Source organism: Arthrobacter sp. OV608 (assembly GCA_900110595.1).
Lineage (GTDB): Bacteria > Actinomycetota > Actinomycetes > Actinomycetales > Micrococcaceae > Arthrobacter.
Genome location: FOEZ01000010.1, coordinates 1 through 164378, shown reverse-complemented (window position 1 = coordinate 164378; position 164378 = coordinate 1). Strand labels below are relative to the sequence as shown.

Sequence of the window (164378 nt, the reverse complement as noted above, 5' to 3'; positions counted from 1 at the left end):
CGGCCTGCACCACATCGAAATCTTCGCCAGCACCGACCAGTTCGAACACCTCAGCACCGTCATGAACACCGCCACCAACCCCCGCACCACCACAATCACCACCAGCCCGATCCCTGCAGGCACCTCAGGGACCACCGCCACCGGTACTGGCACTGGCACTGGCACTGGCACTGGCACGGCAGCGGCCACAGGGACCAACGGTGACGGCACCGCAGACAGCAACTTGTGGAACGAGAACACGGCCGGCCCGGACCTGGACCGGCGCACCCGGCCGCAAAAACTACTCGAGGGCCTCGTTGGCGCCGCCAAAATAGCCCTGGCCACCAACGCCCTGCCCGCCACCGGCGGCAACCGCCCCCAAATCATCGCCACCATCAACTACCAGGACCTCCTCTCCCACCACCAGAGCAGCACCGGGCCCACAGCCAGCAACACAGCCAAACACGCCGGCAACGGCACCGGGGACGGCAACGGGAACGGCACACACCCCAACGACAGCGAAACCGGCAGCACCCGCACCAACGCCCGGACCAGCACCGGCACCGGCACCGGCACCGGGAATTTTGTCTTCACCGGACCCGTCGCCGCCGCCACCCTACGAAAAATCGCCTGCGACGCCGACATCATCCCCGCCATCCTCGGCACCCACGGCGAACTCCTGGACCTCGGCCGCAAAACCCGGCTCTTCACCCCAACCCAACGCACCGCCCTCATCACCCGCGACCAAGGCTGCGCCTTCCCCAACTGCACCATCCCCGCCCCCTGGTGCGAGGCCCACCACATCACCTACTGGTCCCACGGCGGCCCCACCAACATCGACAACGGTGTCCTCCTCTGTAGCGGCCACCACCACCTCATCCACAAAGAACAATGGACCATCACCACTACCAACAACACCCCCTGGTTCACACCCCCAAAACACCTCGACCCCCACCAAAGACCCCAACAAAACACCTACTTCAAACCACCCCCACCACCAACACCCCGCGAATAAACCCGAGCAAAAACGAACCTCAGCGCTGCGTCGGGCACGTGCACCGACAGCCGAGACTTTTGCAGGGTGTCTTTGGTACGGCTCAACTGTGGGACGGTACGCACGCGGACTTTTGATTGGGCTCTCAATCGCCGCCCACTACAGAAGCTCCAGTAACTGAAGCCTCGGCCTCCTTCTGCCGCCTGGCAATAGCAGGGTTAGCGGCCCGGCCGTGGCCCATATGCGGCAAAAGCACCGGCGTAGGCGGCCTGCCAGCGAACCGGAGCGCCAAACTAGAGTGGCTCTAGGCAAAGGCGGGCTCTGCCCGCACAGGTAAGGACTACGTCTGCTGAGGGGGAAAACGTGCGGGACTGCAAGACGAGGACATTTGACAGTGAGCCCGCTTCCTGGACCTCATTCAATTATTTCCCTAGTCAGCAAGCAGATTCTCCGGCAGTCTCCACGCATCAGAAATCCGCCGCCCCCACAGGAAGCCGCTTCCTCGAAACGCAGGAAGAGACGCCGGAAGCGGTGCACTACTGCGAGCGGAGGGTGCCAACCACTACAGTTCCGTCCAACTCCTCCGAGTGAACAGTTCGTGCCGCCAGCCCTGCGGCGGCCATTATGGAAGCAGTTCCGGCTGCCTGTCGCTCACTGGTTTCAATGGCGAGATAACCGGCCTCATCCAGCCAATCAGACGCTTCGCCGATGACCCGGCGGTGGAGGCTCAAACCGTCCGGGCCGCCATCCAGCGAGATCCGCGGCTCATAGATCCTGGCCTCAGGCGGCATGGTCGGCAGCACGTCCGTGGGCACGTAGGGCGCGTTCACCACAATGAGCTGCGCCCGTCCCCGCAGCCGGGAGGGAAGCGCGGTGTAAAGATCCCCTCGATAGACCTGCCCGCCCACGGGCGCAAGGTTGCGGCGTGCGCACGCCACTGCAACGGAGTCAATGTCGGCGGCGTGAAGCTCCAGGACTGGCACCTGGGAGGCAACCGCAACACCAACAGCTCCGGATCCACAACAAAGATCGATAACTACGCCGGCCTCCGCACCCTCAGGGAGGCGCTGCCTCAGCAGGGCCACGGCCTCCGAAACAAGCAGTTCGGTGCGCCGGCGCGGGACAAAGACACCAGGATCAACAGCAATGCGAAGACCATAAAACCCGGCCCAGCCAACAATAAATTCGAGCGGCTCGCCGGAAACACGGCGGCCAATCCATTCGGTGAGCGCTTCGGGACTGGACGCTTCGGACAACAACAACTGCGCTTCTTCCTCAGCGAAAACGCAGCCGGCCGCCCTCAGCAGGGTGACAATGTCGGCAAAACGTGGACGAGCAGGTAATGCGGGACGCGGCATGGGACCGCCTTTCGATGGGCCAGCAGGCACTCGCGCGTCTTCCAGCGGCCTATCCGAACTGGCCGTGGCGGCACAGGCGGCACAGGAAGGGAGTGCCGGAAACTGATGTAGCAGTATTGGGGCCTACCTCCTTTGCCGTGGCTGGAATCCAATGCTAAACCGTAGTTCCCTTGAATGCGGTCACTTTGTTGGCAGGATGGACCCATGACTTCCCCCGCCCAGCACCCCATTATCTGGACCGGCACCTACACCCCGGACGGCGGCGGCCGGGCAGAAGGGATCGGAGCCTTGTCGGCCCTCCCGGACGGGACCTTGGAATGGCTGGGCACGGCAGCCAAGGCGGATTCGCCGTCGTTCGTTGCTGTCCACCCCGCAATGCCCGTGGTCTACGCCGTCGCCGAGCAGCGCAAGAAGGTGCGGGCCTTCCGGCGAACCGGCGATTTCAGGCTGGCGCCCCTCGGCGAGCCGCAACCCGCCGGAGAAGCGACGTGCCATGTGGCGGTGGACCCGCAGGGTCGCTTCCTCACCGCCACCTGCTGGGGAGATGGCCAAGTACTGCTCTATGAACTGGATTCCGACGGCGCCATCACGGCCCGCTTCCCGGCGCCCGCTTCAGTGGATCCACACTCCGCCCAGACCCCTGGTGAGCCCCGGCAGAGCCGCGCCCACGCAAGCCTCATGCTGCAGGACGGGCGGATCATGACAACGGACCTCGGGCACGACACCCTTCGCATCTGGAACTACGTGCCTGGATCAGGACTGGAAGCAGACCACGAGGTGGCCCTCCCCTATGGCTGCGGGCCACGCCACCTGGTACAGCACGCCAGCGGCAACGTTTTTGTGGTTTCGGAATACTCCATTGAGGTCTTCGTGGCCCGTCCGGAGGCTGGGACATTTGAACTCGTTTTCCGCGGCCCGGCAACCTCCGGGAGCAGCTTGCCGGACGACTCCGCAGCAGAAATCTGCGTCGACCGGGCGGGAAAGCACGCGTACGTGGGCGTTCGCGGTTCCAACATAGTCAGTGTGCTGGATGTCGCTGCCGAAGGGACGGAGCTGCTGCCCGTCCAGGACTTCCACAGCGGAGGGGACTGGCCGCGCCACCACATCGTGCGAGGTAACTGGCTCCATGTTGCCCATGAACGCTCGGACAACATCGCCACCTTCGAGCTGGACCCAGCCAGCGGTCTCCCCGGTCCCTTGATCCACGACCTGCAGACCCCCTCACCCACTGCCCTCGTGCCTGCTCCAGGACTGTAAGGCCAGCAGGCACCAGATGCGCCCGCCAGCATCAAAGAACAGGTTCCGAGGCTTTTCCTAAACGCTGGAGTTATTCAGTGCAAGCGCTTACAGTTGTGACGTGGTTCACAGGACCAAGCCGGCCTTGTTGACCCGTCGGACGCATGTCCACCCCCTTGCCCCGGCAAGCCTGTACAGCAGCGCAGCTACCAGGAAAGGTCTCTTCCTTGAAATTCCGCACCCGCCCGGGCGCATCCCCATGCGCCGGAACGAGCACCAGAACAAGCAGCACATCAACCTCCACACCTCATCAAACCCGCAGCCGCCCCATAAACGGCGCCCGGACTTCAAGCACGGCCAGAACCACAACACACACGGCGGCCGCCCTGGTGGCCGCGATGGTTGCATTTTCTGCCACGGTTCTTCCCGCCCAAGCCGCCCCGGGCACCAATGACCCCGGCGGGAATGGCCATGGCAACAAAAACCCGGGATCGGCGTCGGCCCTGCACAGCCTGCGTGCGCCAGTCACGGACGAGAACTTCTACTTCGTTATGGCTGACCGTTTCAGCAATGGGAGCACCACCAACGACGACGGCGGACTGGGCAGTGATCCCATGGTGTCAGGCTTCGATCCCACCAAGAAGGGCTTTTACAACGGCGGCGACCTCACCGGACTGTTGGACAAGATCGACTACATCCAGGGCTTGGGCACTACCTCCATCTGGCTGACCCCCAGCTTCAAGAACAAGGCAGTGCAGCCCGAGGACAAGTCGGCCGGCTACCACGGCTACTGGGTCACGGACTTCACCCAGATCGATCCCCACCTGGGCACCAACGACGAACTCAAGGCCCTGATTGACGAGGCCCACAAGCGCGGCATGAAGGTGTACTTCGACATCATCACCAACCACACGGCTGACGTCATTGGCTACGAGGGAGCCGCGCGCAAGGGATACACCTCCAAGGATGCGGTGCCCTACAAAACGGCCGACGGTAAGGAGTTCGATGACCGCGACTATGCCGGCACAGAAAGCTTTCCCGCACTCGATCCGGAAACATCGTTCCCCTACAGACCACGACTCGATAAAAACGAAGAACACCTCAAGGTTCCGGACTGGCTGAACGACCCCACGCTGTATCACAACCGCGGCGACACCACTTTTGTGGGCGAGGACTCGTTCTACGGTGACTTCTTCGGCCTGGATGACCTCTTCACTGAGCACCCCAAGGTGGTGGACGGGATGAAGGACATCTACAAAACCTGGATCGGCAAGTTCGGCGTGGACGGCTTCCGGATCGACACCATGAAGCACGTCAACAACGAGTTCTGGCAGGAATTCGGCCCGGACGTCCTTAACTACGCCAAAGAACAGGGCAAGGACGAGTTCTTTATGTTCGGCGAGGTATTCGACACCACCAAGAGCTTCACCTCGCAGTTCACCACCAGGAACAACATGCAGGCAGTGCTGGACTTCCCCTTCCAGGACGCAGCGCGCAACTTCGCCTCCAAGGGCCAGGACGCCACCGCCTTGGAAACGTTTTTCGCGGGTGATGACTGGTATACCGATGCCGATTCGAACGTCTACCAGCTCCCCACTTTCCTGGGCAACCACGACATGGGCCGCATTGGCAGCTTCATCGCCGCGGACAACCCGGGTTCAACGGATGCCGAGCAGGTGGCCCGCGACCAGCTCGCCCACGAGCTGATGTACTTCTCCCGCGGCAACCCCGTGATCTATTACGGCGACGAACAGGGCTTCACCGGCCCGGGCGGTGACCAGGATGCCCGGCAGACGCTGTTCGCCAGCCAGGTGCCGGAGTATCTCGACGACGACCTGCTGGGCACTGATGCCACGCACTCCACGAACAACTTCAATCCCGGGCATCCGCTGTACGCCAAGATCAGCCAGCTCGCAGGGCTGACCAAGGATCACCCGGCGCTACGCGACGGCGCCCACCAGCACAGGTACGCTTCGGACGGTCCCGGCATCTACGCCTTCTCCCGTACTGACGCCGAGGACCAGCGCGAGTACGTGGTTGCCCTGAACAACAGCGAGCAGCCGCAGACCGCGGAGGTGCCCACCTACATCGCCAAGCGCACCTACACCAGGATCTACGACGAAGGCGCGGATGAGGCGAAAACCTCGGCAGAGGGCAAGCTCACGGTCAGCGTTCCCCCGCTATCCGCCGTGGTTTACCAGTCCTCCGGCCGGATTCCGCACTCCAAGGCGGCGCCCGCCGTCGTCCTCCAGGAGCCGGTCCCTGCCCAAGACGACAACGGGCGGATTAAGGTAACGGCCGACGTCGACGCCTCCTCGTTCTACGAGGTCACCTTCGAGGCCAGGACAGCAGGCGGCGGGTGGCAGCCTATCGGCACCGACGACACGGCGCCGTACCAGGTGTTCCACGACGTGGCAGCGTTGGATGCGGGCTCGCCGGTGGAGTACCGCGCGACTGTGCTGGACAACGGCGGGCACACCGCATCCTCACAGAGCCGTGCAGCAACGGTTCCTGCACCGGTCCTCACGCTTCAGAAGCCTGTGGAGGGCAGCAGCGTGAAGGGCTCCGTGGAGCTCAGCGCCACCGCGGATCCCGAAAAGGCGAGCCATGTGGTGACCTTTGAACGCAGCGTGGCCGGCGGGGACTGGACCGCGGTGGGTTCGGACGGCTCCTCCCCGGTGTACTCGGTGAAGGATGACGTGTCCGCGCTGGCGGATGGTACCCAGATCAAGTACCGCGCAACCATGTCCGGCCCGGGTTTCAACGTCTCCAGCGAAGTCCGGACCGTCACCGTAGGCAAGGCACCGCAGCCGGATTCGGTTACGGTGGCAGGCTCCCTGAACCAGGCCATGGGGTGTGCTGAGCCGTGGGACCCTGCGTGCGTCCAGGCCATGATGGAACTGGATCCCGCGGACAACATCTGGCGCCTGACCGTGAATCTGCCCGCCGGGAAGTATGAGTACAAGGCCGCGCTGAACGGCAACTGGGACGTGAACTACGGAGCTGATGGCGCCTTCAACGGACCGAACATTGTGCTGGACCACCCTGGCGGGCCTGTCACGTTCCGCTATGACAACAGCACCCACGTGCTCAGCGCCGTGTACGCGTCGCAGCAGCCGCAGGCCGTTTCGGTGGCCGGAAGTTTGGGGTCTGAGCTGGGCTGCAGTGCCGACTGGCTGCCCGAATGCGACCAGGCACAGCTGGCACTGGATCCGGCAGACCTGGTGTGGAAGCTGACGGTCCCGGATCTGCCGGCCGGCAGCTACGAGTTCAAGGCGGCCCTGGACCGGTCCTGGAACGTCAACTACGGCGCCAACGGCGTGCCGAACGGCGGCAACGTTCCGTTTGCGCACGACGGCGGCCCGGCCACCTTCCGTTACGACCACGTCACCCATCTGATCACCGCAGGCTAGAGGGTCTGATCAACGCGCAACGCGAGGTCATTCTTGGCCGTTCCGAGCCATCGGATTGGGCTAAAAGTGACCTCGCGTTGTTGCTGAAGAATGGCTTTCCGGCGGGTCGTCAACCCTTGACGGCGTGCCCCATGCTTGTGACGAGCCGCTGCACCGCGTCCTCTGCCGTGGGTGGAGGGCCAAAGACCTCGGCCTGCCGGGTTGTGTCGGCAACGTACTTGCCGGTCTGGAACCAGCCCATCGTGGCGGCCAAGCCCTTTGCCATCGGGTTGACCGGCGCCATCAGCGCACCCGCTGCCCGCACCACGCCGACGGGAACCGTTTGGACGCGGACCTCCTCGCCGGTCAGCCGCTCCACGATGTCGGCGAACTCCTGCATGGAGATGGGCCTGTCCCAGCCGATGTCGATCCGCTGGCCCTCCACTCCCGGGGCATCCACGGCGGCGGCCAGGTATCCGGCGAGATCCGCGGTGAGCACAAAGGTCAGCGGGATTCCGGGCGAGCCGAACCACCTGACCTTGTGCTTGGTGATGGGGTCGCCGCCAAACCGGGTCACCTGGTCCAGGAAGGCCCCGGGACGCAGTGCCACAAAGGGGACGCCCAGGGCCTGCAGCCTGTCCTCCATCAGCCGTTTGTGCCAAAAGTGCGGGACTTCCGGCGTCTGGTCGCACGTGAGGATGCTGGTGAGGACAAACCGGCGGACTCCGGCACGTTTGGCGGCATCGGCGAGGTTCGAGTTGCCTACCGTGTCGATCACCGGGTTGTCGCCCTTCCGGTGCCTGGTATAGCCGGCGGCCGAGGTGATCACCGCATCGGCACCGGTCATCGCGCGGATCAACGAGTCGGCGTCCATCATGTCCCCGCGCGCAATCTCAACGCCGCGAGATTCCAACCGGGACGCGTCCGAGCCCGGCCGGACGAGTGCCCGCACCTGCTTCCCCCGGTTCAGCAACTCCCTGACCACCTGGCCGCCCACCATGCCGGTGCCGCCTACAACGAGTACTGGCCCTTCACCCATCGACCTCTCCTGACTGTTGACCCTGGCTGTAAACCCAGGCAAAACCCGGCAGGAAAGCCGGGCAGACTGCCCCCGCCTGCCTAGCCGCGCAGGGCTTCCTCCACCGCCGACAAGAGCGAGTTGAACCGCTGGTTGGTTGGAAGATCATCCAGGAAAACGGGCCGGCCGTCCGGTCCGGCCAGCGGAACCTGCCAGTTCGGGTAAAGGGCTTCAGTGGTGCCCGGCTGGTTCTGGACCCGCCGCTCGCCCACAGCATCCACCAGGGCAACACCAAGCAGCACCGACGGCGCCTGGGCCAGCAGCAGGTGCAGCGCCTCGATGGTCCTCTCTTCGCGTCCGGCAGCTCCTCCAGGCCCGTCCTCGGGCAGGTATCCGCGCTCTCTGAGCAGGGCAAACATCTTTTCCAGCGAGGCGTTGTGCTCGGCACGCTCCTCCGCCTCGGAGCGCTCCAGCAGGCCCAGGCCGCTGCGCAAGGCCACGTGGTCCCCAGCGAGGTAGCCGGCGGTGGGCGGCAGGTCGTGGGTGTTGACGCTGGCGAGCGCCTGCGTGCGGTACTTTTCGGGCGCAAGGGGAGAATCGCCGTCGTACTCAAACCACAGGATGGAGGTACCAAGGATGCCGCGGGCGGCAAGGTAATCCCGGACCCACGGCTCGAAGGTGCCCAGGTCCTCCCCGATCACCACGGCCCCGGCGCGCTGCGCCTCGAGGGCCAGGATGCCGATCAGTGCCTCGTGGTCGTATTTCACGTACGCGCCATCGCCGGGAGCGTTTCCGGCCGGGATCCACCACAGGCGGAAAAGGCCCAGGATGTGGTCCACGCGGACACCGCCGGCATGGCGCAGCACGGTGGCCAGCATGTTCCGGAACGGGATGTAGCCGGCCTCGGCCAGCCGGGCAGGGTGCCAGGGCGGCTGGCCCCAGTCCTGGCCCTGCTGGTTGTACATGTCCGGGGGCGCGCCCACGCTGGTGCCCGGCGCCAGGACGTCGTGGAGTGTCCAGGCGTCGGCGCTGCTGTGATCCACGCCCACGGCGAGGTCGTGGACCACGCCGAGGCGCATGCCGGACCGGAGCGCGGCCCGCTGGGCTTCTTCGAGCTGTTCGTCGCAGATCCACTGGAGCCAGCGGTGGAACCCGATGCGGTCCGCCAGCCGGTCCCGCAGCGCTTCAGTCTGGGGTGTGCCGATGGCGCAGGCGGGATCGGACCAGAACGGGTCCCCGGCCGGCAGGTCCTCGCGGATGGCGGACCACAGGGCAAAGTCGTCCAGGCCCTGGCCGGAAATCCGGCAGAACTCGTCGAAGGCGGCCTGCCGGGCCGGCGGCCGGCGCGCGTGGTAGAGCAGCTCGAGTGCTTGGAGCTTTGCAGCGTAGGCGGCGTCGCGGTCCAGCCGGTTGCCCTCCTTGTTCAGCCCGGCAACCTCCTCGTGGAGCTTCTCCACCGTGGCGCGCTTGCGCGGCTTGAGATAGGCCACTTCGGGGATGGCCTCGATGCGGATGTACAGCGGGTTGAAGAACCGCCGGGTGGACGGCGAATAGGGCGATGGCTGCACGGGTGGAACCGGCTCGGCGGCGTGCAACGGGTTGACCAGTACATAGTCCGCCCCACGGGCACCGCTGAGAGCGGCCAGGTCAGCCAGGTCCGAGAAGTCGCCGATGCCCCAGGACCTCTTGGAGCGCACGGAATAGAGCTGGGTCGCCAGTCCCCAGCCCCGGCGCTCCTCCAGCGGAGCTGCGGTGGTCAGCCGTGCCGGCGCCACTACCAGCGTGGCCGTCGCGGTGGCACCTTCGGATTCTGCATGCAGGGTATGCCATCCCAGCGGCAAATCCTGCGGAAGGGCAAAGGTCGCTCGTCCGGTGGCAACGCCGTCGACATCCCGCGGCTGGACCCAAAGGTCCTGCTGGACGCCATCCCGGGACCCGGCGCCGTCCTCAAGCACGATGGTCAGCTGAGCTGTGGCGCCGTCGCGCACGTGCACCGGAACCTGTGCCGGCTCCCCCTGCTGGATTACGACGGCGGGCGGCAGCATGCGCCGCCAGGGCGCCAGTTCAGCTTCCGCCAGTGCTTCTTCGATGAGCTGGTTGGTGTCCACCCGCACCCCGAGGGAAGCGAGGACCTTGATTAAGGTGTCTTCGGCGACAGAGTGCGGCAGCCCGTCCCAACCCTGGAATGACGTTCCCACGCCGTGGGCGTCGGCCAACCGCTGGAGGAGGTGCGGGTCAACGGGCTCCCTGGCAGCAGCTTCATTGGCTCCCCCATCGGCAGGGGATGGAAGGCCCGGCGCGTCCGCGGGCGCGGGCGATGGGAGGTGCTGCTGGTCTGAAGCCGTCATTCGTGTCCGCCTCGTCTGGTGTGATGTGGCCCGAACTTACAGTGCTGCCTGTTGCGCCGGGCGTTTGCACCCCCGCGCACAACCGTTGGTTCAGATTATTGCAGGCAGACGCACAGGTGAAACCCAGGCTGGTCTTGTCGCTTGAAGGGAGGCTGCTTCACGGCTCAAAGTGTGTGGTGACCGTGCCCGAGCTGACCTGGTTCAGGATGTCTCCGGCGAGGTCGCGCAGTTTCCGGTTGCGGTGGCTTGAAGCCTTGGTGAGGACGGCCATCGCTTCTTCCTGCGAGCACCTGTTTTGCGCCATCACCACACCGCAGGCCAAATTGATCACAGTGCGGTGTTCCAGGGCTGCAGTGAGGTCCTCCGCCAGGTTCTGGGCATCAGCGATCCTCAGGGCAAGCCGCACTGCCCGTCCCGCCAGTTCGGCAAAACCTTCTGCACGACGCACCACCGCGTCCGTGAAGAGGCCCGGTTGGGAAGCGAAGAAGTTCAGTGCCGCTGCGTGGCTGTTGTCCAGCGCCAGGGGAACTCCCAGCACGCTGGCACAGCCGTTGTCCTGCAGGAGCTTCTGGTACTCGGGCCAGCGGGAGTCTGTTGCCACGTCCGCGAGGATCACGGGCTTCATGGTTTCCAGGGCTGTCAGGCAGGGCCCCTGACCCAGTTCCTGCTCGAGCTTGTCCAGCAGGGTTGCGCGCGGGCTGCTTCCGGCTACGGTGGCACTGCGCTTGCGCTGCCGGAGCGTAACGCCGCACTCGATGTTTGAACGTGCGGTCTCCCCCAGAGTCGAGGCGGCGAGGACCGACAGGTCGCCAAGGAATGCGCTCACGTTTGCGCTGCCGATAATCATGTCGTGCAGCTTGACGAACTGCTCGTCATTACTGGGAGTGCCCATCCCTCAATATAAGCGACATCCACTCCTGCCGGCGCTCCACAAAACGTCACACCCGGGCCCAAGCGTTACTTCAAAAGTCGAAAAGAGAAGCACTAAGGCGGAATTCTGCAGCAGCGGCGCCGATCTGTGTAGCCTCGTGACGATCAAGGGCACGTGTCAAAAGCTGCATGCCAAAGAACTGTGAGGAGACCGGAAAATGAGCCTCAGTGAACTGCGGGTGTTCGGGCGGTCAGGCACGCCGATCAGCCCGCTGACCCTGGGCACCATGAACTTCGGCGAGGGGACCGGAGGCCCGCCCGGTGCCCCCACCGGAGCCGACGAGAGCATCCGGATCATCCACTCCGCGCTCGACGCCGGCATCACCGCCATCGACACCGCCGACGTCTACTCGCAGGGAGAGTCGGAGCAGGTTGTGGGGCGGGCATTGCGCGGACGCCGCGACGACGTCTTCCTGGCCACCAAGTTCCACGGCCAGATGAGTCCCAATCCAGCCCATTCCGGCAACTCCCGGCGCTGGATCACCCAGGCCGTCGAGGGCAGCCTCCGCCGCCTGCAGACTGACCGGATCGACCTGTACCAGGCGCACCGGCCGGACTACAACACCGATGTCCTGGAGACGATCACCACCCTCAATGACCTGATCAGGCAGGGAAAGATCCTGTACTACGGCACCTCGGTGTTCACCCCGGCGCAGCTGGTGGAGGCGCAGTGGCTCGCCACCACCAACCACCTGATCCCGCCGCTCGGCAACCAGGTGCCATACTCCATGCTGGTGCGCGCCAACGAACGCGACGTCTTCCCGATCACCCAGCAGTACGGGCTCGGCGTGCTGGCCTACGGTCCGCTGGCCGGCGGCTGGCTGTCCGGCAGCTTTGTGCTGGAGTCCGGCACTGCACCGACCCGGGTGCATTCACTCCCGGGCCGCTACGACATTTCAGGTCCCTCCAGCGAGCGGAAGCTCCATGCCGCCGATGCGCTGGCGCGGCTGGCCGACAAGCTGGAGCTGTCGCTGGTGGATCTCTCCATCGGCTTCGCCCTGACGCACCCGGCCATCAGCAGCGTGATCATCGGGCCGCGCAGCGAGGAGCACCTGGCCGCCTACCTGAAGGCGGCGGACGTCCAGCTCGGCGAGTCCGTCCTGGATGCAATTGACGACGTTGTGCCGCCGGGCACCAATTTCGTGGAGCGGGACGCGGGCGCCATCGTTCCGTCGATTGAGTTCGCAGAATTACGACGGCGGTAGCCCACTCCCGTCGTCGGCCCGCCTGAGCGGAGGCCGACCGGAGCGGAGGCTGGCCTGAGTGGGGCCGGCACGGCCGGGGGCTGGCCTGAGTGGGGTCGGCACGGCCGGGCGCTCTCCCGTGCCTATCATGGCTTTTGTGGGCGTTCTCTATACAGCAGGGCACGGGACGGCTTCCCAGGACGGCTTCGAGGCGATGCTGAAGGCCGCGGGTGTGGTGTCCCTGGTGGACGTACGCATTGGCCCGGGCAGCCGCAAGTTTCCGCACTTCGGCAAGGACCTGATGGCGGAGTGGCTGCCGAAAGCCGGAATCAGCTACCGGTGGGAGCGGCGGTTGGGCGGATTCCGAAAACTTCCGCCGGAATCCCCGGATACGGCCTTGCGGAACGACTCCTTCCGTGCCTACGCCTCCTACATGCGCAATGATGACTTTCGCGCCGCGGCAGCCGCGCTGGTGGACGAAGCCAGTGATGTCCCTACCGCCATCATGTGCAGCGAAACCCTCTGGTGGAGGTGCCACCGTAGGCTCATTGCTGACCACTGCGTCCTGCTCGCCGGGCTGCCGGTGGAACACCTGATGCCGGCGTCCCGGCCGGCCGCCCACGTCCCGATAGCAGGGGTCAGGGTGCTGGGAGCTTCGCTTTTCTACGACGTTACCTAATGACTTCAGCCGGCCGCCCGGCCTCGCCCCGGAAGGGGGGGGCGGTCCCTTGACGGAAGGGGGCAAGGCTCCTACGGTCAATATCGAGAGTCCAGAAGTGTGATTTCAAGGCCGTCCAATGCCAATGTCCGAAGAGGAGCGGCGGCTCCTCAAGGAGCTGGAGCTCCGCCTGATAGCCGACGACCCGCACCTTGCGATGGAGCTGCTGTCCGGGTACCCGTCGCGCCGGTTCAGGTCAGGTGTCTACTACGGTTCAGCCGCGGGTTTGCTCGGCCTTGTCCTCTTTATCGCGGGTATCAGCGGGCAGATCATCGGAGTTGTTATCAGCGGGGTCCTTCTGATGGCTCTGGGCATCTATCTGGCGGTGCGAAAGCCGACGCCCCGTCGCCGTGGCCGGAATGGACGGGCGGGGTAGCTCGGACGGAAGAGGCAGCCCTGCGCCATCTTCAGGCTCCCCGTGCCCGGACGCACGTGGAAGCAGGAAAACCAACCCGGCCAGGACGGTGGCCGCTCCAATCCAGCCCGCCGCCGGGAGCCGCTCCCCCACAACCAGCACGGCCAGCACCGCTGCCACCACTGTCTCAACCAGGGAGAGGCCGGTGGCGGTGCTCGCGCGGATCCGGGCCAGGCCCCACCCGAACAGGACGTACCCGGCAAACATCGGGACAAGGGCCATATAGGCTCCAACGCCGACGTTCGTCCAGGATTCGACGAGTGCGCGTCCGGTCAGGAGGAGCACCGGCATCAGGAGCACCCCGCCCGTTCCGAAAACCGTGCCCATGGTGGCCCTCGCCGACAGTCCGCGGCCGATAAGGCGATGCGCCGCCCACGAATAGAGGGCGTACGTCACGCCCGCCACCAGGCCCAACACGATACCGGCGGGCACCGCCCAGGAATCCACACCGGGTTCCATGCCGGTGCCACTCGCGCCGCCAGCATCGCCGGGCCTCCGCCCGGCAACCGATAACAGCGCCGCGCCCGCGACGCCGAGCAGTGCTCCGGCCAGCCACCGGCGGGTGAGCGGCTTCTTGTCGGCAAACCGCTCGATGACTGCTGCTGCAACGGGAGCCGAGCCGATGGAAACCACAGTTCCCACTGCTACGCCGGCGAGATGCATGGAGGTATAAAAAGCCAAGGGATAAACAGCGACGGCCAGCGCTCCCAACGACACCAGCGGCCATTGCTCCAACAGCAGCCGCCATTGGCCCCGGATCCGCCTGGCCGCGTACAGGGCCTGGAGAAGACCGCCCACACCCATGGCCACGGCACCAATGGCCAGTGGGCTCACTGCCGGAGCAAAGGTGGCCGCGGTTCCCGTAGTCCCCCACAGCACCGAGGCGGCCAGCACAAAAACAGCACCCCAGCCTGCCCCGGGCAGATGGCCAGGCCCCGACAGGCTGCGGGTCCCGGACAGGCTCGTCCTCGAAGGCACCCGACTGTCCCGCCCACGCCGCCTGCTGCGCCCGATCTGCCGGGCAGAGCGCGCCAGGTACATCATCAACGTTGAGCGTTCGGCGGAACCCGTCACAGTTCGTCCAGCATCTGCGCGGCAAGTGTTCGGCCCTGCAGAAGCCGCGCTTCTCCGCCTTCGAGTCCGGCCCGCACCATGGCGCCTTCCAGCACGAAGGCAAGATGGGCTGCAAGATCCGGGCGGCGTTGGTCCTGCTCCGGCATCAGCTCTCCCACGTGCTTGGCCAGGAGTGCCTCAACTTCTTCCTTATGGTGCCGGACGGCCAGCCGGCCCGGGCTCCCGGCCGGCAGTTCTGCCGCCGCATTAAGCAATCCGCAGCCGCGGAACCCATGCTCGTACGCGAAGTTTGCGTGATCCACATAGGCGTCAAAGACGGCCAGCACCCGTTCGCGGGGCCCACCAGCGGCGTCAACACGGGCCCGGTAAAGGCCGAGCCACTCTTCGTGCCGGGCTTCGAGGTAGGCGGCCACCAGGTCCTGCTTGGAGGCGAAGTTGTTGTACAGGCTCTTTTTCGCCACACCAGCCTCGGCAGTGATGGCGTCGATTCCGGTGGCACCGACGCCCCGGGCATAAAAGAGCCGCGCGGCGGCCTCGAGCAGCAGTGCACGGGCACGCTTTTTTGGTTGCACTTCAGCCGGGGACATCGCAGCTCCTTCATTGAGTAGGTAGACCAGTCTACCTACTCAACGCGGTGAGGAGCCATACTTTCCCCGTTTGTACTGATGGAACGGTGCCGTCCAGGCGTAACCTGAAGGCGACTTCGGCGCTGAGGAGACGGCAATGGGCTCAATGGATGGGCGCCTGGCCCTTGTTACCGGTGCCACGGGCGGACTGGGGAAAGCCGTGGCGGCCGGGCTGGCACGGGAAGGCGCTGCTATCGTCGTCGTCGGACGCTCCGTTGCCCGGGCGGAGGAAGCCATAGCGGGCATCCGTGGCCAGAAGCCGGACGCCCGGCTCGAACCGCTGGCCTGTGACCTGTCGGACCAGTCCTCCATCCGCTCGGCCGCGGCAGACGTCCTCTCCCGGCACGAACGGCTGGACGTGCTGGTCAACGCTGCCGGCGTGTTCCGGAAGGAACGCCATGTGACTCCCGACGGGCTGGAGCTGACGTTCGCCACCAATGTCATGGCCTATTTCCTGCTGACCACTCTGCTGCTGGACAGTCTGAAAAGCAGCGGAACCGGCGGCGCTTCCGGAGGCGGGCGCATCGTGAACGTGGCTTCGAGATACGGCAAAACTACGCTCAACTTCGATGACCTCCAGACAGCGAGCGGCAAGTACAGCTACCTCCGCTCCACGCCGCCCACCATGCTGGCCAGGGTCCTCCTTACCCAGGAATTTGCCGAACGGCTCCGCGGAACGGGCGTGGTGGCAAACGCCGTGCACCCTGGGCTGGTCAAAAACACTGGCCTGCTGCAGGACGTGGGCGGTCCGTTCCGCTGGATCACCAATGCCATCGGCGCGCCTGCCGAAAAGGCTGCCGACACCCCAATTTGGCTTGCCGCCGCACCCGAAACAGCGGAGGTTTCTGGAAAGCTGTGGGCCAATCGGAAGGAGCTGCCAACGCCGGGGATGGGCTCGGACCCTGAAGCCCGGAGGCGCTTGTGGGAGGAGTGCAGCCGGCTGGCAAAACTTTCCTGACGGCCAACCCATCCATCGTGGCGGCGGCTCCGAACCACAGGGGCAAGAAGTCCCTTGGGAGCGGATAGAGCAATGGACGAGCAGGACCAGCAGGCACTGACCGGCGGGGTTATCCAGGAACACAACCTTGATCTCGCCCAGCTGTGGCTCGATTACATCGCCTTGGGCGGCAACGCCACCCAACAGGACATCAAGGACTACAGCGCGGGACGCACCAGCCTTCCAGCGAAGGAACGCGACGTCCTGTCCCAGGCTGTCAACGAGCATTCGGATCCGGAAGGCCGGCCTCGTGAACTGCTGGCGATGGCCCCTTACAGCAACTCTCCGCTCACCGTGCCGCGGCGGGATTCCTCCGGCTCGCAATCCTCCAAGTAGGCGCGCCCAGCCCGAGGGCGCGCTTCTGGCTTTGGGCCCGGCGCGTGGGTTCGGGCCGCCGCTGGGTTCAGGGCTGGCCCGTGGGTTTCGGGGCTCTAGGCTGCAGCGCGGGAGTTGAGGGTGTCCCTGATGCCGTTCAACGCCGGGTCCCGCAGCGACATAAACGCCGGCTTCAGGAGCGGCTGGATGATCTTGGCAGGCCCTTTGATGCTGAACTCGGCCGTGTACTTGACCACGGACCCGCCGGCCGCGGGGCTGACGTCGATGGAGTCGAAGGCAGTCACCGTTTTGTTCTCACCACGGAGCTTGATGTGGTTCTCCGTCAGCTCGATGACCTCATACTCCAGGGACTGCCGCTTGCCCCGGAACTCGGACTCGGCGTGGTACCGGTGGCCCACAGCCACCGGACCAGGCGTCAGTTTGTCCATCACGGGAGTGCTGGGATCCCACTCGCTGGTGTTTTCGAACTCCCGCATGTAGGCGAAGGCCTGGTCCGCGGGCAGTTTTGTTTCCACACTTCCGGTGACTGTGATCATCACCCCAGTGTAGGAACCGCATCTCCGGAAGCCCACCCCTATCAGCGATGCGGCGCACAGAGTTGGGCGGCCGCCATCTTGAAGCACAATTTTCCGCCCAGCTCCTGCGGCCTGATCCACACTTCGAAACCATCGGCGGCAGTGAACAGGGTCCTGCCGCCACCGGCGTCTGCCGCGATCCACAAGGCCGAGGAATCCTCCATGGCATCGTCCACCACGCCGGTCCGGACAACCCCGAAGTCCTTGCGGATCTCCACCGGCGTCCCAATCAACCGGCGCCAGTCATGGTAGCGGTACGGCTTCATCGCCTTGCTCCAGCCATTACCTTGCCCAACCCGTCCGGCCGGTCAGCAGGCTTCGAAGTCCGTGAGGACCTTGACCTTGCCCGCCGAGGCAGAAGCCGGGTCGAACGTGTAGCCGATCCACTCCTTGGCCAGCCGGCGCGCCAGCTCGATGCCCACCACCCGCTGGCCCATGGTGAGGACCTGGCAGTCGTTGGACAGGATGGAACGCTCCACGGAGAACGAATCGTGTGCCGCGGTGGCGCGGATTCCTTCCACCTTGTTGGCAGCGATGGCCACCCCGATTCCAGTACCGCAAAACAAGATGGCACGGTCGGCGGCGCCCTCCCGGATCATTTCCCCGGCGGCTATCCCCACATACGGGTAGGGTCGGGTGAAGTCGTCCGGGGCATCAGTGCGATTGACTCCAATGTCGATAACTTCAGTGATGCGCGGATCCTGCCGGAGGTCTTCAAGGACCTTGTCCTTGTAATCCACCCCTGCTTCGTCCGCGCCCACGATGAGCCGCAGTCCCATGGCTTGTCCTTTCCCTGTCTTTTGCTTGTGTGCGCTAATGCTTGCGCGGGTTTACGCTTGGGCTCCGGCAGGTTCCCTGCCGGGAACGGCCTGGGCGCTGCCGGGAGCGGCGGTGAAATGCGGGCCCATCACGGTGAACACCATGGCCAGGGACGTGGCGCCGGGATCCGGCGTTCCGAGGCTCTTTTCCGCCAACGGCCGGGCGCGGCCCTTCAGCGGCAAAAGATCGGCAGTGGCCGCGGCAGCTTCGGTGGCATGCAGGGCAGCCTCCTCCCACGCCTTGCTTGCGGGCTGGCCCTCCGCCACCAGGCGGCTGAACGTTTCAACAAAGGGCAGCAGGGCGTCCACCATGGTTTTGTCGCCGGTTTCCGCTTTACCCAGCTCGACGATCCGGTCGGCGAACGCGGTCACCGCCGAGGCCAGTTCCAAGGCGTCCGGGGCAGCTGAATTCCCCACGGACTCCCCGAAGGCCCGGAGGCCTGCGCCCCACAGAACGCCGGAGGTTCCGCCCGCCTTGTCGGCCCAGGCATCGCCGGCTGCGGCGAGCACGTCGCCAGCTCCGGCTCCTTGCCCCAGGGTGAGGGCAGCTGCGGCGGCTGCGGCATCAATTCCACGGACCATCCCCCGGCCGTGATCGCCGTCGCCGGCGATTGCGTCCATCCTGCCAAGCTGCTCCTCGGCGTCGTGAATCGAGGACCTGGCCGCTTCCAGTGCCGCAACGCAGGCGCCGGCGTAGTCCCGGGAGCCTGCTGTGGTGACGAATGCGGCGGGGTCCGCGCCGCCGTCGGACGTTTTATCGACGTGCAGCGCACCTGCCTCCCGGGGCGCGTTTCCGCGGCGGTAGGCGGGCGTTTCCGCAGGAGCAGTCCAGAGCGGTTCCAATTCCTCGTCCAGCCACGTCATGGTGAGCGAGACGCCGGCCATGTCCAGGCTGGTGACCAGTTCGCCCACCTCAGGCATCACCAGGATGTAGCCCGCGGCGCGGAGCAGGGGCGCCACGGTTCCCCAGAGGACGAAGAGCTCCTCATGCTTGGTGGAACCCAGGCCGTTAAGGATGACGGCGGCCCGCGTCCCGGCACCCTCCGGCGCCTCGGCCAGCAGCCGGGATACCAGTTCCTGGCCCAGTTCCTTGGCGGACGGCAGGTCTGTGTCGTACAGGCCCGGCTCGCCGTGGATGCCCAGCCCGAGGCCCATCTGTCCTTGCGGGAGCGAGAACAGCGGCGATCCGGCACCCGGGAAGGTGCAGCCGGCGAACGCGCTCCCGATGGTGCGGGTAAGGCCATTGGCCTTGCGGCCCAGCCGGACTACCTCAGCCAGGTCGGCGCCGTTTTCGGCGGCCGCGCCCATGATCTTGAAGACGGTAAAGTCACCGGCGATGCCGCGGCGCTTTTCCGCTTCCGCCGGCGGCGCGCTGGCGATGTCGTCCGTGACCAGGACGTTCTCCACGGCGATGCCCTCGGCGGCCAGCCGCTCGCTGGCCATACCGAAGTTCATCACGTCTCCGGCGTAGTTGCCGTAGGTGAAGACGACGCCGGCGCCGGACTCTGCGGCCTTGGCCACGGCATACGCCTGCTGGGCGGACGGTGAGGTGAAGATGTTGCCCACCACTGCGCCGTCGGCGAATCCCTGGCCGATCAGGCCGGCGAAGGCCGGGTAGTGGCCGGAGCCGCCGCCGGCCAGGACGGCCACCTTGGGCTGTGCGGGCCGGTGGCGCCGGACGGCGCCGCCCGGGACCTGGCGCACAAGGTCCGAGTGGATGTCGCAGAAGCCGGCCAGGGCCTCCTCGGCAAAATCTGAGGGGTCGTTGAAGATCTTTGTCATGGTGGGCTCTCCGGCATCCGTGGTTTCGTGGGCGGGCGGGACCGTTAGTGCATGTGGCTTCCCCCGTTGATGTCCACGGTGGTGCCGGTGAGGTAGGCGGAGTCTTCGGAGGACAGGAAGGTGATCACCGCGGCCACTTCCTCGGTGGTGGCGTTGCGGCCCAGCGGGATGCCGGCGTTGATGGCGGCTTCCTGCTCCTCGGTGCTGCCCACGCGGATGTTGGTGTCCACAGCGCCGGGGGTGATCGCGTTGACCGTGACGCCGGTGGCGCCCAGTTCGCGGGCAAGGGCTTTGGTGAAGCCGAGGATGGCTGCCTTTGCCGACGAGTAGGGGACCTTCCCGAAGACACCGCCGCCGCGCTGGGCTGACACGGAGGACATGTTCACGATCCGGCCCCAGCCGTTCTCGATCATGGCCGGCAGGAAGGCCTTGGTCACCAGGTAGGTGCCGGTGGCGTTCACGTCCATGACCTTGTGCCACAGTTCCAGCGTGGTTTCGAGGAACGGGACTGGGGAGGTGATGCCGGCAATGTTGGCCAGGGCGCCCACCGGGGGCAGGTTTCCGGCGGCCACCTCGGCGGCCACTGCAGCCTGTGCAGCGGTGACTGAGGCTTCGTTGGCGACGTCGATTTCGTGACCGAAGGCGGGGACGTTGAATTCATTGCCGATCTCGGCGGCAACTTTCGCGGACTTCTCGCCGTCGAGGTCCAGGATGACCACTGCCCAGCCCTGGTTCGCATAACGGCGGGCGGTGGTGAGGCCGATGCCCCGTTCCGAGGTGGCTCCGGTGAGGACGGCGGTGCGCTGGATGGTGGTCATGATTGCTCCTTGGTTTTGTGGGGTTTAGGCGTGATTGGGTATCAGATGAGGTCGGTGATGAAGCTTGCTGCTTTCGCTGCAGCCGCGGGGCGTTCGTCGTGGGTGACATCCCGGGTTTCCAGCTCCAACGAGAAGTGCCCGGTGTAACCGTCCCTGGCGAGCCGCTTCAAGCCGCCGGCAAAGTCCGCGTTGCCGTTGCCGATGCTGAGGTTGATGTTCCCCGGTACGGCATCGCGCAGGTGGACGTGGGTGATGCGGCCGCGGTGCCGGTCCAGGTAGGCGTGGACGTCCTCGCCCGCTGCGGTGATGTGGCTGAAGTCCATAACGATTCCGACGCCGGAGGCCGCCAGCCTGTCAGCCAGCAGTCCTGCGCGCTCCAGGTTCCAGCAGAAGCGCAGGAAGTGCAGCGATTCGGTCCAGAGTTCGACGCCGAACTCCGCCGCCCGTTCCCGGGCGCCGATCAGTTGGGCGGCGATGAGGTCCAGGTCCTCTTCAACGCTCCGGACCGGGTTGTGGTCCAGCGCCCCGCAAGGGAGGACGAGGGCCTTGGCACCCGTTGCAGCGGCAAGGCCAAGCAGGGCGTCAAGGTGCCGCTGCCTCGCGGCGGCGGCATCGCCGTCGAGCACTGCATTCAGGTCACCAATGTCACCGTTGACGGAGCGCACCCGCAGGCCCGACGCCAAGACCTCAGCGGAAACAGCCTTGACGGCCGTGGCGGTGAGTTCGTAGGGGACGTGGTCGCAGACTCCGGGCAGCGCTCCAAGATCGATTTCTTCGAAGCCCAGTTCCCGCATGCTACGCAGGGCCACGGGGAGCTCCTGGTGACGGAAGCTGATGGATGAGCACCCGAGACGGGAATGGAACATCGTTGATCCTCTGGTCAGGCCAAGCAGTAGTGATGGGCACCACAGTACCGCTGTTGAATGTTAACAGTCAACTTCTGGTGGTGACTGTTGACAGTAACCATGATGCGGGTCACACTTAGGGATATCATTTGTTAACAGTCGACAGCGGCGGACTCCTTCAGTCGCTTTTCGAAAGGGAACCACCATGAGCAAAGATGCTCTGAACATGCGCGGTCCGGTCCACGGAACCAAGGACGCCAGGCGCGTTGCCATTGGCTCCGGGGTGGGCGCGGTGATCGAGACGTATGACTTCATCGGTTTCGGCACCGCCGCTGCGCTGTACTTCGGAACTGCGTTCTTCCCGGGCAGCGATCCCGTGACGGGCACCCTGGCCTCCTTCGCCACCCTGGGTGTCGGCTTCGCGGCCCGCCCGCTGGGCGGCATCATCGGTGGCCACCTTGGTGACAAGGTGGGCCGCAAGCCCGTCCTGGTTGCTTCGCTCATCCTGATGGGCCTGGCAACCTTCGCCATCGGCCTGCTGCCCACCTACGCCGCTGTGGGCCTGCTGGCCCCGGCACTGCTGGTCTTCGTCCGCATCGTCCAGGGCCTGGCCTTCGGTGCTGAATGGGGCGGCGCCATCCTGATGAGCTACGAGCACGCACCCTGGAAGTCCAAAGGCAAGTATACCGGCATCGTCCAGGCCGGCTTCCCGGTGGGCCTGCTGCTGGCTAACCTGACCTTCCTGGTCAGCGTGAACCTGGGCGGCGAGCTCGCCTGGCGCGTCCCCTTCCTGGCCAGCATCGTGCTCGTAGCCGTGGGCCTGATCATCCGGTCCAAGGTTCCTGAATCCCCCGTCTTCGACGAGGTCAAGGACAGCGGTGACATCGTGAAGTCCCCCATCGTTGAGGTCATCAAGACTGACTGGCGCAATATCGTCAAGGGCATCGGCCTCCGCGTTGCCGAGACTGCCGGCTACGCCGTGTCCATCACGTACATGATTTCCTACCTGCACACGGAAAAGCTCGCGGACAAGACCCAGACCCTCGTCGCCCTCTGCATCGCCTCCGCCATAGGCATCCTCGCCACCATGGCCTGGGCCCGCCTGACAGACCGCATCGGCCGCCGGCCCCTCTACATCTGGTCCACCGCCTTCGCCGCACTCTTCGCGATTCCGATGTTCCTCCTAGTCAACACGGGCCTCTTCATCGCCATCATCATCACCATCGTGATCTCCTACGCGGTCTGCCAGAACTCCCTGGCCGGCGCCCAGGGCGCCTGGTTCCCGGAGCTCTTCCAGGCCAAGACCCGCGCTTCCGGCGCCAGCCTGGCCTACCAGATCTCCGCCATGGTTTCCGGTTTCACCCCGTTCATCACCACCCTGCTGTTCGTCAGCTTCGGCTGGATGGGCCCGGCACTGCTCTTCGGCACCTACGCGCTGATCGGTCTCTGGGCCGCAGTGGCCACCCGGGAAACCTGGGGCAAGCGTGAGCGGGACCTGGCGGACGAAGCCACCAAAAGCACCCCCAACACGGTAAGCGTCTAATGACGGTCACGAACCACACGAACACGGAGCAAGTAATGGCAACAAACACCGTCCAGGACCGGCCAACAGCGGCCGGGGCACTGGAAGACGGAGCGGCGCGTGGCACGGTAACCCAAGAGCGCATCGCCAAGATCAGCGCCGCTGCCTTCCGGATCCGGCACCACGCCCTGAACATGGGCGAGGTCCAGGGCCAGGGCTACGTGGGCCAGGCCCTCGGCGCAGCCGACATGCTCGCCACGGTCTACGGCGATCAGCTCCGGTTCCGCGCCGAGGACCCGCACTGGGAAGCCCGCGACCGGTTCCTGCTCTCCACCGGCCACTACGCGATCGGCCACTACGCCGCCCTGGCAGAGGCCGGGATCGTGCCGGTCGAAGAGCTCGAGACCTACGGCTCCGACGATTCCCGGCTGCCAATGTCAGGGATGTCCACCTACACGCCCGGCATGGAAATCTCCGGCGGTTCACTGGGCCACGGACTGACCATCGCCGTCGGCATGGCCCTGGGCCTGCGCTACCAGGGCTCGAACGCCCGGGTGTTCAACTTCCTCTCGGACGGCGAACTGGACGAAGGCTCCACCTGGGAGGCCGCCATGGGCGCGCACCACCACCAGCTCGGCAACCTCACCGCGATGGTGGACATCAACGCCTTGCAGGCGGACGGCAAAACCGACACCGTGCTCCGCACCGAGCCTGTGACCGAAAAGTGGGAATCGTTCGGCTGGTACACCCAGCGTGTGGACGGCAACGAAGTCGGCGCGCTGCTCGCAGCGTTCGACAATGCAGCCGCCCAGGCCGCCGCCGTCGGACGCCCTTCAGTAATCCTCTGCGACACGAAGGTGGGCCGCGGAGTACCGCTGCTGGAAAACCGCGAAAAGGCGCACTTTATGCGCATCGAAGAAGACGAATGGCAGACCTGCCGCGAGCAGCTCACCGCCGGATATGAAGGAAAGGCTTCAGCATGAGCACCACCACCGAGGCCCCCGACACTGCAGCAGCCGCTGCAGCACCCGCCAAGCCGAAGCTGAAGACCTCGGCGATGATCGCTTCCTTCGCCGATCCGGGCCAGAAAACCAGCTCCGCACCGTTCGGGCACGCACTGGTCAAGGCAGCGCAGGAGAACGACAAGATCGTGGGCCTGACCGCGGACTTGGGCAAGTACACGGACATGCACATCTTCGCCAAGGCCTTCCCGGAGCGCTTCTTCCAGATGGGCATGGCCGAACAGCTGCTCTTCGGCGCCGCGGCCGGCCTTGCCGAGACCGGGCTGGTGCCGTTCGCATCCACCTACTCCGTGTTCGCCGCCCGCCGCGCCTACGATTTCCTCTGCCTGGACGCGGCCGAGCCGAACCTGAACGTGAACATCGTGGGCGGCCTGCCCGGCCTCACCACGGGGTACGGCCCCAGCCACCAGGCCACCGAGGACATGGCGATCTTCCGCGGCATGCCCAACCTGACCATCGTTGACCCCTGCGACTCGATCGACATCGAACAGGCAGTCCCCCAGCTCGCAGCCTCGGACGGACCGACCTACCTGCGCCTGCTGCGCGGCAACGTCCCCACCGTGCTGGACGAGTACGACTACACGTTCGAACTCGGCAAGGCCAAGGTGCTGCGCGGCGGCAACGACGTGGTGTTCATCTCCTCCGGCCTGATGACCATGCGCGCCCTCCAGGCCGCCAAGGCGCTGGCGGCACACAACGTGGACGTCGCCGTCGTGCACACCCCCACCATCAAGCCGTTCGACGCCGAAACCATCCTCGCCGAGATCAATACAGACCGGCTGGCCGTCACCCTGGAAAACCACTCGGTAGTGGGCGGGCTGTTCGAAACGGTTGCGTCCGCCGTCGTGACCGCCGGGGTGGGCAAGCGCGTGGTTCCCGTGGCGCTGCCGGACCAGTTCCTCGACGCCGGCGCCCTGCCCACGCTGCACGACCGCTACGGCCTCGCTGTGGACCGCATCGTGGCGAAGGTGCTGGCCGAACTCGGGTAGCCGTCCTTTGCTGGCCAGGAGTTCAGCAAAGGTCCATCACCGCAGAAAGCACGGCACCAGGTCCCGCCCGGTGCCGTGCTTTCTGCCGTACTATCGGATTACGACTGTAAACAGTCGACTTACAACATTGAGGACAGACACCATGGCCGGAGTGAGCGCACCGCTGCTGGGACTGCAGAAGAAAAGCCTGCGCGAGCAGGCACTGGCGGCATTGAGGACCGCTATCACCAGCGGTGAACTGGAACCCGGCCGGCACCTGGTGGAGACCGAACTGTCCGAGATGCTCCAGATCAGCCGCGGAACCCTCCGTGAGGCGCTTCGGCAGCTGGAGCAGGAGGGGCTGCTGTCCGCCGGGCCGCGCGGCCGGCTGTCCGTCCGCCACCTGGATGAGAAGGAAATCCGGGATATTTACGCTGTCCGGGCTGCCCTGGAATCCCTGGCGGCCCGCACGCTGTGCGAACTGCCTGACCGGCAGAGTGTCATTGGCTCCCTGCGCTCCGCTATTGATGCCATGAAGGCGGCCGAAAAGGCAGGCCTGCAAGAGCGCGTTGAATCGGACCTGGAGTTCCACCGCACCCTGTGCCGGCTCACGAAAAACGAGACCCTGCTGCACACGTGGGAATCGCTGGAAGGCTCCATCCGAATGTCCATCATGTTCGCCGGGTTGGAGAAGGGCGTCCGCAACATGAGCGTGGACCGCCACCACGACATCGTGGCCGCGATCGAAACCGGCGACGCGTCCCTGGCCCGCAAGACCATCCGGGAACACATGGATACCGCGGCCGCGAACCTGGTGGCCTAGTACCCCGCCCATCCGGGAATCCCTTTGAGTTGCTGACCGTTAACTGAGTGTGCGGAAGAGTCCGCGCCTTCAGACGAGGGATTGAATGAACGCGAAGTTTGTATCAGTTGAAGATGACGCCGGGAAGGTCACCCGCTACGCCCGCCATGTGAACGGTGGCGGCCTCATCGCCCCCGGCGCATCAGTGGCCGGGAGCGCGACCATCGGTCCGATGACTTACGTGGAGTACGGCGCCCGGATCGGCTCGGGCTGCCGCATCGGGCGTGGCAGCTGGATCGACCGCGACGCGACCATCGGCGACCGCACGGTGATCGGTGACGGCGTGCGGATCGGCCGCGGCACGGTGGTGGGAAGCCGCGTGCACATTGGGAGCCATTCGAGGATCGGCTCGGGGGTCCTGATTGAGCACGGCGTGCACCTGCACGCCGACACAACAGTTCCCGACGGCGGGCACGTCCCGTTGGGCGTTCGCGCGCATGTTGCGGATCAGGCGAAGCACCGGCCGCACCGGAAGAGCAAGGGCCGGATGGCCGCCTGAGCCTGTGCTGCAACGTTCGCGCCCCCAGCCGGCGGTCTCCGCCTGCCCGCGGCGCCCGGCGGTCTCCTCTGCTTCGCCTTGGGTCAGGGCCTCGAACCGCCCGCTCGCCGCGCCTTCAGCGCCGCGGCTCCCCACACTGCCAGCAGCAACGCCACCAGCAGCAGGCCGGCGTCGCCCAGATCGATGGATCCCAGCCAAGCCGTCAGGGGATCCTCCAAAGTGAAGGCGGCATTCGCAAATCCGCCCAAGGTGATGGCCGCGATGAACAGAGCGGACACGGCGGAGATGCCCGTGACCAGGGCATTGAAGCCGAGCTTCCGCTGAGGGTCGGCGAGGGCCGAACGGTACATCCGCATCATGGCCAGCCCGTTCACCGAATCGCACAGCGTCATGGCGGCCGTGAACGCGAGCGGCAGCGCCAGCAAGGCGAACGGCGGCACTCCGGCCAGGGACGCCGCCGTCGTCATCATCAGCAGCCCGATGGTGGTGGCGGTATCGAAGCCCAGCCCGAACAGGAAACCGATGACGTAAATGTTCCGTGGCCGCCGCACTCTGGACAGGGGCCTGGCCAGGAGCCTGGCCACCAGCCCCTGCGGCTCCAGGTCCTGAGGATCTGTGGTGCCACCGCTGCGGGAGCGCCGGTAGGCGCGGGCCGAGCGGAGAAAGGCCGATCCGTTGAACAGGCCCATCACCAGCAGGAACAGCCCGGAAACGCCGCTTCCGATCAGGCCGAGGACCAGGTTGCCGGCGGACCCGTCCTGCATCAACCCACCCACGGCCGCGGTGCCGGCAATCACCAGCACCCCCGCGAGCGTCACCACCGAACTGTGGCCCAAGCTGAAGGCGAACCCGACGCTCACCGGGTCCTGGCGGTCCGCCACGAATTTGCGGGTGGAGTTGTCGATGGCGGCGAGGTGGTCCCAGTCGTAGCTGTGCTTCACGCCGGCGAGATACGCGGTGAGGACCAGCCCCCAGGTGAGTGCCTGCGCGCCGGATGCCCCTGGCGTGCCGCTGAGTAAAAGTACGACGGCGGCTGCATGCAAGGCGGCCACGGCGCCGAACATGCACAACAGGCGGGTCCGCAGCGGCAGGGTGTCCCGCTCCCGGTACAGCGTGGCGATCTGGGTGATGGCTGTCATCAGTGCTTCCTCAGGTTCAGCGGTTCCTGCCCGTACCACCGTTTCCGAAGCAGGGCTGTGCAAGCGCCGAGCAGGCGGTTCAGTTCGCCTGTGCTGTTCGAGAGCGATCGCAGGACCAGCCCGGTGGTGCCCGCCGCGCTGCGGGTGATTGAAATGCCGGTCAAGGCATCGTTTTCCGAGGTTACGCTGTGCAGGTCATCGGCGAGGGCCTGGTCCACCCGCGGGTCGACAACAACCAGCGATCCGAGGTGGCTGTACCCCTCCATAAACCCCAGCCCGGTCACATCCCCCAACGGCGGCCGGATCAGGAGGTTGTCGAGCGCCAGCAGTTGGCTGTCGCCCTCAGTTTCAACATGGATCTCGTTCCGCAGCCGCACTTCCTCATACCGGAACGCGGCCCCGTCGGGAGACCATCCGGGCGTCACCACTTCAGCCATCACCAGGGACGACGACGGCCGGACAGTGACGTGCGTCCGTTGCCGGTAGCTGGCCTCGCGGTAGGCAATCAGTTGGTCAGGCACAAGCTCCAGCCGCGCCCCCTCCCCCAGCCGAATGGCCATCCGCTGCTCAGCAAAAGACCCCGGAGTCCGATAAACCTTCGTCGCGGATTGTGTAGTCAACAACAGGTCAGCCCCTGCTTGCACCTCCACATCAACAAGAAAGAGGTCAGCTCCAAGGTAGGCCCCGCCAGGATTAACCACGACGTAGCAAACCTGCCCGGAGTCATCGAGGTAATGAGGGCGGAGTACGCGAAGAGCACCCCGATGGTACTGATGCGTCGCGACTGACCTGCCGCCTCTCTGCTCAATGCTCAGGGCGAGCTCCCCCATCGGTGACCGGTCAGCGCAAGCGGAGCCGGGGATAAGGGGCCGCGGCGTGGTGGGCACCGCGAAGCGGGCACGGCCCCTTATCCCCGGTGAAGCGCCCTTGGCCAAGCCAGTCACCCGCTTGGGCGACTCGACCGCCGTCGTGCTCATGACGCGAGGTCAAGCATAAGGACGTCGCGCCTCACCCAATCGATCACGGCGTCGAGCCCTTCGTCGGTCTTGAGGTTGGTGAAGCAGAAGGGTTTGTTGCCCCTGAATTCGCGGGAGTCCCGTTCCATCACTGATAGGTCCGCGCCGACGTGCGGTGCGAGGTCGGTTTTGTTGATGATGAAGAGGTCGGACTTGATCATGCCTTGGCCGGCTTTGCGGGGGATTTTTTCGCCTTGGGCCACGTCGATGATGTAGATGGAGAAGTCGACAAGTTCGGGGCTGAAGGTGGCGGAGAGGTTGTCGCCGCCTGATTCGACGAAGATGACCTGGAGGTCTGGGTGCCGGGCTTTGAGTTCCTCGATGGCGGCGGTGTTCATGGATGTGTCTTCGCGGATGGCGGTGTGGGGGCAGCCGCCGGTTTCGACGCCGATGATCCGGTCTTCGGGGAGGATGCCGTTGGCGGCGAGGATTTTGGCGTCCTCGATGGTGTAGATGTCGTTGGTGATGGCGGCCATGGAGATTTCGGCGCTCATGTGGCGGGTGAGGCGCTCCACGAGCTGGGTTTTGCCTGCTCCGACGGGTCCGCCGATGCCGATCTTGATGGGTTCGCTCATTGTTTCCTCCTTGAATCCAAAAACACTGCTAGCTCATGAACATCCGGGCACGTTGGCGTTCGTGCCGCATTTGCGAAATTTCGAGTCCCGGGCTGACGGCGCCGAAGTCGTCCGGCGACAGGCGTGGGATCCGTTCGACGGCGGCAGCAACGTCGTCGGCCGCTTGCCGAAGCAGCCGCTGCCCGGCGTTCTGGCCCAAGGGGATAGCGCGGACGGCGTTCTGCGTCAGGGAGGTGGCGGCGGCGAAAAGGTAGGCGGCGAGCGCCTCCTCCATCGGCACGCCCAGTGAACTAGCCACGACGGCGAACGCCAGCGGCTGGTGCCCTGCGGCCCGGCCAGTGGCCACCAGGTCCCGGTACAGCCCCAGCCCATGCGAGGGAAAGACCTCCGCCCCAATCTCCAACAACCGAAGCCCCATCTTGAAGGAAGCCTCCCGAACCTCCCGCGGCAACAGCGAAGCAGAGAGCAAAGAATCCAGCTCCCCAATATCCCAGCCCTCATAAAGAAACCGGATGGCCAGCCCATCAGAATAGGTCAACTGCTGAGAGATAAAAGCAGCCAACCACCGCCCAAAACCAACCTCATCAGCGACCACCCCGGCATCGACATAAGTCTCAAACCCAAGCGAGTGAGCAAAAGCCCCAGTAGGAAGCGCAGAGTCGACAAGCTGCTGCAAAGCAAGCTGATAACTCATCCAAGGCACCTCGACGCAAGGCGACCTATCGAATCGGCGGAGGCGGGAGATAGGGGCCGCGGCGTGGTGGGCACCGCGAAGCGGGCACGGCCCCTATCTCCCGCCGAAGTCCCCGAGGCGCACGCGATGACAGGAGCCGAAGGCGATGTGTCAGTGACTGTGTTCAGCATGGCGAAAAGGAACAGGCATGACGCGTTCCTGCCGGGAGTAGGGCACACCCACATGGACGAGGTAGTCCTCGACGGTGTGGTCGTAGGCGCATACCATGACGTCCGCTTCATATTCGGACGACGAGTCGAAGAACTGGGCCTGGAGGTGCCGGTTGCCGAGGGAGTGGGCTACGACGCCCATTTCGTGGATGGTCCGGGGTGCGATGACGAGGACGTCGGTGGGCAGCACGGAGACGACGATCATATTGGTTTCTGCGATGTGCAGGATGTCGCCGTCGCGCAGGTCGCCTGAGCCGGAGGGCAGGCGGATGCCGATTTCCTTGCCGTGATCGGTGGTGGCGCGCTGGATGCGCTTGACCAGCTGGGCGCTGGGAAGGACCACTTTTTCCTGGTGCAGGGTGGCGTAGGTGTGCGGGTCCGGCAGTTCGTGCAGGTTGCCGAGGACTTTTTCGATGATCATGGGTGGCTCCGGGGTCAGGAGGTGCTTTAGAAGAGGAAGTAGCGCTGGGCCATGGGCAGGACGTCGGAGGGCTCGCGGGTGACGTCTTCGCCGTCGACGGTCACCTGGTAGGTTTCCGGGTCCACCTGGATGTCCGGGGTGGCGTCGTTGTACTTGAGGTCGGCTTTGGTGAGGGTGCGGATCCCGGAGACGGGCCGGATGACTTTTTCCAGGCCGAGCTCGTGGGGCACGCCGGCGTCGATCGCTGCCTGGGACAGGAACGTGATGGAGCACTGCTGGACGGCCTTGCCGAACGCGCCGAACATGGGGCGCATGGTGCGTGGCTGCGGGGTGGGGATGGAGGCGTTGGCGTCGCCCATGAGTGCGTAGGCGATTTGGCCGCCTTTAAGCACCAGTTCGGGTTTGACGCCGAAGAAGGCCGGGTCCCACAGCACCAGGTCCGCGAACTTGCCCACTTCCACCGAGCCCACCGAATCCGCGATGCCCTGGGCGATGGCTGGGTTAATGGTGTACTTGGCCACGTAGCGCTTGAGCCGGAAGTTGTCGCTGCCCGCAGACCCATGGAAACCGGCAGCGCTGTCCCCCCGGGGGTCTTCCAATACGCCCCGCTGTTTCTTCATCTTGTCCGCCACCTGCCACGTTCGGGTGATAACCTCGCCCACGCGGCCCATCGCCTGGGAGTCCGAGGAGGTGATGGAGAAGATGCCCAGGTCCTGCAGGACGTCCTCGGCGGCGATGGTCTCGGCGCGGATCCGGGAATCAGCGAAGGCCACGTCCTCGGGGATATCCGGATTGAGGTGGTGGCACACCATCAGCATGTCCAGGTGCTCTTCGATGGTGTTTCGCGTGTAGGGCAGGGTGGGGTTGGTGGAGGCCGGCAGGACGTTGGGCATGCCGGCGATCTTGATGATGTCCGGTGCGTGCCCGCCGCCGGCGCCTTCGGTGTGGAAAGTGTGGATGACCCGGCCGTTGATGGCGCGGATGGTGTCCTCCACGAAGCCGCACTCGTTCAGTGTGTCGGTGTGGATGGCCACCTGGACATCGAATTCGTCCGCCACTGTGAGGGACATGTCGATCGAGGAGGTGGTTGATCCCCAGTCCTCGTGGACCTTCAGGCCGATCGCCCCGGCGCGGATCTGCTCGGTCAGGGGTTCGACGGCGGAAGCATGGCCCTTGCCGAAAAGTCCGATGTTCATGGGGAACCCCTCAGCGGCCTGCAGCATCCGCTGGATGTGCCACTTCCCGGGTGTCACGGTGGTTGCCTTGGTGCCTTCGGCCGGGCCGGTGCCGCCGCCGATCATGGTGGTGATACCGCTGGTCAATGCCGCAGGGACCTGGTCCGGGGAGATGAAGTGGATGTGGGTGTCCACGCCGCCGGCGGTGAGGATCTTGCGTTCGCCCGCGATGATTTCGGTGCTGGCCCCGATCACGATGTCCACACCATCGGTGATCTGGGGGTTGCCCGCCTTGCCGATCTTGAAGATATGCCCGTCCCTGAGGGCCACGTCGGCCTTGTAGATGCCGGTGTAGTCCAGGATCACGGCGTTGGTGATCACGGTGTCGGGCACTCCGTCGCCGGAACCATCACCGTCGCGGACCGCCTGGCCGTTCTGGCCCATGCCGTCGCGGATGACCTTGCCACCGCCGAATACCACTTCCTCGCCGTAGACGGTGAGGTCCTTTTCGATTTCGAGGAACAGTTCGGTGTCTGCCAGGCGGATCGAATCGCCGGTCGTGGGGCCGTACAGATCGGCGTACTGCCGGCGTGGAATCTCGAAGCTCACTTGGCACTCTCCTTCGCGTCTTCGGGGGCCGCGCCGCGCAGTTTTCCATTGACGGCGTTGCTGAGGCCGTACACCTCGCGGCTGCCGGCGAGTTCGATCAACCGCACGTTCCGGGAGTCCCCCGGTTCGAACCTGGCAGCGGTTCCGGCGGGAATGTCCAGCCGCCGGCCGTAAGCTGCTTCCCGGTCAAAAGCCAGGGCAGCGTTGGCTTCGGCAAAGTGGAAGTGCGAGCCCACCTGGACGGGCCGGTCGCCGGTGTTGGTGACCGCGACGTCGATCGCCTCACGCCCGGCGTTCGCCGTCAGAGGCTCCGGCCGAAGGATGTACTCTCCAGGAATCATGGCCTGCCCCTCAGCGGATGGGATCGTGGACGGTGACGAGCTTGGTGCCGTCAGGGAAGGTTGCCTCGATCTGCACGTCATGGATCATTTCCGGCACGCCTTCCATCACGTCTTCGCGGGTCAACAACGTTGTTCCGTAGCTCATGAGGTCGGCAACGGTGCGCCCGTCGCGGGCGCCCTCGATCAGTTCGTAGCTGATGATGGCCACGGCTTCCGGGTAGTTGAGCTTGAGTCCGCGGGCCTGGCGGCGGCGCGCCAGATCGGCGGCCACCACAATCAGGAGTTTTTCCTGCTCACGTGGCATCAGATGCATTGCGGGTCCCTTCAGCGGCCAGCGGACGGCGTGCTGCCCACATTAGGTGGCGGACGTTTCAGGCACGTTTCGGGACTGTAATGCAGGTCTCTCCGCCGCCAGGGCTGTACCGGCTCCCGGCTGCGCGCTGAATCTCACCAGGTTTCCGCCCGGGGAAGGCGGTGACGACGGCGTTTCGCCGGGGCACGCCGTCGTCCGTCCTTAAAGGTGGGGAGACTCAGCCCCTACTGCGCCTCACTGAGCCGGGCGAGAATCTCGTCGGTTGACTGGACGGGCTGGCGGTAGGTGGTGGAGAGGATGCGCAGCATGTCCGCCGCGTCCTGGCTGTCCTCGGAGGCCATCGCTTCCTTGGCGTACGTGACCCGGATGTTGTGGGCGAAGGCGTCCGCGCCGGTCTGGGCGATGCAGTTGTGGGTGGAGACGCCGGCCAGCACTACTTCATCGGCACCCCAGTTGCGGAGGCGGGAAAGCAGGTTGGTGCCCACAAACGCGCTGTCCCTCGTCTTGTTCAGCTGGGGCAGGCCGTCGATGGCCAGCCCGGGCACAGCCTCCGCCTGCCTGGTGCCGCGGAAGATAAAGCCCTGGTCGTCGTCGAGCATGTTCAATGTCCAGGTGGATTTGTCCCGCTCGTGCTCGGTGCCCACCATCAGCGCCTTGTGCCCGCTGGCTTTGAAAGCCTCAAGCAGCCTGTTGCAGCACGCCACCAACTGCTCCTGCTGCGCTGCCAGTTCCGGCGCCTCGAAGTATGCGTTCTGCATGTCGATGACAAGAAGGGCAATCATGCGCGGTACCTTTCCTCGTGTTGCTCGTTCCGGAAAACGTACCCTCCCGGCGGCCCGGTGAAACTCAGGCGGGGGAAACCGGAGGCGCGTAAAGACCTAGGGTGCCGATTCCCGGATCTGCAGCTGGAACCCGGCTTCCACGTGCACGCCCTGGTCCGCTGTTTCCCGGCCTTCGATCCGGTCGATCAGCAGGGCGATGGACCGCTCGGCGATCTCTGCCATTCCGGGTGAAACTGTTGTCAGCGACGGCGAGGCAAACCGGGCTTCGTCAATGTCGTCAAAGCCGGCGACGGCCACCTGCTCCGGGACTTTGATGCCGCGGATGAGCAGCTCGTGCATCGCACCCAGGGCCAAGGCGTCGTTCAGCCCGAACACCGCATCAAATTCAACCCCCTGGTCCAGGAGCCCGGCCACTGCCGCGGCGCCCCCGTCCCGGCGCCACTCACACGGTGCAACCAGCGCGGGATCAAAGGGAATCCCGGCTGTGTCCAGCGCCTGCCGGTAGCCGTTGAGGCGAAGCCCTGGAGTCCCGCCGGACTCCTCCGGACGGGCGCCAATGACGGCAACCCGACGGCGGCCGGCCGCCGCCAGGTGCGCGGTCAGTGCCGCGGCCGCTTCCTCGTTCTTCATGGTGACCAGGTCAAACCGGGGATCCAGGATGTGTTCACCGAGCATCACCAGCGGTTTTTTGCCCTGCCGCCCGGCAATGGCATCAGCCTCCATCACCAAAGGGGTGAACAACAGGCCATCGGTGAGCTGCCGGAACGGACCTTGCAGGGCATTCAGTTCAGCATCCACCGTGGCATCGGACTGCTCCACGAGGACCCGGTACCCGCGCTGCGCTGCGGCCTTCATCAGCCTGGACGCCAGTTCGGCGTAATAGGGGGCGGAGAGGTCGGACAGCACCAGGCCCAGCATGCGGGTCTTCCCGGAGCGAAGGCTGCGCGCGGTCAGGTTGGCCTCATAGCCCAGCTCGGCGATGGCGTCCTGGACCCGTTGTTTGGTAGCAGGACGGATGAACTCGTAGTCATTGAGGACGTTGGAGACCGTCTTCAGCGACACCCCCGCTGCCCTCGCAACATCGTTCATGGTGACCGCCATCGTGGCTCCTTTGTGTGGTTCCGCCTGTTCCTGCGATACATCGTTGCAGAAGAAGCCGTTGCGGCGGGAACCCGCCGTCGGGCCTGGGGCAGAAGCAGCCCGTTCAGTCCTTGGCCTTGGCCGCTTTCGCTGCAGCCTTGGCCGCCTGCTTGCTGGCGCGGACCTTCACCAGGGACTCGGGATCAACGATGTCCGCGACCGAGAGATACGAGCCTTCCTCGCCGTAGTGCCCGGCAGCCTCCCGCCAGCCCGGCGCCTGGAGGCCCCGCTGTTTGCCCAGCAGGGCAAGGAAAATCTTTGCCTTTTGCTCACCGAAGCCTGGCAGCGCTTTGAGCCGGCGGAGGACCTCCGCACCGTCAGGACCGCCCTTGGTCCAGATCGCGGTGGCGTCGCCGTCCCATTCGCTCTGCACGGCTTCAGCGAGGGCCTGAACCCGAGCCGCCATGGACCCCGGGAAGCGGTGGACGGCGGGGCGTTCCTTGAACATCTCCACGAAGGCCTGCGGCTCCTGGGAGGCGATCGCTTCCGGCGCAATGGAACCGATCCGGGTCCGGATCTTCTCCGGGCCCGCGAACGCCGATTCCATGGTCACCTGCTGGTCCAGCAGCATGCCCGTCAGCAGCGCAAAGGCGTCCTCACTCAACAACTTGTCCGCGGCGGGATCCCCCGTGATGTGCAGTTCCATGCTGTCCATCCTCCCAGAGGTTGGCAGGGACGTCAGCAGCCATCGCCATGACGTCCCCACCCCCGGATCAGCCGCCCACTGCGAGGCGGATCATGGACCAGGACACTGCCGGGAGGGTGGCGGTGAGGCGGCCGCCGTCGGCCTTCACCGAGACGTTCTCCGCCGGAAGGACGGACGTTGAATCATCGGCGCTGGCCTGCCAGTAGGGGTCCTTGTTCGCGTAGGTCAGCGCCTCCACCACGCGCACATCGCCCAGGCCGGACACCACGGCGTCCAGGCCAAGCGCATCCGTGGCCGAGCGGTTGACGGCGAACACCACTGCCTCGCCCTTCTCGGCGTCATAGGTTGCGACGGCGGACACTGCGGCGAAACCGGCCGTCTTGCCGCCGCTGACAACCGGGGATTCGACGGCGAGCTGCAGCACAGTCCCGGACGCGTGGTGGGAGGTCAGTGCGAACGGATGGAACGTGGTCTGCTTCCAGGAGCGGCCTCCGGGCTCGGTCATGATGGGGGCGATCACGTTGACCAGTTGCGCCAGGCTCGCTGAATGCACGCGGTCAGTGTTCTTGAGCAGGGTCACCAGGAGATCACCGACGACGACGGCGTCCGCCACCGTGTAGGTGTCCTCGAGCAGGACGGGGGCCACCGGCCAGTCCTTGCCCGACGGAACCTTGGACTCGTCGCGGCTCATGTGCCAGACGTTCCACTCGTCGAAGGAGATGTTGACCTGCTTGGTGGACTTCTTCACCGACTTCACGTGGTCGATGTGGCTCACGATGTCGTGGATGAAAGCTTCCATCCGGTGGCCGGCGGAGAGGTGTTCCTGGAGGTCGCCGAAGTCCTCGAAGTACTGGTGCGCGGAGATCAGGTCCACCAGCTCGTACGTCTCGGAGAGGACCACGCGCTCCCATTCACCGAACGTGCTCATGGTGGGGCCGGAGCTGCCGCAGGCCACGAGTTCCAGGTCGGGTTCGATCATGCGCATGCCGCGGGCGGTGTCCGCTGCCAGGCGGCCGTACTCGAGCGCGTTTTTGTGGCCGATCTGCCACGGCCCGTCCATCTCATTGCCAAGGCACCACATCTTGATGCCGTAGCCGTTCTCCGCCCCGTTTGCCCGGCGCTGTTCCGAGAACGCCGTTCCGCTGTCGATGTTGCAATACTCCAGCAGGTCCAGCGCCTCCTGGGTGCCGCGGGTGCCAAGGTTGACCGCCATCATGGTTTCCACGCCGGCCTTGGCCGACCACTTGGCAAACTCGTCCACGCCCACCAGGTTGGGGTCGGTGGAGTGCCAGGCGAGGTCCAGCCGGACGGGGCGCTGGTCTGCCGGTCCAACGCCGTCCTCCCAGCGGTAGCCCGAAACGAAGTTTCCGCCCGGGTAGCGGACCGTGGATACACCAAGTTCTCGCGTCAATTCCAGGACGTCGCCACGGAACCCGTCCTCGTCCGCCGTGGGATGTTCCGGCTCGAAGATGCCGGTGTAGACGCAGCGCCCCAGGTGCTCCACGAAGGCACCGAAGGTGCGGCGGCGGACTGGCCCCACGGTGAAAGCCGGGTCCATGGTGATTTTGGCGGCTGCGGTTCCTGGTACGGCAGATCCGGCGGCCGGTGATTCCGCCCCCGCTCCAGTGGGTCCGGATGCCGCGGCGGGAGTGGTGGTTTCGGTGGGTGCCACGAAAACGTCCTCGTTTCGGTAAATTTACAACGTTATAGAAACCATTGTTGATGGTTGCCGAATGAGAGTCAAGCAACATTCCTGCGGTCGTCCCCGGCCGCATCGGCTGAGGCCGTCCAGGGCCAGGTGCTTCCCACCTGCGGAAACATTGGCCCCAAGGCGTAACGGCCAAAAACCAAGTAGTACCTAATCTCAAAAACGGGTACCGGTTACGCATTCACCGCGCACGGCCACCCAATTAGGTTTTTCTCAGAGACAAGACGGGTTCTGGCTCGCGGTACTTGGCTCACGAGGGGGTGTGAGACTGGCAATGCACGCACAATACGCAAACTCCGATTTCCCGGGTCGACGGACCCGGGCATTAAGCGGGGCCGGCGACGAGGAGGTCTTCGAGACCAAGGCCTCTCCCCCAGCCGTCGCCGGCCCTCTGGTTTCCCAGCAGGGCCCCCTCCACCGCCCCCACGGCCCCGCTGTCTACGGAAATCCGGCAGTTCGACGGGCTCCGCACGGCAACCCGGGGGCCGGAAACGCCGCCTTGGGTGATTCACGGCAGGGCAGGCCTGCCGGTCCGCAGAGCGGGACACAGAACGCCATCCTGCTGGACCTGGTGACCGGCGCCGAAACGCTGTCCGACTCCCTGGAACTGCTCGCCGCTGCATCAGCCCGGGCCGTTGTGGGTACGGCGGGCCTGGTGATCGAAACGGGGGTGGTGGTCCGGCAGGCGAAGCGGGCCCCTGTCATCACCGGAACATCCGCCGAGGTCATCCGGCTCCTGGAATGGGAACAGGAGGCAGGCGAAGGGCCGGTGTGCGACGTACTCGCCGGCGGACATCCCGTGGCGGTGCTGCAGCGCAGCGGCGACTTCCGCTGGCCCCGGTATTGCCAGGAGTTACAGGCGGCCAATCTTGGCAGCGTCCTGGGAATGCGGCTCCGGGTGGACAAGGACAGCGGGACAACCGCTGACGGCAGCGTACCCGGGCGCGAAACCACGGCCGCCCTCTCGTTCTTCGCCCAGGACGCCAAGGCATTTCCGCTGCAGGTCATTTCCGAGGCGCGATCCTTCGCCGGCCTTGCCGCGAAGAGCCTTCAGATGGCCCTGGACCTCCATAACGCCCGGTCAACCGCATCGGATTTGCGGTTCGCGCTGGACAGCCGCACGTCCATCAACGTTGCCTGCGGCGTGATCATGGCCCAGAACAGGTGTTCCTACCACGAGGCTTTTTCGATCCTCGCCCGTGCCTCCAGCCACCGGAATATCAAGGTGCGCCGGGTGGCGGAGGACATCCTCGAGCGGTTGCCCGAGGGTCCTCCGCAGGCGCACTTCGGCCACTAGGTCAGAGGCCGCCGGCCAGCTTGTAGTAGGCGGCGTTCCAGTTCAGGTCCTTCTTGAACTGGCGGATGGTGGTTTCGTCGTCGATCGTGAGCAGCTCGGTTTTGGCGATCTCCGCGAAGTCCTCGAACACGTCCATGCCCACCTGGGTGGAGAGAACGGTGTGGTGTGCGGCGCCGGCGGTGAGCCAGGCGGCAGCGGAGGTGGCGAAGTCGGGTTTGGGCTGCCACAGCGCCCGGGCCACGGGAAGGTTGGGCAGCGGCTGGTCCAGCGGGACCACATCCACGGCGTTGGCCACCAGGCGGAACCTGTCCCGCATGTCCGAAAGGGCGACGACAACGCCCGGGGAGGCATCGGCGTCGAAGACCAGGCGCACCGGGTCTTCCTTGCCGCCAATGCCCAGCGGATGGATTTCCAGTCGTGGCCTTCCGGCGGTCAGGGAGGGGCAGACCTCCAGCATGTGCGCGCCGAGGATCTTCTCGGAACCGGGTTCCAGGTGGTAGGTGTAGTCCTCCATCAGCGAAGCGCCGCCGGGCAGGCCAGCCCCCATCACCTTGGCCGCACGGACCAGGATGGCGGTCTTCCAGTCGCCCTCGGCCCCGAAGCCGTAACCCGCGGCCATGAGCCGCTGCACAGCCAGGCCGGGGAGCTGCCGCAGGGCGCCCAGGTCCTCGAATGAGGTGGTGAACGCGGCGGAGCCGTTGGCTTCAAGGAAGCTGCGCAGGCCGAGCTCGATCCTGGCCCCGTACCGCAACGAGTCGTGACGCGCGGCGCCTGCGCGGAGCTCCGGCACCACGTCATAAAGGTCCTCGTACTCGGCAACCAGGGCGTCGACGTCGGCCTCAGCGGCACCGTGCACGGCGTCGGCGAGCTCGTTCACGGACCATGTGTTAACCGCGACGCCGAACCGCAGCTCCGCCTCGGTCTTGTCACCCTCGGTGACGGCGACGTTACGCATGTTGTCACCGAAGCGGGTCAGCTTCAGGGTCCGCACGGCGGCCCAGCCTGCCGCGGCGCGCTGCCAGGAACCCACCTGCCGGGCTACCTCGGGATTGGAGACGTGCCCCACGACGGTCTTCCGGGCAATGCCCAGCCGGGACTGGATGTAACCGAATTCGCGGTCGCCGTGGGCTGCCTGGTTCAGGTTCATGAAGTCGAAGTCGATGTCCGCCCACGGCAGGTCCCGGTTGGCCTGGGTGTGCAGGTGCAGCAGGGGCTTGCGGAGCAGGTCCAGGCCCTGGATCCACATCTTCGCCGGGCTGAACGTGTGCATCCACGCGGTGACGCCGATGACCGAATCGTTCGAATTCGCCTCGAGCGCGGTGCGGCGGATCGCATCCGAATCAGTCAGGACGGGCTTCCAGACAATCTTTACCGGAACGTCGGAACTGGCGTTGAGCTGGTTGGCAATCTCCTGCGACTGCGCGGCCACCTGCTTGAGGACGTCCTCGCCGTAGAGGTGCTGGCTGCCGGTGAGGAACCAGACCTCATAACCGTCAAGGGATGTGTTTGCTGCGCCACTCATGGGTTCTCCTTTGGAGTAAGTCTTGTTGGGAGTAAGTTCTGGGGGGTGCTGCTTGGATCGGCGGCGCTGGATTACTGCCCGTAGACGTTCTGGTACCGGGCGTACAGGGAATCGATGTGGCTCTGGTCGATGGCTATGGGCTCGCCGAGCTGCCGGGCGATGTGGACAGTGCGGGCCACTTCCTCGCACATCACCGCAGCCTTCACCGCGGACTTGGCGTCCTTGCCGATGGTGAACGGGCCGTGGTTCTGCATCAGCACCGCCGGGGAGTTCGAGTTCTTCAGCGTCTCCACGATGCCGTGCCCGATCGAATCGTCCCCGATCAGTGCGAACGGTCCCACCGGGATGGATCCGCCGAATTCGTCGCTCATCATGGTCAGGACGCACGGGATGGACTCGCCGCGGGCCGCCCACGCGGTGGCGTAGGTGGAGTGCGTGTGCACCACCCCGCCCACCTCCGGCATGTGCCGGTATACGTAGGCATGGGCGGCAGTATCCGACGACGGCGAGAGCGCCGGGTTGCCCCACTCACCTGTCGCATCTCCCGGCACAGGCACCCCATACAGGTCCGTGACCACCATCTGCTCCGGCGTAAGGTCCTGATAAGAAACGCCCGAGGGCTTGATGACCATCAGCTCGTGGCCGGGGACCCGAGCGGAGACGTTGCCCGCGGTCCATACCACCAGTTCATACCGGGTCAGCTCGGCGTGCAGGGCGCAGACTTCCTCCCTGACGCGGGCGATGGTGTCCAGGATTCCGGTGCTCATGCGGACACCTCCACAGCAGCCTCAACAGCCGCGGTATCCTGGCCTGCAGTTCCCGCAAGGGAACCGGCGGCTCCGCCAGGGGAACCGGCAGCCTTCCGCTGGATGGCCTTGAGCCGGTGCATCACGTCGTTGCTTCCCCGTCCGAAGTAGTCATGCAGGGTCCTGTATTCCTGGAATAGTTCCTCGTAGGCGGCGGCGTTTTCAGGGATCGGCGTGTACACCTCGCCCGGCTCCGCCCCCATGGCGGCGGCCGCCTCCCGGATGTCCGCATACCTCCCGGCCGCTACGGCAGCGTGGATGGCCGAGCCCAGGGCCGGGCCCTGCTCCGAGCCGATCGTGGACAGCTGCAGTCCCGTCACGTCAGCGTAGATCTGCATCAGGAGCCGGTTCTTGAGCAGGCCGCCGGCCACGATGAATTCCTTGACCGGAACGCCGGAGCTGCGGAAGGCGTCCACGATGGTCCGTGTGCCGAATGCGGTGGCTTCGAGCAGGGCTCGGTAAGTGTCCTCGGGGCGGGTGGCCAGGGTCTGCCCCACCACGATCCCGGACAGTTCGTGGTCCACCAGCACGGAGCGGTTGCCCGAGTGCCAGTCCAAGGCGATCAGGCCGTGCTCACCAATGGACTGCCGGGACGCCAGCTCAGTGAGGTATTCGTGGATCCCCACGCCTGCTGCTTCGGCGGCCTGGTGGTATTCGGGCGGCACACCGTACTTGGTGAACCAGCCGAAGATGTCGCCCACGCCGGACTGGCCGGCCTCGTACCCCCAGAGTCCGTCCACGATGCCGCCGTCCACCACCCCGCACATGCCCGGCACTTCATGGAGTTCATTACCGTTCATCACGTGGCAGGTGGAGGTGCCCATGATCGCCACCAGCTGGCCGGGGTCCACCGCGCGCGCCGCCGGAGCGGTCACGTGCGCGTCCACGTTGCCTACCGCGACGGCGATGCCCTCAGGCAGGCCTGTCCAGCCGGAAGCCTCCGCCGTGAGGTAGCCCGCGGCGTCGCCGAGACGTCCAATAGTGTGTTCCAGCTTCGTGCTGACAAAGTCCTTGAACCCAGGATTCAAGGCAGCCAGGAAATCCTCCGACGGGTAGCGCCCGTCCTGGTAAATCCCCTTGTAACCGGCAGTGCAGGCATTGCGGACATATTGGCCGCACAGCTGCCAGACGATCCAGTCCGCAGCCTCCACCCAGTGGTCCATCCCGGCGTACGCTTCGGGGTCCTCTTCCAGCAGTTGAAGGCCCTTCGCGAACTCCCATTCTGAAGAAATCAGCCCGCCGTACCTGGGCAGCCACTCTTCGCCGCGTTCGGCCGCCAGCCGGTTGATCCGGTCGGCCTGGCCCTGCGCGGCGTGGTGGCGCCAGAGCTTCACGTAGGCGTGCGGCCGGTTTTCGAATCCGGGCACCTCGTTCAGCGGGGTTCCGTCCGCTTTTACCGGCACCATGGTGCAGGCGGTGAAGTCCGTGGCAATTCCGACGACGGCCGCCGGGTCAATTCCCGCCTCAGCCACCGCTGCCGGGACGGCAAAACGCAGGACGTCCCGGTAGTCGTTGGGCACCTGGAGCGCCCATTCCCCCGGGAGCCGGACGGACCGTCCATCGGCGCCCAGGCCGGCGACGTCTTCCGGTAGTACATCAGTCACCACTGCATGCGGGTACTCGTACACGCCGCTGCCCAGCTCCTTGCCGTCCCGCACGCGGACCACCACGGCCCGGCCCGAAAGGGTTCCGTAATCCACACCGATGACGTAGCTGTCCGTGTCCACTCTGACGTCCATAAAAGCTCCTCCAATAGCTGCCGCAGCTTCGCGACCTTTCAATTGTGAGCGCTAACAAGTATGAAGTCAATGCCGCAAAGGCAACGTTGTAAATCGAGGCGCGCCAAGTATCACCACGGAAACTGTGGGGACGGCTGCCACATGGGGTAGGGACAGAGGGGGTAGGGACAGGATGGAGCAGGGACAGGATGGACCGTCACACCGGACGCCCTGGGCAGGAAGGAAGTTCGTGGCAACCCTTCAACCGGCAGGGCGCACTGGGACTGTCGCGTGGCTGGCCGGTCCGCTCTCCACGGGTTTCGGCCTGGCAGCGCACCTGGCGGCCGGCGGCCCGGCGCCCTCGCTCATCATCCTTGTGGCTTTGGCAGCTCTGCTCGGCATGGCGGCAGCGATGATCGGGCGCTTCAGCATCCCCGGCTGGGCCGTGCTGCTCGCGTGCGCGGTGGCCCAGCAACTGCTTCACCTGGGATTTGCGGCGTTTTCCGGCGGCTCCGCCGAAGGGATACCCAGCCATGGGCACGGCGGCAGCGGGCAGGAGGTCCCGTACCCCGCGCAGGATCGACCATCGGGGGCCGAGGCTGCACCGCCGCCCGGGTATTCGCCGCACCTGATGCTCCACTCGCACATGGCCGCGGCGCTTTCAACCTATGCCGTTATGTACTACTGGCCCGGTTTTGTCCGCTGGTCCCGGCACTTCCACGCATCCCGGCCAAAATCCCCCGTGGTTTAGCGGCTTCGCCGGATAAGGCTCACGTCCGGCCGGGGCTCGCCAGAAGTGCCGGCTGATGCGGGATCAGGACCGCCAGAAGTGGGCCAACGCGGCAATGTCCGCCGGCGTGGTCCGGCAGCAGCCGCCCACCATCCGCGCGCCGCGTTCGTGCCACGCCGGGGCTCCTTCCACAAGGCTGGCTGGCGCCCGTCCTGCATCAGTGGCGTCACCGGAAGCCGCGGACGGCCCCCAGGTCTTTGTGGTGGCGTTGTAGGTTTCTCCGGAGTTGGGATAAGTGATCAACGGTTTGCGGGTGGCCCGCCCTAAGGCATCCAGTGCCGGAGTGACCAACTCCAGCGGGACGCAGTTCACCCCTATCGCGGCTACGCGCGGCTCGTCGTTGCACAGCTCCGCCACCCGTTCGAGGGCAGTGCCGTCACTGATGTGCGCGCCATCCCGGAGTGTGAACGTCAGCCAGGATTCGACGTCGAACTCGGCAACCAGTTCCAGCAGCGCGGCAGCTTCAGGCAGCGAGGGCAATGTTTCGCAGGCAAGGACGTCGGCTCCCGCGTCCACGAGGGCCGCGATCCGCGGCCGGTGGAAAGCCTTAAAATCGTTCCGGCTCAGGGTGTAGTCGCCGCGGTATTCGGATCCGTCCGCGAGGTAGGCGCCGTACGGTCCAACAGATCCGGCCACCAGCAGCGGGCCGGCCTCGGGGTTTGCGGCCAGGTGCTCGCGGCGGGCTTCGTCTGCCAGGCTGACGCTCAGGGCCACCCGTTCCAGGGCTTCGGCTTCGGAAATCCCCCGGCGTGCGAACCCCAGCGGCGTTGCCTGGTAGCTGGCGGTGATGGCAACCCGCGCCCCCGCACGAAAGTAGTCGAGGTGGACCCGCCTGACGAGTTCCGGCTGCTCCAGCAGGACTTTGGCAGACCACAACGGGTCCTCCAGGTCGCAGCCGTGTGCTTCAAGTTCCGTGGCCAGGGCACCGTCCAGGACCACATTCTCTCCGGCATCGAGAAGGCGGGACAGGACGTTGTTGCGGGGCATGGTGTCAGGCAGGGGCATCACTTCAGGCTACAGGGAAGGGGGCGGGTCAGGAGCGCGGTGCTGCCGTGCTCTCCCGGTGCACCAACTGCGGGGTGACCACGGTGGAGCTGACTGGCGCGCCCGCTTCGATCTCCTTCAGCATGGCATCCATGCAGCGCCGGCCCAGCTCTTCGAAGTCCTGGCGCACAGTGGTGAGGGGCGGGGTAAAGAAGCCCGATTCAGGCTGGTCGTCGAACCCCACCACGGAGACGTCGTCGGGCACGCGCACGCCCGCCTCATTAAACGCGCGCAGTACACCGAGGGCCATCTGGTCGTTGCCCACGAACAGGGCCGTTGCCGTCCGCTCGGCCGCCAGCCGCCGCCCGATCGCATAGCCGCTTTCGGCGCTCCAGTCGCCTTCCAGCACCAGGTCGTCCTGCAAACCCGCCTGGTGCAGCGCCGCACGCCAGCCCTCGGCCCGGAGGGCACCATCGATCCAGTCCGCCGGCCCGGCGACGTGGCCGATCCTGCGGTGCCCGAGGTCGATGAGATGCCCGACGGCGATCCCGGCGCCACTCTTCTGGTCCACCATCACGCCGCTGACGGCGTCGTTGCCCGCCGAGCCGACGGCCACCACCGGGACGCCGGGGTTGAACTCCTCCAGGATCCGCAGCGTTTCGGTGTGCGGCACCAGGACGGCGATCCCGTCCACCGACTGGTCCATGAAGTGCCGGAGGGCGTCGAAGATGGCGTCCCGGCCGATGGAACGCAGCGCGGCGATACTGACGAAGTACCCGGCATCGCGCGCGGCACGCTCGACGCCGAGCATGGTGTTGGCGGGGCCGTACTGTGAAAGCTCGCTGCCCAGCACCCCGATGGTCTGCGAGCGCCGGGTCACCAGGCTGCGGGCCGCAGTGTTGCGGCGGTAGCCCAGTTGTGCGATGGCCGCCTCGACCCTTTCGCGCGTTGCCTTGCTGACATTGGGGTGGCCGTTGACCACCCGGGAAACGGTCTGGTGCGAAACACCAGCAAGTTCAGCCACGTCCTCAAGGCGCGGCAGGCGCCCGCTGCTGCTTTTAGTCATGTCCCCATTGTGCCCGTTTGGCCCGGGTTGCCACGCGCCCCACGAAAAATCCCCCGGCGGCTTCGAAAGGCTGCCGGGGGATTCCCGCTCTTACAAAGAGTGGGCCCTGTGGGGCTCGAACCCACGACCCACGGATTAAAAGTCCGATGCTCTACCAACTGAGCTAAAGGCCCCTGCCGGGCTGTGTGGGCACCGAAGTGCCGGGCTGCCCGGCCCAGTCCATTTCTGGACATTTAATACTCTAACCCATGGTTCCGGCGCCGTTGAACGCAAGCCGGGACCCGCCGTCGGGCGCGTGCGCAAAGGGTTCCGATGCTCGATTTACGGCGGGGCACAGGAGTAGCGTGGGTGGCATGAGCGAGCAACCAGGTCCCAGTCCTTACGGCGGCGCCAACCGGCACCATAAGCCGAAGCCTTTCGCCCCCGTGGACTTTGAGCCTTTTGCCGGCGGCGCGGATCCCGCACGCGTGTCCGAGGCCGCCCACCTCGCCGCCCAGGCGCTGGTCCGGCACGGACGCGACAGCGACGATCCCGCCGTGACCGAGCGGCTGGTCAGGCTGGCTGACGAGCAGGGCCTGGAGGCCATTGCGGAGATGTGGGCGGAGAGCCCGGCCCGGTCGCTTCCGGGTGCGCTCTGGCGCCTTTATGCGTTGCGGGCGGCCACAGTGCAGGACCCGGAGCGCATTTCCGTCTACTTCCGCGCCGGAAAGGACACGGCCCAGGTTTCCAACGTGGTGGCCGGCGCGGCCGAGCCTCCCGGGGCAGACGAGATGAAGACCATGGCGGACGCCATCCTCTCCGGGGCGTTCGACGGCGAGTTCGACGTCGCGCTGGAACGTTCCGCGGCGTTCTGCCGCGTGGTGGCACTCGGCCAGGCCACCCTTGCCGACGGGGCCGAGCACGGCAACGAGGCCCACGCCAGCAAGCTCACCCGCAACTCCAACCAACTGGTCAAAACCGCTGAAGACCTTGAGCACGCCGCCAACGCCTGGCGGCTGGGCGAATTGGACTGACAGGGCCCGCTTTGTGGCCCAGAACCGGCGATCTGTCAATGTTGACTTGGGCCAACCAACGTAGAACACTGAAACTGGTGCCGAGCCGCGAAACCCCCGGGCTTCAACATTTAGCCGCCTAGAGCGGCCTACCGCCGAGAGGCGTATCCGGTTCGGCACCATTTTTATGCCCGTTTACGGCCGGCCTGATGTTCGTGGGCCGCCTGCTGTCAGCCCATTTCAGCCCTCCTTTTACGGGCCGGTAGAGTTAGCGTTGGTTGCGCCGGGGTCACGTCACACGGCAGGCAACTCCCGCCCTGAACTACTCCCGGAGACCGGTAACTACGTGAAACTGCGCCTTTTTCCCCAGGAGCCCGCCGGGCTGAACCTCTTGTCGCAAATGGCGCAGCAGATTGTGCTGGGCAGCGCCACGCTCGCCGAAATCCTCGGTGTCCCCGCGGCGGAGCACGGCAGGCTTGTGGAGGACATGCACAACCACGAGGCACGGTCCGCCGAACTGCATTTCGCCCTCCTGACGCACATGCGCACCAGCTTTGTTAACCCGTTGCCGCGCGAGGACATGTATGCCCTCTCGCGGTACCTCAACGAGGCCATCGAGAAACTGGATGCCGCCGCGGAACTCGTGGCCCTTTACCGGCTGGAGCGCCTCCCCAAACGGGCCGCGGACCAACTGGAGATCATCAGCCGGCAGGCCGAACTCACCGTGAATGCCATGCGGCGGCTGGACAACCTGGACGACCTCGAGGATTACTGGATCGAAATCCTCCGCCTGGCCAAACGTGCCGAACGGACCCACCGGGTCTGGGTGGCGGACATGATCAGCGATATGAAGTGGGCGCAGTACTCCCGCAACCGCGACATCGCCAACCAACTCGTGGAAGTCACCAAGGACATGCGCCGCATCGCCACCCAGGTAGGCAGCATCATCGTCAAGGAATCCTGAGGTGACGGCAGTCGTCTTCGGCGCAGTGGTCCTCCTGGCCGCCGTGTTCGCCTTCGTCAACGGGTTCCGCGACGTCTCCACCTCCGTGGCCCTTGCCGTCCGCACCCGGGCACTTACGCCCAGCGTGGCGGTGCTGCTCGCAGCCTTCTTCAACTTCATTGGCGCACTGCTCAGCGCGGGACTGGCGGTGGCCGTGAGCCAGGCCTGGATCAGCCTCCCTGCCGGGACGGACGGACTCAGCATCCTCCTGGCAGGCCTGGCCAGCGCCATCGCCTGGGGAATCTTCCTGTGGTGGCGGGGCATCCCGGCCTCCACCACCCATGCCCTGGTGGGCGGCCTTGCCGGGGCGGGACTCGCCAGCCTCGCCGTGGGCGGGCCGGGTGTTGGCGGAGTGGACAACTCCCTGCTGTTCCAGGTCATCCTGCCCCTGGTGCTGTCACCCCTGGTGGCCTACAGCGGCGCGTTTATGCTGGTCTACCCCGCCACCTGGGCCGCACGGCACACGCAGCCGAACGTGGTGAACCAGCGGTTCCGCCGGAGCCAGTCCATCGCCGCGGGGGCGGTGGCGTTCGGCCACGGCCTGCAGGACGGACAGCGGATCAGCGCCGTCCTCCTCCTTGCCCTGCTGGCGGGCGGCTATTCCGACGGCGGCAGCATCCCCGTGTGGGTTGCGCTGCTTTCAGCGGTGATGATCGCCGCCGGTACGATGTTCGGCGGCTGGCGCATCTCGCACACCATCGGCCATAAAATCACCAGGATCGACCCGCTGCGCGGCTCGGTGGCCCAGATTTCCAGTGCCGTGATGCTTTTTGTGGGTGCCATCGGCCTGCACTGGCCCCTGTCCACCACGCACACCGTCACCTCTGCAGTGTTGGGCGCGGGAGAGAACCAGCACTTCTCGGTCACCAACCGGAAGCTGGTGATCCGCATCGTGGGGCTCTGGATCCTCACCCCGCTGGCCACGGCCGCCCTCGCCTTTGTGCTGGCGCTGGCACTTTCCCCACTGCCGGAATAAGCCGCGCGGACCGGGTCCGCCGGCTCACAGCCGGGGACCACGCCGTCGTCCGCTGCTGCCCTGCCGTACAAGACCTGTACAGCCGGAAGCTGGTGACGTAAATTCAAAAGTAGGCCCCCAGCACCGCTGCCGGGCCTGCCATCCGCAGCCGGGTGCAGGGCTGGGGATGGTTCCGCTGCAGCATATCGGCGGGTTGGCTGCACAACGTGGAAAAGACCAGGCGCCATGTCTACCCCGGCTCCCCGCCACGACCACCCTCAGCCACGCCATATGCAGTGCGAGCTTTGCGGAACGGAACAGCAGCTGACCATCCACGCGATCATTGCGATGGGTGCCGCCAATGGCGACCTGGTCACCGTCTCCTATACGTGCAACGAATGCCGCCGGTTCCAGGAGCACCTCGCGTATGCCGCCGACGTCGCCGCGGCGCTCGGCCAGGTGCGGTGGATGGCAAAAGTCATTTTGCTCGGCGACGAGTACATCCATTGCGGATTTGCCATGGAGGAAGCCGAGTTCGAGATAGAGCGCCTGTGCTACCGGAGCAGTTCCGGCGGAGCACTCAACACGGTCTCGCTGCCCACCAGGGTGCTGCGCTGCCGCTGCGGCTTCCAGCTGGAAGTGCCCGAATAGGCGTACGACGACGCCCCCTGGTTCAGCCGGCTGTGGGCCCACGGCCGCAGGGGTCCCCGGGCGAGCGTGCGAGCCTGGGCGCGGCTGGGGATTATCCGAAGCGGCCGGAGACGTAGTCTTCCGTGGCCTTCTGCGTGGGGTTGCTGAAGATGGTGTGCGTGTTGCCGACTTCGATGAGCTTGCCGGGCTTGCCGGTGCCGGCGATGTTGAAGAACGCGGTGCGGTCCGAGACGCGGGCTGCCTGCTGCATGTTGTGGGTCACGATCACCACCGTGTACTGGTCCTTGAGCTCGTTGATGAGGTCTTCAATGGCCAGGGTGGAGATGGGGTCCAGCGCGGAGCACGGCTCGTCCATCAGGATCACCTGCGGCTCCACGGCGATGGCCCGCGCGATGCAGAGGCGCTGCTGCTGGCCGCCGGAAAGCCCCGAACCAGGCTTGTCCAGGCGGTCCTTGACCTCGTTCCAGAGGTTGGCGCCCTTCAGTGAGCGCTCCACCAGGACGTCGGCCTCGCCCTTGGAGATCTTCTTGTTGTTCAGCTTCACGCCCGCCAGCACATTGTCCCGGATGGACATGGTGGGGAACGGGTTGGGCCGCTGGAACACCATGCCGATCTGCGAGCGGACCGTGACGGGGTCCACGCCCGGGCCGTACAGGTTGTCGCCGTCGAGGAGCACTTCGCCCTCCACGCGGGCGCCGGGAAGTACCTCGTGCATGCGGTTCAGGGTCCGCAGGAAGGTGGACTTGCCGCAGCCGGACGGACCGATGAATGCGGTGACGGACTTGGCCTCGATGTTGATGGTGACGTCCTCCACGGCGAGGAAATCGCCGTAGTACACGTTCAGGTCCTTGACGTCGATGCGCTTAGACATGGTGTTCCTTCACTAACTGGGGATGAATTGAAGTCTAGGTTCCGGCCGGAAGCGGCGGTAGGTGCCACATGCCCGGAGCCGCCGTCAGCGGCCCGTTTTGGGGGCGAAGACCCGGGCGATCAGCCGGGCGCCCAGGTTGAGGATCATCACCAGGATGATCAGCACCAGGGCAGCGCCCCAGGCCCGCTGCGAGGACGGGTCCGGGTTGGCCGGCGACGTTGGGTTCAGGATCTGGGTGTAGATGAACGTGGGCAGCGAGGCCATCCAGCCGCTGAACACGTTGGAGTTGATGCTGGTGGCGAAGCCGGCGGTGACCAGGATGGGCGCCGTCTCGCCGATAACGCGGGCGATGGCCAGGGTGACGCCCGAAGCGATGCCCGAGATCGCCGTCGGAATCACCACCTTGACGATGGTCCGCCACTTGCGCACGCCCAGCGCGTAGGCCGCTTCACGCAGTTCGTTGGGCACGATCTTCAGCATTTCCTCGCTGGACCGCACCACCACGGGGATCATCAGCACGGAAAGGGCGACGGCGGCCACGGCACCTGTCTTGGTTCCCGGGCCCACCACCGCGAAGAAGAAGGCGGCCGCGAAGAGGCCGGCCACGATGGACGGGATGCCGGTCATAACGTCAACGAAGAAGGTGATGGCGCGGGCGAGCCGGCCATCCCTCCCATATTCCACCAGGTAGATCGCGGTCAGCAGGCCAACCGGCACGGAGATAACGGTGGCCAGCAGGGTGATCTCCACTGTACCCAGCAGCGCGTGGTAGATGCCGCCCAGGACGGGTGCGCCCTCCTCGACGGCCCGTCTGTCGTACACTCCCGTGACGCCGTTCATGGAGCTGCTGAGGAATCCCGGGGTCAGGAGGCCGGGGATACCGTTGACCAGCACGGTCCAGATGACCGAGACGAGCGGCAGCAGCGCAACCAGGAAGGACCCCACCACCAGGCAGGTGGCCAGTTTGTCCTTGGCCTTGCGGGATCCTTCAACGGCTGCACTCCAGGACACGAGCCCAATGGCGAACAGGATCGCGGAGACCACGCCCCAGCCGAACGCGTTAAAGCCCACCAGCGCGAGGACCGCCGCGCCGAGAATCAGGGCCGCGGCAAGGACCACGTAGGGCGCGTACTTGGGCAGCTGGCCCTTGGTGAGCGCCGAGCGCTTGCTGCGGACGGGAGTAAGGGTGGAGGTCATTTAGTTGGCTCCCGAGAATTCTTTGTGCCGGGTGATGATCCAGCGCGCGATCATGTTCACGGCCAGGGTGATGATGAACAGGACCAGGCCGGCGGCGATCAGCGTGCTGACCTTGAGTCCGCTGGCCTCGGGGAAGTTCAGGGCGATCTCCGCGGCGATGGTCTGGTTGCCGGACTGGATCAGGCTGGCCGTCAGGGCTCCGGAGGACAGCACCAGGGCCACTGCCATGGTTTCGCCGAGCGCGCGGCCCAGCCCGAGCATAACGGCGCTGATGATGCCGGGCCGTGCAAAGGGCAGGACGGACATCTTGATCATTTCCCAGCGGGTGGCACCCAGCGCGAGCGCGGCTTCCTCGTGCAGTTTGGGGGTCTGCAGGAAAATTTCGCGGGACAGTGAGGTGATGATGGGCAGCACCATCACGGCCAGGACGATGCCGGCGGTAAGGATGGTTTTGCCGGTGGCGGAAGCGGGCCCCTGGAAAATGGGCAGCCAGCCCATGTTCTGGGCGAGCCAGTTGTAGGCCGGGGAGATTTGGCCGGCCAGGAACGTGGCACCCCACGCACCGTAGACCACAGAGGGGATCGCGGCGAGCAGGTCCACCACGTAGCCCAGGCCGGCGGCGAGTCCGCGGGGGGCGAAATGGGAGATAAACAGCGCAACGCCGATGGCGATGGGTGTGGCAATCACCAGCGCAATGACTGCTGCGATGAGCGTGCCGATCACAATGGGCCAGATGTAGGCGAAGAAGCCTGCTCCGCCTTGGATCTCGGCCGCAGGTGCTGTCAGCGCCGGGATGGCCTGGACCACCAGGAAGAGCGCGACGCCGAAGAGGACGGCGAGAATGAGGCAGCCGGCGGCCAGGGCGGCACCCGAAAAGATTTTGTCCCCGGCGCGGCCGGCGCCCTGGGTTCTGGTCAGGGGGGTGGCGGTCATTCGACGGCCCTTCGATCGTGGAGGTTTTTCAAAGACTGGAAGAAGGTGCATCCAATGCCAAGTTCCCCGCACTGCCTGCCGGCAGGCGGGGAACCCGGATTTGGTGCGCTAATTAGGACTTGACCTTGACGGACTCGATGGCCGCCTTTGCCTTCTCGGCGAGGGTGGAGGAGAGCGGAGCGGACTTCGCGGAATCCGCAGCCGTCTCCTGGCCTTCCTCGGACACTACGTAGTTCTCGAAGGCCTTGATCAGGTCTACGGTTTCCTGCTTGTCGTAGGTGGTGCAAACGACGTGGTAGGAAACCAGGACCACGGGGTAGGCGCCGGAGGCGGTGGTCTTGCGGTCCAGCTTGATGGCACCGTCGTTGGCGGAGCGGCCTTCAACGGGCTTGCCGGCTTCAACTGCCTTGGCGGCGGCGTCGGCGGAGATCTTCACGAATTCTTCGCCCACCTTGATGGAGGCGGTGCCGAGCTTGCCGCCCACGGCGGAGTCGTCAGCGTAGGTCACGGCACCGGGGGTGTCGGTGACGGTCTTGACCACGCCGGAGGTGCCCTTGGCGTTCTCACCCTGGAGGCTTGCAGGCCAGACGCCGGCGGCCTTGTCCGTCCAGATCTCAGATGCTGCCGATGCCAGGTAGTCGGTGAAGTTAGTGGTGGTGCCGGAGTCGTCTGAGCGGTTCACCGGGGTGACCTTGAGGTCCGGCAGGGTGACGCCGTCGTTCAGGGCTGCGATGGCGGGATCGTTCCAGGTGGTGATCTGGCCGCGGAAGATCTTGGCCACGGTGGCTGCGTCCAGCTTCAGCTCGGTGATGCCGGGGAGATTGAAGGCTACGGCAATCGGGGAGATGTAGACCGGGATGTTGACAGCGCCCTCGGGGCCGCACTTGGCCTTGGAGGCTTCAAGTTCTTCGTCCTTGAGGTACGCGTCCGAACCGGCAAACTGAGCCGAGCCGTCGATGATGGCCTTGCGGCCGGCGCCGGAGCCGTCCGGCGAGTACTGCACGGTGGCGCCGGGGTTTGCCGAGGCGAAGCCGGCCTTCCACGCGTCCATGGCCGCGGTGGTGGAGGATGCGCCGATGCCGGTGAGCGTGCCGGTCACCTTGGGTCCGGCTGAAGTCTGGTTGCCGCCGGGCGCGGTGCCCGTGGCGTTGTCTGAACCGCAGGCGGTGAGCGCGAGTGCGCCGGCTGCGATAACAGCAATAGCGGCGTGGCGGCCGAAGCGAAGTGCCTTCACTAGGTGTACCCCTTCCAGGGTTTCTCAGTTGCGGGACAGGGGCGGAGAACCCTGCAGCGCGATGCGTACGTTTTGTACCTTCATCGAAGTTAAGGGCCGCAGGTAACGGGATGGGCTGTCCAAAGTGAACGGAACATTAACGACGGCGGGATATTTGCTGACAAGTGCCGGGTTCCCATTGCGCAGATCACATCTCCGGCCGTAGTGCGCGGCAGCAAAAATAAAACACGGGCAGCAAATAGACTGGACGTCATGGCTTCGGCAGCAGGACTCTCAGCGGGCAGGCGTTTCCTGCACGGCCGTATCCGCACCGGGTTGATCCGGAGCCGGAATTCCCTTGTTCCCGCCGTCCAGATGACCCTTTGCGCAGTGGGCGCCTATGCCTTCGCCGAGTACGTTCTGGGCCACTCCGGGCCCTTGTTCGCCGCCACCTCCTCCCTGATCGCCCTGGGCTTCTCGCGCGAACCGCGGTTGCGGCGGGTGGTGGAGGTGGGACTGGGCTGCACCATCGGCATCGCCGTGGGCGACCTGCTCCTGCACTGGCTGGGCAGCGGAATCTGGCAGGCCGCCGTCGTGCTGCTCTTCTCCATCCTGCTGGCCCGCTTCCTGGACAGCGGCACCATCTTTACCACGCAGCTGGGGCTCCAGTCGTTGCTGGTGGTGCTGCTCCCGGCGCCGGCCGGCGGGCCTTTCACCCGGAGTATCGACGCCGTGGTGGGCGGCCTGTGCGCTCTACTGGTGACCATCCTGATCCCCAAGGACCCTCGGCGGGAGCCACGCAAGGACGTGCAGAAGCTGCTGCACGAACTGGCGGAGGTGCTGCGCGAGTGTGCCGACGCCCTGGCCAACAGCGACTCCACCCAGGCGTGGCACGCGCTCATCCGGGGCCGGAACTGCCAGCCTCTGGTGGACGCGATGCGCCAGTCCCTGCGCTCTTCCGGGGAGGTGGCCAGGCTTGCGCCCGCCTACCGGCGGCACCGGGAGGAGCTGGACCAGCTGAAAGTGTCACTGGACTTTATTGATCTGGCTTTGCGGAACAGCCGGGTTTTCGCCCGCCGGCTGACGAGCGCCATCAATCACGCGGCGCTCTCGGACGAGGCCACGGAGAACATCGCAGAAGTGCTGCAGGAGACCGCTGCCGCCATTGATGAGCTGTCGCTGGGCCTGGCGGAAACGCACGACGGCGTCCGCCGCGCCCACCTGCGCACGGCCCGGCGTGACCTGAGCGAGATTGCCCTGCGGCTGCACCCGAAGCTGCTTGAAGTGCAGCGGCTCGAAGGCGAAACGGTGGTGATGCTCTACCGGCCCCTGATGGTGGACCTCCTGGAGGCCACGGGGATGGACGCGCGTGAGGCGCGGGACGTGCTCCCGGCGCTTTAGCTCCGATGGTTGAGCCCAGCCGAAACTAAACGTCGTTGGGGTAGTGCAGCCCCAGTTGCTGCCGTGCTTCGTCCAGCAGCTGCATCATCTGCACGGTTTCGGCCCAGGGCATCAGCGGACTCTCCTGGAGACCGGCGCGGATGCACCGTGCCGTTTCGCGCAGTTCGTGGATGAAGCCCTCGGTCTCCTCTGGAAATTCCTCAACCCGGATTCGGCCGTCCAGGCCGCAAATTTCCAGGCTTTTCGGGCTGTACAGCGGGGAACCGGTCCTGATCCAGCCGGCGGTCCCGCCGAGTGTTGCCATGCCCGGACCGGCCGACGAGAGTGAGGAGGTCAGCTGGGCTGCGGCGCCTTCCGGATATTCGAGCGTGAGCGTGTTCTGCACGTCCACGCCGTCCCGGTTCAGGTGCCCCGTGGCGGTGAGCCTGGTGGGAAATCCGAGGGCAGCCACGGCCCAGGTCAGCGGGTACACCGCGAGGTCCAGGAGGGCGCCGCCGCCGGCAGCCGGGTCCCACAGCCTGTCCGCTGGATCGTACACAGCCGGAAAGCCCAGATCCGCCTGGACCCAGCGGACCGTGCCGATCGCCCCGCTGCCGGCCAGCTCAAGGGCGCGGCGGGTAGCCGGCAGGAAACGGGTCCACACCGCCTCCATCAGGAACACTCCCCGTTCCCCCGCCAGCGCGGTCAGTTCGCGGGCCTCACGGGCGTTGATGGTGAGGGGCTTTTCGCACAAGACATGTTTGCCGGCGTCGAGGGCGGCAAGGGCAACTTCGAAGTGCTGGGCGTGCGGCGTGGCCACGTACACCACGTCCACCAAAGGATCGGCGAACAGCTGTTGGTAGCCGGTTGCGGTGGGTGTGTCGTGGTAGCTGACGGCAAAGCCATGCTGCTCAGCGAAGCCCCGGGCGGAGCCCTCGCTCCGCGAACTCACCGCATACAGCGTGGCATCCTCAAGGCAGGCGAGGTCGCGGGTTACGCGGTGGGCGATCCTGCCGGTGGCCACAACACCCCACCGCAGGAGTCGCCCACTGTGGCCGGAACCTTCCTCCTCGGCGCCCATCAGGCGGACCCGCGCACCACGAGTGACGTGGGGATCTGTGTCACCCGGTCCGGGTCCTTCCCCTCAATCAGGTTCACCAGGATTTCCGCCATTTTCTTTCCCATGTCGATGATCGGGTGATGCACCGTGGTGAGCTGCGGGACCACGGAAACTGCGAACGAGTCGTCGTCGAACCCCACCACGGCGACGTCCTCGGGTATCCGGATCCCGCGTTCCTGCAGGACGGTGTAAGCACCGGCCGCCATCTGGTCATTGGCGACGAACAGTCCGTCCACCGGCCGCCCGCTGCCCAGCAGGCGCCGCATCGCTTTGGCTCCGGAGGCGAGGGTGAAGTCCCCGTACTCCACCATGGAATCATCCAGCCCCGCTTCCGCCAGGGCTTTTCGCCAACCGTTGACGCGGTCAATGCCCGGCGGCATGTCCTGGGGGCCTGCGATGGTGGCGATGTTGCTTCGCCCCCGTTCGATCAGCAGCCGGGTTGCCCCTGCGGCTGCGGCCTCGTTGTCAACGTCCACGTAGTAGCTGCCGCTTTCGCGCAGGGGCCGGCCGGCGAACACCATGGGGATGTAGTCGCCCAGGTGGGTCCAGGACGTGTCCCCCGCATGATGGGACACCACCAGGGCCCCTGCCACGCTTCCGCCGAGCAGGAAAGCCCGGGTCTTTTCCGGCTTGGCCTCGGAAGCAATCACCATGTTCAGTGTGTAGTCCGTGTCTGCCAGATACAGGGCCACGCCCTCCACTACTGAGGCAAAGAACGGGTCCGCGAAGACCTTGGACGTGGACTCCGGCACGATAAGGGTCACGGAGTTGGGCTTCCTGCTGGCCAGGGTACGGGCTGCCCGGTTGGGGGTGTAGTTGACGGCGAGAATGGCCTGCCGCACCTTGGCAGCGATGTCCTCATCCACGCTCGGCACATCATTAACCACCCGCGAGACGGTGGCGCGGGAAACGCCAGCCAGCGCTGCCACCATCTCAAGGGTGGGCGCCGGCCTGCTTGCGCTGGGGTCTTGCTTCACAATCTTCGCTCCGTGATCTAGCTGGCACTGGGCCGGGGATTTCAGTTTAGGCGGGCAGGGATACAGCGGGGCGTGGAATGTTCCGCTTCGCGGCGGCAATCAACCCGGCGTAGGCCTTCCCGCTGTCCTTGGCGGTGCGCTCGAAGCTGCCGTAATCCACTCGGACAATCCCGAAACGTTTTCCATACCCCCACGACCATTCGAAGTTGTCCAGCAGGGACCAGACGAAGTAGCCGCGGACGTCCGCACCCTGGTCTATGGCCTGGCCGACGGCGGCCACATGGTCCAGGATGAACCGGGTCCGGTCCTCGTCGTGCACTGCGCCGCCGGCATCCACCGTGTCCTCGTAGGCGGCGCCGTTCTCGGTGATGTACAGCGGCGGCAAGGACGGATACTCCTCGCCCAGCCGGACCAGCAGCGTACGCAGACCCTCGGGGTTCACTTCCCAGCCCATTGCTGTCCTCGGCAGCCCCCTGCTGGGGAACGCGATGTCCTCGGAACCGATCCAGGGTGAGGCGGTGGGACGTTCGGCTCCGCCGGAGTGGCCGTCACTCCCGGCGGCGTCGGCGTGGCCGCTGATGAGGTCATCGTGGTAGTGGTTCACGCCCAGGAAGTCCAGGGGCGCGCTGATGATTTCGAGGTCGCCCGGACGGATCACCTCCTGCAGGCCGAAGGGTGCCAGGTCCCGCAACGAATCCTCCGGGTAGCTTCCCCGCAGGATGGGGTCCAGGAAAATCCGGTTCTGCAGGGAGTCGAACCGGCGGGCGGCGTCAAGGTCCACCGGGTCCTGGCTGTCCCGCGGAATCGAATTGCTCAGATTAAGGGTGATGCCCAGCTGCTCCGCTCCACGGCTTCGCAGCGCATTGACTGTCAGACCATGGGCCAGGTGCTGGTGGTGCACGGCGGCGATGGCTGCCGCGGGTTCCTGGCGGCCGGGCGCGTGCACGCCCGCCCCGTAGCCCAACAGCGACGAACAGAAGGGTTCGTTGAACGTGGTCCAGTGGCGGACCCGGTCCCCCAGCGCCGAATACACGTCGTCTGCGTACTCAACGAACCGGTACGCAGTGTCCCGGTTGGCCCACCCGCCCTTCTCCTCAAGTGCTTGCGGCAGGTCCCAGTGGTAGAGGGTGAGCCAGGGCAGGATGCCCGCTTCGAGCAACTCGTCCACCAGCCGGGAGTAGAAGTCCAGGCCCTCGCGGTTCGCGGTCCTGTCTCCAGGACGGACCCGCGCCCAGCTGGTGGAGAACCGGTAGGAATCCAATCCCAGCTCCTTCATCAGCCGGACGTCCTGGGGCATCCGGTGATAGTGGTCCACTGCCTGCTCAAGGGTGTCACCGTTGGCGATGGCGCCCGGGATCCTGGCGAAATGGTCCCAAATGGAATCTTCCTTGCCGCCTTCGTGGCCGGCGCCCTCTACCTGGGCGGCCGCCGTCGCCGATCCCCACAGGAAGCCCTCGGGCCATTGCCGCTTATATGTTGAGTGCTGCATTCAGCCCTTCACTGCTCCTTGCATGATTCCTGAGATGAGTTGTTTTCCTGCCAGTACGAAGAGCACCAGCAGCGGGAGGGTTGCCAGCACGGCGCCGGCGAGGACCACGGAGTAGTCCACGTAGCGGGCAGACTGAAGCTGGCTGAGCGCCGTCTGCAAGGTGGGGTTGCCGGCGTCGAGCACCAGAAGGGGCCAGAGGAAATCAGTCCAGGCCGTCATAAAGGTGAAGAGGCCCAGGATGGCCATGGCGGGCCGCGCTGCGGGGATGGCGACATGCCGGAAGGTGGAAATCATGCTGGCCCCGTCCATCCTGGCGGACTCGATGAGTTCGTCCGGGATGACGTCCACCAGGTACTGCCGCATAAAGAAGACACCGAACGCCGTTACCAGGGTGGGCACCACCACGGCGCCGATTTCACCAGTCCAGCCCAGGGTGCGCATCACCATAAAGAGCGGGATGATTCCGAGCTGGGTGGGGATGGCCATGGTGGCCACCACCATCAGCATGAGCCCGTCCCGGCCTTTGAAGCGGAGCTTGGCGAACGCGTAGCCGGCCAGGGTGGAGAAGCCCACCACCGAAACGGTGATGATGCAGGAAATCAGCACGCTGTTGCCCAGGGCGAGCCAGAAGGGAATGGTGTCGAAGACTTCACCCACGTTGGTCCAGAAGTTTCCACCCGGGAGCAGTGGCGGCCAGGTTTCACTCAGGGCCTCATTGGAACGGCTGCCGATCACGGCGGACCACCACAGCGGGTAGGCCGAGGACAGCAGGAACGCCAGGAGCAGGCCGTAAGTCAGGAAGCCGGGTTTCTCTCCGGAACCGAAGAAGCGCTTGCGGGGTCGGGTGGAGGGGCCTGGCGCAGTCGTTCCGGAAGTGCGGGATTCAGGGGGTGCCGGGGCTGCCCCTTCGATGGTGCTCATCGCGTGGTCCTTTCGGCGCGCCGGGCAGCCCGGGAGGGTTTGGCGGCGTCTGCGGTCGCTATCCGCCGGGAAATGAGGTAGTTGACCAGACCGAACAGCACGATGATCAGGAAAAGGAGCCAGGCGATCGTTGATGCCTTGCCGAAGTTCTGGCGCTGGAAGGCCATTTCCCAGAGGTACAGCACGGTGGTCTGGAATTGCCGCTGTGATCCGCCTGCGGTAGCGGGATCGAACAGGCGCGGCTCGGTGAAGATCTGCAGCCCGCCGATGGTGGACGTAATGACCACAAACACCATGGTGGGACGGATGCTGGGCAGGGTGATGCTGAAGAACCGGCGTACCGCTCCGGCCCCGTCCAGGGCGGCGGACTCGTAGAGGTCGCGGGGAACGGCCTGCATGGCTGCGAGCAGGATCAGCGCGTTGTAGCCGGTCCAGCGCCAGTTCACCATGGTGGCGATGGCGATGTGGCTGGGCAGGGTTTCGCTTTTCCACATCACGGGGTCCAGGCCGATATTGCCCAGGACGTTGTTGATCAGGCCGTACTGCTCACCGAACATGTTGGTGAAGATCATGGCCACTGCCACCGGCGTCACGATGTAGGGCAGGAGGACGCTCATCCGCCAGAAGGTCCTGGCCCGGAGGTTCTGGTCAAGCATTGCCGCCAGGAAGAGCGCCACGGCGAGCTGCGGAATGGCGGAGAGCAGGAAGATGCTTACCGTGTTGAACAGGGAGTTCCAGAAGAAACGGTCCTGCAGGACTTCCACGAAGTTTTGCAGCCCAACGAAGTCCCCTTGGCCCTTGAGCAGGTGCCAGTCGAAGAGGCTCACCACGAAGGTGTAGACCAGGGGAAAGAGCCCCACGAGGGCGAAGAGGATAAAGAACGGGGCGACGTACAGGTAGGGCGATGCTTTGACGTCGAAGACGTTCAGCCGCTGCTTCCAGGTGGGTTTCGGTTTGATGACCGCGGGTTTGGCGGCCCGGTTCAGGGTAGTTGTCATGGGCTCTTGCCCTCCATCGGGGGGCCTCCCTTCCGGAAGGCCCCGCAGCGGGTGGTGCTAGTTGTTTACGACCAGGTCGTTGAGGAGGGTCAGTGCTTCAGACCAGGCCTTGTCAGCGTTGGCCGTGCCGCCGTCGAGCATTTTCAGGGCCGGGCCAAACACGTTCTCCTGGATGACGGAATCGTCCGGTCCCTTGAACTGGGCCACCACTCCCTTGGCGCGGTTGGCGAGGATAACGCCGGTGGGGGCGTTGTTGAACAGCACGTTGGGGGTGGCGTCCGCCACGAGCTTCTCCTGTGCCTTAAGCGTGCTGGGGAAGTTGTTGGCCGCGGCCGACTGCTTGACCTGCTGCTCAGGCGCAGTCAGCCACGCGGCGAGCTTGGCAGCTTCTGCCGGATGTTCGGAGGTCTTGGGCACTGAGAGGAAAGCGCCGCCCCAGTTCGAGGCCCCGCCCGGGAAGACATCGGCGAAGTCCCAGCCGCTGTCCGCGCCGCCGCCTGCTGATTCAAGCTGGCCCTTGATGGTGCCGAGCATCCAGCCGGGGCAGACGAAAGTCGCGAAGGAGCCGTCGGTAAACGCCTTGCCGGTGCCCCAGTCAAACTGGGTCTGGTTGGCGGACAGACCCGCCGCCGTTCCGGCCGCCAGCAACTCGAATTTGGCTTTCATCTCCGCGTTGCCATCAACGTTCAGCTTTCCGTCCTTGGTGTAGTACCCCTCCTCCATCTGGTTCACCATGGAGTTCCAGACGAAGCCGGACTGGTCATACCAGGCCTTCCCGGTGGCCGCCTTGTACTGCTCGCCGAGCTTGAAGTAGGTCTCCCACGTGGCGTCCTCGCCGCCGAACAGCTTCGCTACCGATTCGCGGTCCTTCGGCAGGCCGGCAGCCTCAAACAGTTTCCCGTTGTAGCAAAGGCCCTGGGGTCCGATGTCTGTTCCGTAACCAATGACGCGGCCGTCCGGATCTGTGCCCTGCTTGAACTTCCAGTCCACCCAGTTGTCCTTGATGTCCGCAGCCCCGTGCTCGTTCAGGTCCACGAACTGGTCCGAAACTTCCATGATGGATCCGAGCCAGCCTTCCTCGATGGCCACCACGTCGCTGAGGCCGGAGCCGGCAGCAAGTTTCGTGAACGCGTCGGTGCGGGCGTTGGCTCCGCGGTCTATGTTCGTTGCCTTGATCTTGATTCCGGGGTTGGCCTGCTCGTATTCACCGTAGAGATCGTCGTAACCGAAGGTCCCGAAAGTGGTGACCGTGAGTTCCACGGGGTTGTCTGCGCTTGCTGCCTGTTCTTTGCTGCTGCTGCTGCAGCCGGTGGCCATCAGGGCCAGGGCCGCTGCGCCCGCAATTGCGGCCGCGGTATGTCGTGCGAATTTCAAGGTCACTCCTTTGTGGGGGAACTACCGGCGCTGAGAGAGCGCTCTCTGGCAAGTTCCTCAACTGTAGAGGTGGCGCAGATCACTGTCAAGAGAGCGCTCTCTCGGTCCCCTGTTGGCGGGAGGTTAGGGTGCGGGCGGTGGGCCCACGCCCGCAGGGTTCCCTGGCCGTGGATCCGCTCTGGCGAGGGCCCCGGCCCGAGCTTGCGAGGGTGGGGAGCCGGTGTGGCCTTGCGAGGTTAGGGTGCGGGCGGTGGGCCCACGCCCGCAGGGTTCCCTGGCCGTGGATCCGCTCCGGCGAGGGCCCCGACCCGAGCTTGCGAGGGTGGGGAGCCGGTGTGGCCGTGCGAGGTTGGGTGCGGCGGTGGGCCCACGCCCGCAGGGTTCCCTGGCCGAGCGTGCGAGGTTAGGGTGCGGGCGGGGATTGTCGGTGGCCGCCATTAGGGTTGGACGCATGGCAACAAAGACTTCCCGGGCCTCCAAGGCGCCCGCCTACAAATGCGCCGAATGCGGCTGGACCACCGTGAAATGGGTGGGTCGCTGCGGCGAGTGCCAGGCGTGGGGCACCGTGGAGGAGACAGGCACCGCGGTTGCGCGTACGACGGCGGCCACAACAGTCCTTGAGCCGGCCCGCCGGATTGCCGAGGTGGATGCCACCACGGCCGCTTTCCTGCCCACGGGCGTGGACGAACTGGACCGGGTGCTGGGCGGGGGCCTGGTCCCGGGTGCGGTGATCCTGCTGGCAGGCGAACCCGGCGTCGGAAAATCCACGCTGCTCCTGGACGTCGCTGCGAAATTCGCCCGCACGGCGCAGGACGTCCTGTACGTAACGGGCGAGGAGTCCGCGGCGCAGGTGAAGCTGCGCGCGGAACGGATCGACGCCGTCGCGGAGTCGCTTTATCTGTCAGCCGAAACGGACCTGGGCCAGGCGTTGGGGCAAGTGGAGAAGATCGAGCCGCGGCTCCTGATCGTGGATTCGGTCCAGACCCTCAGCAGCGCGGACGTTGACGGCAGCGCGGGCGGTGTTTCGCAGGTGCGGGAGGTCGCGGCATCCATTATTGCCGTGGCGAAACGGCGGAACATGACCACCTTGCTGGTGGGCCACGTGACCAAGGACGGTTCCATCGCCGGGCCCCGGCTCCTGGAGCACCTGGTGGATGTGGTGTGCCAGTTCGAGGGCGAACGGCATTCGCGCCTGCGGCTGCTCCGCGCCGTTAAGAACCGCTACGGGCCTACCGACGATGTGGGCTGCTTCGATTTGAACGAGAACGGCATCGAAGGCCTCGCCGATCCCAGCGGGCTGTTTGTCAGCCGCACCAAGGAACCGGTCTCGGGCACCTGCATCACCGTGACCATGGAGGGCCGGCGCCCACTGCTGGCCGAGGTGCAGTCGCTGCTGGCCGAGAGCCCCAACTCGCAGCCGCGCCGGGCTACCAGCGGGCTGGACAGTTCCCGGGTCTCCATGCTGCTGGCGGTGCTGCAGCAGCGCGCCGGAACCCTGCTGCACAAGGACGACTCCTATGTGGCCACGGTGGGCGGGGTGAAGCTGAGCGAACCCGCCACGGATCTAGCGGTCGCCCTCGCCGTGGCCTCGGCTAAGGCCCGCAAACCCCTCCCGATCCGCTTGATTGCCTTCGGCGAAGTGGGACTCGCCGGCGAAGTCCGCCCGGTTCCGGGCATCAACCAGCGGATCCAGGAGGCCCACCGGTTGGGGTTTACCCATGCCGTGGTCCCGGCAAGCCATGCCGGCCCCGGGCCCGTCCCGGCCGGTTTTTCGGTCCGGGAAGTGGAGCACCTGACGGAAGCCCTGAGCCTGTTGATCGGCTAGCGCCTGCTGATTGGCAGGCCGGTTGGCAAACCGGTTGATCGGCTGGTCCGATTGATTGGCTGACGCCGCTGCCGGGCCGGTGCCTGCTGATTGACAGGCCCGCCGGCGCCTTCTGCCGCGTTCAGTGCTGGCCGTGTTGCGGCAAGGCGTCGGGGTCGTCCCGGTGGGAGTTGAGGAGCCAGCCGGAAACGTCGCTGCGCAGCACCAGCAGCGGGCCGCCGGTGGCACTGACATTTCCGTTGGGCACGTAATAGCCGCGGCCCGAACCGGGGCCCCCGGCCGCGCGGTCCAGTGCCTCAACCAGGTGGCGCGGGAGGTGGCCCTGAGGACCAAGGCTGCGAAGCTCATCAAGTTCTTCCGGCGTAAGCCGTCCCAAAACCTCAGCAATATTGGCCATGACCGGTCCCTTCGAGGAAAGTGCCTGAAGGAATAACCTAAAGCAGGGCCGTGAACTGCCGGTTAACACTGGACGGCGAATTCGCTTCTTTTCAAATGTTGCTGGAAATGGAGGACACATGCCGGTCCGAAGCGCAGGAATCCTCCTGTACAGGATGGACGCGACGCCGGGGCCTGCCACCGGTCAACAGCCAGGCAGCGCACCTGGTGTTTCCGCCGAGCTGCAGGTGTGGATTGCCCACATGGGCGGTCCGTTCTGGGCCCGAAAGGACGCGCACGCCTGGTCCATCCCCAAGGGCGAGTACACGGAGGACGAGGATCCCCTGGCGGCCGCCATCCGGGAGTTCGCCGAGGAAATGGGAACACCCGCACCAGCTGCTGACTACGAACACCTCGGCGAATTCCGCCAGCCCTCCGGCAAGATCATCACCGTTTACGCGGCCGAACAGGACTTCCAGCCGGAACGCATCGAGAGCAATACCTTCCCAATGGAATGGCCCAAGGGTTCAGGCCGGATCCAGCACTTTCCCGAAATTGACGACGCCCGCTGGTTTGCGGAGCCAGAGGCAAGGCTCAAGCTGGTGAAAGGCCAGGTCCAGGTCCTGGACGCCCTCGCCGAACATGTCCACCCCCGGTCCTGGTGAAGGTGGCACCGAAGACCGCCTCCTGTCCCCCATACGGCGGAAGGCCGGGAACCCTCCGGGATCCCCGGCCTTGCATGCCCCTGCCGCGCCAGATGCGGCGTCCTTCAGGCTGCCGCAAGGGTTCGCCCCGCCAGGGGGTTGGCTGACGCAATCTTGACCACGGTCACGTCGTCGCCGCAGCACAGCATGGTCCTGCCGGCCCCGTCGTCCCGGATGATCCAGAAGACGCTTCGGTCTGCGGCAATCATGTCGATTATTCCGGACACCGGGGCACGGCCGGCGGCATGGAGCTCCACATGGTCGTTGCGGCAGAGCCTGGACCAGTCAGGAACCGGCGGCGCCGCGTTTACCGTTCCCCGGCGGGCTGGTTTGCGAACGTACATGCGCCTCTCCAAAGGGCTCTCTGCTAGAAGTTTCCGCCGTCGGCCTTGACGGCAAGGACCGGCCGGTCTGCCTGCATGAGGATGCGCTGCGCGTGGCTGCCCAGGATGAACTTTCCCACCTGGGTGCGGTGCCGAAGCCCGATGACGATCAAGGAGGCATCCGCATCCCTGGCCACGTCCAGGAATTCATCCGCGAGGTCATGCTGGTAGGGCGGCTGGATGACGCTCGCCTTAACCCCTGCCTCGGTGGCGCGGCGGGCGGCCTGCGCCAGGAGTTCCTCGGGCGCCACGGACTTGTCCACCAGTGCGCCTTCCCTGGCGGAATTGACGATCAGGAGGTCCTCGTTCCGCAGCCGGGCTTCGGCGATGCCGGCCGTAAGGGCGGCTTCTCCTGCCGGCGTGGGGACGAATCCGACGACGATGCTCATACTTTCTCCTTGATGTCCTGCCGCGCTGCTGGTGCAGCGACGGGCGGCTTGCGCTTGGCGATGGAAGTCCGGATGACCGGCAGTACTGCCACCAGGACAAAAACAACGAGCAACGTGGCTGAAATGGGCCGGCCAAAGAAGCCCAGCGGGTCGCCGCCGAAGACCAGCAGCGAACGCCGCATGGAGCTTTCGAGCAGTTCGCCCAGCACAAAGGCCAGGACCAGGGGCCCGGGTTCGAACCCGAACTTCTTCATGAGGTACCCGATGATGCCGAAGACCACCACGAGCGTCACATCGAACATGCTGTTGTTGATGGTGTAGGCACCCAGCAGCGTGATCAGGGCAGTGACCGGCGCCAGGATGGCCGCACGGACCCGCAGGATCCGGACAAAGATTCCCACCAGCGGCAGGCTCATGATCAGCAGCAGGATGTTGCCGATGTACATGGAGTTCACTACGCCCCAAAACAGCTCCGGGTTCTGCTCCACCAGCTGCGGACCGGGGGTTACGCCCTGGATGAGCAGCGCGCCGAACATCAGCGCCATGGTGGCGTTGGCCGGGATGCCCAGCGTCAGCAGGGGGATGAACGATGAAGTGGCGGCGGCGTTGTTGGCCGTTTCCGGGCCGGCCACGCCTTCCGGCGCTCCCTTGCCGAACCGCTCGGGCTGCTTGGCGCGCTTCTTCTCCATGGCGTAGGAAGCCATGGAGGCGATAGTGGCACCGCCGCCTGGAAGAATGCCGAGGAAGAAGCCCAGGACAGAGCCGCGGCCGATGGCGCCCGAGGCCTGCCTGAGATCGCCGCGGGAAGGCCAGACGTTGGCCACTTTCGACGGCGCCTTCGCGGCCCGGTGCCGTTCCTCCAGGTTGTAGAGGATCTCACCCAGCCCGAAGATGCCCATGGCAATCGGCACGAAGTCGATGCCGTCGGCCAGTTGCAGGCTGCCGAACGTAAAACGGCTTTCGCCGGTGAAAATGTCCCGGCCGACGGTGGCGAGCAGCAGGCCAAGGGCCGCGGCTATGAGTGCCTTGGCTTTCGCGCCGCTGCTGATGGTGGCCACCAGGAGGATGCCCAGCAGCGCCAGGGCGGTGTACTCCGGCGGCCCGAAATCCAGCGCGAAACCGGCAACGATGGGCGCCAGGAAGGTCAGGCCGATGATGGCCGCCGTGCCGCCGATGAAGGAACCGATGGAGGCAAGGCCCAGGGCGGTACCGGCCTTGCCCTGCCGGGCCATCTGGTAGCCGTCAAAGACGGTCACCACGGAGGAGGCTTCGCCGGGAAGCCGGAGCAGCACCGAGGTGATGGTGCCCCCATACTGGGCGCCGTAGAAAATGCCGGCGAGCATGATGATGGCGGTGACCGGCTCCACGTTGTAGGTCAGCGGAAGCAGGATGGCGATGGTTGCCGCCGGCCCCAATCCGGGCAGCACACCGATCAGCATGCCGATGACGACGCCGATCAGGCAGTAGAGGAGGTTGGTAGGCTCCAGGACCACCGCAAAACCGTTAATGACGGGATTCAGAAAATCCACGGAGGTCTCCTAGAAAAGGTGGGGGATGGACGTGCCGAGCGCAAGGACAAAGATGCCGTAGAACGCCGCGACGACGATGGCGCTGACCAGCAGCGTGGAGCGCCAGGTTTCGCCGCCCAGGAAGCGCATCCAGATGATGCACAGCACCAGGGCAGGAATCTCGAACCCGATCAGCGGCATCAGTGCCACCATGGCTGCCAGAGTCACCAGTCCGGTAAGCGGGGCAAGTGACATGCGCGTGAACTTTTCGGCGTCACGGTTGTGCCTGCCCAGGATGAGCTGGAACAGGCCCAGGGCGGCCATCACGCAGCTGATGACGAACGGCCAGAGGCCAGGCTGCGGGCTGGACGGTGTGCCAAGTCCCATGGAGATGGACAGGACGACGGCGCCGATGCCCACACCGAGGACCACCAGGGACGAGGCCATGTTGGCCAGGGGACCGGCCGCCGGGGGCTTTTCCTCCTCCCATTGGGCGGCCAGCTGCTCCGGCGTCAGTTCGTCGACGGGTTCGGACTGGCCGTCCTCCGATGCGCGGGGGGCGGTGCCGCCGGAGGAGGCAGCCGTGGTGCTTCCTCCGGCAGGCTCCACTGCATGGGTTCCTTTCACAGGAATCACTTATTTCCGCTCAGGCTGATGTCATACTTCTCCACTAGTTCCTTGTACTTTGCTGCGTAGCCCTTCCATTCGGTGACCACTTCCTCGCCGGAGATTTCCTTCGGCGTCAGCATGTTCTTCTCGTTGAACTCCTTGTAGGCGTCCGATTTGAAGGTCTCCTGGAATGCCCCGTACAGCTTGTCCTTGACCTCCTGCGGCGTTCCCTTCGGAGCGGCGACCGCCCGGTACTGGGCTACAGGAACGTCATATCCTGCTTCCTTGGCAGTGGGGGTGTCCGGCAGGAAGCTGTTGCGCTCCTCCGAGAAGACCAGCAGCGGAGACACCTTGCCCGCCTTGATCTGCGGCATGGCCTCGCCCAGCTGGATGGTGGCGAGCTCCACCTGGTTGCCCAGCGCCGCCGTCAGTGCCGGCTTGCCGCTGTCGAACGGGATATCGGTGCCGGTGACGTTGGCCTGCTTGAAGAGGACGGTCTGGGCCAGCTGGCTTCCCGTGCCCACACCGGTGGTGCCGAAGGTTACGTTGCGGCCGGCATCGGTGACGTCCTTGAAGGACTTGAAACCGGAGCCGGGGCTGGCCACCAGGACGTAGTCATCCTGGGACAGGCCGGCGATGATGTCGAGGTCGTCAATATTGACAGCTTCGTCGGCGGAAACAGCCAGCGGCGTGATGGTGATCAGCGAAGCGGTCAGCAGGACCAGTTCCTGCCCGTCGGCGGGCTTGCCGGCAACTTCCTTTGTGGCGAGGGCGCCGTTGGCACCGGGCTTGTTGACGACGGGCATCGGCTTGCCAAGGGTTTTCGAGGCGCCTTCGGCCAGGGCGCGGGCGATGAGGTCCGTGCTGCCGCCGGCCGCCTGGCCTACCGTGAGGTTGATGGGCCCGGAAGGGTATTCAGCCGTTTTGGACTGGCCGCCGGCGACGTTGCCGCAGGCTGTCATGGCCAGCAGGGTGATGGCCGAAGCCGCGCCGAGGACTGAGCGGCGTGTGGGGAAGTGCTTCATTGGGACTCCTCATAAAAACTCCGGGATGCTCCCGGACGGTGCTGTGAACCGAATCACTTCGGCTTGCTCGAACGAGTTTAGGGACGGGTTATGATGCCTGTCTAAGCCCAAAACTGCATCACCTGATACCCGGAAGGCATCATGTTTACGTTTGACCAGCTGGCAGGATTCATCGCCGTCGCCGAGGAGCTCCACTTCGGGAGGGCTGCCGAGCGCCTGAACATGACGCAGCCTCCGTTGAGCCGGCAGATCCAGAAACTTGAAAAAATCGTCGGTGCCGAACTCCTGGAGCGGGACAACAGGCGGGTGGAGCTCACCTCGGCGGGCCGGATGTTCCTTGAGGAAGCCCGCCGGCTCATGGCACTGGCGGAGCGTGCACCGGTGACGGCCCGGCGCATCGCGTCGGGACGTTCCGGCGTGCTGCGCATCGGCTTCACCGCGGCCAGCGGCTTCAGCATCCTGGGCCCGTTACTGGAAGAGGTTTCGAGCCTCATGCCGGACGTGGATATCGACCTTCAGGAACTGGTGACCCGTGAGCAGCTCAACGGCCTGCTGACTGGTGAACTCGACCTTGGCTTCGCCCGCCCTCCCTTCGACGGTGAAACCTTCGATTCCCATCTGCTCTACCGGGAATCCATGGTGCTGGCCGTTCCGTCCGGGCACCGCCTGACCCTGCTCGGCCGGGACATCACCGCAGCGGACTTCAGGGACGAGCCCTTGATCATGCACTCCCCCACGCAGGCCCGCTATTTCTATGACCTCGTGGTCAGCATGCTGCCCATCCGGCATACGAATGTGGTGCACACGGTCAGCCAGATCCTCACCATGGTCTCGCTCGTTGCCGCTAAACGCGGGCTGGCCTTCGTGCCCCACTCCGCCACCATGCTGGGCATCAAAGGGGTGGAGTTCCTGCCGCTGGAAGCAGGCAGGGGGGAACAGGTGGAACTGCACGCCCTATGGAATCGAAGGATCACCAATCCCGCGCTGGCACGGCTGCTGCAGGATCTCGAGTTCTCGATGGAGTAGGTCCTCGATCATGCTGCGAAGGTATCAATACATATAAAAATGCACTTAGACAGGCATTAGGCGCGCTCCTAGGCTGGGAGGGAATCATCACCTTCGCCGCCCGCGGCGCACATACCGGAGGACCACACCGTGGCAAAGCATTCACCCCAGGAACTGGCGGACACACTCAAGGAAGGCCTGCTCTCATTCCCCGTTACCGCATTCGACGCGCAGCTGCAGTTCGATGAGGAAAACTACCGCAAGCACCTGGCGTGGCAGGCCAGCTTCCCCGTTGCCGGCCTGTTCGCGGCCGGCGGCACCGGCGAAGGCTTCTCGCTGACCCCGGCAGAATCCGAGCGCGTGGTCCGCACCGCGGTGGACGAAGTGGGCAGCCGTGTCCCTGTCCTCGCTTCCGCCGGCGGATCCACTGCCCAGGCCATTGAGAACGCCAAGGCAGCAGAGGCTGCCGGCGCTGAGGGCATCCTCCTGCTGCCGCCGTACCTGACCGAGGCTGACCAGGGCGGACTGATCGAGCACGTGAGCGCCGTCTGCAGCGCAACATCCCTGGGCGTCATCATCTACAACCGCGCCAATGCCATTTACAAGGACACCACGGTGGCAACCCTGGCTGAACGGCACAGGAACCTGATCGGATTCAAGGACGGCGTGGGCGACCTCGAACACGATGCCCGCGTGTACGCCAAGCTCGGCGACCGGCTGTTCTACCTCGGCGGCCTGCCCACGGCTGAAACTTTCGCCCTGCCGCTGCTGCAGTTGGGGATGAGCACCTACTCCAGCGCCATGTACAACTTTGTGCCGCAGTTCGCGCTGGACTTTTACCAGGACGTGCGCAACCAGGACCGCGTTGCCGTCAACAGGAAGCTGAACGACTTCGTCATCCCCTACCTGGACATCCGCGACCGTGTGAAAGGCTATTCGGTATCCATCGTCAAGGCCGGGCTGGACGCCATTGGCCGCTCCGCCGGCCCCGTGCGCCCGCCACTGCAGAACCTCGCCGAGCAGGACCTCGCTGACCTCAAAGCCCTGATCGCCACCGTTTCCTAGCCGTCACCGCAGACACAGGAGAAAAGCACATGACCCTTACCGGACATTCCCTTATTGCAGGGCAGCCCACCGTTGGCGAAGGCAAGACGACCTTCGGTCTGAACCCGGCCACCAACCAGGCCCTGGAGCCCAGCTACACGCTGCTCACAGAGGACCAGCTCAAGGCCGCTACTTCCGCCGCAGCCGATGCCTTCCCGTCCTTCAGCACCCTTGACCCCGAAACCCACGCCGGCTTCCTCGAAGCCATCGCGGACAACATCGAGGCCATCGGCGAGGAACTCATCATCCGCGCCGGCCAGGAAACCGGCCTGCCCACAGGCCGGCTCCAGGGCGAACGTGCCCGCACCACCGGCCAGCTGCGCCTCTTCGCAAACGTGGTCCGGCAGGGCGACTTCCGCGGCGTCCGCATCGATCCCGCCATCCCGGACCGCACTCCCCTGCCCCGGGCGGATATCCGCCAGCGCCAGATCCCGCTCGGCCCCGTCGCCGTGTTCGGCGCCAGCAATTTTCCGCTGGCCTTCTCGACGGCGGGCGGCGACACCGCCTCCGCCCTGGCCGCCGGCTGCCCCGTCGTCTTCAAAGCCCACAACGCCCACCCCGGCACCAGCGAACTCGTCGGCCGGGCCGTCACTAAAGCCGTCAAGGACTTCGGCTTGCACCCCGGCGTGTTCTCCCTGGTCTACGGCCCCGGCGCCAGCATCGGCCAGGCCCTCGTGGCCGACCCCGCCATCAAGGCCGTCGGCTTCACCGGCTCCCAGGCCGCCGGCATCGCCCTCATGCGCACCGCCGCCGCGCGCCCCGAGCCCATTCCGGTCTACGCCGAAATGTCCTCCGTGAACCCCGTCTTCGTCTTCGAAGGCGCACTGAACGGCACCGCCGAAGACATCGACGCCCTCGCCCGGCAGTACGTCACCGCCGTCACCGGCAGCTCCGGCCAGCTCTGCACCTCCCCCGGCCTGCTCTTCGCCCCAGAAGGCGAGGCAGGAGACAAACTCGCCGCCGCCGTCGGCCGCGCCGTCTCCGCCTGCGCCGGCCAGACCATGCTCACCGAAGGCATCGCCAACTCCTGGAACAACGGCACCGAAAACCTCGGCACCGCCAACGGCGTCCAACTCATCGGCCAAGGCACCCCCGGCCCCACCGAAAACGCACCCGCCCCGGCCATCTTCGGCACCGGCGTCACCGAATTCACCACCAACCCGGTCCTGCACCAGGAAATCTTCGGCGCCGCATCCCTGGTGATCCGCTATTCCTCCGTCGAGGACCTCCTCCAAGCCACCCGCCGCATCGAAGGCCAGCTCACCGCATCCCTGCAGCTCACCGAACAGGACTACCCGACCGCGGCACGCCTCCTGCCCGTCCTCGAACAGAAAGTAGGCCGCATCATCGTCAACGGCTGGCCCACCGGCGTCGAAGTAGGCCACGCCATGGTCCACGGCGGCCCCTTCCCCGCCACCTCCGACTCCCGCACCACCTCCGTCGGAACCCTCGCCATCAACCGCTTCCTCCGCCCCGTCGCCTACCAGAACCTCCCCCAGGAACTCCTCCCCGAAGCCCTGCAGGACACCAACCCCTGGCACCTGAACCGGCGGATCGACGGCGAAACAATCCCCGCTGCCGAGAAGGCCGAGGTGGGCGCATGAGCAACCAGCCCATCATTGCCGCCGTTGAAGTAGTACCGGTTGCGGGCCATGACAGCATGCTGATGAACCTCAGCGGCGCGCACGGCCCCTTCTTTACCCGCAACGTTGTGATCATTACGGACTCGGATGGCCGCACCGGCCTGGGCGAGGTTCCCGGCGGCGAGAAGATCCGCACCACCATCGAGGAAGCCGGCGCCCTGATCAAGGGCAAGCCGGTGGCCCGCTACCGGTCGCTCCTGCGCGAGGTTGCGTCCGAGTTCGCGGACCGCGACGCCGGCGGCCGCGGCCTGCAGACCTTCGACCTGCGCACCACGGTCCATGCGGTGACGGCAGTGGAATCGGCGCTGCTGGACCTGCACGGCCAGTTCCTCGGCGTTCCCGTGGCTGAACTCCTCGGCGACGGGCAGCAGCGGACCTCCGTGCCGATGCTCGGCTACCTGTTCTTCGTCGGTGACCACGCCCGCACGAATTTGCCTTACCTCGTGGAGGACGCCCCGGCTGACCGCTGGGAGAAACTTCGGCGCCAGGAGGCAATGACTCCGGACGCCGTCGTCGCGCTGGCAGAAGCGGCGCAGGAGCGCTACGGCTTCAGCGACTTTAAGCTCAAGGGCGGCGTACTGTCCGGGGACGACGAAGTGGACGTTGTGACCGCCCTGGCCAAGCGCTTCCCCGAAGCACGGGTCACCCTGGACCCCAACGGCGGCTGGCTCCTGGACGAAGCCATCCGGCTGGGCAAGCGGATGCAGGGCGTCGTTGCCTACGCCGAGGACCCGTGCGGTGCCGAGGGCCGGTTCTCGGGCCGCGAGGTGATGGCCGAATTCCGCCGGGCCACCGGATTGAAGACGGCCACCAACATGATCGCCACGGACTGGCGCGAGATGTCGCACGCCATCCGCAGCAACGCCGTCGATATCCCGCTCGCGGATCCGCACTTCTGGACCATGCACGGCTCGGTCCGGGTGGCCCAGATGTGCCACGAGTTCGGCCTCACCTGGGGCTCGCACTCGAACAACCACTTCGACATCTCGCTGGCAATGTTCACCCACACCGGGGCAGCAGCCCCCGGCGAGATCACGGCGCTGGACACCCACTGGATCTGGCAGGACGGCCAGGGCCTCACGAAGGAGCCGCTGCAGATCAAGGGCGGCGCGATCGAGGTTCCCGACGCTCCCGGCCTGGGCATCGAACTGGACCGCGATGCCCTGGACAAGGCCCACCAGCTGTACCTGCAGCACGGCCTCGACGCCCGCGATGACAGCGTGGGCATGCAGTACTACATCGACGGCTGGTCCTTCGACCCGAAGCGGCCGTGCCTCGTTCGGTAGAAGCTGCCCGGTAGTAGCTGCCCGATAGAAGCAGTCCGCCGGCAGCTGTCCGGTAAAGTAGTGGGGTCCGCTGTGACGGGCCCCACTGCTTTCCAGTGCCCCGCAGCCGGCCTGCGTTATCCAAACCCCAAAGGAAAACATTCAATGATGTCTGTGGACAATGCCGTCACGGACGTGGCCTCGGCCACGAAGAAATTCTTCAAGCGCGTGCTGCCCATCATGCTGGTCATGCTGGTGTGCAACCAGCTGAACCGGTCCAACATCGGCTACGCGCAGGACCACCTCCAGGCTGACGTTGGCATCGGTGCCGCCGCCTATGGTTTTGGTGCAGGGCTGTTTTTTATCGCGTATGCCATTTTTGAGCTTCCCAGCAACGTGATGATGGAGAAGTACGGCGCCAAGGTCTGGCTGGCACGAATCATGGTCAGCTGGGGCATCGTTTCCTTCCTGATGGCGTTCGTGCAGAACGAAACCATGTTCTACGTCCTGCGATTCCTGCTCGGCGCCGCAGAAGCCGGCTTCTTCCCTGCCGTCATCTTCTACTTCGCCCGATGGGTGCCAGCCGGGCAGCGCGGAAAGGCAACCGCGATCTTCATCGCCGGCTCATCCATTGCCGCGGCCATTTCCGGACCCATCGCCGGGACGCTGCTCAGCCTGCACGGCGCGCTGGGCCTGCGCGGCTGGCAGTGGCTGTTCGGCTTCGAAGGCGCCCTGTCAGTAGTTGTGGGCATCACGGTGTTCTTCCTCCTCGACGCCAGGATCAGGGATGCCAAGTGGCTCACCGCACCCGAAAAGGATGCACTGTCCCAGGCGATCGCCGCTGAGGACGCCGAGCACACCACTGCCGGCGGCGGAAAGATCAACCGCTGGAAAATGCTCCTGAACCCGCAGATCCTGCTGCTGTGCGGCATCTACTTCTCCGTGCAGCTGTCCATCTACGCCAACACATTCTGGCTCCCCAGCATCATCAAGCAGATCCCCGGCACCACCGACCTCACGGTGGGCTTCCTGTCTTCGATTCCCTGGATCTGTGCGGTGTTCGCCATGTACTTCGCCGCCAAGTGGCAGGACAAGGCCAAGTCCAAGCGTCCATTGCTGGTGGCCGCACTCCTGGTCGCCGCAATCGGCACGTTCGCAGCCGCCGTAGCATCCCCTGTGATGGCGCTGGTCTTCCTGGCCATCGCCGCGATGGGTTTCAAGAGTGCTTCGCCGCTGTTCTGGACCATCCCGCAGTCAGGGCTGCATCCGCTGGTCCTGGCTCCGGCCATCGCCATCATCAATTCGCTGGGAAACCTTGGCGGGTTCGTAGCGCCGTTCGGCTTCGGCATCATCAAGGAGCAGACCGGAGGCGTCATCCCGGGCCTGTTCGCCCTCGCAGCCGCGTCCACCATCGCCGCCGGCCTGGTGTACTTCCTGAAGGAACGCCGCAACGACACGGAGCCGGCCGCCCAGGCCGGGGACCGCACCGTAGAGACGGCGGTACCCAGCCGGGCGTAGGTGAGAGACTGCGCCTCAATCGCCGGAACAGTGCCGGGACGCTGTAGCGTTCGGGCGCCACCGCACCGTTCCGGCGTCACTGCACTGTTCCAGCGTCCGGGCAGGGAAACCGCCCGGACGCTGTGCGGCTATGAACCCGTGATCACCAGGGCAACGCTGTGCCCGCCGAAACCGAAGGCGTTTACCAATCCGGCCGACGGAGTACCCGGCTGGAGATGGCGGACGTCTTCGGTAACGACGTTAAGGTCCACCTCCGGGTCCAGCGCCTCCACGTTAAGGGTCCCCGGCAGCATTCCGGTCCGCAGCGCCTCCACCACCACCACGGCAGCCAGCGCTCCGGCACCGCCCAGCAGGTGGCCCGTATGCCCCTTGGTGGAGGTCACCGGGACGTCGGCACCGAAGATCGCGTTAATGGCCTGGCCCTCGAGCCGGTCGCCCACCGGTGTGGACGTGGCATGGGCGTGCACAAAACCGATGTCTTCCGCTTGCAGGCCGGCGGAGTCGAGTGCCTTCTGCATCACGCGCCGCTGCATGGCAGGATCGGCGGCCACAATGTCGTTCGCGTCGGAGGTCACCGCTCCCCCGGCAACCGCCCCCAGGATTGCTGCGCCGCGGGCGCGTGCGTGCTCTTCGCTCTCCAGCACCACCACGCCGGCGCCCTCTGCGAGCACAAAGCCGTCCCGGCCGCCGTCGAACGGCCGAGACGCGCGCTGCGGATCATCATTTCGGGTGGACAGCGCCCGGATCTGCGAAAAGCCGGTGACCACCAGGTCGTTGACGGAGGCGTCCACACCGCCGGCTATCACAACGTCGGCAGCACCGGAGCGGATCATCTCGGCAGCCTGGACAATGGCCTCAGCCCCGGAGGCGCAGGCGCTGACGGGCGTCCGGGCGCCGCCGCGGGCGCCGAGGTCGATGGACACCCAAGCCGCCGGCCCGTTGACCATCAGGCGCGTGAGGGTGTGCGGGGAAACCTTGCGCGGCCCCGATGCGGCGAGCGTCCGGTCCTGTTCCAGGGTGGATCCCAGCCCGCCGTAAGCCGAGCCGATCACCACGGCAAATCGCTCCGGGTCAACATCGGGAGCACCGGCCTGCTTCCAGGCTTCCCGGGCCGCGATCAGTGCCAGCTGGCCGCAGCGGTCCATGCGCTTCATCTCGCGGGTGCTCAGGTGTTCATTGAGGTCAGCGGTGACCTGGCCGGCCATTTTCACCGGCAGCTGTTCCGCCCACTCGGCCTCGAGGGGCGCAATCCCGGACTTGCCCGCCACCAGCGCGGCCCAGGTTTCCGGCACGGACGCGCCGAGAGGGTTGATGGTGCCGACGCCGGTGACCAGCGCGCGCGGTTGGGTTGCCCCGGATTGAAGTGCGTTCACGGTGCCTACTTTGCCGGGTTGTGGGTACCGATGGGCACCAGGGTGAGGTCGGGATGGTTCTTTTCGATGCGGCGCAGCGCCCAGACGTCGTTGAACAAGGCGAGGTACTCGCCGTCGGACCGCAACAGCACCTCGGCGCCGGGCACGTTGGCCAGCGCTGGCATGGCATCCGCCGTCGAAATCCTCGCCAACGAGTAGGGCAGGCGTTCCAGCCGCATGGGCGCACTGAAGTCGTGTGCCATCCGGTCCTCCACCACTTCAAACTGCATGGGGCCGACGGCGGCAAGCACCGGCGCCTGGTCGCCGCGGAGGTCGGAGCGGAGCAGCTGGATAACGCCCTCGTGTTCGAGCTGTTCGATGCCGCGGCGGAACTGCTTGAATTTGCTGGGGTCCTTGGAGCGTGCCACCTGGAAGTGCTCCGGGGCAAAGAGCGGGATGGCGGGGTATTCCACGGATTCGTCAAGGAACAGGCTGTCGCCCACGCGCAAGGATGATGCGTTGACCAGGCCCACGACGTCCCCGGGGTACGCCTCGTCAATGACCTCGCGTTCGCGGCCGAACACCTGCTGGGCGTACTTGGTGGCGAAAGACTTGCCGGTGCGGGTCTGCGTGACCACCATGCCCCGCTCGAAGACGCCGGAGCAGACGCGGATGAAGGCCACGTGGTCGCGGTGGGCCTTGTTCATGCCCGCCTGGACCTTAAAGACGAAGCCCGAGAACGGGGACTCAACCGGCCGCGGTTTGCCCTCGATGTCCGGCCGGGCAGCAGCCGGGGGGGCGAAGTCCACCAGCGCATCCAGCAGCTCCTTGACGCCGAAGTTGAGCGCGGCGGAGCTGAACAGGATAGGGGTGGCCTTGCCGGCGTGGAAGGCTTCGACGTCGAACTCAAGGTTGGATTCGATCACCAGGCCAGCCTCGTCCACGGCATCGGACCAGTTGCTGCCCTGGGTTTCAGCTGCCTCTTCAGGGGTGAAGTATTCGGTGATGGCGATCTGGGCGCCGGCGTTGTTGCGCTGGAACCGGGCGAAGCGGTCGTTGCGGAGGTCCCACACACCGCGAAAATCACCGGAGATGCCCACCGCCCAGGTCAGGGGCATGGGCTGCAGCCCGGTACGCTCGGTGATCTCATCCATCAGCGCCAGCGCGTCCAGGCCCGGCCGGTCCCACTTGTTGATGACGGTGATGATGGGAAGGTTGCGCTGCTTGCAGACCTCGAAGAGTTTCATGGTCTGGGTTTCCAGGCCTTTGGCGGCGTCCACCAGCATCACTGCACAGTCGACGGCGGCGAGCACGCGGTAGGTGTCTTCGGAGAAGTCGGCGTGGCCGGGGGTGTCCAGGAGGTTGATGACCGTGTCCCGGTAGGAGAACTGCAGCGCGGCCGAACTGATGGAGATGCCGCGGTCCTTTTCCATCTGCATCCAGTCGGAGACGGTTTCCTTACGGTTGGCCTTGCCGCTGGAGGCACCTGCGGTGCCGATCACCTTGGCGTGCAGGGCCAGCGCTTCGGTCAGCGTCGATTTGCCGGCGTCAGGGTGGGAAATGACAGCAAAGGTCCTGCGACGGCCCGCCTCTTTGTGAATCTCCGAGATCCGGGCGGGGGTGAGGACATCTTGGGACACGGTGCTACTTTCGCTGCGGGTGGGACTGTCCAGGCGCCTTTGCAGGCACTGCGCGCCGGAGCGCTGCGGCCCGGGCCGGGAAACGGACTGGCGGAAAGCCAAGTTCCAGTTTATCGCAGCGCGGCAAATCAATGCCGGTCCGCTTAACGCCGCGGAAACCACTGGTTCAAAGCCTCGAAATGAGTGCCCGCTACCGTGACCGCATGATGAGTCTCAACAACGCCTCCTGGGGCGCCTTCGTGTCACTCCGCACCGCCGTATCCGGCAGGGAAAGGAACTGATCAGTTATGCACGGCATTTCCTTCCCGGGCAACCTGTTTTTTGATCCCCTGGCCACAGGGCTGGTGGCGCCCGCCCCGGCTGCCCATCTTCGCGAGAGCGAATCGATGGACGCTCCGGGTACACCCCCGCGGCGGCCTACGCAGACGGCCGCCGAGCAGAAAGCACTGCGCGCCGCATCCCTGGTGAAAGTCAGCAGGGAGCTGGAACGGATGGTGCGGGAGCGTGCGCGCTAACCGCCTCGCCGCGGTATTCTTGATCCCAGTGACACTTCATTTTTCTCTGTGACCCAGAGCCTTAACAGCGGTTTCGGCTGGCTCCTCCTCGAAGGAGCCGTGATTGTGTGCGCCCGCCGGGGGAACTCCAGTTCCCCCCAAGACCGGCCACATCGAATCCCTGCGCCTGGAAGATCACATGCTCAAGCCTTCATCGCCTTACCCCCAAGCCCCCTATAAGACGCCGTCTTCGCCCGCCCTTGACCGGCAAGCGCTCCGTCCTGACTGCGCCAATTGTTTTGCCCTCTGCTGTACAGCCTTCGGGTTCACCAGGTCTGCCGACTTTGCCGTCGATAAAGATGCAGGAACCCCGTGCACCCAACTCGCCGCAGACTTTTCCTGCACCATCCACCAGAGCCTGCGGGCCCGGGGATTCAAAGGCTGCACAGTGTTTGACTGCTTTGGTGCGGGCCAGCGGGTGTCCCAGGGTCTCTTCGGCGGAGAAAGCTGGCTGGAGCGGCCGGCCGGCAAAGAGAAAATGTTCTCAGCCTTCAAGGCTGCCAGGCAACTGCATGAGATGCTCTGGTACCTGGCGGAGGCACAGGTGCGTACCTTTGATCCGGAGGCCTCGCAACGCGCGGTAGTCCTTCGCTCCATCATCGAAACGGCGGTCGGCGGTGATCCGGACGGGCTGTTGTCACTGGACGTCCAGGAGCTGCACGCCGAAGTCAGGTCGTTGCTGATGGCTGTCAGTGAAGAAGCCCGCGCGTCCTACTTCGCCACCGGGGATGACCACCTGGACACGGATCTTAGGCCCGGGGCAGATCTTATCGGCAAGGATTTGCGGTCCCGCCGGTTGTGCGGGGCGGACCTCAGAGGCAGCTACCTCATTGCAGCGGACCTTCGCGGCAGCGATCTGACTGCCGTGGACCTGCTGGGCGCGGACCTCAGGAACGCCAGGCTTGAGGGCGCCGACCTGTCCCGGGCCCTGTTCCTGACCCAACCGCAAATCAATGCGGCCCAGGGGGATCTCCGGACGCTTTTGCCCGCTGACGTGGCCGCCCCTTCACACTGGAGCCCATAGAGGAACCGTCCGTGCAGGGGCCGGGAGGTGTTTACGAATCCGCGAAATGCCCGCCCGGCCACCCGCCGTCGAACCCATTTTCCGCCTGTTGGCACTGCCCCCTAACGGGGCACTTTGGGGCCTGCCCGTGCGGAAGTTGCCGGTTCTTACCCCTATCATTGAGCTTGCGGGAGAATGAGCATTTTTTGATCCTGCCGGCGGAGCATCAAACCGGCATTCCTGCGGGCGTCCGGCCCGCACCTTTGAAGGGACACACTTAAATGGCGCGGAGCCCCGAAGAATCTCTCAGGGCAACCCTGGCCAGAGTGGCACCCGGAACCCCCCTTCGCGACGGGCTGGAGCGGATCCTGCGCGGACGCACCGGTGCACTGATAGTCCTGGGCATGGACCGGACCATCGAATCCATCTGCTCGGGTGGTTTCGATATCGGTATCGACTTCTCCCCCACCCGGCTCCGCGAACTGGCCAAGATGGATGGCGCCATCATCTGCGACAAGGATGCCGGCAACATCCTCCGCGCCGCCGTCCAGCTGGTCCCCGATTCCAGCATCGAGACCCAGGAATCGGGCACCCGCCACCGCACGGCCGAACGCGTGGCCATCCAGACGGGCGTACCCGTTATCTCGGTCAGCCAGTCCATGCAGATCATCGCCCTGTACGTGAACGGCTTGCGGCATGTCCTCGAGGGATCCGAAAAGGTCCTGGCCCGCGCCAACCAGGCCCTGGCCACCCTTGAGCGCTACCGGTCCCGCCTGGACCAGGTCACCAGTTCGTTGTCCGCCCTGGAGATCGAAGCGATGGTCACGGTCCGGGATGTCGCCGTCACCCTCCAGCGCCAGGAAATGGTCCGCCGCATCTCAGAGGAAATCTCCCAATACGTGCTGGAACTTGGCGAGGATGGCCGGCTCCTGTCGCTCCAGCTCGATGAGCTCACAGTGGGCCGCGGCCCCGGAAGCGACGTGATTATCCGCGATTACGCCAGCCCCAACGCTTCAGCCGATGACATCGAAAAAGCGGTCAACGAACTGGTGAACCTGGGACCTACCGAACTGATTGACCTGGGCAAGATCTCAAACATCGTGGGGTTTGCCGGCGGCGAAGCGAACCTGGACGCCGTGGTGCAGCCTCGGGGCTACCGCCTGCTTTCGGGCCTCAAGGCGGTTCCAAAAGCCGTTGCAGACCGTCTGGTAGACCACTTTGGCGGCCTGCAGTTCCTTATGGCAGCCACCATCGATGACCTGATGACCGTGGACGGCATCGGCGACCAGCGCGCCCGGACCGTGCGCGAAGGCCTCAGCCGGATGGCGGAAGCAAGCCTGCTGGACCGTTTCCTCTAAAGCCAGCCGGCTGCTGGGTAAATGCCGTTTTGAGCGGCCAGAAGGGCGGTTACCGAGCAGTCGCTTGAAAGGAACCCGTTAGTTCAGCTGGAAAACAGCCTTAGGGCTGGCTTTCGAGCCGAGCTTCGCGGTGAAGATGTAGTACGCGCCGCCGCCTCCGGGCTTGGCTTCCACCGGCTGGCAGCCTTCGAGGGAACGGTTCCGCGACCATGGGAAGTTGGCGGTTTCGCTGGCCCCCGGTGCGACGGTCTTCACCAGGTCCTCACTCTTAGCCTGGCAGTCCCTGGACGAAAAGATCCGGTCGGCGCCGCTGGTCACCAGGAATTCCATCTGTGAGGTTCCGATATTCACCTCGCACGGCATGGTGCCGCCGTTGGTCACCTTGAGTGTCAGCATCGGGTTTTCCCCGGGGCCGTAGGCGGCTTTGTCCGTCGACGCCGAGACGGTAACCAGGTTCTGGTTGCAGGTTGGGGTGGGTGACGGCGTCGGGGTGGGTGCGGAAGCAGAGGCCGACGGCGATGCCTGGCGGGAGGGGTCAGTGGACGCGGTTGCGCCGGCGGCCGGGTCAGTTGATGATGCCTGTTCGGACCCGCCACTGAAGGCGCCGGCGAGGGAGAATCCTCCCACCATCAGTGCGATCACCAGCAGCAAGGCCGCACCCAGGAACAGCCGGCGCCGGCGGTACACGGCAGGGCTCGGCTTGCGGACCCTGCTGGATCCGGATGCCGTCGTCCCGCCACGTGATGAATTGCCTTGCCCGCCCATCCTCCTAGGCTAGAGAACGGGGGCCGATCTGCTTTGCCACCACGCCGCCGGCAGCCCCATCGCTCTGGTCACATCCAGCATGGCGGCAGGGCCATATCCCGTTTCGGGCTCCGGAAACTGATCCATTACAGTGTTGGGATCGATACTGAAGCTTTAACCACCGCCGCGCCTGCCCGTTTGCCTTCGGAGCCGGAACTGCAGGAGCTGCATACCCGGATCAACGCGTGGTTCGCGGGCATTGCCCGCGACCTGCCCTGGCGCGAGGCCGCATGTTCTCCATGGGGTGTGCTGGTCAGTGAAATCATGCTGCAGCAGACCCCCGTGGTCCGGGTGCTGCCCGTCTGGCGTGAATGGCTGCAGCGTTGGCCCACCCCGGCCGGGCTGGCCGGCGAGCCGGCGGGAGAGGCAGTGCGGTCCTGGGGCCGTTTGGGCTATCCGCGCCGGGCGCTGCGGCTGCACGCGGCAGCAGTTGCCATCGTCGAAAACCACGGCGGCAAGGTTCCGGACAACTACGCCGACCTACTGGCGTTGCCGGGAGTGGGCAGCTACACGGCCGCGGCGGTGGCGGCCTTCGCCTACGGGCGCCGCGAAACCGTAGTGGACACCAACATCCGGCGGGTACACGCAAGGCTGGTCTCCGGCGTGGCGCTCCCCGCTCCCGCGCTGACGGCCGCGGAGATGCGGCTCGCCGCCCAGCTGCTCCCGGACGACGACGGCACATCAGTCCGCTGGAACGCTGCAGTGATGGAACTGGGGGCGCTCGTGTGCACAGCCCGCGCACCCAAGTGCGGCGACTGCCCGGTCCGGGACTCCTGTGCCTGGCGGGCGGCAGGTGAGCCGCCGCCGTCGTACATCCCGAAGGGACAGGCGTGGCACGGCACCGACCGCCAGGTTCGCGGAGCCGTGATGGCCGTGCTGCGCGTGGCCGAGGGGCCGGTGCCGGCGGAGATGTTCCAGCGGGAGCCGGCGGACCTGGGATTTGCGCCGGAGGGGATCGGGGTGCCCCTGGCGGCCCTGCACAGGCTGAACTCCGCCCCGGAGCAGCTGGAGCGGGCGCTGGCGGGGCTGCTTGCCGACGGCCTGGCCGAAGTGCAGCACGGCGGATACCGGCTGCCCGGTTAGAGCCTGCGCAGAGGGGGCCACCATAACGATGTCTGCATCACTTCACCCCTGACGGCAGGCAGGCACGGCGCCCGGCTTTACGCTGAAGTATGGGCAAGCGCGGACTGCTTTTGGCGCTGGTAACGACGGCGGGACTCGCCACTGCCTGCGGGCCGGGCCCAGGTGCGGTGCCCTGCCCGGCCATCGCCCAGGCCACAGCTGTATCGGTCACCGTCGCAGCGGAGTATGCGCCGCAGGTGGAGAAGCTGAACCTCAAGGCCTGCCAGGACGGGCAGTGCAAGGAAGAATACGTGGAGCTGCGCCCCGGCAGCGCATCGATCGACCAGGGCTGCACGCCGGAGGGGGTCTGCTCGGCCACTTCATCCCCGGACGGGACAAAGATCGCCACACTGTTTTTGGAGAGCCTGACCGAATCCCCCATGTCGGTCACCGCAACGTCCACGGCACCGGACGGGTCACCCCTGCCCGTGCGGACCATCGATTTCCGCCCGCGCGGCGACTACCCGTTTGGCGAGCAGTGCGGCCGGTTCATATCTGCGTCCGTGCTCCTTGACGCCGCCGGGCTGCGGGAACAGCCCTGATCCTGGAACTAGAGCTGGAACAGGGCGGGCTGGCCAAAGTCCTCCCCCGATGAAGCTTCGGGTCCGGCTCCCGCCGCTTCTTCCGGCAGCCATTCGAAGCCAAGGTCGGCGAGGAGTTCCTCAACGGACATTTGCCCCTCGAGCACTTCGATATCGGGGGTGGTGTCTTCAAGGTCCGGCCGTTCCATGGCATCGAGCATATTCGCAGCAGTCCGCTCCGGCGGTGCGAACACACCGCCCGGCCATCATCCGGATTTGTGCAGTCGATCTCGGATGGGCTTACGGCTCGCCGAAGCCAGCCTGCACCAGCCCGCCAACGTAGTTCACGGCGCGTTCGGCGTCCGCACCCCAGGCTTCAACATGCAGCACTGATCCCTTGCCGGCCGCCAGGGTCATCAGCGCTGTCATGGAGGTGGCATCCACGCCGTTGACCTGGACTTCCGCGTCCAGGGACGACAGGCCGCCGGCGATCTTGGCCGCCGGCCGCGCATGCATCCCTGCCTGGTTGATGAGCTCAAAGTCGCCGGTAAAGTCGGGCCCGGAACCGGTGACGGAACCTTCCGCCACCTCCTGGACCGCAGGGCTTTCGGAGTGCCGGGCGGGGCCGCGGACGGCTTCCGCTGCCCGCCTGACCGCCTGCACATCGCCGCCGCCCTGGGCGGCGACGGCAGCGGCCACCAGCCCTTCCACCAGGGGCGCGTCCGCCAGCAACACATCTTCCGGGTTCTCCGCGAATTCCAGGGCTGACTCCGCGGTCATCACGGCGGATCCCAGGTCGGTGAGGATCACGGCGCCACTGCCGTTGGGCACCTGGTCCAGTGCGGCCATGACCTTCTCCAAGCTGGTGCCGATCCGGCCGTCAGTGGTGCCGCCCGCTCGCAGGATGACGACGTCAGGCGCCATTTGCGCGGCAAGTTCCGCGGCGCCGTCGGCAATCTTTTCACTATGGGACACCACCACGATGCTGACGGTCACGCAGCCGCCTTTGCCGCGGCACGCATGATCAGGGCGCTGGAAGCCGCACCGGGATCGCGGTGCCCGGCGCTCCGCTCCCCCAGGTAACTGGCCCGCCCCTTCCGCGCCACGAGCGGATCAGTGGCCACCGCCCCCGCCTCCGCAGCCTCGGCGGCAGCCACAAGGACGGTCAAAGGATCAGTGCTGCCGTTTCCGGCTGCCTTGCCTGCCGCTTCAGCCGCCGGCGTCCAGGCGTCCACCATGGTTTTGTCCCCCGGCTCCGCTTTCCCGCGGGCCACAATCCCGTCCCGGGCTGCGGTGAGGGCACCGGCCCAGGCGGCAGGATCGATCTCGGCGGCGTCACCCAGGGACGTGGCAGCACGCAGGAACGCAGTGCCGTACAGCGGACCGGCAGCCCCGCCCACTTTGGACATCAGCGTCATCGCCGTAAGCTTCAATGCCGCACCCGGGGTTTCCGGCGGCGACTCGGACAGTTTGTCCAGGACAGCCTGGAAACCCCGGTCCATGTTTTCGCCGTGGTCCGAATCCCCGATGGCCCGGTCCAGCTCGATCAGCTCCACCCGGTGTTCCGCCATGGCCTGCGCGCACAGCGTCAACCACTTCACCGTCCAGTTCACATCGAGGACCACGGCTACACGCCCCAACGCAGCGCCGCCGTGTGTACCGGCGCGTCCCACAGTTCGGTGAGCTCATCGTCCAGCCTCAGTACTGAGATGGAACAGCCCTGCATCTCCAGGGAGGTGATGTAGTTGCCCACCAGGGAGCGTTCGACGGCGGCGCCCCTGTCCGCGAGCACCTTCGCGGCCCGCCGGTACACGATGTACAGCTCGCTCAGTGGAGTGCCGCCCATGCCGTTGACGAAGAGCAGCACCTTCTCCCCGGAGGTGATGCCGAGATCGGACAGCACGGGCTCCAGCAGGCGTTCCGTGATGCCGTCCGCTTTTTCCATGGCGATGCGGTGCCGGCCGGGTTCACCATGAATTCCGATGCCGATCTCGATTTCGTCCTCGGCAAGGTCGAAGCTGGGCTTCCCCGCGTGGGGAACGGTGCAGGCCGTGAGGGCCACACCCATGGTACGGACGTTGCTGTTGACCCGCTCGCCGATGGCCGCCACCGCGTCCAGGTCATCGCCGCGTTCGGCCGCGGCCCCGGCAATCTTCTCCACCAGCACCGTTCCGCCCACCCCGCGGCGGCCTGCCGTGTACAGGGAGTCCTCGACTGCCACGTCGTCATTGACCAGGACAGTGCGTACGTTCACGCCCTCGGCTTCCGAGAGTTCCGCCGCCGTTTCGAAGTTCAGGACGTCACCGGTGTAGTTCTTCACGATATGGACGACGCCGGCACCAGAGTCGACGGCGAGCGTCGCGGGAAGGATCTGGTCCGGCGTGGGCGAGGTGAACACCGCCCCCGGCACGGCGGCGTCGAGCATTCCCCGGCCCACAAATCCAGCGTGAAGCGGCTCGTGGCCACTGCCGCCGCCGGAGACCAGGCCCACTTTCCCGTTGACCGGCGCGTCCTTGCGCGTGACGAAAATGGGGTCTGGATTGACGGTCACGAGCTCTGGATGTGCCTGGCCAAATCCCTGCAGCGATTCTTCAACTACCGACCTTGGATCGTTGATGAGCTTTTTCATGGCGTTGCTCCTGGGCATGGTTCCTGGAGGATGACAGTCTGACCCTACTACCGGCCCATGGCGGGGCGGTAGGGTGCGGATTCGCGCAGACGCAGAAAAGGGACAGCCCCCAATGACCGTCCCTTTCCGTGGGCCCCCCAACCCGGCCGCAGCCAGTTTATCCATCAAATCGAGTAAAACCAAGCAGGTCAGATGGATATCTATGTATTTTGGGCTGCCAAAGGGATGCCGGCAGGCCGGGCCGGAACGGCTTCCGGGGGCCGGTCCGGATCGGAGTTTTAGAAGCGGAGTCCGGGCAGGGTTTTCGTCAGAGGAACTTGATCATGCGGGTGTTGCCCAGGGTGTTCGGCTTTACCCGCGCAAGATCGAGGAATTCCGCCACGCCTTCGTCATGGGACCGCAGCAGTTCTGAGTACACCGTCGGGTCCACGGCAGATTGATCTGCCATTACTTCGAAGCCGTGGCGCTTGAAGAAGTCCACCTCAAAGGTGAGGCAAAAGACGCGTGCCACGCCCAGGGCACGGGCTTCCTCAAGCAGGCTCTCCACCAGCACGTGGCCAACACCCTTACCGCGCCAGTCTTCGGAAGCAGCCAGGGTCCTCACCTCGGCAAGGTCTTCCCACATCACGTGGAGCGCTCCGCAACCGATCACGTCGCCGTCGTCCGCCTCGGCGATGCGGAACTCCTGCAGGCTCTCGTAGTAGGCCACGGTCTCCTTGGCCATCAGAATCCGTTGCTCAGCCAGCGGCGCAACTAGTTTCTTGATCGCGGACACATCGCTGGTGCGGGCAGGGCGGATATGGAAGGACTCGGTCACAGAGCAATCCTAGTTCGACGACACCAAGCCGGGGTTGCGTCCGTTTCGCCGCCGGCGCCATTTGCCGCTTGCTGCTCCTTCGTCGCTTTGACGCAAGCTACACAAATGACCCCGACGCCTCACTTACAGCCTCCCGCTTCACGGTTCCCGCTAATGTTCTTCACAAAGAAGCCGAGTTGAAGCTCTGCTTACGCTCGGACACGCGAACCCGGCTGGAGTGTGAAGACTTCTGCGTTCACAACAAGTGCCGTTTGGTGACAAATGCCGGGAACAACCAGTGTTGCGGATGTTACCCAAGTCACCCTAAAGGTGCAGCCGCACGACCCGGAGGAAAAATGGCCATAGGCTCCCCCACGCTGACCGATGAACCATTGGTGCACGACGAAAAACAGGGCCTTCGGCGGTCCATGGAGGCCCGCCACCTGGTGATGATTGCCATGGGAGGTGTCATAGGGTCCGGCTTGTTCCTCAGTTCGGGGTACACCATCGCGCAGGCGGGGCCCCTCGGAGCAATCATCGCCTACCTGCTCGGCGCCGTGGTGGTGTACATGGTGATGGCCTGCCTCGGCGAATTGGCTGTGGCGTATCCAGTGTCCGGTGCGTTCCACATCTACGCAGCCAGGTCCATCGGTCCAGCCACCGGTTTCGCCACCGCCTGGCTTTACTGGCTCTGCTGGGCGGTTGCCCTGGGCTCGGAATTCACCGCAGCCGGCCTTCTGATGCAGCGCTGGTTCCCTGGGGTGGATGTCTGGATTTGGTGCCTCGTTTTTGCGGCCGTACTGTTCACGCTGAACGCGATCTCTTCCCGGGTCTTTGGTGAATCGGAGTTTTGGTTCGCGCTGATAAAGGTTGCAGCCGTCATCGGGTTGATTGTCCTGGGCGGTGCAGCACTGCTCGGCTTTCATCCACTGGCGGAAAATGGCTATCCGTTCCTCGGCGAAAACCTCAATACGCCCCAAGGCCTGTTCCCTAACGGAATTACGGGTGTCCTGGTTACCACGCTTGCGGTCTTCTATGCATTCTCAGGGTCCGAACTCATTGGGGTGGCGGCTGGAGAAACGGCCAACCCGGCAGTCAATATTCCAAAGGCGATGCGGACCACCGTTATCCGCCTGATGATTTTCTTTGTTGGGGCCATCGCTGTTATCGCCGGTACGGTGCCCTACGCGGAAACCTCCCTGGAACAAAGTCCCTTTGTCACCGTTTTTGCACAGCTTGGCATTCCCTACGCGGCCGACATCATGAATTTCGTTATCATCACGGCCCTTTTGTCCGCCGGGAACTGTGGCCTGTTTTCGTGCGCCCGGATGCTCTTTTCCCTGGCCGATGAAGGCCAGGCTCCGAAGGCACTGCAGAAACTCACCAAGCGTGGCATTCCGTTGCTTGCCCTGTGCGTGAGCATGTTAGGCGGCCTGGCTTCGCTGATCAGCAGCGTGGTGGCACCAACCACGGTCTACCTGGTCCTGGTCTCTGTTGCCGGGTTCGCCACGGTGGGCGTCTGGATGTCCATCACGGCCGCGCACTTCTTCCACCGCCGAAACTTCCTCCGGGAGGGCGGGGACACGGCGTCGCTCCCCTACCGGGCGCCGCTGTTCCCGCTGCTGCCCATAGCCGCGTTTATCCTCTGCGTCATCTCCCTGATAGGCATAGGCTTCGACCCCACCCAAGCGACAGCCCTCTACTTCGGAATCCCCTTCGTAGCAGCCTGCTACGCCTACTTCCACTTCAAACACGGCCGAGGAAAGAAGACGCCCAAGCAGCAAGAAGACTCACAGCCACAAAAGATCAGCGCCCCCTAACCACCAAAAGTAAGGCGCGGGCGTTCCGGCAGCTGAGAGATATGGCTTGAACGCAGACCCGGGCATAAGGCGGCAAGGATGCGGCGACTATCTTGCCTCATTGCCTAGGTGACAGTCGGCAAGAGGCACGGAGGCTGGGACATTTATGTAGCGTGCGTCAAAGCGAGGAACGAGCAGCACGCGGGAAATGTCCCAGCCTCCGGGCCGGACCCAGCCGTACCCCGCCGGGGCCGATCAGAGCGACAAGCGGAACCGGATAGAGCTAGAGTCCCAGCTCGGCAGGCAGGGGCACATCCTGGTCCAGGACGTTCCGGGCCAAAAAGTGCTCTACGACCCCGTACCAAACCTTCGCGTGCTGTGGCTGCAGGACCCAGTGGTTTTCGTCGGGGAAGTACAGGAACCGGTGCGGGGTCCGGCCATCCTGGTCCGCGGCAAGCTGTGACTTGGACAGCAGCTCGTACCAGAGCCGCAGCCCTTCCCCGATGGGGACGCGGTAGTCCTTGTCTCCGTGGATCACCAGCATGGGGGTGCTGATTTTTTCGACGTGCAGATGTGGTGAATTTTCCATGGCCATCTCTTCGGTCATTTCCTTGAGCCAGTACTGGGAGGCGTCGGTGGTTGGGCCGAACTGGTCCAGCGCCCAGAGGCTCGCGTGGGTCACGATGGCCTTGAACCGGTCCGTCTGGCCTGCAACCCAGTTGGCCATGTAGCCGCCGAAGGAGCCGCCCATGGCGGCGGTGCGTTCCGGATCGATATCGGGTCTGCTAACAGCCGCATCAGTGGCCGCCATCAGGTCCGTGAACGGCGTCTTGCCCCACGCACCCCAGCCGCGCTGGATGTAATTCTGGCCGTAACCCGTTGAGAGCGCGGGGTCAGGCAGGAGCACCGCGTATCCCTTGGCCGTGAGCAGCCACGGGTTCCAGCGCCAGGTCCAGGCATTCCACGATCCCAGCGGGCCGCCGTGGATCCACAAGAGCATCGGGGCCGGGGACTCCGCAGACGCGCCCTCGGGCAGCGCCAGGTAGGCCGGAACCCGGGAACCGTCAGCAGCTGTGGCTGCGATCCGTTCAAGCCGGCCGGACCGCGCGGGACGGTCTGCGGGGGCCGGGAGGCGGGTCGTTTCCCCGGTCTGCAGGTCGATGCGGACAGCCTCAGGGGGAAACTCATAGGAACTGCGGAGGGCATAGGCGTGGCGTCCCTCGGGCGAGATGACGACGTCGGTGTACGCCGACGCGTCCTGCGTCACCCGGGTGACACTCACTTCAGCGGCAGCGGCCGGGACGCTGATCCGGAAAACCGGCGACGCGCCGTCGTCGTCCGCGGTGACCAGGAGGGCGGAACTGTCCGGCAGCCAGGCTGCGGGCTTGGCCCAGCGGTCCCAGTCATGCGCCAGGGGCGCCAGCCGGGCCGCTCCACGCTCCACCCCTTCCGGTACGTCCAGGAGGTGCAGTTTGACCTGCGGAGCCTGGTGCGGGGTGCTGTCTCTCTCGCTGACGACCACCAGGGTTTTTCCGTCCGGGCTGACGGGGCCGGGGAAGTAGCTCATGCCATCCTGGTCCAGGAGCACGTTGGTGGTTCCGGAAGCCACGTCGACAGCCACGAGGATGGAGCGGCTGTCGGCCTTGGCCAGCGGCTTGGCGTAGCTCGCGTAAATGGTCTGCCCATCGGGGCTGACGGCGGTTTCGGCCTCGCGCAGCCGGGGTCCCGCCTCCGGAGTGAGGTTCCTTAGTGCCAGCGGGGCGGCGGAGTCCACAGTGGCGGGCTTTCCGGGTTCCTGCTCTTTTCCAGGCTCGACGGCGAAAATCCGCGGCTGCCCCGGCCCCAGGTCCGCGTCCCAGTACCGAACCGGATATTCGCTGTGCAGGATGGCCGAGACTTTGTTGTCCTTGCGCGACTTGCGGCGCTCGGCGTCGTCCTCCTCATCCTCAGAACCGGCAAGGACCTCCGCCACCACGAAGGTAGCGTCAGCGTTCCTGGCGGTCAGCACGGAGCTCACACCGCCCGGGCGGGTGAGCACCACGCGCGCCTCACCGCCGTCGGCCGGCAAAAGCCACAGGGCGTTGACCGGGTCTCCCTCGGGGCTCTCAGGATCGGGCCGCCCCGAAGTGAAGTAGACGTCACCGTTCGCTGCGAACGCGGCCCCGGCCTCGCCCTTGGTGCTGCGGGTAATCCGGCGGGCCTGCTTCTGCCCGGCCGGATCAAGCTCCCACAGTGCGGTGGCAAACTCGGTGCCCTTGCCGTTGAGGGTGGCCACTGTAGTGACCAGTCTGCCGCCGTCCGGGCTCAAAGCCAGCCCGCTAACGCGCGGGATGGAGAGGTAATGGTCGATGTCGTGAAAAGGGGTCAAAGGTCGCTCATCCGGGATCACCGGTTCCAAGTTAGCCATGCCCCCGATTCAACCCGAGTTGTGCTTCCCGTCACAACCGCCACGCTCACTTGGCTTTGTCTCCGTGGCCAAGTTCGTACCGGCCCCGACTGCGTTCCCGCGGCTGAGTCCGCTCCGGCCCCGGCGCCATTTGCCGCTTGCTGCTCGTTCCTCGCTTTGACGCAAGCTACACAAATGACCCCGGCGCCCTCGCTTGTGCCTGAGAAACGATCCGAAGCAGCAGGCTTTCCGTAAGTGCGGCCCTGCCCCGCATGAACGGTGTTGGGCAGCAACGGTTCTGCGGGGAAGGGCCGCCCATGCGAGCTCAACCTGGGGATTCCCCACAGCCGCCCCCCCACGAGGTGCCGGGCATCAGGGATTTATGTAGGCGCCGTCAAAGCGAGGAACGAGCAGGCGCCGGGAAATCTCTGATGTCCGGCGCCGAACCCCCCCCGGGGAGCGAACCCAGCCACGGACGAAGCGCCGGACTAAACCACGGATGGGAGCTTAACAAGCGAAAGCCCCGCCTGCTCCGGTGGGGAGCGGGCGGGGCTTTGGCTGTGGAGACTAGACGCTCGGCGCGATTTCCGGGATACGCGGCTTGGCGTTGCCGGCGAACGTGAACTTGGCGTCGTCGCCGTCGCCTTCCACGTCCACTACGACGATGTCGCCGGCGTGGATTTCGCCGAACAGGATCTTCTCGGAGAGCTGATCCTCGATCTCGCGCTGGATGGTGCGGCGCAGCGGCCGGGCACCCATGGCGGGATCGTAACCGCGCGTGGCCAGGAGCACCTTGGCGGCCTTGGTCAGCTCGATGCCCATGTCCTTGTCCTTGAGCCGCTTCTCCAGGCGGGTCACGAACATGTCCACGATCTCGATGATCTCGTCCTGGGTCAGCTGAGGGAACACCACAACGTCGTCAACACGGTTCAGGAACTCGGGGCGGAAGTGCTGCTTGAGCTCCTCGGTGACACGGGCACGCATGCGGTTGTAGCCGGTCTGCGTGTCGGTGCCGGACTGGAAGCCCGTGGCAACACTCTTGGAGATGTCCCGGGTGCCCAGGTTGGTGGTCATGATGATCACGGTGTTCTTGAAGTCCACCACGCGGCCCTGGGAGTCGGTCAGGCGGCCGTCTTCCAGGATCTGCAGCAGCGAGTTGAAGAGGTCCGCGTGGGCCTTTTCCACTTCGTCGAACAGCACTACGGAGAACGGACGGCGCCGGACCTTTTCGGTCAGCTGGCCGCCTTCCTCGTAGCCGACGTAGCCCGGAGGGGCACCGAAGAGCCGCGAGACGGTGTGCTTCTCGGAGTACTCCGACATGTCCAGCGTGATGAGGGCGTCCTCTTCACCGAACAGGAACTCCGCCAGTGCCTTGGCCAGCTCGGTCTTGCCGACGCCGGTGGGGCCGGCGAAGATGAACGAGCCACCGGGACGCTTGGGGTCCTTGAGCCCTGCACGGGTGCGGCGGATGGCCTGTGACAGTGCTTTGATGGCCTCGTCCTGGCCCACCACGCGCTTGTGCAGTTCGTCTTCCATCTTCAGCAGGCGGGAGGATTCTTCCTCGGTCAGCTTGAAGACCGGGATGCCGGTGGAGTTGGCCAGCACCTCGGCGATGAGATCCTCATCCACCTCGGAGATGTCGTCCATGCCGCCGGACTTCCAGTGGCGTTCCTTTTCGGAACGCTCGGTGATCATCTTCTGCTCCTTGTCACGGAGCGCAGCTGCACCTTCGAAGTCCTGCGCATCAATCGCGGACTCCTTCTCCATCTTCAGCTTGGCGATGCGCTCGTCCATGGCCTTGAGCTCCGGCGGAGCGGTCATGCGGCGGATGCGCAGCCGTGCGCCTGCCTCGTCGATCAGGTCGATCGCCTTGTCCGGCAGGAAGCGGTCCGAGATGTAGCGCTCGGCGAGGCTGGCCGCAGAGGCCAGGGCGCCGTCGGTGATGGTGACGCGGTGGTGCGCTTCGTAGCGGTCACGCAGGCCCTTGAGGATCTCGATGGCATGTGCCACGGAGGGTTCCTTGACCTGGATGGGCTGGAAGCGGCGCTCCAGCGCGGCATCCTTCTCGATGTGCTTGCGGTACTCGTCAAGCGTGGTGGCACCGATGGTCTGCAGTTCACCGCGGGCCAGCATGGGCTTCAGGATGGAGGCAGCGTCGATGGCACCTTCGGCGGCACCGGCACCCACGAGGGTGTGGATTTCGTCGATGAACAGGATGATGTCGCCACGGGTGCGGATTTCCTTGAGGACCTTCTTCAGGCGCTCTTCGAAGTCGCCACGGTAGCGGGAGCCTGCCACCAGGGACCCGAGGTCCAGGGTGTACAGCTGCTTGTCGCGGATGGTCTCCGGGACATCGCCGCGGACGATCGCCTGGGCGAGGCCTTCGACGACGGCGGTTTTACCGACGCCGGGCTCACCGATCAGCACCGGGTTGTTCTTGGTACGGCGGGAGAGGACCTGCATGACGCGTTCCATCTCCTGCTCGCGCCCGATGACCGGATCCAGCTTGTTTTCCCGGGCAGCCTGGGTCAGGTTGCGGCCGAACTGGTCCAGCACCACGGAACCTGCCGGAGCGCCTTCGGGCTGGCCGGAGCCAACGCCTGCGCCGGTGGTTTCCTTGCCCTGGTAGCCCGACAGGAGCTGAATGACCTGCTGGCGGACCCGGTTGAGGTCGGCGCCGAGCTTGACCAGCACCTGGGCAGCAACACCCTCACCCTCGCGGATGAGGCCCAGCAGGATGTGCTCCGTGCCGATGTAGTTGTGGCCCAGCTGGAGGGCTTCGCGCAGCGAGAGCTCCAGCACCTTCTTGGCACGGGGGGTGAAGGGGATGTGGCCGGACGGCGCCTGCTGGCCCTGCCCGATGATCTCCTGCACCTGCTCGCGAACGCCGTCGAGCGAAATGCTCAAGGACTCAAGAGCTTTGGCGGCAACGCCCTCACCCTCATGGATAAGACCCAAGAGGATGTGTTCGGTACCGATGTAATTGTGGTTCAGCATGCGTGCCTCTTCTTGGGCAAGCACAACTACGCGACGGGCACGGTCCGTAAATCGCTCAAACATTTCGCCACACTCCTAGCTACGACGTACTTTGATGCTACGTGGCCAGCCCATACTTGTGGAGCGTGTTCGCCACGGGGGAAACCGCAGTGTTCACGGAATATTTGGAACAGCCCCTTCGGGGCGCTTCCATCACGGCGATGAGGAGGCCAAAGAGCCTCTTTCTCGAGGGAACGGAAGAGCGCGTCACATCAGCCGCACCCTCAGTAACGGCCGCCGCCGCGTCAGGGTCCTGATCCTTGATGCAAGGCGCGGGCCTTGAAGGTTCCGGCCCCTCCCAAACACCCCGATGACGCCAGGAGCAGTTACCGGGCCGTGCCGCCCATTTGAGTCCCGCAACCGAAAAAGCCCTGCTCCCAAAATAGGAAGCAGGGCTTATTACGTGAGCTGCCGGCGTAACTAGGAATTGGCCTTTTGGTAGGCTTCCTGGATTTCAGCCTGAATTCGGCCGCGGCTGTTAACCGTGTAGCCGTTTTCGCGGGCCCATTGACGAATCTGGGCCGAATCGTGGCTGCGGCCACCGGTGGGCGCTTTTGCCCGGGCAGTCCGGCCGCTGCCGCCGGAAGCCTTTCGTGCTGCGCCGATAAAACGCTCCAGTGAGGAGCGAAGTTCCGCGGCATTCGCTGCGGAAAGATCGATCTCGTAGTTGACCCCGTCAAGGCCAAACTTAACATTCTCGTCTGCGGATCCCCCATCCAGATCATCAACGAGGATGATGTTTACTTTCTGTGCCATTAAAAGACTTCCTCTTGGAAAGGTTCGGGTTTTCAGAAAAGCAGGATGTTTCCTAAAAAGTATGACTCTTTTTATGGCAACGCGTCAAAGTGCCTAATGGCCCCTGGGGATAAATGCGGAAAATCAGGGGGCTTTATCTTTTGATTCGGGGTCATTGCGGTCCGCCGGAGTTGCTGCCCGGGCTTCGGCTTCTGCCTGCGCACGAGCCTCCGCCTGGCGCTCGGACTTGTCCGCGTTAAAGATCGCTTTCATGGCGAACCAGAAAAGCAAACCCACCACAATGGAGGGCAACAGGACAGCAACGTATTCCATGGTCAGTGGCCCTCGGGCTTGAGCAGCGGGAACAGGATGGTTTCGCGGATGCCGGCACCGGTGAACAGCATGACGAGCCGGTCGATTCCGAGGCCAATGCCACCCATGGGAGGAGCACCGTATTCGAGCGCCCGCAGGAAGTCTTCATCCAGCTGCATCGCCTCATCGTCGCCGGCCGCTGCGTGGCGGGACTGTTCGGTGAGCCGTTCGCGCTGGATGACGGGGTCGATCAACTCCGAGAATGCGGTGCCGCGCTCCATGCCGCCGATGATGAGGTCCCAGGCCTCGATCAGCCGGCCGTCCTTGCGGTGCGGGCGGGCCAGCGGCTGGGCCGACGGCGGGTAGTCGTAAACGAAAGTGGGGTTCAGCAGCGTGGGCTCGACGATTTCGCCGAAGAGCTCAACCACCAGCTTTTCGGCGTCCCACTTCGGGTCCACCTTGACCTCGTGCTTCTCAGCGATCGCGCGAAGCACCTCCAGCGGAGTGTCCGGCGTGATGTCCTGCCCAACGGCGTGGGACAGTCCCGGGTACACGGAGACCCAGGCCCAGTCGCCGTCGAGGTTGATCTCCCCTGCTTCGGTCTGCACGACGCGGCCGGCACCCACGGCATCGGCGGCGTCGAGGATGATCTCCTTGATTCGCTCGGCCATCACAAACTGGTCCGCCCACGCCTCGTAGCACTCGAGCGTGGTGAATTCCGGGCTGTGGGTGGAGTCCACGCCTTCATTGCGGAAAACCCGGCCCATGTCGTAGACGCGGTCGATGCCGCCCACCACGGCGCGCTTGAGGTAGAGCTCGGTGGCGATGCGCAGGGTCATCTTCTGGTCGAAGGCGTTCATGTGGGTCTCGAACGGCCGCGCCAGCGCGCCGCCGTGGACCAGGTTGAGGATGGGCGTTTCCACCTCAACATAGTTGTGCCGGAACAGCGTTTCGCGGATGGAGCGGGTGATAGCTGCGCGGGTGTAGACCATTTCACGGGCTTCGTCGCGGACCATCAGATCCACATAACGCTGGCGGACCCGGGTTTCCTCGTTCAGCTCGGCGTGCAGCACCGGCAGCGGGCGGAGCGCCTTGGAAGCCATGGACCAGGAATCGGCCATGATGGACAGCTCGCCGCGGCGGGAGGAGATGACCTCTCCCTTGATGAATACGTGGTCGCCAAGGTCAACGAGGGCCTTCCAGTCAGCGAGCGCTTCCTCGCCGATGTTGGCAAGGCTGAGCATGGCCTGCAGGCGGGTCCCCTTGCCGTCCGTGCCGCCCTCCTGGAGGGTTGCGAAGCACAGCTTTCCGGTGTTGCGGACGAACACCACGCGCCCGGTGACGCCTACGATGTCGCCGGTGGTGTCGTCAGCCTGGAGGTGGGCGTACTTTTCCCGGATCTCAGCGAGGGAATGCGTCCGCTCCACACCCACCGGGTACGCCTCAACGCCGCGCTCGATCAGTTTGGCGCGCTTCTCCATGCGGATCCGCATCTGCTCGCTGGCATCCAGCGGCTCCGGGGCGTTCTTGGGCGAGGGGGTGTTTTGGGAAGTCACAATCATCAAGTTTACCGGGCATCCGGCCGGCCCGGCTGCGCGGCCTCCCAACCGGGCCTGCCTAGGATGGGGTGGTGAAAGAACAGGTCCTTTCAACGCACGACGGCGGCCGGCTGGCTTTGTACAGTTACGGCACCGAAGACGCTCCCGGCGAACGCCGGGTGGTGCTGATCGGCGGCGCGTTCCTCACGGCCCTGATCTACCGCCCGTTTTCCACAGCGCTGGCGAAGGGCCTGGGCGAGGGCTGGGCCGTGGACGTATATGACAGGCGCGGCCGCGGCAGCTCCTCAGAGCAACCGGCAGGCTACTCGATGGCCACCGAGATTGCGGACGTCCGGACGGTCCTGGAGGCCACCGGCGCGAGGAACATCCTGGGCCACAGCCTGGGCGGCTCAGTGGCACTCAATGCCGTCCAGGAGTTCACCGGCACCGGGTACGTTCCGGACAAACTCGCGGTGTACGACGCCGCCGTGAACATCGACGGCAGCATCGATACCGGATGGCTGGACGGTTTCGAAGATGCGGTGAACAACGGCAAAGTGGGCCGCGCCCTCGCCCACGTGAAGAAGGCAACCAAACCGGGCTCGGCCCTGGCGAGGATCCCGGAGCCTGTCCTTGCCGGGCTGATGGCCGTGCTCTCCGGCACCAAGGTGAACAGGATGTTCCAGGAGGTGATGCCCAGCGCTGTGGGCGAACTCCGGGCGGCCTACAACGAGGCCGATCATGCCAGGGACTTCAGCGTGCTCCCCGCCAACACCCACTTCATGGCGGGCGGCAAGAGCCCCAGCTATTACAAGGCAACAGCCGAGCGGCTGCACGCCGCAGTCCCCGGCAGCACCTACGAGCTCTCCCCCAAGTGCTTCCACGGCTCGATACCGGCCGCCGTGGACGAACTGGTCACGGACATCTCCGAGTACTTCAAGGGCTAGGTTCCCCGGCTGAAGCCGGCCAAGGCAACCTCCCCCAGGTTCTGCCAGAGGCCCTTGGGCCGGCCCAGGTGGTCCTTGGCCGCCAGCCAGTCGCCGTAGCGGGTGATGTCCTCCCCGCCCGCGGCGGCCACCGCGTCGCAGGCGAACCCCACGGCCGTGGAGCCGTCGGCCAGTTCGATGGATCCGAGCAGCATGGGTTCGGGGAGGTCGGCCAGGAACCGCCCCAGCCCCGCCTCGGACACCAGCCACCGTTCACCGGCCAGCTCCGCGCCGTCGTCGTCAGAACGGTAGACGCCCGGCTTGGGCGGCACGGTGTCCAGGGACACCATCCGGTACCGTGCCGCTGTCCGCACGGGTCCGTCCCAAACGGCGCCGAGCGCCTCGAGCTGCGGCGCCAGGGCCTGGCCCCTGCGGTGAGCACCCACAACTACCAGCGGCACGGCTTTTGCGCCGGCTGCTACCGGCCAGGGAGCGGACGACGACGGGGCGTCACCACTGCGGGCTGCCGCCGGAGCCGCGCCCCCGGCGAAGAGGGCGGGAGCCGCCGGAGTTGCCTCCAGGCGGCGGGCAATGTCTGCGGCGACGGCGTCAGCGAACGTCCGGCCCACCACTGTCAGCCCGAACTGGGCCCCGTCCACCTCACCGGCAGGAACTGCCACAGCGCACAGGTCGAACAGGTTGCAGAAGTTGGTGTAAGTGCCCATTAAGGAGTTGACACCCACCGGGTCCGCGGCCACCTCTGCAAGAGTGGGATGGAACGGGGCGGTGGGGATCAGCAGGGCGTCAAAGCCCTCAAGCTCCGCCATCGCCTTCTGTTTCAGCACCTCCAGCTTTGCCGTGTCGGCGACATACAGGTGGGCGGGCACCGTGCCCGCTGCCCGGATGATGCGTTCCACGGTGGGATCGATGCCCGCCTTGCTGTCCGGGCGGCCGTCGTGCTGTTCCAGGAAACCGCCCACGGCGGCGAAACGCTCCGCCACCAGCCCGCCGTCGTACAGCAGCCGGGCCGCCTCAAGGAAGGCATCGAACTCGATGGGTTGGGCATCCACGCCCGATTCGCGGAGTTGGTCAACGTTGCGGTGGAATTCTGCTGCCCACGCCTCCGGGAGCGCGGGCAGGGTTGCCGGGTAGGCGACGCGGGGCTTTTCCGGAGCTGCGAGCCGGATATCCGCCGGCCACGCCCGGGAATCTCCCGCCATCACCCCTATGGCAAGCTCGGCGGTGGAGAGGTGCCGGGCAAAGATGGTGACGGCGTCCCAGGACTTGCAGGCGGGCACCACTCCAGCCGTGGACACAACATCCAAAGTCGGCTTGATTCCCACGATCCCCTGCAGCCCGGCGGGTACGCGGCCCGAGCCGGCCGTGTCCGTCCCGATCGCGATGTCCACCAGGCCCAAGGCGACGGCAACGGCGGAACCGGAGCTGGAGCCGCCTGAGATGAATTCCGGCCGGCGCGAATCTCGGACTGCGCCGTGCGGGCTGCGCGTGCCCACCAGGCCGGTGGCGAACTGGTCCAGGTTGGTGGCGCCCAGCACCAGGGCTCCGGCGGACCGCAGCCGGGCCACCGCTTCGGCGTCTTTCTCCGGAAGGTAGGCGAAGCCGGGGCACGCCGCCGTGGTCGGTATTCCTGCCACGTCAACGTTGTTTTTGACAGCGAGCAGGAGCCCGGCAAGGGGCAGGTCGGCGCCGCGGGTCACCGCCGCGTCGATGGCGGCGGCTTCGGCCAGCAGATCGGCCTCCCCGCGCAGAGTGATCCAAATTTCCGGACGGTCCACTGCTTCGACTCCGGCGAGCGCTGCCTTGACCCGTGCGATGGCCGGGCCGGTGGTTGAGTTGGTCATACTGCTGCTTCTTCCAGTTCCGGGGCTTCGCCCACCAGTTCAAAGTCCACGTCCGAGCCACCCAGGACCACCACGGCTTCGCCGGCCACCACCTGGGAGCCGGCAACCGGCAGCACCCGCAGCACCACGCCGTCGCACGGCGCCTCCAGCACGGTTTCCATCTTCATCGCTTCCAGGGACACCAGCGGCTGGCCCTTGACCACCCGGTCGCCCTCCGCCACGTCAACCTTCCAGACACTCGCGGCGAACGGCGCGGCCACGAGGGAACCGCCGTCCGGAACCTCCACCTCGTCTGCAGCCGGTACCACGACGGCGGCCAGCGCGTCGGCACGGTCGAACTCGCCGGCGTCGGCCCAAGCCTGCCGTTCAACGGCGAAAGCCGCACCCTGCTTTTCGCGGAACACCGCGATGGACTCACGGTTTTCCTCAAGGAACACCTCGTGCTCGGCCAGCGAGAAGGTGCCGTCCTCGATTTCCACGCCGCGGCCGCGCCCGGCGGCCATGTCCGCCCGCAGGTCCAGGAGTTCCTCAGGGCTCACGGGGTACCAGGAGATCCGGTCAAAGAAGCGCAGCAGCCATGGTGAGCCCGGCTCGAACGGGGCGGAATCCGCGTAGCGCGACCAGACCTGGGTGGTGCGGCCAACGAACTGGTAGCCGCCCGGTCCTTCCATCCCGTAAATGCACATGTACGCGCCGCCGATGCCCACCGCGTTCTCCGGCGTCCAGGTGCGGGCCGGGTTGTATTTGGTGGTGACCAGGCGGTGGCGCGGATCCAGCGGGGTGGCCACGGGAGCGCCAAGGTAGACATCTCCCAGGCCCAGGACCAGGTATTCGGCGTTGAAGACGGTGTCGAACACGTCGTTCACGGAGTCCAGGCCGTTGATCCGGCGGATGAACTCGATGTTCCAGGGGCACCACGGGGCGTCGTCGCGGACACCTGCCATGTAGCGCTCGATCGCTTCACGGGTGGCGGGGTCGTCCCAGGACAGCGGCAGCCGGACGGTACGGCTGGGAACCACCAGCTCGGAGCTGGCGGGCAGCGCGGCCTCGATCTCCTGGACCAGGCCCAGCAGCCGGTTGGTGGACAGCACCGAGGGGTCCACCTTGATCTGCAGGGAACGGATGCCCGGGGTAAGGTCCACGATTCCAGGCACCCGCAGCTGTTCGATGTGCTGGTGCAGGGCGTGCACCCGGGCGCGGAGCCCGAGGTCCAGCACCATCTCGCCGTATTCCACGAGCAGGTTGTCGTCGCCGGAGCGGCGGTACGTAACCGCCGGGCGGCCGGCGCCTTCGGGCACCCGGCCCAGCACGCCGTCGTCGCCATCCCCGCGCGGGGTCCGGGCAGGAGATGTGCCGGCTGCTGCGGCGGTGACGGAGGAGATATCCCCGGACCACTCGGCGTCACCGGGCAGGACCAGCTGGCGGCCGGGTCCCAGGTCCCTGGCCGACGGCGCCTGGATGGCTTTGATCGGAACGAACCGGACTTTGTCCCCGGGGCGGAGCTGGCCGAGTTTCCAGCGGTCCGCGGTCACTACGGTAACCGGGCAGACGAACCCGCCCAGGCTGGGGCCGTCCGGGCCCAGCAGGATGGGGGTATCGCCGGTGAAGTCCAGCGCGCCAACGGAGTAGGCGGTGTCGTGGATGTTGGAGGGGTGCAGGCCGGCCTCGCCGCCGTCTGTGCGGGCCCAGCGCGGTTTGGGACCGATAAGCCGGACGCCGGTCCGGGCGGAGTTGAAGTGGACTTCGTACTCAGCGGCGTACAGTTCCTCGATATCTTCGCGCTGGAAGAACTCCGGGGCGCCGTGGGGGCCTTCCACCACCGACAGTTCCCACGCCGAGGTCAGCGCCGGGCGGCTGTCCAGCGGCACCGCGGCGGTGGGAGTTTCGTTTCCGGCAGCGGCGTTCGTGGCAACTGCCCGGAGCACGTCCCCGGCACGCAGTACGCGCCCGGCGTGGCCGCCGAACTGGCCCAGGGTGAACGTGGCGGCGCTGCCCAGGTACTGCGGGATGTCCAGGCCGCCCTGGAAGAGGATGTAGCCGCGCAGGCCCTTTTGGCCCGCAGTGCCGACGTCGAGGGTGCCTCCCGCGGGCACCGTCACCGGTGTCCACGCAGGCGCCTCCGTCCCATCAACTGTCACCGTTACTTCCGCACCTGTGACGCACACGGTGGTGGCGTGGGTGAAGGTCAGGCTGGGGCCGGTCATGGTGAATTCCAGGCCGGGAGCACCTTCCGGGTTGCCCAGGGCGGTATTTCCGAGCCGGAACGAGAGATCGTCCATGGGGCCGCTCGGAGGTACGCCGATCTGCCACAGGCCGGTGCGGCCGGGCCAGTCCTGCACGGTGGTCTGCAGACCGGCGCGGCCCACCGTGATGCGCGGCTCGGGATCCCCCACGCTGTCCAGGGTGCTGGTGGAGTGCTGGACGGTGCGGACCGCGTCGAGGGCGGTGGCGGCGCGGAGCAGCCCGAGGTTGGTTTCGATCCCGTCGATCCGGGTGTCTTTGAGGGCTGCGGCGAGCCGGTTGAAGGCGTCGGTACGGCTCGGACCGGAAGTGATGATTTTGCCCAGGAGGGGGTCGTAGTTGGTGGACACTTCGGTGCCGGTTTCGGCCCAGGCGTCCACGCGGACGCCCTCTGTTTCGGGGTAGACGGCGTTGGTCACGGTGCCGGCGCTGGGCTGGAAGCCGCGGGCCGGGTCCTCTGCGTAGATGCGGGCTTCCACTGCGTGGCCTGAAACCGGGAGGCTGTCCGGCACACCGGCAAGGACGGAAGTGGCTTCGCCTCCGCCCTGGGCCAGGCGGAGCATCCACTCCACCAGGTCCACGCCAGTAACGGCCTCGGTGACGGGGTGCTCCACCTGGAGCCGGGCGTTGACCTCGAGGAAGGATGCCTCGCGGCGGGCGGAGTCGTAGACGAACTCGACGGTGCCGGCGGAGCGGTAGTTAAGGGAGGCGCAGAGGGCGCGGGAGCTGCGGTGGAGTTCTTCGCGCAGTTCCTCTGGCAGGTCCGGGGCGGGTGCCTCTTCGAGGACTTTCTGGTGGCGGCGCTGCAGGGAGCAGTCCCTGTCGCCGAGGCTGACTACCCTGCCTTCGCCGTCGCCGAACACCTGGACCTCGATGTGGCGGGCATTCTCCACGTACCGTTCAGCGAAAACGCCGGCGGTGCCGAAGCTGGCGCCGGCGAGGCGCGCGACGCGGGGAAAGCTGTCAACCAGTTCGGCCTCGTTGCGGCAGACCGTCATGCCAATGCCGCCGCCACCGCCGGTGGCCTTGAGCATCAGCGGGAACCCAATCGATGCGGAGGCCGCGACGGCGTCGTCCACGTCCTCCAGCAGCCCGGAACCGGCGATCATGGGCACCCCGGCCGCCCGGGCGGCGTCGCGCGCTGTGTGCTTGGTGCCGAAGATGCGGAGCTGCTCGGCGGTGGGGCCTACAAAAACCAGCCCGGCTGCTTCCACGGCCTCGGCGAAGGCGGCGTCCTCGGACAGGAAGCCGTAGCCGGGGTGGATGGCGCCGGCGCCGGTGGCTTTGGCGGCCTCAAGCAGGGCGTCCACGCGGAGGTAGGACTCCTTGGCCGGTGCCGGTCCCAGGAGGACGGCTTCATCGGCGAGCCGGACGTGTTTGGCGCCCCGGTCCGCTTCGGAGAAAACGGCAACGGTGCGCAGTCCCAGTTTCCGGGCGGATTCGATGATGCGGCAGGCGATCTCACCGCGGTTGGCAATCAGGAGGGTGTCGAAGTTGGTCACAGTGCAGCCTCCGGCCGGGTGACGATCATGCGGATTGGGGTGGGGTTGAAGCCGTTGCACGGGTTGTTGATCTGGGGGCAGTTGGAGACGAGCACCAGGGTGTCCACCTCGGCCCGCAGCGCCACGCGCTTGCCCGGCGCGGACAGGCCGTCAACGATGCCCAGGGCGCCGTCCGGGTCAACGGGGACGTTCATGAACCAGTTGATGTTGGACACCAGGTCCCGCTTGCCCAGGCCCCAGCGCGAGCCCTCGATCAGGAAGTTCTCCACGCAGGCGTGCTGTTCACGCGTGTGCTGGCCGTAGCGGAGGGTGTTGGATTCCTGGGAGCAGGCGCCGCCGATGGTGTCGTGCACGCCCACCTCGTCCGCCACGACGGTCATCAGGGCCACGCCGGTGTCCGCCCGCAGCACGGAGCCGGTGGTGAGGACAATCGACTGCTGCCGGGCGATGGTGACAGGCGCGGAGTAGCGGACCGAAGTGTCTGCCGCCGCGTACAGCAGGCAGTCCACGGCCTGGTTGCCTTCGAGGTCCACAATGGTCAGCACGTCGCCGGCCGCCACGACGGCGGACCAGGGGCCGCGGGCCTCGACGAATTCATCAAGGACCACATCGCCGGGGGTTAGCGCGATCTCGCGGGCGTCCGCGGTGGGCTGGGTGTCGGTGGCGGTGTTCATCGGGCATTCCTTGCGGTCAGGTCGTGTTCGGTGTTGTGCAGTGCCTGCAGGTGTTCGGGTGCCAAGCGTCCGGTGAGTGTGCCGGCCTCGAGGGCTGCCAGGTCCTGCGGTGCGTGCCAGCCAACGATGTCCACGGCGGTTCCGGTGAAATCCGCGCGGGGGTCCAGCGGGTGCGCGGTATTGGCAAGGACCAGCACGGCGTCCATCTGGAGCAGGAGTTCGACGGCGGCACCCGGCCCGGCGCTTCCGGTGAACCTGATGCTTCCGGCCGGGTCCACGGCGGTGCCTTTGAAGAGAGACAGGGACGGAGCGACGTCGCGCGGGCCCAGCCCGTTCTTCAATGCTCCGAGGGTGAGCAGTTCGCGGGCTGCCGGGGATGCGCTGTGCGCTGTTCCGGCTCCATACTTTGCGTTGTTGCCCTCGAGGGTGGTGGCGCCGGTGAGGGCATCGTGGCGGGAGGAGGTATCGGCGACGATCGTGGCCATCAGGCGGCCGGCGTCGGACAGCAGCGGGTGGCCGGTGGTGGGGTAGGCCTGCCACGGGACCTTGACGGTGTCAGCCACATTGAGGCGCTCGTGCATTGCTCCGGTCCGGTAGAGGAGGGCGTGCACGCAGGCGTCTCCGGCGGCGTCCGTGAGCCTGATCCGGGTGCCGCGGGCGAGGGGCAGCGTGGTGTAGCGGCCGAAGGCGAGGGACTCGGCCCAAGTGGGGGACGCGCCGTCGGGCAGTCCGGCCAAAAGGTGTGCCGGGGCGGAGGCGGTGGGGACGTACCGCATGGTGTCCACGGTCCGGCCGTGCTGCTCCCTTGCGTGGGCACGGGCGCCTGCGGTGGTGGCAGTACCTGCTGGACTTTCGATTACTTGTGTCATGTCGATCCTGTGTTCTGAGGGCTTTGCGAGCTTTACGGCCTGAGTTCTGGAAGGCTGTTACGCGTCGGCGGTCAGGTTCCGGCGGCGGACCCAGACGCCCAGGAGCAGGACCACTGCCACCATGAGCGGCGCGGAGTAGAGCAGCACGGGGTTCTCCCCGGAGGGGTCATACACCTCGGGCCGCGGCCACGCCAGGTTGACCACCATCACGGCGCCGTAGAGGACGGCGAGGATGTTGACGGGAAGGCCCCAGCGGCCCAGGGAAAAGAGGCCGTCCGGAAGGGTCTGCCCCACCTGGTTCCAGTCGCCCCGGAGCCTGTTGAAGAGCTGGGGCACGGTGACCAGGAGGTAGGCGAGGTAGACCATCACGATGCAGACGCTGCAGAGGGTGGTGAACAGCGCCGCGTTGCCCACGTTGATGGCCAGGACGCCCACGGCCAGGGCGCCGATGACGATCGAGGGCCACATGGGCGTGCCGCGGGTGGGGTGGACGGAGGACAGCAGCGCCGAGGCGGGAAGTTTGCCGTCGCGGGCCATGGAAAACACCAGGCGTGAACCGGCGGTCTGGATGGCCAGGGTGCAAACGAAGATGGCGATCGCCACATCCACCAGCAGGACCTTGCCCCAGAAGGTGCCCAGCACGGCGGTGAGGACGTAGGGCAGGCCTTCAGTGGCGAGGCGGCCGTCGTCGAGGCTGGGGGCTGCCATCAGGGCGGTGATGATCATCAGCGCGCCGCCGATTCCGGAGATGAGCAGGGCGGAAAGGATGGTGCGGGGAGCGGTCCGGCGCGGGTCCTTGGTTTCTTCGGAGAGTTCACCGGCGGAGTTGAAGCCCACCATCACATAGGCGGCCATCAGCCCGGAAACCAGGAAGGCTCCCACGGCACCAAGATCAGAATTCTGAAGCACCGTGGTGTCCGCAACAACGTCCGGTCCGCGCTGGGCGGCGCTGATGAGGGCAAGGATGACGGCGGCGACGCCCACGATCTCGCAGGTTACGCCCACCGAGTTCACGTGGGCCATCAGCTTGACGCCCAGGGAGTTGATGATGGTGGTGGCCACCAGGAGCACGGCGCCCAGGATCACGGCGTTCGCGGCTCCCGTCACGGTGTTCAAGGCGGAATCACCTCCCACCAATTGGAACCCGTCCCACAGCTGAGGCAGCACCACCTGAAGGGCGATGGCGGCGGCAGCGGCGGTGACCACCTGGGCGATGGCCATGAACCAGCCGGCGAACCAGCCCACGCCCTCGCCGCCCACCCGCCGGGCCCACTGGTACACGGCTCCGGAGAGCGGATAGCGGGCGGCGAGCTCGGCGAAGTTCAGTGCCACCAGGAGCTGGCCCACCAGCACTACCGGCCAGGTCCAGAAGAAGGCCGGCCCCGCGAACGAGTAGCCGAAGGCGAAGAGCTGGAAGATGGTGGTGAGGATGGAGACGAAGGAAAAGCCGGCGGCAAAGGAAGCGTAGCGGCCGAGTTTCCGGTGGAGGGTGGGCTCATAGCCAAGGGACGTCAAATCTGCATCGTCCGCGTGGACGGTGGGAAGAACTGTTGAGGTCATCGGATTCTCCGGGGGCTGGAAAGGCGAGGGGGCCGGCGGTAATGCAGCCCTCGGCCGATGGCTGCGGAATACCGGTCACTTGATAGTTTTCCAGCGCGATGTCCCCAAACAGTTTCACCTCTGTAAAAGGCGCATTGACATCTTGTTTCCGTTGTATTTCCGTCCCCTCACCGCCCGTTCGGGCGCTCAAAGGGCACCCGGCATGATGCAAGAATGAGGCAGTGACCTCAGCCGGACCGGGACGCCCCCGCAGCCAACAGCCCTCCAGGCCAGGCGCCACCGCCCGTGAGGAAATCCTGGATGCGGCGGCTGAACTCTTCACTACCCAGGGCTTCGCCAACACCTCCACCCGCTCCATCGCCGATGCCGTGGGAATCAGGCAGTCCTCGCTCTACCACCACTTCAAAACCAAGGACGACATCCTCGAGGACCTCCTTGAAGGCACCGTCTCCGGCGGGCTGGAGTTTGCCCGGACGGTGGCGGCCCTGCCGCCGGCGGAAGTGCCGGCCGGGAGCCGCCTTCACGCCGTCGCCCTTTACGACGGGACGCAACTGTGCAGCGCACGCTGGAACCTCGGCGTCCTGTACCACCTGCCCGAGGCGCGCAGCGGCCGCTTTCAGCGGTTCTTGGCAGCGCGGCAGGAGCTGCGCACGTTGTACGGGGAGCTCGGCGCGGCCCTGTCCCCCGCCGGAACCTCGGCCCTGGCCGGCGCCAATCCCGGCGACCTGGCCTTCCGCCTGGTCGAATCGCTGATCAACCTCCGGGCGGACGGCCTCGCCACCTCCGGCTCTCCCCGGCAGGCCGCGGATGCCGCGCTCATCCTGTGCGGGCTGGCTGCTGAACTGCCGGCGATCCGCGAGCAGAGCGCGGCACTCATCAAACGCCTCGGCTGATGTCAGCGCCGAGTGCCGGTGCAGTGTCCATGGTGCCCGCGTTCAGGTTGCTCGGCTAGGCTCGGAACATGACGCGTGAGAACATCAGGACCCCCGACGGCGGCACTCTGGAGCTCTTTTCCACCGGCACGGAACTCGCTTCGGCGGGTTCTGGCGTGGTGGTTGTCCCGCCGTCCCTGGTGACTGCCGCGGATTACACCAAGTTCGCGCAGAAACTCAGTACTGCCCTGGGCCGGCCGGTCCACACGTTCAACCGCCGCGGCCGGGGCTCGTCGTCGCCGCAGCCGGAGGATTACACCTTGGACGTGGACATCCGGGACCTCGATACCGTGATGAAGCACACCTCCAGCACGGACGTCTTTGGGCACAGCTTTGGCGGGGCCGTTGCGCTCCATGCCGCACGGACCCTGCCGGTGGAACGGCTGGCTGTCTACGATCCCGCCGTCTCTGTTAACCACAGCGTCAAGGCGGACTGGACCGCCGAGTACGAGCGGGCCATCGCGGCCGGGGATGACGACCGCGCCCTCGCCGTCCTGCAGCGCGGCCTCGAAGCCGGTGGCGCCTTCTCGTCCCGCATGCCGCTCTCCATGCTGACGCTGGCCAACAAGCTCATGGCCGGGACTTCGGAGGGTAAGCAGCAGCGCGAGCTTATGCGAACGGGCGTCCGGGAGATCAAGGCGATCATTGCCGCGGACATGCCAGCCGAGCCGTTCCTGGAACTGCCGCTGGAAACGCTGATCGTGGTGGGCGAAAAGAGCCCGGCCTATTTCGGGGTGGCCTGCGGACAGATCCACGACGTCCTCTCCGGCTCCAGCTACACCATCCTGCCCGGATTCGGCCACGACGGCGTCATCAAGGCCCCGGACAAGCTGATCAAGGAGCTGGCGGACTTCTACGCCGGCTAAACCCTCGGGTAGCTCGCAGTTAACGTCGCGAAGCGGTTTTCACGACGTCAACTGCGATCCCGTTGGGTCATTGGGCGGGGTTAGTGCCCGCCGTGGCCCGCCCCGGCACCTTCCGTTTTGCGCATCATGGCGGAGAGTACGACGGCGGCGAAGGCTATGACGGTCGCCGTCATGAAGGCGGCGCTCATCCCCGCGACGAGGCCCGACGCCGCCGAGACCACGGCGAAGATGGACACCAGCAAAGCAGTACCGGCGGCACCGGCCACCTGCTGCGTGGTGCTCATGATCGCGGACCCGTGCGAGTAGAGGTGTGGCGGAAGCGGGTTCAGGCCTGTGGTGAAGGCCGGCGTGAACAACAGCGCAAGTCCGAAACTCAACCCCACGTGCAAGGTGACAATCCACCAGACGGGCGTGCCGGCGTCGAGCATTGAAAACTGCCACAGCGCCACCACCATCAGGATTGAGCCGGTGACCGTGAGCGGCAGCGGGCCTACCTTGTCGAAGAGCCGGCCGATGACCGGACCCAGCAGGCCCATGGCCAGGCCACCGGGCAGCAGCGCGAGGCCGGTCTCGAGGGAGCCCAGTCCGCGGACTTCCTGCAGGTAGAGGGGCAGCAGGATGACGCCGCCGAACAGTGCCATCATGGCCACCACCATCAGCAGGACCGAGACGGTGAACATGCGGAAGTTGAATGCGCGCAGGTCCAGCAGCGGGGCGTCGCCCTTCTGCAGGCGGAGCTGGCGGAGGACAAAGACGGCGAGGCTGGCGACGCCGATAACCAGTGCGGCGATGGCTGCAACACCCGGCCCGGCCTGGCCGCCATGGCCGCCGCCGATCTGACTGAGCCCGTAGACCAGGCCACCAAAGGCGGGGACGGTGAGGATGACGGAGAGGGCATCGAGCTTGGCCTTTTCCGTCTCACCGACGTTGGTCAGGTACTTGGCGCCGATGGCAAGGGCCGCGAGGGCCACCGGGAGGACGAACACGAACATAAAGCGCCAGGTGAAGTGTTCAAGGATCAGCCCTGAAACAGTGGGGCCCATCGCGGGCGCGACGGAAATGGCGATGCTGACGTTGCCCATTACTGCGCCGCGCTTGGCCATGGGGACCAGTGTGAGGATGGTGGTCATCAGCAGGGGCAGCATGATTGCGGTGCCGCCGGCCTGGACAATGCGTGCCAGCAGCAGGATCTCAAAGCCGGGAGCCACTGCGGCAAGTGCCGTGCCACCGGCAAAAAGCCCCATCGCGAGCATAAATACTGCGCGGGTGGACAGGGTCTGCAGGATGAACCCGGTGGTGGGAATGACCACGGCCATGGTGAGCATAAAACCGGTGGAGAGCCACTGGACGGTGGGGGCATCCACCTGGAGGTCCACCATGAGCCGCTGCAGGGCGACGTTCATGATGGTCTCGTTGAGGATCACCACAAACGTCGCCACCAGCAGCGTGCTGATGACTGTTACCGATTCGCGGGACATCTTCTCCGGCGCGGCGGGCGTGGTTCCTTCGGTTTGGACGGACTTGCCGCTGGCGTTCGGAGAGACTTCGGTAGACATGGGTGTTCCCTCAGGGAGTTGTTTGAAAGGTGCGCGATCGGCGTCGCTGCAGACTCCAACACTCTACCGGCTGGAGTAATTCCTCCGCACGGTATTTTTTCTTTAACCCTGAGGGAACAATGGGTGCTTTTAGGCCGTCTGGCCGGCGTGCTGGCCTTCGGAAATCTCCTCGACGAGCTTGCTGTTGAATGCCGGGAGATCGTCCGGATTGCGGCTGGTGACCAGGCCCTGGTCAACCACCACTTCCTCGTCGGTCCAGTTGGCGCCGGCATTCTTCAGGTCCGTCTGGAGCGTGTGGTAGGAGGTGACGTTGCGGCCGCTGATGACGCCGGCGTCGATGAGCAGCCAGGGTCCGTGGCAGATGGAGGCTACCGGCTTGTGCTGTTCAAAGAAGCTTCTGGTGAAAGCCTGGGCGTCCTTGTCCACGCGGAGGTGATCGGCGTTAACGACGCCGCCGGGCAGGACCAGGGCATCAAAGTCCGAGGCGTTCGCCTCTGCCACCGTGAGGTCGACGTCGAACGTGTCGCCCTTTTCTGTGCCCTCGAAGCCCTGGAGCTTTCCGCTCTTTGGCGCCACCAGGGTGGGTTGGCCACCGGCCTCCTTGACCGCCTGCCAGGGGCTGGTCAGCTCAATCTGCTCCACGCCGTCCGTCAGCAGGAATGCCACCTTCTTGCCTGTGATGCTGTGTTCTGCCATTTTTCCTCCTCATATGGGCGGCACACCGCACGCTATTGAGGGCGCGGACTACCGCTTCGAGAGTTGTTTGCCTGACAGCTTCCAGCGTAGGAAAAGGAGAAGTGATAAGCAAGCTGACTATATTTGCTTGCATCCTGTGTAAGTGCCGGGCACGGAGGACCATTACGACGGCGGCCGGGCGGCGGCGGGCGAGGGGCCTCGCTATTTCGTTACCCGATGTACCAAAACCGGGGCATGGACGAAGAATGTCAGGGCCTCCACCGAGGATGTTTTTATGAGGAGATTCGATGCGGGCGAAGGCATTGACGGGGCGGTCGGGCCTGCAATTTCCAATGCGCCGGCATGCGCTCTTCAGAATCCATGCGCCCACCGGAATGTCAGGGCATCCACCGAGGATGCTTTTATGAGGAGATTCGATGCGGGCGAAGGCATTGACGGGGCGGTCGGGCCTGCAATTTCCAATGCGCCGGCATGCGTTCTTCAGAATCCATGCGCCCACCGGAATGTCAGTGCCTCGAGGGATGATTCTTGTATGGGAAACGGAGCGGGTACGGCAGCAGCGTTGGAGGGCATTCAGGCCTCCGTTGCCCGGCTTGATGCGTTGTTCCTCGAAGATGCCCGGCTGGAAGCTGAGACCGGCGCCGGTGCCGATGGCGCTCCCAGTGGCGGAGCTGTTGTGGATGTGCTGCAGCGCCGGTATGAAATCCGGCTCGAACGGTTGGCGGTAACGAAGCAGCTGGAAGCCCAAGTCGCGGGCGTGAAGGCCCGGGACGCCGCCGAAGCCATCGAGATCCAGCATGCAATGATCCCGCCGGAAGCGCCCGCGCACGAGCGGACCTACGCCGAAATGTCCGCCGTCGAGGAAATCGCCGGGGTCCTGACCATCAGCTCCGCCGCCGCCGGGGCACTCATCACCCAATCCCGGCAACTCACTGCCCTGCCACCGGCCATGGACGCCCTCTGCGCCGGGACCATCTCCTGGCAGCACGCCAAAATCATCGCCGACGAAACCGACAACCTCGACCCCACCGGCGCGGCCGCCCTCGTCGGGCATGTCCTGAACCCCAACCCGGCCCGTGGAGCCGCCGCGGGCGAACTCGTCCCGTCGCGGTTCCGGTCCCGGGTCCGTAACTGGCGCGAACGCCACCACCCCGAATCCCTCGAGAAGCGCCACGCCAAGTGCGCGGCGGACCGGAGGATGGAATACACCCCGGACCGCGACGGCATGGCCTGGGTTTCCCTCTATATCCCCGCGGACCAGGGCTCAGCCATCTGGAACCGCACCACCGCCATCGCCCGCGGCCTCCAAGGCCCCGACGAACCCCGGACCATCACCCAACTCCGCCCCGACATCGCCGCCAGCCTCCTCCTCCGCGCCGGCCCAGCCCTCACCCACACAAACGCACTCAGCGCAGCAGAAAACACCGCAGGTCAAGGCAATCCGCGTGGAGGCAACCCGGGTGAAGGCAGCCCCGGTGAAGACTCCGGGGTAACCACCGAAGCCGGCGACCAGGACACGATCGGGCTGGCCTCGCTCACGCCGGCCAACATCAACGACACCGCCGCCGGTACCGCCACCGCCCCCGGCACCGCCGAGGACGAGAGCACCGCCGACCATGAGGCCCCCGGCGCCGCAGAGCACGAGTTCAACGGCGGCAACGGGTACACGGACCTCGGCAACATCCCGGTACCCAAGGCGGACGTCCTGGTCACCGTCCCGGTACTCGCCCTATTCGACATCACGGACGAACCGGCAAACCTGGACGGCTACGGCCCCATCCCCGCCTCGATGGCCCGCAAACTCCTCGCCAACGGAGCCACCTCGTTCTACCGGGTCCTCGTTGACCCCCGCGACGGCGCACCACTTGAAATCGGCCGCACCAACTACCGCCTCACCAAAGCCATGAAAAAAGCACTCCAGCTCAGAGACGGCAAATGCACCTTCCCCGGCTGCAACAACCCATCCCCGGACAACGACACCGACCACCTTCAAGCCTGGCAACACGGCGGACATACCGGGATCAGCAACCTGGCCCAACTCTGCCCCAAACACCACCACCTCAAACACAACAGCCGCTGGAAACCCACACCAGCCACCACAACCGAACCACCCGGCTGGACCTCACCCACCGGCCGCCACTACAAAGCCGAACAACCCGACCACGAACCACCCCAATGGCCACCCGGACTCCTAACCCGTGCACCGGGTACAGCCGGGCAGCTGCCGGGTTCAGCGGAAATACCCAAGGTCCGGCCGATCGAAAAGAGCCAAGTCGAAAATGCCCTCGTAGCCTTGCTATCGGGCTAAGGTCGAGAGCAGAGGTTGCTTTGGGCTGCACACCGGCCCCCACTGGCACAATCAACTCAGCTTCAGCGGTGGTGCTCGATCAGCCAGCCGGCCATCTGTTGGGCGCGCTTGGCTGCCTGCATGTCGCCCTCGGTGGCGGAGATGATGGAGCCCTTCATCAGGATGTGCCATGACCGTGCGAACTCGTCTGGACGCTCCAGCCCGGCTTCTGTCGCCAACGCCTGCACGTGTCCCCGGATTTTCGCGAGGTAGTCGATGCTGGCCTGGCCCAGCGGGTGCGCCGGGCCCATCTCCAGCAGGACGTTGATGAAGGAGCAGGCCTCGAAGTCCTCCCGCAGGAACCAGTCTCCGAAGACGTCGAAAATGGCTAACAGCTGCTCGGTGGGTGTGTTTCCGCGGCGCCGGGCTTCGGAGACGATGGCCTCCACGGTCCACTGCTTGTCCCGCTGTTCGAGGAAGGCCAGGACCAGGGCGTCCTTCGACGGGAAATGGCGATAGAACGTGGCCTTTGCCACGCCGGACCGCTCAATCAGTTCATTCACGCCGACATCCCGGACGCCTCGCCGGGAGAAAAGCTCATAAGCCACCGTCATGATCCTGGCCACGGACTTGGCGGCGGCACTCTCCGGGGCGGGCGGTTCAGTAACCACAGGCGCATGAACGGCCGCTGCAGGCTCGGCTGACAATGCCTGGTCAATCGCATTGACTGCTGGATACTCCGCTTCTGGATTCATGACAATTCCAGTTTACCGCCGTGAGGGGAAGACAGACCGGTCTTCCCCGCGGTAGTGTTCGCTTACGCGCAGTGCTTACTACGCCGCAGGGGCCAGCCCACCGGCCGCTCGGATTGGTGCAAGGAGGCTCCTATGTCAGCAGAGCGGATGTTCCAAAGCGTGCCCTCGGATCCCGATCCGTGGATGAGTGGCGACACTCCCGCCGAGATCCGCCAGTTCGCCATCGAGTCACTTCGATGGCAGGCCCAAGAGATCATCGACGAGATCCTCTGCAGCCACGAGCCGGGCGAGGAGCTCGCCAGGGCCAGGCTCCGCCGCTGCGTCGCCCGGAACCCGGGCCGTCCAGAACAGGCGCTCCTCGAACAGTTGATGACCAGCCGCGGCCGGCCTGGAATTTAGCGCAGATAAACCCCACTACGTGTTGCGGTAAGCCAGCCCACGGCCCGGTACCTTCCGCCTGCGCAACAGGTTCAGGAACCTACAAGCGCCAGCAGCTCAAGCAGGGGAAAGCGCTGGCGCTAGGAGCTCAGCGGCATATTGTCGATCAGCCGCACCGGCCCCACCTTGGCAGCGATGAGGGCCAAAGCCTCACCCCGGAACGGCGTCTCCCGGCAGTTCTCCGCCAAGGGCTCAAGCGTGTCAGGATCCACAACATCGAAGTAGTCCAACCCCACCAGCGGCTGCGACTGCACCATCGTCTGCGCAGACTCCAGGTCCAGCGGCTCCCGCGCTTTTGCCCGCTCCTCAAGCAGCCGCAACGCCCGCGACAGCACCAGCGCAGCCTCGCGCTCGTCGTCGGACAGGAAGCGGTTTCGGCTGGAGAGCGCCAACCCGTCGGCTGAGCGGACCGTGGGCACGCCCACGATCTCCACCGGGAAGTTCAGATCCGACACCATCCGCCGGACCAGCGCCAACTGCTGGGCGTCCTTTTGGCCGAAGTAGGCGCGGTAGGCCGGCAGGCCGCCCGGCGCCCCCTCACTGTCTACCGCCTTGCCAGCGGACAGCCCGGCCCCAGGGGTTCCGTAATGCAGCAGCTTGGCCACTACGGTGAGGGCGCCGTCAAAGTGGCCGGGCCGGGAAGCCCCCTCCCACTTCTCACCGAGCCTGCCGGAGGTGATCCGCACCAGCGGTTCGCCGCCGGGATACACCTCCTCCACGGACGGCGCAAAAGCCAGGTCCACGCCCTGCGCTTCCAGCAGGGCAAGGTCGGCATCCAGCGTCCGCGGATAGCGGTCCAGGTCCGTGGCATCACCGAACTGCAGCGGATTGACGAAGATGGTGGCCACCACAACGTCGTTCTGCTCGACGGCGGTCCGCGCCAACGCGGCATGCCCCTCGTGGAGTGCGCCCATCGTTGGAACCAGGCCCTGGGACGTTCCGTTTTTATCGGTGAGGAGCTGGGCGCTCTGGGAGTGCAGATCAGCAACAGTTGTGACGAGTTTGATGGGCATCTTCAGTCTTCCTCCGGTTCCAGGGCCTTGCGCAGTTCCCCCAGCTGGTCAGGTTTGAGCAGCCCGCGCCCCTCGGCGCGGAGGGCTGTGGCGCGCGCCATGGCAAGGTAAGCCGCCAGCACATCGCCCTGCCGTCCGCCGTCGAACTCCCGCAAGGCTTCCGCGTGGGCTTTCACGGTTCCCACATCGCCCCGCGCCACCGGCCCGGTCAGGGCGGACTCCCCCGACGCCAGCGCGTTCTCCAGGGTGGCCCGCAACAACGGACCCAGCATCCGCTCCGGCAATTCGACGCCGACATCGCGCAGCAGCTCGGAAGCCTGCGCCACAAGGGTCACCAGATGGTTTGATCCGTGCGCCAGGGCTGCGTGGTAAAGGATCCGGTCGGCCTCGGCAATGGCCACCGGTTCTGCGCCCATTTCCACCACCAGCGCCTGCGCAATGGGCAGCATGGCGGCGTCGGCGGTGACCCCGAACGTGCAATCCAGCAGCCGGGTCAGGTCCAGGCTCATCCCGGTGAAAGTCATGGCAGGATGCAGCGCCAGCGGGACGGCGCCGGCCGCGCGCACCGGACGCAGCACCCCCACCCCGAACCGGCCGGACGTGTGCGCAACCAGTTGGCCCGGCTGCCATGCACCGAGTTTCGCCAATCCGTCAACCAGTCCAGGCAGGGCGTCGTCCGGCACGGCCAGCAGCACCAGCTCAGCCCGCTCCACGATTTCCTGGATTTCCAGGACGGGCACTCCGGGCAGCAGCGTCTCCGCGCGTTCACGGCTTGCGTCCGAAACAGCTGAGACTCCCACGACGGCGTGTTCGGCTGCGCGCAGGGCTGCGCCGAGTACCGCACCCACCTTGCCCGCACCGATGATTCCGACGCCGAGGCGCCCGGGCTTAGCCATGATGCTGGCCTTTCTGGGTTGGGATCGGGGTTTCAGCAGGCCCCTCCGCCGGCTGATGCTCACTTGCCAGCTCGGGCCCGGCGGCGGGCTTACCCGGAAGCCCCGCATCACCGAGCGGGGTGCCAGGGGCCACCTGGGCCAGCCACTGTTCAGTAGTCTGCCGCTTCCGGGCCAGCCGCGCCCGGGCGGACTGGGCGTCAAAAAGCGCGAGTGCCTGCTCCTCGCCGGCCTGCCGCAACCGCGGCGTAACCGGCCCAACGGTGGTGTGCAATACCAGATCAGCCACGCGGAACCGGCGCGCCAGCGGGCCCTGATGCAGTGCCAGGGACTGGGTCCGCTGGTGCGGCACCATCACAAGTTCACGCCAACAGCGGCCGGACCGGATCAGCAGTGCGGTGTCCGTGGCGGCAAAACCGTTCCGGCGCCACCCCAGTGGCGCAAGCAGGCGGGCCCTGCGCGGCGTGGTGACGAATCCGCCGTCGGAATCCAGGCCATGGAGCCCTGCGCCGAAGACGTCGGCAGGATTCGCCGTGCCCGGATCCGGGAGCACGAGCGCCAGGATCGCCATCACGTCTTCCAGCCTCCCCACCGGCAGGAGCGTGGTCCGCGCGGAGCCCTCGGCAGCGTTCTCGACGCCGCCGTACCCGGCCACATTGACCTGGATCCGGTACCAGCCCAGCGCCCGCCATAATGGAGGCTGGCCGACTTTCAGCGCCTGGATCCGGCCCGGCGGAAGCGTCTGGGCCTGGGTGTCCAGCAACCCGTAGCGGAGCCGGATGCCGTCCGGCGAGATGGCCGCAGTGAAGTTGTAGCCCTTGTTGAACAGGTTCCAGTAGCTTGCCGCCAGGCCCAGGGCAGCCGGAATCAGGTAAAAGTAGAAACCGCGGTTGTCAGTGATGGCGGAAAGAACAACGGACGCCACCCCGCCCAGCAGCACAAAGACGCTTTGCTCACTGAGCAGCAGGGAACCGATAAGGCGCGACGGCGGCACCGCCAGTACCGGATATTCCGGCGCCTCGGGTGCCGGCCCGTCGGGGCGGGACGGGTCCACGGCCACGCCCGCGGCACGCGCCAGGATGGTGGCGCGGAGCTGGCGGGCTTCCTCCATGGTGAGGTAGGCAAGGCGCACGGCGGACTCCCCCGCGTCGGCCACCTCGAATTTGAGCTCGGCCAGGCCGAAGATCCGCGCCAGCAGGGGCTGCTCAATGTCGATGGCCTGCACCCGGTCCAGCCGTGCCTGGCGCTGCTGCCGGAAAATGAAGCCGGTATTCACCCGGACGTAGCCTCCGGACACCTGGTATTTCGTGAAGTACCAGGTGAGGATGAAACCCAGCACCGCAATCGCCAGTATGATGCCGCCACCGGCCAGCAGCCAGGGCGCGCGGCCGGCGAACTCGTCCTCCAGGATCGGCCGCCCCTGGAGCGCCCGCTCAAAAACGTCCCGGCCGAAAAAGAATCCAATGGCAGCCAGGGCCACCCAGCCACGTACAAAAGGCGACGCCGGGTGCACCCGCAGCCATTCGCCGTCGGCCGTGCTGGCTGCCACACCTTGGGGTTCCGCGGTTCCGTTGGCGGGGGCAACACGGGGAGCAGCAGGGTCGGTAATGGCCGGGGCGGGGGCTGTGCTGGGGGCGCCGGGCTCGGGACGCGGTCCCTCTGCCCTCACAGTCCAGCCAGCCTGGCTTCGCCCCGCGCCGCGAGCTGTTCACGGAGCCGTGCCCCTTCCGCCGCGGGCAGCCCGGGGATGTGCGCGCGGGTGCCGGGCGAGGCAGTGTGAAGTTTCAGGGTGCACAGGCCCAGCCCGCGCTCCACCGGACCTACGCCGATGTCCACGTATTGCATGCGGCCGTAGGGGACGGCCATGGTGCGCTGGAAAAAGATGCCGGTCCTGATGAGCAGGTCGTCATCCCGTTCCGCGTAGCCGATGGCGCGGACCTGCCGCGGGATCAGCACCAGCCTCCACAGCGCCAGGACCAGCGCCACGGCGGGCACGGTGACGGCAAGCCACAGCGGCGGCCATGCCCACACACCAAGCAGCACAAACACCAGGGGCAGGGACAGCAGGAGCACAGTAATGAGGTTCGCCAGCGCCCACTCCACCAGCCGGACGGTGACGTACTTTGGTGATACGCGCTGCCAGATGATTCCCGGCGGGTCAATCGCCCCGGTATGCATATTCGCCTTCCCCTGTGGCTTCGCCGCGTACCGATCGGCCCGTCTTCCCGTCTGTGCCGTTGGTATCGCCATCCTCCGGCGGGATCTTGCAGAACCGCTCCACAAGGAAGCCAACCACGATCATCACCAGTCCGCCGGCGGCCATCGCCAGCGCCAGCCAGGTAATGCCCTGGTTGCTGCGCAGGCTCCAGATCCTCAGCTGGTCCAGGAAGATTCCCACGTGCCAACCCAGCAGGACCGTCCCCGCGTAGGCGCAGGCCTGCGCGAGCACCAGGGTCCGGGCCGCGAGGAGGGGATCGAGCAGTGTTTTTTTCTTGGAGCTGTTGGGTTTGTTGCTGTTGCGCCACCGCAGGATCCTGATGCCAAGGATCAGGGTGATGGCCACAATCACGCCCATCGTGGCCAGCGCGGTGGCCGGCAGGACGGGAGTGGCCATGCCGTAGCGGCTGGTCACCACCGTGGCCGACCAGCCCGCCACGGCCAGGATGACGCAGATCAGCATCAGGCGCAGCGGATTGAGGGGTTTCATCGCTCCTCCACAGCTCCTGCCGTGGGCAGGCCGTCGAAGTCGCCGAAGCCGTCGAACAGGGCAAGGTCGCCGAAATCATCAGCCCGGGCGGCAAGGACGCTGATGCGTTCACCGTTCAGCGTGGCTGCGGGCTCGATCAGCGACCAGGGGCACAGGACGAAGGCGCGGCTTGCCGCGCGCGGATGCGGCAGGGTGAGGACAGGGTCATCGCTGCGCAGGTCGCCGTACGTAATGATGTCGACGTCGAGCGTCCGCGGGCCCCAGCGCACCTCCCGAACGCGGTGGTGCTTGTTTTCGACTGACTGGCAGTGTTCCAGCAACTCCTCCGGAGTGAGGCTGGTTTCGACAGTGATCACCATGTTCAGGAAATCCGGCTGGTTCGGCGGACCGCCCACGGCCTTGGTCTGCACAATGGGCGAAACCGCTAGGAGGCGGACCTCGGGCGGGTCAACCAGGTCCGCAACGGCTTCGGTCAGGGTCTCGTTGCGTTCACCAAGGTTGCTGCCCAGGGCAAGCACCACCTTGGAATACATGGAGTTCATGCGGCTTCCCCCTGCGCTGGTCTCTCCCTGTTGTCCTGGCCGGCAGTGTCCAGGCGTGCGTCATTCCTGGCCCGGTGGACGCTGACCGCAACGTCGCCGAAGGGAACCTCGATGGGTGCCTGCGGCTTATGCACGGTGATGTCCACGGCCTCAAGCCGGAATTCGCTGAGCAGGCTGTCCGCGATCCGCACAGCAAGCGCCTCGATCAGGTTCAGCGGTTCGCCGGAAATCCATTCAGTAATACGCTGCGCCACCTCGCCGTAGTGCGCGGTGTCCCGGACGTCGTCCGATTCCGCGGCCTTGGCAAAGTCCAGGTGGAGCACCGCGTCCACCACAAACGGCTGGCCTTCACGGCGTTCGAAATCAAAGACTCCGTGATGGCCGACGGCGGTGACACCGGTCAGCGTAATCCTGTCCATGGCTGGGCCTACTGGCTGGTTCTTGGGGCGGCCATGCGCGCGGCAACCTTCACGGCGTCCAGGCTGGGGCCGACGTCGTGCACGCGCACTGCCCAGGCACCCCGGTAGGCGCTGATGGCGGTAATGGCTGCGGTGGCGGCGTCACGTTCCTGGGGGGCGGCCGTCTTGCCGGCAACGGTCAGGAGTGTGCCGAGGAACCTTTTGCGGGAAGCACCCACCAGGACCTTGTGGCCCAGGCTGTCCAACTGGTCCAGGTTCTGCAGCAGTTCCCAGTTCTGGGCATCGTTCTTGGCGAACCCCAGGCCCGGATCGATGATGATCTGCTCCGGGCTGACGCCCGCGGCATAAAGCTTGTCCCGGACGCCGGCCAGTTCGGCCACCACTTCGGCGGCTACGTCCTTGTACTCCGCGAGGGAGTTCATGGTGCGGGCGTCGCCGCGGCGGTGCGTGAGGATGTACGGGGCCTTGGAGGACGCCGCGAGCTCGGCCATTTCGGGTTCCATGGTGAGCCCGGAAACGTCGTTGATGATGGCCGCGCCGGCCTGCAGTGCGGCCGCCGCGGTGGAGGCGTGGATGGTGTCGATGCTGACCAGGGCGCCGGCCTTGACCAGCGCCTCGATCACGGGAATCACGCGCCGCTGTTCTTCCTCGGGGCTGACGTCTTCCGCGCCGGGACGCGTGGATTCGCCTCCGACGTCGATGATGTCCGCTCCCGCGTAGAACATCCGGAGCCCGGCGGCGATGGCGGAATCGGCCGTGCCGTGCTGGCCGCCGTCGCTGAAGGAGTCCGGCGTAACGTTCACAATGCCCATGACGAGCGTGCGGTCGGTGGGCAGGTCTTCGAAGCGGGCTGCCGGCCGCGGTTTGCGCAGGACGGGCAGTGGCGAGGTTGCGGGGCCGGTTCCCGGCGCTGCAGCGAGTGAATCCATGGTCTGTTGATTACCTTCCGAGGATAAGGCTCATGGCTTCGGCGCGCGTGGCCGGGTCATGAAGCTGCCCGCGGACCGCACTGGTGACGGTCTTTGCTCCGGGCTTGCGGATACCGCGCATGGACATGCACATGTGTTCGCATTCAACAACAACGATGGCGCCACGCGGCTTGAGGTGGCGGACCATCGCTTCAACGATCTCCGTGGTGAGGCGCTCCTGCACCTGGGGACGGCGGGCGTAGATATCCACGAGCCGGGCCAGCTTGCTCAGCCCGGTCACCTTGCCGTCATGCGAGGGGATGTAGCCCACGTGGGCCACACCGTGGAACGGCACCAGGTGGTGCTCACAGGTGGAGTAGAACGGGATGTCCTTGACCAGCACCAGTTCTTCATGGTCCAGGTCGAAGGTGGTGGACAGGACGTCGGCGGGGTCGTGGTGCAGCCCGGCAAACACCTCGGCATATGCCTTGGCCACCCGTTTGGGAGTGTCCACGAGGCCGCCGCGGTCCGGGTCTTCCCCGATAGCAATGAGGATCTCGCGGACGGCAGCCTCAATGCGCGGCCGGTCCACCTTCTGGTGCTTTGAATGGTGGGCGCCGCCCTCCGCCGGATAGCCGGCGGAGGCGGGAACGTCGTCGTCGTCGAAGTGGGTCACGTAAGAAAGCTTAGCCGCGAAGGGCGTCAGGCCCCGAGTCGGGGATGCCTCCCTGGAACGGGGCGTCTTCCGGAACACCCTGCGGATGCGGCGGCTGGGCGTCCAGCGGCTCGTCCAGGCGGGCCTGCTTGGCTTCCTCCTGGGCTTCACGCTCAGCCTGCTCCCGGCGGGACTCCACCGGACCGGCTTTCTGTACCGGACGGGTCTCCTTGGACAGCCACACCTCGCGGAAATCGCGCTTGCGGATGTCACGGAAGATGTCGGCGATCTCGGCCTGGTTAAGGGTCTCCCGTTCCAGCAACTCAAGGGCCAGCCGGTCCAGGACGTCGCGGTTCTCGGTGAGGATGGCGTAGGCCTCGTCATGGGCCTGGTCGATCAACCGGCGCACTTCCTCATCCACCACGTAGGCGATCTGGTCCGAGTAGTTGCGCTCGTGGCCGGCGTCGCGGCCCAGGAACGGCTCGCCGCCGCCCTGGCCCAGGCGTACCGCGCCCACTCGTTCGCTCATGCCGTACTCGGTGACCATCTTCCGGGCGGTTCCGGTGGCCTTCTCGATGTCGTTCGAGGCGCCGGTGGAGGGATCGTGGAAGACGATCTCCTCGGCCACACGGCCGCCCATGGCATAGGCCATCTGGTCCAGGAGCTCGTTGCGGGTCACGGAGTACTTGTCGTTGTCCGGGACCACCATGGTGTAGCCGAGGGCGCGGCCGCGGGGAAGGATGGTGATCTTGGTGACCGGGGCCGAGTTCCGCAGCGCGGCCGCCACCAGGGCGTGGCCGCCTTCGTGGTAGGCGGTGATCTTGCGCTCGTGCTCCTTCATCACGCGGCTGCGCTTCTGCGGGCCAGCCATCACACGGTCGATGGCCTCGTCCAGGGCGCGGTCATCAATCAGGTTGGCATTGGAGCGCGCGGTCAGCAGTGCCGCCTCGTTCAGGACGTTGGCGAGGTCCGCACCGGTGTAGCCGGGCGTTTTCTTGGCAACGGCCTTGAGGTCCACGGCGGGCGCCATGGGCTTACCCTTGGCATGCACCTGCAGGATCTGGTCGCGGCCGATCATGTCCGGTGCTTCCACGCCGATCTGGCGGTCGAAACGGCCCGGCCGCAGCAGTGCGGGGTCCAGGACGTCCGGGCGGTTGGTCGCGGCGATGAGGATGACGTTGGTTTTGACGTCGAAGCCGTCCATCTCCACCAGCAGCTGGTTGAGGGTCTGCTCGCGTTCGTCGTTGCCGCCGCCGATGCCGGCACCGCGATGGCGTCCGACAGCGTCGATCTCGTCCACGAAGATGATGGCGGGCGAGTTGGCCTTGGCCTGTTCGAAGAGGTCGCGGACGCGGGAGGCACCCACGCCAACGAACATTTCCACGAAGTCCGAGCCGGAGATGGAGAAGAAGGGGACGCCGGCCTCACCGGCGACGGCGCGGGCGAGGAGGGTCTTACCGGTACCCGGAGGGCCGTACAGCAGCACGCCCTTGGGGATCTTGGCGCCAACAGCCTGGAACTTGGCCGGTTCCTGCAGGAATTCCTTGATCTCCTGCAGTTCCTCCACAGCTTCGTCGGAGCCGGCCACGTCTGCGAACGTCACCTGCGGCATGTCCTTGCTGACCATCTTGGCCTTGGACTTGCCGAACTGCATGATCTTGGAGCCGCCGCCCTGCATCCGGGTCATCAGGAACCAGAACAGGGCACCAAGCAGGATGACCGGGATCAGCAGCGAGAGCAGGCCGGAGAACCAGTTGCTTTCGATCGGCTGGTCCGTGAAGCCCTCGGCCGGCTTTGCATCAGTGACTGCTTTAACCACGTCCTGGGCGCGCGCATCCACAAAGAAGAACTGGACGCTCTTGCCTTTGTCCTGGCCTTCCAGCTGGAGGTTGTCCTTCAGCACCAGGTCAACACGGTTTTCGCCGTCGAAGATCTTTGCCTGCTCCACCTTGTCGCCGGAGAGCAGTTCCAGGCCCTTATCTGTGTCGATCCGGGCTGCACCGCCGGGAGCGAGCGTTGCAAAGGCCACCAGGAGCATCCCGATCACAACGACGATCCAGATGCCCGGGCCCTTGAAGAAGTTCTTAGCTTTCATCTGTTCGGGGCCTGGCCCCGTCCCTCCTGGTAGTGCTGCACGGCGAGTACTCTGCGCGCGTGATGGTGCTGCGTCAGCTTCTAGCTATACACCGTCCGGAGTAGATCACGCATGGTGTGGGGCAAAAGTTCCCTGTGGGCGTACTGGCGCCGCCCCGCCTTCACACAGGAGCCTAGGGCCTAAATCCGGGGCGCGGCCACGGAGCCGCGGGCCACCAGGGGGCAGTTGAGGAGCACTGGTTCAGGAACGGCGGCCTCCGGCAGCTGCGTTCCCTCAACCGTGTCGATCAACCGATCCGCGGCCCACGCACCCATTTCGTAGTGCGGCAGGGCAACGGTGGTAAGCCCGGGGTGCAGGTTGGCGGCGATCAGTTCCTGGTCGTCAAAACCCACCACGGACAGGTCCGCGGGGATGGACAGGCCCAGCTCGGCGGCTGCCCGGTAGGCTCCCATGGCCATCCGGTCGTTGTAGCAGAACAAGGCCGACGGCGGGTTGCCACCTTGGAGGATCCGGCGGGCTGCGTCGTAGCCGCCCTGTGCATCGGAGGAGGCTGACTGCACGGGTGCGGCGCCGCCGTCGAGCCCGGCCCGGTTCAGGGTTTCGCGGAAGCCGCGGAGCCGCCCGCGGGTGGAGGGCACGTCCTCGGTGTTGTTGATGAAGCCGACGCGGACGTGCCCTGCGGCGAGCAGTGTTTCGACGGCGGTACCAGCCCCGCCGTATTCGTCCGGGACTACGGAGGTGAATGGCTCGCCGGTGCTGACTGCATCAACGAGGACCGCCGGCACCTTTCCAAGGTTGGGCGGAGCGTCCACGGTCCGGTGGTACATCGTGGCGTAGAGGATGCCGTCCACCTGCCGCTCAAGGAGCGCCTCCACGTCTGCTTCCCGGGATGCCGGGCCGGCGGAGCCAGAGGTGTTGATGACCATCAGGGTGTAACCGCGGGCGCGGGCAGCATCATCGGCCCCCAGCAGGATGCTGCCCGCGTGCGGAGTGGTGGCGATGTCCTCGCTGACCAGGCCCAGCATTCCGGTGCGCCGGCTCCGCAATGCTTGCGCCAGGCGGTTCGGCCCGTAGCCCAGCTGCACGGCCGCGGACCGGACCTTATCGCGCGTTTCGGCGCTGACGCGCGCGTAGGCAACATCGTTCAGGACATGGGAGACCGTGGTGACAGACACTCCCGCGGCCAGCGCCACGTCCTTGATGCCAATGTTTTTACGCAAGGTCCGGGCGGCGCAGCCTACTCGTAAACGTGCGGGGCGAGGGTGCCCACGAAGTCCAGGTTGCGGTACTTCTCGGCGTAGTCCAGGCCGTAGCCCACCACGAATTCGTTGGGGATGTCGTACCCGACGTACTTGACGTCGATCTCCACCTTGGCAGCGGTGGGCTTGCGGAAAGCGGTGCAGATTTCCACTGAAGCGGTGCCGCGGGATTCCAGGTTGGTCTTCAGCCAGGAGAGCGTGAGGCCGGAGTCGATGATGTCCTCGACGATCAGCACGTCCTTGCCCATAAGGTCCGTGTCCAGGTCCTTCAGGATGCGGACAACTCCCGAGGACTGGGTGCCGGAGCCGTAGGAGGAGACAGCCATCCAGTCCATGGAGATGTGGCTGTGGAGTGCGCGCGCCAGGTCAGCCATCACCATCACGGCCCCCTTGAGGACGCCCACAAGGAGGATCTCGCGGCCCTCGTAGTCCTTGTCGATCTGAGCAGCGAGCTCGGTGATCCGCTGCTGGATCTGCTCCTTGGTGTAGAGAACGTGCTTGAGGTCTGCCTGGACGTCGTTTGAATCCACCAATGGCTCCTGTGTAGATGCGGGGGTGCGACTATTTTGCGGGCGGTTTTTGAGGCCGGAATACTAGCTTCCCACAGCGTGCGCCTCCGCGGGGAACGGAGCCGGGGCTGCCGTGGGCCGCCGGAACGCCGGCATCCTTCGATCCCTCCAGCTGCGCCAGCGACAACCTGTACACGCTCACGCCACCGGGCAGCTCCACCGGGCCGGCCGAACCCTGCCGCCGCAGCAGCGCTTCCGCGGCCAAAAGGCGCTGGTAGCTGGGCTGCTGCCCGCCGACGTCGGCCGCTGCCTTGGCGATGACGCGGAACCTGATGGCGGGGGCCAAGCTGCGCAACGCGTCCTCCGGAAGGCTGAGTTCGCGGCCGTTCCGCTCCACAAGCGAGGCAAAGGTGCTTTCCGCCACATCCTCCAGGTAGTCGGCGTCCAGCTGCAGGATGGAGGCCGTCCGGGCCAGGGATTCGGCGACTCCGGGACCCAGCTTGTCCTCAAGGTGCGGCAGCACCTCCACACGGGTGCGCGAACGGGCGAAGGCCGGATCCGAGTTGCTGGGATCGTGCCACGGGTCCAGTTCCTCGACGGCGCAGATCTCCTCCGTGTCCGCCCGGCGGAGTCCCAGGAAGGGCCGCAGCAGCTTGCCGCGGACCGGCCTCATCCCGGCCAGCGACCTGGTTCCCGAACCCCGGGCCAGGCCCAGGAGCACCTGTTCGGCCTGGTCGTCCAGCGTGTGTCCCAGCAGGATGGCATCCGCGCCCTGGTCCTGCGCTGCTGCTTCGAGCGCAGCGTGCCGGGCTTCGCGTGCGGCGGCTTCCGGGCCGAGTCCCGTCCCGCCCACGGTCACGGTCCGGATTTCCACGGGGGCAAGGCCCAGTTCCTTCAGGACGCGGGCTGTTTCGGCCGCCACGTGGGCGGAACCTTCCTGCAACTGGTGGTCCACCACCACGGCGCCCACCGTGACAGGGTGGCCGTCGACGTGGCCGCGGCGGGCGAAGTAAGCCGCCACTGCTGCCAGGGCGAGGGAGTCCGGTCCCCCACTGCAGGCCACCAGGAGGTGCCGGGGGTAGCCGGCCTGGGCCAGGGCTTCCTGGAGCATCTTGCGCGCGGTGCCAATCACGGGCGCAAGCCGGCCGGGCCGTCGTCGTCCTGTTGGCTGGGGTGGTTCGCTGCGCTGGGGTGGTTCGCTGCGCTGAGGTGGCTTGCTGGACTGGGCTGCCTGGCCGGGGTGGGGACCGGTGTTAATCAGAGTCCCATCCGCTCAAGCCACAGCTTGGCATCGTGGATTTCGGGCTCGGTGGGCAGGTGGTCGGCCGACTCCCACACCCGGTTGAAGCCTTCCATTCCGGCGACGTCCACCACTGCGCGGACGAACCGCGCGCCGTCGGAGTACTGGCGCATCTTGGCGTCCAGGCCCAGGAGGCTGCGGATGAACTTTTCGATGACGCCGCGGTCCTTGCCGCGGTCGTTGAACCGCTGCCGGATGGTTTTCACCGACGGAACAATGCTGGCGTCCACGGCGTCCATCACCACATTCGCGTGGCCTTCGAGCAGGCTCATCACCGCGGTGAGGTGCGAGATGGCGGCCTTCTCCTCGGGATCCTGCAGCAGGTCCAGGATGGCGCCGCGGCCGGGCGTGTTTCCGTCGGCCGTACGGTCCTTCAGTGAACGGGCGGCGGCGGTGGCGCGCTCCATCAGCGAATCGACGTTGCCCAGCAGGTGGCCGCTGAGTTCGTCGATCTGCTCCAGCATGTGGTGCCGCAGCCACGGCGCGGCCGCGAACTGGACCCGGTGGGTCTGCTCATGCAGGCAGACCCAGAGGCGGAAATCCTCCGGGGTGACGTTCAGTTCCCGCTCCACAGCAACGATGTTGGGGGCCACCAGGAGCAGGCGTCCCCCTGACGGCGCGGTGGAACCCTCGGCGAGCGCCGCGAACGGATCGTATTGGCCCAGGACCTTGCTGGACAGGAAGGCCAGGACGGCACCCAACTGGCTGCCGGTGATGGCGCCGCTGACACTCGCTGCGGCAGGGCTCAGGGAACCGCGCCTGCTTTCGAGCATCTTTTCCATGGCGGGCTTCAGCATCACGGCGAAGCTTTGGGTGTTGGCCTTGGCCCAGGAAGCACGGTCCACTACCAGCACGTTGGAATCCCGCAGGTTCCGTGCCGCTTCCAGGCCCGTGATCTCGTGGACATGCTCCACCGAAGCGTCGGCGAGCCGGCGGAGGCTGTCCACGGCGTCACCGATGGCGGCCTGGTTCAGGACCGGGCCGGCCGGAGCCAGCCGCGCCGCGGTGGAGGCGGCCAGGTCCCAGTTGATCAGGGACGAGGCCTGGCTGGACAACGTTTGTGCTGACGACTCACCTGTAGTGGACTCCATAAGTCCCATCAGAACACAGCACCCTGTGGATAGTCCTTAAGTTCGCTCACCGGCGAACCAAACCAGCGGCCCCAACAGCTCGACAGCCGGTGGACAGGAGCACAAAGCCCACGCCTATCCGTCGCCGGAAACATGGTGTCCAATCGCACGGACGGCCCGGCCCCGCATAAGCGGCGTTGGCCAGCAACGGTTGAGCGGGGCGGGGCCGCTCCTGCAGATGCGCTGGGTGCTACCTGCAGCCGCAGGCCGCGAGCGCCGTGGCTGCCCGGTCCAGCGCCACCTTGTTGCCTGCGGCGCCGGGTGTGAGCCCGTTGCCGATGAAGGAGAAGACCAGGAGGCGGCCGTCGGCGTCCACAACGTAGCCGCTGAGCGCCAGCACCGTGTTCAGTGTGCCGGTCTTGGCGCGGACCAGCCCTGCACCCCGGGCGGTTGACTCTTCGCCGTAGCGGGTGTCCAGCGTGCCGGTGAGGCCGGCCACGGGGAAGCCGTCCAGCGCGGCGCGCAGCCGACTGTCCGTGCCGGCGGCGATGGCCCGCACCACCTCGGTGAACTGGCGGGCCGACACCTGGTTGCCCATCGCGAGGCCGCACACATCCACGAGCCTGATGCCGTCAACGTTGATTCCGGCGTCGGTGAGCTGCGCTCGGACGGCAGCCGTGGCGCCGTCGTTGCTGCCCGGTCCCCCTGCGGCCACCGATGCCATTCGTCCCAAAACTTCGGCAAGGTAGTTGTCCGAGGCTTGAAGCATCAGGTCCACCTGTTCGGCCACCGCGGCTGACTGCGCCTCCGCGAAGACCGCCGGCTCCCCTGCTTCCCCGCCTGTTGGTGCTGACCGGGGCGAGCGTTCGACGGCGGCTGCCACAGTCAGTCCCGCGGCCGCGCCCGCCGCCCGCAGCCGGGCCGCGAATTCCTCCCCAGCTGTGATGGCCGGGTCCTGTGGACGCGGGCCGGTGGTGACAGCGGGGTCGTAGCGGGCAGAGTTCAACGCCAGCGGGTACACCGGTGCCACTTCCCCGGCAGCAACATCACCGCTTTCCCAGGCCGGATTCAGTGCCGGACCGGTGAACAGGGAATCGTCCACCAGCACTTTAATTTCACCCGCGGCGCCTGCGGCTTTCAGCGCTTCCACAGTTTCCGCGGCGAGGGTGGCCAGGCCGGTATGGCCCATCGTCTGGTCCGCATTCGACTCGCCGGCACCGAGGAGGACGTCGCCGCCACCGACCAGCACTACCTGCCCTGCTGCCGGACCTTGGACAACGGACGTGGTGAAGCGGTGCTCCGGGCCAAGGGAACGGAGGGCGGCCACAGCGGTCAGCAGCTTCAGGTTGGAGGCCGGCACCCTGCCCTCGGACCCGCCCCGGTCATAGAGGACCTGTCCGGTGAGTGCATCCTGAACCAGTCCCGTAAAGTTCCCGCCGCCGTCGGCCTTCAACAGCGGTTCCACCTGCGCGGTGACGCTGGACGCGGCGGGAATGCTGGCTAATACGTCCAGCGGGGCAAGTCCACGTGCGGCAGACAGTGTGGCGGGGGCCTGCTGCCATTCAGGCGCCGGCGGGGCGGGGGCAGGGGCCTGCGGGCCCACGAACCCCGGCGCAACCAGCAGGGCTGCGGGGGCCATCAGGACCAACAGCAGGGCGGTCAGGACAACCGCGGGCCAGGACCGCTTAAGGGCCGTGACTGTGCCCCGGAAACTGTGGCGGACGCGGTCAGGCCACGGTTCCGCGGCAGTTGGTTTGGTCATGCTGGTGCTGGTCCTCAAGTCCTGAAATTTCCCCACAAGTTCCTGATTCCAGGGCCTCTCGCTATATCCTCAATAATAGTCGGCGGCACGGACACTCCCTTTGGTGAGCAGTCAAGTGTGCCGCGAACCCCCTGCAATTGCCGAGGAGCATTCCATGAAGCATGATGTGACCATCGAGATCCCCAAGGGATCACGCGTCAAGTACGAAGTTGACCACGAGACCGGCCGCGTCCGCCTGGACCGCGTCCTCTTCACCTCCATGCAGTACCCCACGCATTACGGATACTTCGAAAACACCCTCGGCGAAGACGGCGATCCCCTGGACGCACTGGTGCTCCTGCAGGACTTCGACCTGCACCCCGGCGTCATCGTTGAGTCCCGCCCCATCGGCGTCTTCAACATGACCGACGACGGCGGCGGAGACGCCAAGATCCTCTGCGTTCCGGTGGATGCCCGCTTCGACCACATCCAGGAAGTCAGCGACGTCAACGAGTTCCTGATCAAGGAAATCGAGCACTTCTTCACCCGCTACAAGGACCTGGAGCCGGGCAAGTGGGTCAAGGCCGAGGGCTGGGGCGACCGCGCCGCTGCCGAAGCTGAGCTGGAAGCCTCCATCAAGCGTTACGTGCCCACCGGCCACTAGTACTGTCCTGCAACGCGAGGTCACATCTCGCCCAATTCACCACGGAAATTGGGCCGGAAGTGACCCCGCGTTGCGGTTTAAGAGTTGTGCTTTAGGGTAGGTCGGTGAGCTCCGCACCCATCTTCATCCCGCCCTGCGGTCCCGTTACCGGCTGGCACGACAGGGACGTCCTTCGGGCCACCGGCATTCCTTATGCCAGGGCGGCCCGGTTCCAGCCTCCCGTTCCTGTGCGGGACTGGACCGAGCCGTTGGCAGCCACTTCCCCGGCCCCCGCCTGCCCGCAGGGGCCGGTTCCGTTCCTCGACGACGTCCTGGGCACCCGCTACGGGGAACTTCCGGGCAGCGAGGACTGCCAGAACCTCTCCATCACCATGCCTGCGGATCTGTCCCCGGGCGAGCGGCTGCCGGTGATGGTGTGGATCCATGGCGGTTCCTACACCACCGGTTCGGGGGACCTGGCCATCTTTGACCCCGCAGTTCTGGTGGCCGAGAACCGCGTGGTGGTGGTTTCGGTGACCTATCGGCTGGGGCTGTTTGGGTTCCTGGCCACGCGGTCGGGCCGCCCGGGCAACCTCGGACTGCTGGACCAGCTGGAGGCCTTCCGCTGGGTACAGCGGAACATTGGCGCGTTCGGCGGTGATCCGGGGCGGGTGACGGCGTTCGGGCAGTCCGCCGGTGGCGACGCCATCGCCCATCTCATGGCCACCCCTGAGGCGCCGCAGCTGTTCCAGCGGGCCATCATCCAAAGCGCCCCGCTGGGCATCTCCCGGGGCAGGGCAAAGATGAACCATGCGATGGGCATCGCCGCCGAGACAGTTGACGGCGGCACCCGGGCCATGGATGTGGTGGAGCGGGAGGACCACGTGGCGCAGGTAGCGCGGAAGTTCGGAATGCTGGCCGCCATGCCGTTCGGGACGCAGTACGGGCACGCGCCCTTGCCGGAGGAACCGGACATCGAGGCCGCATGGAACCGTTCCGCACCCGGGATAGAGGTGCTGATCGGGCATACGTCTGAAGAGGCGCGGCTGTTCCTGCCGCGCAGCCCGTACCTGAGCCGGCTGGCCCGCGTTCCGGTTGCTGGAACCGCCGCCGTCCGGGCCATCGACTGGGTGGTCACCGAGACCGTGTACGGCAGGGCCGCCCGGAAATTCGCCCGCCGCCATGCCAGGGCAGGGGGAAAGGCCCACCGGTACGTCCTGCACTGGCATGCGCCCGGCAACATTTTCGGTGCGGCCCACACCATCGACCTTCCCCTTCTCTTTGGCAACCGGAGCACCTGGGACGGCGTGGGCTTGATTGCCGGCGCGGCCTGGGAGGACGTGCACGACGTCGGGCGGCAAGTGCGGAGCCTCTGGGCGGCTTTCGCACGGGGAGACTCCCTCGGCCAAAAGGGCGGGGTCCCGGGCGCGCTGACGTACCAGGCGGCCTGACTAAGGACTTCGTGTCAGGCGGCAACTAAGTTGCGGATGGCTTCCACCAGGATGTCCTGGCGCTGGAAGTAGGCGTTGTGGCCGGCGTCCTCGACCACCAGGAGGCGGGCACCCGGAACGGTGGCGGCCACGTGCTCGGCACCGCGGCGGATGCGTGGCCTTTCCTGGTCTCCGATCAGCACCAGCAGCGGGCTGGTGATGGATTCCAGTCCTTGCTGGAACCAGTCCACATCCGCCGGATCGGCGCTGAGGAACTCGCCCTGGCTTTGTTCGAGGCTGCGTGGGTAGCGGGCGGCTTCGATGGCGGCAGCTGTGGAGCGGACGCGGATATAGCGGGCGTAGTCCTTGGGGTTCTCAGCGATCCACCGCTCCGTGAAGGAATTCCCCACCCCCAGCCAGATCCGCTCGTCCGCGTCCAGCGAGCTGAACACCTCGAATTTCTCGGCCTGGCCGGGCTGCCCGGGCGGCGGCACCACCAGCGGCCACCCCATCCCGCAAACCACGAGTGCTGCGGCACTGCCGGGATTCCGTACCGCCCAGCGGAGGGCCGTCATGCCACCCATGGATTGCCCCACAATCACCGGGTTCTCCAGGCGCAGCGAGCTGATGAACTGGTCCAGCTCTGCAGCCCGGTCCACCAGCGGGCCCTGCCGCGGGGAGTTGGACGACCAGCCGTGATCGTAGGTGTCGTAGGTCAACACCCGGAAATCCTGCTCCAGTTCGGCGGCGATCGGCTCCCAGCAGGCTGCCGCGGAGGCATGGCCGTGCAGCAGCACAACTGGCTGGCCCCGGCCGGAGTCCGTGTAGTGGATGTCGTTGCCGAGCACGTCGAGCCAGGGCATGGGTTGATCCTTTCGGGCAATGTTGGCAGGCGGCCCACCATGCACCAGAGTTCCAGATCAAAGGGTCCGGAGTCACCAGGTGTCCAGAACGGGCCAAGCCGTCCAGAACCGGGCCATGCCGTCAAAAATGCCGCCGGAGGTAGAGTCTGGTTCCGTTAGAACGCTCGGAGTGGACCTTGCCGCGGCCACCAAAAAGACGGCGGTGGCGGTCATCGAATGGGGCCATGGCTCCGCGCGGCTGGCGCACCTCGCACTCAATGTGGCTGACCAGGAGATCGTGGAGCTGTTCGGAGCCACAGACATGACGGGCATTGATTGCCCCGTCGGCTGGCCGCAGGCGTTGATCCCGTTCCTTACCGGGCATCTGGAGTTCAACGGCGGCCCCGTCCTGGCATACGACGGCATTGAGGGCCGGCGCCTCCTCGCCTACCGGGACACGGACCGCTTCGTCACCGCCAGGACCGGCCTGATCCCGCTCAGTGTCTCTGCGGACCGGCTCGCGCACCCGGCCATGCGCTGCGCAGTCATCCAGGCAAAGATCGCAGCGCTCCACGGCCCACAGCCGAGGGACGGCTCCGGCAAACTGGCCGAGGTCTACCCCGCTGCCTCACTGAAGCTCTGGGGCCTGGCAGCCCGCGGCTACAAAGGACGCGGCACCACGGAAGCCGAACGCCTCTCGGTGCTGCTCGAAGGCCTGCGCGGGCACGCACCCTGGCTGGATTTAGCCGGCCACGAGGAACGGCTGGCCGGCTCGGACGACCTGTTTGACGCCGTCGTCGCTTCCCTTACCGCCCGCGCGGCCGCCGTCGGACTCACCGCGCAGCCTGATGACGCACACTCCCCAGCCGCCATCAAGGAAGGCTGGATCCACCTGCCCACGGGCGGCCTCGACCGGCTGGTGTGCCCGGGCGGCTAAAGAGGCGGGGGTCAGCCGAGTTTCCAGTTCCGGATCTCTTCCGGATCCTCACCGTGTGAACGCGTGTGCTCGCGGGCCCGGATCCGGCGGTCCTGGAGCTCCTGCCGCAGCATGGAGTGCTTCTCCGCCAGGCCAGGCACACGGTCGATGGCGTCGATGGCCAGCTGGAACCGGTCGATGCCGTTCAGCATGGCCATGTCGAAGGGTGTGGTGGTGGTCCCTTCCTCCTTGTAGCCGCGCACGTGCAGGCCCTCCTGATTGGAGCGGCGGTAGGCCAGCCGGTGGATCAGCGACGGATAGCCGTGGTACGCGAAGATGACGGGCTTGTCCGCGGTGAAGATCCCGTCAAAGTCCCGCGCCGGCAGCCCGTGCGGGTGTTCGCTCTCGTCCTGCAGCCGCATCAGGTCAACAACATTGACTACGCGGACCTTCAGCCCTGGCGCCCCCAGCCGGAGCAGCTCCGCCGCCGCCACCGTCTCCACCGTAGGCACGTCGCCAGCGCAGGCCAGGACGACGTCGGGCTCCTCCCCCGGCACCTCCGAGCCCGCAAACTCCCAAATCCCCAGCCCGCGCTGGCAGTGGGTGGCGGCGTCGTCCGGCCCCAGCCAGGTGGGTGAGGGCTGCTTGCCGCTGACCACGATGTTCACGTAATCGGTGGACGCCAGGCAGTGTTCCATCACCGACAGCAGCGTGTTCGCATCCGGCGGCAGGTACACCCTGATGACTTCGGCCTTTTTGTTCACCGCGTGGTCGATGAACCCGGGGTCCTGGTGCGAAAACCCGTTGTGGTCCTGCTGCCAGACGTGTGAGGACAGCAGGTAGTTCAGCGACGCGACCGGTTGGCGCCACGGCAGTTTCCGGTGCACCTTCAGCCACTTGGCATGCTGGTTAAACATCGAATCAACGATGTGGATGAACGCCTCATAGCAATTGAAGACCCCGTGCCGGCCGGTCAGCAGGTAACCCTCCAGCCAACCCTGGCACAGGTGCTCGCTCAGCACCTCCATCACCCTGCCGGAGCGCGCAAGGTGCTCGTCGACGTCGTCAATCCGGTACTGCCACACCTTGTCCGTGACCTCGTAGACGTTCTGGAGCCGGTTGGACGCCGTCTCGTCCGGGCCGAACAGCCGGAACGTTTCCATGTTCAGGGCCACCACGTCCCGCATCCAGGAACCCAAAGTGACCATCGGGCTGACGCGCTTGGTCCCGGCCTTGGCAACCTCGACGGCGTGGTCACGGTAGGCGGGCAGCTTCAGCGCGCGGCGGAGCAGGCCGCCGTTGGCGTGCGGTGTGGCGCTCATCCGGAAGTCGCCGGTGGGCGCACCCTCGGCGACGTCGGGCCGGAGCCGCCCGTCGCCGTCGAACAGTTCCTCCGGGCGGTAGGACTGCAGCCACTCCTCCAGCAGCCGCAGGTGGTCGCCGTTGGTGCGGACCTCGGACAGCGGTACCTGGTGGCTCCGCCACGTTCCCTCAACCTGCAGCCCGTCCACCTCGCGCGGCCCGGTCCAGCCCTTCGGCGAGCGCAGCACAATCATGGGCCAATGCTGCGCCTCCGCAGCATCCCTGCCCGCCTGCCCGCCGCTCTCCGGGGTCCGCCGGGCGTCCTGGATGGCACGGATATCCGTCATGCAGCTTTCCAGCGCCGCAGCGAAGTCCCGGTGGGCCTGCTCCGTGCTGTCCGGGTCCTTCACCGTCACGAAGTAGGGCTCGTGGCCGTATCCGCGCAGGAGCTGCTCGAGCTGCGCTTCAGGCATGCGCGCCAGGACCGTGGGGTTGGCGATTTTGTAGCCGTTCAGGTGCAGGATGGGCAGGACCGCGCCGTCCGCTGCCGGGTCGAGGAAGTTATGGGAGTGCCAGCTCGCGGCCAGCGGCCCGGTCTCCGCCTCGCCGTCGCCAATCACGACGGCGGCCACGAGCTGGGGATTGTCGAGGACCGCACCGTAGGCGTGGGCGAGGGAGTAGCCAAGTTCGCCGCCCTCGTTGATGGAGCCGGGAGTCTCCGGGGCGGCATGGCTGGGGATGCCGCCCGGGTAGGAAAACTGCCGGAAGAGTTCCGCCAGACCATCCTCGTCGTTGCCCACGTGGCCATAAATTTCGGAGTAGGTGCCTTCCAGCCAGGCGTTGGCGACGACGGCGGGACCGCCATGGCCGGGACCTGCCACAAAGAGCATCTCGGCTGAGTCGCGGCGGATGATGCGGTTCAGGTGGGCGTAGATGAAGTTCAGCCCGGGCGTGGTGCCCCAGTGCCCCAGCAGCCGGGACTTGGTGTGCCCGGCCTTCAGCGGTTCGCGCAGCAGCGGGTTGGAGCGGAGGTAGATCTGGCCTACCGAAAGGTAGTTGGCGGCGCGCCACCAGCGGTCCACCAGTTCGAGTTCGTCCTGCCCCATGCTGCTGGTCATACCCATCCTCACGTCGCGGTCACCGCCCAAAGGCGGCCGTTGCTCCATCGCACCAGATGGGCCCGGATGGGGCAACCCCGCTTGCCCGGCGGAGGCTACCTGCGGGTAGGCTGTGCTTTCAGATGTTCACGCTGACAATCAACCAGACCGATAGCCGGCGCGATGGTGACCGGGTGCCGCAGCTGCTCAAGGACCTGCGGCATATTCCCGCGCGCCTGGACTTTGACCGGTCCGTGGAAGATGAAGTGCATGGCATCGTGGAGTGCCCGCACCAGGCCGTGGAGGCTGCGCTGATCGCGCTGCGGGCCGGTGCCTGGTACGTCGGCATCGGCGTAGGGCCGGTGAATGAACCCCTGCCCAACCAGATCAAGGACGCATCCGGCCATGGGCTGGTGTATGCCCGGCGGGCGGTGGACCGGCTCCGGAACAGCAATTACAGGGTTCCGGTGGCGGTAGATGGTCCGCTGGCCGACGTTGCCCATGACGCCGAGGCCGTGCTGCGGCTGCTCGGGCATATTGTCCGTGACCGCTCCGATGCCGAGTGGCGGGTCCTGGACCTGCTGACTCCGGGAGTCCGAGGGCAGCAGAAAGCCGTGGCCCAGGAACTCGGGATCACCACGCAGGCTGTCAGCAAGGCGGTGGCCCGGGCACAGTGGAACGAGGAGCACGCGGCCCGGCCGGCCGCAGCACGGTTGCTGGCCCTGATCCTCGAGGCGCGCTGAGCAGGGTCAGCCCTGGCTGGCCGCCATCACCGGCTCGCCGTTGAAGTATTCGAGCTGCCAGCCGTCGATCGCGTGGTGATGCGCCAGGTTGAGCACCGCGTTGTCGATGCTTTTCAGCGTGCTGCCCACTGCGCGGCTGAGGCTAACGCGCAGGAGCGTCCCGTGCGCGACGACGAGAAGGCGCCGTCCGCGGTATTCTCCGGCCAGTGCCTCCAGGGCGGCCAGGCCCCGGTCGGCTGCCTCGTCCTCGCTTTCGGCGCCGCGGAAGCCTCCGGGGATGCGTAGCGCGTCCAGTTCGGGGCCAGCCTGCATCCCCTCGGCCGGCCCAAAGCTCCGCTCCGTAAGTTCTGGCATGCGGCGGACCTCGCCGAGCCCCAGCCCGGCGGCGATCACATCGGCTGTCTCAGCCGCGCGGCTCAGGGGCGAGGACACGATTGCGTCCCATTCGTACGCGGACAAAACGGCGACGGCGTCACGCGCCTGTGCCCGGCCGACGTCGTTCAGCGGGATATCCGTGGAGCCCTGCAGGCGGCGCTCCGCATTCCAGTCGGTCTGGCCGTGGCGGATGAGGGCGAACGTCGTAAGGGTCATGCCTTCCATTCTGCCCGACGGCGGGACCTGGCCAGGAATTGCGGGCCGTCCCGGGAGCCGCGCAAGTCCTCCCGCTAAAGGAGGCTGCGCAGCACGTAGGCGGCGCCGTCGTCATACACCGAGTGGGTGACCTCGTCAGCTGCCTCGATCACTTCCGCCGGAGCCTGGCCCATGGCAACTCCCCGACCGGCCCAGGTCAGCATCTCGATATCGTTCCGGCCGTCGCCGACTGCCACCGTGAGGTGGGGTTCGATGCCGAGCCGGCCGCGCAGGTTTTCCAGGGCGCTGGCCTTGGTAACCCCCGCCGCGGCGATGTCCAGCCACGCCGTCCAACCTACCGAGTAGGTGACACCGGCGAGGCCTACGTGCTCAATGGCCTCATTGAACTCTTCGGGTGTGTTTTCGGTGCTGAAGACCACCACGCGCACGGCGGTTGCTTCGAGCATGGTGTGGAAATCGACCCCCACCGCCTCCACACCAAAACTCGGGTCCTGGAAGCGTTCGGTGGACAGGAAGTTGCCGTCCTCGTCCTCAAGCGCGTACTTCGCGGATGGAAGCCGTTCGCGGAGGGCGCGGAGGGCGGGAGCCGGATCGAACGTGGCCTTGTGGATGACCTCGTAGCCGTTGTCCAGATCGGGGTGCAGCCGCAGGGTCACGCCGCCGTTGCAGCACACGGCGTAACCGCGGTCGATGCCGATGTTTTCAATGATGGGCAGCATGGCGTTGAGCGAGCGGCCGGTGGCGATCATGACCTCGTGGCCGGCTGCTACTACTGCCTGCGCCGCTTCACGAACAGCCGGGGACATGTGCCCGTCGTGGTCCACCAGGGTGCCATCCACGTCCAGGGCGACCATCAGCTTTTGGTCTACGTTGTTGTTTTCGTTGTCTCGCCGGTCATCGTTGCCGGCGACTGAGGTTTCAGTCAGCGTTGTCATCCATCAAGTAGAGCAGAAACCCCCAAAAAACCGCTAGGACGCGCCCCCACAGAGTTATTGAACAGTTGGTTAATGGGCGTTTGCGTCCCGCGGGTCCTGCACTCCTAAGCTTGTTCGCGAAACCGAGCCTTCAAGGCCTAGATTCGCGAACTTGGCCGCTGATCTGTGGGCGAAGCCCGGCGGCAAGGAGCTTCCGATTCAGTCGCTCCGGGTTCTCCACATCCGCCCAGCCCCAACGCACGAAGCCAAGGCCAAGCGCACGGATCCGGTCCTCGCGGAGCTTTTCCCGGTACACGGCTTCCTCCGCCGAGGACTCACCGCGAACGGCGGCCTCGACGTACTTTGCCTTTCCATCCAACTCCCCCACAACCCGGTTCCGCGGCCACCAGCAGTCAACCCTGCCGATGAAGCCATCGCCGTCCCGGAAAACGTGCTGGAGCACCGGTTGCTCGAAGCCAAGAAACTCAAAGGCTGCCCGGCTGTAGGACTCCCCCACGGATTCGGCCATCGGACTTGCCAGCGCCGCCACCCGTTCGGCCCGGCGCTGCGCGGAAAGGTGCGGCTGAGACGAAATCCCCTCCACGATAGAGGCAACGGCGAGCAGATTGGCCTGCGCAGGCAACGTTCCCTGGTGATGCAGCATCCGGGCCAGTCCGTCCGCAACCACCAGGGCCTCACTCAGGTTGCCAGCAACCATCAGGTCAAGGCCGGTTTGAACAGGGCCGGTGCACCGGAATTCCCCACGAACCACTGTTTCACTGGCGGGCTTCAGGCAGTACCGGAGGGGATACGACCGCAACTCCCGGACCTGCCGGGCTACCTCATCCTCACCGAGGACCGTCAGGGGCGACCGCCGCACTCCGCTCCGCCCGGGAAGCGTGGTGGCCAGTTCCACACACGACGGCGTCCGTAGCGTGGGCAATCCGTTGGCCAGCGCTGCGGTCTCACCGCACAACACCGCACCTTTCACCGACCTGGCCACGGCCGCCGTCGTCCAGGCAAAGCGGTCCGAGGGCCGGGCGTTGAGCCAGTCCAGCGAGCGGACGTAGAAACCGCGGCGGATCCGGACCAGCCGTCCGGCCCGGAAGTCCCTGTGAATGGTGTCAGTAGTCCCGTGCGTACGCAGGATAGCGGCGGAATCGATCAGCCCGGGCAAGATTTCCATGCCACAAGGCTCGCTGGAAGCCACCCTGAAGTCAGTACCCGGGCCGGCTTATGTGGACAAGCCAGGAAACGCCCCGGCCCGTCCGCTCCAAGGGGTGAGAAGCGTGTTCGCGGATCCGAACCTTCAAGACTCGGATCCGAGAACTAGCTTAGGACCGGTTGGGAAACGCCAGCGAGGGCCGGAACCTACATGACCGGGAGGACCTCGAGCCCACCCAGGTACTTCTGCAGCGCCTTGGGCACGTTGACCGAGCCGTCGGCGTTCTGGTGGTGCTCCAGGAGCGCCACGATCCAGCGGGTGGTGGCAAGTGTCCCGTTCAGCGTGGCCACAGCCCGGGTGCCCTTGGTGACACCTTCGGAGTTCACGGCCCGTTCGCGGATGTTCAGGCGGCGCGCCTGGAAAGTGGTGCAGTTGGACGTCGAGGTCAGCTCGCGGTACGCACCCTGGGTGGGAACCCAGGCTTCGCAGTCGTACTTGCGGGCTGCGGACGTGCCGAGGTCGCCGGCAGCGGTATCAATCACCCGGTACGGCAGCTCGCACTTGGCCAGCATCTCCTCTTCCCACGCCAGGAGCCGCTGGTGTTCGGCCGCTGCCTCCTCAACCGTGGTGTAGATAAACATTTCCACCTTGTTGAACTGGTGGACACGGATGATGCCACGGGTGTCCTTGCCGTGCGAGCCGGCCTCACGCCGGTAGCACGAGCTCTGGCCGGCGTATCGGATGGGCCCGGCAGAGAAGTCCAGGATCTCGTCCGCGTGGTACCCGGCCAGCGCCACTTCGGAGGTGCCCACCAGGTAAAGGTCGTCTTCGGCGAGACGGTAGATCTCGGCGTCGTGCTTGACGTCAAAGCCCGTACCCTGCATGGTCTCCGGACGCACCAAAGTGGGGGTGATCATGGGGATGAAACCGGCCTGGATGGCCTGGTCCATGGCCATCTGCAGCAGCGCCATCTCCAGCCGGGCACCCACGCCGCGGAGGAAGTAGAAACGTGCACCGGACACCTTGGCGCCGCGCTCCATGTCGATGGCACCGATCAGCTCGCCGATCTCCAGGTGGTCCTTGGGCTCAAAGTCGGGGAATTCGCGGGGCGTGCCCACGGTCTTGACCACCACGTAGTCGTCCTCGCCGCCTTCGGGCACACCGTCCTCGATGAGGTTGGGGATGGTGCGCAGGAGTTCCTCCTGCTTGGTCTGCGCGGCGTCGGCTTCAGCGGAGGCTGCCTTCACCGAGTTGGCGAGCTCCTTGACCTCGGCCAGCAGGGCCTTCTTCTCGTCACCCTTGGCCTGGGCCACCTTCTTGCCGAAGGCGTTCTGCTCCGCCCGGAGGTTCTCGAAGCGGATCAGCGCCGCGCGGCGTGCGGAGTCGGCGGAAATGATCGCGTCCACCACCGATTCGTCCGCGCCGCGGGCGCGCTGGCTGGCTCGGAACTTCTCCGGGTTTTCGCTGAGGTCTTTTACGTCGATCACCACATAAGGGTATCCAATCCGGAGGAGTACGACGGCGGCCGGCCACTATGCCCGAAAGCCCGCCTCCCGCCGGGATACTGTTGAGGAACCATGAGCGACCTGATTCTCTACCTGTTGATAGCGGTGGCGCTTGCCTTCGCCATCTCCAGCTGGTGGGGAGTCCGCAGGCTCAAGGCCCTGCACGTGCGCAGCGCGGTTGCCGGCGAAGCACACGAGGCCGGCCTCAGCCAGCAGCGCGTGGCGGTCATACTGAACCCCATCAAGGCACGCTCCCCCGAAGCGAAAGCCGCAATCCACCGCGCCTGCCTTACGGCCGGGTGGGACGAGCCCGTCTTTTACGAGACGACGGCGGAGGATCCGGGCTTCTCGCAGGTGCGGGCAGCGTTGGCGGACAAGCCCGACGTCGTTTTGGTGGGCGGCGGCGACGGTACCGTGCGGGTGGTGGCTGAGTCCCTCGCAGGCACCGGGGTTGCGATGGGCCTGATCCCGCTGGGTACCGGGAACCTGCTGGCGCGGAATGTGGACCTGGACGTCTATGACCTCCACGGGAACGTCCAGACTGCCCTCTTCGGCCGCCAGCGCTACATCGATACCGCCCGGATGGGCATTGAGAACTCCCGGACCGGGCATTCGTCCGAACACGTATTCCTGGTGATCGCGGGACTCGGCATGGATGCGGAGGTGCTGGCCGATACCAATGCAGGCCTGAAGAAGACCTTCGGGTGGCTGGCCTATACGGAGGCCGGAATGCGCCACCTGCCCGGCCGTCGGAAGAAAATCTCCATTTCCCTGGACGGCAGTCCGGACCAGATCCGCAATGTCCGCAGCATCCTCTTTGCCAACTGCGGCCTGGTTCCGGGCGGCATCGATTTCATCCCGCAGGCCATGATCGACGACGGCATGCTGGACGTGGTGGTGATGAGTCCCCGCAGTGCCATTGGCTGGCTGCTGATGTACGTCAAGATCATGTTCAAGCACAGCGGGAAGCTGCCCATCATGACCGTCTACCGGTCCGGCAGGATCATCATCAAGTGCCCGGAACCAATGCCCACCCAGCTCGACGGGGACACGGCAGGCGAGGCCACCAAGGTCACGGTCCAGGTGGAACCGCGCTCGTTGTTGATCAGGGTTAAGGGTCAGGCGTCACTGGGCTGAACCAGCGGCTGAAGCAGCCACGGAACCGGCGGCTGGACCAGCGGGTCAGGCGTGGGCTTCCTTGTTCGCCTCTGCTGCGGCTTTAGCGGCGGCGCGGGCCTCGGACTGCTCACGGATCATGGCCTGTTCCTCTTCGAAGCGCAGGCGGTCAGCACGGTCAGCGTCGTCGCCGTCCCAGTCCTGGTTGTCGGCAGTGGGACGGGGATTGACGATCATTCCCTGGCCATCATTGTCAGTGCTGTTGCTAGTCATGACCCGCTCCCTTCGTTAGGGGCCATCCCCATTGTGGATCAAGCAAGCATACGCATTGTCCACAGCCCGCGGAAGTGGTAGGGAAGGCAATTGCCTACGCTGTGGGCGAAGCGGCGGAACCGTTTTCCGTGCGCGCAGGTCCCGGCTGCAGCCCTGCCACCCATGCCCGGGCCGCCCGGAACGCCGCGTCCGAGGTGTGCGGTTCTACCACTGTCTCCTGCTGGTCCGCCCGCGGGTACGAGCCGAGGAAACGGGTGGCCGGGCTGATGCGGTGGAGCCCCGCCAGGGCATCAGCCAGCCGCGCGTCAGCAAGGTGGCCATCGGCGTCGATGCTGAAGAAGTAGTGGCCCAGGTACTGGCCGGTGGGCCTGGACTCGATCCGGCTGAGGTTCACGCCACGACTCGCGAACTGGTCCAGGATCTCCATCAGGGCGCCCGGCCGGTCTTCGGGCAGCGGCACCACAACTGTGGTCTTGTCCGCGCCGGTGCGCTGCGGAAGGATGCCCGGACGGCTGACCAGGATGAACCGTGTTACCGCATCCGGATTGTCACCAATGTCCCGTGCTAGCGCGGAGAGTCCGGGCTGTTCGTCGGCAACGAGCGGGGCGCAGATCGCGGCGTCATAGTGGCAGTCCTCGGCCAGCAGCCCCACGGCAGCGGCAGCGGTGGAAGATCCTGGAACGTATTCCGCGTCCGGAAGGTGGGCGTCCATCCACAGCCGGCACTGCGCCCAGGCATGGCCATGCGTGGACACCCGCCGGATATCCTGCAGCCGCACACCCGGCCGGGTCACCAGGACAAAGCTGATAGGCACCAGGACCTCGCGGACGATCCGCAGTTCCTGCCCGCTGGCAATGGCGTCAAGGGTGGCGGTGACACCGCCCTCCACGGAGTTTTCAATCGGCACCATGGCGGCGTCGGCGGAACCCTCGCGGACTTTGTCCAGTGCTGCATTCACGTTCGACGCCGGCACGCGCCTCGCGTGCGCAGCGCCCGGCACCTGCAGCAGCGCGGCCTCCGTGAACGTGCCTTCGGGCCCAAGAAAGGCATAGGTGACGCGGGACGCAGGCATAGGTATTCCTTTTGAAGCATATGAGCGCCCTGGACAGGCGGCGGAAGGGCGGGGACGCGCGGGAGGCTAGAGCACCATGGGCTTCAACCCGTTATCCGAGACCAGGGGCTTTCCGGCTTCCAACCACTGGTCCATACCTCCGGAGACATTGATGGCGGTGTAGCCCTGGCCGGTCAGCCACTGTGCGGCGCGGAAGGACCGGCCGCTGGTCCGGCAAATGACATAGAGATCCTGGTCCGGATCGAGTTCATCGAGCCGCGCCGGCAACTGGTCCAGGGGAATGTGGAGGGCGCCGTCGGCATGGCCGGCCACCCATTCGTAGTCCTCACGGACATCAAGGATCGCGGCGTCGTCGGGGATGTCATTGACGGGGACGGTATCGAAATCGCTCATGGGGAGTCCTGTCTGGCAGATCGTGGGTCAGCGTTAAGCCTAGTACCCTGCCCTAAGCCATCAGCCGGCCACGTCACCGTCCCCGGGACCAGCACCGTCGCCGAACCCAGCGCTGTCCCCCTCACCAGTCCCACTTGCGGCGGCCCGCACCCTTGCCTTTGCGGAAGGGCCGCGGGTTAGGCTTTTTAGGACCATCTTGCAGCAAGAAGCGTGGGAGGATCCTTGCCGGTAGACCACCCCGCCGCCTCCAGCGGCGCGGCCCCGGAGTCCCTGGAGCTGTGCGGAGAGCCTTGGGATCCGGGGCACTTTGGCTGAGCTCCACGAACTTTCCGCCGTCGCCCTCCGGAACAGCCTGCGCACAGGCGAGGTTTCCTCCGCGGAGGCCACAGCCCACTTCCTGGCGCGGATTGAAGAGCAGAATCCCCTGCTGGGCGCGTTTGTCACGGTGACGGCCGAGCAGGCGATGAAGAGTGCCCGCGCCGCCGACTCGCTCTTTGCCCGAAACCTCCCGGAAGAGCTCCCGCTCCTGCACGGTATGCCCCTGGCTTTCAAGGACCTCACCGACGTAGCCGGCATAGTGACCACCCACGGCAGCGCGGCCCTGGACCACAAACCCGCTGTCACCGACAGCCCCCTGGTGGCGCTGCTCAAGGAAACGGGCGTGGTCTCGCTGGGCAAAACCCAGGTGCCGGAATTCGGACTGACGGCTTACAGCGAAAACCGGGTGGCGCCGCCGTCGCGCAATCCCTACGCCCTGAGCAGGAGCTCGGGTGGATCCTCCGGCGGCAGCGCGGCGGCTGTGGCCGCCGGACTGCTTCCCTTCGCTCCCGGCACGGACGGCGGCGGTTCCATCCGGATCCCTGCCGCGGCGTGCGGCCTCGTGGGGCTTAAACCCGGCCGCGGGCTGGTGCCCGCTGGGGAAAGCCTGGGCGACCCCGGCAGGTTGGTGGTGGCCGGTCCCCTGGCGCGGAGCGCCGCTGATGCGGCATTGATGATGGATGCGCTGGTCCCGGCCGGGTCCGCGGAAGGCAGCTACCTTGCGTCGGTGGAACAGGAGCCGCCTCGGCTGCGGATCGGCGTCACGCTGGACAGCCCCTGGCAGGGGACCTTCCCGTTCACCCCGGACCAGGAGGCCATGGACGCACTCCGTGCGGGGGAGAAACTCCTGGAAGGCGCCGGCCATTCGCTCAGCGAGGCAGCCGTCCGTTACGACAACCGGTATCCGGATGCGTTCACTACGGCCTGGACGGCGGCAGTGGGTGCGGCGCGGATCAGTCCCCACCGTGAAGCGTTGCTGGCGCCGCTCACCCGGACTTTCCGCCGCAGGGCCCAGCAGCGAAGTTCTGCCAAGCTGAACGAGGCCCTGGCCTTCCTGCGGCAGTTTGAGCGGGACACGGTGACGCAGTACGCACAGTGGGACCTGCTGCTGATGCCAGCACTCGCCCAGACGCCACGCCCCGTGGGCTGGTTCACGGGAGCGTCGCACGGCAACTCGCCTTGGCCGTCGGCCCAGTGGGCCGGTGATGCCGACGGCGACTACCGGAAACAGTGCGAATTCGCACCCTGGTCCTCTATGGTCAACGTGTGCGGCCTGCCAGCGATCAGCATTCCCGTCCACTGGACCGGTGGCGCACCCGGCGAAGGGCTGCCGATGGGGGTTCAACTGGTGGGCCCCTTGGGCTCTGAGACGCTCCTGCTGCAGGTGGCCCGGCAACTGGGCTTCTAACACTTCCCCGTTCCAAACCTTGGGTTTGTTGACCTGGATCTAACGCCGGCTTCATCCGCCTGTAACCCCGGGGCAGCAGACTGGGCAGGACCAGACGGCTTCCCGTTCCGGGATGTGCCATCACTCGAAGGGGAGTTGCCGCAATGAACGCAGAATCCTCCACCACAACAAGCAGCGGCACAACGCAGCCGGCAGGTGACAGGCCGGACCTCAGCAACGCCAATGTGAGGGAGGACCTGGCCACCACGGGACGGTGCGCCCTGGTGCACCTGCCCACCGGCTGGACCTGCCTGCTGCCGCTCCGCCACCCGGGGCCTTGCCAGTTCCATCAGCCGCAGGAGGCCGAGGACGTACTGTCCGGCGGCCATTGACCAGGCGTCCAGGCCTTCCCGTCCGCCGCCTGTTTCCACCCCAGGGGGATCACAGCTCATGGACAAGGCCGCACTGTCCACACCTCGACTCCGGGGGCTAACAGGAGGACGATTAAAGGGCAGTCACTATGAGGAGGCCTGTGATGTGCTATTCATCCAGCAAGGACTTCGGGTGGGGCATCAGGAAAGAAACTGAACGCCAGCCCGAGGCGAAGCAGGAAACCCCGGCGGAAACTCCGGAGAAGCCGGTCAAGGCGCAGGACTTCACGTTCTGGGCATTCCCCAACTGGCGCAGGACGCCAGCTCCGCGCACTCCCTCGGCTGAAAAGAGCAAAGAGAGGGTCTGACGCCTTGACGGTGCCTTAATACGGAAGGGACTCCGCCGGAGCCCCTTCCGCTTTGTTTGCGAGGGTTGTGTTTGCGAGGGTTGTGTTCGCGAAATTTGGTTTGTGGTGGCGTATTCGCGACGGTTGCCTGCGGAGGGTGTGTTATATGGAGCATGCCGGGCTGCGGCAGCACGAATCATGTTTTGGCGGAAGGATCAGCACGGTGAACGGACTGTATGTGCATGCGGCCACCCTGTTGATGGAAGGCGCCGCCGATCCTGCTGCTCCCGGTGCCGCCATCACTACCGCGTTATGCGGGAACTGGGAACACCCGCCGCCGTGCCCGCTGGCCGCGCACCATACCGGCTGGTCCCGCGAGGGGGACAGCGTTTCGCTGCGGATCGTCTTCGCCACCGCGCCCGCATCTGAACCCGAGGTGCGGCGCCTCATCGCCAGCGCCCTGACAGCCGGCGCGTTCGACACGCCTGACGGCACCACTTCCCGGTGGAAACTCCTCACAAGCGGCCCGGCAGAACTGAGCATCGAGGAACTGCAGCACGCTGAACGGATCTCCGGAACGTAGCAGCGAGTTCGAGAACCGGGACTTTCGGAACCTGGGCTTCCGGAAGACAGCCCACGCGTTCGGGTTGCCTGCACTGGCGCTGAAAGCAGGAGGCGCAGGCAGGTCCAGGAGGTGCTTCGGCGACCGGACCTGCAGTGCCGGATACCGCTGAATCTCCATCCCGTTGTACTGTTCCGCCGACTCCCATTAGGGTGGGACCATAAGCATGCTTAGTATCAGTCCATAGGAGTCCTGGGAAGGGAACCAGCATGAGCACCGGAAACTACCCGCCAGCCGGACAGCCGGAATCCGCGGGACGTTACGTCGAACCCAACCCGCCTGGCGAAACACCCGCGCACGTCGATGCCGGCACCGGCCACGGCACGGCCCCGGGCACCGCCGGTCTCCAGGCACCGGATTCGACGCCGACAACCACCCCACCGCCCGCCCGCCCTGCCGCCAACCATGCGCCGGTGACCCGCGCCGGCGTAGTGTGGGCCGCCGTCGTGGCTGCGCTGGTACTCCTGATTTTGCTGATCATCTTCATCTTGCAGAACCAGGACCTGGTGCTCGTCCGGTACTTCGGGTTTGAGGGTTCGGTCCCGCTGGGGATGGCCCTGTTTATTGCCAGCGTGTCAGGGGCAGTAGTGGTTGCCGTGGCCGGCGGCGCCCGGATTCTTCAGCTCCGCAGGAACGCCCACCGCGCCCGCGCCGCGCAGCGCAGGTAGCCTCCCCCAGTAACAAACGGCGGCAACAGGCAACGGTAACAAGCGTGGCGGCATGCACCGGTGGCGCAGTCGAGGCAGCCATATTGGGGGTTCAGGGCCACCAGCGGGCGCGGCGCATGAAGCACCGCGCCGCCGGAGTCACCCGTCGCCCAGGCTCCGGTACTTCGCAGAGCGGGCCGCCACCAGCTCCGGCACGGGACTGCCCGCAACGGATGCCAGCTCGTATTCGATAGCGAGCGCCATCCGCCGGCAAAACTCCTGGGGTTCCAGCGAGGCGTCGTCGCGCTCATCCACGATATGGTCCACCAGGCCGTTCGCGTAGAGTGACGCAACATTCACGCCCTGGGCCTGCGCCATGGCCGGAGCATGTGCAGTGGTCCGGTGGACGATGGCACTGGCCCCTTCGGGCGGCAACGGTGAGAGCCAGCTGTGCTGCGCTGCGATGGTCCTGTCCGCCGGCAGCAGTGCCAGGGCTCCTCCCCCGGCGCCCTGGCCCAGCAGCACCGAAACGGACGGCGCTTCCAGCCCGATGAGCTCGTGCAGCGAGCGCGCGATCTCGCCCGCCAGCCCGCCTTCTTCCGCTTCCTGCGAGAGGGCCGCGCCGGCGGTGTCGATGACAGTGAGCAGCGGCAGCCGCAGTTCCTCGGCCAGCTTCATGCCGCGCCGGGCCTCACGCAGCGAGCCGGGACCCATCCCGGCCGCGTCCCTGCGCAGCGGGCGGGCGTGCCCCAGGACGATGCAGGACTGTCCGCCAAACCGCGCAAGGGCCAGGAGGAGCCCGGGGTCCTTCTCCCCCTGCCCCGTTCCGTTCAGGGGCAGGGCATCGGAGGCGCCGTATTTCAGGAGCTGCCGCAGGTCCGGCCGGCGGGGCCGCCGGGAAATGCCAATGGAGGTCCATGCGTCCACCGGAGCCGGCCGGACGGCAAGCGAGGGCGGCGGTGCCGGCAGCGGACCACGGCGGGCGCAAAGGATATCCAGCGCCCTGGCCACCAGGCAGGCAAGGTCAGCAGGCTCCACCACGCCGTCGATAAGGCCCTTGTTGAACAGGTTTTCCGCCACCTGGACGTTCTCCGGGAACGCTTCGCCGTGCAGGGCTTCGTAAACCCGCGGGCCCAGGAAGCCCAGGAGGGAACCCGGTTCGGCCACGTTGATGTGGCCCAGGGATCCCCAGGAGGCCATGACGCCGCCGGTGGTCGGGTGGCGCAGGTAGACCAGGTAGGGCAGGCCGGCCTGGCGGTGGGCGCGCACCGCACCGGTGATCTTCACCATCGACAGGAAGGCCAGCGTTCCCTCCTGCATCCGGGTGCCGCCGGACGCGGGCCCGGCCAGCAGCGGCAGTCCCTCTGCAGTGGCCCGTTCGATGGCGGCGACGATCCTTTGAGCTGCAGCATGGCCGATCGATCCCGCCAGGAAGGAAAACTCGCTGACGATCACCGCCACCCGTCGTCCACGGATGAGTCCGGCACCGGTGATGACGGATTCGTCAGTCCCGCTGCGTTCACGTGCTTTGGCGAGGTCGCGGAAGTATTCCTCGGAAAGTGCGGGTTCCTGCGCAGGTGAATCCCAGGAGACAAACGAGCCGTCGTCCACTACGGCGGCCAGCAGTTCGGCGGCATTGAGGTGCCGCACCTTCTCAACGGTGGGCATGTCAGGACACTCCCGCTGCAACAGTTTCCAAACCGAGCCATTCCCGGATCGCCGGCCCGTCCTCATCCAGCAGCGGCGGCGCGTCGTGCTCGGTGACGGTGGTTTCGGCACCGTCACCGGGGGCAAAGAACCTCAGCGGCGGCCCGGGCAGGCTGACCTTGCCGAGTACCGGATGGTCCACATCCACCACGAGGCCCTGGGACGCCACCTGCTCCCACGCGTACACCTCATCAAGCGAGCGCACCTTCCCGGCCGGGATCCCGGCGTCGTTCAGTTTCTGCAGCAACTCTGCTGCTCCATAGTCCGCGAAAGCGCGTTCGACGGCGGCAATCACCGCGGCGCGGTTCCGCACCCTCTCGGCGTTGCTGGCAAAGCCCGGCGCTGCCGGGTCCAGGCCGAAGGCGGCGGCGAAGGAGGCCCAGAGCTTTTCGCTGCCGACGCTGATCTGCACGCTGCCGTCCTTGCAGTTGAACAGGCCGTAGGGGGCGATGGAGGGATGGTGGTTCCCTTGCGCTTCGGGGACTTCCCCCGCCACCGTGGTCCGGGTGCCCTGGAAGGCGTGGACCCCGATCAGGGATGCCAGCAGCGAGGTGCGCACCACCTGGCCGCGGCCGGTCCGCTCCCGCTCAACCAGGGCCGCCAGGACACCGAACGCGCCGTTCATGCCCGCAAGCAGGTCTGCAATGGGGACACCGACGCGCTGGGGGTCGTTCGGGCCGGACCCGGTGAGCGACATCAGTCCCGCCTCGCCCTGGAGGATCTGGTCGTAGCCGCTGCGCTGGGATTCCGGCCCGTCATGGCCGAAACCAGTGATCGAAAGAATCACCAGCCGGGGGTTCAGCTCGTGCATGGCCGCAGGCGAGAAGCCCAGCCGATCCATCACTCCGGGGCGGAAGTTTTCGATCACCACGTCGGCGCGTTCCAGCAGCCCGCGCAGCACTTCCTGGCCGTCAGCGCTTTTCAGGTCCAGGCTGATGGATTCCTTGTTGCGGTTGCAGGACATGAAGTAGGTGGACTGGAGGTCATCGGCGGGCCCGACAAAGGGCGGGCCCCAGCCCCGGGTATCGTCCCCGGTTCCCGGGTTCTCCACCTTGATGACGCGGGCACCGAGGTCCGCCAGCATCATGCCGGCGTGCGGACCTGCCAAAGCGCGGCTCAGGTCAACTACAAGGTGGCCGGACAGGGGGCCCCGTGCGTTATCGGTTCTGCTCATGTGCGGGTTCCTTTTCTCGAACAGGCGGGGAAGTTTGGCGCGGCCGGCCAGCTACAGCCATCCGGGCACCACCAGTGCCAGCCACGCCAGGACGGGCCCGGCGACGATCACGATGCCGCTGTAGCCAAGGATCTTTTTGTAGAACCGGTCCTTGTCCACGCCTTCGGGGGCGTTGGCGAGCACCAGCGCGCCATTGGTGGAAAACGGGGAAACGTCCACGATGGTGGCGGAAACGGCGAGCGCGCAGATGACGCCAACGGCCCCAATTTCACCGGTGGAAAGGAACGGCACGGCGAGCGGGATCAGGGCCGCCAGGATGGCGGTGGACGAAGCGAAGGCGGAAACCACGGCGCCGATGAAGCAGATGAGCAGGGCCGCCAGCAGCGGCATGCCCATGCCGGCCACGCCGTTGGAGACGAACTCGATGGTTCCGGCTTCCTCCAGTACGCCAACGAAGGTGAGCATGCCGCAGATCAGCAGCACGGTAGACCAGCTGATCTTGTTGATGGCACCTTTCTGGGCTGCCGGCGAGACAAGCGCCAGCACGATGGCGATGGTGATGGACACGAACCCGACGTCCACCTTGAACCCGAGGGCGATGACGGCCAGTGCCACCAGGCCGGCGATGGTGACCAGTTGCGGGATCCGCTCGGAGCGCTCTTTGGTGGCCGCGACGCCGTCGCCCGCGGGATCCCGGGGGCCATACATGCCGGAGCCGAAGCCCTTGAACGGCACATCGGAGCCGGCCTTGGCTCCGACGCTGACGGCCATCCGCGCCTCGGCGGCCTGCTCCACGAAGTGCCCCACCTTGGAGGACAGCAGTCCGCGGCCGCCCAGGACAACAAAGAGGACCAGCGCGATGAGGAGGTTGAAGACGAAGCTGGAAAGGAACAGTGCGGTGGGGCTGAAGGCCAGGTCGGTCTTTGCAAGAATGCCGTTGACCGTGACGCCGTAGACGGCGATGGGCGAGAAGCCGCCGGCCTGGGCGCCGTGGATCACCATCATGCCCATCAGGAGCGGGCTAATCTTGTACTTCCCGGCGAAGCTGAGCGCGATGGGGGCAATGATGGCGACGGCGGCGGGAGACAGTGCGCCCACGGCCGTGATGACTGCGGTGATGGCGAACATGACCCAGGGGATGAGGGCCACCCGGCTTCCCACGAGCCGGACGGCACCACGCACGAGGAGGTCGATGGTGCCGTTGTTCTGGGCAATGGCGAACAGATAAGTGACGCCAACGATGGTCAGGAAGAGGCCGCCGGGGAAGTTGGCCAGGATCTCGTTGGTGGACATGCCCAGCACCACGGCGCCGAGCAGGAACGCGCCGACGAAGGCGAGCGCGCCCATATTGAGGGGCAGGACGGTGGCAAGCAGGAACATCGCCGCCAGGATGATGATCGACAAGACAGGAGCGGACATCGTTGGTCCTCCGTTGGGGAAAGAAGAATGTGACGTGAGTAACTGGCTCACTGGACTAGCCTCTTAGACAGTGAGTCTATCTGTCAATAGGAAGAGGCATGTATTCTGGGAGGACCTACGACGTAGACGAGGCTTTGTGGAGAAGACAGCGCGGCTTGGACTGGAGCGGGTGACCCGCCCCCGGCTGTACGAACAGCTGGTGGAGCAGATCCTCGCGTATATCGAATCGGCCCAGCTGGGTCCAGGTGATCTCCTGCCCGCGGAACGTGACCTGGCCGAGCGGCTTGGCGTTTCCCGTGCCACCCTGGCCCAGGCCCTGGTGGCCCTTGAGGTGCTCGGAGTCATCGATGTCCAGCACGGAACCGGTGCCGTGCTGGCGCGGCGGCCCAGTGTTGCCTCCGTGATCAAGGGGTTGCGCGAACACCGCAGCCGGCTCCCGGAGATCGTGGAGGCCCGCAGCACGCTGGAGGTGAAACTCGCGGCCCTCGCCGCCGCCCGGCGCACGGAGGATGACCTCGCGGCAATAGACCACGCCCTGGATGTGATGTCCCAGGAGATCAACGACGGCGACCGCGGCACCCACGGCGACGAGCTGTTCCACCAGGCCGTCACTGGCGCCGCTCATTCCAGCGTGCTGGCGCAGCTCATGGCGTTCATCGCCGAGATGATCCTTGAGACAAGGATGGAGTCGCTCGGCCAGCCCGGCCGCCCCGAACAGTCCCTGGCTTCACACCGCAAAATCGCCGATGCCATCCGCGCGCAGGATCCGGAAGGGGCGGCCGAAGCCATGCTGGCGCACATCGAGCTCGTCTCGGATGTGGAGCTGCTCCGCTGACCGCGTCCCGGCAGCGACACGCCGAAACCTGCCTCCCCTGTCTCCTATCCCGGACAAAGCCGCGTTGATTCCGGTTCTCATTGGCCGCCTGACCCGGTGTGATTGAACGAACGTTTATCACAAGGAGTTGGCCATGGCCGCAGCAAGCAGTGCCGTAGAGGCACGATCAATTGAAATGATTCCGCCCGGCGAGCGCCACGGCCATCCGCGGGGGCAGTTCACGCTCTGGTTCGGCGCCAACGCCCAAATCACCGCAATCGTCGACGGTGCACTGGCGGTGGTTTTCGGCGCCGATGCCTTCTGGGCGATTGTGGGCCTGCTGGTGGGCAACGTGGTGGGCGGGGCTGTTATGGCCCTGCACTCGGCCCAGGGACCAAAGCTGGGACTGCCGCAGATGATCTCCAGCCGGGCGCAGTTCGGCGTGTACGGGGCCGTGATCCCGCTTGCCCTGGTGATCCTGATGTACGTGGGGTTCGCCTCCACCGGAACCGTGCTCTCCGGACAGGCCATCAACCTGATGCTCGGCGTGGACGTTCCCGCCGTCGGCATCCTCATCTTCGGCGCCGCGACGGCCCTGCTCGCGATCCTTGGCTACAAGTACATCCATGCCCTCGGACGCATCGCCACGGTGATGGGGCTGGCAGGCTTCCTCTACCTGACTGTCGCCGTCCTCACCAAGTTCGACGTCACCCAGGTGATGATGGTCAAGGGGTTCGAATGGCCCACGTTCCTGACCGCGATCGCCCTCGGCGCCGGCTGGCAGCTGACCTTTGGTCCGTACGTGGCCGACTACTCCCGCTACCTTCCCGCCGACACCTCCGAGCGCAAGACCTTCTGGTACACATTCGCGGGATCCGTGGGCGGTGCGCAGTGGGCCATGACCCTGGGCGCCCTCGCCGGCGGGCTCTCTGCCGCAAAACTGGGCGGGGACTTCCTGAAGAACCAGGTGGGGTACATGGGCGACCTCGCCGGCGGCGGGCTGATCGCCGTCTTTATCTACCTGGTGATCGTCACGGGCAAACTCACCGTCAACTGCCTGAACGCCTACGGCGCGTTTATGTGCGGGGTCACCATCAGCACCGCGGTCAACCGCAAGGACACGGTATCGAAGACGTTGCGGATCGTCTTTATCATCGCCGTTATCGGGGCCAGCGTCCTGATCGCGCTGTTTGCGAGCAAGGACTTCCTGAACCTGTTCAAGAACTTCGTCCTGCTGCTTTTGATGGTGTTCACGCCCTGGTCCGTGATCAACCTGGTGGACTACTACAAGATCTCCCGCGACCGGCTGGATATCCCGGCCCTCTACAATCCGGACGGCCGGTACGGGCGCTGGAACATGGCCGCGCTGGTGTCCTACGGGGTGGGCGTACTGGTCCAGATCCCGTTCCTCGCGCAGGCACTCTACACGGGACCGGTCACTAAATGGCTGGGCGGAGCGGACATCTCATGGCTGGTGGGGATCGCCGTCACCCTCGCCGTCTACTACCCCTGGGCAAAGGCCACCAACCGGGCGCCGGCCGAATCCATTTATCCGGACAGTGCGTACCAGGACAGCTCTGCGGAGGACACCGTTCCGCTTGCAGCCGGCGGCAAAGCCTGAAGAACTAAAAATGCCCCATCACTTTTGGTCCCTAAAACCGCATCTTGGGGACCAAAAGTGATGGGGCATCTGCAGGTTTAGAAGGTGTAGGAGGAACTGCTGGTGGAACTGGCGATGGCCAGGCCGATGATGGCCAGCAGCCAGAACGCGCCATAGCCCAAAAGACACAGGTATCCGAGCACCAGGCCGGTGATGGACATGCCCTTGCCGGACGGCTCCCGCTTAAGCGCCAGGTGGCCGGTGACGATTGCGGCGATCTGCGGCAGCAGGATGAAGCCCATGATCACCGAGGCAATGCCGCACACCATGCTGGCGATGCTGAGCGTCTTCGGTTCGGCCGGCATGCCGTAGTAGCCGGGCTGGGCGTAGGGGCCCTGCTGGCCGTACGGGCTGGGCGGCTGGTTGTAAGCGGCGTACTGACCCTGTCCTTCGTAGGGGTTCTGGCCGTAGCCGCCCTCGCCATAGTTGCCCTGCCTGTACTGATCCTTTCCGTACTGATCCTGTCCGTACTGGGACTGGGACGTGGCCTCCGGACCAAACGGCGGGGCGAACCGCGGTTCAAAGCCCGATGGCGGGTTGCCGTCAGGGTGCTGGGATTCAGGCCGGTGGGCGGGCTGGTCAGTCAAAGTTGTCCCCCTGGAAGTTTTGCTTCCAGACTACCGCCGCGAACAGGTCAACGTCCCAGGTAGGGCAGCACGTACACGGCAAAGATGACGAAGGCAGCGAGGACGGCCAGGCGTCCGCCCCCAGTTGTGCCGCGCTGGCGGCCCTTGGCTTTGCGTGCGCCCGCACGCGCGTTCGGGGGATACCCCCGGACTGCGGAACTTCCTGACCCGGCACGGCGTGACACTGTTCGGGCGGGCACGGGGCGCGGTTCCGCCGTCCCCGGACCGCCTGTAACTGACGGGGCGGGCCGTGGGTCCACCGGCCTTACCACTGTCCCGGGCCGAACGCTCCGGAAGGCCGTGATGCCAGGCTCCTGCTCGTGCGTGAGTTGCTGTCCAAGGTGCGCGTAGAGCCCCACCACCGTCTGCTGGTCCAGGACCGGAGGCAAGGCTTCGATGGCGCCCACCACCCGCTGGGCTCCCACTACGGCAACATCCGAGTTGGTCACGCCGAAGAGGTCCGGCTGTGCCGCCATACAAATCAGGGGGCGCACGGTCCGGCGGTGCGGCGGCGCAAGAACGGAGGCGACGGCGGCGCATTGGGCCAGTGCCCCTTCCACCGCCTGCGTGCGTGCGTACCGACCCTGCCACAGCACGCCGGACGCAACCCTGACTTCGCCGGTCCAGTTCTTGGCGTCCACCACCACCACGCCGCCGGGCCCTACGAGGACATGGTCGAGGTTCGCTTTCGGCCGGCCGGGCCAGTGGACGTCATGCAGCACGTACCAGCCGCGGGGGACCAATTCGCTGAGCTTCTCCGCCACAACGCGCTCACCGACGGCGCCTGCGTCCCAGGCTTTGGTGGTGCGTTCGGCTTGGTCGAGCTGCCGCTTCAACCTGGCAACCCGTTCGGCCGCCAGCCTGGACTGCTCCGCTGCCCCGTCCCCTGCCCCCATGGCCGTCCCTGCTTCCCTGCCGCACATATGACGGCGGAAGGCCGCCGTCGTCCTTTAGCTCCCGGACATTCCGCCCGATTTTTTCGAAAGTAACAGGGCGCGAAGGCGGCGGTATATAAGTACTTTGCGGGGCCTGTACTCAGGTTGGCTACTTGTTTTGATGACGCTGCGCCGTCACAGGGCCGGACACATGGGCCGGATTTGGGCCTGGTCGTTTTGACTGTGGCTCCCTTCTGGCATGCTGGTCCCATGGCTAGCCGCGCGGGTACAGTTGCCCAACCCCAGGACCTTGTTGACATCACTGCGCTTCTTGACGCGTATTACGACATCTCGCCGGATCTGGGTGATCCCGGCCAGCGCGTGGTGTTTGGCACGTCCGGGCACCGCGGTTCCAGCCTCAAGGCGTCATTCAATGAAAAGCACATCGTCGCCATCACCCAGGCGATTGTGGAATACCGGGCGGCGCAGGGCGTTACGGGGCCGTTGTTCCTGGCCAAGGACACCCACGCCCTGAGCGAGCCGGCACAGAACTCGGCCCTTGAGGTGCTCGCCGCCAACGGTGTGCAGGTCCTGATCGATGCGCGCCACGGCTACACCCCCACCCCCGCCCTGAGCCACGCCATCCTCACCTACAACCGGAATGCCGGCGCCGGGGCACCCCAGGCTGATGGCATCGTGGTCACGCCCAGCCACAACCCGCCGGGCGACGGCGGCTTCAAGTACAACCCCCCGCACGGCGGACCCGCCGATTCGGACGCCACCGGCTGGATCGCCAACCGCGCCAACGAACTGCTCGAAAACGGCCTCCGCGGTGTCAAGCGGGTAGCAGTGGCCGAGGCCCTGGCCGCCGACACCACAGGCAAATTCGACTTCCTCAGCAGCTACGTGGACAATCTCCCCTCGGTCCTGGGCCTGGATGCCATCCGCGAAGCCGGGGTCCGGATCGGGGCCGACCCCATGGGCGGAGCGTCCGTGGACTACTGGGGCGAGATCGCCGAGCGCCACCAGCTGAACCTGACCGTGGTCAACCCCACCGTGGACCCGCAGTGGGCCTTTATGACCCTGGACTGGGACGAGAAGATCCGGATGGACTGCTCCTCCCCGGCGGCTATGGCCTCGCTGATCAAGCGCATGTCCGACGGTGGTGCTGGCGCCGCTTTCGATGTTGCCACCGGCAACGACGCAGACGCAGACAGGCACGGCATCGTTACCCCCGATGGCGGGCTGATGAATCCGAACCACTACCTCGCCGTCGCCATCGACTACCTGTACCGGAACCGCAGCGGCTGGAACCCCGGGTCCGTGGTGGGCAAGACCCTGGTGTCTTCCTCCATCATCGACCGCGTCGCCGAGAGCCTGGGACGCAAGCTCGTGGAGGTCCCGGTGGGCTTCAAATGGTTTGTGCCCGGCCTGCTCTCCGGCGAGGGCGCGTTCGGCGGCGAGGAATCCGCCGGTGCTTCCTTCAACAAAAAGGACGGCAGCGTCTGGACCACGGACAAGGACGGCATCCTGCTGGCCTTGCTCGCCTCGGAAATCACGGCAGTCACCGGCAAGTCCCCGTCGCAGCTCTACAAGGGCCTGACGGACCAGTTCGGTGCCCCCGTTTATGCCCGTATCGACGCCGCCGCAACGCGCGAGCAGAAGTCGGCACTGGGCAAGCTCTCGCCGACGGACGTTACGGCCACGGAACTGGCGGGCGAGGCCATTACCGCCAAGCTCACCGAAGCACCCGGCAACGGTGCCTCCATCGGCGGCCTGAAGGTGGTCACGGAGAACGCCTGGTTCGCCGCCCGCCCGTCCGGCACCGAGGATGTCTACAAGATCTACGCCGAGTCCTTCAAAGGCGAGGACCACCTCAAGCAGGTCCAGGCCGAAGCCAAGGCGTTGGTGGACAGCGTCATCGCCTAGGGTTCTTCGCCCCGGCTGTTTCGTCCCGGCCCCAGAGCCGGAGGACACGCCGGACGGTACGGTCACCGTCCGGCGCCATGTCCACCAGCGCGATCCAGTCAAGAACCACGACGTCTCCCGGGTATAGCCGTTTGTCACCGTGGTGTGACACGTGGGGCCGGTAGCCGGACAGGGTGTGGGCGGGGGTGAGGACTTTGCCGCCCAGGCTGCCGACCGCCGCGACCAACTGCTCGTGCAGGGTTTGCAGGTCCCGTTGCGGCTGGATCAGGCTGACGGGAACGGAGCCGTTCCGGCCGAACCCCGCGTCGTTTCCCACCGTGAGCCGGGCCCCGAGGGCGGCCCCGGCCGGCGCTTCCGCAAGTGCTGCGATGCCTTCCGCAGGGTCGGCACCGTCTGTGGCGCCGACGTCGAACCTCACCAGGGTGATGTGCAGCGGCCAGTCGGAGCGCGGGAACACCAGCCCCTCCGTCACGGGCTCCACAAAAGCAACCAGGATGAGGTTCCGCATCCGGCAATTGTCCCACCGCCGCCCCAAAGCTCTCTCACTTAATGCCGGTTAAACGCCAATGCTCTCTCACGAATGAGAGAGCATTGGCGGAAAAGGCACATTAAGTGAGAGAGCGTTCCGGCAGGCTCGACCACCCGCCGGGGGAGGTTAGACGGTGCGGACGACCTCGTCGTAGGAGAACTTGGGCTTGGCTTCGCCCCAGGCGTCCTCGGCGGGCTGGCCGATGTTGACCACCAGGAAGCTCTTCTGGTCGCCGGCCGGGAAGAAAGCGGCGTCGATGGCGGCGAAATCGGCACCGGTCATGGGGCCCGCAGCGAAACCGAGCGACCGGACGGCCAGGATGAAGTACCCGGCCTGCAGGTGGGCGTTGTTGTTGCCCGTGGCGGCGGCCAGTTCCGGGTTGGCGTCGTACATGGCCTTCGGGGCGTTGTAGCCGGGGAGGAAGTTGTCCCACTGGCCTGCCCAGTCGGTGTCGTAGCTGAGGATCGCCACGAGCGGGGCGGATGCGGTCTTGGCCTTGTTCCCGTTGGCGAGTGCATCTACGAGGGTGGCGCGGGCTTCGGCGGAGCGGACGTAGGTCACGCGCAGCGGCTGCGAGTTGAAGGCAGTGGGGCCGTACTTGGTGAGTTCGTAGATGGCCTGCGCCTGCTCGTCGGTCACCTCTCCGGTGAAGGAGTTGGCGGTGCGGGCCTGGGCGAAAATGGCATCAACGGCGGCCGAATCGATAACCGCTTCTTCGTGGGCAATAGTCATTTGCGTACCTTTCGCTGCGCCGCCCCGCGTGCCGGGGTGGCCTGTTCGCTTTCCATAGTTGCAACTTCAACTACCCGTGTCCTCTTCCCGTGACGGCGCGTGACGTTAGCCACAGCAGCACCCGGCAGCAGCCTGGCCGCCAGCGGCGGAAAGCTTGGCGGTATTCTGGAGCCAGTTGTTCTTCGCCCCTGCGGCAACCCCCTTGAAAGGCCTCCGCCCATGAGCATGCTCGGAATCAAATGGAAGCTGCACGGCACCGGCAAGTCCATCAAGCCTGGCCACGTGGTGGCCCCCGATGAGCGGCTTGCCTGGCCGCTGACCATTGGCGTGGGCATGCAGCACGTGGTGGCCATGTTCGGCGCCACCTTCCTGGTGCCCATCATCACGGGCATGCCGCCCGCCACCACCTTGTTCTTCTCCGGCATCGGCACATTGCTGTTCCTGGTAATCACCAAGGGCCGTGTGCCCAGCTACCTGGGCTCAAGCTTTGCGTTCATCGCCCCCATCATGGCGTCGCAGCAGCAGTTCGGCGTCCCCGGAGCGCTGGGGGGCGTGGTGCTGGCCGGCGCCGTCCTTGCCCTGGTGGGCGCCATCGTGCAGAAGTTCGGTGCGGGCTGGATCAACCGGCTGATGCCGCCCATCGTCACCGGCGCGATCGTGGCGCTCATCGGCCTCAACCTCGCCCCCGCGGCCAAAAACAATTTCGACGCCGCCCCGGTCACCGCCGTGATCACGCTGGCCACCATCATCCTGGTCAGCGTCCTTTTCCGCGGAATCCTGGGCCGCCTCAGCATCCTGGTGGGCGTAGTGGTGGGCTACCTCGTGGCCATGCTCCGCGGGGAGGTCAGCTACGACAAGATGGACGCCGCCGCCTGGGTGGGCCTGCCCCAGTTCCAGGCCCCCGAATTCCACCTCGGCATCCTGGGCCTGTTCGTTCCCGTGGTACTGGTGCTCGTCGCCGAGAACATCGGCCACGTGAAGTCGGTGGCTGCCATGACCGGCCAGAACCTCGACGGCGTCTCCGGCCGCGCGCTGATGGCCGACGGCGCCGCCACCGTCCTGGCCGGCTTCGGCGGCGGATCCGGCACCACCACCTACGCGGAAAACATCGGCGTCATGGCCGCCACCAAGGTCTATTCGACGGCGGCCTACTGGGTGGCGGGCATCTTCGCCATCCTGCTCAGCTTCTCCCCTAAATTCGGTGAGCTGATCGCCACCGTCCCGCCGGGTGTGCTGGGCGGTGCGGCCACCATGCTCTACGGCATGATCGGCATCCTGGGCGTGAAGATCTGGGTGCAGAACAAAGTGAACTTCTCCAACCCCGTGAACCTGACCACCGCCGCCGTCGCCCTGATCATCGGCATCGCGGACTACACCTGGACCGTCGGCGAGCTCAAGTTCACGGGGATCGCCTTGGGTTCGGCCGCGGCGCTGGTGATCTATCACGGCATGAAGGCCATCGCGAAGGCCCGTGGAACAGTGGCGGAACCTGAAACCGAGCAGGCCGCGTTGCCTCCTGCCGCCAAGGCCGCCATCAACGCTGCGGCGAAGAAGCGGGCACCGAAGAAGCGCTAGCGCTGGCTAGGCGGCGTCGTGTGAACCGGCATCGCCGTGGCCCACACCGAAGACCGGCCCGGGCAGCGGACGCTTCGGCGCCAGTGCCTCACCGCCGTGGGGCAGCAGCCTCTGCAGGACCCACGGAAAGAAGTACCGCCTCGCCCAGATCAGGTCCTCCGCCCTGGCTTGGGTCCAGCCATGGGCCGGGACCGGCCGCGGCTGCAGCGGCTTGAGGGAATGCGGCACAGCGAGCGCGTCGAGCGCGGCAACGGCAACAATGTGATGGCCCAACGGCGACAGGTGAAGCCGGTCCCTGTCCCACATCCGGGCGTCCCTGAGCGCGGGAAGGCACCAGAGGTCCACCATCAAGGCCTGATGGTGCATGCCGATCGTGTGCAGGTGCTCGTTGTAGATAGCCAGCCGGCCCCGGACCTGCCCCAGAACAGGGGTCCCGCCCCAGTCCGGCGCCGCGAACAACATGACTGTGGCCCCGGTTTCCGTCAGTTCGCCAACGGCCTGGTCCATCTTCCCGGCCAGTTTGTCCGGGTCCCCGCGCCGGAACACGATGTCGTTGCCTCCGCCGGACATCGCCACGAGGTCCGGCTTCAGTGCCATGGCAGCCTCGAGCTGCGTGTCGATGATCTCCTGGAGCACCATCCCCCGCACCGCGAGGTTGGCGTAGGCGAAGTCATGCTGCCCGATGGCGAGTTCCTCGGCTGCCCTGTCAGCCCAGCCCCGGTACCCGCCGATGCTGCGCGGTTCGAGGTCACCGATTCCTTCCGTGTAGGAGTCGCCGAGGGCGACGAAGCGGTGCCAGGGGTGCCGCTGGCCGGGGGTATTTCCGCTCCAGGTTTCCTGCTGGTCGATGGTCATGCCCGCCGTCCTTTCGCCGTTGTGGAAGGGGCCTTGTTCCGGCCAGCTCCTGCATCGGGCGGTTGGCCCAACTCGGCCGGAGCCAGCAGGCGGAAGTCCTCAACGTCGTCGGCCATATCCCGCCGCGGCCCCGAAACGTCCCTTACGGGCCCTGGCACCACAACATTCAAGGCCGCACCATGAAGGTCCAATTCGTGGTGCGAAGCCTCGCGCTGCAGGAAGCGCAGGGCACCCTCACGGCTGAGCCCGTACTCGTCCATCAGGCTTCGCACCGCCAGGTCAACCAGCACCAGTGAGCTCTGTGCCACGGCAATTCCCGCCGCTGCCTCCGCGCGCTCTGCCACCCGGACCACCACGCGCAGGGCACGCGCAAGCTGCCGCGCGTAGCTTTGGGTGCGGAGGAGATCGTCACTGGCGAAGGTATGGGGCGAGGAGGCGTAAAGGTTAATGGCGGCGCTGGTCAGGCCCTCGGAGACGATGGGCACTGACAAAAGCGACTGCACGCCATGGCCCGCCGCGGCATTTGCGTACCCGGGCCACCGCCGGTCCCGGCCCAGATCGGACAACAGCACGAACTCGCCGCTCCGCAGGGCCTCGATGACGGGTCCGTCGGCGAAGGAACACTGTTCCCGGTCTGCCTCGCGTGCCTGCTCGCTGCTCGCGGCGAGGGTGCGTGCCTTCCCCAGGCGGAAAAGGGTGGCGGCCCAGCCGATGCCGCGGCGCTCACCCTTGATGTCCCTCATAAACTCCTGGGTGACTTCCTGGAGGTAGGTTTCCACGTCCTTGCTGTCGAAAACCGGCTCCGGGGGAAGTGGGAGCGATCCCCAGCCAATCTGTCCGGCGGGTTCAGCGGCCATGTTGCACGCCTTGCTTGTAGCGCTGCGGCCCACTGCAAAACCTCGTGATTACAGAATACGACGCATCGCACCGTTGGCGGGAGGGGGCAGCCCAGTTCCTGGCTAGTCGACGGCGGCTTAGTCGACGGCGCCGCTGTTGCCTGCGTACGCTGCCACAGTTTCGGCGAGGACGACGTCGTAGGCTTCCACCCGCCGGTCCGTCACCGTAGTGGGGGACTCAAGGTGGACGGCCCCCGAGGGCAGGATGCCGGCGGCACCGTACCTCTCCATAACCTGCCACTGCGCAACCACGTCCTCCCCTGCATGATCCGCAGGCAGGCTCGGCCAGAAGCTGAACCCGCCGGCGTCGCGCAGTGCATCGCGCTGGTAGAGCACGCACCCGCCGAGCCACGCCACCCGGTACGGCAGCCACTCCCCCGGCCCCAGGGAAAGATCGGCACTGAGGTGGCTGAGGTTTGCGGCACTGTGCAGTGGCCAGCGCTCAAAGCCGGGGGTGCCGGGACGAATGCGTTCCGGCGTTACGGGTCCGTCCCAGACTTCAAAGCCCGCCGTTTGCTCCGGCCTCCTGTCATCAAGGTAGGACAGGCCCTGCGGCGCCATGCCCACAAAGCCGCAGTCCAGCTCGTCAAGTGCCCGGTTCATCCGCTCCAACGCGCCAGGTTCCAGCCACACATCGTCGTCAAGGAAGAGGCACTTTGCCGCGTTTGACTGGTCGAGCAGGAACTGGCGGTGCTCAGCGAGCCCGCGCCGCGGCAAGTGCCGCAGCAGTGCGACCGGCCGGCCCTGGGCTTCGAGGACCCGAACCATGGCAGCGGCCGCAGGATGCTCCCAGGCGGGCGCATCGCTGGACTGGTCGCTGACCACTACCCGGAAGGAAGGATCAGCCTGCCCGGCCAGGCCCGACAGTGTTACTGCCAGCTCGGCAGGGCGGTTGCACGTGGGTACCAGCACATCCACGTCCACCCGTTCCGGCACCCCACAACGGCCTGCCCATTGTCCTGATGATCTCCTGCTCACAGCCCACCTCCGGGCGCCTGCACGGCATAGATAGCGAATGGGTTTCGTCGTGTCCTGTACCCACATCCCCGGGATGTATGCGGCCACGGCAAAGGCCTCCGGCCGCTGCCACAGTGGACAGCAGGCGGAGGCCTTCAACGGTTCGTGCGGCTGGGCTCAAGCAGCCGCGGCGGCCCGGTCAGCCGGCGTCGAAGCTTTCCCCGCCGTCGTCGTTCGGGGATTTCTCCCGGGGCAAATCATTGCCGGTTCCGTCCGGGATGCCCGCTGCTTCCTGCCCGGACTCAGAGGACACGGGAGCGGACCCCTTTGAATCGTCGTTGTTCTCGTCGATTTCAGCCGCACTCGAAGGAAGGTCCACGTCGCGGGGCAGGGGGTCGCTGCCGGTGCCGGACTGCGGCTCGTTGGTGTCCACGCTTCCTGCCCCGCCGTCACCGGTGGTGGCCGAGCCGTTGGCTGCGCCCTGGGTACCTCCCAGTTCCTGCTCTGCGGTGGGAGTGCCGTATCCGCCCGGATCGGTCTCCGGCTGGGCCTGCTGGTTTTCCTGCGTCATTATTCCTCCTGCTTGTGCGTTGGATGGATGGTGGCTTGGACCTTGAATGGGACCCGGGCTGCTCAGAGGCCCTTTCCGCCGGTCACCGGCAGCACGGCCCCGGAAATATAGGACCCGTCCTCCGAGGCCAGCAGGACATAGGCTGCGGCGAGCTCGGCGGGCTGGCCGGCCCGTTCCAGCGGTGTGTCCTGTCCGAACTTCGGAAGCTTGTCCGGCCACTCGGTGGCCGGGATCAACGGGGTCCAGATGGGTCCCGGAGCCACAGCGTTCACCCGGATCCCCTTGGGCCCCAGTTCCTGCGCCAGCGCCTTGGTGAAAGCCACCTGCGCGGCCTTGGTCATGGCGTAGTCGATCAGGCCCGGCGACGGGTTGAAGGCCTGGATCGAGGCCGTGGTGATGATCGAAGCGCCCGGCTTGAGGTGGGGCACGGCGGCCCTGGCCGTCCACAGCAGCGAGTAGAGATTGGTCTTAAAGACCCGGTCGAATTCCTCCGTGGGCAGCGATTCAAGGCTTTCGCGGTTCTTCTGGTACGCGGCGTTCAGCACCACTACGTCCAGGCGGCCAAACTCTGCCGCCGTTTCGTCAACAATCCGGGTACTGAATTCTTCCTCGCGGCCGTCGCCGGCAAAAAGCAGGACCCGCCGGCCCGCCTTCCGGATCCAGTCCGCGGTGTCCTGGGCGTCCTCCTCCTCTTCAGGGAGGTAGGAGATGGCCACGTCGGCTCCTTCGCGGGCGAATGCGATGGCCACCGCCTTGCCGATGCCCGAATCTCCACCGGTGATGAGGGCGGCCTTGCCCTGAAGCTTCCCGTGCCCCTCATAACTGAGTTCCCCGTGGTCCGGTTTGGGATCCATGGGTGCCGTCAGGCCGGGCTGCTTCTGTTCCTGCTCCGGAAAAGGCCCTGCGTGGTAGCCGCCCCGGGGATCCTTCGGCTGGTCCGCCTGCTTGTCCGTCCCGCTCATAGTCCGCCTCCTCACTGTGTCCGTTTCCACCGTGTCGTTTTCCACTGTGTCAGTCGGTTTCAACTGTGTCGGTTTCGAAGGGCGTGTGCACCGGCCCTTCGAAGCTATCCCGGCCGGCGGAGTAAAGTCCACCGTTCCGGGCGAATAATCAGTAAACTTATCAAATGGCAGGCGCGGTGCAACATTGCCCCCGCTTGTGGGTAGGCAGGGAGTAGAAGGATACCCAGGCACTGGTGGGGGCTGGAGGGAGAGGCAATGTCCGACGTGGAGGACTACACAGGCCGGACCGGCCGCAACGAAACCCGCGAGGAGCAGATGGACCGCAACTGGGCGGAACTGCTGCAGGAGCTGCGGGTGCTGCAGACCGGCGTGCAGATCCTTGCGGGATTCCTGCTGACCCTGCCGTTCCAGTCGCGCTTTGAAGAGCTTGACGACTTCCAAGTGGCCCTGTACCTGGTCAACGTGGTCATCGCAGCCCTGACCACAGCGTTTATCCTCCTGCCGGTCAGCGTGCACCGGAGGCTGTTCCGGAAGCGGCTGAAGGAGACCCTGGTGTCGAGCGCCGATTTCATCACGAAGATTGCGCTTGCCGGCATAGGGCTCCTGAGCGCCGGAACCGCCGCACTGGTGTTCGACGTGACGGCCGGCCGGTCAGCCGGCCTCACTGCCGGAGGCGTACTCCTTGCCGTCCTGGTGGTCCTCCTGGTCTATGTCCCGCTGCACCTGAACAGGCGCGCTACGGCAGGACGCTAGCTGTACTAACCCGGTTGGTTGGTGACACGGCTGACCGGTGAGGCGCCTTTGAGTGCGGTGTGGGGCCTGTGGTGATTGTAGTACTCGATGAAGTTG

At 66.0% G+C, this 164378-nt stretch carries 154 protein-coding genes, 1 tRNA gene and 1 pseudogene; 53 read left to right on the top strand and 103 right to left on the bottom strand.

Annotation, left to right across the window (positions count from 1 at the left end; all coding sequences use genetic code 11):
* Positions 1–994 (top strand): HNH endonuclease signature motif containing protein (locus BMX78_RS22775; RefSeq protein ID WP_139204946.1); only part of this gene is annotated, 994 nt, incomplete at its 5' end.
* 515 nt (positions 995–1509) lie between these two features.
* Here BMX78_RS22775 and BMX78_RS14610 read toward each other — a convergent pair.
* Entirely contained in the window at positions 1510–2331 is an 822-nt protein-coding gene (locus BMX78_RS14610; protein WP_091420482.1) for a putative protein N(5)-glutamine methyltransferase, read from the bottom strand.
* A gap of 204 nt (positions 2332–2535) precedes the next feature.
* Between BMX78_RS14610 and BMX78_RS14605 the strand changes: the two genes are divergently transcribed.
* Together BMX78_RS14605 and BMX78_RS14600 are read left to right on the top strand one after the other, a co-directional pair.
* Positions 2536–3588 carry a lactonase family protein gene (locus BMX78_RS14605; protein WP_091420481.1) on the top strand — a complete coding sequence of 351 codons (1053 nt, stop codon included), beginning with the start codon at positions 2536–2538 and terminating at the stop codon, positions 3586–3588.
* A 377-nt stretch (positions 3589–3965) separates the two neighbouring features.
* Positions 3966–6980, top strand: a complete 3015-nt coding sequence (locus BMX78_RS14600) for an alpha-amylase family glycosyl hydrolase (protein ID WP_091420479.1) — start codon at positions 3966–3968, stop codon at positions 6978–6980.
* Between the two features lie 109 nt (positions 6981–7089).
* Here BMX78_RS14600 and BMX78_RS14595 read toward each other — a convergent pair whose 3' ends face one another.
* The 3 genes from BMX78_RS14595 to BMX78_RS14585 all read right to left on the bottom strand — a co-directional run bounded on the left by BMX78_RS14595 (position 7090) and on the right by BMX78_RS14585 (position 11217).
* Entirely contained in the window at positions 7090–7998 is a 909-nt protein-coding gene (locus BMX78_RS14595; protein ID WP_091420477.1) for an SDR family oxidoreductase, read from the bottom strand.
* Positions 7999–8078: 80 nt separating this feature from the next.
* On the bottom strand, positions 8079–10325 hold the full coding sequence (gene malQ / locus BMX78_RS14590; protein WP_091420476.1) for a 4-alpha-glucanotransferase: 2247 nt from the start codon (positions 10323–10325) through the stop codon (positions 8079–8081).
* Positions 10326–10482: 157 nt separating this feature from the next.
* A complete protein-coding gene (locus BMX78_RS14585) occupies positions 10483–11217 on the bottom strand; it encodes a GAF and ANTAR domain-containing protein (RefSeq protein WP_091420474.1) in 735 nt (244 codons plus the stop codon).
* A gap of 196 nt (positions 11218–11413) precedes the next feature.
* Between BMX78_RS14585 and BMX78_RS14580 the strand changes: the two genes are divergently transcribed.
* From BMX78_RS14580 to BMX78_RS23450, 3 genes and pseudogenes are all read left to right on the top strand, one after another.
* Complete coding sequence (locus tag BMX78_RS14580) at positions 11414–12460, top strand: aldo/keto reductase (protein ID WP_091420472.1); 1047 nt, start codon at positions 11414–11416, stop codon at positions 12458–12460.
* 136 nt (positions 12461–12596) lie between these two features.
* Positions 12597–13118, top strand: coding sequence for a DUF488 domain-containing protein (locus tag BMX78_RS14575; RefSeq protein WP_091420540.1), 522 nt, complete (start codon positions 12597–12599; stop codon positions 13116–13118).
* 118 nt (positions 13119–13236) lie between these two features.
* Positions 13237–13416 (top strand): annotated as a pseudogene (locus BMX78_RS23450) (DUF3040 domain-containing protein); the annotation flags it as partial.
* On the opposite strand, the gene BMX78_RS14565 reads toward BMX78_RS23450, so the two are convergent.
* On the bottom strand, positions 13372–14550 hold the full coding sequence (locus BMX78_RS14565; protein ID WP_353615441.1) for a DMT family transporter: 1179 nt from the start codon (positions 14548–14550) through the stop codon (positions 13372–13374). The pseudogene BMX78_RS23450 and the gene BMX78_RS14565 sit on opposite strands and share 45 nt — an antisense overlap.
* A 92-nt stretch (positions 14551–14642) precedes the next feature.
* Positions 14643–15233 carry a TetR/AcrR family transcriptional regulator gene (locus tag BMX78_RS14560; protein WP_091420466.1) on the bottom strand — a complete coding sequence of 197 codons (591 nt, stop codon included), beginning with the start codon at positions 15231–15233 and terminating at the stop codon, positions 14643–14645.
* Positions 15234–15369: 136 nt separating this feature from the next.
* Here BMX78_RS14560 and BMX78_RS14555 point away from each other — a divergent pair, with 136 nt between their 5' ends.
* Entirely contained in the window at positions 15370–16230 is an 861-nt protein-coding gene (locus BMX78_RS14555; protein WP_286139027.1) for an SDR family NAD(P)-dependent oxidoreductase, read from the top strand.
* A gap of 72 nt (positions 16231–16302) precedes the next feature.
* Entirely contained in the window at positions 16303–16605 is a 303-nt protein-coding gene (locus tag BMX78_RS14550; RefSeq protein WP_091420465.1) for a hypothetical protein, read from the top strand.
* A gap of 95 nt (positions 16606–16700) precedes the next feature.
* On the opposite strand, the gene BMX78_RS14545 is transcribed toward BMX78_RS14550, so the two are convergent.
* Genes BMX78_RS14545 through BMX78_RS14520 form a run of 6 tightly spaced genes read right to left on the bottom strand, consistent with a single transcriptional unit; the run spans position 16701 to position 21464 of the window.
* Positions 16701–17141, bottom strand: a complete 441-nt coding sequence (locus BMX78_RS14545; RefSeq protein WP_091420463.1) for an SRPBCC family protein — start codon at positions 17139–17141, stop codon at positions 16701–16703.
* A 41-nt stretch (positions 17142–17182) separates the two neighbouring features.
* Positions 17183–17446 (bottom strand): hypothetical protein, encoded by a 264-nt coding sequence (locus BMX78_RS14540; protein ID WP_091420461.1) that lies wholly within the window; start codon positions 17444–17446, stop codon positions 17183–17185.
* Between the two features lie 42 nt (positions 17447–17488).
* A complete protein-coding gene (locus BMX78_RS14535; RefSeq protein ID WP_139204945.1) occupies positions 17489–17959 on the bottom strand; it encodes a ribose-5-phosphate isomerase in 471 nt (156 codons plus the stop codon).
* 51 nt (positions 17960–18010) lie between these two features.
* Positions 18011–19780 carry a dihydroxyacetone kinase family protein gene (locus BMX78_RS14530; RefSeq protein ID WP_091420460.1) on the bottom strand — a complete coding sequence of 590 codons (1770 nt, stop codon included), beginning with the start codon at positions 19778–19780 and terminating at the stop codon, positions 18011–18013.
* Between the two features lie 44 nt (positions 19781–19824).
* On the bottom strand, positions 19825–20598 hold the full coding sequence (locus BMX78_RS14525) for an SDR family NAD(P)-dependent oxidoreductase (RefSeq protein ID WP_091420458.1): 774 nt from the start codon (positions 20596–20598) through the stop codon (positions 19825–19827).
* Between the two features lie 41 nt (positions 20599–20639).
* Entirely contained in the window at positions 20640–21464 is an 825-nt protein-coding gene (locus BMX78_RS14520) for a sugar phosphate isomerase/epimerase family protein (RefSeq protein ID WP_091420457.1), read from the bottom strand.
* Between the two features lie 184 nt (positions 21465–21648).
* Here BMX78_RS14520 and BMX78_RS14515 point away from each other — a divergent pair, with 184 nt between their 5' ends.
* The 5 genes from BMX78_RS14515 to BMX78_RS14495 all read left to right on the top strand — a co-directional run bounded on the left by BMX78_RS14515 (position 21649) and on the right by BMX78_RS14495 (position 26316).
* On the top strand, positions 21649–22986 hold the full coding sequence (locus BMX78_RS14515; protein WP_091420455.1) for an MFS transporter: 1338 nt from the start codon (positions 21649–21651) through the stop codon (positions 22984–22986).
* Between the two features lie 35 nt (positions 22987–23021).
* A complete protein-coding gene (locus tag BMX78_RS14510) occupies positions 23022–23948 on the top strand; it encodes a transketolase (protein WP_286139026.1) in 927 nt (308 codons plus the stop codon).
* Complete coding sequence (locus tag BMX78_RS14505) at positions 23945–24976, top strand: transketolase family protein (protein ID WP_091420454.1); 1032 nt, start codon at positions 23945–23947, stop codon at positions 24974–24976. Before BMX78_RS14510 ends, BMX78_RS14505 begins: the two co-directional genes overlap by 4 nt.
* Positions 24977–25118: 142 nt before the next feature.
* The gene (locus BMX78_RS14500; RefSeq protein WP_091420452.1) at positions 25119–25778 is read left to right on the top strand and encodes a GntR family transcriptional regulator; all 660 of its coding nucleotides are present in this window, start codon (positions 25119–25121) and stop codon (positions 25776–25778) included.
* An 85-nt stretch (positions 25779–25863) separates the two neighbouring features.
* Positions 25864–26316 (top strand): transferase, encoded by a 453-nt coding sequence (locus tag BMX78_RS14495; RefSeq protein WP_091420450.1) that lies wholly within the window; start codon positions 25864–25866, stop codon positions 26314–26316.
* Positions 26317–26399: 83 nt separating this feature from the next.
* Here the strand turns inward: BMX78_RS14495 and BMX78_RS14490 are convergent, their stop codons facing one another.
* The 12 genes from BMX78_RS14490 to arfA all read right to left on the bottom strand — a co-directional run bounded on the left by BMX78_RS14490 (position 26400) and on the right by arfA (position 36940).
* Positions 26400–27455 (bottom strand): HoxN/HupN/NixA family nickel/cobalt transporter, encoded by a 1056-nt coding sequence (locus BMX78_RS14490; protein WP_091420449.1) that lies wholly within the window; start codon positions 27453–27455, stop codon positions 26400–26402.
* The gene (locus BMX78_RS14485; protein WP_091420530.1) at positions 27455–28285 is read right to left on the bottom strand and encodes an urease accessory protein UreD; all 831 of its coding nucleotides are present in this window, start codon (positions 28283–28285) and stop codon (positions 27455–27457) included. The genes BMX78_RS14490 and BMX78_RS14485 overlap by 1 nt, the downstream gene beginning before the upstream one ends.
* Before the next feature lie 143 nt (positions 28286–28428).
* On the bottom strand, positions 28429–29046 hold the full coding sequence (ureG, locus tag BMX78_RS14480) for an urease accessory protein UreG (RefSeq protein WP_091420447.1): 618 nt from the start codon (positions 29044–29046) through the stop codon (positions 28429–28431).
* A 28-nt stretch (positions 29047–29074) separates the two neighbouring features.
* Positions 29075–29740 (bottom strand): urease accessory protein UreF, encoded by a 666-nt coding sequence (locus BMX78_RS14475; RefSeq protein WP_091420446.1) that lies wholly within the window; start codon positions 29738–29740, stop codon positions 29075–29077.
* A 150-nt stretch (positions 29741–29890) separates the two neighbouring features.
* Entirely contained in the window at positions 29891–30370 is a 480-nt protein-coding gene (gene ureE, locus BMX78_RS14470; RefSeq protein ID WP_091420444.1) for an urease accessory protein UreE, read from the bottom strand.
* Between the two features lie 26 nt (positions 30371–30396).
* Positions 30397–32154: an urease subunit alpha gene (ureC, locus tag BMX78_RS14465; RefSeq protein ID WP_091420443.1), complete on the bottom strand. Its 1758-nt coding sequence runs from the start codon at positions 32152–32154 to the stop codon at positions 30397–30399.
* Positions 32151–32495 carry an urease subunit beta gene (locus tag BMX78_RS14460; protein WP_091420441.1) on the bottom strand — a complete coding sequence of 115 codons (345 nt, stop codon included), beginning with the start codon at positions 32493–32495 and terminating at the stop codon, positions 32151–32153. Before BMX78_RS14460 ends, ureC begins: the two co-directional genes overlap by 4 nt.
* Before the next feature lie 10 nt (positions 32496–32505).
* Entirely contained in the window at positions 32506–32808 is a 303-nt protein-coding gene (locus BMX78_RS14455; protein WP_091420439.1) for an urease subunit gamma, read from the bottom strand.
* 224 nt (positions 32809–33032) lie between these two features.
* Positions 33033–33590 (bottom strand): cysteine hydrolase family protein, encoded by a 558-nt coding sequence (locus BMX78_RS14450; RefSeq protein WP_091420437.1) that lies wholly within the window; start codon positions 33588–33590, stop codon positions 33033–33035.
* Positions 33591–33686: 96 nt separating this feature from the next.
* A complete protein-coding gene (locus BMX78_RS14445; protein ID WP_091420435.1) occupies positions 33687–34691 on the bottom strand; it encodes a LacI family DNA-binding transcriptional regulator in 1005 nt (334 codons plus the stop codon).
* A 103-nt stretch (positions 34692–34794) separates the two neighbouring features.
* Positions 34795–35385 (bottom strand): HhH-GPD-type base excision DNA repair protein, encoded by a 591-nt coding sequence (locus BMX78_RS14440; RefSeq protein WP_091420434.1) that lies wholly within the window; start codon positions 35383–35385, stop codon positions 34795–34797.
* Between the two features lie 58 nt (positions 35386–35443).
* Positions 35444–36940 (bottom strand): arabinosylfuranosidase ArfA, encoded by a 1497-nt coding sequence (arfA, locus tag BMX78_RS14435; protein ID WP_502686298.1) that lies wholly within the window; start codon positions 36938–36940, stop codon positions 35444–35446.
* Between the two features lie 418 nt (positions 36941–37358).
* Between arfA and BMX78_RS14430 the strand changes: the two genes are divergently transcribed.
* Positions 37359–38381 (top strand): ANTAR domain-containing protein, encoded by a 1023-nt coding sequence (locus tag BMX78_RS14430; RefSeq protein ID WP_091420432.1) that lies wholly within the window; start codon positions 37359–37361, stop codon positions 38379–38381.
* Position 38382: 1 nt separating this feature from the next.
* Here BMX78_RS14430 and araA read toward each other — a convergent pair whose 3' ends face one another.
* From araA to araB, 3 genes are all read right to left on the bottom strand, one after another.
* Positions 38383–39903 (bottom strand): L-arabinose isomerase, encoded by a 1521-nt coding sequence (gene araA / locus BMX78_RS14425; protein WP_091420431.1) that lies wholly within the window; start codon positions 39901–39903, stop codon positions 38383–38385.
* Positions 39904–39974: 71 nt separating this feature from the next.
* Complete coding sequence (locus BMX78_RS14420; protein WP_091420429.1) at positions 39975–40670, bottom strand: L-ribulose-5-phosphate 4-epimerase; 696 nt, start codon at positions 40668–40670, stop codon at positions 39975–39977.
* Positions 40667–42448, bottom strand: a complete 1782-nt coding sequence (araB, locus tag BMX78_RS14415; RefSeq protein WP_286139024.1) for a ribulokinase — start codon at positions 42446–42448, stop codon at positions 40667–40669. Before araB ends, BMX78_RS14420 begins: the two co-directional genes overlap by 4 nt.
* Before the next feature lie 229 nt (positions 42449–42677).
* Here araB and BMX78_RS14410 point away from each other — a divergent pair, with 229 nt between their 5' ends.
* Positions 42678–43178, top strand: coding sequence for a hypothetical protein (locus BMX78_RS14410; RefSeq protein ID WP_091420427.1), 501 nt, complete (start codon positions 42678–42680; stop codon positions 43176–43178).
* Positions 43179–43241: 63 nt separating this feature from the next.
* Here the strand turns inward: BMX78_RS14410 and mmuM are convergent, their stop codons facing one another.
* The 3 genes from mmuM to BMX78_RS14395 all read right to left on the bottom strand — a co-directional run bounded on the left by mmuM (position 43242) and on the right by BMX78_RS14395 (position 45440).
* Positions 43242–44204 carry a homocysteine S-methyltransferase gene (mmuM, locus tag BMX78_RS14405; RefSeq protein ID WP_091420525.1) on the bottom strand — a complete coding sequence of 321 codons (963 nt, stop codon included), beginning with the start codon at positions 44202–44204 and terminating at the stop codon, positions 43242–43244.
* Positions 44205–44250: 46 nt separating this feature from the next.
* The gene (locus tag BMX78_RS14400) at positions 44251–45267 is read right to left on the bottom strand and encodes a LacI family DNA-binding transcriptional regulator (RefSeq protein ID WP_091420425.1); all 1017 of its coding nucleotides are present in this window, start codon (positions 45265–45267) and stop codon (positions 44251–44253) included.
* Between the two features lie 100 nt (positions 45268–45367).
* Positions 45368–45440 (bottom strand) — tRNA-Lys (locus BMX78_RS14395).
* Positions 45441–45620: 180 nt separating this feature from the next.
* Between BMX78_RS14395 and BMX78_RS14390 the strand changes: the two genes are divergently transcribed.
* The 4 genes from BMX78_RS14390 to BMX78_RS14375 all read left to right on the top strand — a co-directional run bounded on the left by BMX78_RS14390 (position 45621) and on the right by BMX78_RS14375 (position 48868).
* On the top strand, positions 45621–46280 hold the full coding sequence (locus BMX78_RS14390; protein WP_091420424.1) for a hypothetical protein: 660 nt from the start codon (positions 45621–45623) through the stop codon (positions 46278–46280).
* 325 nt (positions 46281–46605) lie between these two features.
* Positions 46606–47223: a DUF47 domain-containing protein gene (locus tag BMX78_RS14385; RefSeq protein WP_091420422.1), complete on the top strand. Its 618-nt coding sequence runs from the start codon at positions 46606–46608 to the stop codon at positions 47221–47223.
* 1 nt (position 47224) lies between these two features.
* Positions 47225–48238 carry an inorganic phosphate transporter gene (locus BMX78_RS14380; RefSeq protein ID WP_091420421.1) on the top strand — a complete coding sequence of 338 codons (1014 nt, stop codon included), beginning with the start codon at positions 47225–47227 and terminating at the stop codon, positions 48236–48238.
* A gap of 270 nt (positions 48239–48508) precedes the next feature.
* Positions 48509–48868, top strand: coding sequence for a hypothetical protein (locus tag BMX78_RS14375; RefSeq protein WP_255470754.1), 360 nt, complete (start codon positions 48509–48511; stop codon positions 48866–48868).
* A gap of 91 nt (positions 48869–48959) precedes the next feature.
* Here the strand turns inward: BMX78_RS14375 and pstB are convergent, their stop codons facing one another.
* From pstB to pstS, 4 genes are all read right to left on the bottom strand, one after another.
* Positions 48960–49739, bottom strand: coding sequence for a phosphate ABC transporter ATP-binding protein PstB (gene pstB / locus BMX78_RS14370; RefSeq protein ID WP_091420417.1), 780 nt, complete (start codon positions 49737–49739; stop codon positions 48960–48962).
* Positions 49740–49823: 84 nt separating this feature from the next.
* Complete coding sequence (gene pstA, locus BMX78_RS14365; RefSeq protein WP_091420416.1) at positions 49824–50936, bottom strand: phosphate ABC transporter permease PstA; 1113 nt, start codon at positions 50934–50936, stop codon at positions 49824–49826.
* Entirely contained in the window at positions 50937–51869 is a 933-nt protein-coding gene (gene pstC, locus BMX78_RS14360; RefSeq protein WP_091420414.1) for a phosphate ABC transporter permease subunit PstC, read from the bottom strand.
* Between the two features lie 112 nt (positions 51870–51981).
* Positions 51982–53103 (bottom strand): phosphate ABC transporter substrate-binding protein PstS, encoded by a 1122-nt coding sequence (pstS, locus tag BMX78_RS14355; RefSeq protein WP_091420412.1) that lies wholly within the window; start codon positions 53101–53103, stop codon positions 51982–51984.
* Between the two features lie 252 nt (positions 53104–53355).
* Between pstS and BMX78_RS14350 the strand changes: the two genes are divergently transcribed.
* Positions 53356–54483: an FUSC family protein gene (locus tag BMX78_RS14350; RefSeq protein ID WP_091420410.1), complete on the top strand. Its 1128-nt coding sequence runs from the start codon at positions 53356–53358 to the stop codon at positions 54481–54483.
* A 25-nt stretch (positions 54484–54508) separates the two neighbouring features.
* Here the strand turns inward: BMX78_RS14350 and BMX78_RS14345 are convergent, their stop codons facing one another.
* The 6 genes from BMX78_RS14345 to BMX78_RS14320 are packed head-to-tail and all read right to left on the bottom strand — an operon-like array spanning position 54509 to position 61284.
* Positions 54509–55543 carry a Gfo/Idh/MocA family protein gene (locus BMX78_RS14345; RefSeq protein WP_091420408.1) on the bottom strand — a complete coding sequence of 345 codons (1035 nt, stop codon included), beginning with the start codon at positions 55541–55543 and terminating at the stop codon, positions 54509–54511.
* The gene (locus BMX78_RS14340; protein WP_091420406.1) at positions 55543–56559 is read right to left on the bottom strand and encodes a LacI family DNA-binding transcriptional regulator; all 1017 of its coding nucleotides are present in this window, start codon (positions 56557–56559) and stop codon (positions 55543–55545) included. The genes BMX78_RS14345 and BMX78_RS14340 overlap by 1 nt, the downstream gene beginning before the upstream one ends.
* Positions 56560–56605: 46 nt before the next feature.
* On the bottom strand, positions 56606–58048 hold the full coding sequence (locus BMX78_RS14335) for a GH1 family beta-glucosidase (RefSeq protein ID WP_091420405.1): 1443 nt from the start codon (positions 58046–58048) through the stop codon (positions 56606–56608).
* The gene (locus tag BMX78_RS14330) at positions 58049–58969 is read right to left on the bottom strand and encodes a carbohydrate ABC transporter permease (protein ID WP_091420403.1); all 921 of its coding nucleotides are present in this window, start codon (positions 58967–58969) and stop codon (positions 58049–58051) included.
* The gene (locus BMX78_RS14325; RefSeq protein ID WP_091420401.1) at positions 58966–59967 is read right to left on the bottom strand and encodes a carbohydrate ABC transporter permease; all 1002 of its coding nucleotides are present in this window, start codon (positions 59965–59967) and stop codon (positions 58966–58968) included. The genes BMX78_RS14330 and BMX78_RS14325 overlap by 4 nt, the downstream gene beginning before the upstream one ends.
* Before the next feature lie 57 nt (positions 59968–60024).
* Positions 60025–61284: an ABC transporter substrate-binding protein gene (locus tag BMX78_RS14320; protein ID WP_502686297.1), complete on the bottom strand. Its 1260-nt coding sequence runs from the start codon at positions 61282–61284 to the stop codon at positions 60025–60027.
* Between the two features lie 508 nt (positions 61285–61792).
* On the opposite strand from BMX78_RS14320, the gene radA reads away from it, so the two are divergent.
* The gene (gene radA, locus BMX78_RS14310) at positions 61793–63166 is read left to right on the top strand and encodes a DNA repair protein RadA (protein WP_091420396.1); all 1374 of its coding nucleotides are present in this window, start codon (positions 61793–61795) and stop codon (positions 63164–63166) included.
* A 121-nt stretch (positions 63167–63287) separates the two neighbouring features.
* Here the strand turns inward: radA and BMX78_RS14305 are convergent, their stop codons facing one another.
* The gene (locus BMX78_RS14305) at positions 63288–63563 is read right to left on the bottom strand and encodes a hypothetical protein (RefSeq protein WP_091420394.1); all 276 of its coding nucleotides are present in this window, start codon (positions 63561–63563) and stop codon (positions 63288–63290) included.
* A 118-nt stretch (positions 63564–63681) separates the two neighbouring features.
* Between BMX78_RS14305 and BMX78_RS14300 the strand changes: the two genes are divergently transcribed.
* Positions 63682–64206 (top strand): NUDIX hydrolase, encoded by a 525-nt coding sequence (locus BMX78_RS14300; protein ID WP_091420392.1) that lies wholly within the window; start codon positions 63682–63684, stop codon positions 64204–64206.
* 104 nt (positions 64207–64310) lie between these two features.
* On the opposite strand, the gene BMX78_RS14295 is transcribed toward BMX78_RS14300, so the two are convergent.
* From BMX78_RS14295 to BMX78_RS14275, 5 genes are read right to left on the bottom strand one after another with little or no spacing between them, the layout of a single operon-like run.
* Positions 64311–64589, bottom strand: coding sequence for a hypothetical protein (locus BMX78_RS14295; protein ID WP_091420390.1), 279 nt, complete (start codon positions 64587–64589; stop codon positions 64311–64313).
* 23 nt (positions 64590–64612) lie between these two features.
* Positions 64613–65017, bottom strand: coding sequence for a universal stress protein (locus BMX78_RS14290; protein ID WP_091420388.1), 405 nt, complete (start codon positions 65015–65017; stop codon positions 64613–64615).
* Positions 65014–66546, bottom strand: coding sequence for a tripartite tricarboxylate transporter permease (locus BMX78_RS14285; RefSeq protein ID WP_091420386.1), 1533 nt, complete (start codon positions 66544–66546; stop codon positions 65014–65016). The genes BMX78_RS14290 and BMX78_RS14285 overlap by 4 nt, the downstream gene beginning before the upstream one ends.
* A 9-nt stretch (positions 66547–66555) precedes the next feature.
* Positions 66556–67134, bottom strand: coding sequence for a tripartite tricarboxylate transporter TctB family protein (locus tag BMX78_RS14280; protein ID WP_286139022.1), 579 nt, complete (start codon positions 67132–67134; stop codon positions 66556–66558).
* Positions 67135–67157: 23 nt separating this feature from the next.
* Positions 67158–68159 carry a Bug family tripartite tricarboxylate transporter substrate binding protein gene (locus BMX78_RS14275; RefSeq protein ID WP_091420385.1) on the bottom strand — a complete coding sequence of 334 codons (1002 nt, stop codon included), beginning with the start codon at positions 68157–68159 and terminating at the stop codon, positions 67158–67160.
* A 141-nt stretch (positions 68160–68300) separates the two neighbouring features.
* Between BMX78_RS14275 and BMX78_RS14270 the strand changes: the two genes are divergently transcribed.
* The 5 genes from BMX78_RS14270 (at position 68301) to BMX78_RS14250 (ending at position 74694) form a co-directional block, all read left to right on the top strand.
* A complete protein-coding gene (locus tag BMX78_RS14270) occupies positions 68301–69185 on the top strand; it encodes a LysR family transcriptional regulator (protein WP_091420383.1) in 885 nt (294 codons plus the stop codon).
* Between the two features lie 129 nt (positions 69186–69314).
* Positions 69315–70229, top strand: coding sequence for a 5-dehydro-4-deoxyglucarate dehydratase (gene kdgD / locus BMX78_RS14265; protein ID WP_091420382.1), 915 nt, complete (start codon positions 69315–69317; stop codon positions 70227–70229).
* Between the two features lie 29 nt (positions 70230–70258).
* The gene (locus BMX78_RS14260) at positions 70259–71872 is read left to right on the top strand and encodes an aldehyde dehydrogenase (NADP(+)) (protein ID WP_091420380.1); all 1614 of its coding nucleotides are present in this window, start codon (positions 70259–70261) and stop codon (positions 71870–71872) included.
* Positions 71869–73197 (top strand): enolase C-terminal domain-like protein, encoded by a 1329-nt coding sequence (locus BMX78_RS14255; RefSeq protein WP_091420378.1) that lies wholly within the window; start codon positions 71869–71871, stop codon positions 73195–73197. Before BMX78_RS14260 ends, BMX78_RS14255 begins: the two co-directional genes overlap by 4 nt.
* A gap of 144 nt (positions 73198–73341) precedes the next feature.
* Positions 73342–74694 (top strand): MFS transporter, encoded by a 1353-nt coding sequence (locus BMX78_RS14250; RefSeq protein ID WP_091420377.1) that lies wholly within the window; start codon positions 73342–73344, stop codon positions 74692–74694.
* A 128-nt stretch (positions 74695–74822) separates the two neighbouring features.
* Here the strand turns inward: BMX78_RS14250 and BMX78_RS14245 are convergent, their stop codons facing one another.
* Together BMX78_RS14245 and BMX78_RS14240 are read right to left on the bottom strand one after the other, a co-directional pair.
* Entirely contained in the window at positions 74823–76067 is a 1245-nt protein-coding gene (locus tag BMX78_RS14245; RefSeq protein ID WP_091420375.1) for a beta-ketoacyl-[acyl-carrier-protein] synthase family protein, read from the bottom strand.
* Between the two features lie 5 nt (positions 76068–76072).
* Positions 76073–77686 (bottom strand): peptide chain release factor 3, encoded by a 1614-nt coding sequence (locus tag BMX78_RS14240; RefSeq protein WP_091420520.1) that lies wholly within the window; start codon positions 77684–77686, stop codon positions 76073–76075.
* Between the two features lie 287 nt (positions 77687–77973).
* On the opposite strand from BMX78_RS14240, the gene BMX78_RS14235 reads away from it, so the two are divergent.
* The 3 genes from BMX78_RS14235 to disA all read left to right on the top strand — a co-directional run bounded on the left by BMX78_RS14235 (position 77974) and on the right by disA (position 80601).
* Entirely contained in the window at positions 77974–78201 is a 228-nt protein-coding gene (locus BMX78_RS14235; protein ID WP_091420373.1) for a hypothetical protein, read from the top strand.
* Between the two features lie 178 nt (positions 78202–78379).
* A complete protein-coding gene (locus tag BMX78_RS14230; protein ID WP_091420371.1) occupies positions 78380–79264 on the top strand; it encodes a pentapeptide repeat-containing protein in 885 nt (294 codons plus the stop codon).
* Between the two features lie 260 nt (positions 79265–79524).
* Complete coding sequence (disA, locus tag BMX78_RS14225; RefSeq protein ID WP_091420370.1) at positions 79525–80601, top strand: DNA integrity scanning diadenylate cyclase DisA; 1077 nt, start codon at positions 79525–79527, stop codon at positions 80599–80601.
* Positions 80602–80679: 78 nt separating this feature from the next.
* Here the strand turns inward: disA and BMX78_RS14220 are convergent, their stop codons facing one another.
* A complete protein-coding gene (locus BMX78_RS14220) occupies positions 80680–81366 on the bottom strand; it encodes a hypothetical protein (RefSeq protein WP_091420368.1) in 687 nt (228 codons plus the stop codon).
* A 177-nt stretch (positions 81367–81543) separates the two neighbouring features.
* Between BMX78_RS14220 and BMX78_RS14215 the strand changes: the two genes are divergently transcribed.
* Positions 81544–82488 carry an iron-sulfur binding domain-containing protein gene (locus BMX78_RS14215; protein WP_091420367.1) on the top strand — a complete coding sequence of 315 codons (945 nt, stop codon included), beginning with the start codon at positions 81544–81546 and terminating at the stop codon, positions 82486–82488.
* An 89-nt stretch (positions 82489–82577) separates the two neighbouring features.
* Complete coding sequence (locus tag BMX78_RS14210) at positions 82578–83069, top strand: hypothetical protein (RefSeq protein WP_091420365.1); 492 nt, start codon at positions 82578–82580, stop codon at positions 83067–83069.
* 8 nt (positions 83070–83077) lie between these two features.
* Here BMX78_RS14210 and BMX78_RS14205 read toward each other — a convergent pair whose 3' ends face one another.
* The 5 genes from BMX78_RS14205 to BMX78_RS14185 all read right to left on the bottom strand — a co-directional run bounded on the left by BMX78_RS14205 (position 83078) and on the right by BMX78_RS14185 (position 86494).
* Entirely contained in the window at positions 83078–83257 is a 180-nt protein-coding gene (locus BMX78_RS14205) for a hypothetical protein (protein WP_091420516.1), read from the bottom strand.
* Between the two features lie 91 nt (positions 83258–83348).
* Positions 83349–84044: a dihydroxyacetone kinase phosphoryl donor subunit DhaM gene (dhaM, locus tag BMX78_RS14200; protein ID WP_091420364.1), complete on the bottom strand. Its 696-nt coding sequence runs from the start codon at positions 84042–84044 to the stop codon at positions 83349–83351.
* The gene (dhaL, locus tag BMX78_RS14195) at positions 84041–84673 is read right to left on the bottom strand and encodes a dihydroxyacetone kinase subunit DhaL (RefSeq protein ID WP_091420362.1); all 633 of its coding nucleotides are present in this window, start codon (positions 84671–84673) and stop codon (positions 84041–84043) included. Before dhaL ends, dhaM begins: the two co-directional genes overlap by 4 nt.
* Positions 84674–84675: 2 nt before the next feature.
* Positions 84676–85677 (bottom strand): dihydroxyacetone kinase subunit DhaK, encoded by a 1002-nt coding sequence (dhaK, locus tag BMX78_RS14190; RefSeq protein ID WP_091420361.1) that lies wholly within the window; start codon positions 85675–85677, stop codon positions 84676–84678.
* 307 nt (positions 85678–85984) lie between these two features.
* Complete coding sequence (locus BMX78_RS14185) at positions 85985–86494, bottom strand: amino-acid N-acetyltransferase (RefSeq protein ID WP_091420359.1); 510 nt, start codon at positions 86492–86494, stop codon at positions 85985–85987.
* Between the two features lie 335 nt (positions 86495–86829).
* Between BMX78_RS14185 and BMX78_RS14180 the strand changes: the two genes are divergently transcribed.
* Positions 86830–88293 (top strand): amino acid permease, encoded by a 1464-nt coding sequence (locus tag BMX78_RS14180; RefSeq protein ID WP_170850821.1) that lies wholly within the window; start codon positions 86830–86832, stop codon positions 88291–88293.
* 262 nt (positions 88294–88555) lie between these two features.
* Here BMX78_RS14180 and BMX78_RS14175 read toward each other — a convergent pair whose 3' ends face one another.
* The 5 genes from BMX78_RS14175 to lysS form a co-directional block, all read right to left on the bottom strand.
* On the bottom strand, positions 88556–90679 hold the full coding sequence (locus BMX78_RS14175) for a S9 family peptidase (protein ID WP_091420358.1): 2124 nt from the start codon (positions 90677–90679) through the stop codon (positions 88556–88558).
* Between the two features lie 546 nt (positions 90680–91225).
* Positions 91226–93718: an ATP-dependent Clp protease ATP-binding subunit gene (locus BMX78_RS14170; RefSeq protein ID WP_091420356.1), complete on the bottom strand. Its 2493-nt coding sequence runs from the start codon at positions 93716–93718 to the stop codon at positions 91226–91228.
* Between the two features lie 396 nt (positions 93719–94114).
* Positions 94115–94450 (bottom strand): histone-like nucleoid-structuring protein Lsr2, encoded by a 336-nt coding sequence (locus BMX78_RS14165; protein ID WP_091420354.1) that lies wholly within the window; start codon positions 94448–94450, stop codon positions 94115–94117.
* A 123-nt stretch (positions 94451–94573) separates the two neighbouring features.
* Positions 94574–94762: a hypothetical protein gene (locus BMX78_RS14160; protein ID WP_091420353.1), complete on the bottom strand. Its 189-nt coding sequence runs from the start codon at positions 94760–94762 to the stop codon at positions 94574–94576.
* 2 nt (positions 94763–94764) lie between these two features.
* Positions 94765–96303 (bottom strand): lysine--tRNA ligase, encoded by a 1539-nt coding sequence (gene lysS / locus BMX78_RS14155; protein WP_091420351.1) that lies wholly within the window; start codon positions 96301–96303, stop codon positions 94765–94767.
* A 68-nt stretch (positions 96304–96371) separates the two neighbouring features.
* Between lysS and BMX78_RS14150 the strand changes: the two genes are divergently transcribed.
* Complete coding sequence (locus BMX78_RS14150) at positions 96372–97226, top strand: alpha/beta fold hydrolase (protein WP_091420349.1); 855 nt, start codon at positions 96372–96374, stop codon at positions 97224–97226.
* Here BMX78_RS14150 and atzF read toward each other — a convergent pair.
* From atzF to BMX78_RS14125, 5 genes are read right to left on the bottom strand one after another with little or no spacing between them, the layout of a single operon-like run.
* Positions 97223–99067 carry an allophanate hydrolase gene (gene atzF / locus BMX78_RS14145; RefSeq protein WP_091420348.1) on the bottom strand — a complete coding sequence of 615 codons (1845 nt, stop codon included), beginning with the start codon at positions 99065–99067 and terminating at the stop codon, positions 97223–97225. The two genes, BMX78_RS14150 and atzF, sit on opposite strands and share 4 nt — an antisense overlap.
* Positions 99064–102810 (bottom strand): urea carboxylase, encoded by a 3747-nt coding sequence (uca, locus tag BMX78_RS14140; RefSeq protein ID WP_091420346.1) that lies wholly within the window; start codon positions 102808–102810, stop codon positions 99064–99066. The genes atzF and uca overlap by 4 nt, the downstream gene beginning before the upstream one ends.
* Positions 102807–103484, bottom strand: coding sequence for an urea amidolyase associated protein UAAP2 (locus BMX78_RS14135; protein WP_091420344.1), 678 nt, complete (start codon positions 103482–103484; stop codon positions 102807–102809). Before BMX78_RS14135 ends, uca begins: the two co-directional genes overlap by 4 nt.
* Complete coding sequence (locus tag BMX78_RS14130; protein ID WP_091420342.1) at positions 103481–104353, bottom strand: urea amidolyase associated protein UAAP1; 873 nt, start codon at positions 104351–104353, stop codon at positions 103481–103483. The genes BMX78_RS14135 and BMX78_RS14130 overlap by 4 nt, the downstream gene beginning before the upstream one ends.
* 57 nt (positions 104354–104410) lie before the next feature.
* On the bottom strand, positions 104411–105913 hold the full coding sequence (locus tag BMX78_RS14125; protein ID WP_091420340.1) for an amino acid permease: 1503 nt from the start codon (positions 105911–105913) through the stop codon (positions 104411–104413).
* Between the two features lie 221 nt (positions 105914–106134).
* Between BMX78_RS14125 and BMX78_RS14120 the strand changes: the two genes are divergently transcribed.
* Positions 106135–106806, top strand: coding sequence for a TetR/AcrR family transcriptional regulator (locus tag BMX78_RS14120; RefSeq protein ID WP_091420338.1), 672 nt, complete (start codon positions 106135–106137; stop codon positions 106804–106806).
* A 68-nt stretch (positions 106807–106874) separates the two neighbouring features.
* Positions 106875–107711: an alpha/beta fold hydrolase gene (locus BMX78_RS14115; protein ID WP_091420337.1), complete on the top strand. Its 837-nt coding sequence runs from the start codon at positions 106875–106877 to the stop codon at positions 107709–107711.
* Positions 107712–107791: 80 nt separating this feature from the next.
* Here BMX78_RS14115 and BMX78_RS14110 read toward each other — a convergent pair whose 3' ends face one another.
* Entirely contained in the window at positions 107792–109267 is a 1476-nt protein-coding gene (locus BMX78_RS14110) for a DHA2 family efflux MFS transporter permease subunit (RefSeq protein WP_091420335.1), read from the bottom strand.
* Positions 109268–109396: 129 nt separating this feature from the next.
* On the bottom strand, positions 109397–109963 hold the full coding sequence (locus BMX78_RS14105; protein ID WP_091420333.1) for a type 1 glutamine amidotransferase domain-containing protein: 567 nt from the start codon (positions 109961–109963) through the stop codon (positions 109397–109399).
* Positions 109964–110495: 532 nt separating this feature from the next.
* Here BMX78_RS14105 and BMX78_RS14100 point away from each other — a divergent pair.
* Positions 110496–112271, top strand: coding sequence for an HNH endonuclease signature motif containing protein (locus BMX78_RS14100; RefSeq protein ID WP_091420332.1), 1776 nt, complete (start codon positions 110496–110498; stop codon positions 112269–112271).
* A 62-nt stretch (positions 112272–112333) separates the two neighbouring features.
* Here BMX78_RS14100 and BMX78_RS14095 read toward each other — a convergent pair whose 3' ends face one another.
* Positions 112334–113005: a TetR/AcrR family transcriptional regulator gene (locus tag BMX78_RS14095; protein WP_502686296.1), complete on the bottom strand. Its 672-nt coding sequence runs from the start codon at positions 113003–113005 to the stop codon at positions 112334–112336.
* A 132-nt stretch (positions 113006–113137) separates the two neighbouring features.
* Between BMX78_RS14095 and BMX78_RS14090 the strand changes: the two genes are divergently transcribed.
* Positions 113138–113404: a hypothetical protein gene (locus BMX78_RS14090; protein ID WP_091420330.1), complete on the top strand. Its 267-nt coding sequence runs from the start codon at positions 113138–113140 to the stop codon at positions 113402–113404.
* A gap of 119 nt (positions 113405–113523) precedes the next feature.
* Here BMX78_RS14090 and BMX78_RS14085 read toward each other — a convergent pair whose 3' ends face one another.
* The 15 genes from BMX78_RS14085 to dacB form a co-directional block, all read right to left on the bottom strand.
* Positions 113524–114456, bottom strand: coding sequence for a 4-phosphopantoate--beta-alanine ligase (locus BMX78_RS14085; RefSeq protein WP_091420328.1), 933 nt, complete (start codon positions 114454–114456; stop codon positions 113524–113526).
* A 2-nt stretch (positions 114457–114458) separates the two neighbouring features.
* Complete coding sequence (locus BMX78_RS14080) at positions 114459–115352, bottom strand: Rossmann-like and DUF2520 domain-containing protein (RefSeq protein ID WP_091420326.1); 894 nt, start codon at positions 115350–115352, stop codon at positions 114459–114461.
* The gene (locus tag BMX78_RS14075) at positions 115345–116898 is read right to left on the bottom strand and encodes a PH domain-containing protein (protein ID WP_286139029.1); all 1554 of its coding nucleotides are present in this window, start codon (positions 116896–116898) and stop codon (positions 115345–115347) included. The genes BMX78_RS14080 and BMX78_RS14075 overlap by 8 nt, the downstream gene beginning before the upstream one ends.
* 116 nt (positions 116899–117014) lie before the next feature.
* Positions 117015–117527 (bottom strand): PH domain-containing protein, encoded by a 513-nt coding sequence (locus BMX78_RS14070; RefSeq protein ID WP_091420325.1) that lies wholly within the window; start codon positions 117525–117527, stop codon positions 117015–117017.
* Positions 117508–118056, bottom strand: coding sequence for a DUF3180 domain-containing protein (locus BMX78_RS14065; RefSeq protein WP_091420323.1), 549 nt, complete (start codon positions 118054–118056; stop codon positions 117508–117510). Before BMX78_RS14065 ends, BMX78_RS14070 begins: the two co-directional genes overlap by 20 nt.
* Positions 118053–118598 carry a 2-amino-4-hydroxy-6-hydroxymethyldihydropteridine diphosphokinase gene (gene folK / locus BMX78_RS14060; protein WP_091420321.1) on the bottom strand — a complete coding sequence of 182 codons (546 nt, stop codon included), beginning with the start codon at positions 118596–118598 and terminating at the stop codon, positions 118053–118055. The genes BMX78_RS14065 and folK overlap by 4 nt, the downstream gene beginning before the upstream one ends.
* A complete protein-coding gene (gene folB, locus BMX78_RS14055) occupies positions 118595–119017 on the bottom strand; it encodes a dihydroneopterin aldolase (protein WP_286139019.1) in 423 nt (140 codons plus the stop codon). Before folB ends, folK begins: the two co-directional genes overlap by 4 nt.
* A gap of 8 nt (positions 119018–119025) precedes the next feature.
* A complete protein-coding gene (gene folP / locus BMX78_RS14050; RefSeq protein WP_091420320.1) occupies positions 119026–119946 on the bottom strand; it encodes a dihydropteroate synthase in 921 nt (306 codons plus the stop codon).
* A 10-nt stretch (positions 119947–119956) separates the two neighbouring features.
* Positions 119957–120601: a GTP cyclohydrolase I FolE gene (gene folE / locus BMX78_RS14045; RefSeq protein WP_091420318.1), complete on the bottom strand. Its 645-nt coding sequence runs from the start codon at positions 120599–120601 to the stop codon at positions 119957–119959.
* Between the two features lie 10 nt (positions 120602–120611).
* Complete coding sequence (ftsH, locus tag BMX78_RS14040) at positions 120612–122675, bottom strand: ATP-dependent zinc metalloprotease FtsH (protein ID WP_091420316.1); 2064 nt, start codon at positions 122673–122675, stop codon at positions 120612–120614.
* A gap of 179 nt (positions 122676–122854) precedes the next feature.
* Positions 122855–123895 (bottom strand): LacI family DNA-binding transcriptional regulator, encoded by a 1041-nt coding sequence (locus tag BMX78_RS14035; RefSeq protein ID WP_286139018.1) that lies wholly within the window; start codon positions 123893–123895, stop codon positions 122855–122857.
* A 17-nt stretch (positions 123896–123912) separates the two neighbouring features.
* Positions 123913–124464, bottom strand: coding sequence for a hypoxanthine phosphoribosyltransferase (hpt, locus tag BMX78_RS14030; RefSeq protein WP_018770260.1), 552 nt, complete (start codon positions 124462–124464; stop codon positions 123913–123915).
* Positions 124465–124495: 31 nt separating this feature from the next.
* The gene (gene tilS, locus BMX78_RS14025; RefSeq protein ID WP_091420502.1) at positions 124496–125554 is read right to left on the bottom strand and encodes a tRNA lysidine(34) synthetase TilS; all 1059 of its coding nucleotides are present in this window, start codon (positions 125552–125554) and stop codon (positions 124496–124498) included.
* Positions 125555–125700: 146 nt separating this feature from the next.
* Complete coding sequence (locus BMX78_RS14020) at positions 125701–126834, bottom strand: Rv3626c family coenzyme F420 biosynthesis-associated protein (protein WP_091420315.1); 1134 nt, start codon at positions 126832–126834, stop codon at positions 125701–125703.
* A 229-nt stretch (positions 126835–127063) separates the two neighbouring features.
* Positions 127064–128575, bottom strand: coding sequence for a D-alanyl-D-alanine carboxypeptidase/D-alanyl-D-alanine endopeptidase (dacB, locus tag BMX78_RS14015; protein ID WP_091420500.1), 1512 nt, complete (start codon positions 128573–128575; stop codon positions 127064–127066).
* Positions 128576–128729: 154 nt separating this feature from the next.
* Between dacB and BMX78_RS14010 the strand changes: the two genes are divergently transcribed.
* Together BMX78_RS14010 and BMX78_RS14005 are read left to right on the top strand one after the other, a co-directional pair.
* Positions 128730–129218, top strand: coding sequence for an inorganic diphosphatase (locus BMX78_RS14010; RefSeq protein WP_018762663.1), 489 nt, complete (start codon positions 128730–128732; stop codon positions 129216–129218).
* 104 nt (positions 129219–129322) lie between these two features.
* Positions 129323–130648 (top strand): carboxylesterase family protein, encoded by a 1326-nt coding sequence (locus tag BMX78_RS14005; protein WP_286139016.1) that lies wholly within the window; start codon positions 129323–129325, stop codon positions 130646–130648.
* Positions 130649–130662: 14 nt separating this feature from the next.
* On the opposite strand, the gene BMX78_RS14000 is transcribed toward BMX78_RS14005, so the two are convergent.
* Complete coding sequence (locus BMX78_RS14000) at positions 130663–131490, bottom strand: alpha/beta fold hydrolase (protein ID WP_091420313.1); 828 nt, start codon at positions 131488–131490, stop codon at positions 130663–130665.
* A gap of 127 nt (positions 131491–131617) precedes the next feature.
* On the opposite strand from BMX78_RS14000, the gene BMX78_RS13995 reads away from it, so the two are divergent.
* A complete protein-coding gene (locus tag BMX78_RS13995) occupies positions 131618–132406 on the top strand; it encodes a DUF429 domain-containing protein (protein WP_091420496.1) in 789 nt (262 codons plus the stop codon).
* Positions 132407–132417: 11 nt separating this feature from the next.
* On the opposite strand, the gene BMX78_RS13990 is transcribed toward BMX78_RS13995, so the two are convergent.
* On the bottom strand, positions 132418–134805 hold the full coding sequence (locus BMX78_RS13990) for a phosphoketolase family protein (protein WP_091420311.1): 2388 nt from the start codon (positions 134803–134805) through the stop codon (positions 132418–132420).
* 122 nt (positions 134806–134927) lie between these two features.
* On the opposite strand from BMX78_RS13990, the gene BMX78_RS13985 reads away from it, so the two are divergent.
* Positions 134928–135527: a hypothetical protein gene (locus BMX78_RS13985; protein WP_091420310.1), complete on the top strand. Its 600-nt coding sequence runs from the start codon at positions 134928–134930 to the stop codon at positions 135525–135527.
* A 6-nt stretch (positions 135528–135533) separates the two neighbouring features.
* Here BMX78_RS13985 and BMX78_RS13980 read toward each other — a convergent pair whose 3' ends face one another.
* The 4 genes from BMX78_RS13980 to serS all read right to left on the bottom strand — a co-directional run bounded on the left by BMX78_RS13980 (position 135534) and on the right by serS (position 139684).
* Positions 135534–136118, bottom strand: coding sequence for a histidine phosphatase family protein (locus BMX78_RS13980; RefSeq protein ID WP_091420308.1), 585 nt, complete (start codon positions 136116–136118; stop codon positions 135534–135536).
* Positions 136119–136192: 74 nt separating this feature from the next.
* Positions 136193–137053: an HAD family hydrolase gene (locus tag BMX78_RS13975; protein ID WP_091420306.1), complete on the bottom strand. Its 861-nt coding sequence runs from the start codon at positions 137051–137053 to the stop codon at positions 136193–136195.
* Between the two features lie 130 nt (positions 137054–137183).
* A complete protein-coding gene (locus tag BMX78_RS13970) occupies positions 137184–138218 on the bottom strand; it encodes a hypothetical protein (RefSeq protein ID WP_091420305.1) in 1035 nt (344 codons plus the stop codon).
* Positions 138219–138403: 185 nt separating this feature from the next.
* Positions 138404–139684 (bottom strand): serine--tRNA ligase, encoded by a 1281-nt coding sequence (gene serS / locus BMX78_RS13965; protein WP_091420494.1) that lies wholly within the window; start codon positions 139682–139684, stop codon positions 138404–138406.
* Between the two features lie 90 nt (positions 139685–139774).
* On the opposite strand from serS, the gene BMX78_RS13960 reads away from it, so the two are divergent.
* Positions 139775–140839, top strand: coding sequence for a diacylglycerol/lipid kinase family protein (locus BMX78_RS13960; protein ID WP_091420303.1), 1065 nt, complete (start codon positions 139775–139777; stop codon positions 140837–140839).
* A 45-nt stretch (positions 140840–140884) separates the two neighbouring features.
* On the opposite strand, the gene BMX78_RS13955 is transcribed toward BMX78_RS13960, so the two are convergent.
* From BMX78_RS13955 to BMX78_RS13945, 3 genes are all read right to left on the bottom strand, one after another.
* Positions 140885–141091, bottom strand: a complete 207-nt coding sequence (locus BMX78_RS13955; RefSeq protein ID WP_091420301.1) for a hypothetical protein — start codon at positions 141089–141091, stop codon at positions 140885–140887.
* Positions 141092–141185: 94 nt separating this feature from the next.
* Positions 141186–142163: a prephenate dehydratase gene (gene pheA / locus BMX78_RS13950; protein ID WP_091420299.1), complete on the bottom strand. Its 978-nt coding sequence runs from the start codon at positions 142161–142163 to the stop codon at positions 141186–141188.
* A gap of 66 nt (positions 142164–142229) precedes the next feature.
* Entirely contained in the window at positions 142230–142556 is a 327-nt protein-coding gene (locus BMX78_RS13945) for a rhodanese-like domain-containing protein (protein WP_091420298.1), read from the bottom strand.
* 307 nt (positions 142557–142863) lie between these two features.
* Here BMX78_RS13945 and BMX78_RS13940 point away from each other — a divergent pair, with 307 nt between their 5' ends.
* The 5 genes from BMX78_RS13940 (at position 142864) to BMX78_RS23445 (ending at position 146269) form a co-directional block, all read left to right on the top strand.
* Positions 142864–144282, top strand: coding sequence for an amidase (locus BMX78_RS13940; protein WP_091420296.1), 1419 nt, complete (start codon positions 142864–142866; stop codon positions 144280–144282).
* Between the two features lie 143 nt (positions 144283–144425).
* Positions 144426–144653: a hypothetical protein gene (locus BMX78_RS13935; RefSeq protein WP_091420294.1), complete on the top strand. Its 228-nt coding sequence runs from the start codon at positions 144426–144428 to the stop codon at positions 144651–144653.
* Positions 144654–144796: 143 nt separating this feature from the next.
* Complete coding sequence (locus BMX78_RS13930; protein ID WP_091420292.1) at positions 144797–145000, top strand: hypothetical protein; 204 nt, start codon at positions 144797–144799, stop codon at positions 144998–145000.
* Between the two features lie 202 nt (positions 145001–145202).
* Positions 145203–145562: a hypothetical protein gene (locus tag BMX78_RS13925; protein WP_211482576.1), complete on the top strand. Its 360-nt coding sequence runs from the start codon at positions 145203–145205 to the stop codon at positions 145560–145562.
* Between the two features lie 248 nt (positions 145563–145810).
* Positions 145811–146269, top strand: coding sequence for a lipopolysaccharide assembly protein LapA domain-containing protein (locus BMX78_RS23445; RefSeq protein WP_286139008.1), 459 nt, complete (start codon positions 145811–145813; stop codon positions 146267–146269).
* Positions 146270–146407: 138 nt separating this feature from the next.
* Here BMX78_RS23445 and BMX78_RS13915 read toward each other — a convergent pair whose 3' ends face one another.
* From BMX78_RS13915 to BMX78_RS13905, 3 genes are read right to left on the bottom strand one after another with little or no spacing between them, the layout of a single operon-like run.
* Complete coding sequence (locus BMX78_RS13915) at positions 146408–147916, bottom strand: carboxyl transferase domain-containing protein (protein WP_170850819.1); 1509 nt, start codon at positions 147914–147916, stop codon at positions 146408–146410.
* A 1-nt stretch (position 147917) separates the two neighbouring features.
* Positions 147918–149129 (bottom strand): CaiB/BaiF CoA transferase family protein, encoded by a 1212-nt coding sequence (locus BMX78_RS13910; RefSeq protein WP_091420291.1) that lies wholly within the window; start codon positions 149127–149129, stop codon positions 147918–147920.
* A gap of 51 nt (positions 149130–149180) precedes the next feature.
* Positions 149181–150548, bottom strand: coding sequence for an SLC13 family permease (locus tag BMX78_RS13905; RefSeq protein WP_091420290.1), 1368 nt, complete (start codon positions 150546–150548; stop codon positions 149181–149183).
* A gap of 136 nt (positions 150549–150684) precedes the next feature.
* Here BMX78_RS13905 and BMX78_RS13900 point away from each other — a divergent pair, with 136 nt between their 5' ends.
* On the top strand, positions 150685–151383 hold the full coding sequence (locus tag BMX78_RS13900) for a FadR/GntR family transcriptional regulator (protein ID WP_091420289.1): 699 nt from the start codon (positions 150685–150687) through the stop codon (positions 151381–151383).
* Between the two features lie 133 nt (positions 151384–151516).
* On the top strand, positions 151517–152983 hold the full coding sequence (locus BMX78_RS13895) for a purine-cytosine permease family protein (protein ID WP_091420288.1): 1467 nt from the start codon (positions 151517–151519) through the stop codon (positions 152981–152983).
* 77 nt (positions 152984–153060) lie between these two features.
* Here the strand turns inward: BMX78_RS13895 and BMX78_RS13890 are convergent, their stop codons facing one another.
* Together BMX78_RS13890 and BMX78_RS13885 are read right to left on the bottom strand one after the other, a co-directional pair.
* Complete coding sequence (locus BMX78_RS13890; protein WP_091420287.1) at positions 153061–153609, bottom strand: DUF4190 domain-containing protein; 549 nt, start codon at positions 153607–153609, stop codon at positions 153061–153063.
* Positions 153610–153656: 47 nt separating this feature from the next.
* Complete coding sequence (locus BMX78_RS13885; protein ID WP_091420286.1) at positions 153657–154544, bottom strand: nuclease-related domain-containing protein; 888 nt, start codon at positions 154542–154544, stop codon at positions 153657–153659.
* A 249-nt stretch (positions 154545–154793) separates the two neighbouring features.
* Between BMX78_RS13885 and pgm the strand changes: the two genes are divergently transcribed.
* Entirely contained in the window at positions 154794–156452 is a 1659-nt protein-coding gene (pgm, locus tag BMX78_RS13880) for a phosphoglucomutase (alpha-D-glucose-1,6-bisphosphate-dependent) (protein WP_091420284.1), read from the top strand.
* Here the strand turns inward: pgm and BMX78_RS13875 are convergent.
* A complete protein-coding gene (locus tag BMX78_RS13875) occupies positions 156442–156960 on the bottom strand; it encodes a 2'-5' RNA ligase family protein (protein WP_091420282.1) in 519 nt (172 codons plus the stop codon). The genes pgm and BMX78_RS13875 overlap by 11 nt on opposite strands.
* A gap of 147 nt (positions 156961–157107) precedes the next feature.
* A complete protein-coding gene (locus BMX78_RS13870; RefSeq protein ID WP_091420281.1) occupies positions 157108–157713 on the bottom strand; it encodes a malonic semialdehyde reductase in 606 nt (201 codons plus the stop codon).
* A 219-nt stretch (positions 157714–157932) separates the two neighbouring features.
* On the opposite strand from BMX78_RS13870, the gene BMX78_RS13865 reads away from it, so the two are divergent.
* Complete coding sequence (locus tag BMX78_RS13865) at positions 157933–159288, top strand: uracil-xanthine permease family protein (protein ID WP_091420279.1); 1356 nt, start codon at positions 157933–157935, stop codon at positions 159286–159288.
* A gap of 6 nt (positions 159289–159294) precedes the next feature.
* On the opposite strand, the gene BMX78_RS13860 is transcribed toward BMX78_RS13865, so the two are convergent.
* From BMX78_RS13860 to BMX78_RS13840, 5 genes are all read right to left on the bottom strand, one after another.
* Complete coding sequence (locus tag BMX78_RS13860; RefSeq protein ID WP_091420277.1) at positions 159295–160143, bottom strand: SGNH/GDSL hydrolase family protein; 849 nt, start codon at positions 160141–160143, stop codon at positions 159295–159297.
* A complete protein-coding gene (locus BMX78_RS13855) occupies positions 160140–161000 on the bottom strand; it encodes a GAF domain-containing protein (protein WP_091420276.1) in 861 nt (286 codons plus the stop codon). Before BMX78_RS13855 ends, BMX78_RS13860 begins: the two co-directional genes overlap by 4 nt.
* A gap of 117 nt (positions 161001–161117) precedes the next feature.
* Positions 161118–162017 carry a glycosyltransferase family A protein gene (locus BMX78_RS13850; protein ID WP_286138999.1) on the bottom strand — a complete coding sequence of 300 codons (900 nt, stop codon included), beginning with the start codon at positions 162015–162017 and terminating at the stop codon, positions 161118–161120.
* Positions 162018–162195: 178 nt separating this feature from the next.
* Positions 162196–162567, bottom strand: a complete 372-nt coding sequence (locus tag BMX78_RS13845) for a hypothetical protein (protein ID WP_091420274.1) — start codon at positions 162565–162567, stop codon at positions 162196–162198.
* Positions 162568–162629: 62 nt separating this feature from the next.
* Positions 162630–163529, bottom strand: coding sequence for an SDR family oxidoreductase (locus tag BMX78_RS13840; RefSeq protein ID WP_091420272.1), 900 nt, complete (start codon positions 163527–163529; stop codon positions 162630–162632).
* 255 nt (positions 163530–163784) lie between these two features.
* On the opposite strand from BMX78_RS13840, the gene BMX78_RS13835 reads away from it, so the two are divergent.
* Positions 163785–164282: a DUF6328 family protein gene (locus BMX78_RS13835; RefSeq protein WP_091420270.1), complete on the top strand. Its 498-nt coding sequence runs from the start codon at positions 163785–163787 to the stop codon at positions 164280–164282.
* Positions 164283–164378 lie beyond the last annotated feature (96 nt).

Bases quoted from the DNA above. Each gene is read 5' to 3' on its own strand.
- BMX78_RS14610 (WP_091420482.1), bottom strand. From the start codon at position 2,331: ATGCCGCGTCCCGCATTACCTGCTCGTCCACGTTTTGCCGACATTGTC.
- BMX78_RS14605 (WP_091420481.1), top strand. From the start codon at position 2,536: ATGACTTCCCCCGCCCAGCACCCCATTATCTGGACCGGCACCTACACC.
- BMX78_RS14600 (WP_091420479.1), top strand. From the start codon at position 3,966: ATGGTTGCATTTTCTGCCACGGTTCTTCCCGCCCAAGCCGCCCCGGGC.
- BMX78_RS14595 (WP_091420477.1), bottom strand. From the start codon at position 7,998: ATGGGTGAAGGGCCAGTACTCGTTGTAGGCGGCACCGGCATGGTGGGC.
- malQ (WP_091420476.1), bottom strand. From the start codon at position 10,325: ATGACGGCTTCAGACCAGCAGCACCTCCCATCGCCCGCGCCCGCGGAC.
- BMX78_RS14585 (WP_091420474.1), bottom strand. From the start codon at position 11,217: ATGGGCACTCCCAGTAATGACGAGCAGTTCGTCAAGCTGCACGACATG.
- BMX78_RS14580 (WP_091420472.1), top strand. From the start codon at position 11,414: ATGAGCCTCAGTGAACTGCGGGTGTTCGGGCGGTCAGGCACGCCGATC.
- BMX78_RS14560 (WP_091420466.1), bottom strand. From the start codon at position 15,233: ATGTCCCCGGCTGAAGTGCAACCAAAAAAGCGTGCCCGTGCACTGCTG.
- BMX78_RS14555 (WP_286139027.1), top strand. From the start codon at position 15,370: ATGGGCTCAATGGATGGGCGCCTGGCCCTTGTTACCGGTGCCACGGGC.
- BMX78_RS14550 (WP_091420465.1), top strand. From the start codon at position 16,303: ATGGACGAGCAGGACCAGCAGGCACTGACCGGCGGGGTTATCCAGGAA.
- BMX78_RS14545 (WP_091420463.1), bottom strand. From the start codon at position 17,141: ATGATCACAGTCACCGGAAGTGTGGAAACAAAACTGCCCGCGGACCAG.
- BMX78_RS14540 (WP_091420461.1), bottom strand. From the start codon at position 17,446: ATGAAGCCGTACCGCTACCATGACTGGCGCCGGTTGATTGGGACGCCG.
- BMX78_RS14535 (WP_139204945.1), bottom strand. From the start codon at position 17,959: ATGGGACTGCGGCTCATCGTGGGCGCGGACGAAGCAGGGGTGGATTAC.
- BMX78_RS14530 (WP_091420460.1), bottom strand. From the start codon at position 19,780: ATGACAAAGATCTTCAACGACCCCTCAGATTTTGCCGAGGAGGCCCTG.
- BMX78_RS14525 (WP_091420458.1), bottom strand. From the start codon at position 20,598: ATGACCACCATCCAGCGCACCGCCGTCCTCACCGGAGCCACCTCGGAA.
- BMX78_RS14520 (WP_091420457.1), bottom strand. From the start codon at position 21,464: ATGTTCCATTCCCGTCTCGGGTGCTCATCCATCAGCTTCCGTCACCAG.
- BMX78_RS14515 (WP_091420455.1), top strand. From the start codon at position 21,649: ATGAGCAAAGATGCTCTGAACATGCGCGGTCCGGTCCACGGAACCAAG.
- BMX78_RS14510 (WP_286139026.1), top strand. From the start codon at position 23,022: ATGGCAACAAACACCGTCCAGGACCGGCCAACAGCGGCCGGGGCACTG.
- BMX78_RS14505 (WP_091420454.1), top strand. From the start codon at position 23,945: ATGAGCACCACCACCGAGGCCCCCGACACTGCAGCAGCCGCTGCAGCA.
- BMX78_RS14500 (WP_091420452.1), top strand. From the start codon at position 25,119: ATGGCCGGAGTGAGCGCACCGCTGCTGGGACTGCAGAAGAAAAGCCTG.
- BMX78_RS14495 (WP_091420450.1), top strand. From the start codon at position 25,864: ATGAACGCGAAGTTTGTATCAGTTGAAGATGACGCCGGGAAGGTCACC.
- BMX78_RS14490 (WP_091420449.1), bottom strand. From the start codon at position 27,455: ATGACAGCCATCACCCAGATCGCCACGCTGTACCGGGAGCGGGACACC.
- BMX78_RS14485 (WP_091420530.1), bottom strand. From the start codon at position 28,285: ATGGGGGAGCTCGCCCTGAGCATTGAGCAGAGAGGCGGCAGGTCAGTC.
- ureG (WP_091420447.1), bottom strand. From the start codon at position 29,046: ATGAGCGAACCCATCAAGATCGGCATCGGCGGACCCGTCGGAGCAGGC.
- BMX78_RS14475 (WP_091420446.1), bottom strand. From the start codon at position 29,740: ATGAGTTATCAGCTTGCTTTGCAGCAGCTTGTCGACTCTGCGCTTCCT.
- ureE (WP_091420444.1), bottom strand. From the start codon at position 30,370: ATGATCATCGAAAAAGTCCTCGGCAACCTGCACGAACTGCCGGACCCG.
- BMX78_RS14460 (WP_091420441.1), bottom strand. From the start codon at position 32,495: ATGATTCCTGGAGAGTACATCCTTCGGCCGGAGCCTCTGACGGCGAAC.
- BMX78_RS14455 (WP_091420439.1), bottom strand. From the start codon at position 32,808: ATGCATCTGATGCCACGTGAGCAGGAAAAACTCCTGATTGTGGTGGCC.
- BMX78_RS14450 (WP_091420437.1), bottom strand. From the start codon at position 33,590: ATGATTGCCCTTCTTGTCATCGACATGCAGAACGCATACTTCGAGGCG.
- BMX78_RS14445 (WP_091420435.1), bottom strand. From the start codon at position 34,691: ATGGCGGTCACCATGAACGATGTTGCGAGGGCAGCGGGGGTGTCGCTG.
- BMX78_RS14440 (WP_091420434.1), bottom strand. From the start codon at position 35,385: ATGGACAGCATGGAACTGCACATCACGGGGGATCCCGCCGCGGACAAG.
- BMX78_RS14430 (WP_091420432.1), top strand. From the start codon at position 37,359: ATGCACGCACAATACGCAAACTCCGATTTCCCGGGTCGACGGACCCGG.
- araA (WP_091420431.1), bottom strand. From the start codon at position 39,903: ATGAGTGGCGCAGCAAACACATCCCTTGACGGTTATGAGGTCTGGTTC.
- BMX78_RS14420 (WP_091420429.1), bottom strand. From the start codon at position 40,670: ATGAGCACCGGAATCCTGGACACCATCGCCCGCGTCAGGGAGGAAGTC.
- araB (WP_286139024.1), bottom strand. From the start codon at position 42,448: ATGGACGTCAGAGTGGACACGGACAGCTACGTCATCGGTGTGGATTAC.
- mmuM (WP_091420525.1), bottom strand. From the start codon at position 44,204: ATGCCCCGCAACAACGTCCTGTCCCGCCTTCTCGATGCCGGAGAGAAT.
- BMX78_RS14400 (WP_091420425.1), bottom strand. From the start codon at position 45,267: ATGACTAAAAGCAGCAGCGGGCGCCTGCCGCGCCTTGAGGACGTGGCT.
- BMX78_RS14390 (WP_091420424.1), top strand. From the start codon at position 45,621: ATGAGCGAGCAACCAGGTCCCAGTCCTTACGGCGGCGCCAACCGGCAC.
- BMX78_RS14375 (WP_255470754.1), top strand. From the start codon at position 48,509: ATGCAGTGCGAGCTTTGCGGAACGGAACAGCAGCTGACCATCCACGCG.
- pstB (WP_091420417.1), bottom strand. From the start codon at position 49,739: ATGTCTAAGCGCATCGACGTCAAGGACCTGAACGTGTACTACGGCGAT.
- pstA (WP_091420416.1), bottom strand. From the start codon at position 50,936: ATGACCTCCACCCTTACTCCCGTCCGCAGCAAGCGCTCGGCGCTCACC.
- pstC (WP_091420414.1), bottom strand. From the start codon at position 51,869: ATGACCGCCACCCCCCTGACCAGAACCCAGGGCGCCGGCCGCGCCGGG.
- BMX78_RS14350 (WP_091420410.1), top strand. From the start codon at position 53,356: ATGGCTTCGGCAGCAGGACTCTCAGCGGGCAGGCGTTTCCTGCACGGC.
- BMX78_RS14345 (WP_091420408.1), bottom strand. From the start codon at position 55,543: ATGGGCGCCGAGGAGGAAGGTTCCGGCCACAGTGGGCGACTCCTGCGG.
- BMX78_RS14335 (WP_091420405.1), bottom strand. From the start codon at position 58,048: ATGCAGCACTCAACATATAAGCGGCAATGGCCCGAGGGCTTCCTGTGG.
- BMX78_RS14330 (WP_091420403.1), bottom strand. From the start codon at position 58,969: ATGAGCACCATCGAAGGGGCAGCCCCGGCACCCCCTGAATCCCGCACT.
- BMX78_RS14325 (WP_091420401.1), bottom strand. From the start codon at position 59,967: ATGACAACTACCCTGAACCGGGCCGCCAAACCCGCGGTCATCAAACCG.
- BMX78_RS14320 (WP_502686297.1), bottom strand. From the start codon at position 61,284: ATGGCCACCGGCTGCAGCAGCAGCAGCAAAGAACAGGCAGCAAGCGCA.
- radA (WP_091420396.1), top strand. From the start codon at position 61,793: ATGGCAACAAAGACTTCCCGGGCCTCCAAGGCGCCCGCCTACAAATGC.
- BMX78_RS14305 (WP_091420394.1), bottom strand. From the start codon at position 63,563: ATGGCCAATATTGCTGAGGTTTTGGGACGGCTTACGCCGGAAGAACTT.
- BMX78_RS14300 (WP_091420392.1), top strand. From the start codon at position 63,682: ATGCCGGTCCGAAGCGCAGGAATCCTCCTGTACAGGATGGACGCGACG.
- BMX78_RS14295 (WP_091420390.1), bottom strand. From the start codon at position 64,589: ATGTACGTTCGCAAACCAGCCCGCCGGGGAACGGTAAACGCGGCGCCG.
- BMX78_RS14290 (WP_091420388.1), bottom strand. From the start codon at position 65,017: ATGAGCATCGTCGTCGGATTCGTCCCCACGCCGGCAGGAGAAGCCGCC.
- BMX78_RS14275 (WP_091420385.1), bottom strand. From the start codon at position 68,159: ATGAAGCACTTCCCCACACGCCGCTCAGTCCTCGGCGCGGCTTCGGCC.
- BMX78_RS14270 (WP_091420383.1), top strand. From the start codon at position 68,301: ATGTTTACGTTTGACCAGCTGGCAGGATTCATCGCCGTCGCCGAGGAG.
- BMX78_RS14260 (WP_091420380.1), top strand. From the start codon at position 70,259: ATGACCCTTACCGGACATTCCCTTATTGCAGGGCAGCCCACCGTTGGC.
- BMX78_RS14255 (WP_091420378.1), top strand. From the start codon at position 71,869: ATGAGCAACCAGCCCATCATTGCCGCCGTTGAAGTAGTACCGGTTGCG.
- BMX78_RS14250 (WP_091420377.1), top strand. From the start codon at position 73,342: ATGATGTCTGTGGACAATGCCGTCACGGACGTGGCCTCGGCCACGAAG.
- BMX78_RS14235 (WP_091420373.1), top strand. From the start codon at position 77,974: ATGCACGGCATTTCCTTCCCGGGCAACCTGTTTTTTGATCCCCTGGCC.
- BMX78_RS14230 (WP_091420371.1), top strand. From the start codon at position 78,380: ATGCTCAAGCCTTCATCGCCTTACCCCCAAGCCCCCTATAAGACGCCG.
- disA (WP_091420370.1), top strand. From the start codon at position 79,525: ATGGCGCGGAGCCCCGAAGAATCTCTCAGGGCAACCCTGGCCAGAGTG.
- BMX78_RS14220 (WP_091420368.1), bottom strand. From the start codon at position 81,366: ATGGGCGGGCAAGGCAATTCATCACGTGGCGGGACGACGGCATCCGGA.
- BMX78_RS14210 (WP_091420365.1), top strand. From the start codon at position 82,578: ATGGGCAAGCGCGGACTGCTTTTGGCGCTGGTAACGACGGCGGGACTC.
- BMX78_RS14205 (WP_091420516.1), bottom strand. From the start codon at position 83,257: ATGGAACGGCCGGACCTTGAAGACACCACCCCCGATATCGAAGTGCTC.
- dhaK (WP_091420361.1), bottom strand. From the start codon at position 85,677: ATGAAAAAGCTCATCAACGATCCAAGGTCGGTAGTTGAAGAATCGCTG.
- BMX78_RS14180 (WP_170850821.1), top strand. From the start codon at position 86,830: ATGGCCATAGGCTCCCCCACGCTGACCGATGAACCATTGGTGCACGAC.
- BMX78_RS14175 (WP_091420358.1), bottom strand. From the start codon at position 90,679: ATGGCTAACTTGGAACCGGTGATCCCGGATGAGCGACCTTTGACCCCT.
- BMX78_RS14170 (WP_091420356.1), bottom strand. From the start codon at position 93,718: ATGTTTGAGCGATTTACGGACCGTGCCCGTCGCGTAGTTGTGCTTGCC.
- BMX78_RS14165 (WP_091420354.1), bottom strand. From the start codon at position 94,450: ATGGCACAGAAAGTAAACATCATCCTCGTTGATGATCTGGATGGGGGA.
- BMX78_RS14160 (WP_091420353.1), bottom strand. From the start codon at position 94,762: ATGGAATACGTTGCTGTCCTGTTGCCCTCCATTGTGGTGGGTTTGCTT.
- lysS (WP_091420351.1), bottom strand. From the start codon at position 96,303: ATGATTGTGACTTCCCAAAACACCCCCTCGCCCAAGAACGCCCCGGAG.
- atzF (WP_091420348.1), bottom strand. From the start codon at position 99,067: ATGACCAACTCAACCACCGGCCCGGCCATCGCACGGGTCAAGGCAGCG.
- BMX78_RS14135 (WP_091420344.1), bottom strand. From the start codon at position 103,484: ATGAACACCGCCACCGACACCCAGCCCACCGCGGACGCCCGCGAGATC.
- BMX78_RS14130 (WP_091420342.1), bottom strand. From the start codon at position 104,353: ATGACACAAGTAATCGAAAGTCCAGCAGGTACTGCCACCACCGCAGGC.
- BMX78_RS14125 (WP_091420340.1), bottom strand. From the start codon at position 105,913: ATGACCTCAACAGTTCTTCCCACCGTCCACGCGGACGATGCAGATTTG.
- BMX78_RS14115 (WP_091420337.1), top strand. From the start codon at position 106,875: ATGACGCGTGAGAACATCAGGACCCCCGACGGCGGCACTCTGGAGCTC.
- BMX78_RS14110 (WP_091420335.1), bottom strand. From the start codon at position 109,267: ATGTCTACCGAAGTCTCTCCGAACGCCAGCGGCAAGTCCGTCCAAACC.
- BMX78_RS14105 (WP_091420333.1), bottom strand. From the start codon at position 109,963: ATGGCAGAACACAGCATCACAGGCAAGAAGGTGGCATTCCTGCTGACG.
- BMX78_RS14100 (WP_091420332.1), top strand. From the start codon at position 110,496: ATGGGAAACGGAGCGGGTACGGCAGCAGCGTTGGAGGGCATTCAGGCC.
- BMX78_RS14095 (WP_502686296.1), bottom strand. From the start codon at position 113,005: ATGAATCCAGAAGCGGAGTATCCAGCAGTCAATGCGATTGACCAGGCA.
- BMX78_RS14090 (WP_091420330.1), top strand. From the start codon at position 113,138: ATGTCAGCAGAGCGGATGTTCCAAAGCGTGCCCTCGGATCCCGATCCG.
- BMX78_RS14085 (WP_091420328.1), bottom strand. From the start codon at position 114,456: ATGCCCATCAAACTCGTCACAACTGTTGCTGATCTGCACTCCCAGAGC.
- BMX78_RS14080 (WP_091420326.1), bottom strand. From the start codon at position 115,352: ATGGCTAAGCCCGGGCGCCTCGGCGTCGGAATCATCGGTGCGGGCAAG.
- BMX78_RS14070 (WP_091420325.1), bottom strand. From the start codon at position 117,527: ATGCATACCGGGGCGATTGACCCGCCGGGAATCATCTGGCAGCGCGTA.
- BMX78_RS14065 (WP_091420323.1), bottom strand. From the start codon at position 118,056: ATGAAACCCCTCAATCCGCTGCGCCTGATGCTGATCTGCGTCATCCTG.
- folK (WP_091420321.1), bottom strand. From the start codon at position 118,598: ATGAACTCCATGTATTCCAAGGTGGTGCTTGCCCTGGGCAGCAACCTT.
- folB (WP_286139019.1), bottom strand. From the start codon at position 119,017: ATGGACAGGATTACGCTGACCGGTGTCACCGCCGTCGGCCATCACGGA.
- folP (WP_091420320.1), bottom strand. From the start codon at position 119,946: ATGGATTCACTCGCTGCAGCGCCGGGAACCGGCCCCGCAACCTCGCCA.
- ftsH (WP_091420316.1), bottom strand. From the start codon at position 122,675: ATGAAAGCTAAGAACTTCTTCAAGGGCCCGGGCATCTGGATCGTCGTT.
- tilS (WP_091420502.1), bottom strand. From the start codon at position 125,554: ATGCTCCAGGAAGCCCTGGCCCAGGCCGGCTACCCCCGGCACCTCCTG.
- BMX78_RS14020 (WP_091420315.1), bottom strand. From the start codon at position 126,834: ATGGAGTCCACTACAGGTGAGTCGTCAGCACAAACGTTGTCCAGCCAG.
- dacB (WP_091420500.1), bottom strand. From the start codon at position 128,575: ATGACCAAACCAACTGCCGCGGAACCGTGGCCTGACCGCGTCCGCCAC.
- BMX78_RS14010 (WP_018762663.1), top strand. From the start codon at position 128,730: ATGAAGCATGATGTGACCATCGAGATCCCCAAGGGATCACGCGTCAAG.
- BMX78_RS14000 (WP_091420313.1), bottom strand. From the start codon at position 131,490: ATGCCCTGGCTCGACGTGCTCGGCAACGACATCCACTACACGGACTCC.
- BMX78_RS13995 (WP_091420496.1), top strand. From the start codon at position 131,618: ATGCCGCCGGAGGTAGAGTCTGGTTCCGTTAGAACGCTCGGAGTGGAC.
- BMX78_RS13990 (WP_091420311.1), bottom strand. From the start codon at position 134,805: ATGACCAGCAGCATGGGGCAGGACGAACTCGAACTGGTGGACCGCTGG.
- BMX78_RS13985 (WP_091420310.1), top strand. From the start codon at position 134,928: ATGTTCACGCTGACAATCAACCAGACCGATAGCCGGCGCGATGGTGAC.
- BMX78_RS13980 (WP_091420308.1), bottom strand. From the start codon at position 136,118: ATGACCCTTACGACGTTCGCCCTCATCCGCCACGGCCAGACCGACTGG.
- BMX78_RS13975 (WP_091420306.1), bottom strand. From the start codon at position 137,053: ATGACAACGCTGACTGAAACCTCAGTCGCCGGCAACGATGACCGGCGA.
- BMX78_RS13970 (WP_091420305.1), bottom strand. From the start codon at position 138,218: ATGGAAATCTTGCCCGGGCTGATCGATTCCGCCGCTATCCTGCGTACG.
- BMX78_RS13960 (WP_091420303.1), top strand. From the start codon at position 139,775: ATGAGCGACCTGATTCTCTACCTGTTGATAGCGGTGGCGCTTGCCTTC.
- BMX78_RS13955 (WP_091420301.1), bottom strand. From the start codon at position 141,091: ATGACTAGCAACAGCACTGACAATGATGGCCAGGGAATGATCGTCAAT.
- pheA (WP_091420299.1), bottom strand. From the start codon at position 142,163: ATGCCTGCGTCCCGCGTCACCTATGCCTTTCTTGGGCCCGAAGGCACG.
- BMX78_RS13945 (WP_091420298.1), bottom strand. From the start codon at position 142,556: ATGAGCGATTTCGATACCGTCCCCGTCAATGACATCCCCGACGACGCC.
- BMX78_RS13935 (WP_091420294.1), top strand. From the start codon at position 144,426: ATGAACGCAGAATCCTCCACCACAACAAGCAGCGGCACAACGCAGCCG.
- BMX78_RS13930 (WP_091420292.1), top strand. From the start codon at position 144,797: ATGTGCTATTCATCCAGCAAGGACTTCGGGTGGGGCATCAGGAAAGAA.
- BMX78_RS23445 (WP_286139008.1), top strand. From the start codon at position 145,811: ATGAGCACCGGAAACTACCCGCCAGCCGGACAGCCGGAATCCGCGGGA.
- BMX78_RS13915 (WP_170850819.1), bottom strand. From the start codon at position 147,916: ATGCCCACCGTTGAGAAGGTGCGGCACCTCAATGCCGCCGAACTGCTG.
- BMX78_RS13910 (WP_091420291.1), bottom strand. From the start codon at position 149,129: ATGAGCAGAACCGATAACGCACGGGGCCCCCTGTCCGGCCACCTTGTA.
- BMX78_RS13905 (WP_091420290.1), bottom strand. From the start codon at position 150,548: ATGTCCGCTCCTGTCTTGTCGATCATCATCCTGGCGGCGATGTTCCTG.
- BMX78_RS13895 (WP_091420288.1), top strand. From the start codon at position 151,517: ATGGCCGCAGCAAGCAGTGCCGTAGAGGCACGATCAATTGAAATGATT.
- BMX78_RS13885 (WP_091420286.1), bottom strand. From the start codon at position 154,544: ATGGGGGCAGGGGACGGGGCAGCGGAGCAGTCCAGGCTGGCGGCCGAA.
- pgm (WP_091420284.1), top strand. From the start codon at position 154,794: ATGGCTAGCCGCGCGGGTACAGTTGCCCAACCCCAGGACCTTGTTGAC.
- BMX78_RS13875 (WP_091420282.1), bottom strand. From the start codon at position 156,960: ATGCGGAACCTCATCCTGGTTGCTTTTGTGGAGCCCGTGACGGAGGGG.
- BMX78_RS13870 (WP_091420281.1), bottom strand. From the start codon at position 157,713: ATGACTATTGCCCACGAAGAAGCGGTTATCGATTCGGCCGCCGTTGAT.
- BMX78_RS13865 (WP_091420279.1), top strand. From the start codon at position 157,933: ATGAGCATGCTCGGAATCAAATGGAAGCTGCACGGCACCGGCAAGTCC.
- BMX78_RS13860 (WP_091420277.1), bottom strand. From the start codon at position 160,143: ATGACCATCGACCAGCAGGAAACCTGGAGCGGAAATACCCCCGGCCAG.
- BMX78_RS13855 (WP_091420276.1), bottom strand. From the start codon at position 161,000: ATGGCCGCTGAACCCGCCGGACAGATTGGCTGGGGATCGCTCCCACTT.
- BMX78_RS13845 (WP_091420274.1), bottom strand. From the start codon at position 162,567: ATGACGCAGGAAAACCAGCAGGCCCAGCCGGAGACCGATCCGGGCGGA.
- BMX78_RS13840 (WP_091420272.1), bottom strand. From the start codon at position 163,529: ATGAGCGGGACGGACAAGCAGGCGGACCAGCCGAAGGATCCCCGGGGC.
- BMX78_RS13835 (WP_091420270.1), top strand. From the start codon at position 163,785: ATGTCCGACGTGGAGGACTACACAGGCCGGACCGGCCGCAACGAAACC.